At 66.7% G+C, this 230,686-nt stretch carries 193 protein-coding genes, 4 tRNA genes, 3 rRNA genes, 2 other RNA genes and 1 pseudogene (1 of these 203 only partly in view); 124 read left to right on the top strand and 79 right to left on the bottom strand.

Features of this window, described 5'->3' with window-relative positions; genetic code table 11:
• From tkt to BAU06_RS20815, 5 genes are all read right to left on the bottom strand, one after another.
• On the bottom strand, positions 1-1,841 hold the 5' portion of the coding sequence (tkt, locus tag BAU06_RS20835) for a transketolase (RefSeq protein WP_066354805.1). It extends 259 nt beyond the left edge of the window; only the first 1,841 of its 2,100 coding nucleotides appear in the window; it begins with the start codon at positions 1,839-1,841; the stop codon falls past the left edge of the window.
• Between the two features lie 144 nt (positions 1,842-1,985).
• Positions 1,986-2,711: an ROK family protein gene (locus tag BAU06_RS20830; RefSeq protein ID WP_066354797.1), complete on the bottom strand. Its 726-nt coding sequence runs from the start codon at positions 2,709-2,711 to the stop codon at positions 1,986-1,988.
• A 104-nt stretch (positions 2,712-2,815) separates the two neighbouring features.
• On the bottom strand, positions 2,816-4,927 hold the full coding sequence (locus BAU06_RS20825) for an acetate--CoA ligase family protein (protein WP_066354791.1): 2,112 nt from the start codon (positions 4,925-4,927) through the stop codon (positions 2,816-2,818).
• Positions 4,928-4,930: 3 nt separating this feature from the next.
• A complete protein-coding gene (locus BAU06_RS20820) occupies positions 4,931-5,722 on the bottom strand; it encodes an enoyl-CoA hydratase/isomerase family protein (protein ID WP_197509349.1) in 792 nt (263 codons plus the stop codon).
• Between the two features lie 15 nt (positions 5,723-5,737).
• Entirely contained in the window at positions 5,738-6,730 is a 993-nt protein-coding gene (locus tag BAU06_RS20815; RefSeq protein ID WP_066354782.1) for a tripartite tricarboxylate transporter substrate binding protein, read from the bottom strand.
• 162 nt (positions 6,731-6,892) lie between these two features.
• Here BAU06_RS20815 and BAU06_RS20810 point away from each other — a divergent pair, with 162 nt between their 5' ends.
• Complete coding sequence (locus tag BAU06_RS20810) at positions 6,893-7,714, top strand: IclR family transcriptional regulator (RefSeq protein WP_082993770.1); 822 nt, start codon at positions 6,893-6,895, stop codon at positions 7,712-7,714.
• Between the two features lie 16 nt (positions 7,715-7,730).
• On the opposite strand, the gene BAU06_RS20805 is transcribed toward BAU06_RS20810, so the two are convergent.
• On the bottom strand, positions 7,731-8,528 hold the full coding sequence (locus BAU06_RS20805) for a 2-keto-4-pentenoate hydratase (RefSeq protein ID WP_082988375.1): 798 nt from the start codon (positions 8,526-8,528) through the stop codon (positions 7,731-7,733).
• Between the two features lie 259 nt (positions 8,529-8,787).
• Here BAU06_RS20805 and BAU06_RS20800 point away from each other — a divergent pair, with 259 nt between their 5' ends.
• On the top strand, positions 8,788-9,471 hold the full coding sequence (locus BAU06_RS20800; protein ID WP_066354777.1) for a PepSY-associated TM helix domain-containing protein: 684 nt from the start codon (positions 8,788-8,790) through the stop codon (positions 9,469-9,471).
• Between the two features lie 9 nt (positions 9,472-9,480).
• Here BAU06_RS20800 and BAU06_RS20795 read toward each other — a convergent pair whose 3' ends face one another.
• Entirely contained in the window at positions 9,481-10,647 is a 1,167-nt protein-coding gene (locus tag BAU06_RS20795) for a methyltransferase (protein WP_066354774.1), read from the bottom strand.
• Positions 10,648-10,832: 185 nt separating this feature from the next.
• Here BAU06_RS20795 and BAU06_RS20790 point away from each other — a divergent pair, with 185 nt between their 5' ends.
• From BAU06_RS20790 to BAU06_RS20780, 3 genes are read left to right on the top strand one after another with little or no spacing between them, the layout of a single operon-like run.
• Complete coding sequence (locus BAU06_RS20790) at positions 10,833-11,855, top strand: YVTN family beta-propeller repeat protein (RefSeq protein ID WP_415834918.1); 1,023 nt, start codon at positions 10,833-10,835, stop codon at positions 11,853-11,855.
• Entirely contained in the window at positions 11,839-12,651 is an 813-nt protein-coding gene (locus BAU06_RS20785) for a polysaccharide deacetylase family protein (RefSeq protein ID WP_066354771.1), read from the top strand. The genes BAU06_RS20790 and BAU06_RS20785 overlap by 17 nt, the downstream gene beginning before the upstream one ends.
• 18 nt (positions 12,652-12,669) lie before the next feature.
• On the top strand, positions 12,670-13,647 hold the full coding sequence (locus tag BAU06_RS20780) for a sterol desaturase family protein (RefSeq protein ID WP_066354767.1): 978 nt from the start codon (positions 12,670-12,672) through the stop codon (positions 13,645-13,647).
• Here the strand turns inward: BAU06_RS20780 and BAU06_RS20775 are convergent.
• From BAU06_RS20775 to BAU06_RS20760, 4 genes are read right to left on the bottom strand one after another with little or no spacing between them, the layout of a single operon-like run.
• Positions 13,601-14,722 carry a hybrid sensor histidine kinase/response regulator gene (locus tag BAU06_RS20775; RefSeq protein WP_066354763.1) on the bottom strand — a complete coding sequence of 374 codons (1,122 nt, stop codon included), beginning with the start codon at positions 14,720-14,722 and terminating at the stop codon, positions 13,601-13,603. The two genes, BAU06_RS20780 and BAU06_RS20775, sit on opposite strands and share 47 nt — an antisense overlap.
• Positions 14,715-15,338, bottom strand: a complete 624-nt coding sequence (locus BAU06_RS20770; protein WP_066354760.1) for a chemotaxis protein CheB — start codon at positions 15,336-15,338, stop codon at positions 14,715-14,717. Before BAU06_RS20770 ends, BAU06_RS20775 begins: the two co-directional genes overlap by 8 nt.
• Positions 15,335-16,189, bottom strand: coding sequence for a CheR family methyltransferase (locus BAU06_RS20765; protein ID WP_066354755.1), 855 nt, complete (start codon positions 16,187-16,189; stop codon positions 15,335-15,337). Before BAU06_RS20765 ends, BAU06_RS20770 begins: the two co-directional genes overlap by 4 nt.
• A complete protein-coding gene (locus BAU06_RS20760) occupies positions 16,165-19,392 on the bottom strand; it encodes a hybrid sensor histidine kinase/response regulator (RefSeq protein WP_066354751.1) in 3,228 nt (1,075 codons plus the stop codon). Before BAU06_RS20760 ends, BAU06_RS20765 begins: the two co-directional genes overlap by 25 nt.
• A 238-nt stretch (positions 19,393-19,630) precedes the next feature.
• Between BAU06_RS20760 and BAU06_RS20755 the strand changes: the two genes are divergently transcribed.
• Positions 19,631-21,214 carry an aminotransferase-like domain-containing protein gene (locus BAU06_RS20755; RefSeq protein ID WP_066354748.1) on the top strand — a complete coding sequence of 528 codons (1,584 nt, stop codon included), beginning with the start codon at positions 19,631-19,633 and terminating at the stop codon, positions 21,212-21,214.
• On the opposite strand, the gene BAU06_RS20750 is transcribed toward BAU06_RS20755, so the two are convergent.
• The 3 genes from BAU06_RS20750 to BAU06_RS20740 all read right to left on the bottom strand — a co-directional run bounded on the left by BAU06_RS20750 (position 21,139) and on the right by BAU06_RS20740 (position 23,310).
• Positions 21,139-21,660 carry an MgtC/SapB family protein gene (locus BAU06_RS20750; protein ID WP_066354739.1) on the bottom strand — a complete coding sequence of 174 codons (522 nt, stop codon included), beginning with the start codon at positions 21,658-21,660 and terminating at the stop codon, positions 21,139-21,141. The two genes, BAU06_RS20755 and BAU06_RS20750, sit on opposite strands and share 76 nt — an antisense overlap.
• Before the next feature lie 325 nt (positions 21,661-21,985).
• A complete protein-coding gene (locus BAU06_RS20745) occupies positions 21,986-22,474 on the bottom strand; it encodes a hypothetical protein (RefSeq protein WP_066354734.1) in 489 nt (162 codons plus the stop codon).
• Positions 22,475-22,503: 29 nt separating this feature from the next.
• Entirely contained in the window at positions 22,504-23,310 is an 807-nt protein-coding gene (locus BAU06_RS20740) for an alpha/beta fold hydrolase (RefSeq protein ID WP_066354729.1), read from the bottom strand.
• 191 nt (positions 23,311-23,501) lie between these two features.
• Here BAU06_RS20740 and tssA point away from each other — a divergent pair, with 191 nt between their 5' ends.
• The 17 genes from tssA (at position 23,502) to tssM (ending at position 46,113) form a co-directional block, all read left to right on the top strand.
• Positions 23,502-24,563, top strand: coding sequence for a type VI secretion system protein TssA (gene tssA, locus BAU06_RS20735; protein WP_066354726.1), 1,062 nt, complete (start codon positions 23,502-23,504; stop codon positions 24,561-24,563).
• 69 nt (positions 24,564-24,632) lie between these two features.
• Positions 24,633-25,163, top strand: coding sequence for a type VI secretion system contractile sheath small subunit (gene tssB, locus BAU06_RS20730; protein ID WP_066354723.1), 531 nt, complete (start codon positions 24,633-24,635; stop codon positions 25,161-25,163).
• A gap of 39 nt (positions 25,164-25,202) precedes the next feature.
• Entirely contained in the window at positions 25,203-26,702 is a 1,500-nt protein-coding gene (gene tssC, locus BAU06_RS20725) for a type VI secretion system contractile sheath large subunit (RefSeq protein WP_082993887.1), read from the top strand.
• Positions 26,703-26,798: 96 nt separating this feature from the next.
• On the top strand, positions 26,799-27,281 hold the full coding sequence (locus BAU06_RS20720) for an Hcp family type VI secretion system effector (protein ID WP_066354721.1): 483 nt from the start codon (positions 26,799-26,801) through the stop codon (positions 27,279-27,281).
• Between the two features lie 112 nt (positions 27,282-27,393).
• Positions 27,394-27,906, top strand: a complete 513-nt coding sequence (gene tssE, locus BAU06_RS20715) for a type VI secretion system baseplate subunit TssE (RefSeq protein WP_066354718.1) — start codon at positions 27,394-27,396, stop codon at positions 27,904-27,906.
• Complete coding sequence (gene tssF / locus BAU06_RS20710; protein ID WP_066354712.1) at positions 27,903-29,777, top strand: type VI secretion system baseplate subunit TssF; 1,875 nt, start codon at positions 27,903-27,905, stop codon at positions 29,775-29,777. Before tssE ends, tssF begins: the two co-directional genes overlap by 4 nt.
• On the top strand, positions 29,762-30,751 hold the full coding sequence (gene tssG, locus BAU06_RS20705) for a type VI secretion system baseplate subunit TssG (protein WP_082993886.1): 990 nt from the start codon (positions 29,762-29,764) through the stop codon (positions 30,749-30,751). Before tssF ends, tssG begins: the two co-directional genes overlap by 16 nt.
• A 24-nt stretch (positions 30,752-30,775) precedes the next feature.
• A complete protein-coding gene (gene tssH / locus BAU06_RS20700) occupies positions 30,776-33,400 on the top strand; it encodes a type VI secretion system ATPase TssH (RefSeq protein WP_066354708.1) in 2,625 nt (874 codons plus the stop codon).
• Between the two features lie 89 nt (positions 33,401-33,489).
• Positions 33,490-34,791 carry a hypothetical protein gene (locus BAU06_RS20695; protein ID WP_066354705.1) on the top strand — a complete coding sequence of 434 codons (1,302 nt, stop codon included), beginning with the start codon at positions 33,490-33,492 and terminating at the stop codon, positions 34,789-34,791.
• Positions 34,792-34,862: 71 nt separating this feature from the next.
• Complete coding sequence (locus tag BAU06_RS20690; protein ID WP_066354703.1) at positions 34,863-36,179, top strand: hypothetical protein; 1,317 nt, start codon at positions 34,863-34,865, stop codon at positions 36,177-36,179.
• A 24-nt stretch (positions 36,180-36,203) separates the two neighbouring features.
• Complete coding sequence (locus tag BAU06_RS20685) at positions 36,204-36,593, top strand: DUF4280 domain-containing protein (RefSeq protein ID WP_066354701.1); 390 nt, start codon at positions 36,204-36,206, stop codon at positions 36,591-36,593.
• A 45-nt stretch (positions 36,594-36,638) separates the two neighbouring features.
• Complete coding sequence (locus tag BAU06_RS20680; RefSeq protein ID WP_066354699.1) at positions 36,639-38,621, top strand: type VI secretion system Vgr family protein; 1,983 nt, start codon at positions 36,639-36,641, stop codon at positions 38,619-38,621.
• Complete coding sequence (locus BAU06_RS20675; RefSeq protein WP_156770301.1) at positions 38,618-38,956, top strand: hypothetical protein; 339 nt, start codon at positions 38,618-38,620, stop codon at positions 38,954-38,956. The genes BAU06_RS20680 and BAU06_RS20675 overlap by 4 nt, the downstream gene beginning before the upstream one ends.
• The gene (gene tssJ / locus BAU06_RS20670; protein WP_066354689.1) at positions 38,949-39,512 is read left to right on the top strand and encodes a type VI secretion system lipoprotein TssJ; all 564 of its coding nucleotides are present in this window, start codon (positions 38,949-38,951) and stop codon (positions 39,510-39,512) included. The genes BAU06_RS20675 and tssJ overlap by 8 nt, the downstream gene beginning before the upstream one ends.
• A 3-nt stretch (positions 39,513-39,515) precedes the next feature.
• Positions 39,516-40,865 (top strand): type VI secretion system baseplate subunit TssK, encoded by a 1,350-nt coding sequence (tssK, locus tag BAU06_RS20665; RefSeq protein WP_231933918.1) that lies wholly within the window; start codon positions 39,516-39,518, stop codon positions 40,863-40,865.
• Complete coding sequence (icmH, locus tag BAU06_RS26330; RefSeq protein WP_156770300.1) at positions 40,862-42,430, top strand: type IVB secretion system protein IcmH/DotU; 1,569 nt, start codon at positions 40,862-40,864, stop codon at positions 42,428-42,430. The genes tssK and icmH overlap by 4 nt, the downstream gene beginning before the upstream one ends.
• Positions 42,431-42,699: 269 nt before the next feature.
• On the top strand, positions 42,700-46,113 hold the full coding sequence (tssM, locus tag BAU06_RS20650; protein ID WP_197509346.1) for a type VI secretion system membrane subunit TssM: 3,414 nt from the start codon (positions 42,700-42,702) through the stop codon (positions 46,111-46,113).
• 121 nt (positions 46,114-46,234) lie between these two features.
• Here the strand turns inward: tssM and BAU06_RS20645 are convergent.
• The 10 genes and pseudogenes from BAU06_RS20645 to BAU06_RS20600 form a co-directional block, all read right to left on the bottom strand.
• Positions 46,235-47,065: pseudogene (locus tag BAU06_RS20645) on the bottom strand (ABC transporter ATP-binding protein); the annotation flags it as partial.
• Positions 47,065-48,117: a FecCD family ABC transporter permease gene (locus BAU06_RS20640; RefSeq protein ID WP_066354676.1), complete on the bottom strand. Its 1,053-nt coding sequence runs from the start codon at positions 48,115-48,117 to the stop codon at positions 47,065-47,067. The pseudogene BAU06_RS20645 and the gene BAU06_RS20640, both read right to left, overlap by 1 nt.
• Before the next feature lie 3 nt (positions 48,118-48,120).
• Complete coding sequence (gene ybgF, locus BAU06_RS20635; RefSeq protein WP_066354674.1) at positions 48,121-48,807, bottom strand: tol-pal system protein YbgF; 687 nt, start codon at positions 48,805-48,807, stop codon at positions 48,121-48,123.
• A 115-nt stretch (positions 48,808-48,922) separates the two neighbouring features.
• Positions 48,923-49,420, bottom strand: a complete 498-nt coding sequence (locus tag BAU06_RS20630) for an OmpA family protein (RefSeq protein WP_066354672.1) — start codon at positions 49,418-49,420, stop codon at positions 48,923-48,925.
• A gap of 34 nt (positions 49,421-49,454) precedes the next feature.
• Entirely contained in the window at positions 49,455-50,768 is a 1,314-nt protein-coding gene (gene tolB, locus BAU06_RS20625; RefSeq protein WP_066354669.1) for a Tol-Pal system beta propeller repeat protein TolB, read from the bottom strand.
• Between the two features lie 16 nt (positions 50,769-50,784).
• Positions 50,785-51,957 carry a cell envelope integrity protein TolA gene (gene tolA, locus BAU06_RS20620; RefSeq protein WP_066354667.1) on the bottom strand — a complete coding sequence of 391 codons (1,173 nt, stop codon included), beginning with the start codon at positions 51,955-51,957 and terminating at the stop codon, positions 50,785-50,787.
• A 24-nt stretch (positions 51,958-51,981) separates the two neighbouring features.
• The gene (gene tolR, locus BAU06_RS20615) at positions 51,982-52,479 is read right to left on the bottom strand and encodes a protein TolR (RefSeq protein ID WP_066354665.1); all 498 of its coding nucleotides are present in this window, start codon (positions 52,477-52,479) and stop codon (positions 51,982-51,984) included.
• Entirely contained in the window at positions 52,479-53,156 is a 678-nt protein-coding gene (tolQ, locus tag BAU06_RS20610) for a protein TolQ (RefSeq protein WP_066354659.1), read from the bottom strand. Before tolQ ends, tolR begins: the two co-directional genes overlap by 1 nt.
• A gap of 2 nt (positions 53,157-53,158) precedes the next feature.
• Positions 53,159-53,593: a tol-pal system-associated acyl-CoA thioesterase gene (gene ybgC, locus BAU06_RS20605; protein ID WP_231933917.1), complete on the bottom strand. Its 435-nt coding sequence runs from the start codon at positions 53,591-53,593 to the stop codon at positions 53,159-53,161.
• Positions 53,590-55,323 (bottom strand): proline--tRNA ligase, encoded by a 1,734-nt coding sequence (locus BAU06_RS20600; protein ID WP_066354655.1) that lies wholly within the window; start codon positions 55,321-55,323, stop codon positions 53,590-53,592. Before BAU06_RS20600 ends, ybgC begins: the two co-directional genes overlap by 4 nt.
• A gap of 66 nt (positions 55,324-55,389) precedes the next feature.
• Here BAU06_RS20600 and BAU06_RS20595 point away from each other — a divergent pair, with 66 nt between their 5' ends.
• From BAU06_RS20595 to BAU06_RS20570, 6 genes are all read left to right on the top strand, one after another.
• Positions 55,390-55,962: an RNA pyrophosphohydrolase gene (locus BAU06_RS20595; protein ID WP_066354653.1), complete on the top strand. Its 573-nt coding sequence runs from the start codon at positions 55,390-55,392 to the stop codon at positions 55,960-55,962.
• Positions 55,943-56,635: a response regulator gene (locus BAU06_RS20590; RefSeq protein WP_066354643.1), complete on the top strand. Its 693-nt coding sequence runs from the start codon at positions 55,943-55,945 to the stop codon at positions 56,633-56,635. Before BAU06_RS20595 ends, BAU06_RS20590 begins: the two co-directional genes overlap by 20 nt.
• 110 nt (positions 56,636-56,745) lie before the next feature.
• Entirely contained in the window at positions 56,746-58,248 is a 1,503-nt protein-coding gene (locus BAU06_RS20585) for a sensor histidine kinase (RefSeq protein WP_066359439.1), read from the top strand.
• A 161-nt stretch (positions 58,249-58,409) separates the two neighbouring features.
• On the top strand, positions 58,410-58,853 hold the full coding sequence (locus tag BAU06_RS20580; protein WP_066359437.1) for a tripartite tricarboxylate transporter TctB family protein: 444 nt from the start codon (positions 58,410-58,412) through the stop codon (positions 58,851-58,853).
• 6 nt (positions 58,854-58,859) lie between these two features.
• On the top strand, positions 58,860-60,383 hold the full coding sequence (locus BAU06_RS20575; protein WP_066354635.1) for a tripartite tricarboxylate transporter permease: 1,524 nt from the start codon (positions 58,860-58,862) through the stop codon (positions 60,381-60,383).
• Between the two features lie 280 nt (positions 60,384-60,663).
• The gene (locus BAU06_RS20570) at positions 60,664-61,590 is read left to right on the top strand and encodes a 2-hydroxyacid dehydrogenase (RefSeq protein WP_066354626.1); all 927 of its coding nucleotides are present in this window, start codon (positions 60,664-60,666) and stop codon (positions 61,588-61,590) included.
• 44 nt (positions 61,591-61,634) lie between these two features.
• Here BAU06_RS20570 and BAU06_RS20565 read toward each other — a convergent pair whose 3' ends face one another.
• The 4 genes from BAU06_RS20565 to BAU06_RS20550 form a co-directional block, all read right to left on the bottom strand.
• A complete protein-coding gene (locus BAU06_RS20565) occupies positions 61,635-62,540 on the bottom strand; it encodes an NAD(P)-dependent oxidoreductase (RefSeq protein WP_066354624.1) in 906 nt (301 codons plus the stop codon).
• A 40-nt stretch (positions 62,541-62,580) separates the two neighbouring features.
• Positions 62,581-64,185, bottom strand: a complete 1,605-nt coding sequence (locus tag BAU06_RS20560) for a gamma-glutamyltransferase family protein (protein ID WP_066354619.1) — start codon at positions 64,183-64,185, stop codon at positions 62,581-62,583.
• A gap of 314 nt (positions 64,186-64,499) precedes the next feature.
• Positions 64,500-66,005: a tripartite tricarboxylate transporter permease gene (locus tag BAU06_RS20555; RefSeq protein ID WP_066354617.1), complete on the bottom strand. Its 1,506-nt coding sequence runs from the start codon at positions 66,003-66,005 to the stop codon at positions 64,500-64,502.
• 12 nt (positions 66,006-66,017) lie between these two features.
• Entirely contained in the window at positions 66,018-66,482 is a 465-nt protein-coding gene (locus tag BAU06_RS20550) for a tripartite tricarboxylate transporter TctB family protein (protein WP_066354615.1), read from the bottom strand.
• Positions 66,483-66,902: 420 nt separating this feature from the next.
• On the opposite strand from BAU06_RS20550, the gene BAU06_RS20545 reads away from it, so the two are divergent.
• The 4 genes from BAU06_RS20545 (at position 66,903) to BAU06_RS20530 (ending at position 68,966) form a co-directional block, all read left to right on the top strand.
• The gene (locus tag BAU06_RS20545; protein ID WP_066354606.1) at positions 66,903-67,349 is read left to right on the top strand and encodes a hypothetical protein; all 447 of its coding nucleotides are present in this window, start codon (positions 66,903-66,905) and stop codon (positions 67,347-67,349) included.
• Positions 67,350-67,352: 3 nt separating this feature from the next.
• On the top strand, positions 67,353-67,664 hold the full coding sequence (locus BAU06_RS20540) for a cell division protein ZapA (RefSeq protein ID WP_066354604.1): 312 nt from the start codon (positions 67,353-67,355) through the stop codon (positions 67,662-67,664).
• Between the two features lie 95 nt (positions 67,665-67,759).
• Positions 67,760-67,946, top strand: a non-coding RNA gene (ssrS, locus tag BAU06_RS20535) — 6S RNA.
• Positions 67,947-68,201: 255 nt separating this feature from the next.
• Complete coding sequence (locus BAU06_RS20530; protein ID WP_066354601.1) at positions 68,202-68,966, top strand: SIMPL domain-containing protein; 765 nt, start codon at positions 68,202-68,204, stop codon at positions 68,964-68,966.
• On the opposite strand, the gene lgt is transcribed toward BAU06_RS20530, so the two are convergent.
• Complete coding sequence (lgt, locus tag BAU06_RS20525; RefSeq protein ID WP_066354593.1) at positions 68,941-69,732, bottom strand: prolipoprotein diacylglyceryl transferase; 792 nt, start codon at positions 69,730-69,732, stop codon at positions 68,941-68,943. The genes BAU06_RS20530 and lgt overlap by 26 nt on opposite strands.
• Positions 69,733-69,820: 88 nt before the next feature.
• Here lgt and ilvD point away from each other — a divergent pair, with 88 nt between their 5' ends.
• Together ilvD and BAU06_RS20515 are read left to right on the top strand one after the other, a co-directional pair.
• Positions 69,821-71,506: a dihydroxy-acid dehydratase gene (ilvD, locus tag BAU06_RS20520; protein WP_066354585.1), complete on the top strand. Its 1,686-nt coding sequence runs from the start codon at positions 69,821-69,823 to the stop codon at positions 71,504-71,506.
• Positions 71,490-71,843 (top strand): c-type cytochrome, encoded by a 354-nt coding sequence (locus BAU06_RS20515; protein ID WP_066354580.1) that lies wholly within the window; start codon positions 71,490-71,492, stop codon positions 71,841-71,843. Before ilvD ends, BAU06_RS20515 begins: the two co-directional genes overlap by 17 nt.
• On the opposite strand, the gene hppD is transcribed toward BAU06_RS20515, so the two are convergent.
• Complete coding sequence (hppD, locus tag BAU06_RS20510) at positions 71,844-72,971, bottom strand: 4-hydroxyphenylpyruvate dioxygenase (protein ID WP_066354577.1); 1,128 nt, start codon at positions 72,969-72,971, stop codon at positions 71,844-71,846.
• A gap of 139 nt (positions 72,972-73,110) precedes the next feature.
• On the opposite strand from hppD, the gene BAU06_RS20505 reads away from it, so the two are divergent.
• From BAU06_RS20505 to BAU06_RS20475, 7 genes are all read left to right on the top strand, one after another.
• A complete protein-coding gene (locus BAU06_RS20505) occupies positions 73,111-73,587 on the top strand; it encodes an Lrp/AsnC family transcriptional regulator (RefSeq protein ID WP_066354572.1) in 477 nt (158 codons plus the stop codon).
• A gap of 815 nt (positions 73,588-74,402) precedes the next feature.
• Positions 74,403-75,933, top strand: a 16S ribosomal RNA gene (locus tag BAU06_RS20500).
• Positions 75,934-76,017: 84 nt separating this feature from the next.
• Positions 76,018-76,094, top strand: a tRNA-Ile gene (locus BAU06_RS20495).
• A 44-nt stretch (positions 76,095-76,138) separates the two neighbouring features.
• Positions 76,139-76,214, top strand: a tRNA-Ala gene (locus BAU06_RS20490).
• A 327-nt stretch (positions 76,215-76,541) separates the two neighbouring features.
• Positions 76,542-79,425: ribosomal RNA gene (locus BAU06_RS20485) — 23S ribosomal RNA — on the top strand.
• 265 nt (positions 79,426-79,690) lie between these two features.
• Positions 79,691-79,803, top strand: a 5S ribosomal RNA gene (gene rrf / locus BAU06_RS20480).
• The 16S, 23S and 5S rRNA genes sit together here with 2 tRNA genes alongside, the layout of an rRNA operon.
• A gap of 245 nt (positions 79,804-80,048) precedes the next feature.
• Positions 80,049-80,435, top strand: coding sequence for a DUF4870 family protein (locus BAU06_RS20475; protein ID WP_066354570.1), 387 nt, complete (start codon positions 80,049-80,051; stop codon positions 80,433-80,435).
• 251 nt (positions 80,436-80,686) lie between these two features.
• Here BAU06_RS20475 and BAU06_RS20470 read toward each other — a convergent pair whose 3' ends face one another.
• A complete protein-coding gene (locus BAU06_RS20470) occupies positions 80,687-80,965 on the bottom strand; it encodes an SWIB/MDM2 domain-containing protein (protein WP_066354569.1) in 279 nt (92 codons plus the stop codon).
• Between the two features lie 146 nt (positions 80,966-81,111).
• Here BAU06_RS20470 and BAU06_RS20465 point away from each other — a divergent pair, with 146 nt between their 5' ends.
• Together BAU06_RS20465 and pyrC are read left to right on the top strand one after the other, a co-directional pair.
• Complete coding sequence (locus tag BAU06_RS20465; RefSeq protein ID WP_066354567.1) at positions 81,112-82,305, top strand: M20 aminoacylase family protein; 1,194 nt, start codon at positions 81,112-81,114, stop codon at positions 82,303-82,305.
• A 64-nt stretch (positions 82,306-82,369) separates the two neighbouring features.
• Positions 82,370-83,434 (top strand): dihydroorotase, encoded by a 1,065-nt coding sequence (gene pyrC, locus BAU06_RS20460; protein ID WP_066354565.1) that lies wholly within the window; start codon positions 82,370-82,372, stop codon positions 83,432-83,434.
• Positions 83,435-83,443: 9 nt separating this feature from the next.
• On the opposite strand, the gene BAU06_RS20455 is transcribed toward pyrC, so the two are convergent.
• Positions 83,444-85,273 (bottom strand): ATP-binding cassette domain-containing protein, encoded by a 1,830-nt coding sequence (locus tag BAU06_RS20455; RefSeq protein WP_066354562.1) that lies wholly within the window; start codon positions 85,271-85,273, stop codon positions 83,444-83,446.
• Between the two features lie 84 nt (positions 85,274-85,357).
• Positions 85,358-86,746 (bottom strand): cytochrome-c peroxidase, encoded by a 1,389-nt coding sequence (locus BAU06_RS20450; protein ID WP_082988370.1) that lies wholly within the window; start codon positions 86,744-86,746, stop codon positions 85,358-85,360.
• A 200-nt stretch (positions 86,747-86,946) separates the two neighbouring features.
• On the opposite strand from BAU06_RS20450, the gene acpA reads away from it, so the two are divergent.
• The 17 genes from acpA to lpxC all read left to right on the top strand — a co-directional run bounded on the left by acpA (position 86,947) and on the right by lpxC (position 107,911).
• The gene (gene acpA / locus BAU06_RS20445) at positions 86,947-88,653 is read left to right on the top strand and encodes an acid phosphatase (RefSeq protein WP_231933916.1); all 1,707 of its coding nucleotides are present in this window, start codon (positions 86,947-86,949) and stop codon (positions 88,651-88,653) included.
• 186 nt (positions 88,654-88,839) lie between these two features.
• An RNA gene (gene rnpB / locus BAU06_RS20440) (RNase P RNA component class A) lies at positions 88,840-89,250 on the top strand.
• Positions 89,251-89,488: 238 nt separating this feature from the next.
• Positions 89,489-89,917, top strand: a complete 429-nt coding sequence (gene mraZ / locus BAU06_RS20435) for a division/cell wall cluster transcriptional repressor MraZ (RefSeq protein WP_066354554.1) — start codon at positions 89,489-89,491, stop codon at positions 89,915-89,917.
• A 7-nt stretch (positions 89,918-89,924) separates the two neighbouring features.
• Positions 89,925-91,004 (top strand): 16S rRNA (cytosine(1402)-N(4))-methyltransferase RsmH, encoded by a 1,080-nt coding sequence (rsmH, locus tag BAU06_RS20430; RefSeq protein ID WP_066354553.1) that lies wholly within the window; start codon positions 89,925-89,927, stop codon positions 91,002-91,004.
• A complete protein-coding gene (gene ftsL / locus BAU06_RS20425) occupies positions 91,004-91,288 on the top strand; it encodes a cell division protein FtsL (protein WP_066354541.1) in 285 nt (94 codons plus the stop codon). The genes rsmH and ftsL overlap by 1 nt, the downstream gene beginning before the upstream one ends.
• Positions 91,285-93,015, top strand: a complete 1,731-nt coding sequence (locus BAU06_RS20420) for a peptidoglycan D,D-transpeptidase FtsI family protein (RefSeq protein WP_066354520.1) — start codon at positions 91,285-91,287, stop codon at positions 93,013-93,015. The genes ftsL and BAU06_RS20420 overlap by 4 nt, the downstream gene beginning before the upstream one ends.
• Entirely contained in the window at positions 93,012-95,855 is a 2,844-nt protein-coding gene (gene murF / locus BAU06_RS20415) for a bifunctional UDP-N-acetylmuramoyl-L-alanyl-D-glutamate--2,6-diaminopimelate ligase MurE/UDP-N-acetylmuramoyl-tripeptide--D-alanyl-D-alanine ligase MurF (protein WP_066354517.1), read from the top strand. Before BAU06_RS20420 ends, murF begins: the two co-directional genes overlap by 4 nt.
• The gene (gene mraY / locus BAU06_RS20410) at positions 95,845-97,014 is read left to right on the top strand and encodes a phospho-N-acetylmuramoyl-pentapeptide-transferase (RefSeq protein ID WP_066354509.1); all 1,170 of its coding nucleotides are present in this window, start codon (positions 95,845-95,847) and stop codon (positions 97,012-97,014) included. Before murF ends, mraY begins: the two co-directional genes overlap by 11 nt.
• The gene (gene murD / locus BAU06_RS20405) at positions 97,011-98,555 is read left to right on the top strand and encodes a UDP-N-acetylmuramoyl-L-alanine--D-glutamate ligase (RefSeq protein ID WP_066354507.1); all 1,545 of its coding nucleotides are present in this window, start codon (positions 97,011-97,013) and stop codon (positions 98,553-98,555) included. The genes mraY and murD overlap by 4 nt, the downstream gene beginning before the upstream one ends.
• Positions 98,552-99,745 carry a putative lipid II flippase FtsW gene (gene ftsW, locus BAU06_RS20400; RefSeq protein ID WP_066354504.1) on the top strand — a complete coding sequence of 398 codons (1,194 nt, stop codon included), beginning with the start codon at positions 98,552-98,554 and terminating at the stop codon, positions 99,743-99,745. The genes murD and ftsW overlap by 4 nt, the downstream gene beginning before the upstream one ends.
• Positions 99,742-100,848: an undecaprenyldiphospho-muramoylpentapeptide beta-N-acetylglucosaminyltransferase gene (gene murG, locus BAU06_RS20395; RefSeq protein ID WP_066354497.1), complete on the top strand. Its 1,107-nt coding sequence runs from the start codon at positions 99,742-99,744 to the stop codon at positions 100,846-100,848. Before ftsW ends, murG begins: the two co-directional genes overlap by 4 nt.
• Positions 100,845-102,302, top strand: coding sequence for a UDP-N-acetylmuramate--L-alanine ligase (gene murC / locus BAU06_RS20390; protein WP_066354494.1), 1,458 nt, complete (start codon positions 100,845-100,847; stop codon positions 102,300-102,302). The genes murG and murC overlap by 4 nt, the downstream gene beginning before the upstream one ends.
• The gene (locus BAU06_RS20385; protein ID WP_269465815.1) at positions 102,302-103,315 is read left to right on the top strand and encodes a D-alanine--D-alanine ligase; all 1,014 of its coding nucleotides are present in this window, start codon (positions 102,302-102,304) and stop codon (positions 103,313-103,315) included. The genes murC and BAU06_RS20385 overlap by 1 nt, the downstream gene beginning before the upstream one ends.
• Before the next feature lie 11 nt (positions 103,316-103,326).
• A complete protein-coding gene (locus BAU06_RS20380) occupies positions 103,327-104,148 on the top strand; it encodes a cell division protein FtsQ/DivIB (RefSeq protein WP_066354491.1) in 822 nt (273 codons plus the stop codon).
• A 4-nt stretch (positions 104,149-104,152) separates the two neighbouring features.
• The gene (ftsA, locus tag BAU06_RS20375) at positions 104,153-105,379 is read left to right on the top strand and encodes a cell division protein FtsA (protein ID WP_066354488.1); all 1,227 of its coding nucleotides are present in this window, start codon (positions 104,153-104,155) and stop codon (positions 105,377-105,379) included.
• A 174-nt stretch (positions 105,380-105,553) separates the two neighbouring features.
• On the top strand, positions 105,554-106,744 hold the full coding sequence (gene ftsZ / locus BAU06_RS20370) for a cell division protein FtsZ (protein WP_066354479.1): 1,191 nt from the start codon (positions 105,554-105,556) through the stop codon (positions 106,742-106,744).
• Positions 106,745-106,987: 243 nt separating this feature from the next.
• A complete protein-coding gene (gene lpxC, locus BAU06_RS20365) occupies positions 106,988-107,911 on the top strand; it encodes a UDP-3-O-acyl-N-acetylglucosamine deacetylase (RefSeq protein ID WP_066354469.1) in 924 nt (307 codons plus the stop codon).
• A gap of 69 nt (positions 107,912-107,980) precedes the next feature.
• On the opposite strand, the gene BAU06_RS20360 is transcribed toward lpxC, so the two are convergent.
• The gene (locus BAU06_RS20360) at positions 107,981-108,469 is read right to left on the bottom strand and encodes a DciA family protein (protein ID WP_066354463.1); all 489 of its coding nucleotides are present in this window, start codon (positions 108,467-108,469) and stop codon (positions 107,981-107,983) included.
• Positions 108,470-108,495: 26 nt separating this feature from the next.
• Here BAU06_RS20360 and BAU06_RS20355 point away from each other — a divergent pair, with 26 nt between their 5' ends.
• The 6 genes from BAU06_RS20355 (at position 108,496) to BAU06_RS20330 (ending at position 116,881) form a co-directional block, all read left to right on the top strand.
• Positions 108,496-109,560, top strand: a complete 1,065-nt coding sequence (locus tag BAU06_RS20355; RefSeq protein ID WP_418214824.1) for a M23 family metallopeptidase — start codon at positions 108,496-108,498, stop codon at positions 109,558-109,560.
• A gap of 168 nt (positions 109,561-109,728) precedes the next feature.
• Positions 109,729-112,470 (top strand): preprotein translocase subunit SecA, encoded by a 2,742-nt coding sequence (gene secA / locus BAU06_RS20350; protein ID WP_066354447.1) that lies wholly within the window; start codon positions 109,729-109,731, stop codon positions 112,468-112,470.
• Positions 112,471-112,480: 10 nt separating this feature from the next.
• On the top strand, positions 112,481-113,200 hold the full coding sequence (locus tag BAU06_RS20345) for a VOC family protein (RefSeq protein WP_066354440.1): 720 nt from the start codon (positions 112,481-112,483) through the stop codon (positions 113,198-113,200).
• Between the two features lie 238 nt (positions 113,201-113,438).
• Positions 113,439-114,143, top strand: a complete 705-nt coding sequence (locus BAU06_RS20340; RefSeq protein WP_066354432.1) for a GntR family transcriptional regulator — start codon at positions 113,439-113,441, stop codon at positions 114,141-114,143.
• An 18-nt stretch (positions 114,144-114,161) separates the two neighbouring features.
• Positions 114,162-115,184, top strand: a complete 1,023-nt coding sequence (locus BAU06_RS20335; RefSeq protein WP_082988369.1) for a tripartite tricarboxylate transporter substrate binding protein — start codon at positions 114,162-114,164, stop codon at positions 115,182-115,184.
• Between the two features lie 2 nt (positions 115,185-115,186).
• Positions 115,187-116,881 carry a thiamine pyrophosphate-binding protein gene (locus BAU06_RS20330; protein ID WP_066354428.1) on the top strand — a complete coding sequence of 565 codons (1,695 nt, stop codon included), beginning with the start codon at positions 115,187-115,189 and terminating at the stop codon, positions 116,879-116,881.
• On the opposite strand, the gene BAU06_RS20325 is transcribed toward BAU06_RS20330, so the two are convergent.
• The gene (locus BAU06_RS20325) at positions 116,862-117,428 is read right to left on the bottom strand and encodes a cysteine dioxygenase family protein (RefSeq protein ID WP_066354422.1); all 567 of its coding nucleotides are present in this window, start codon (positions 117,426-117,428) and stop codon (positions 116,862-116,864) included. The two genes, BAU06_RS20330 and BAU06_RS20325, sit on opposite strands and share 20 nt — an antisense overlap.
• A gap of 176 nt (positions 117,429-117,604) precedes the next feature.
• Positions 117,605-119,911: a molybdopterin-dependent oxidoreductase gene (locus tag BAU06_RS20320; protein WP_066354419.1), complete on the bottom strand. Its 2,307-nt coding sequence runs from the start codon at positions 119,909-119,911 to the stop codon at positions 117,605-117,607.
• A gap of 93 nt (positions 119,912-120,004) precedes the next feature.
• Here BAU06_RS20320 and BAU06_RS20315 point away from each other — a divergent pair, with 93 nt between their 5' ends.
• Both BAU06_RS20315 and BAU06_RS20310 read left to right on the top strand, forming a co-directional pair.
• Positions 120,005-120,463 carry an Lrp/AsnC family transcriptional regulator gene (locus BAU06_RS20315; RefSeq protein ID WP_066354418.1) on the top strand — a complete coding sequence of 153 codons (459 nt, stop codon included), beginning with the start codon at positions 120,005-120,007 and terminating at the stop codon, positions 120,461-120,463.
• Positions 120,464-120,619: 156 nt separating this feature from the next.
• Positions 120,620-121,261, top strand: coding sequence for a gamma-glutamylcyclotransferase (locus BAU06_RS20310; RefSeq protein ID WP_197509344.1), 642 nt, complete (start codon positions 120,620-120,622; stop codon positions 121,259-121,261).
• Positions 121,262-121,264: 3 nt separating this feature from the next.
• Here the strand turns inward: BAU06_RS20310 and pagP are convergent, their stop codons facing one another.
• From pagP to BAU06_RS20290, 4 genes are all read right to left on the bottom strand, one after another.
• Entirely contained in the window at positions 121,265-121,840 is a 576-nt protein-coding gene (gene pagP / locus BAU06_RS20305; protein ID WP_082988368.1) for a lipid IV(A) palmitoyltransferase PagP, read from the bottom strand.
• 88 nt (positions 121,841-121,928) lie between these two features.
• A complete protein-coding gene (gene mgtE / locus BAU06_RS20300; protein WP_066354405.1) occupies positions 121,929-123,401 on the bottom strand; it encodes a magnesium transporter in 1,473 nt (490 codons plus the stop codon).
• A 13-nt stretch (positions 123,402-123,414) separates the two neighbouring features.
• Positions 123,415-123,825 (bottom strand): acyl-CoA thioesterase, encoded by a 411-nt coding sequence (locus BAU06_RS20295; protein WP_066354404.1) that lies wholly within the window; start codon positions 123,823-123,825, stop codon positions 123,415-123,417.
• Positions 123,826-123,900: 75 nt separating this feature from the next.
• Entirely contained in the window at positions 123,901-124,953 is a 1,053-nt protein-coding gene (locus BAU06_RS20290; RefSeq protein ID WP_066354401.1) for a YeiH family protein, read from the bottom strand.
• Between the two features lie 226 nt (positions 124,954-125,179).
• Between BAU06_RS20290 and BAU06_RS20285 the strand changes: the two genes are divergently transcribed.
• Positions 125,180-126,052 (top strand): LysR family transcriptional regulator, encoded by an 873-nt coding sequence (locus BAU06_RS20285; protein ID WP_066354396.1) that lies wholly within the window; start codon positions 125,180-125,182, stop codon positions 126,050-126,052.
• A 23-nt stretch (positions 126,053-126,075) separates the two neighbouring features.
• Here the strand turns inward: BAU06_RS20285 and BAU06_RS20280 are convergent, their stop codons facing one another.
• Positions 126,076-127,293: a M20 aminoacylase family protein gene (locus BAU06_RS20280; RefSeq protein ID WP_066354387.1), complete on the bottom strand. Its 1,218-nt coding sequence runs from the start codon at positions 127,291-127,293 to the stop codon at positions 126,076-126,078.
• Between the two features lie 157 nt (positions 127,294-127,450).
• Between BAU06_RS20280 and BAU06_RS20275 the strand changes: the two genes are divergently transcribed.
• Positions 127,451-129,154, top strand: a complete 1,704-nt coding sequence (locus BAU06_RS20275) for an AMP-binding protein (protein ID WP_066354384.1) — start codon at positions 127,451-127,453, stop codon at positions 129,152-129,154.
• A 56-nt stretch (positions 129,155-129,210) separates the two neighbouring features.
• Here the strand turns inward: BAU06_RS20275 and BAU06_RS20270 are convergent, their stop codons facing one another.
• Positions 129,211-130,089, bottom strand: coding sequence for an inositol monophosphatase family protein (locus tag BAU06_RS20270; protein WP_066354382.1), 879 nt, complete (start codon positions 130,087-130,089; stop codon positions 129,211-129,213).
• 113 nt (positions 130,090-130,202) lie between these two features.
• Between BAU06_RS20270 and mnmC the strand changes: the two genes are divergently transcribed.
• The 8 genes from mnmC (at position 130,203) to BAU06_RS20230 (ending at position 138,896) form a co-directional block, all read left to right on the top strand.
• A complete protein-coding gene (mnmC, locus tag BAU06_RS20265) occupies positions 130,203-132,074 on the top strand; it encodes a bifunctional tRNA (5-methylaminomethyl-2-thiouridine)(34)-methyltransferase MnmC2/FAD-dependent 5-carboxymethylaminomethyl-2-thiouridine(34) oxidoreductase MnmC1 (RefSeq protein WP_066354379.1) in 1,872 nt (623 codons plus the stop codon).
• 248 nt (positions 132,075-132,322) lie between these two features.
• Positions 132,323-134,545, top strand: coding sequence for a glycoside hydrolase family 31 protein (locus tag BAU06_RS20260; RefSeq protein WP_066354377.1), 2,223 nt, complete (start codon positions 132,323-132,325; stop codon positions 134,543-134,545).
• Between the two features lie 142 nt (positions 134,546-134,687).
• The gene (locus BAU06_RS20255; protein WP_066354375.1) at positions 134,688-135,755 is read left to right on the top strand and encodes a methionine ABC transporter ATP-binding protein; all 1,068 of its coding nucleotides are present in this window, start codon (positions 134,688-134,690) and stop codon (positions 135,753-135,755) included.
• A complete protein-coding gene (locus BAU06_RS20250; RefSeq protein ID WP_066354373.1) occupies positions 135,733-136,389 on the top strand; it encodes a methionine ABC transporter permease in 657 nt (218 codons plus the stop codon). The genes BAU06_RS20255 and BAU06_RS20250 overlap by 23 nt, the downstream gene beginning before the upstream one ends.
• 29 nt (positions 136,390-136,418) lie before the next feature.
• Positions 136,419-137,219: a MetQ/NlpA family ABC transporter substrate-binding protein gene (locus BAU06_RS20245; RefSeq protein ID WP_066354367.1), complete on the top strand. Its 801-nt coding sequence runs from the start codon at positions 136,419-136,421 to the stop codon at positions 137,217-137,219.
• A gap of 135 nt (positions 137,220-137,354) precedes the next feature.
• A tRNA-Lys gene (locus tag BAU06_RS20240) sits at positions 137,355-137,430 on the top strand.
• A 142-nt stretch (positions 137,431-137,572) separates the two neighbouring features.
• A complete protein-coding gene (locus tag BAU06_RS27130) occupies positions 137,573-137,923 on the top strand; it encodes a hypothetical protein (RefSeq protein ID WP_066359427.1) in 351 nt (116 codons plus the stop codon).
• A gap of 61 nt (positions 137,924-137,984) precedes the next feature.
• Positions 137,985-138,896, top strand: coding sequence for a DUF808 domain-containing protein (locus tag BAU06_RS20230; RefSeq protein ID WP_066354364.1), 912 nt, complete (start codon positions 137,985-137,987; stop codon positions 138,894-138,896).
• A gap of 44 nt (positions 138,897-138,940) precedes the next feature.
• Here the strand turns inward: BAU06_RS20230 and BAU06_RS26750 are convergent, their stop codons facing one another.
• Both BAU06_RS26750 and BAU06_RS20225 read right to left on the bottom strand, forming a co-directional pair.
• The gene (locus BAU06_RS26750; RefSeq protein ID WP_156770298.1) at positions 138,941-139,150 is read right to left on the bottom strand and encodes a hypothetical protein; all 210 of its coding nucleotides are present in this window, start codon (positions 139,148-139,150) and stop codon (positions 138,941-138,943) included.
• A gap of 90 nt (positions 139,151-139,240) precedes the next feature.
• On the bottom strand, positions 139,241-140,755 hold the full coding sequence (locus BAU06_RS20225) for a sensor domain-containing diguanylate cyclase (RefSeq protein ID WP_066354360.1): 1,515 nt from the start codon (positions 140,753-140,755) through the stop codon (positions 139,241-139,243).
• 251 nt (positions 140,756-141,006) lie between these two features.
• On the opposite strand from BAU06_RS20225, the gene BAU06_RS20220 reads away from it, so the two are divergent.
• Positions 141,007-141,651, top strand: a complete 645-nt coding sequence (locus BAU06_RS20220; protein WP_066354357.1) for a response regulator — start codon at positions 141,007-141,009, stop codon at positions 141,649-141,651.
• Between the two features lie 47 nt (positions 141,652-141,698).
• Here BAU06_RS20220 and BAU06_RS20215 read toward each other — a convergent pair whose 3' ends face one another.
• Together BAU06_RS20215 and BAU06_RS20210 are read right to left on the bottom strand one after the other, a co-directional pair.
• Complete coding sequence (locus tag BAU06_RS20215) at positions 141,699-142,679, bottom strand: amidohydrolase family protein (protein WP_066354355.1); 981 nt, start codon at positions 142,677-142,679, stop codon at positions 141,699-141,701.
• A complete protein-coding gene (locus BAU06_RS20210; protein ID WP_066354353.1) occupies positions 142,666-143,964 on the bottom strand; it encodes an MFS transporter in 1,299 nt (432 codons plus the stop codon). Before BAU06_RS20210 ends, BAU06_RS20215 begins: the two co-directional genes overlap by 14 nt.
• 184 nt (positions 143,965-144,148) lie before the next feature.
• Here BAU06_RS20210 and BAU06_RS20205 point away from each other — a divergent pair, with 184 nt between their 5' ends.
• From BAU06_RS20205 to BAU06_RS20195, 3 genes are all read left to right on the top strand, one after another.
• Complete coding sequence (locus tag BAU06_RS20205) at positions 144,149-145,042, top strand: LysR family transcriptional regulator (protein WP_066354347.1); 894 nt, start codon at positions 144,149-144,151, stop codon at positions 145,040-145,042.
• Positions 145,043-145,497: 455 nt separating this feature from the next.
• Complete coding sequence (locus tag BAU06_RS20200; RefSeq protein ID WP_066354344.1) at positions 145,498-147,663, top strand: AAA family ATPase; 2,166 nt, start codon at positions 145,498-145,500, stop codon at positions 147,661-147,663.
• Positions 147,664-147,763: 100 nt separating this feature from the next.
• Entirely contained in the window at positions 147,764-148,228 is a 465-nt protein-coding gene (locus BAU06_RS20195) for a type III secretion system chaperone (protein WP_066354336.1), read from the top strand.
• Between the two features lie 12 nt (positions 148,229-148,240).
• On the opposite strand, the gene BAU06_RS20190 is transcribed toward BAU06_RS20195, so the two are convergent.
• The 9 genes from BAU06_RS20190 to sctX form a co-directional block, all read right to left on the bottom strand.
• Positions 148,241-148,831, bottom strand: a complete 591-nt coding sequence (locus BAU06_RS20190; protein WP_197509342.1) for a LuxR C-terminal-related transcriptional regulator — start codon at positions 148,829-148,831, stop codon at positions 148,241-148,243.
• Positions 148,832-149,084: 253 nt separating this feature from the next.
• Complete coding sequence (locus BAU06_RS20185; RefSeq protein ID WP_082993765.1) at positions 149,085-150,002, bottom strand: response regulator transcription factor; 918 nt, start codon at positions 150,000-150,002, stop codon at positions 149,085-149,087.
• Between the two features lie 117 nt (positions 150,003-150,119).
• Positions 150,120-151,016: a response regulator transcription factor gene (locus BAU06_RS20180; protein WP_066354310.1), complete on the bottom strand. Its 897-nt coding sequence runs from the start codon at positions 151,014-151,016 to the stop codon at positions 150,120-150,122.
• 366 nt (positions 151,017-151,382) lie between these two features.
• Entirely contained in the window at positions 151,383-151,613 is a 231-nt protein-coding gene (locus BAU06_RS20175; RefSeq protein WP_066354308.1) for a hypothetical protein, read from the bottom strand.
• Positions 151,614-151,688: 75 nt separating this feature from the next.
• Positions 151,689-151,868, bottom strand: a complete 180-nt coding sequence (locus BAU06_RS26745; RefSeq protein WP_156770297.1) for a hypothetical protein — start codon at positions 151,866-151,868, stop codon at positions 151,689-151,691.
• A gap of 92 nt (positions 151,869-151,960) precedes the next feature.
• Entirely contained in the window at positions 151,961-153,367 is a 1,407-nt protein-coding gene (gene sctD / locus BAU06_RS20170) for a type III secretion system inner membrane ring subunit SctD (RefSeq protein WP_066354305.1), read from the bottom strand.
• 40 nt (positions 153,368-153,407) lie between these two features.
• Complete coding sequence (gene sctV / locus BAU06_RS20165) at positions 153,408-155,492, bottom strand: type III secretion system export apparatus subunit SctV (RefSeq protein ID WP_066354303.1); 2,085 nt, start codon at positions 155,490-155,492, stop codon at positions 153,408-153,410.
• 37 nt (positions 155,493-155,529) lie between these two features.
• Positions 155,530-155,892, bottom strand: a complete 363-nt coding sequence (locus BAU06_RS20160) for a hypothetical protein (RefSeq protein ID WP_066354296.1) — start codon at positions 155,890-155,892, stop codon at positions 155,530-155,532.
• Positions 155,889-156,179 (bottom strand): type III secretion apparatus assembly protein SctX, encoded by a 291-nt coding sequence (gene sctX, locus BAU06_RS20155; protein WP_066354295.1) that lies wholly within the window; start codon positions 156,177-156,179, stop codon positions 155,889-155,891. The genes BAU06_RS20160 and sctX overlap by 4 nt, the downstream gene beginning before the upstream one ends.
• A gap of 430 nt (positions 156,180-156,609) precedes the next feature.
• Here sctX and BAU06_RS20150 point away from each other — a divergent pair, with 430 nt between their 5' ends.
• The 18 genes from BAU06_RS20150 to sctC all read left to right on the top strand — a co-directional run bounded on the left by BAU06_RS20150 (position 156,610) and on the right by sctC (position 172,069).
• Positions 156,610-157,263, top strand: a complete 654-nt coding sequence (locus BAU06_RS20150; protein ID WP_156770296.1) for a hypothetical protein — start codon at positions 156,610-156,612, stop codon at positions 157,261-157,263.
• A gap of 41 nt (positions 157,264-157,304) precedes the next feature.
• On the top strand, positions 157,305-157,745 hold the full coding sequence (locus tag BAU06_RS20145) for a SycD/LcrH family type III secretion system chaperone (RefSeq protein ID WP_197509340.1): 441 nt from the start codon (positions 157,305-157,307) through the stop codon (positions 157,743-157,745).
• Positions 157,746-157,810: 65 nt separating this feature from the next.
• The gene (locus tag BAU06_RS20140; protein ID WP_066354289.1) at positions 157,811-158,512 is read left to right on the top strand and encodes a hypothetical protein; all 702 of its coding nucleotides are present in this window, start codon (positions 157,811-157,813) and stop codon (positions 158,510-158,512) included.
• 30 nt (positions 158,513-158,542) lie between these two features.
• The gene (locus BAU06_RS20135; protein WP_156770294.1) at positions 158,543-160,036 is read left to right on the top strand and encodes a hypothetical protein; all 1,494 of its coding nucleotides are present in this window, start codon (positions 158,543-158,545) and stop codon (positions 160,034-160,036) included.
• Positions 160,037-160,100: 64 nt separating this feature from the next.
• Positions 160,101-160,598, top strand: a complete 498-nt coding sequence (locus tag BAU06_RS20130) for a tetratricopeptide repeat protein (RefSeq protein WP_156770293.1) — start codon at positions 160,101-160,103, stop codon at positions 160,596-160,598.
• A 37-nt stretch (positions 160,599-160,635) separates the two neighbouring features.
• On the top strand, positions 160,636-161,049 hold the full coding sequence (locus BAU06_RS20125) for a hypothetical protein (RefSeq protein WP_066354279.1): 414 nt from the start codon (positions 160,636-160,638) through the stop codon (positions 161,047-161,049).
• A 59-nt stretch (positions 161,050-161,108) separates the two neighbouring features.
• Positions 161,109-161,957, top strand: a complete 849-nt coding sequence (gene sctJ, locus BAU06_RS20120) for a type III secretion system inner membrane ring lipoprotein SctJ (protein WP_066354271.1) — start codon at positions 161,109-161,111, stop codon at positions 161,955-161,957.
• Between the two features lie 3 nt (positions 161,958-161,960).
• Positions 161,961-162,815 carry a SctK family type III secretion system sorting platform protein gene (locus BAU06_RS20115; protein ID WP_066354268.1) on the top strand — a complete coding sequence of 285 codons (855 nt, stop codon included), beginning with the start codon at positions 161,961-161,963 and terminating at the stop codon, positions 162,813-162,815.
• Positions 162,796-163,476: an HrpE/YscL family type III secretion apparatus protein gene (locus tag BAU06_RS20110; RefSeq protein WP_197509338.1), complete on the top strand. Its 681-nt coding sequence runs from the start codon at positions 162,796-162,798 to the stop codon at positions 163,474-163,476. Before BAU06_RS20115 ends, BAU06_RS20110 begins: the two co-directional genes overlap by 20 nt.
• Positions 163,469-164,788, top strand: a complete 1,320-nt coding sequence (sctN, locus tag BAU06_RS20105) for a type III secretion system ATPase SctN (RefSeq protein WP_066354257.1) — start codon at positions 163,469-163,471, stop codon at positions 164,786-164,788. The genes BAU06_RS20110 and sctN overlap by 8 nt, the downstream gene beginning before the upstream one ends.
• Complete coding sequence (sctO, locus tag BAU06_RS20100; protein ID WP_066671410.1) at positions 164,785-165,279, top strand: type III secretion system stalk subunit SctO; 495 nt, start codon at positions 164,785-164,787, stop codon at positions 165,277-165,279. The genes sctN and sctO overlap by 4 nt, the downstream gene beginning before the upstream one ends.
• 40 nt (positions 165,280-165,319) lie before the next feature.
• Positions 165,320-166,015 (top strand): hypothetical protein, encoded by a 696-nt coding sequence (locus tag BAU06_RS26740; RefSeq protein ID WP_156770292.1) that lies wholly within the window; start codon positions 165,320-165,322, stop codon positions 166,013-166,015.
• Positions 166,016-166,158: 143 nt separating this feature from the next.
• The gene (sctQ, locus tag BAU06_RS20090; protein ID WP_066354241.1) at positions 166,159-167,382 is read left to right on the top strand and encodes a type III secretion system cytoplasmic ring protein SctQ; all 1,224 of its coding nucleotides are present in this window, start codon (positions 166,159-166,161) and stop codon (positions 167,380-167,382) included.
• On the top strand, positions 167,379-168,047 hold the full coding sequence (sctR, locus tag BAU06_RS20085) for a type III secretion system export apparatus subunit SctR (RefSeq protein WP_066359425.1): 669 nt from the start codon (positions 167,379-167,381) through the stop codon (positions 168,045-168,047). Before sctQ ends, sctR begins: the two co-directional genes overlap by 4 nt.
• Positions 168,048-168,057: 10 nt before the next feature.
• Positions 168,058-168,324 carry a type III secretion system export apparatus subunit SctS gene (sctS, locus tag BAU06_RS20080; RefSeq protein ID WP_066354233.1) on the top strand — a complete coding sequence of 89 codons (267 nt, stop codon included), beginning with the start codon at positions 168,058-168,060 and terminating at the stop codon, positions 168,322-168,324.
• 14 nt (positions 168,325-168,338) lie between these two features.
• Complete coding sequence (gene sctT / locus BAU06_RS20075; RefSeq protein ID WP_066354231.1) at positions 168,339-169,148, top strand: type III secretion system export apparatus subunit SctT; 810 nt, start codon at positions 168,339-168,341, stop codon at positions 169,146-169,148.
• Positions 169,145-170,215, top strand: coding sequence for a type III secretion system export apparatus subunit SctU (gene sctU / locus BAU06_RS20070; RefSeq protein WP_066354229.1), 1,071 nt, complete (start codon positions 169,145-169,147; stop codon positions 170,213-170,215). The genes sctT and sctU overlap by 4 nt, the downstream gene beginning before the upstream one ends.
• A 39-nt stretch (positions 170,216-170,254) precedes the next feature.
• The gene (sctC, locus tag BAU06_RS20065; protein WP_082993762.1) at positions 170,255-172,069 is read left to right on the top strand and encodes a type III secretion system outer membrane ring subunit SctC; all 1,815 of its coding nucleotides are present in this window, start codon (positions 170,255-170,257) and stop codon (positions 172,067-172,069) included.
• A 90-nt stretch (positions 172,070-172,159) separates the two neighbouring features.
• Here sctC and BAU06_RS20060 read toward each other — a convergent pair whose 3' ends face one another.
• Entirely contained in the window at positions 172,160-172,882 is a 723-nt protein-coding gene (locus BAU06_RS20060) for an RNA polymerase sigma factor (RefSeq protein WP_082988360.1), read from the bottom strand.
• A gap of 407 nt (positions 172,883-173,289) precedes the next feature.
• On the opposite strand from BAU06_RS20060, the gene BAU06_RS20055 reads away from it, so the two are divergent.
• Together BAU06_RS20055 and BAU06_RS27245 are read left to right on the top strand one after the other, a co-directional pair.
• Positions 173,290-173,616 (top strand): hypothetical protein, encoded by a 327-nt coding sequence (locus BAU06_RS20055; protein WP_066354213.1) that lies wholly within the window; start codon positions 173,290-173,292, stop codon positions 173,614-173,616.
• A gap of 207 nt (positions 173,617-173,823) precedes the next feature.
• Complete coding sequence (locus BAU06_RS27245; protein ID WP_269465813.1) at positions 173,824-175,461, top strand: methyl-accepting chemotaxis protein; 1,638 nt, start codon at positions 173,824-173,826, stop codon at positions 175,459-175,461.
• A gap of 18 nt (positions 175,462-175,479) precedes the next feature.
• On the opposite strand, the gene BAU06_RS20045 is transcribed toward BAU06_RS27245, so the two are convergent.
• The 4 genes from BAU06_RS20045 to BAU06_RS20030 form a co-directional block, all read right to left on the bottom strand.
• A complete protein-coding gene (locus BAU06_RS20045) occupies positions 175,480-177,618 on the bottom strand; it encodes a putative bifunctional diguanylate cyclase/phosphodiesterase (protein WP_066354195.1) in 2,139 nt (712 codons plus the stop codon).
• 10 nt (positions 177,619-177,628) lie between these two features.
• Positions 177,629-178,285: a hypothetical protein gene (locus BAU06_RS20040; RefSeq protein ID WP_066354190.1), complete on the bottom strand. Its 657-nt coding sequence runs from the start codon at positions 178,283-178,285 to the stop codon at positions 177,629-177,631.
• Complete coding sequence (locus BAU06_RS20035) at positions 178,285-178,659, bottom strand: response regulator (protein ID WP_066354187.1); 375 nt, start codon at positions 178,657-178,659, stop codon at positions 178,285-178,287. The genes BAU06_RS20040 and BAU06_RS20035 overlap by 1 nt, the downstream gene beginning before the upstream one ends.
• Positions 178,660-178,810: 151 nt before the next feature.
• Entirely contained in the window at positions 178,811-180,760 is a 1,950-nt protein-coding gene (locus BAU06_RS20030) for an LTA synthase family protein (protein WP_066354184.1), read from the bottom strand.
• A 212-nt stretch (positions 180,761-180,972) separates the two neighbouring features.
• On the opposite strand from BAU06_RS20030, the gene BAU06_RS20025 reads away from it, so the two are divergent.
• Complete coding sequence (locus BAU06_RS20025; protein ID WP_066354181.1) at positions 180,973-183,267, top strand: AsmA family protein; 2,295 nt, start codon at positions 180,973-180,975, stop codon at positions 183,265-183,267.
• A 42-nt stretch (positions 183,268-183,309) separates the two neighbouring features.
• On the opposite strand, the gene BAU06_RS20020 is transcribed toward BAU06_RS20025, so the two are convergent.
• Positions 183,310-184,905 carry a sensor domain-containing diguanylate cyclase gene (locus BAU06_RS20020; RefSeq protein ID WP_066354178.1) on the bottom strand — a complete coding sequence of 532 codons (1,596 nt, stop codon included), beginning with the start codon at positions 184,903-184,905 and terminating at the stop codon, positions 183,310-183,312.
• A 329-nt stretch (positions 184,906-185,234) separates the two neighbouring features.
• Here BAU06_RS20020 and BAU06_RS20015 point away from each other — a divergent pair.
• Together BAU06_RS20015 and BAU06_RS20010 are read left to right on the top strand one after the other, a co-directional pair.
• Positions 185,235-185,310, top strand: a tRNA-Lys gene (locus tag BAU06_RS20015).
• Positions 185,311-185,409: 99 nt separating this feature from the next.
• Positions 185,410-185,832, top strand: coding sequence for a VOC family protein (locus tag BAU06_RS20010; RefSeq protein ID WP_066354176.1), 423 nt, complete (start codon positions 185,410-185,412; stop codon positions 185,830-185,832).
• A 164-nt stretch (positions 185,833-185,996) separates the two neighbouring features.
• Here the strand turns inward: BAU06_RS20010 and BAU06_RS20005 are convergent, their stop codons facing one another.
• Positions 185,997-186,965 carry a Bug family tripartite tricarboxylate transporter substrate binding protein gene (locus BAU06_RS20005; protein WP_082988357.1) on the bottom strand — a complete coding sequence of 323 codons (969 nt, stop codon included), beginning with the start codon at positions 186,963-186,965 and terminating at the stop codon, positions 185,997-185,999.
• A gap of 125 nt (positions 186,966-187,090) precedes the next feature.
• Positions 187,091-188,080, bottom strand: a complete 990-nt coding sequence (locus BAU06_RS20000) for a LysR family transcriptional regulator (protein WP_231933915.1) — start codon at positions 188,078-188,080, stop codon at positions 187,091-187,093.
• A gap of 86 nt (positions 188,081-188,166) precedes the next feature.
• Between BAU06_RS20000 and BAU06_RS19995 the strand changes: the two genes are divergently transcribed.
• From BAU06_RS19995 to BAU06_RS19945, 11 genes are all read left to right on the top strand, one after another.
• The gene (locus BAU06_RS19995) at positions 188,167-189,663 is read left to right on the top strand and encodes a M81 family metallopeptidase (protein ID WP_066354166.1); all 1,497 of its coding nucleotides are present in this window, start codon (positions 188,167-188,169) and stop codon (positions 189,661-189,663) included.
• A gap of 674 nt (positions 189,664-190,337) precedes the next feature.
• A complete protein-coding gene (locus tag BAU06_RS19990; RefSeq protein WP_082988356.1) occupies positions 190,338-191,636 on the top strand; it encodes a nucleotide sugar dehydrogenase in 1,299 nt (432 codons plus the stop codon).
• A gap of 37 nt (positions 191,637-191,673) precedes the next feature.
• The gene (locus BAU06_RS19985) at positions 191,674-194,154 is read left to right on the top strand and encodes a hypothetical protein (protein ID WP_066354157.1); all 2,481 of its coding nucleotides are present in this window, start codon (positions 191,674-191,676) and stop codon (positions 194,152-194,154) included.
• On the top strand, positions 194,151-196,211 hold the full coding sequence (locus BAU06_RS19980; RefSeq protein WP_066354153.1) for a glycosyltransferase: 2,061 nt from the start codon (positions 194,151-194,153) through the stop codon (positions 196,209-196,211). The genes BAU06_RS19985 and BAU06_RS19980 overlap by 4 nt, the downstream gene beginning before the upstream one ends.
• Before the next feature lie 40 nt (positions 196,212-196,251).
• A complete protein-coding gene (locus BAU06_RS19975; protein WP_066354151.1) occupies positions 196,252-197,409 on the top strand; it encodes a polysaccharide biosynthesis/export family protein in 1,158 nt (385 codons plus the stop codon).
• Between the two features lies 1 nt (position 197,410).
• Positions 197,411-198,757, top strand: a complete 1,347-nt coding sequence (locus BAU06_RS19970; protein WP_066354149.1) for an ABC transporter permease — start codon at positions 197,411-197,413, stop codon at positions 198,755-198,757.
• Positions 198,758-198,766: 9 nt separating this feature from the next.
• Positions 198,767-199,486: a P-loop NTPase family protein gene (locus BAU06_RS19965; protein ID WP_066354148.1), complete on the top strand. Its 720-nt coding sequence runs from the start codon at positions 198,767-198,769 to the stop codon at positions 199,484-199,486.
• Positions 199,487-199,607: 121 nt separating this feature from the next.
• Entirely contained in the window at positions 199,608-200,639 is a 1,032-nt protein-coding gene (locus BAU06_RS19960; RefSeq protein WP_066359423.1) for a KpsE/RkpR family capsule polysaccharide export protein, read from the top strand.
• Complete coding sequence (locus tag BAU06_RS19955; protein ID WP_066354147.1) at positions 200,632-202,539, top strand: Vi polysaccharide transport protein VexE; 1,908 nt, start codon at positions 200,632-200,634, stop codon at positions 202,537-202,539. The genes BAU06_RS19960 and BAU06_RS19955 overlap by 8 nt, the downstream gene beginning before the upstream one ends.
• A 12-nt stretch (positions 202,540-202,551) precedes the next feature.
• The gene (locus BAU06_RS19950; protein WP_082993761.1) at positions 202,552-203,640 is read left to right on the top strand and encodes an SDR family oxidoreductase; all 1,089 of its coding nucleotides are present in this window, start codon (positions 202,552-202,554) and stop codon (positions 203,638-203,640) included.
• Positions 203,641-203,651: 11 nt separating this feature from the next.
• A complete protein-coding gene (locus BAU06_RS19945) occupies positions 203,652-204,845 on the top strand; it encodes a pectate lyase family protein (RefSeq protein ID WP_066354134.1) in 1,194 nt (397 codons plus the stop codon).
• Between the two features lie 45 nt (positions 204,846-204,890).
• Here the strand turns inward: BAU06_RS19945 and BAU06_RS19940 are convergent, their stop codons facing one another.
• The 3 genes from BAU06_RS19940 to pdxR all read right to left on the bottom strand — a co-directional run bounded on the left by BAU06_RS19940 (position 204,891) and on the right by pdxR (position 208,852).
• Entirely contained in the window at positions 204,891-205,574 is a 684-nt protein-coding gene (locus BAU06_RS19940; RefSeq protein ID WP_066359421.1) for a haloacid dehalogenase type II, read from the bottom strand.
• Between the two features lie 101 nt (positions 205,575-205,675).
• Complete coding sequence (locus BAU06_RS19935) at positions 205,676-207,310, bottom strand: hypothetical protein (RefSeq protein WP_082993760.1); 1,635 nt, start codon at positions 207,308-207,310, stop codon at positions 205,676-205,678.
• An 84-nt stretch (positions 207,311-207,394) separates the two neighbouring features.
• Positions 207,395-208,852 carry a MocR-like pyridoxine biosynthesis transcription factor PdxR gene (pdxR, locus tag BAU06_RS19930; RefSeq protein ID WP_066354133.1) on the bottom strand — a complete coding sequence of 486 codons (1,458 nt, stop codon included), beginning with the start codon at positions 208,850-208,852 and terminating at the stop codon, positions 207,395-207,397.
• A gap of 134 nt (positions 208,853-208,986) precedes the next feature.
• Between pdxR and BAU06_RS19925 the strand changes: the two genes are divergently transcribed.
• Both BAU06_RS19925 and BAU06_RS19920 read left to right on the top strand, forming a co-directional pair.
• Positions 208,987-209,439 carry a GNAT family N-acetyltransferase gene (locus BAU06_RS19925; RefSeq protein ID WP_066354130.1) on the top strand — a complete coding sequence of 151 codons (453 nt, stop codon included), beginning with the start codon at positions 208,987-208,989 and terminating at the stop codon, positions 209,437-209,439.
• Positions 209,436-210,053 (top strand): FMN-dependent NADH-azoreductase, encoded by a 618-nt coding sequence (locus BAU06_RS19920; RefSeq protein WP_066354121.1) that lies wholly within the window; start codon positions 209,436-209,438, stop codon positions 210,051-210,053. Before BAU06_RS19925 ends, BAU06_RS19920 begins: the two co-directional genes overlap by 4 nt.
• 6 nt (positions 210,054-210,059) lie before the next feature.
• Here the strand turns inward: BAU06_RS19920 and BAU06_RS19915 are convergent, their stop codons facing one another.
• The 4 genes from BAU06_RS19915 to BAU06_RS19900 are packed head-to-tail and all read right to left on the bottom strand — an operon-like array spanning position 210,060 to position 213,803.
• On the bottom strand, positions 210,060-210,995 hold the full coding sequence (locus BAU06_RS19915) for an isocitrate lyase/PEP mutase family protein (protein WP_082993759.1): 936 nt from the start codon (positions 210,993-210,995) through the stop codon (positions 210,060-210,062).
• Positions 210,992-211,510, bottom strand: a complete 519-nt coding sequence (locus tag BAU06_RS19910; protein WP_066354119.1) for a LeuD/DmdB family oxidoreductase small subunit — start codon at positions 211,508-211,510, stop codon at positions 210,992-210,994. Before BAU06_RS19910 ends, BAU06_RS19915 begins: the two co-directional genes overlap by 4 nt.
• The gene (locus BAU06_RS19905) at positions 211,500-212,789 is read right to left on the bottom strand and encodes a 3-isopropylmalate dehydratase large subunit (RefSeq protein ID WP_066354117.1); all 1,290 of its coding nucleotides are present in this window, start codon (positions 212,787-212,789) and stop codon (positions 211,500-211,502) included. The genes BAU06_RS19910 and BAU06_RS19905 overlap by 11 nt, the downstream gene beginning before the upstream one ends.
• Before the next feature lie 21 nt (positions 212,790-212,810).
• Positions 212,811-213,803: a Bug family tripartite tricarboxylate transporter substrate binding protein gene (locus BAU06_RS19900; RefSeq protein ID WP_066354115.1), complete on the bottom strand. Its 993-nt coding sequence runs from the start codon at positions 213,801-213,803 to the stop codon at positions 212,811-212,813.
• Positions 213,804-213,984: 181 nt separating this feature from the next.
• On the opposite strand from BAU06_RS19900, the gene prpR reads away from it, so the two are divergent.
• Both prpR and serB read left to right on the top strand, forming a co-directional pair.
• On the top strand, positions 213,985-215,946 hold the full coding sequence (prpR, locus tag BAU06_RS19895) for a propionate catabolism operon regulatory protein PrpR (RefSeq protein WP_082993757.1): 1,962 nt from the start codon (positions 213,985-213,987) through the stop codon (positions 215,944-215,946).
• 47 nt (positions 215,947-215,993) lie between these two features.
• Positions 215,994-216,869, top strand: coding sequence for a phosphoserine phosphatase SerB (gene serB, locus BAU06_RS19890; RefSeq protein WP_066354112.1), 876 nt, complete (start codon positions 215,994-215,996; stop codon positions 216,867-216,869).
• On the opposite strand, the gene BAU06_RS19885 is transcribed toward serB, so the two are convergent.
• The 8 genes from BAU06_RS19885 to BAU06_RS19850 form a co-directional block, all read right to left on the bottom strand.
• Positions 216,866-217,858: a LacI family DNA-binding transcriptional regulator gene (locus BAU06_RS19885; RefSeq protein ID WP_066354110.1), complete on the bottom strand. Its 993-nt coding sequence runs from the start codon at positions 217,856-217,858 to the stop codon at positions 216,866-216,868. The two genes, serB and BAU06_RS19885, sit on opposite strands and share 4 nt — an antisense overlap.
• Before the next feature lie 8 nt (positions 217,859-217,866).
• Positions 217,867-220,113: a N,N-dimethylformamidase beta subunit family domain-containing protein gene (locus tag BAU06_RS19880; protein WP_066354109.1), complete on the bottom strand. Its 2,247-nt coding sequence runs from the start codon at positions 220,111-220,113 to the stop codon at positions 217,867-217,869.
• Positions 220,114-220,149: 36 nt separating this feature from the next.
• Complete coding sequence (locus BAU06_RS19875; RefSeq protein ID WP_066354106.1) at positions 220,150-220,845, bottom strand: ABC transporter ATP-binding protein; 696 nt, start codon at positions 220,843-220,845, stop codon at positions 220,150-220,152.
• Between the two features lie 2 nt (positions 220,846-220,847).
• Positions 220,848-221,633, bottom strand: coding sequence for an ABC transporter ATP-binding protein (locus tag BAU06_RS19870; protein WP_082993756.1), 786 nt, complete (start codon positions 221,631-221,633; stop codon positions 220,848-220,850).
• Positions 221,630-222,598 carry a branched-chain amino acid ABC transporter permease gene (locus BAU06_RS19865; protein ID WP_066354099.1) on the bottom strand — a complete coding sequence of 323 codons (969 nt, stop codon included), beginning with the start codon at positions 222,596-222,598 and terminating at the stop codon, positions 221,630-221,632. The genes BAU06_RS19870 and BAU06_RS19865 overlap by 4 nt, the downstream gene beginning before the upstream one ends.
• Positions 222,598-223,458: a branched-chain amino acid ABC transporter permease gene (locus BAU06_RS19860; RefSeq protein ID WP_082993755.1), complete on the bottom strand. Its 861-nt coding sequence runs from the start codon at positions 223,456-223,458 to the stop codon at positions 222,598-222,600. The genes BAU06_RS19865 and BAU06_RS19860 overlap by 1 nt, the downstream gene beginning before the upstream one ends.
• Before the next feature lie 84 nt (positions 223,459-223,542).
• On the bottom strand, positions 223,543-224,766 hold the full coding sequence (locus BAU06_RS19855; protein ID WP_231933914.1) for an ABC transporter substrate-binding protein: 1,224 nt from the start codon (positions 224,764-224,766) through the stop codon (positions 223,543-223,545).
• 21 nt (positions 224,767-224,787) lie between these two features.
• Positions 224,788-226,161, bottom strand: a complete 1,374-nt coding sequence (locus BAU06_RS19850; RefSeq protein ID WP_066354095.1) for an aminotransferase family protein — start codon at positions 226,159-226,161, stop codon at positions 224,788-224,790.
• A 283-nt stretch (positions 226,162-226,444) separates the two neighbouring features.
• On the opposite strand from BAU06_RS19850, the gene hisD reads away from it, so the two are divergent.
• Genes hisD through BAU06_RS19835 form a run of 3 tightly spaced genes read left to right on the top strand, consistent with a single transcriptional unit; the run spans position 226,445 to position 229,535 of the window.
• A complete protein-coding gene (hisD, locus tag BAU06_RS19845) occupies positions 226,445-227,764 on the top strand; it encodes a histidinol dehydrogenase (protein ID WP_066354093.1) in 1,320 nt (439 codons plus the stop codon).
• Positions 227,765-227,766: 2 nt separating this feature from the next.
• On the top strand, positions 227,767-228,528 hold the full coding sequence (locus BAU06_RS19840) for an SDR family NAD(P)-dependent oxidoreductase (protein WP_066359407.1): 762 nt from the start codon (positions 227,767-227,769) through the stop codon (positions 228,526-228,528).
• A complete protein-coding gene (locus BAU06_RS19835; RefSeq protein WP_066354082.1) occupies positions 228,525-229,535 on the top strand; it encodes a LacI family DNA-binding transcriptional regulator in 1,011 nt (336 codons plus the stop codon). The genes BAU06_RS19840 and BAU06_RS19835 overlap by 4 nt, the downstream gene beginning before the upstream one ends.
• 12 nt (positions 229,536-229,547) lie before the next feature.
• Here the strand turns inward: BAU06_RS19835 and BAU06_RS19830 are convergent, their stop codons facing one another.
• Positions 229,548-230,342: a GntR family transcriptional regulator gene (locus tag BAU06_RS19830; RefSeq protein ID WP_066354078.1), complete on the bottom strand. Its 795-nt coding sequence runs from the start codon at positions 230,340-230,342 to the stop codon at positions 229,548-229,550.
• Positions 230,343-230,686: the final 344 nt, after the last annotated feature.

The raw sequence follows: 230,686 nt of genomic DNA, 5'->3' as shown, positions 1-230,686 counted from the left end.
CTGGGCATGGAGACGACGCGCGCCGCGATGCCATCGGCCCGCAGCCGGTCATAGGCCTGCAGGCAAAGCGGGACTTCGCTGCCGGTGGCCATCAGGATGACTTGCGGCTGGTCCGGCGCGCAGTCCGCCAGCACATAGGCGCCGCGCGCCAGGCCCGAGGCCGGCGCGTATTTGCCGCGGTCCAGCGTGGGCAGCGGCTGGCGCGACAGCACCAGGGCGCTGGGGCGGTTGGTCTGCGTCAGGGCGACCTTCCAGGCTTCGACGGTTTCGTTGGCGTCGCAGGGGCGCAGCACGTGCATGCCCGGAATGCCGCGCAACTGCGCCAGCTGTTCCACCGGCTGGTGCGTGGGGCCGTCCTCGCCCAGGCCGATGGAGTCGTGGGTGAAGACGAAGACCACCGGCAATTCCATCAGCGCCGCCAGCCGGATCGGCGGCTTCATGTAGTCGCTGAAGATCAGGAAGGTGGCGGTATAGGGCCGCACGTGCGACAGCGCCATGCCGTTGGCGATAGCGCCCATGGCGTGCTCGCGCACGCCGAAATGCATGTTGCGGCCGCCGTAGCTGCCGCGCTGGAAACTGCCGGCGCCTTGGAAGGTCAGGTTGGTCTTGGTGGAGGGGGCCAGGTCCGCCGCCCCGCCCATCAGCAGGGGAATGTGTTTGGCGAAGGCGTTCAAGGCCTTGCCGCCGGATTCGCGCGTGGCCATGCCCTTGGCATCCGGGGGGAAGACGGGCGCCTCGCTGTCCCAGCCTTCCGGCAGCCGGCCCTGGCGCATGCGTTGCAGTTCTTCGTGCATCGCGGGGTCGTCGGCCTTGAGCCGGTCCATGGTCGCGGTCCATTGCGCATAGGCCGGCGCGCCGCGCGCGGCCAGGGCGTCGCGCAGCCGGTCGCGCACTTCGTCGGGCACCAGGAAATGCGCGTCCTCCGGCCAGCCATAGGCCTTCTTGGTCAGGCGGACTTCCTCTTCGCCCAGCGCTTCGCCGTGCGCCGCGGCGGTGTTGTGCTTGTGTGGCGAGCCGAAACCGATCACGCTGTCGACGACGATCAGCGTGGGCCGGTCGGTGGTGGCCTGGAACTGGCGCAGCGCGGCCGCCAGCGACATGCGGTCGTTGGCGTCGGTGACGTGCAGGGTGTTCCAGCCATAGGCCGCGAAGCGCGCGGCGACGTTCTCGGTAAAGGCCAGCTCGGTATGGCCTTCGATGCTGATGGTGTTGTTGTCGTAGATCCAGCACAGGTTGGACAGGCCCAGGTGGCCGGCGATGGACGCCGCTTCGCCGGAGACGCCTTCCATCATGTCGCCGTCGCCGCAGATCGCGTAGACGTTGTAGTCGAATACGGTGCGGCCCGGTCCGTTGAAGCGTTCGGCCAGGTGGCGCTGGGCGACGGCCATGCCGACGCTGTTGGCGCAGCCCTGGCCCAGCGGGCCGGTGGTGGTTTCCACGCCGGTGGTCATGCGGTATTCGGGATGCCCGGGCGTTTTGGAGTCGAGCTGGCGGAATTGCTTGATATCGTCCAGGCTGACAGCCGGCTTACCGCTGGGCTTGCCATCGGCGTCGATCTCGATGACGCCCGCCAGGTGCAGCAGCCCGTACAGCAGCATGGAGGCATGTCCCGCCGACAGGACGAAGCGGTCGCGGTTGGGCCAGTCGGGATGCGCGGGATCGTAGCGCAGGAAATCGTGCCAGAGCGTGTACGCGACGGGGGCCAGCGCCATGGGGGTGCCGGGATGGCCGGAGTTGGCCTTTTGCACCGCGTCCATGGCCAGCGTGCGCAGCGTGTCGATGCACAGCAGGTCCAGTCTTTCGTCGTTGTGCGCGGGATCGGGGGACGGGGGAGTGTTCATGAGACCTCTCTGTGGCAAAAACGCGGACAAACCGGCACAAGGAGCAATCGTCGTGCCCGCATGGCCGCCGGCGGGCCAGGGGCGTGGGGGCCGCGGCCGGGCAGGGCGCCCGGCCGCGGCGCGGCGGCGTCGGTCAGGGGCCGTTCATGAGCGTCCGCCCGGGGTCGCGCGCGCCTTGCGCCATAGGGCGGCGCCGCCCTCCAGGCCCGCGTCGTTGGAACCGATCACGATATGATCGTCCGCGGCCAGTTCCAGCCGCGCGGCATTGCCGCCGCCGATATAAATGCGGTCGGGCATGAATAGCATCTCGATCAATTCGAGCGCCCGCCTGACCCGCCGGTTCCATTGCTTTTTGCTTAGGGTTTTACGCTCTGCTTCGCCCAGGTATTCGTCGTAGGTCTTGTTCTTGTGTATGGGGTGATGGGCCAGCTCCATGTGGGGCATGAGGTCGCCGTCGCGAAACAGCGCGGTGCCCACGCCGGTGCCCAGCGTCACGACGAATTCCAGCCCGCGCCCGCTGACCAGCCCCAGGCCCTGCATATCGGCGTCGTTCAGCAAATGGGCGGGCTTGTTGCCGAAGGTCCGCGAAATGGCCTGGCGCAGCGGGAATCCGGCCCACAGCGAGGTATCCAGATTGGGCGCCGTCAGCACCTTGCCATCCCGCACCACGCCCGGAAAGCCGATGGAGATGCGGTCGAAGGCGGGCAGGTCCGCCGTCATGCGCTTGACGTTTTCCAGCAGGACCTTGGGCGGGCAGGGATGCGGGGTGGGCACGCGCACGCGCTCGGCCAGCATCTGGCCTTTTTCGTTGATGACGGCAGCCTTCAGGCCGGTGCCGCCGATGTCGATGGCCAGTATGCCGGGCTTCATGCGTCAGGCGCTCCTTATGCGATGAAGCTGCGCGGAAAATCGCGCAGCACCGCAGTAAGGTACACCAAGAGTTTGGCCGATGGTATCGGCCGGGGCCGGCGCCCTTATTTCAAAATCGCGACACCGTCGGCCGCGCGCACGCCGCGGCCTTCCTCCTGGACGAACAGCGGATTGATTTCGGCTTCCACCAGGCGGTCGCCCAGTTGCCCCGCCATCGCGGCGAAATTCAACACCGCGTCCTCCAGGGCCCGGACGTCGGCCTTGGGGCGGCCGCGATAGCCGTCCAGCAGGGGCCACGATTTGAGCGAACGCAGCATGTCGCGCACGGTGGCGCGGTCCACGGGCAGCAGGCTCAGCGCGGTGTCCTGGAACAGTTCGGCGGTGACGCCGCCCAGGCCCAGCAGCAGGGTGGGTCCCAGCTGCGGATCGCGATGCACGCCCACGATCATTTCCACCCCGGATGCCATCTCCTGCAACAGATAGCCTTCCGGCTCGATGCCGGTGCGCTCGCGCACGCGGGCGGCCATGGCCTCGATGGCCTCGCCGACGGCCTGCGGCGCCACGCCCACGGCGACGCCGCCCGCCTCGGTCTTGTGGGTGATGCGGCTGGACAGCACTTTCAGGACCACGGGGCGGTCGAAGGCCTGCGCCTCGCGACGGCCCTGGGCCGCGTCCGCCACCGTGCGCTCGCTTACCGAAGGAATGCCGTAGCGGGCGAACAGGGCGCGCGCCTGGGCTTCGTTCAGCGAGCCGGACGGCAGGTCGGCGGGGGCGCCCGACGCGCCGCCAGGCGTCGTGCCCGCCGGCGAGCCGGCCGTACCGGCATCGGCCGGGGCCGCGGCCGCGTCGGCGGACGCGCCGCGCACCAGCATGGCGGACAGTACCGGCGCGAAACTTTCCGGCGCCGTAAAGGCCGGCGCGCCGGCGCGGTTGACATTGGCCAGTACCGTCGGCGCATAGGGGCTGACGTAGGCCAGCACCGGCTTGTCGCTCTGGTCCAGCGAGGCGGCGATGGCGCCGGCCGCCAGGGTAGGCTGGGCCAGGGCGGAGGATCCCACCACCGTGATGACGGCGTCGTAATCCGGGCTGTCCAGCAGCGTGGCGATGGTGCTGCGCAGCAGATCCGGCTGCAGGCCGGCCAGGGTGACGTCGATCGGGTTGCGATCCAGCACGATCTGGTCGTTCTTTTGCAGGTCGCGCAGGCGCGCCGCGGTCCGGGGGCCGGGCGGCGGCGTCTCGAAGCCGGCCACGCCCAGGCTGTCGGCCACCAGGGTGCCGGCGCCGCCCGTGGAGGTCAGGATGGCGATGCGCTTGCCGCGCAGCCGCCGTCCGGTGGCCAGCGCGGCCGGGATATCGATCAGGTCGGCGAAGCTTTGCGCGCGGATGGCGCCCACCTGGCGGAACAGCGCGTCGTAGACGCGGTCCTCGCCCGCCAGGGCGCCGGTATGCGACGCCGCCGAACGCGCGCCCGACTCCGAACGGCCCACCTTGTAGACGACCACGGGCTTGCCGGCCCGCGCCGCCTTCAGGGCCGCGTGGCGGAATTTCTCCGGGTTGCGCAGGCCTTCCATGTACAGGGCGATCACGCGCGTGGCCGGGTCGTCGGCCAGGTGCTCGACGAAGTCCGCGGCTTCCAGGTCCACTTCATTGCCCGTGGACACCAGCTTGGAAAAGCCCAGCCCCGCGGCGGCCGCGCGCGAGAGCAGCGAGCCCAGGATGCCGCCGCTTTGCGACACCACGGCGATGCCGCCGCCTTGCAGGGATTCCATTTCCAGCGCGCCGCTGGCGCACAGCATGATGCGGTCGGTCAGGTTGACCAGGCCGATGGTGTTGGGGCCCAGCAGGCGCATGCCACCGGCCGCTTCCTTCAGCGCCTGCTGGCGGCGCGCCCCGGTCTCGCCGGTTTCGCTGAAGCCGCTGGCCAGCACGATGGCGGCCGGCGTGCCGCGCCGGCTCAGCGCGCCCACGGCCTCGATGGCGCGGTCGGGCGCCACCAGCACCAGGCCGACGTCGGGAACGCCCGGCAGGCTCTCGATGTCGGGATAGCAGGCCAGCCCCGCCACCTGCCCGGCGCGCGGATTGACCGGATAAATGGTGCCCGCGTAGCCGTGCTTCTGCAGATAGGCGATGGGCCGGCCGGCCGTCTTGGTGGCGTCCGCCGAGGCGCCGATGACGGCGATGCTGCGCGGGTGGAGCAGGGTGTCGATGGCGTCCATGGTTCAGCCCTTTTTGGCGGATTTGTCCAGGAAGGCCTGCACGGAGGCCTGGTGCTGTTCGGTGGTGTAGCAGATGGCCTGCGCCTGGCTGCCCATCTGGAAGACCTGTTCGGCGGTCAGTTCGAAGGTCTGGTTCAGGATGGTCTTGCTCAGCGCCAGCGCGGGGCCGGCGCCGGCGCCCAGCGCCCGGGCCCAGTCGGTGGCCTGCCGCAGCAGTTCGCCGGCCGGCGCCATGCGGTCGGCCATGCCCAGCGCGTGGGCTTCCTCGGCCGATACCGTGCGCCCGGTGTAGATCAGTTCCTTGGCGCGCTGCAGGCCCACCCGGCGCGGCAGGAAATACATGCCGCCGCCATCGGGAATCAGGCCGCGCAGGATATAGGTCATCGCGAAGGTGGCCGTGTCGGCGGCCATCACGAAATCGCAGCACAGGGCCAGGTCGCAGCCCAGGCCCGTCGCGGCGCCGTTGACGGCGGCGACGGTGGGCTTGGTCAGGTTGTGCAGCGCGGCCACGGCGTGGTGCGTGCGCTGCTGGCGGCTCCATCCATTGAAGGCGATCTGGCCGACCGGGGCCGCCATGCGTTCGCGCATGCCGCGGATATCGCCGCCGGCGCAGAAGGCCTTGCCGGCGCCCGTCAGCACCAGCGCCCGGATGGCGCTATCGCGCGTCACCTGGTCCAGCATGGCGATGAATTCCTGGCGCATGGCGTCGTCCAGGGCGTTGCGCACTTCCGGACGGTTCAGCGTGATGACGGCCACGCCGTCGTCGACCTGCATGTGTAGGGTGGGGTTCTGCATGGTTGCTCCAGGTGTTTATTGTTCGGCGATGCCGGCGTCCTTGATGATTTTTTCCCAGCGCTGCGCTTCGCCGCGCACGAAGGTGTCCAGCTGCCGCGGGTCGCCGACGTCGATACGCAGGCCTTCTTCCTCCACGTTGCGGCGGAAGCCCGCACCTTGCACGGCGACCTTCAAGGCCGCGTTCAGGCGCGCGATGGCGTCGGCCGGCGTGCCGGCGGGCGCGTACACGCCGTACCAGCTTTCCACCACATAGCCAGGCACGCCGGACTCCGCCACGGTGGGCCAGTCGGGATGCGAGGGGGAACGCTGCGCCGAGGTAACAGCCAGCGCGCGCAACTGGCCGTTCTTCACCAGTTGGGCCACGCTGGACACCGTCGAGAACATCAGGTCGATCTGCCCGCCCATGAGGTCCGTCAGGGCGGGGCCGGAGCCGCGATACGGCACGTGCACCATGTCGACGCGCGCCAGGCTTTTGAACATTTCGCCGGCCAGGTGGGCCGAGGTGCCGTTGCCGTAGGAGCCGAAGGTCAGCTTGCCCGGATGCGCGCGGGCATAGGCCAGCAGCTCCTGCACCGTCTTGAAGGGCGCCTTGGGCGATACCACCAGCACATTGGGCGAACGGCCGATCAGCGCCACGGGAGCGAAGGCATCGAAGGTGGAGTAGGGCAGCTTCTTGTGCAGCGCCGGGTTGACGGCGTGGGCGAAGGTGGCCAGCAGCAGGGTATAGCCGTCCGGCTGCGCCTTGGCCACGGCTTCGGTGCCGATGATGGTGCTGCCGCCGCCGCGGTTTTCCACGACCACCGTCTGGCCCAGGTTCTGCGTCATCCCTTCGGCCAGCTGGCGCGCCACCAGGTCGGTGCCGCCGCCGGGCGGGAAAGGCACCACCAGGCGGATGGGGCGTTCCGGAAATGCCGCGCGGGCGGCGGGCGCGGCCAGGCCGGCCAGGGCCAGGCAGCAGGCGGCAAGCGCGGCGGCACGGCGCCGCGAGAAAGGCAGGGAAATGTCCATGGGGTGTCTCCAGGCACGCGCCCGCGAAAAGCCGGGGGAGTCGCCGCGGGGAAGGAGATGGCGGCTGGGCGCGATCGTCTTTGCGATGCGGGCAGTTTAGGTGACAATGTCGCGCCCGGCCCGCACATATTTCCATCTGGTGGAAATGAACAGGATATCGCCATGCCGCGTTCGCGCCCCATCGCTCCGGCGGTTTCCCCCGCCGCTTCCCGCCGCGTGCCCGACGGCGCGCCGGCCAACCGTTCCCTGGAACGCGGTATCGCGCTGCTGCGCGCCTTCCGTCCCGGGCTGGAAGTGCTGGGCAACGGCGAGCTGGCCGAACGCACCGGGCTGTCCCGCGCCACGGTCAGCCGCCTGACGCAGACCCTGGTGCGCACCGGTTTCCTGCAATACGAACCGGCGCTGCGGGCCTACCGGCTGGGCGCCCCGGTACTCAGCCTGGCCCACGCCATGCGCAGCGGGTCGCCGGTCCTGAAAGTGGCCGCGCCATGGATGCGCGAACTGGCGCAGGCGCGCCGGATCAATGTGGGGATCGCCGTGGCCGACGGCGACGATATGGTCTACCTGGAATCGGTGCGCTATAGCCGCAAGGTCTCGCTGCGCAGCGTGGTCGCGGGCCAGCGCGTGCCCATCGAGCTGACCTCGCTGGGGCGCGCCTACCTGGCCGCGTTGCCGGACGCGGCGCGCGCCGCCTGGATCGCCGCCATGATGCGGCGGCGGCCCGGCCATGGCCAGGCATTGGCCCAGGAAATCGACGCCGCGCGCGCCAGCGTGCGGGCCGTGGGCTATTGCCACGCCGCCTGGCAGCCGGCGGTGGTGGCGGTATCGACGCCGCTGGTCCTGGACAACGGCGCCATCTATGCGCTGAACATCAGCGTCGCCACCGGCGAACCGCCGCCGGATGTGGCGGCGGCGCTGGCCGGCGATCTGCTGGATTTGAAGCGGCGTATCCTGGGCGCCCTGGGCGCGCCGCCGGCGCCCTGATTTCCACGCGCGCGGATCAGTCCTGGGCGGGGACCACCTGCGCCGTCAACGTGCGGCCCAGGAAGCGCGCGCCCAGCGTCGTCTTGCCGGGCGCGATGTCGAAGGGCTGCGCGACGGCGCCCGTGGTCACGACATCGCCCGCGCGCAGCGTCAGGCCGTGGTAACAGGCGTGTTCGAACAGATAGCGCAGCATCTGGACGGGCTCGATGCCGTCGTCGCCGCTCAGCCCGCCGCCCATGGCCTGCCCGTTGGCCTCTACCGCCACGGAAGCCACGCCGCGCTGGATCGCCGCCGCGTCGATCTGCGGGCCCAGGATAGAGGCCTCGAATCCCACGCTGTCGCCCACGAAGCTGGGCCAGCCCACCGCGCGCCGGTTGATGAAGCGCGATAGCACCAGTTCGAAGGCGATATGCGTCGAGGCCACCGCCTGCATGGGATCGGCCGGCGCCGCGCCGGGGGAAATATCGCGTCCCAGCACGAAGGCGATTTCGAACTCCACGGTGATGGGCGCCTGGCACAGGACGCGCACGGTGGCGCCGTCGTCATAGCGATGGCCGGCCAGTACGCGGCCGACCAGGGGACGGTCCGTGCCGGCGGCCTGCATCGCCGCCGCGCTGCCCACCCCCAGCTTCCACCCCGCGCCGCGGTCGCCGGTCCGGTCGGCGTAGGTCTTGATGAAGGCATCCTGCAGCGCGTAGCCCTCGGTCAGGTTGCGCGGGCGGATGTCCTCGGGAATCTCGCTCAGCTGGCGTCCTTCTTGCCAGGCCTGCGCCAGCAGCGCGGCCGCCGGGGCCGGGTCGAATACGTCGGTCACGATGTGCTCCTCTCACGGTGGAATGGCTGCCGTCATGCTGCGATCTCGGCTGACGGTCCGTATACGCCATCTTAATCTGGTCCCGATATTTCCCGTGCCGCGTCCGGAGCCGGAGCGTCTCGCGCCGGCAACGGATCGCGCATCGGCTGTCGCCGGGAAGCGCGAACGCGGCTGAGATCAAATATCATTACCATTTTCAAAACGCCTGGGCCGCGAGCGGGATCGCCGCGGCCCGCAGGCAATACCCCTATAAAGATCCATGAGCCATATCCTGACGTCCGACACCGCCGCCTCGCGCGACCACGATTCTTCCCGCGCGGCGGCCCACCGCCGCGGGGTATTCCTGAAATGGCTGCGCAAGGCCCACAGCTGGATCGGTTTGTGGGGCGCCCTGCTGGGCCTGCTGTTCGGGCTGACGGGCTTCTTTCAGAATCATCGCGCGGTGCTGAAGATCGGTACCGGGGCGCCGCAGGTCTCCACGCTTCAATTGCCGGTGCCCGTACCGGCGCCCGCGACGCCGCAGGACATGGCCGCGTGGCTGCAGGCCGAACTGAAACTGCCCCGGCCCGCCGAGCGCATCCAGCGCGAGCCCGCCAAACCGGTCGCCTGGGGCGACAAGGCGCTGACGCAGCCGGAGCACTGGCAGCTGGCGTTCCGTTCACCCAAATTGACCGTGCAGGCGGAATACTGGGTAGGCGCGGGCCAGGTCAATGTCCGGCGCATGGAGCCGGGCCTGCTCGCCATCCTGGAAAACCTGCACCGGGCAAACGGCGTCAATGCCGCCTGGGTCCTGATCGCGGACACCATTGCCGGCGGCATGATCCTGCTGTCCATTACGGGCGTGCTGCTCTGGACCGGCCTGAACCGCCGCCGCACCGTGGGCGCGGCGATCCTGGGCGTGTCCATCGTGGCCACGCTGGCGCTGGCGGCGCGGACGCTGTAGCGCGGGGCGCTATCGCGGGACCGCCGCGCCGGCCGCACGCAGCCGCCACAGCGAGGTCACTTCGCGCGCCCGCGCGGCATGCAGGGCATCGGTCTCGTCGCGGGCCTTGCCGTGGACGGGGCGGGTGTCCAGCCGTCCCGCCACCTCCAGCCCCGCCTGGGCTATCCATTCCAGCAGTGCTTCGCGCGTCCGCAGGCCCAGGTGCTCGGCCAGGTCGGACAGGATCAGCCAGCCTTCGCCGCCTTCCGCGAGATGGCCGGGCAAGCCTTGCAGGAAGCCGCGCAGCATGCGCGAATCCGGGTCGTAGACGGCGTATTCGACCGGGGCGGTGGCGCGCGCCGGTACCCAGGGCGGGTTGCACACCACCAGCGGCGCGCGCCCGGCGGGAAACAGGTCGGCCCGCTCCAGCCGTACGCGATCCGACCATCCCAACCGCGCCAGGTTTTCCTGGGCGCACGCCAGCGCGCGCGCATCCTGGTCGGTGGCGACGATCTGGCGCACGCCGCGCCGCGCCAGCAGCGCGGCGATCACGCCGGTGCCGGTGCCGATGTCGTAGGCCAGCGCCGTGTCCGGCAGCGGCGCCCGCGCCAGCAGGTCCAGGTATTCCCCGCGTACCGGGGAATACACCCCGTAATGCGGATGGATGCGTGCGCCCAGCGCCGGGATCTCCACGCCTTTTTCGCGCCACTGGCGCGCGCCGATCAGGCCCAGCAGCTCGCGCAGCGACGCGACATAGGGCGCGTCGGCCGCGCCGTATACGTCCTGGCAGGCTTGCGCCACGTCGGGCGCGCGCCGCAGCGGGATGACATGGCCGGCGTCGAAGGGCACCAGCAGCATGCCCAGCGTGCGCGCGCGCTGGGCCCGCGCCTGGCGATGCAGGTGGAAGGCTTCGGGGAATGGCGCCGCGTCGGCGTGCTTGCGGGCCGGGGCCCGGCGGTCGATGCGACGCGCCATGGCTTGCAGCAGCTGGCGGGCGTTCTGGAAGTCGCCGCGCCACAGCAGGGCGGTGCCCTCGCAGGCCAGGCGGTAGGCGGCATCGGCCGTCAGGCTGTCGTCCGCGACGATCACCCGCCGCGGCGGCGGCATGCCATTCTCGGACCGCCAGTCGGCGCTGCGCGCGATGCCGGCCTCGGTCCAGGACAGCTGAGCAAGAGGCGGCAAGGAAGAGGAGGGCATGACGACGGGGGAGTGGCCTGAAGCGGGCATTTTACGGTCGCCCGCTTGTTGCGAGCGCACAACGCGCGCGCACGGTAGCCGGAGGTGGCCCGGATGCCGGTGAAAACGGGCGCGAACTTCGCGCCGCGATGGCGGCGCCTATGTCAAAATTCAGGGCGCTTTTCACCGATACTGCGAGATCCCTTTTGAATCGTCTGTCTTTTGCCCGCGGCGCCCTGTTCGCCGCCTGCCTCGCGTTCATCGCGCCCGCCCAGGCCCAGGGGCAAGCCGCCCGACCCCACCACGACGACCCGATCTTTGTCCTCAATTCGCTGGACGCCAACGTCAGCGTGATCGATCCCGCCACGTTCAAGGAATTGCGCCGCATTCCCACGGGCAAGGAACCGCATCACCTGTATTTTTCGCCCGACCAGAAATCCCTGATCGTCGCCAATTCCGTGGGCGACTCGCTGACGCTGTTCGATCCGCGCACCGGCCAGGTCCAGCGCACCATCACGGGCATCGTCGATCCCTACCAGCTGCGTTTTTCTCCTGATATGAAATGGTTCGTTACGGCGGCGAACCGACTCGACCATATCGATATCTATCAGTACGTTCCCCGGGCCGAGGGCTTCGATCTCAAGCTGATGAAGCGCGTCCCGGCCGGCAAGACGCCCAGCCATATCGGCATCGACAGCAAGAGCACCACCGCCTATGTCTCCCTGCAGGATAGCGACGAAGTGATCGCCATCGACCTTGCCACGCAGCAGGTGCGCTGGACGCTGCCCGTGGGCAAGACCCCCGCGGACGTCTATATCGTGCCCGGCGACAAGGTCATGCTGGTGGCGCTCACGGGCGACAGTTATGTCGAAGCCTACGACCTGGCCAGCCCGGGCAAGCCCAGGCTGATCACCCGCATCAAGACCAATGCCGGCGCCCACGCCTTCCGCGTCCAGGGCGACGGCCAGCACATTTTCGTCAGCAACCGCGCGGCCAACACCATCAGCCGCATCGACTTCAAGAACCTGAAGGTCGTGGCGGAATATCCGGCGCCGGGCGGTCCCGATTGCATGGACCTGATGGCGGACGGCAAGACCCTGCTGGTGACCTCGCGCTGGGCGCGCAAGCTGACCTTCATCGATATCGACAAGAAAGAAGTCGTGCGGCAGGTCAATGTGGGCCGTTCGCCGCACGGCGTGTGGACGCTCGATCATGTCGCGATGCACTAGGAAAGCCGCCGCCGCGGTGTGCGGCCTGCTGGCCGCTTCCATCGCCGCGGGCGCCGGGGCGGCGCCCGCGCCGCTTTGCGCCAAGCCCGTCTACCTGACCTTCGATACCGGGCATATGGGCGTGGCGCCGCTCATCGCCGATGTGCTCAAGCGCCACGGCGTCAAGGTCACGTTCTTCCTGGCCAACGAGCGCACACAGACCGACGGCAGCTCGCTGGACGACCATTGGGCCCCCTGGTGGCGCGCCCGGGTCGCCGAAGGCGATGTGTTCGGCTCCCATACCTACGATCACGTGCATTGGCAGAAAGACCTGCCCGACGGCCGCTTCCAGATGCGTCCGGACTTCGGCCCGCAAGCCGGCAAGCGCGAAGTGCTGAGCGCCGCGCAGTACTGCGACGAGCTGCAGCGGTCCGCCGCGCGCTTCAAGCAGATGACCGGCCACGCCATGCTGCCGCTGTTCCGCGCGCCGGGCGGCCGCACCTCGCCGGCCCTGCTCAAGGCGGCGCAGGCCTGCGGCTATCGCCACGTGGGCTGGTCCGCCGCCGGTTTCCTGGGCGATGAACTGCCCAGCGACAAATACCCCAACCAGGCGCTGCTGTCGCGCGCGCTGGCCGATATCAAGCCCGGCGACATCCTGATGGCGCACCTGGGCATCTGGTCGCGCCAGGATCCCTGGGCGCCGGCCGTCCTGGAACCCCTTATCGCCGGATTGCAGGCCAAGGGCTTTTGCTTCGCCACCATGGACCAGCATCCCGCCTACCGCGCCTGGATCGCGGCGCATCCCGCAAGCAAGTAACGCAAGTCCCGGTTCACGATGGATACGTTCAATCATCTCATCGGCATGGCCCAGGAAGGGCTGTTCGAAAACCTGATCCAGCCCGTGCTGTACAAGCTGGGCCTGTCCAGCGTCATCGAGGACGCCTATGACGCCACCTTGTGGCTGATCGCCGGCCTGCTGCAGATCGCCGTGCTGGTCTGCGTGATCGGCCCGCTGCAGCGCTGGCGGCCCGTGGAAGCCATCACCGACCGCCGCGCCGTGCGCGTGGACATCCTGTACACGCTCATCCACCGCCTGGGCCTGTTCCGCGTGGCGCTGTTCTTCGCCATCGATCCCTTCTGGGACAGCATCTTCGGCAGCCTGCACGTCTGGGGCCTGCCCACCTTCCAGCTGGACAACCTGTGGCCCGGCGTCACCGACAACGCGCTGGTCAGCCTGGCCATCTACCTGCTGGTCTTCGACCTGGTCGAATACCTGTACCACCGCGCGCAGCACAACGTCGAATGGATGTGGGCCCTGCATGCGGTGCACCACAGCCAGCGCCAGATGACCATGTGGAGCGACAACCGCAACCACCTGCTGGACGACGTGCTGCACGACGTCGTCATCGTCATCGTGTCGCAGCTGATCGGCGTGGCGCCGGCGCAGTTCGTGGCCATCGTCGCCATCCTGCAATTGGTGGAAAGCTTTTCCCACGCCAATCTGCGCGTGCACTTCGGCAAGCTGGGGGAACGCCTGATCGTCAGCCCGCGCTTCCATCGCGAGCATCACGGCATCGCCTACGAAACCACGCCCACGGGCAAGGTCGTGGGCAGCAACTACGCCGTCATCTTCCCCATCTGGGACATCCTGTTCCGCAGCGCGCGCTTCGACGGCGGCTTCGGCCCCACCGGCATCGCCGACCAGCTGCCCGAGGCCGGCGGCCGCGACTACGGGGAAACCTTCCTGGCCCAGCAATGGCTGGGCTTCAAGCGACTGCTTCGGCTGGGGCGCCGTCGCACGCGCGCGGCATGAGGATCTCGAACACCGTGCCCTCGGCACGGGTGGAGCGGACTTCCACCGTGCCGCCGTGCGCGTCGATGAACTTCTTCACGATATAAAGGCCCAGTCCCAGCCCGTTCTTCGATGCCCGGCTCTCCAGGCTGGCATGGAAGGGGTTGAACAGATTGGGCAGCTGGTCCGCCGGGATGGCGCCCTGGTTGGCCACCCGCACCGCGATGCGCGCCGGCGCCGCGCCATCGATCTCCACGATCACCGGATGGGCGGGGTCGCCATGTTGCAGGGCATTGCCCAGCAGGTTGGAGATCACCTGCGAAAAGCGGTCGACGTCGATCTCGCCGTGCGGGTCGCCGCTTATCCGCAGCTGCACGCGTTCGCGCTGCGCCGGGTCGGCGATTTCATCGACGATGGCCCGGCAGACGCTGCCGTAGTCCGTCGCCACCGGCTGCAGCGCCAGGCCGTTGGAGCGGATGCGCGCGACGTCCAGCAGCTGTTCCACCATGCGCGCCATGCGTCCGGCGCTGAAGCGGATGCGCTGCGCGTTGGTCAGCACCTTGGGGTCGGTGGAACCGCGCAGGAGCAGCTCGGATCCATGCAGCACCGCCGATAGCGGGTTGCGCAGGTCGTGGCCCAGCACGGCCGTGAACATCTCGTTCAGCGTCAGGGCCTGCCGCAGTTCCTCCAGCTGGCGGGCCATCAGCTTCTTCTGGTTATGCATCTCCACGAAGACGTTGACCTTGCTGATCAGGACGTCGCTGTCCAGCGGCTTGTACAGGAAGTCCACGGCGCCGGCCTCGTAGCCCCGGAAGTGGGCGTCGCGCTCCTTGGTGCCCGCCGTCAGGAAAATCAGGGGCACGCTGCGCGTGCGCTCGCTGCCGCGTATCAGCTCGGCCAGCTCGAAGCCGTTCATCTGCGGCATTTGCACGTCGATCAGGGCCAGGGCCACCTCGTGCACCAGCAGCAGCTCCAGCGCTTCCACGCCCGAGCGGGCCTGCAGCACATGGATGCCGGGCCTGGACAGCAGCGCTTCGATCGCCACCAGGTTTTGTTCGATGTCGTCGACGACCAGGATGTTGACGCTTTCACTCACGGTCGGAGTTCCCGTTTTTTCTAGGGTCTTTGCCCATGCTCGCCAGCGCGCGCGCCAGCGTGAGTTTGTCCATGATGCGGTCCGCCCCGGCCTGTGCGATGGCGCTGGCCGGCATCTCCGGCGCGTCGGCGCTGTCCGGATCCTGGACCCAGCCCTGGCCGCCCAGTTCGCGCACGCGCGCCAGGCCCGCGGCGCCGTCCGCGCTGGCGCCGGTCAGTACGATACCAAGCAGGCGCTCGCGATAGGCGCTGGCGGCCGATTCCAGCAGCAGGTCTATGGAGGGCCGCGAGAAATTGACCGCATCGTCCTGCGACAGGGCGAAGGAGCGGTCTGGCTCCACCAGCATGTGGTAGTCGGGCGCCGCGATATAGACCATGCCGGGCACGATGAATTCCTTGTCCTCCACTTCCTTGACCGGCAGCGCGCAGCGCGCCCCGAACAGTTCCGGCAGCAGGCTGTGCCGGTCGGGGGGCAGGTGCAGCACGATGGCGACGGCGGCGGGGAAGCCGGCGGGCAGCGCCTCCAGGACGGTGCCGATGGCATCCACGCCGCCGGCGGAAGCGCCGATGGCGACCAGTTCGGGCAACCAGAGCGCGGGGCGGTTGGACGGCATCATAGGCGCTGGTAGATACGCTGGCGCGGCGCCACTTCGGCGAAACGCCCGGATTGCGACGAAAAACGCAGGCTTTCGCGCGTGCCCAGTCCCAGGAAACCGCGGTGTATCAGGGATTCATGGAACAGCCGGGCCGCGCGGTCCTGCAGTTCGCGGTTGAAGTAGATCAGCACGTTGCGGCACGAGATGAAGTGGACTTCCGAGAATACGCTGTCCGTGGCCAGGCTGTGGTCGGCGAATACGATATGTTCGCGCAGCCGCCGGTCGAAACGCGCGTCGTGCAGATTGGATGTGTAGTAGTCCGATAGCGAGCGCGTGCCGCCGCTTTCGCGGTAGTTGCGGCTGAACTGGGCGATGCGGTCCACCGGGTAGATACCGCTTTCGGCCAGCCGCAGCGCCTCGGCATTGATATCGGTGGCATAGATCAGCGTGCGGGGCAGCAGGCCTTCCTCGTCCAGCAGGATGGCCAGGGACCAGACTTCCTCGCCGCTGCTGCAGCCCGCCACCCAGATCTTTACCGAAGGATAGGTCTTGAGCACCGGCACCACGTGCTCGCGGACCGCGCGGAAGTACTCCGGATCGCGGAACATCTCGCTGACCTGCACGGTGAAATACTGCAGCATCTGGGCGAACACCGCCGGCTGGTGCAGCACCATGTCCTGCAGTTGGCTGACCGTGTCGCAGCCGAAGCGCGCCATGGCCTGCCGCACGCGGCGGCGCATCGAGGCCACCGCATAGCCGCGGAAATCGTGCTGGTAGCGCAGGAACACGCCTTCCAGCAACAGTTTGAGCTCCAGGTCGAAGAGCGCCTCCAGGGCGGCGGGAGCGCTTACTTGGGCATCCACACTCGGCATAGCGACACCAGCTTGTCCACGTCGATAGGCTTGGCGATATAGTCGTTGGCGCCCGCTTCCAGGCAGTTGCGGCGGTCATCCTGCATGGCCTTGGCGGTCAGCGCGATGATGGGCAGGTCGCGCAGCTCCGGCCGCTTGCGGATTTCCCGGGTGGCGGTCAGGCCATCCATCTCCGGCATCATCAGGTCCATCAGCACGATATCCACCTGCGCGTCCTTCAGCAGCGCGTCCAGCGCCTCGCGGCCGTTGCGCGCCACCAGCAGCTGGGCGCCCAGCGGTTCCAGCACGCTGGACAAGGCGAAGATATTGCGCACGTCGTCTTCGACCAGCAGGATGCGGCGGCCTTCGAACACCATGTCGCGCTGGCGCGCCTGCATCAGGAGCTTCTGCTGGTCCGGGGGCAGGGTGGCCTCCACGCGGTGCAGGAACAGGGTTACCTCGTCGACCAGGCGCTCCGGCGATTTGGCGCCCTTGATGATGATGGACCGCGAGTAGCGGCGTAGCCGCTGTTCCTCGTCGCGCGTCAGGGCGCGGCCGGTGTAGACGATGACCGGCGGGAAGGCGTACTTGCGGCCCGCGCCCATTTGCTCCAGCAGTTCGTAGCCGGAGGCGTCGGGCAGCATCAGGTCCATCACCATGCAGTCGAAGGTGCGCGCGGACAGGTGTTCCAGCGCCTCGGCCACCGTGCCGGCGGTGGTGATCTCGATATCGTCGGCCTGCAGCAGCAGCGAGATACTGGCGCGCAGGTCGGCATCGTCCTCCACCACCAGCAGGCGGCGCGCGCGCCTTTGCAGTTTTTCTTCCACGCGCTTGAAGGCTTCCACCAGCTCTTCGCGCGCCACCGGTTTCAGGGCATAGCCGACGGCGCCCAGCTCCAGCGCGGTCTGGATATGGTCGGCCACCGAGACCACGTGGATGGGAATATGGCGGGTGGCGGGATCGTGCTTCAACTGGTCCAGCACGCTCAGGCCGGACTGGTCGGGCAGGCCCACATCCAGCAGGATGCCGCTGGGCCGCAGCTCGCGCGCCAGCCGCACGGCCTCGCCGCCGTGGGAAACCAGCACGCAGTCGAAGCCGAGCTCGTGCGACAGCTCGTACAGGATATCGGCGAAGCGCTCGTCGTCCTCGATGACCATCACCAGGCGATCGTGCCGGCGCTCCTGCACGTCGCCGCGCGCCGGTTTGGACAGGGCGATACCGGGTGGCGTCGCGGCGGGCAGGGCGGCGCCCGCCGACGGGGGCGTCGGGTCGGACAGGGGCACGCCGCCGCGTCCGGCGACACCGCCGGCTCGCGGGGCGGGACCGGCCGGCCGGTCCGCGGCCGCCGCGCGGCGCGCGGCCGATGCAGCCGATGCGCCCGATGCGGCCGTCAGCGTCCCGGCTGCGTCCTCGCGTGCCGGCGCCCGCTCGGCTTCCCCCGGCATGGCGCTTTCCTGCGTGGCCAGGTGGCGGCGCAGGTCCGTGGCGATCTCCACGGTGAAAATGCTGCCTTCGCCGACCTGGCTGGTCACGCGCAGCTCGCCGCCCAGCAGCCGCGCCAGCTCGCGCGAGATGGACAGGCCCAGTCCGGTGCCGCCGTACTTGCGGCTGGTCGTGCCGTCGGCCTGGCGGAAAGCCTCGAAGATGATTTCCTGCTGGTGCGGCGGGATGCCGATGCCGGTATCGCGCACCGAAAACGCCACGCGGTCCGCGCCGCTGCCATGGACTTCCAGCACGACCTCGCCCCGTTCGGTGAACTTGAAGGCATTCGCCAGCAGGTTCTTCAGCACCTGTTGCAGCTTGGCGGCGTCGGTCACATAGGTCGACGGCGCGCCCGGCTGGATCTCGATGCGAAATTCCAGCTGCTTACCCGCCGCGACCGGCTCGAACATCTGGCGGATCGGTTCCAGTACCCCGGCCGCCGACACCGCTTCCGGCGCCATGTCGACATGGCCGGCCTCGATCTTGGACAGGTCCAGGATGTCGTTGATCAGCGTCAGCAGGTCGGCATTGGAAGCGTGGATGGTGCGGGCATAGCGCTGGATTTCCGCCGCCGGCAGGTTGGCCGACTTCGGGTCGGCCAGCATTTGCGACAGGATCAGCGAGCTGTTCAGCGGCGTGCGCAGCTCGTGCGACATATTCGCCAGGAATTCCGACTTGTACCGGCTGGCGCGGGACAGTTCGCGCGCATTGGTCTCCAGCGTCTCGCGGGCCTGCTGCAGTTCGCGCTTTTGTTGTTCCAGCCGCTGAGTGTGTTCTTCCAGCCGCGCATTGCTTTGCATCAGGTCGCTCTGCTGCTGCTCCAGGCGGCTTTGCGACTCGCGCAGCGCGCGGCCCTGTTCTTCCAGTTCCTCGTTGGACACGCGCAGCTCTTCCTGCTGCGTCTGCAGTTCCTCGCTCTGGCGCTGCGTTTCCTCCAGCAGCTCCTTCAGGTGCTCGCGGTACAGGGCCGAGCGCAGGGCGATGCCGATGACCTCGCCGGCGGCCCGCAGCAGCTCGAGTTCGCGTTCGAAGTCGCCTTCATGGCGCAGGAAGCCCAGTTCCACCACGCCCTGCGTGCGGCCATCGGCGACGACCGGCGCGACCAGCAGCGTGCGGGGCGGGGCATCGCCGATGCCGGAATTGATGCGGACATAGTCCGCCGGCAGGTCCCGTACCACCATGGGCCGGCCCTGCGTGGCCACTTCCATGGCGATCCCGCGGCCGGACGTGGCTGCCGCGGCGTCGCCCGGCTCCAGCGCGTAGCCGCCGACCCAGGACAAGGCGCCGCGCTGCAGCCGGTACAGGGCGCCGACCTGGGCGTCCATCACCCGCGCCAGCGCCCGCAGGGCATTCTGCCCGATGTCCTGCACGCTCTGTTCGCCCAGCAGATCCTGCGCCAGCGCGGTTTCGCCCTGCTGCAGCCACATCAGCGCCTGCGCCTTCAGGCGGGCGGAGATCACCTGCATGCCCAGCAAGCCCGTGGCGAACAGCGTCACCACGCCGAAGGTGCGGTTCATGATGTTCTGCAGCGGGACATGCCCGCCCAGCGGCAGGAATGTCCCGGCGATGATGAACACCAGTTCCAGGGCGGCGATCAGCAGGGGCGCGTACTTGTGGCGCTGGAAAACGCTCAGCACCACCGGCAGCATGTAGAACACCCAGACGGCCACGCCGATGGGCGTGACGATGTCTATCGCGAAGATCAGGACGCTCAGTATGGCTACGCCCAGGTGAACGGGCATGTCGTCATTTTTCGTGTTCGATGGCATGGCGTTGGGGCGACAAAAGATTCGCCGTATCGGGTCGGCGGCGGAAATAGTACCGCACGTTACTTCATGTATCGCGGCGGGCCGCCCATCAGCAATTTGCGTGCCCGAGCGCCGTTCCGGGGCACTGATATGGTCCGATGCGCTTGGAACTGGAACTGTTTTGCGCCGCCTGCGCCGGTTTACAGTAAGGAAACTGTTACCGGACCGGACCATGACGGATTCTTCCCGCGAGCGGGCGCGCCTGAAACGCTACGAAGCCGTGGCGGCCGATATCGTGCGCTCCATCGACACGGGAACCCTGCGGCCGGGCGACCGCCTGCCCTCCGTGCGCCAGGCCAGCGCCGCGCGGCGGGTCAGCGTGTCCACCATCTTCCAGGCGTACTACCTGCTGGAAGCGCGCGGCTACATCCAGGCGCGCGACCGGTCCGGCTATTACGTCAGCACCCGCAAGCCCGCGCCCCCGGAGCCGGAGACATCCCACCCGGATGGCAACCCCGCGCCGGTCGATGTACAGGCGCTGGCCTTCGACGTACTGGGGTCGGTGCGGGACCCCGCCACGGTGCCGTTGGGGTCGGCCTTTCCCTCGCCCATGCTGTTTCCCCTGGTGCGCCTGGCTTCCTCGCTGAAAGCCGGCCTGCGCCGCATGGATCCCTGGAGCAGCGTGTCGGACATGTTCACCGGCAATGCCGCCCTGCGCCGGCAGATTGCCGTGCGCTACCTGATAGACGGCATGGACGTGCACGGCGACGACCTGGTCATCACCAATGGCGCGATGGAGGCGCTGCAGCTGGCGCTGATGGCGGTCACCCGCCCGGGCGACACGGTGCTGATCGAGTCGCCCGCCTTCTACGCGACGCTGCAGGCGCTGGAACGCATGAAGCTGCACGCGGTGGAGGTCCCCACCAGCCCGCGCACCGGGATCCAGCTGGACGCGCTGGCCCGGGCCATCGAACGGCATCGCCCCCAGGCCTGCTGGATCATGTCGAACTTCCAGAACCCCACGGGCAGCCTGATGCCCGACGAGACCAAGCGGGACCTGGTCGCGCTGCTGGCGGGACACGGCATCCCGCTCATCGAGGACGACGTCTACGGCGAGCTCTACTTCGGCCGCGCGCGCCCGCTACCCGCCAAGGCCCATGACCGCGACGGGCTGGTACTGCATTGCGCGTCCTTCTCCAAATGCCTGGCGCCCGGCTACCGCGTGGGCTGGGTGGCCGCCGGCCGCTACGCCCGCGACGTGGAGCGCCAGAAGCTGATGACGACGCTGGCCTCGCCCAGCCCCAACCAGCTGGCGCTGGCGGAATACCTGGACCACGGCGGCTACGACCGCCACCTGCGCCAGCTGCGCGCCACGCTGGCGCGGCAGCAACAGCACATGATGGCGGCGCTGGCGCGCTACTTTCCGGAGGGCACGCGGGCGTCGCGGCCGCAAGGCGGCTATTTCCTGTGGGTGCAGCTGCCGCCGGGCGCGGACGCGCTGGACGTCTACCGCGAGGCATTGGCGCGGCGCATCAGCGTGGCGCCCGGGCCGATTTTTTCGCCGCGCGGCGAGTATCGCGATTGCCTGCGCCTGAACTACGGCCATCCCTGGGACGAAACCCTGGAGGACGCCATGCGCGTGCTGGGCGAGATCGTCGCGCGGCAGGTTGTCGCCAGGCCGCCGGACAGTGACAGTGACAGGGATAGCGCGGCGGCGCGGGCCGCTGGAAGCGGCGCTTTTCAGGCGTCGCCGCCGCGCGAAGGCGGCTGGTCCGGCGCGTCGCCGTTGATGCGCCGTTCCAGCCGGCGCAACTGATCCAGGATCGCCAGGGCCAGCAGCGTGCTGACGATGGCCACGACTTCCTTGCCCATGCCGGCGGCGATGCCGATGGCGGCCGTCAGCCAGATGCTGGCGGCGGTGGTCAGGCCCTTGACCTCGCCTTCCGCGCTGGCCTTGATGATGGCGCCCGCGCCCAGGAAGCCGATGCCGGAAATCACGCCTTGCAGGACACGGCTCATGTCGTTGACCTCCATGCCGGCCTGCAGCGGCGCCAGTACGAACAGCGCCGCGCCCAGGGAGACCAGCATATGGGTGCGCAGGCCGGCCGCCTTGCCGCTGCGTTCGCGTTCGTAGCCGATCAGGCCGCCCAGGATCACCGCGACGGCCAGGCGGGTCAGGATGCGGGTGTAGGCCTGGACATCGCCGATGTCGGAGAACTCTTCCTGCAGCGTCTGCCAGACGGTGGCGGAAAGGGGGGGCATGCCGTTCTCCATCTTCGTAGCGGTCTGGTGTGGCGGTGTTTTACCACGCGCCGGTGGGTGAATTGGTCCTACATACGTCATCCTGTCCTACAAACGGACGCCGCGGGAGGAATCCTTCGGTGGCGCCGATTCCGCGCCGAAATGCCGGCCGCGCCGGCGCCGCGCGCCGCGGGCCGACAGACCGCCGCCGTCGGCGGCGATACAGTTTCCGGGCCGCGTCCATCCGTCGCGGCGCGACGCCGCATCAACGCGGGGCGCCGCCGGACGCGATCCGTTCCAGGCGGCGTTCCCACATGCCTTGTCATTGCAGGGCCTTGGAGATTCATCACATGACGACCTCAGTCAATAGCGCCTTGCCGCCGTCCATCGGCATGACCGGCATGCGTGGCGCCGAGGCGCCGCGCGGCAACCTGGGCATGCGGGTGTTCCGCGCGTGCAAGGGGACGGTCACCCGGGCCGCCCGTTCGCTGAGCCGGGCGATCGCCTGCCTGGGACCGGCGCGGGCGCGCCATGCGCCTATCGTCGCGGCGAAAAGCGGCGGCCCGCGGCGGGCCGGCATCGGGCGCCTGGATTTTTCCTTGCCGCCGCGATCCGGCGACAGCGGGATGCCACCGGGGGCGGCGTCCCGCCGCTCGACACCCGACGGCGTGGCGCGCGCCACGCCCGACTTGCCGTCTCCCACGGGCTCGATACCGGGCGTGCGCCTGAAGCCCGGGCGTTCCGCCGGCGGGTCGCCCGCCGCCTCGCCCGCCGCCGACGGGCCGCCGGCCTTGCCGCCGCGTTCGCCCGCCCTGGAGCGGCTGTGGTCGGGCACGCCCGTTCCCGCGCGGGGGGATGAAGCCCCTAGGCCCCCAGGAAACGGCGAACCGCCTCGTTGAACGCCCGCGGGTTGCCCAGGTTCATGCCGTGGGAAGAGCCCGCGATCCGCAGCGACTGCGCATCGGGCAGCCAGTCCTGCAAGGTATCCAGGATCGCCGGATAGGGCGGCGGACTCAGCGCGCCGCCGATCAGCAGCACGGGCAGCGCCACGTCGCGCGCCTGCTGCGCGGTCAGGCGATAGGGCGCCTCGCGTACCTGCGCGGCCAGCGTGTGCGCATTGTCCATCACCATCTGCTTGAACCAGGGCACCATGCGGCGCCAGGTGTCTGCGCCGCTGACGGTATCGATGAAGTGCGCCAGGCCTTCTTCGACTTTGCCTTCCTGCATGGCCCGCAGCGCCTGCTGGCGGAAGTCGCCACGGCGTTCTTCGCTGTCGCCCACCGCCAGGCCGGGGTCGGCCAGCACCAGCGTCCGCGCCTTGCCGGGATGGCGCCGCGCCAGGTCGAAGGCCACCCGCCCGCCGCGCGAATGGCCGACGATATGCGCGCTGCCGCCGCAATGGCGGTCGATGAATTGCGCCACCGCGTCGGCATGCGCCTCGCCCGAAAAGCCGGCCGCATCGCCGCCGGCCTGCGGCCAGTAGCCCGGCAGGCTCACTGAAAACACTTGGAAGTCGCGGGCCAGCGCGGGCATCTGCGCCTTCCAGTAACGCAGGTCGCACAAGGAGCCGTGCACCAGCACGATAGGTTCGCCCTGGCCGTGCGCGGCATAGGGCAGCCGTGCATCGGGCAGCGCTGCGTACTCGATGGGATAAGCAAAGTCGGGGCGCATGGGCAATACGTTCAGCCGTTCAGATTTATCCAATTATCCGCTTGCCGTCCGGACCGATAGAGTTCAACCCGTCGGCGGCGCATTAAACCAGATGCGCCTTGCGTGCCCCGCATATTCGATCGCAGCCACCGTCGCGATCGGATGCAGCCCTGGCGACCCGCCATCGGCTGCGAACTCGAGAGACATCATCCATGCCCGTTGTAGACGTTGCAAGCCTGCTGCCAGCGATCGCCCCGGAGACGCCTTGCGGTCCGGACCTGGAGTACTCGGCCGAATACGTTGCGCTCTTGCAGTTGATGCGGGGCACGCCCGACGTCGAATACGGCAAGATGCGCCAGGCCGCGGCGGACCCGGACTGGAAGGCCGTCAAGTCGGCCGCCCTGGAACTGCTGGCGCGCACGCGGGACCTGCGGCTGGCCGTATGGCTGACGCGTGCCCTGGCCGCGCTGCATGGCTTCGGCGGACTGGATGACGGCCTGTCGCTGGTCGAAGGCTATATCGAGCGCCATTGGGCGCACGTGCACCCCCGGCTCGACGCGGAAGACGACAACGATCCCACCGAACGCGTGAATACCCTGGTCGCGCTGGAGGAAAAAAGCGGCCTGCTGCGGCAGGTCTACACATTGCCGCTGGCGGAATCGCCGCTGCACGGCGGCGTCAGCCTGCGCGACCTGGATCTGGCGGATGGCGCGCCCGGCGTGTCCGGCGACGAAAACAGGATGGACGCGGCGGCGGTCGACGCCGTCTTCAAGACCGCCGATCCCCAGGCGCTGGGCGATGCGGCCGCGTGCCTGGCGCGGGCCGCCGCGCGCGCCGACCGTATCGAAGCCCTGGTCACCGAGCGGGTCGGCCACGCGCGCGCCGTGGCGCTGCGCGAACTGCGCCAGCTTCTGTCGCGCGCCGCCGGGGTCGCGGGCGAACGCCTGGCGGCGCATCCCGAGCGGCGCGCCGCGCGAGCGGCGGCCGGTGAGGCGGCCGCCGACGATCCTGCGGGCGCCGCGGGGGGGGCCATCCATGCCACGCAGCCCGATGGCCTGCCGGCCGGCTGCGGCATCCCGCGCAGCCGCGATGACGTGGTCGCGGCGATAGACCGGATCTGCGACTACTACGCCCGGGAAGAGCCCGGCAGCCCCGTGCCCCTGCTGTTGCGGCGCGCGCAGCGCCTGGTGGGCCTGGCCTTCATCGACCTTCTTGGCGATCTCTCTCCCGACAGCGTGGCCCAGGTCAACCATATCGCCGGCATCGCCGGATAAGCGCCACTCGCGGCGCCGGCCATCGCGCCCGGCTGCCGCATCGATTCGTCCTTTTAGGGAAGCACTTCAATGAGCAAGGAAAGCAGCCAGAAATTCCTGGGCCGCACGCGGGCGCCGCGCGTGCAGATCGAATACGACGTCGAGGTCAACGGCGCGCAGAAGAAGGTCACCCTGCCCTTCGTGATGGGCGTCATGGCCGAACTGTCGGGGCAGTCGCTGCAGGCCCCGCCACCGGTGGCCGAACGGCAGTTCCTGGAAATCGACAGCGACAACTTCGACGAACGCCTGAAGGCGATGAAGCCGCGCGTCGCCGCCAGCGTGCCCAATACCCTGACCGGCGAAGGAAACCTGGGCATCGACCTGGTGTTCGAGTCCATGGAGGACTTCTCGCCGGCGGCCATCGCCCGCAAGGTCGAGCCGCTGCGCAAGCTGCTGGAGGCGCGCGGCCAGCTGGCCAACCTGCTCACGTATATGGACGGCAAGACCGGCGCCGAGGACCTCGTGGCCAGGCTGCTGTCCGATCCCGCCCTGATGCAAAGCCTGTCGGCGTCGCCCAGGCCGGTGCAAGCGTCCGCCAGCGAAGCGGCGCCGGATGCCTGAACCCACCCACGATCTGCAAGGAATCCATCGATGACTGACATGACCCCCGCGGCGGTGCCGGACGTCTCCGCCGCCGCCCAGGTCCAGGCCGCCGCCGGCGACGATTTCGCCAGCCTGCTGAAGAAAGAGTTCAAGCCCAGGACCGACCAGGCGCAACAGGCCGTGGAGGACTCGGTGCGCACGCTGGCGTCCCATGCGCTGGCCGACGCCTCGCTGGTGTCCGGCGATGTGCTGGGCACCGTCGAGGCGCTCATCGCGGAGATCGACCGCAAGCTCACCGAACAGATCAACGCCGTCCTCCATTGCGCGGAATTCCAGGCGCTGGAGGGCGCGTGGCGCGGCCTGCACTACCTGGTCTCCAACACGGAAACCGACGAGCACCTGAAGATACGGGTGATGAACATCGCCAAGCCGGACCTGTACAAGACGCTGAAGAAGTACAAGGGCACGGCGTGGGACCAGAGCCCGATGTTCAAGAAGCTGTACGAGGAAGAGTACGGCCAGTTCGGCGGCGCGCCCTACGGCTGCCTGGTGGCGGACTACTACTTCGACAACAGCGGCCCCGACGTCGACCTGCTGGGCCAGATGGCGCGCATCTGCGCGGCCGCCCACGCTCCGCTGATCGCCGGCGCGGCGCCTTCGGTCATGCTGCTGGACTCGTGGCGCGACCTGGCCAACCCGCGCGATATCGCCAAGCTGTTCCAGACGCCCGAGCACGCCGCCTGGCGCGCCTTGCGCGAATCCGAGGACTCCCGCTACATCGGACTGGCGCTGCCGCGCTTCCTGGCGCGCGCGCCCTATGGCGTCAAGTCCAATCCGGTCGACGCCTTCGGCTTCGAGGAAGACACCGCCAGCGGCGACAGCAGCCGCTACGTCTGGGCCAATGCGGCATACGCCATGGCGGTCAATATCAACCGCTCGTTCAAGCATTACGGCTGGTGTTCGCGCATCCGGGGCATCGAGTCCGGCGGCGCGCTGGACGACCTGCCCACCCATGTCTTTCCCACCGACGACGGCGGCTTCGACGCCAAGTGTCCCACCGAGGTCGCAATCAGCGACCGCCGCGAGGCCGAGCTTTCCCGCAACGGGTTCCTGCCGCTGGTGCATATGAAGAACACGGCGACGGCTGCCTTCCTGGGCGCGCAGTCGCTGCACAAGCCGGCCGAATACGACGACCCGGAGGCCACCGCCAATGCCGCCCTGGCCGCGCGCCTGCCGTATATGTTCGCGTGCAACCGCTTCGCCCATTACCTGAAGTGCATCGTGCGCGACAAGATCGGCTCGTTCAAGGACCGGGACGACATGCAGCGCTGGCTGCACCAGTGGATCGTCAATTACGTGGACGGCATGCCCAGCCATTCCTCGGAAGTGGCCAAGGCGATACGGCCCCTGGCCGGCGCTTCGGTCGTCGTGGAGGAAGTCGAGGGCAGCCCGGGCTATTACACCTCGCGCTTCTACCTGCGTCCGCACTACCAGCTTGAAGGACTGACCGTATCGCTGCGGTTGGTCAGCAAGCTTCCCTCCATCGGAGGGAAGTAGGCCGGGGGCGCGACGCGCCCCCCGCCGACCCATCCCGAAGGACACGCCAGCCTTCGGCAACCCCTACTCAATTGACTATCCTGCCTAGGAGCAACTATGGCCGACACCACCGTCATCACCATGAAAATGGATGGCATTTCGGGCGACTCGCAAATCAAGGGCGCGGACGGACACGCGGACATCCTGAGCTACTCGTACAGCGCCTCCATCCCCATCGAGGGTCGCGGCCCGGGCCTGTCCGGCGCCGGGGCGACCTACGTCACGCCCATCGCCCTGCACAAGAAGACCTGCTCGGCCACGCCTCCCACGGAGCAGCAGTTCTACAGCGGCAAGCCGATCAAGACCGTCGAGATCAACGAATACAAGGCCGATGGCGAGAGCCAGCCCAAGCCCTTCGTGAAGATCACCTTGACCAACGCGCGCATCAATTCCTACCAGGTCAGCCCGGGCGGCGTGGAGGATCTTTCCATGACCTTCGAGACGGTGAAGCGCGAATACTTCAAGCAGAACACCGAGAGCAGCGCGCTGGAACAGGCGGGCAGCACCACGTTCGACCTGTTGACGAAAGCCGTCAGCTGACCGCGCGGGACGCGGATGCCGGTATCCGCCGGCGCCGTGCCGCCCGTCTCTTGCGACATCCCCGGAACGGCGCCGCCTGGCGGCCGTTCCGTCAACCGACTTTGCACCCTCCATGCCGGAACTCACCAGCAGGGACCGCCTGCAGCCCGCGCTGCTGGACCGCCTGACCGATATGACGCCGAACGCGATGTCGGAATCGCGCGAACGGCGCGTCGTGTCGATGCGCCAGCTGCGCGCCAGCGTACTGCGGGACCTGACCTACCTGTTCAACGCCGCGCGGCCGCGCGTGGGCCGCGGCCGCCCCGAGCCCGCGGTCGAGTCCTCCGTCCTGAACTACGGTTTGCGCGACTTCGCGGGACGGACGCTGTCGGGGATAGACACCGCGTCGGTCGCCGAGGAGATCGCGGATGCGATCCGCCGCTTCGAACCCCGCATCGGCGGCCAGACCCTGCGCGTGACGCCGCTGGACCCGGCGCCGCGCGCCGGCGGCAGCGTGCTCAGTTTCCTTATCGAAGGCGATCTATGGGCGCAGCCGTATCCGGAACGCCTTTATTTCAAGACGGAACTGGACCTGGAGGCCGGCGAGGCGCGCCTGACCGATGACGACGAGGTGGCCCTGGCATGAACCCGACGCTGCTCAGGTACTACAACCAGGAGCTCCAGCACCTGCGCGAAATGGGCAGCGAGTTCGCCGCCGCCTTTCCCAAGATCGCCGGACGCCTGGGCCTGGAAAGCTTCGAATGCGCCGATCCCTACGTCGAGCGGTTGCTGGAGGGATTCAGCTTCCTGGCCGCCCGGGTGCAGATGAAGCTGGATGCGGAGTTTCCGCGCTTCACGGGACATCTGGCCGAGATGGTGTATCCGCAGTTCCTGGCGCCGACGCCGTCGATGGCCGTGGTCCAGTTCGAGCCCGACTGGACCCATCCCGGCCTGTCGCGCGGCTGCGTCGTGCCCCGGAATACCGCCTTGCACAGCCTGCTGGACCGGCACAGCCCGACGCGCTGCGAGTACCGCACCGCGCATGCGCTGCCCCTGCTGCCGCTGCGCCTGGCGCAGGCCGACTACCAGCCCTATACGGGCGCGGTGGCGGGCCTGGCGCTGGATCTGCCGCGCGCGCCGCAGGCGGTGCTGCGCCTGCGCTTCGAACTGGTGGGCGACGCCCAGGCGCCGGCCCTGGATGTCGACGGCATTCCCCTCTATCTGCGCGGCGAGCCTGGCTACGCCGTGCGTCTTTACGAGCAGCTGGCCGCGCATGTCATCGCCGGCGTGGCCCTGCCGGCCAGCCGGCCGCCCGCCTGGCATGTTCCCCTGCCGAAGGACTGCATCGCTCCCATGGGCTACGCCGACGACGAGGCGCTCCTGCCGGCGTCCCGGCAGACCTTCGTCGGCTACCGGCTGCTGCACGAGTATTTTTCTTTCCCGCAACGCTATCTGTTCGTGCGCCTGGACGGCATGCGCGCGGCACTGCACGCATGCCGAGAGCGCGCGTTCGACGTGCTGCTGCTGCTGGATCGCCACGATACGGCGGTGGAGCGGTCCCTGCGCCCGTCCCACTTCGCGATGCATTGCACGCCGGCGATCAATCTGTTCCCGCGCGCGGCCGACCGCATCGCCTTGTCGGGCGAGCAGTTCGAATATCCGGTGATGGTCGACCGCACGCGCCCCATCGATTTCGAGGTCTATGCGGTCGACGCCGCGCGCGGCTATCGCACGGGGGACACGCAGGCGCGCCATTTCCAGCCTTTCTATCGTTCGCTGGATCCATGGACGTCGCGGGAGCAGGGCGGCGCCTATTTCCAGTTGCGCCGCGAGCCGCGCGCGCAATCCATGCGCGAAAGGCAATACGGTCCGCGTTCGCGCTACCTGGGCACCGAGGTCTATATCGCGCTGGTCGACCAACACCAGGCCCCCCACGCGGATGACCTGCGCCAGCTGGGCATCGACCTGCTTTGCACCAACCGCGACCTGCCGCTGTCCATGCCGCTGGGCGTGGGGGCCACGGATTTCACCTTTGGCGCGGAGATTCCCGCCGAGGCCGTGCGCTGCCTGTCCGGGCCCAGCGAGCCGCGTCCCGCCCTGGCGGCCGGCGCGGCGGTGTGGCGCTTTCTCAACCACTTGTCGCTGAACTATCTCTCGCTGGCGCCGGGCGACGGAAGCGCGCAGGCCCTGCGCGAGCAACTCGAACTGTACCGGCACCCGGACGACGACGCCGCGCGGCGCCAGATCGCCGGCCTGTGCGGGGTGGCGGCCGAGCCGGTCACGCGCCGGCTCCCGGGGCCGGGGCCCATCAGCTTCGGCCGTGGCATGGCGCTGACGCTGACCTTCGACGATGCCGTGTTCGAAGGTTCCGGCGCCTTCCTGCTGGGCGCGGTGCTGCACGCCTTTCTTTCGTCGTACGTATCGATCAATCACTTCGTCGAGACGGCGATCCGGACATCCTCCGGCACGCCGGTCGCGCGATGGCCGGCAAGGGCGGGACGATGCCAGATCCTGTAGCGTTGGAAGGGCGCCTGGCCGGGCACGCCTGCCGTTTCGGCTTCTACCAGGCGCTGCGCCTGATCGAATGCGCCCATCCCGGCGCCCCGCGCATCGGCACGTCGGCGCGTGCCGCCGACGACCCCGTGCGCCTGGGCCAGGACGCCGGGATGGCCTTCCTGCTGGGCGAGCTTTCCGGCTACCGGCCCGCGACCGAGCGGGGCCCGGGACGGCTGGGCGTGAACGTGCTGGGCCTGCTCGGCAGCGCGGGACCGCTGCCCCTGCATCTGACCGAGTACGTGCGCGACCGCCTGCACCATGCCGGCGACCGCACCCTGGCCGGATTCCTGGACATGTTCCATCACCGCATGATGTGCCTGTTCTACCGCGCCTGGGCGGACGCCCAGCCGGTCATCGGCCACGACCGGGCGGATGGCCGCCACGCCCGCTATGCCGGCAGCCTGTGCGGCCTGGGAACGCCCGCCACGCGCGGCGCGGATGGCATCGGCGAAGCCGCCAAGCTGCAGTTCGCCGGCATCCTGGCGGCGCGCACGCGCCACGCCGATGGCCTGGCGGCCGTGCTGTCGAGGTATTTCCGCGTGCCGGTGGCGATCCGGCAATTCGTCGGCCAATGGCTGCATCTTCCCGAGCAGGAACGGACACGCCTGGCGCCCCACGGCAGGCCGCTGGGGCAGGGCATACCGCTGGGCGCGCGCGCCTGGGACCGCCAGCACAAGTTCCGCGTGGTGCTGGGACCGCTGCAGGCGCCGCGGGCCGCCGCCCTGCAACCCGGCACGCCGGGCTTCCTGCGCCTGGCCGAGTGGACGCGGCTGTACGCCGGCGGCGCCCTCGATTGGGATGTGGAGTTGCGCCTGGCGCCGGGCGCGGCCGTCGCGATGCGCCTGGACGGCCGGGCGCGTATCGGCCGCGGCACGTGGCTGGGCCGGCCCGGCGGCACGCCGCGGCTGCGCTTCCGTGCGCCCGCCTCTCTTTGATACACGCTGAATAGGACATCGCCCATGGCAGAGATCAGTCGTGCCGTGCTTTTCGGGAAACTCGACGCGCTGGCATACCGCGGCATCGAAAGCGCCACCGTATTCTGCAAGCTGCGCGGCAATCCGCGCGTGGTGGTGGAGCATTGGCTGCACCAGCTATTGCAAGGCCAGGATTCCGACCTGCATGCCATCGTGCGCGCGTTCGGCCTGGACATGGCGCTGCTGTCGCGCGACCTGACGCAGGCGCTGGAGCGCCTGCCGCGATCGGCGGCCGTATCGATCGACCTGTCGCCGCAGGTCGAGGAAACGGTGGAGCGGGCCTGGGTCTATGCCACGCTGATGTACGGCGCGGACCGTATCCGCACCGGGCACCTGCTCCTTGCCATGCTCAAGACGGCCGCGCTGCGCCGCCGGTTGATGGAAATTTCCCCGCAGTTCGAGCGCATCGACGTGGGCGTCCTGGCGGAGCGCTTCGGCGCCATGCTGGCCGGCTCGCCCGAACATGCGGCGGCCGCGGCGCCCGCGCCCGCGCCGGGGGAAGCCGGCGGCGCCATCCCGCCGGCCGCGCTGGACAGCCAGGCGGCGCTGGCGCGCTATACGGTGGACCTGACCGCGCAGGCGCGCGAGGGCAGGCTCGATCCCATCGTCGGCCGGGACGAGGAAATCCGCCAGGTCGTCGACATATTGCTGCGGCGCCGGCAGAACAATCCCATCCTGACCGGCGAGGCGGGCGTGGGCAAGACCGCGGTGGTGGAGGGCCTGGCCCAGCGCATCGTCGCCGGCGAAGTGCCGCCCGCCTTGCGCGGCGTCGCGCTGCGGACCCTGGACGTCGGGCTGTTGCAGGCGGGCGCCAGCATGAAGGGCGAATTCGAGCAGCGCCTGCGCCAAGTCGTTGAAGAGGCACAGTCGCCGCGCCATCCCGTGATCCTTTTCATCGACGAGGCGCACACCCTGATCGGCGCCGGGGGCACTGCCGGCACGGGCGACGCGGCCAATCTGCTCAAGCCGGCCCTGGCCCGCGGCTCGCTGCGCACGATCGCGGCGACCACCTGGGCCGAATACAAAAAGCACATCGAAAAAGATCCCGCCTTGACGCGGCGCTTCCAGCCCGTCGCCGTATGCGAGCCGGACGAGGCGCGCGCGCTGCGCATGCTGCGCGGCCTGGCGCCCGCGATGGAAGCGCATCACGGCGTGCGCATCGCCGATGAGGCGCTGCACGCCGCGGTGCGGCTGAGCCACCGCTACATCGCCGACCGCCATCTTCCCGACAAGGCCGTCAGCCTGCTCGATACGGTGGGCGCGCGCGTCGCCGCCAGCCGCCATGCCACGCCGCCGGCCATCGAGACCCTGCGCGCCAGCATCGCCGCCCAGGAGGCCGAGCTGGACTTGCTGCGGCGCGAGGCCGCCCTGGGCCGCGGCGCGGACGGCCGCGTGGCGCGGCTGGCGGATGCCTTGGCGGCGGACCGCCAGGCCTGCGCGGACGCGGTGCGGCACTGGGAAAGGGAAAAGCAACTGGTGGCCGACGTGCTGGCGCGGCGCGCGGCATTGGCGGCGGCGCCCGCCGCGGGCCAGGACGATGCCCGCCTGGCCGCGCTGCGCGGCGCCGAGGCGGAACTGGCGTCCTGCCAGGGCGAGCAGCCGCTGGTGCTGCTGGACGTGGATCGCCAGGGCGTGGCGGCCGTCGTCCAGGACTGGACGGGCATTCCGGTCGGCCGCATGGTGGCCGACGAAGTCGACAGCCTGCTGGGGCTCGAGGACACCTTGAACGCGCGCATCGTGGGCCAGGGGCATGCCATTGCCACGCTGGCCCGCCACATCCGTACCGCGCGCGCCGGCCTGAGCCGGCCGGGCCGTCCCGTGGGGGTATTCCTGCTTGCCGGGTCCTCCGGGGTGGGCAAGACCGAGACCGCGTCGGCATTGGCCGACGCCCTGTACGGCGGCGTGCAGAACCTGATCGCGCTGAACATGGGCGAATACCAGGAGCCGCACACCGTATCGACGCTCAAGGGCGCGCCGCCCGGGTACGTCGGCTACGGCCAGGGCGGCGTGCTGACCGAGGCCGTGCGCCGCAAGCCCTACAGCGTCATCCTGCTGGATGAAGTCGAGAAAGCGCACCCGGACGTGCACGAAGTCTTCTATCAGGTGTTCGACAAGGGCTGGATGGAGGATGGCGAGGGCCGCGTGATCGATTTCCGCAACACGCTGATCCTGCTGACGACCAACGTCGGATCCGCGCGGCTGCTGGCCACCGGCGCGCCCCCGCCATGTGACGAACTGGCGCGCCTGCTGCGCGAGCCGCTGCGGCAAGTGTTCGCGCCGGCGCTGCTGGCGCGCATGACGGCGGTGCCCTACCTGCCGCTGGATGCCGACAGCCTGGCGGCCATCGTGCGCCAGCAGCTGGACCGCCTGGCGGATCGGCTGCGGGAGCAGGAAGACATCGCCTTGTCCTACGACGATACCGTGGTGCCCGCCGTGCTGGAGAACTGCGATGTCCGCGAAAGCGGCGCGCGCCTGGTGGACAGCGTGCTCGCGCGGCAGCTGCTGCCGGTGCTGAGCCACGAGCTGCTGGTGCGCAGGAAGGCCCGGCGCGCGGCGGCGCGTGTCGGCATCCGTGTCGCGGACGGCCAGTGGCGCTGCGATTTCGAATAAGCGCCATCCACGCGCGACGCCGGCGCCACGCGCCCGCCAGCCGCGGTAGCGGCGATCGCGCTTTCCCCATCCTTATGCAGGAGTCAGGCATGAATAGCACGGCAGAACTGGCCGCCATTGAGAACGATGTGCAGAAGATGCGCGCGGGCATCCTATATCTGTTCGCCAAACTGGATGTGAAGGACAGGTACCTGTCGGATATCGCCGGCGCCTTGTGGTCCGGGGTGTCCACCTTCATTCCGGGCAGCAATGTCATAGAGGAAGGCATGAAGGCAGCGGGCGTCAACGCGACGCTGGCCGCGCAGGTCGAGGACTATGCCCTGGACGGCGTGCAGCACGCCGCCGGCTTCATCGAGGACACGGCCTATCGGATCAAGCTGAGCGGCACCCTGCGCCGCGGGCTGCTGGGCCTTTGGGGCGAGTTCAAGTCCATGCTGACGCGGGCCATCGCCTCGGTAAAGGAAGCGGGCGCCGAGTTCGTCAGCAAGGTGCAGAAGTTCCTGGATATGCCGCCCTGGGAGATCATCGAGAAACTGGTGGAGTCCATGCTGCGCTACCTGTTCCCCGCCGTCATGGCCAAGGTAAAGCGGACGGAGGCCATCATCGATGCGGTGGTGCGCTTCTTCGCCAAGGGCGCGACGCTGATCCGCAACGGCTTCGCGCTGGGGATGAATGCCTTCCAGGCGGGCTTCCAGCGCGACGTCGTGCGCGGCATCTACTTCGGTTCCTGCGTGATGCGCGGCTACGACGCCATCGACGCGGCCGAGGGCGTGGCGGGTTTGCTGAAAGCGGGCTTCCCCTTCGTCCTGGTCCGCAACGTCGTGAAGATCTTCATGCGCTATTACGAGGCCAGGGTCCTGGGCGACCTGATCGTGGAGGCGCAGGAGAAATTCCGCTGGGGCGGCTACGAGCTGAACGGCACGTTTTCCTTCGCCAACGAGACCGCCGGCTCCATCGCGCGCAGCCGGCGGGACTTCGATGAATGGTTCAGCCCGTACGCCTTGTTCGTGCCCAGCGTCGCCAGCCTGGTCATGAGCTGCCAGGTCTTCGGCAACGAGATGTACTACCTGAACCTGATCGACGACGGCGACCGGGATGCGATCAGGATGTACCAGGGCGCGCAGTTCTCGCGCTACGACCTCAAGAAGAACCATGCGATGAACTTCACGGCCGGCTTCGTCAAGAGCGAGGCCAACCGGTACCTGAGCCAGTGCGGCACCGGGTTCACGCATCCGGAAATCGCCATCGAGCAGACCGGCCCCATGGTGTCGTTCGGCGAGCATCGCATCCGGCCCACGCTGATGGCGGTGGTCAAGGAAATCGCTGGCAATGCCCTGGATTTCGCGGCCTCCACGGCCGATATGCCGGTGCCCGGATCCCTGCGCATCTGATACCCGCGCGGGTGGCGTGCCGAATCCGTATGCCGGCCCGCCCCGCGATAGAACCCCAACGGAACGAGCCCATGCAACAAACGTTTGACCGGATTCCCGTCGGCGATTCCAGCTTCGCCTATCAGAAGTACATCACGCGGGTAAGCGTGCTCGACCTGTTCTGCGGCCTGGATGTGCAGGGCGCGGGGATCGGCCAGGCCGCGGAGCTGGTCCTGGACATCCCTTTCGATCCCAAGGCCGAGGCCACGGTGCAGGACTGGATCCTGGGCCAGACCGGCACGCTGCTGGACGACAAGGCCAACGCTTTCTTCGCCGCGGCGATCGGAGCGGCGCCCGGCGCGCTGACCTGGCTGGAGAACGAGGCCTTCGCCGTGCTCAAGGACGCCGGCGATAAGACGCTGCCGCGGATCATCGTCCTGATCGTCAAGCGGATATGGGACAAGATGCTGTCCTTTCTGTCGACCGGCGTGCAGGCGGCCGGTCGTATCGGCAATGCGGTGCTGGAACTCATGAAGGACGAACGCCTGATCATGCGCGCGGCCGTCAGGTTCCTGGCGCATTTCTTCAAGGAGCACGTGGTCGCCCGCATTGCCCACACGGCCAACGCGGCGCGGGTGGGGGCGCGGCTGGCCTTCCTTACCGCCAAGACCTGCCATACGGTGCTGCATCGACTGGGTCCGACCGCCTATTCCGACGGCATGCCGCGCCTGGTCAGCAGCGGCATCCATCTGGCGCGCGCGCTGACCTCGCTGATGGACAGCGTGCGACTGACCAACGCCGCCTACCAGGTCGCGGGCGCCTTCGGCTGCGTCGTGGCATGGCCGATCAAGGTCGCGGCCGCGCTCGCGGAGCAGCTGCTGACCTTGATGATCCGGGTGTCCGAACATCTGCGCATGGGCCGCCTGATCGGCTATGCCCGCGCCTTCGCGCAGGACAGGGGCTACCGGACGGGGATCCGCGACCAGGGGGTATTCGTCGTGCCCGAGCTGGACGCCGCCGGGCGGAAGGCCCATGAAAAGGCCTTCGATGCGTTCTTCGGCGAGCACGTCGGCTGGTTCCCCGCCGCGGCCGCGCTATGCCTGCTGGTGCCGAACGGCGTCGGCGACCCGTGGAGCTACCTGAACCTGGCCAACGATGGCCGGTATTGGTCCACGCAGGATGGCCAGGTCTCCCTGCAGCGCGCGCGCTTCGAGGCGGCCGTCGCCGAAATGCAATACCTGCGCCAGGACGCCCGGCTCTACCTCGGTTCCATCGGCCTGGCGTATACGCACGCACGCTACGACATGGCCCGGGCCATCGGTCCGCACGCCAGCGACGATCCCACGACGGTAAGGGGATTCTTCTATTACCTGGGCCTGTTGGCAACGGCGGCGGCGCCCGGCAACTGATGCCGCGGAACGAACGGAGGAACGATGGCGGAACAAGTCGTGATGGGCGCGGTCCTGATGTGCACGTTCGGCACGGCCCCGGCCTGCCTGGAGGTGCTGCCGACGGCGCGCGTCCTGGTGGAGGGGCGGCCGGCGGCAACCGTGCAGGACCGCGTGGCGGTCGCCAATATCCCGCCCTTCGCCATGTGCACGTCCCTGGCCAATCCCGAGGTGGCATCGGCCACCGCTGCCGCCATGGGGGTCCTGACGCCCATGCCCTGCCTGCCCCTTATCCCGGCGCCATGGCTGCCGGGCGCGCCCACCGTCCTGGTCGGCAATCTGCCGGCCCTGGACAACGTCTCGGCGTGCGAGTGCCAATGGGGTGGCGTGGTCACCATCGCGATGCCCGGCAGCGCCAGGACCCTGGTGCCTTGACGGGCGTGCCGCGCGCCGCCGATTGCTTCTAACCCGCACGGAACCATGTCCTCTCCTTCCCAGAACCAGCGCGACATCGCGGTCCGGAGCGCGGTGCTTCCGCGCGATACCCTGTTGCTCGCCGGCCTGCGCGGAGAGGAACGCCTGGGCCGGCCCTTCGAATTCCGGCTTGATCTCCTCAGCGTGGACGCCGGCATCGAGCCCGCCAGGATGCTGGGCTCGGAGATCCGCGTCACCCTTGCCACCGCGTCCGGCAAGCGCGAGTTCAATGGCATCGTCAGCCGTTTCGGCATCGCCGGGGCCGCGCTGGCGCAGGCCCGCCCGGACAGCCTGACGCGATACCGCGCGGTCATGCGGCCGCGCCTGTGGCTGCTGAGCCGGTCTTCGCATTGCCGCTTCTTCTTCGATATGTCGGTGCTCGATGTGGTGCGGCAACTGCTGGACGACCACCGGGTCGCCTATCGCGTGGCCTGCACCGCGTCTTATCCCAAGCTGGCGCACTGCGCGCAATTCCGCGAGACGGACCTGGATTTCATGAGCCGCCTGCTGGAGCGCGAAGGCATCTATTATTTTTTCGAGCACGCCAATGGGGCCGAGACCGTGGTCCTGGCCGACGCGCCCCAGGCGCATGAGGCCATCGGCCGCGATGCCGCCATTCCTTTCCACCCCTTGCTGGGACCCCGCGTGCCGCCGCGGGAATCGATCTACCGCTGGACGACGGACGCCGAGGTCGCGCCGGGCGCCAGCGAATTCAATTCCTTCGACTTCCTCGACGTCAAGGGCAGCGAGAACCAGGGCCTGTTGGCGCGCGCCACGGCCGAGGACGGCGCGCGCGCCGGCACCCTGGAGGACTACGCGCTGCGCTACGACACCCAGGGCGACGGCCGGCGCCATGCCCAGGCGCTGCTGGACACGCACCGGGGCCGCGCCATCCGCGCCCGGGGGCGCGCGACGGCCCGCGGCATCAGGCCGGGCGCCTGGTTTCGCCTGAAGGACCATCCGCGCGCGGAGCAGAACGCCGAGTACCTGATCGTCGCCGCCCGCTATCGCCTGGGTGGCAACGACTACACCGCCGAGCGTGGCGCGGGCGAGCGCGAGCCGGTCTTCGACTGCGGCTTTTCGGCCATCGCGCGCCAGCAGGCCTGGCGGCCGCCTCGGGTGACACCGGTGCCGCGTCCCGGGTTGCAGACGGCCATGGTGGTCGCGCCGGACGGGGAAACCCTGGCGACGGACGGCTACGGCTGCGTCAAGGTGCAGTTCCACTGGGAGCAATTCAACCCGCCCAAGGCCAGCCGGCGCATGCAGCGCTGCTGGGTGCGCGTGGCGCAGGCCTGGGCCGGCAAGGGCTGGGGGGCGATCTTCGTGCCGCGCGCGGGCCAGGAGGTCGTGGTCGACTTCCTGGACGGCGACCCCGACCATCCCATGATCGTGGGCAGCGTCTACAACAGCAGGAATCCGCCGCCCTACATCCAGGCGGGGCATCCGGAGATCGCCGCCATCCGCACCGACGCGCTCGGCGACGGCGCGCGGGACCGCAACGAGCTGCGCTTCAACGACAAATCGCTGCAGGTGCTGCTTTACACGGGCGGCCGCTTCGATACCTACGTCAAGAAGAGCGGCTACGCCTGGATAGGCGAGGACGACCACCGCACGGTCGCCGGCCGCCAGTTGCTGCATGCCGCCGAACAGCACGTCCGCGTGGACGGCGGGCAGAAGGTCAAGGTGGACGGCAGCGCCTCGCTGAAGGCGGGCATCGACATCCTGCACCAGGCGGGCGTGAATTATGTCGTCGACGGCGAAGTGGTGCACGTCAAGGCGGGCGCCAGCGTGGTGATCGAGGCCGGCGCGATGGTGACGCTAAAGGCGGGCGGCAGTTTCATCACGGTGGACGCGGCCGGCGTGCAGATATCCGGACCCATCGTCGGGCTGAACAGCGGCGGCGCCGCGGGCAGCGGGCCCGGCGGCACGCCGGAGTCCCCCGACACGCCCGGCGCGGCGGATGACGGGTCTTCGGTACGCGCGAAATGAAGCAGCGGCCTTTCCCTCGTTCTTCTTGCGCGGCCGGCGCGCCGCGCGACGCGCTGGCGCAGGCTGCGCTGTTGTCAGGAAATCCCGTGCTGGGACGCGGCGTGGCGGTGCTCGCCGGGCGCGACCCGCTGCATCTCTCGGCCCCCGCGGGCGCAACGCCGTCCGGGCGGGGCGTCCTTGTGCCGGTCGCCGGGGTGGCAAGGGGCGCATCGCCGGCCGCGTCTTGCGAGTGGCGCGGCCAGCCCATCGCGCCGGAGCGCCAGGCGTTCCCGCTTGCCCCGGCCCTGCCGGCGCGACAGGCCGGATGGCGGCGCGGCGATGCCGGCGATGCGTAGGGGCGCGCGCCAGCCCGTACGAGGCGCGGCATCCGGCCTGGCCGGCGCCGTCGCCGTGGCGCTGTTCCTGGCCGGCTGCAGCGCGAAGCCGCCCCTTTGCGCCTCGGTGCAGGTGATGCTGGACGCCGCCTCCGACCTGAATCCGGATGCGACGGGGCGGGCTTCCCCCATCGTGGTGCGCGTCTACCAGCTCGCGGATACGGAAGCCTTCGGCCACGCCGGCTTCTTCGACCTGTACGACCGCGACCGCCAGGTCCTGGGCCAGTCCCTGTTGGCGCGCAGCGAGGCCACCGTGCTTCCCGGCGCGGAGAAAGTCGTGGCGCAGCCGCTGGATTCCCGGACCCGCGCCGTGGCGGTTATCGCGGCGTACCGGGACATCGAGCATGCGCAATGGCGCCGCGTCGTTTACGTCGCGGGCCAGGGCAGCCATGGAATCGCCATGGATCTGCTGCGCGCGGCGATACGGCCGGACGGCGACGGCGGCGCCGCGCCGGGTACGGAAGATTCCGGCCATGCGAAGGAGGGCGCCGACGACGGCGCCGCGAATGCGGATTGAGAGGTGAAAATCGTGGATTGGAATAGCAGGGTGATCTGGTCGGAGGGCATGCTGCTGCAGCAGCAGCATTTGCAGCAGCATGACCGCTATCTGCATCACTTGGTGGAGTCGCACTGGCGCGCGCGGGGGCGGTACGGGTGGGGATACGCGCGGCTCGCCATCGACGAGCAGCAGCTGGAGCTCGGCAAGCTGGGCCTGTCGGCCTGCGAGGGCATCATGCCCGACGGCACGCCCTTCGCGTTGCCTGTGGACGACGGTGTACCGCCGTCGCTGGATATCCCCGAGGGCAGGCGCGACGCATTGGTGGTGCTGGCGTTGCCCCTGCGCCGCCTGGGCGTGCCCGACGTGGCCCCGGTCGGCGACGAAGACGCGCAGCCGCACGCCCGCCTGCGCCGCGTGGAGTGCACGGTGGCCGACAGCACGGCACCGGCGCAGGACGGCGTCCTGATGGAGGTCGGCAAGCTGCGGCTGCGCCTGGCCTTGGCCGATACCGTCGCGCAGGGTCACGCCACCCTGGGCGTGGCGCGCGTGCTGGAGCGACGCGCCGACCATCGCCTGGTGCTGGACAAGGACTACTCGCCCCCGTGCCTCAGTTGCGCGGCGGCGCCGCGCCTGGCGGGCTTCATCGACGAGTTGAAAGGCCTGTTGCACCACCGCGCCGAGACGCTGTCGGCCCGGCTGGCCGCGCCGGCCGCGCACGGCGCCGCCGAGATCGCCGACTTCCTGCTGCTGCAGCTGATCAACCGCGCGGAGCCGCTGTTCGGGCATTTCCTCGCGGTGCAGGCGCTGCATCCCGAAGCGCTGTATCGCGAGCTGCTCCAGCTCGCTGGCGAGCTGGCGACCTTCGTGCGGGATACCCGGCGCCCCGGCGTGCCGGGTCCTTATCGCCACGACGATCTGGCCGGGACCTTCCGCCCGCTCATGGAGGACCTGCGGCGCGCCTTGAGCATGGTTTCCGATCCGCGTGCCGTGTCCATCGCGCTGGAGCCCGGCAAGTTCGGCCTGCACATCGGGCGGGTGCCGGATGCCGGCTTGCTCAAGAGCGCCGAGTTCGTGCTCGAGGTGGCCGCGGACCTGCCGGCCGAGACGCTGCTGGCCACCTTGCCGGCGCAGCTCAAGATCGGGCCCGTGGAAAAAATCCATGACCTGGTGACCCTGCAGCTGCCCGGCATCGGGCTGCGGCCATTGAGCGTGGCCCCGCGGCAGCTGCCCTTCCGCGCGGGGCGCTGCTATTTCGCCCTGGACATGCATGACGAGCTCTGGCCGCAATTGGCGGGCTCCGCCGGTATCGCCTTGCATGTCGCCGGCGAGTTCCCCGAGCTGGCGATCGATCTATGGGCGATCCGCGCATGACCGGGCTCGGCGCATCGTCCGTCGCGGGCGCGGGGCTGCGCTTGCAGCAGGGCAGGGCGGCGCCGGAACCGCGCGCCGGTACGTGGCAAGGCTGGAATCCCCTGGTCGCCGCGGCACATCCCCTGCTGGAAATCGCGATCCTGCTGCGGCACGCCCCCGCGCCGCCTTCCCTGGAAGCCTTGCGAGCGCAATTGACCGGCATGATGCGCGCCTTTGTCGAACAGGCGCGGGGCGTCGACGCGGAAACCCTGGCCGCGGCCCGCTATTGCCTGTCCACCTTCCTGGACGAGGTCATCGCCGCGACTTCCTGGGGCGGCGGCGGGGCATGGTCCAGCCGCAGCCTGCTGGTCATCTTCCATGGCGAAGCCTCGGGCGGCGAACGCTTCTTCACCATCCTGCATCGGCTTTCGCAGGACCCGGCGGCCAACCTCGACGCGTTGGAGCTGCTGTACATCATCCTGGCGCTGGGCATGGAAGGGCGCTATCGCCTGATGGAAGCGGGGGCCGGGGAATTGGAGCAACTGCGCGCGCGGCTGCTCCAGTTGATGACCGATACGCGCGGCGCCGTGGAACAGCCCCTGTCGACGGAGCTGGCCGCTGTGTCGGACGTCCAGCGGCCCGGCCTGACGCGGCCCGGCCTGACGCGGCCCGGCCTGACGCGGCCCGGCCGGCCCGCGCGAGACCGGCGCAGGCCGGCGTGGCGCATACGGCCGCTATGGCTCGCCTCGATGGCAGCCTTGTGCCTGGCCGCCGCCGCCCTGGCGATCGCGAACACCTGGATGCGGACGCCGGCCCGGGCCATCCGCAAGGCCCTGGGCGATGTGCGTGTCATCGTGCGCGCACCGGCGGTCTCCGGCGCGGCGTTCGCGAGCGCGTCCGGCACCCGCGAGGCAGCCGGCGGCAGGGAAGCGGTCGACACGGCGCCACTCGGCAAGACACCACCCCGCGCGGAATCCATCGGCGCGGGATCGGTCGGCGCGGGACCTGTCAGTGCGGCATCTGTCGGTGCGCGATCGATCGGTGCCGCACCGCCCGACGCTTCGACCTCCGACGCTTCGCCGGTATCGCCTGTTGTCGTAGCCGCCGCGCCGGCCGCGATCGTGTCTTCCTCCGCCTTCGAGCCCGCCGTGCGCCAGTTGGCCACCTTGCTTGCCGGCGACATCGCCACCGGTGCCATCCGCATGACGACGCAGGGAGATCGCGCCGTCCTGACCTTGGACGGCGACGGCCTTTTCGCATCCGGCAGCAGCTGGGTGCGGCCGGCGCGCATAACCCTGCTGCGCCGCCTCGGCCAGGCGCTGCGCGAGGTGCCCGGGACGGTGATGGTGGTGGGCCACACCGACAATATTCGTCCCGCCCCGGGCGCGCCTTCCAACCAGGAACTCTCGCTGCGGCGCGCAGCCCGTGTCAGGGACCTGCTGGTGCAGGAAGCGGGGGACGCGGATCGGTTCTTCGTGCAAGGACGCGCCGACAGCGAGCCGGTGGCGTCCAATGACACGGAATCGGGTCGCGCCCGCAACCGGCGCGTGACGATCGCCCTCGTTGCACCAGGAGCCGCGCCGTGATCGCCAGATACCTGGACTCCCTGGCCCGGCTGGGCTTCATCGCGCTTCCCTTTGCCTTATGGACCGCCTATCGCTTGTTCTCATGGGCCACGCGCGCCATGCCGCGACCGCGAGTGATCTGGATGTCCCGAAAAAATGACGCACACGGCGGGCAGGGCAATCCGCCGGCGCAAGCGGGAGTCACCGCACCACTCGTCATGCCATCCGTCGTCCCTCCCGGTGCCGCGCCTTACGCGCCATCCACCGCGTTGGCCGCCGCTGCGCCCGCCATGCCATCCACCGTCCTGCCCGGCGCTGCGCTCGCCACGCCGTCGACCGTGCCCCCCCACGCTGCGTCCACCGCGCCTATCGCCGCATCCTCCACCGCCGCGCCGTCGCGGCCATCCAGTGGCGATGCCGCCGTCCGGCTGGCGCGCGGTTTCGATGCGGCCATGGCCCGCCTGGACAAGGGCGGACCATGGTGGCGCCTGGGCCGGGCGAGCCCCTATCGCCTGCCTTGGTACGTCGTGCTGGGGGCCGAGGGCAGCGGCAAAAGCGCTCTGTTGCGCGCCGCCGGCCTGGCGTACGAATGCGACGATCGGACGCCGGGCGCCGAGCCGGGAGATCCCTGCCGGTGGTGGATCGCCGACGAAGCGGTACTGCTGGAAATGGCCTTGCCCCACGAGCCGGACGGGCACGCGGCGGGCGGGATGCCGGACCATGGCGTCTGGCAGGCCTTCCTGCGGCGCTTGCGGAACGTGCGGCGTCGCTGTGCCATCAATGGCGTCATCGTCACCATCGCCGCCGGCGCGCTGCTGGGCGATGCCGACGGTCCGCATTGGCGCGCGGCGGCGCTGCTGCGATCGCGCCTGAAGGATATGCGCGCCAGCTTCGGGGTCCATTTCCCGGTCTATGTGGTCGTCACACAATGCGACCGGGTGGCGGGCTTTCGCGCCTATTTCGGCGATCTGGACGCCGCGCGACGCGCCAGGGTGTTCGGCTTGACGCTACCGGTGGCCGCCCCGGCCGACCTCGACGGCGCGCAAGGCGTGAAGAACCTGCCGGCGATGTGCCAGGACCTGGCGCGCCGCCTGCAGGCCCGCATGCTTCGCGCGCTGGGCCGCCCCGCGCCACTGGACACGCGCGCGGAGATCTACGCCTTCCCCGTGCAGTTCGATCTGCTGGCGCGGGAGGCCGCGCGCTTTCTTGCCGATGTATTCGCGGACTCGCCCCCGGTGTCCCTGCCATGGCTGCGCGGCGTGTACTTCACCAGCGCGGAGCAGGCCCCGGGCCCGGTCCGGGCGCAACGCGCAAACCCGCTCGCCATGGCTATGCAGGAAGCCACGCCGGGCGCGCCGGCTGCCACGTCCTCGCGCAGCTATTTCGCCGCGCGCTTGTTGCGCGACCTGGTATTGGCGGAAAGCGGCCTGGCCTTCCGACGGCCCGCGGCCTTGCCGGAAAGCCGATGGCTGCGTCGGGGCGCGCCGGCCGCCGTCCTGCTCTGCGCCCTGGCGTTCTGCGTCCGCGTCGGTCTTGGCGTACGCGCGGACGCCTCTTTCATGGCCGACATGGATCGCAAGTCCGCCCTGCTCGCCGCCCGTGCCGGACATGGCGTCGATCCGGACCAGCCGGGCGCCATGCTGCCCCTGCTCGATGCGGCGGGCGAGCTGGCGGCCGCGCCGCCGCGGATCTGGCCCATGCCGTGGATCGCGCCCGGCCGTCCCGCCGTCCGGCTGGCCGATGCCGGCCGGGCCCGCTATCTGGCCGTGCTGCGCCGGACCCTGGTGCCGCTCGTGGCCAGGCAGGCGATACAGGCGGCGGGCGATACCGGCCTGGATGCCGCGCGGCGCTACGCGGCGCTGCGCGTCTACCTGATGCTGGGCACGCCACGGGTCTACGAATCCGCCACGGTGCTGGCCTGGATCCAGGGCCAGGCCGAGCGCCTCCTGCCCGGCCGTGCGCAGCGCCAGGACTTCATGGCCCACGCCCGCGCCCTTTTCGGCAGCGCGACCTACTCGCCGCACATCGCGCTGGACCAGGCCAGGGTGAACCAGGCGCGCGCCCAGTTGATCGGCTATTCCACCCTGGACCGGGTGTACCAGGACATACTGCGCCAGTTGACCAGGCTCGTGCCCGGCACGGTATCGGTGGCCAGCATGGGCGGGGTCAATGCCCCGCTGGCCCTGGCGCGAACCAGCGGCCGCTGGTTGACGGACGGTGTGCCGGGCGCCTACACCCCGCAGGGCTACCGGCATTACCTGGCCCTGCGCGACGCGGCGCTGCGCGATATCTCGAAAGAGGTCTGGGTGTTGGGCACGGATGGCGGCGCGCCCGCCGATATGCGCCGGGCGGCCTTGAAGGAGGACTTGGACAAGCTGTATTTCCATCGCTACATCTCGGCCTGGGACGATCTGCTCGACGACCTGCGGCTGGTGCCCCTCTCGCGCGGGCCGGGCGGCGTCTGGCTGATCAAGATGCTGGCCGACAGCGATTCCCCGCTGCGGCAGCTTTTGGAGACGGCGGCCGCGCAGACGACGTTGCGCGGAATCGCCGCGGCGCCGGGCTCCGCAACCGCGCTTCCGGTGCGCGACCCCACGAGAGGCGAGATATCCGGCGTCTCCGCTCCCGCCCACGGTTCCTCGCGCGGCAAGACCTCCCCGGCGCCGCCCGATGACCCGGCCGGGGCATCGGGCGGCCCGCCGGCCGTCCCGCCCGGCGACAACGACGGCGATACCGAGGTGGACCGCCATTTCCAGGCCCTGCACCGCCTGTTCCAGGCCGGTCCCGACGGCAGCGCCCCTTCCATGGACGAGGTACAGGCCGCCTTGAAAGAAGCGGCCGTCTATCTGGATGCCGTGCAGGCCGCCCGACAGCGCGGATTGCCGCTGCCGCCCGGCGATGCGTTGGACAAACTCCGCCAACTGGCGGAAGTCCAGCCCGAACCGCTGCGGCAACTGCTGCGCGGCCTGTCCGCCAACGGCGATACGCTGGCCCTGAGCAGCGAACGCCAGCGCCTGAACGATCTGTGGCGGCCGTCCGCCGCTTTCTGCCATGCCGCGCTGGATCATCGCTATCCGCTGGACCGCTATGCCACGGTCGACGCGACGCCGGACGATTTCGCGCGCGTGCTCGGCCCGGGCGGACTGATGGACGACTTCTTCCAGGCCAATCTGCTGCCTTACGTCGATACGGCCACCCGCCCGTGGCGGTGGCGCGCCGACGGCGGGGCGCCGAAGCTGTCGGAAGCGGCCTTGCGCGCGTTCGAGCGCGCGGCGACGATACGCCAGGCGTTTTTCGCCGACGGCGGCAAATCGCCCTCGGTACGCTTCCAGCTGGCGCCGATATCGCTGGACGCCGGCATCCTTCGCTTTACGCTGGCCTTGAACGACAAGACCCTGGAGTACGCGCACGGTCCCGTGCGTGCCACGGAGTTCCAGTGGCCCGGCACGGACGGCACGCAAAGCGTGCGTATGGCCTACGAAACGGGCGAGGGCGGCAGCGATCGCGCCTTCTCCATCGACGGGCCCTGGGCACTCTTCCGCCTGCTGGATCGAGGCACCTTGACGCGCGTGCGCGCGGATCGCTACACGCTGGACTTCGACCTTGGCGGGCGCGGCGTCGCCCTCAGGCTGGACGCCAGCAGCGTGATCAACCCGTTCGAGCTGGACGCGCTGCGGGATTTCAGGTGCCCGGACGCGCTGTAGCGGTAGCGCCATCGGGCCCGGCGCCGGCGCGGCCACGGTCGTCGCCGGTGCTCCCGCCAACGCGGAGCCCGCCTGCGCCGTGGTCGCCGTCGGCGACTTCACCGGGCGCATCCATATCGACGACTTCGTCGACGATGGCGTACGGCCGGCCCAGGCTGCATCGTTCCACGCGTCCGCGTACCCCATAGACGGCGGCCAGCGTGGCGGGAGCGATGGCCGCCATGGGCGGGCCGTCGGCATGCACGCGGCCGTCGCGCAGCAGGATGGCGCGGTCGGCGTGGCGCAATGCCACGTTCACATCGTGCACGATCATCAGCGTGATCAAGCCGTGCAGGGCGGTTTCGCGCCGCACCAGCGCCATGACCTGCAACTGGTGGCGCAGGTCCAGGGCCGACAGGGGCTCGTCCAGCAGCAGCACGCGCGGGCGCCGGATCAGGGCCAGGGCAAGCCCGGCCAACTGGCGCTGGCCGCCGGACAGCTCGTCCAGGTATCGCAACGCGAACGGTCCCAGGCCCAGCCGGGTCAGCAGCGCCTGCGCCGTCTCCGGGCCGGTATCGACGCCGCGGCCGCCGGGCTGGGCGCGCCCCGCGGCCAGCACTGCTTCCAGCACCCGCAGATGGACGGCTGCCGGCAGATCCTGGGGGACATAGGCGATGTGGCGCGCGCGCAAGCGGGGCGCCAGGCCGGCAAGGTCCAGGCCGTCCAACGCGATGGCGCCGCCCCGCAAGGGCAGCAGGCCGGCCACGGTCTTCAGCAGCGTCGATTTGCCGCTGCCGTTCGGCCCCAGAACGGCGGCGATCCGGCCGCCGCGCAAGGGGGCCAGGGACAGCGCGGCAAGGACCTCCCGGTCTCCGTAGCCGGCGCGCAGGCCGGATATCTCCAGGCATGCGCCGCCCGTCGGTGGCGCCCCGCTGGCGTCGCCTTCCCCGTCGTTGCGCCGCGCGTGGCCCATCATGGCAGCCGCCGCCGCAATACGACGGCCAGGAACACGGGAAGTCCCACGATGGCCGTCACGATGCCGACCGGCAGCAACACCCCGGGCACCAGGACTTTCGACAGCAGCGAGGCCAACGACAGCACCACGGCGCCGATCAACGCGCTGCCGGCCAGGTAGGGGCGGTGGTCCTCGCCGAACAGGCGCCGGGCGATATGCGGCGCGACCAGCCCCACGAACCCGATTACGCCCACCATGGAAACGGCCAGGGCCGACAAGGTGCCGATGCGGGCCACCGCGCCCAGCCGCAGGCGCCGGACGTCGATGCCGGCGCTGGCCGCGCGGTCCTCGCCCAGGCGCAACAAGGTCAGCGGCCAGGCGGCGCGCAGGGAGAAAAAGCCCGCCACGGCCAACGCCGCCACCAGGGCGGCCAGGCCGCTCCAACTCATGCGATCCAGGCTGCCCATCGTCCAGAAGACCACGTTCTGCAGCGCCGTCGCGCTGGCCGCGAACTGGATGGCGGAGACGATCGCGTTGCACAGGAACACCAGCGCGATGCCAAACAATACGACCGCGCTGGCGGACATGCCGCCCCAGCGCGCCACGCCGTTCAATAGCAGCGCGCTGGCCATCGCGAACACGAAAGCGCAAGCCGTGACGGCCCATTCCGCGGGCAGGCCGGCCGGCAGCCAGCCGCCCAGCGCGATGGCCACCGACGCGCCCAGGGCGGCGGCGGAAGAAACGCCCAGCGTGTCGGCGCTGGCCAGGGGATTGTTCAGGATGGTCTGCATTTCCGCGCCGGCCAGGCCCAGCGCCGTGCCCACCGCGATGGCGGCCAGGGCATAAGGCAGCCGCACGTTCCAGACGATGATCCGGTCCACGGCGGGCGCGCCGGCGGGATCCAGCAGCGTACTCAGCAGATGGGAGGGCGGCATCGCGGATGCCCCCACCATCAGGTTGCCCAGCAGGGCGGCCGCGGCCAGCGCGGCCAGCACCGCCAGGACCCGCGCGCGGCGGCGCAGGATGCGCCGGTAGGCTTGTACCGGGCCGGGGACTGCCGCGCCGGCCATGGCCTATTGCAGCAATTGCAGGCGGTTCTTCGCGGTGTCGGCCGCGGGCGTGCTGGGGTAGTCCTTCACGATACGCTGCAGGGTCGCCTTGGCGCCGGCGCGGTTGTTCAGCTCGATCTGGCTACCGGCGATGACGAGCAGCGCATCGGCCGCGCGGGCATTGTCCGGCGCGTTCTTCACCATGGTCTGCAATTGGTCGATGGCGCCCTTGTAGTCCTTGGTGGCGTAGCGGCTGCTGCCCAGGTAGAACTGGGCGGTGGGCGCCAGCTGGCTGTTGGGATAAAGGGCCAGGAAGGCGGTCAGGGCCTCGGCGGCTTCCTTGTATTGCCCGTTGCGGAAACGGTCGATGGCGCCATCGTAGGTGGACTGCTCCTGCGGGTCCGCCGCCGTGGCGCCGCCCGTGTCGGACTGGCTGCCATTGGCCGGCGCCCGGGGCACCGCCTGGTGCATCGCCTGTTCCAGCTGGTTACGGAGTTCGGTGACCTGTTGTTGCAGCGACTGGATCTGGTCCGCCAGCTGCATGCGGGAATTCTCGCTGATTTGCCGCATTTGCTGGATCTGCTGGCGCAGGTCCAGGATGGCCTTGCGGGCATCGTCGTCCGCGAAGGCTTGGGCGGGAGAGGACAGGGCGGCGAGAGCCATGCCGGCGGCGGCCACCAGGATACGCAAAGACGGGACTCGATCGTTCATCAGATTTCCTGGGTCAAGATAAAAACATGCGCCGGGCGGCCGTTCGACCATCCCGACGCATGTTGTAAGGCAAAAGCGATCAACCGTTAATCGGCCGTCGTCTCAGCCGTTTGGATCAACGCTGGTAGCTGATGTCCACGCGGCGATCCTGGGCCCAGCCGGCTTCGTCCGTACCCGTGGCGTGCTCCTTGCCGAAGCTGGTCACTTCGATCTGGCTGGCGTTCACGCCGTTCAGCTTCATGACATCGGCAACGGCGTTGCCGCGGCGCGTACCCAGGGCCAGGTTGTACTCGGCGCTACCGCGCGGGTCGGTATTGCCTTCCAGGCGTACCTTCTGGCTGGTGTGGCCGGTCAGGTAGTTCGAGTGCATGCGGATCAGGTCCTGGTACTGGCTGCTGACCGTGTAGCTGTCAAAGTCGAAGAAAACGCTCTTCTGTTGAGCGAGGGGGCTGCTGGGATTGAACGGGTCCATGACGGGCCCGGCGCCGCCGCCGGCGGTGCCCGCCGAGCCAGTGCCCTGGCCTCCCTTGTCGTCCAGGGGGACGGAGCTGCAAGCTGCCAGAGTTGCGACGAGCGCTGCAACGGTAAGGCTTTTGGCAATGCGCGACTTCATGATGGTTCCTTTGTTGATAAGTGAGTCACACGTGTTAGCGGGTAAATGGGCCCCAAGTCGGTTCGTTGATCTGCCCGTTCAGTACCGACAGCGTTTGCCGCACGCGGCCATCGCTCGATACGACTGCAAGAACATTACGTCCGCCTTGGATAGCCGCGTATAGTACTTGCATTCCATTCGGGGCAAAACTGGGAGATTGGTCATCGTTGCCATTCGTCAGCAAAGTTTCGGTCCCGGACGACAGATTGAGCGAAGCGATGCGAAATGCGCCGTCTCGTCTTGCAACGTACACAAGCGTCGAGCCGTCGGGCGAAATACGAGGTGAGACGTTGTAACTGCCGTTAAACGTCAGCCTGCGGGGCTCGCCGCCGCCCAGGCCCACCTGGTAGATCTGCGGGCCGCCGCTGCGGTCGCTGGTGAAAATGATGGAACGGCCGTCGGGCGTGAAAGTCGGTTCGGTGTCGATGCCCGGCGAACGGGTGACCCGGCGCAGGTTCGAGCCGTCGGCGTTGATGGTGTAAATCTGCGACAGTCCGTCCCGCGTCAGCACGATGGCCAGCATGCTGCCGTCCGGCGACCAGGCCGGCGCGCTGTTATTGCCCTTGTAGTTCGCCACCGGTACCCGGGCGCTGGTAGCCAGGGTATGCACATACACCACCGGCTTGCCGGACTCGAAGCTGACATACGCCAGGCGCGAGCCGTCGGGCGACCAGCGCGGCGAGATGATCGGTTCGCGCGAGCGCAGCGCCACTTGCGGATTCTGCCCGTCGGCATCCGCCACCTGCAGTTCATACGTGCTGCCCTGCTTCAGGACATAGGCGATCCGGGTCGAGAACACGCCGCGCACACCGGTGATCTTTTCGTAGATGCGATCGGCGATCTGGTGGGCGACGCGGCGCAGTTCCTGTTCCGATCCCGAGAAAGCCACGCCATCCAGCTGCCCACGCTTGACGGTGTCGGCCAGCCGGTAGCGGATGTCGTAGCGGCCGTCCGGCGTCTGGTTGATGCTGCCGTAGGCCAGGAAATCCGCCCCCTTGCCACGCCAGTCGTCATAGTTGACGCTGCTGTCCACCGTCAGGCCGGCGTTCGAGCCATCGATCAGGCGGAACTGGCCCGTGCGGTTCAGGTCGGCGCGTATGACTTCCGCCAGGGCATGGCCGCGCGTGGCGTCGCCGGCGAAGTCCGCGATGGCCACGGGGTACTGCGTGGCGCCCGTTCCCGATATGTCCACGCGCAACTGCGCATGGGCCGGCCGGCCCGCCAGCAGGATTGCCAGCAACACCAACAGGCCGAAACCGTAGGTCCTCAGCGCGGCCCGGATCGTGGATCGGCGATAAGCTGGAGTCATGGTAAGCAATCTCCTGTCAGTCATACATACGGTAAATAACGTCGATCACCGGCTCATAGCGTCCGGTAGAAGGTTTCGGGAAGGGGTTGCAGCGCCGGATCCCCGTTTCCACGGCCCGGTCGAAACCGGAGTTGCCCGAGGACGAGGTCAGGGTCACGGCCGATACACTGCCGTCCGAACGTAACTGTACCCGGTATTGCGCGGTGGGGTTCGCCGAGCCGGCCCGCGGGGGTGTCGGATAGGACACGCCCGGCTGGATGCAGGCCCGCACCTTGGCGCCATAGCCGTCGTCGCGGCCGCCGCCCGCCTGGTTGCGGTCCGCCGTGCCGCCCGGAATGCCGGCGGCACCCAGGGCGTCGTTGCGGAACGCTTCCTTCAGGGCGCGATCGGCGGCGGCCTTCTTGGCCGCCGCGGCTTTCTCGGCCGCTGCCTTTTCCGCCGCGGCCTTTTCGGCGGCCGCCTTCTCGGCGGCGGCTTTGTCGGCCGCCGCTTTTTCGGCGGCTGCCTTCTTGGCGGCGTCGTCCCTGGCTTTTTTCTCCGCTGCGGCCTTTTCGGCGGCGGCCTTCTCCGCCGCCGCCTTTTCCGCCGCGGCTTTCTCGGCTGCCGCCTTTTCAGCCGCGGCCTTCTCGGCCGCCGCTTTCTCCGCGGCGGCTTTTTCCGCGGCCGCCTTGGCGGCGGCGGCCTTCTCGGCGTCCTGGCGTTGTTTTTCCAGCCGCTGCTTTTCCTCCAGCGCGGCCTGCTGGCGTTCCTTTTCCAGGCGCGCCTGTTCGGCCGCCGCGGCCTGGCGTTCCTTTTCTTCCTGTTCTTTCTTCTTGCGCGCTTCTTCCAGCGCGATCTCCGGATCGGGCGTGTCCTGCGGCTTGGGCTGGGCCTGCGGCGGCGGCGGAGGTGGCGGCGGCGCGGGCTGCGGCGGCGGGGGAGGTGGCGGCGGTTCCGGCGTCGGCTCCGGCTTGGGCTGCGGCGCGGGCTCCGGTTGCGGCTGCGGCGGCGGCGAGTCCGGCGAATCGCCGTTGGCCCACAGCTGCACCTGTACCGGGCCGGGGTTTTCCGTGCGCCAGTTCACGCCGAGCACCAGGACCAGCACCAGGATGACGTGGACCAGCACGGCGAAGCCGAAGGCTTTCCGGTTGTCCTGCGTGGGCGGCGCTTCCGGCGGACGGCTGGTGTGCTTGATGAGAGGTGGCGTCATTGAATGAAACGGATAGGGCGCCCGTCAGCGCTTGGGCGCGGCGGGGGCGGAACGCTGCGGCTGCGGTTGCCCGGCCGCCGCGGCGGCGGCGCCGGTCGACGATTGCTGGTCCACCAGCAGCCCCAGCCGGGTCACGCCGTTCGTGCGCAACTCGTCCATGACCTTCACGACCGATTCGTAGGGCACCTTGCCGTCGGCCGCGATGACCACCGGCGTATCGGCCGTGATGCGGGCGCGCACCTGGCTGACCAGTTCCGAGCGCCCGATGTTTTCCGGGTTGGCGCCCGGCTCCCGCATGCGCAGCGCGATATCGCCGTTCTGGGAGATCTGCACTTCCAGCGGCTTGACGGGGACATCCGAGGCCTGTCCCACGGAGGGCAGGTTGATCAGGCCGGGGGTGATCAGCGGGGCGGTGACCATGAAGATCACCAGCAGGACGAGCATCACGTCGATATAGGGCACGACGTTGATGTCGGATTTCATGCGGCGGCCGGCGCGGCCGCCCGAGCGTACCGAGGGCATCAGCGCACCTGTCGTTGCAGGATGTTCAGGAATTCGTCGACAAAGCTGTCGAAGCGGATGGACAGCCGGTCGATGTCGTTGGTGAAGCGGTTGTAGGCCACCACCGCCGGGATCGCGGCGAACAGGCCGATGGCCGTGGCGATCAGGGCTTCGGCGATGCCGGGCGCCACCGAGGCCAGCGTGGCCTGCTGCATATTGGACAGGCCGATGAAGGCGTGCATGATGCCCCACACGGTTCCCAGCAGGCCGATGTACGGGCTGACCGAGCCGGCCGAGGCCAGGAAGTTCAGGTGCGCCTCCAGGGCGTCCATTTCGCGTTGGTAGGCAGCCCGCATGGCGCGGCGGGCGCCGTCCAGGACCGCGTTGGCATCGTTGGCGGCGGCGCGGCGCGCCTTCAGGAACTCCGTCATGCCGGCATCGAAGATGCGGGCCAGGGCGCCCTGTTCGGCGCGGCGGTTGGCCACTGCCTGCTGCAGCATGGACAGGTCGCCGCCGGACCAGAAGTCGTCTTCGAAGCGGCGCGTCTGCTGGTGGGCCCGCTTGATGGCGTAGCGCTTGCCGAAGATGTAGGTCCACGACATGATCGAAATGCCCAGAAGCAGCAGCATGATCAATTGGACCGGCACGCTCGCATGCGCGATCAGAGCGAACAACGACAGGTCGTTGGAGACTTGCATTTTTATTCCTGAATAGATTCGAGTGTTGCGCGCAATTCCGGTGGCAGCTCCGCCGGCCTCAGGGTGGCCCCGTCGACACAGCCCACTTGGATGTTGCCTTCGGCCAGCAGTTCCCCGCTGCGTTCCGCCCGCTGCGCGAAGTGTATCGAAGCGCGGCCCACTCGTGTTACACGCGTACGTATGGTAAGCATGTCGTCCAGACGGGCCGGTTTGCGGTATCGCATGTCCAGGGCGGCGACCACGAACACATGGCCGGAGTCGCGCGCCAGGCGGGATTGGTCGAAGCCCAGCGAGCGCAGCCATTCGGTACGGCCGCGTTCCATGAACTTCAGATAGTTGGCGTAGAAAACGATGCCGCCGGCATCCGTGTCTTCGTAATAGACACGGATGTCCAGCGTGGATTCAACGGGGGGATGCGGCGACAACGGCGACGTCAAAGGGTTTCCAGCTTGGCCAGGACTTGCTCCAGCGCCTGGTCGGCCGGCACCGTGGTGGCGCTGGCTTCCCGGCGGGCCTGCAATTCGACCACACCGTCCTTCAGGCCGCGCTCTCCAACTGTTACGCGCAAGGGGGCGCCTATCAGCTCCCATTCAGCGAACATCACGCCGGGCCGCGCATCGCGGTCGTCCAGGATGACATCGACGCCGCGCTCGCGCAGGGCGTTGTACAGCGCCTCAGCACTGTTACGAACAGTTTCATTTTTCCCCCATCCCACGGGGCAAATCACCACTTCGAAGGGCGCCAGGGCGCGCGGCCAGATGATGCCGCGTTCGTCGTGGTTCTGTTCGATGGCGGCGGCGGCGATGCGGGTCACGCCTATCCCGTAGCAGCCCATCTCCAGCGTGGCCGGCTTGCCGGTTTCGTCCAGATAGGTCGCTTTCAGCGCGGCCGAGTATTTGGTGCCCAGGTAGAACACATGCCCGACTTCGATCCCGCGCTGGATCGTCAGCGTGCCTTTCCCATCCGGGGCGGGGTCGCCCGCCACCACATTGCGCAAGTCCGCCACGCAGGCGGGCTCGGGCAGGTCGCGGCCCCAGTTGGCGCCGACGTAGTGGTAGCCCTCGCGGTTGGCGCCGCAGACGAAGTCGCCCATATTCGCGACCGTGCGGTCGGCGATCACCTGGACGGGCTTTAGCGTATTGATCGGACCAAGATAGCCGGGTTTGCAGCCGAAATGGGCGACGATCTCGTCTTCCGTCGCGAAACGGTAGCCCTGGTCCAGGCCCGGCACCTTGGCGGCCTTGATCTCGTTCAGCACGTGGTCGCCGCGCAGCAGCAACAGCCAGATCCGTACCTGCCCGGGCTCCGGTTCCGTCGCCAGGACGATGGACTTGATCGTGGTTTCCAGCGGGATGCCCAGGTGGGCAGCGACTTCCTCGCACTTGGCGGCGCCCGGGGTGGGGACGGCTTCCAGGGCGCGGCCGGCGGGCTGGCGCTGCGGAATGAGGGCGGCGGCCTCGGCCAGTTCGATGTTCGCGGCGTACTGCGTTTCGGGGTTGTAGACCAGCAGGTCCTCGCCGGTATCGGCGATCACCTGGAATTCATGGCTGCGGGTGCCGCCGATGGAGCCCGTATCCGCCGCCACCGCCCGGAATTCCAGCCCCAGGCGCTGGAAAATGCGGACGTAGGCCTCGTACATCGCGTCATAGCTGCGCATGGCGCCGGCTTCGTCGCGGTCGAAGGAATACGCGTCCTTCATGGTGAATTCGCGCCCGCGCATCAGGCCGAACCGGGGACGGCGTTCGTCCCGGAATTTGGTCTGTATATGGTAGAAATTCAGCGGCAGCTGGCGCCAGCTGTGGATTTCATTGCGGGCGATGTCCGTAATCACCTCTTCCGAGGTCGGCTGCAGGACGAAATCCCGGTCGTGCCGGTCCTTGATGCGCAGCAGCTCGGGACCGTACTGGACCCAGCGGCCCGACTCCTGCCAGAGCTCTGCCGGCTGAACCACCGGCATCAGCAGCTCGATGGCGCCGGCCGCGTTCATTTCCTGCCGCACGATGTTCTCGATCTTGCGGATCACCCGCAGGCCCAGCGGCATATAGGTATAGATGCCCCCCGCCAGCTTGCGGATCATGCCGGCGCGGGTCATAAGCTGGTGACTGACGATTTCGGCCTCGGCGGGCGCTTCTTTGAGAGTATTGATGTGATAGTTGGAGGCGCGCATGGTTTCCAGGAGGCGGCAGGTACGTATAATCAGACGTAATTGTATTGAATTTGGTGGGGGTGGCCCATGCTGGACCGCGAAGGCTACCGTCCCAATGTCGGCATCATTCTCGTCAATACCAAAAACGAGGTCTTTTGGGGTAAGCGGATCAGGGAACACGCCTGGCAATTCCCGCAGGGCGGCATCAAGTATGGCGAAAGCCCGGTGCAGGCCATGTATCGCGAACTCCATGAAGAAGTGGGCTTGAAGCCCGAGCATGTCCGCATTTTGGGGCGCACACGCGACTGGCTCCGCTATAACGTCCCGGACCATTTCGTCCGGAGGGAATGGCGCGGCCATTACAAGGGCCAGAAGCAGATCTGGTTTCTGCTCCGGCTGGTGGGGCGCGACAGCGACGTCTGCCTGCGCGCCACGCAACACCCGGAATTCGACGCATGGCGCTGGAGCCAGTACTGGGTCCCGCTGGATGCGGTCATCGAATTCAAGCGGGACGTTTATACGCAGGCCTTGAACGAACTCTCGGCGATCCTGTTCAGGCGGCACCACGAAACACGCTACCTGCGCCAACGGGTGCACGGGCAGCGTGCGGCCGAGAACCTGGCGGGAGGACCTGACGGCCATGCGCATATTGCTGGTTGAAGACGAACGGGACATGGCGTCCTGGCTGGTGCGTGCGCTGGCCCAAAGCGGTTTCGTGCCCGATCACGCGCCGGACGCGCGCACGGCCGAAGCCTTCATGGCGGGCACCGAATACGATGCCATCGTGATGGACCTGCGCCTGCCGGACAAGCACGGCCTGGTCGTCCTGCGCGAAATGCGCAACCGCGACGACCGCACGCCGGTGCTCGTACTTACCGCGCAGGGCGCCCTGCAGGACCGCGTGCGCGGCCTGAACCTGGGCGCTGACGATTTCCTGACCAAGCCTTTCGCGCTGGAAGAACTGGAGGCCCGCCTGACCGCCTTGGTGCGGCGCAGCCGTGGCCGGCAGCATCCGCGCCTGCAATGCGGATCCCTGTCCTACGACAGCGAAAGCCGCGCTTTCACGCTGGACGGCTCGCTGCTATTCCTGACGCCGCGCGAGCACGCCGCGCTGGCCGCGCTGCTGACCCGCAGCGGCTACCCGGTCGATAAATCGCAATTGTTCGGCAAGGTCTTCAACCACGACAGCGAAGCCAATCCCGACGCCATCGAAGTCGTCCTGCACCGGCTGCGCAAGAAGCTCGCGGGCAGCGATATCCGCATCGTCACGGTGCGCGGGCTGGGTTATATGCTGGAAAGCGTGGCCAGCGAGTCCGAATCGGCCGACGCCTAGGCCCGGTGCGTCCCGCCAGGAACCCGGCGCAACCCGTGTCCGCGCATCCCTCGCCGCGTCATGCGCACCGGCAGCAGGCAGGCGGCCGGCCCTGGTTCACCCGGGTCGGCATACGCGCGCTGCTTATTACGCTGCTGCTGCCCGGCGTCATCGCGCTGCTCGTCATCGACAGCTATAACGATTACCAGACGCTGGCCGATATCACCAACGATGCCTACGACAGCGCGCTGCTGGAACCGGCCCGCGTGCTGGAAAGCAGCATCGAATTCACCCCGGACGGCACGCTGCAGGTCGTGACGCCGCTGTACGCGCAGGTCATGCTCGAATCGCGCGCCGGCCTGCGCAAATACTTTCGCATCGAGGAAATCGATCCGCCGCTGCCTTCGGGCCAGGCGCCCCGCGCGCCCGGCGTGGCCTTGCTGGGCATGCCCGACATCCCGCGGCCCCCGGTCTGGCCGCGCAGCGATAGCCAGCCCATGTTCTATGACGGCGCCTACCGTAACGATCCCGTGCGCATGGTCGCCCTGGTGCGGGATCTTTACTATCACGGCACGCACCGGCAGGTGCTGATACTGGTCGGCGAAAGCACGGGCAAGCGCATCGAAGCCGAGGACGCCGCCCGCCGCAAGGAATTGCTGCGCGACGGGCGCATGCTGGCGCTCGTGGTGCTGATGGTCTGGTGGGGCGTGGCGTGGGCCTTGCGCCCGCTGGCCAAGCTGCGCAACGACATCCGCGCCCGTTCCGCCGACGACCTGACGCCCCTGGATGCGCGCCGCGTGCCGTCCGAGGTCGCGCCGCTGGTAGAGGCGGTCAATCATCACATCGCCAGGCACCGGCACATGCTGGAAGAACAGTCGCGCTTCCTCGACGATGCCTCGCACCAGTTGCGTACGCCCCTGGCCATCATGTCGACGCAGGCGCAGTACGCCCTGCGCGAGCGGGATCCCGCGCTGATGCGCGACGGCCTGCGCGCCATCGTCGCGCAGCTGGGCCGCACGCGCCGCCTGACCGAGCAACTGCTGCAACTGGCGCATGCCAGCCAGGCCGCCACTTCGCAGCATCGCGTGCTGGACTTGAATGACGTGGCGCGCGAGGTCGTACTGCAGTATCTGCCGCTCGCGCATGAAAAACAGCAGGACCTGGGATGGAGCGATGCGCGCGGCGATACCGATGAAAGCGCGCTGACAGGCCCGGCCGCTCCGGTCGCGGGTTCCGAAGTCGAATTGCACGAGGCCATCGCGAACCTGGTCCACAACGCGGTCAACTACGCGCCACGCGGCGCGCGCATCACTGTCTCCGTGGTGCGCGGCGAAACCCGTGTGGAAGTCCGCGTGTCCGATAACGGTACGGGTCTCAATCCGGCCTTGCGCGCGCGCGCGTTCGCGCGTTTCGATCGCGCCGGCGTGGAAGCGGCCGGCGCCCCGTCGTCGGGCTCGGGACTGGGCCTGGCGATCGCACAGGCCTACGCCCGCCGCAATGGCGGCGACATCGTGCTGGCCGATGGCGAAGCGAATTCCCAGGGCGGCGTGGGCCTGTGCGCCATCCTATGGATACCCCTGTTAGGGGATAACCCTGGGATTCAGGAAGCCGACAGCGCAAAGAAAGCGGATTAGCAGCTTGCCTCCTTATTCTGCCCTCCAGGCTCACGGTGCTTTGTGAGAGGGACGTGCTCACCCTGAGCGCTTCCTATAAAGGCTGGTGTAAGCCTAGTACACGGAGGAATGCAGTGGAAACACTGAAAAAATACAACAAGGACTACTACGGCGGTGCGCTGATGGTCCTGATCGGCCTGGGGTCGATATACGGCGGTCTGAACTATCAGATCGGTACGCTAAGCCACATGGGACCCGGGTTTTTTCCGGCATCGGTTGGGGGACTACTGGTTTTCACAGGCCTGTTGATCGCCATCGGCGGCAAGACGGGCGCAAAAGAACAAGAAGAGAGCGAGGGCACGCACGTTCCCTCGGCGCATCCCACGGGCATGCCCGATATGCGCGGCGCCATCTGCATCCTGCTTGGCATCCTGGCTTTCATTTTCCTTGGCCAGTACGGCGGTTTGTTGCCGGCCACGTTCGCCATCACCTTCATTTCGGCGCTGGGCGATCGCAAGAATACGTTGAAGCAGGCCTTCATTCTTTCCTTGGGCATGGTGGTCATCGCCGTGGTCGTGTTCTGGTGGGCGCTGCAGCTGCAGCTGCCCCTGTTCCAGTGGGGTTGATACGCCATGCATCAAGCTCTCGTTGATCTTTGGTTCGGCTTCGGCGTTGCCTTCGAGCCCCATAACCTGATGTGGTCGTTCTTCGGCGTGCTGGTGGGCAACCTCATCGGCGTGCTGCCCGGCATGGGCGCGCTGTCGGCCATTTCCATCCTGCTGCCGCTCACCTACGTCATGCATCCGGTCCCCGCGATCATGATGCTGGCGGGTATCTTCTACGGCTCGCAGTACGGCGGCGCCATCGGCGCCATCCTGCTGAATCTGCCTTCCCATCCGCCGCACGCCGTCACTTGCCTGGACGGCTATCCGCTGACCAAGCAGGGCAAGGGCGGCACGGCGCTGGGCATCACCATGATCGCGTCGTTCTTCGCGGCGTCGGTCGGCATCCTGGTAATGATCTTCTTCTCGCCGCTGCTGGTGGAAGTCGCGTTCAAGTTCGGCCCGACGGAAATCTTCTCCATCATGCTGCTGGGCCTGATCGCCGGTTCGACGATGTCGCGCGGTTCGCCCTTGAAGGGCATCAGCATGACGCTGTTCGGCCTGCTGTGCGGCGTCGTGGGCACGGACGTGAACACCGGCACCATTCGCCTGTCGTTCGGCATCCTGGACCTGTCCGACGGCCTGGAGCTGGTTGCGATCGCCATGGGCCTGTTCGGCGTGGCGGACTTCCTGATGAGCGTGAACCGCATGACCATCATCGGCACGGGCACCAAGCTGCGCCTGCGCGATATGCGTCCCTCGGCCAAGGAACTGAAGCAGTCCTTCCTGCCGCTGGTGCGCGGTACGCTGGTGGGCACGGTCTTCGGCGCCATGCCCGGCACCGGTCCGACCATCACGACCTTCATCGCCTACGCGCTGGAGCGCAAGATCTCCAAGACGCCGGAGCGTTTCGGTACCGGCATGCTGGCCGGCGTGGCGTCGCCCGAGGCGGCCTCGCACTCCAAGACGCAGGTCGACTTCATCCCCACCATGAGCCTGGGCATCCCGGGCGATGCGGTGATGGCGCTGATCCTGGGCGGCCTGCTGATTCAGGGCATCCAGCCGGGCCCGCAGCTGATCACCGAGCATCCGGACATCTTCTGGGGCCTGATCGCCAGCTTCTGGGTGGGCAACGTGCTGCTGGTCATCCTGAACGTGCCGCTCATCGGCATCTGGGTCAAGCTGCTGCAAGTGCCTTACCGCTATCTGTTCCCGTCCGCGCTGTTCTTCATCGCGGTGGGCGTGTTCAGCACGCAGAACAGCCTGTTCCAAATCTGGGAAGCCCTGGCTTTCGGCGTCATCGGCGCGGTGTTCATGCTGCTGGATTTTTCGGTGGCGCCCATCCTGCTGGGCTTCGTGCTCGGCCCCATGGTGGAGGAAAACTTCCGCCGTGCCCTGCTGCTGTCGCGCGGCGACATGATGATCTTCCTGCAGCGTCCGATCAGCGCCTGGTTCGTGGGCATCTCGGCCCTGCTGATCCTGGTCCAGATCATCGCGCACGCCCGCAAGAAGTTCAAAAAGCGTGGCAAGCCCATGCTGCCCAAGACCGCCTGAGCGGCTCCGGGTATTTCGCCAAGACCGCCGCGGCCCGCCAGGGCGCGGCGGTTTTTTCTTGCCCGCTCGCCCGCTCGCCCGCCCGCTCGCCAGCGCGGCGATGGCCTGGCATTCGATCGGCGGACAGGGCTCGGCCGGCAGCGGGCCGCATGAAAGAAGCGGGCGGCTGCATGGCGGGAAAAAGGCAGCCCGCTTCACGGGAAAACCCCGGCGGGCGTGCCGCATCGCGCGGTTCAGGGCATGCTAAGGTTCCTCCCTCGACGAACCCTTCTGCCACGCCATGCACGTTCTCTTCGCCTGCCCCCACAACGACCCCGCGGATTGGCTGCCAGGCCTGACGGCCGAATTGCCGGATTGCAAGATTTCCGTGTGGGACCCGTCCGGCCCGCCGTCCGGCGCCGATGTCGCGCTCGTATGGAAACCGCCCGCGGCGTTGATCGAGCACGAAACCGGGCTGAAGGCCTTGTTCAATCTGGGGGCCGGCGTCGATGCCTTGCTGCAAATGGACCTGCCGCCGCACATCCAGATCGTCCGGCTGGAAGATGCCGGCATGGGCGTGCAGATGGCCGAATACGCCTTGTATGCCCTGCTGCGCGTATCGCGCCGTTTCGGCCAGTACGAACGCGACCAGGCCGAGCAACGCTGGGCGCCCCAGCCCGGATTGCGCCGCGAGCAGTGGCCCGTGGGCGTGCTGGGGCTGGGCGAAATGGGCGGCCGCGTGGCGCAATCCATCGCCGCCTTCGATTACCCCGTCCTGGGATGGTCGCGCTCGCCGCGCACGGTCGCTGGCGTGCAGACCTACGCCGGCACGGAACAGTTGCCGGCGTTCCTGCGGCGCACGCGCGTGCTCGTCAATGTCCTGCCCTTGACGCCGGAAACCACCGGGATCCTGGATCGTGCGATCCTGTCGCAACTGATGCCCGGCGCGCATTTGATCAATGTCGGACGGGGCGGCCACGTCAACGAGGCGGATCTGCTCGCCCTGCTGGACGAAGGCAAGCTGGATGGCGCCACCTTGGATGTCTTCGATACCGAGCCGCTACCCGCGGGGCATCCGCTGTGGAGCCACCCGCGGGTGCACGTCACGCCCCATATCGCGGCCAGTACGCTGCGCGCGGAAGCCATCGCGCAGATCGCCGCGAAGATACGGCGGCTGGCGCGCGGCGAGCCGATCTCCGGCGTGGTAGCGCCGCAGCGCGGGTATTGAAGGCGTGAAAAATGGCGGGGCAGGGCCCCGCCTTGGCCGCTGGCCTAGTCGCGCAAGCGCTTGATCAGGCTGGACGTATCCCAGCGGCCGCCGCCCATCTTCTGCACATCGCCGTAGAACTGGTCGACCAGGGCCGTGACCGGCACGCGCGCGCCATTGGCGCGGGCTTCTTCCAGCACCAGGCCCAGGTCCTTGCGCATCCAGTTGACGGCGAAGCCGAAGTCGAACTTGTCGTCCACCATGGTGGCGCCGCGGTTCTCCATCTGCCAGCTCTGTGCCGCGCCCTTGCTGATGACGTCCAGCACCAGCTTCATGTCCAGCCCCGCCGCCTGCCCGAATGCGATGCCTTCGGACAAGCCCTGCACCAGGCCCGCGATGCAGATCTGGTTGACCATCTTGGCGAGTTGCCCTGCGCCGGGCGCGCCCACCAGCGTGACCGCGCGGCCGAAGACCTGCGCGACCGGCTTGATCCGCTCGAAGACTTCCGGCTCGCCGCCGCACATGACGGTCAGCACGCCGTTGACCGCGCCCGCCTGGCCGCCGGATACCGGCGCGTCCACGAACTGCAGCCCCAGGCGCTTGGCTTCGCCATAGAGCTCGCGCGCCACCTGTGCCGATGCCGTCGTATGGTCGACGAACACGGCGCCCTTGCCCATGCCGGCGTATGCGCCGTTCTCGCCCAGCACGACACTGCGCAGGTCGTCGTCGTTGCCCACGCAGCAAAAGACGATCTCGGCGCCGCTGGCGGCCTCGCGCGGCGTCGCGGCGGTCTTGCCGCCGAATTCCGCCGCCCATTCCTGCGCCTTGGCCGCGGTACGGTTATAGACCGTCACCTGGTGGCCGGCCTTGGCCAGATGTCCCGCCATGGGAAATCCCATGACACCCAGGCCCAGGAAAGCCACTTTCTTCGGTGACGTCGCGTCGTAGGTTCTACTGCCGATGGAAGCCATGCAGATCTCCGGTTGCAAGGAGGATGGGTAAAGGGGAAAACTAGAAGCCGGCCGCCAGGCCATCGCGGCGGCTGTCGCTGGCGGCGACGTAGCCGTCGACGGCCGGGTCGCCCAGGCGCCAGATGAACTGGCCGGACCCGAAGTCCATATAGGGATCTTCCAGTCCTTCCAGCAGGTGGCCGCGGGCACGCAATGCATCCAGCACCTGCTGGGGCATCTCGGCCTCGACATCGACCGAGATGCCGTGATTCCATTTCCAGCGCGGCGCATCGCAGGCGGCCTGCGGCTGCTGGCCGAAATCCAGCATGCGTACCAGGGTCTGCAGATGGCCCTGGGGCTGCATATTGCCGCCCATGACGCCGAAACTCATCACGGGCGCGCCTTCCTTCATCAGGAAGCCGGGAATAATGGTGTGGAAGGGCCGCTTGCCGCCGCCCACCAGGTTGGGATGGCCCGGTTCCAGCGTGAAGCCATGGCCGCGGTTCTGCAGGCTGACGCCGGTACCAGGCACTACCACGCCCGAACCGAAGCCCATGTAGTTGGACTGGATGAAGCTGACCATCATGCCGTTGCGGTCCGCCGCGGTCAGGTAGATGGTGCCGCCGGTGGGGGCATGCCCGGTCGTGAACAGCTTGGCCCGGCGCATATCGATCAGTTTGGCCCGGGCGGCCAGATAGTCGGGCGCCAGCATCTGTTCCGGCGACACGTACATATGCCGCGAGTCGCCCACGTGGGCGTAGACATCGGCGAATGCCAGTTTCATGGCCTCGATCAGCAAGTGCTGCGTATCGGGGTGGTCGACCGGCTTCGACGCCACGTCGAAATTTTCCAGGATGCCCAGGGCGATCAGGGCGGCGATGCCCTGGCCGTTGGGCGGAATCTGGTGCAAGGTGTAGCCGCGGTAGTCCTGGCCCAGCGGGGTCACCCATTCGGGCTGGTAGTCGCGCAGGTCCGCCAGGGTCATGGCGGCGTCGTGCGCGTGGGCATGGGCCACCAGCTTGTGCGCCGTCTCGCCCTCGTAGAAGTCGCGGCCGGCCGTGGCGGCGATGCGCCGCAGCGTGCTGGCGGCGCCTTTCAGCACGAAGTGCTCGCCCACCGCCGGCGCGCGGCCGTGGGGCAGGAAGTGTTCGGCGAAACCCGGCAGGGATTGAAGCACGTCCGCCTGCGCGGCCCACTTCTGCTGCACGACGGGCGACACGGCGTAGCCGCGTTCCGCATAATCGATGGCGGGCGCCAGGATGTCCTCGAAGGACAGCGAACCGAATTTCTCATGCAGCGCGCCCCAGCCGGCCACGCAGCCCGGCACCGTCACGCTGTCCCAGCCGCGCATGGGAATCGCGCCGTTGTGCTTGCGCTTGAAGTAATCGGGATTCCAGGCGCCGGGCGCGGTACCGGACGCGTTCAGGCCGTGCAGGCGCGATCCATCCCAGACGATGGCGAAGCAATCGGACCCCAGCCCATTGCTGACGGGCTCGGTCAAGGTCAGCGTGGCAGCGGCGGCGATCGCGGCGTCCACGGCATTGCCGCCGGCGGCAAGCGCGCGCAAGCCGGCTTGCGCGGCCAGCGGCTGCGAGGTCGCCACGATGTTGCGCGCGAAAACGGGGGTGCGCGCAGTCCTGTAGGGATTCTGCCAATCGAAAGTCATAGGGGATGGGGCGGCGCCAGGACGGGGTAAACCCCTACTTTAACGTAAGAGATTGTGTGCACTGCACCATATCTCTCACTAGTCCGAATCGCCCAGGCTTCCGCCCCTTGTCCACCCGCCCGGCGGACGGCCGGACAGGCCAGGCCCGCCGGGCGCGAAAGAGGCGGTTGCCATGCCCATGGGATCGCTGGCATGGGCTTTCGCGCCGCATCCGTCCGTCCATCGCGAACGGCCTCGCGCCATGAAAAAAGCGCCCCCGCGGGGGCGCTTCGATGCGGCCGGCGCCTCGCGCGGAGGCGCCGGGCAGTCGCGGATCAGCCTTCTTCGACGAAGGTTTCCTCGCGCTTCTTGCGGATCGACGGCAGCGCCACGATCACGACCAGGGCGACGGCCGCGGCCAGCAGCGAGGCCGACAGCGGCCGCGTGACGAAGGTCGAGAAGTCGCCGCGCGACAGCAGCAGCGCACGCCGGAAGTTCTCTTCCATCATGGGGCCCAGCACCAGGCCCAGCAGCAGCGGGGCGCCTTCGCACTTCAGCTTGGCCCACACATAGCCCACCAGGCCGAATGCCGCGGTCATGAAGATATCGAAGGTGTTGTAGTTCAGCGAGTAGACGCCGATCGTGCAGAACACCAGGATGGCCGGGAACAGCACGCGGTAGGGCACCTTCAGCAGTTTGACCCACAGGCCGATCAGCGGCAGGTTCAGCACCACCAGCATCAGGTTGCCGATCCACATCGAGGCGATCAGGCCCCAGAACAGCTCGGGATGGCTGCTCATCACCTGGGGACCGGGCTGGATGTTGTGGATCGTCATCGCGCCCACCATCAACGCCATCACCGCGTTGCCCGGGATGCCCAGGGTCAGCAGGGGGATGAAGGAGGTCTGCGCCGCGGCGTTGTTGGCCGATTCGGGCCCGGCCAGGCCGGCGGGATGGCCCTTGCCGAAGCGCTGGGGGTTGCGCGAGATCTTCTTTTCCAGCGTGTAGGACGCGAAGGAGGACAGCACCGCGCCGCCACCGGGCAGAATGCCCAGCGCCGAGCCCAGGGCCGTACCGCGGATCACGGCGGGATAGGCTTCCTTGAACTCCGTGCGGTTGGGGTACAGGCTGCCGATCTTGTCGGTGATGTCGACGCGGTTTTCCTTCTGTTCCAGGTTGGTCATGATTTCGGCGAAGCCGAACACGCCCATGGCCACGATGGCGAAATCGATGCCGTCCTGCAGTTCCGGAATGCCGAAGTCATAGCGCGCGACGCCGGAATTCACGTCGGTGCCGACCATGCCCAGCAGCAGCCCCAGCAGGATCATCGCGATCGCCTTGGGCAGCGAGCCGGAAGCCAGCACCACCGCGCCCACCAGGCCCAGCACCATCAGGGAGAAATACTCCGCGGGGCCGAACTTGAATGCCACTTCGGCCAGGGGCGGCGCGAAGGCGGCCAGCAGCAGGGTGGCGACGCAGCCGGCAAAGAAAGAGCCGAGCGCGGCGATGGCCAGCGCGGCGCCGGCGCGGCCATTGCGCGCCATCTGGTGGCCGTCCAGCACCGTGACCACGGCCGAGGTTTCCCCGGGCAGGGCCACCAGGATGGCGGTGGTCGAGCCGCCGTACTGGGCGCCGTAATAGATACCGGCCAGCATGATCAGGCCCGCAACCGGCGGCAGGACATACGTGATCGGCAGCAGCATCGCGATCGTCGGCACCGGGCCGATGCCCGGCAGCACGCCGATCAGCGTGCCCAGCAGGCAGCCCAGCAGGGCGTAGGCCAGGTTTTCCGGCGAAATCGCGACGGAAAAGCCCAGCATCAGGTGTTCAAACAATTCCATGGCCGATGCTCCTTAGTTCGCGCCGATGAAGGACGGCCACAGCGGGAAGATCAGACCCAGGCCCTTGATGAAGGCCAGCCAGACGAACACCACCAGGAAAATACCGTTGGCCACCGCCACTTTCCAGTTGAACTCATGGCTGGCCAGGCTGCTGATGACCACCAGCAGGAAGACGGAGATATAGACGCCCAGGAAGCGCAGGACGACGCCATAAAGCACGACCGAACCCAGCACCAGCAGGGCGATGCGCCAGTCGAACTTGTCGACGTGGGTTTCGGTGGCCTTGGCCGAAAGCGAGCCGATCAGAACGATCGCGCCCAGCAGCGCCAGGACGATGCCAAGCCAGAAGGGGAAGTATCCTGGGCCCATGCGCGCAGCGGTACCCATTTGGTAGCTGGTCGCCTGCCAGGCGAATCCCAGTCCCAGGGCGATAAACATCACCCCGGACCAGAAGTCCTGTTTGTTGCGTAGCTGCATGATTGTCTGCTCCTAATACAGCATGTGATAAAAAAACCGTTCAGCCGGCCGTTTGTTTCGTTTCAGGTTTAAGTTTGCTCGGTGAAAGTAAACTCACAGGTCTGCGAATGGCGCCATGGTAATGGAGCCCCTGCGGGGATGAAACCCTGTAATTTGGCTGAATGCCTATGGTTTTCCCTAGAATTGAAGCTCTCAGGTACCCGATGCGTAACAAACCGGTGGCGCTGGCAGGTGAATGAAAGCTTTTTGAAAGTTGATAGAAAGAGAAGGGAAAGCCGGTCGGCAGCGGGGGTGGCCGGCGTCGCGCCCAGGCGACGGTCGGTGGCGTGGCGGCGCCGGTAGTTCTACCGAAATATTGCCAGGTATCTCACGGTGCATATCACCATGTAGCGGCGCTGCGAATGGTTTACGATAGCGCCCATGTTGCAAGACCTCGACCAACTCGCTGCCCGCATCGGGCAACTGGTGCAACGCACCCGCCAGCTTCACAGCGAACGGGATGCCTTGCGATCCCGCCTGGCCCAGGCCGAACAGGAAGCCCGCAAGTTCCGCGAACGCGGCGACGAGGCCGAGGCTCGCCTGCACGAACTGCAGGAACGCCTGCAGTCGCACGACAGCGAGCTCGCCGGCAAGTTGGCCCAAGCCGAAGAAACCGAGGCCCGGCTGCGCGCCGAGCTCGAAAAGCACGCGGAACAGCGCGAGGCGCTGGAAAGCCAGCTGGCCGCACAGGAACAGGCATGGCAGGCGCGCATGAATTCGCGCGAAACCGACCTGCAGCGCTTGCGCGTGGCCGCTGTCGCGGCGCGTGAACGCATCGACGCCGTCCTGGCGCGTTTGCCGGGGGCGCCGGTCGAGGAGCATCAGTAAAGCATGGAACGCGTAGACGTCAATATCCTGGGACGCGAGTATTCACTGGCGTGTTCCGCCGAAGAAAAGCCCACCCTGATGGCCGCGGTGCGCCACGTGGACCAGCTCATGCAGCGCATCCAGGCCACCGGCAAGGTGTCCAGCAACGAGCGCATCGCCGTGATGGCCGCATTGCAGGTCGCCGGCGAGCTGCTGTCCATGAAAGCGCCGGACGGTCCGCTCGGCGGGTTGGCGGTGGGCGACTTCAAGCGTAGAATAGAGCACATGAATTCGATGCTGGACGACGCCCTGTCAGGGCAGGAAAAATTGTTGTAGCCCTGCGCCTTCCGCGCGCCTCCGGGAACCAGGCAGTACCTCCCGGCTGACAACGCTACAATATGTCCTCGCAGGTATTCATCACGGTTTCCGGTTTGTCCCTGCCGTGTTCGTGACTGGACCATACATTCTCTGAACCTATGCTTTATGGCATACAGGTTGCGTGAATGCGGGGCTGGTGTGATCGTCTCTCTGTCAGACGAACCCGACGCCCCTCCGATCGCGACCACCTTGAACCTCACGGTTCGAGATGCCGGTCCTGACGGCACAGGCGGGGCATTTATCCCGCGGGCCTGCAACCATGCAGGCTCGCACGGGAGCTCCCCGAAGGCGCCCTATGCGGGCGCCTTTTTCATGCGCCCCGCGGCAGGGCCGTGGCGGATCGCGGTGGGCAGCGCCACGCGATCGTTTCCATGTCTTTCATTCCCTTTCGCATGGGCAGGCCTTGGCCTACACTTTGGCGCGCGTTCGGCCCCCCGCCCGGGCAGGGCCGAGACGCCTTCATTGCTGGTTCACCGCTACAGAGGTCCTTCATCCATGCCTGGACGTACGCTCGATTCCCTTGGCCGCTTGTGGGCGCGCAGCGCCCTGATCCTGTGCGCCGCCTGCGCCGCGCCTGCCGCCGTGCTGGCACAGCCGGCCGAGTCCAATACGGCCGCCGCCGGCCAGTCCGCCGATGACAAGCGCGACACGGGTCCGCTGCTGACGCTCCAGGCCGCGGCATCGGAAGAAGTCCGGCAAGATACGGTGCAGATCACGGTCAGCACGCAGGTCGACGCGCCCGACCAGGCCGCGGTCGGCAAGAAGCTCAATGTCCTGCTGGACGAGCTGATGAAAACCGCCAAAAGCAACCCCGACGTGGCCGCTCGCACCGGCAGCTACCGCGTGTGGCCGAACAACAATAACAAGGGCAAGCTGGTCAGCTGGCAGGGAGAAGGCTCCATCATCCTGGAGTCCGCCAACTTCGAGGCGGCGTCCGCGCTGGCGACCAGAATGGGCGACAAGAGCGCGATCTCCAATATCAATTTCACGCTTTCGCGCAAGGCGCGCGAAGCCATCGAGCGCAAACTGCTCAATCAGGCGGCGCAGGCTTTCCGCGAGCGGGCGCTGGCCGCTGCGTCGGCCTTCGGCTTCAACGGCTACCGCCTGAAGGAAATCCATCTGGGCGGCGTGGGCGCCGTGGCGCCGCGCGCCTACATGGCGATGGCCAAGGGCGCCCCGGCGCCCGCTGCCGACGTCCCGCTGCAGGCCGATATGGTCACCGTCAGCGTCGATATCAACGGGACGATCGTTTTGCAGTAAAGGCGAACATCAATACGCCGATCAACACCATGGGCACGGACAGCCACTGGCCCATGCTGAGCCCCCCGGCCAGCAGTCCCAGGAAGTTGTCCGGTTCCCGCGTGAATTCCACCAGGAAGCGGAAGATGCCGTAGCCGATCAGGAACAGCGCGCTGACCTGTCCGGTGGGCCGGGGCTTGCGCGCGAACCACCACATCAGGATGAACAGGGCGATGCCTTCCAGGCAAAGTTCATACAGCTGCGAGGGATGGCGGGGCACGCCGTCGCCGCTTTGCGGGAACACCATGGCCCAGGGCAGGGTACTGGGCCGGCCCCACAGTTCCCCGTTGATGAAGTTGCCCAGGCGGCCCATGGCCAGCGCCAGGGGGATCAGCGGCGCAATGAAGTCGCTCACCGTGAAGAACGACACGCCGCGCTTGCGGGCGAAATAAAGCATCACCAGGATCACGCCCAGCAGGCCGCCATGGAAGGACATGCCGCCTTCCCACAGATAGAAGATCTCCAGCGGGTGCGTGAAGTAGTAGCCGGGCTTGTAGAACAGCACATAGCCCAGCCGCCCGCCGGCGACCACGCCGATGACGCTGTAGAAGATCAGGTCTTCCAGATCGCGCGGCGTGAACCCCCCGGCCACCTTGCCGCGCGCGATGCGCCAGCGGCCCAGCAGATAGACCAGGCCGAAGCCGAGCAGGTACATCAATCCATACCAATGTACGGCCAGCGGCCCGATGCGGATGGCGATGGGATCGAATTGCGGGTAGCGCAGCATGAGGTTGGATGTATAAAACAGGGTGGCCCGATCATAACCGGCCCGTATGGCCGCGGCACCGGCATGCTCGCCGGCAAGGAGTCAGATCATGGCAGCGAATGAACGTTCCCGGCATATCACGCAAGGCGTGGCGCGCGCACCCAACCGGGCCATGTACTACGCCCTGGGTTACCGCGAAAGCGACTTCGACAATCCGATGATAGGCGTGGCCAACGGCCATTCCACGATCACGCCCTGCAACAGCGGCCTGCAGCGCCTGGCCGACGCCGCGGTGCAGGCCGTGCGAGAGGCCGGCGCCAATCCCCAGGTATTCGGCACCCCGACGATCTCGGACGGCATGTCCATGGGCACGGAGGGCATGAAATATTCCCTGGTCTCGCGCGAGGTCATCGCCGATTGCATCGAGACCGCCGTGCAGGGGCAGTGGATGGATGGCGTCGTCGTCATCGGCGGCTGCGACAAGAATATGCCGGGCGGCATGATCGCCATGGCGCGGATGAATGTGCCTGCCATCTATGTCTATGGCGGCACGATCAAGCCGGGCCACTACAAGGGCCGCGACCTGACCATCGTGTCGGTGTTCGAGGCGGTGGGCGAATACACCATGGGCCGCATGGACGAAACGGACTTCAAGCAGATCGAGCAATGCGCGGTGCCGGGATCGGGATCCTGTGGCGGCATGTACACCGCGAACACCATGAGCGCCTCCTTCGAGGCCATGGGCCTGAGCCTGCCTTATTCCAGCACGATGGCGAACGAGGATGCCGAGAAAGCCGCATCGGCCGCCGAGTCCGCGCGCGTACTGGTAGAGGCGGTGCGCCGCGGCATCCGGCCGCGCGACCTGATCACGCGCCCATCCATCGAAAACGCGGTGTCCGTCATCATGGCCACCGGCGGCTCGACGAACGCGGTGCTGCATTTCCTTGCCATCGCCCACGCTGCGGAGGTGGAGTGGACGATCGACGATTTCGAGCGGGTGCGCCGGCGCGTGCCCGTCATCTGCGACCTGAAGCCCTCAGGACGATATGTGGCCACCGACCTGCATCGCGCGGGCGGCATTCCGCAGGTCATGAAACTCTTGCTCAACGCCGGTCTTTTGCATGGCGACTGTCCCACCATCACGGGCAAGACCATCGCGGAGACGCTGCGCGATGTACCGGACGAACCGCCGGCGGGCCAGGACGTCATCCGGCCGATCGGCAAGGCCCTCTATTCCCAGGGGCACCTGGCCATCCTCAAGGGCAATCTGGCGCCCGAGGGCTGCGTGGCGAAGATCACCGGCCTGAAGAACCCGGTGATCACCGGTCCGGCCAGGGTTTTCGATTCCGAGGACGATGCCATGGCGGCCATCATGGCGCGCGCCATTGTGGACGGCGACGTCGTCGTCATCCGCTACGAAGGCCCCAAGGGCGGCCCCGGCATGCGCGAAATGCTGGCGCCGACTTCCGCCCTGATCGGGCAAGGCCTGGGTGAAACCGTCGGCCTGATCACGGATGGCCGGTTCTCGGGCGGCACATGGGGCATGGTCGTGGGCCATGTGGCGCCCGAGGCTTTCGTCGGCGGCCCCATCGCCCTGATCCGCGAGGGCGATTCGGTTACCATCGATGCCCACCGACTGCTGCTGCAATTGAATATCAGCGACGAAGAAATGGCCGAACGCCGCAAAGCCTGGACCCCGCCCAAGCCCCGCTACACGCGCGGGGTGCTGGCGAAGTTCGGCAAGCTTGCGGGCACGGCCAGTCGCGGAGCCGTGACCGATGCATTTGAAGATTGATGGGATAGGGAAACGCGTGGCCGCCGCCGCGCTGGGACTGCTGCTGGCGCAAGGAGCGCTCGCCCAGACCGTGGGGGAATCGCTGGTAAAGAGCAAGGTATGCCTGGGCTGCCATCAAATCGACAGCCCCCGCGTCGGACCGCCCTTCACGGCGGTGGCGCAGCGCTACGCCGGGCAGCCGGACGCCGAGGCCTACCTTGCCAACTCCATACGCAACGGCGGCCGCTACCGCTGGGGCAAGCTCTCCATGGCGGCGCAACCCCAGGTCAGCCCCGAGGAAGCGCACGAAATCGCCAAATGGATCCTCACGCTGGCGCCGGCGTCCAGGCAGCCTTGATCACGCCTTGCCGGCCGCCTCGGCGGGTTTCAGCACGCCACGGCGCATCTGGTCGAGTTCGATGGATTCGAACAGCGCCTTGAAGTTGCCCTCGCCGAATCCCTCGTTGCCCTTGCGCTGGATGATCTCGAAGAAGATCGGCCCTATCTGGTTCTCGGTAAAAATCTGCAGCAGCAGGCCGCCCCCCGGGGCGCCGTCCAGCAGGATCCGGTTGCGCGCAAGGCGCTCCGTCTGCTCGCCGTGGTTCGGGACGCGCCGGTCCAGCAGCTCGTAATAGGTGTCCGGCGTATCCAGGAAGCGGACGCCCTGCGCGCGCAGCGCCTCTACCGTGGCGTAGATATCGTCGGTGCCCATGGCGATATGCTGGATGCCCTCCCCATGGTACAGGTCCAGGTATTCCTGGATCTGCCCCTTCTGCTCCGTGCCTTCTTCGTTGATCGGGATACGGATGTTGCCGCACGGCGAAGTCATCGCCTTGGATTTGACGCCCGTCACCTGGCCTTCGATATCGAAATACCGGACCTCGCGGAAGTTGAACAGCCGTTCGTAGAATTCCGCCCATTCGGCCATACGCCCCTTGTGGACGTTGTGGGTCAGGTGGTCCACCATGGTCAGCCCCGCGCCCACATGGTTCACATCGCTTTCAGCGGTGCGTGCGTCGATGGGTTCGAAGTCGACGTCGTAGATGCTGATGTCCCCGATGCCGCCATGGCCGCTTTTGCCGCGCCAGCGGTCCACCAGGTAAATCAGCGAATCGCCTATGCCCTTGATCGCCGGTATGTTCAATTCCATGGGACCGCTGTGCGAATCGAAGCCCCAGGCGCCCCGGTCCAGCGCCCGGCGATAGGCCGCCGCCGCGTCCTGCACCCGGAACGCGATGGCACAGATAGAGGGACCATGCAGCCGGGCGAAGCGCTGGGCGAACGAATCGGGCTCCGCATTCACCAGGAAGTTGATGCCGCCCTGGCGGTACAGGATCACGTCCTTGTGGCGGTGCCGCGCGATTGCCTTGAAGCCCAGCAGTTCGAACACCCGCCGCAGCGCCGCGGGATCCGGGGCGGCATATTCGACGAATTCGAAACCGGCGGTTCCCATGGGGTTGTCCCACGGTTGGAAGGCTGCTGTCATGTCGTGCGTCCCTGTCTTTTGTAGTGGAAGAGGTCTGAAAATTGTAGGAAACAGTCGGCGGCAGCCGATTGCGATAAGCGTCGCGAAATAGGGATTTTCGGCAATAAAATGTTCTCGATTCAAGTTTCAGGGGCGGAAAATGTCGAAAGAATTGCTGGATAGGACGGATCGCAGAATCCTGGCCGAGCTGCAGCGGGACGGCCGCTTGACCAACCAGGAGCTGGCCGACCGCGTATCGCTGTCCCCCAGCCCTTGCCTGCGCCGCGTCCGCCGCCTGGAAGAGGACGGCTATATCCGCCGCTATGTCGCCCTGGTCGACGCCGAGAAAGTAGGCTTCGGCCTGGTGGCCTACGTCACCATCCGCTTGAACAAGCACAGCGGCTCCAGCCATGCGCCCATGGCCGAATTCGCGCGCGATGTGCAGGCCTGGCCCGAAGTCGTCGCCTGCTACGCGATGACCGGCGACATGGACTACCTGTTGCGCATCCAGGTCGAGGACCTGGCCCACTTCTCCCGCTTCGCCATGGACACGCTCATGCAACACCCGGCGGTTATCGACATGCGGTCCAGCTTTGCCCTGCAAAAGATCAAGGAAACCACGGAGCTGGCGCTGTAGCGCGATCGCGGCCGCGCGGGATCGGGCGTTCCCGGTATCGGGGACCGGTCGAACTCGCGGCCGGCGGCGGCGTCCCGGGAAGGGGGGCGCCAGGTAGCTCGGCGGGGACGCGAAGCGCGGGAGCTGGCAAGCGCAGGGCCGGGAATAGGCGAACGGAAGCAGAGTCCGGACGCCGGCAGGCGTGGCGGGCCGGGGCGTCGCTTGGGCGGAGTGCCGATGCGTGCTATGATGCTTAGTTCCAGTTGCAACATTGGACTGGCGGGCAGAAGACTGGTCGGTATCGACCAGGCCCGGGGCGGCAGCTCGAATCTTGTGCGGAAGCGCTGAGCGGATCGGGAATCCCGGATCCCTTCGGAGTTCGATTCTGCACAGCGGCAAGTGAAACGTGATTTCGCAAAACGCAGTTTGATTTGACAGCCCAAAAAAATGTCTTCATAATCTCGTTTCTCTGCTGCTGACACAGCGAACGACGCGAAACGCAAGCCGAAGGGCGGGCGCCGCGGTCGGGCTGGATCGGCAAGCTGCCCTGGAAAGGGTGGCGGGCTGGCAGGGCCGGGGGTGTAAAAGCCCCAGGGTGTCATAACCCACTTGTTCTTTAAAAACGAAACAACCGATAAGTGTGGGCGCTTGATGGGCTTAGGCGCACCGGTCCGGTTCGATACGCGAGTATCGAGCGGGGCTGGGCCAAAGAAATCAAGTGCTCACAGAAGTAAGTGTCAGGAATCAGAGGGTCGAAAGATCGTCTGGGTTCTATCACTTCCTTTGAGAGCGCTAAGCGAAAGACAACCTCTAGCAGGTTGTGCGAAACAGAGATTGAACTGAAGAGTTTGATCCTGGCTCAGATTGAACGCTGGCGGGATGCCTTACACATGCAAGTCGAACGGCAGCGCGGACTTCGGTCTGGCGGCGAGTGGCGAACGGGTGAGTAATGTATCGGAACGTGCCCAGTAGCGGGGGATAACTACGCGAAAGCGTAGCTAATACCGCATACGCCCTGAGGGGGAAAGCGGGGGATCTTCGGACCTCGCACTATTGGAGCGGCCGATATCGGATTAGCTAGTTGGTGGGGTAACGGCTCACCAAGGCGACGATCCGTAGCTGGTTTGAGAGGACGACCAGCCACACTGGGACTGAGACACGGCCCAGACTCCTACGGGAGGCAGCAGTGGGGAATTTTGGACAATGGGGGCAACCCTGATCCAGCCATCCCGCGTGTGCGATGAAGGCCTTCGGGTTGTAAAGCACTTTTGGCAGGAAAGAAACGGCGCCGGCTAATACCTGGCGTAACTGACGGTACCTGCAGAATAAGCACCGGCTAACTACGTGCCAGCAGCCGCGGTAATACGTAGGGTGCAAGCGTTAATCGGAATTACTGGGCGTAAAGCGTGCGCAGGCGGTTCGGAAAGAAAGATGTGAAATCCCAGGGCTTAACCTTGGAACTGCATTTTTAACTACCGGGCTAGAGTGTGTCAGAGGGGGGTGGAATTCCACGTGTAGCAGTGAAATGCGTAGATATGTGGAGGAACACCGATGGCGAAGGCAGCCCCCTGGGATAACACTGACGCTCATGCACGAAAGCGTGGGGAGCAAACAGGATTAGATACCCTGGTAGTCCACGCCCTAAACGATGTCAACTAGCTGTTGGGTCCTTCGGGGCTTGGTAGCGCAGCTAACGCGTGAAGTTGACCGCCTGGGGAGTACGGTCGCAAGATTAAAACTCAAAGGAATTGACGGGGACCCGCACAAGCGGTGGATGATGTGGATTAATTCGATGCAACGCGAAAAACCTTACCTACCCTTGACATGTCTGGAATCCCGAAGAGATTTGGGAGTGCTCGCAAGAGAACCGGAACACAGGTGCTGCATGGCTGTCGTCAGCTCGTGTCGTGAGATGTTGGGTTAAGTCCCGCAACGAGCGCAACCCTTGTCATTAGTTGCTACGAAAGGGCACTCTAATGAGACTGCCGGTGACAAACCGGAGGAAGGTGGGGATGACGTCAAGTCCTCATGGCCCTTATGGGTAGGGCTTCACACGTCATACAATGGTCGGGACAGAGGGTCGCCAACCCGCGAGGGGGAGCCAATCCCAGAAACCCGATCGTAGTCCGGATCGCAGTCTGCAACTCGACTGCGTGAAGTCGGAATCGCTAGTAATCGCGGATCAGCATGTCGCGGTGAATACGTTCCCGGGTCTTGTACACACCGCCCGTCACACCATGGGAGTGGGTTTTACCAGAAGTAGTTAGCCTAACCGCAAGGAGGGCGATTACCACGGTAGGATTCATGACTGGGGTGAAGTCGTAACAAGGTAGCCGTATCGGAAGGTGCGGCTGGATCACCTCCTTTCAGAGCGCGCGCACAAGTGCGTCAAGTGGCCACACTTATCGGTTGTTGTGTAAGACTGGATCGATAGCGGATCCGATGCGAATTGGGTCTGTAGCTCAGTCGGTTAGAGCACCGTCTTGATAAGGCGGGGGTCGTTGGTTCGAATCCAACCAGACCCACCAACGATTAAGCGAGTTAAGGCAGCGTTGAAAGGCGGTGCGTTAATGGGGGTGTAGCTCAGCTGGGAGAGCGCCTGCTTTGCAAGCAGGATGTCATCGGTTCGATCCCGTTCACCTCCACCACTTACCTGGTGCGCAGTGTCGAAGGGTCCGCGAAGAAAGAGTTCAACGGTCAGCGCTTGGCGCCTGGCGGGATGGAAAGATCCTGGCGAGGCGAACGAGTCTTGAGCGTTGGGTTTTTGACTCGACAGTTTTATTTGTTCTTTAACAATCTGGAAGAAGCACAACGAGAAGTATTGGCGGTGCATTGAGAGATGCGCCGTTGGATACGGGTTGTGATTGCATGATAGTTCAAACTCAAGTGATTGAGGATTGGACGGCACAAACGCAAAGTATCATGTCAGAAGCAAGACGGTTGCTTGGACGGTTTTATAGCCATTAGCGTTATAGGATCAAGCGACTAAGTGCATATGGTGGATGCCTTGGCGATCACAGGCGATGAAGGACGTTGTAGCCTGCGAAAAGCTGCGGGGAGCTGGCAAACAAGCATTGATCCGCAGATGTCCGAATGGGGAAACCCACTGCCGCAAGGCGGTATCCTGGGCTGAATACATAGGCTCCAGGAGGCGAACCGGGTGAACTGAAACATCTCAGTAGCTCGAGGAAAAGAAATCAACCGAGATTCCGAAAGTAGTGGCGAGCGAAATCGGAAGAGCCTTTACGATTTAGCGTGTTGCATAGTCGAACGGGATGGAAAGCCCGGCCGTAGCAGGTGATAGCCCTGTAGGCGAAATGCAATGCGTGGAACTAAGCGTAAGAGAAGTAGGGCGGGACACGTGAAATCCTGTTTGAAGATGGGGGGACCATCCTCCAAGGCTAAATACTCGTGATCGACCGATAGTGAACCAGTACCGTGAGGGAAAGGCGAAAAGAACCCCGGAAGGGGAGTGAAATAGATCCTGAAACCGTATGCATACAAACAGTCGGAGCCTCCTTGTGGGGTGACGGCGTACCTTTTGTATAATGGGTCAGCGACTTACATTCAGTGGCGAGCTTAACCGGATAGGGAAGGCGTAGCGAAAGCGAGTCCGAATAGGGCGATTCAGTCGCTGGGTGTAGACCCGAAACCAGATGATCTATCCATGGCCAGGTTGAAGGCACGGTAACACGTGCTGGAGGACCGAACCCACTAGTGTTGAAAAACTAGGGGATGAGCTGTGGATAGGGGTGAAAGGCTAAACAAATCTGGAAATAGCTGGTTCTCTCCGAAAACTATTTAGGTAGTGCCTCAAGTATGACTGCGGGGGGTAGAGCACTGTTATGGCTAGGGGGTCATGGCGACTTACCAAACCATGGCAAACTCCGAATACCCGCAAGTCCAGCTTGGGAGACAGAGCACCGGGTGCTAACGTCCGGACTCAAGAGGGAAACAACCCAGACCGCCAGCTAAGGTCCCCAATTATCGCTAAGTGGGAAACGAAGTGGGAAGGCTTAGACAGTCAGGAGGTTGGCTTAGAAGCAGCCATCCTTTAAAGAAAGCGTAATAGCTCACTGATCGAGTCGTCCTGCGCGGAAGATGTAACGGGGCTAAGCGATAAACCGAAGCTGCGGGTGTGTACTTTGGTACACGCGGTAGGAGAGCGTTCTGTAAGCCTGCGAAGGTGACTCGTAAGGGTTGCTGGAGGTATCAGAAGTGCGAATGCTGACATGAGTAGCGATAAAGGGGGTGAAAAGCCCCCTCGCCGTAAGTCCAAGGTTTCCTGCGCAACGTTCATCGGCGCAGGGTGAGTCGGCCCCTAAGGCGAGGCAGAGATGCGTAGCTGATGGGAAGCTGGTTAATATTCCAGCACCATCGTACAGTGCGATGGGGGGACGGATTGCGGAAGATCATCAGGGTGTTGGAAGTCCCTGTTGCTGCATTGAAGAGGGCGCTTAGGCAAATCCGGGCGCGAGACTCAAGGGTGTGGCACGAGCGAGCATGGCTTGCGAAGTGATTGGAAGTGGTTCCAAGAAAAGCCTCTAAGCTTCAGCTGTACGAGACCGTACCGCAAACCGACACAGGTGGACGGGATGAATATTCCAAGGCGCTTGAGAGAACTCGGGAGAAGGAACTCGGCAAATTGATACCGTAACTTCGGGAGAAGGTATGCCCCGGTAGTGTGAGGCGCCTGCGCGCTGAGCATGATGGGGTCGCAGAGAATCGGTGGCTGCGACTGTTTATTAAAAACACAGCACTCTGCAAAGACGAAAGTCGACGTATAGGGTGTGACGCCTGCCCGGTGCCGGAAGGTTAAGTGATGGGGTGCAAGCTCTTGATCGAAGCCCCGGTAAACGGCGGCCGTAACTATAACGGTCCTAAGGTAGCGAAATTCCTTGTCGGGTAAGTTCCGACCTGCACGAATGGCGTAACGATGGCCACACTGTCTCCTCCCGAGACTCAGCGAAGTTGAAGTGTTTGTGATGATGCAATCTACCCGCGGCTAGACGGAAAGACCCCATGAACCTTTACTGTAGCTTTGCATTGGACTGTGAACCGGCCTGTGTAGGATAGGTGGGAGGCGCGGAAACCGAGTCGCCAGATTCGGTGGAGCCGACCTTGAAATACCACCCTGGTCTGTTTGCGGTTCTAACCTTGGCCCGTTATCCGGGTTGGGGACAGTGCATGGTGGGCAGTTTGACTGGGGCGGTCTCCTCCCAAAGCGTAACGGAGGAGTTCGAAGGTACGCTAGGTACGGTCGGAAATCGTGCTGATAGTGCAATGGCATAAGCGTGCTTGACTGTGAGACTGACAAGTCGAACAGGTGCGAAAGCAGGACATAGTGATCCGGTGGTTCTGAATGGAAGGGCCATCGCTCAACGGATAAAAGGTACTCTGGGGATAACAGGCTGATACCGCCCAAGAGTTCATATCGACGGCGGTGTTTGGCACCTCGATGTCGGCTCATCTCATCCTGGGGCTGTAGCCGGTCCCAAGGGTATGGCTGTTCGCCATTTAAAGAGGTACGTGAGCTGGGTTTAAAACGTCGTGAGACAGTTTGGTCCCTATCTGCCGTGGGCGTTGGATACTTGACGGAGCCTGCTCCTAGTACGAGAGGACCGGAGTGGACGTACCTCTGGTGTACCGGTTGTCATGCCAATGGCATTGCCGGGTAGCTATGTACGGAAGAGATAACCGCTGAAGGCATCTAAGCGGGAAACTCGTCTGAAGATTAGGTATCCCGGGGCCTCGAGCCCCCTGAAGGGTCGTTCAAGACCAGGACGTTGATAGGTCGGGTGTGGAAGCGCAGTAATGCGTTAAGCTAACCGATACTAATTGCCCGTGCGGCTTGATCCTATAACCCTGATGGTTGGAAAACCATCGAACGCATCCCAGGCAAGTCGGCTTGCATAAGCCATGATACTTGCGACACTGTGCCAGGCAGCCAAGCGCTGCCCGCAGTCTCGACCCGCATCCAGCAAGACAGAACCAATACCGATCGTTGCCCAGGCCAGTACCCCCTCACCGGGCCCGGCCAGGCAGCGTGCTTCGACCAGATTGGCGTGACGCGGCAAGCTCACCGGCATCCCCGGCCAGCCCACGCGGTGCGCAACCCCTTACGCCTGACGACCATAGCAAGGTGGTCCCACTCCTTCCCATCCCGAACAGGACAGTGAAACGCCTTCGCGCCGATGATAGTGGACGGACGTCTGTGAAAGTAGGTCATCGTCAGGCTCTTATCCCCAAAACCCCGCTGGGCTCCCCAGCGGGGTTTTGCTTTATGTGGCCCGCTTGCACGGGCACCCGGTCCACCATCGCAGGACCTGGACGGTCCCCCAGTCCACCATTGCAGCAAGGCCTCGCGCGGGGTTCGTTGCCGCAGGCACGAACGGCGTCCATAAATAACAACGTTTAACGTTGCCGGCCGCCGTCGCGGAAGAAGCCGCGGATGTTGTGCGGTAACATATTCGATCGATGAGATGGAAGAAGGAGCGGTTATCGTGAGCGAGCCCCAGTCCCCTGTTGCCGGCAACAGTCCCGATCTGCGCACCATTACGCACGTCGCGTATGGCTTGTATGCCCTGGGCTTCGTGACGGGCGGTTTTCTCGCCATCGCGACACTTGCGGCGGTCGTGCTGGTATATATAAAGCGCGCCGATGCGGCAGGCACCTATTACGCGTCCCACTTCGACTGGCTGTTGCGTACCTTCTGGTGGGCCCTGCTGTGGCTTGCCATCAGCGCCATCGCCACACTGATTTTCATTGGCTGGATCGGCGTGGCCGCGACCGTGATCTGGGTGCTCTATCGCCTGATCAAGGGCTGGCTTGCGCTGATGGAAGGACGCGCACCGACGGCTTATGCGTGATCGCTCGCGCCCATGGGCGCTAACGGTGCGGCGTCTGGAAACAAAAACGGCTGGCGAAATGCCAGCCGTTTTTTTTATCCGATTCCGGGCCGTTATCCGGGTGCTGCCGCGTGAGGGCGGTGCGCACGCTTCCTGGCATCGCGCCTGCTGACATCCAACGTGTCGCGGCGCTTATCGTCTGCCGGGGTCCGCAATTAGAACCTGCTGACGCAGCAGCCCGGTCCATGTGGCCTGGCGGGCAAGAGCACCGCTTACTTCAGATGAGCGTTGACCAGCTTGGTCAGTTCGAACATCGAAACCTGGTCCTTGCCAAACAGCGGCCGCAGCTTGTCATCTGCGTTGATATTGCGCTTATTGTTGGCATCTTGCAGGTTGTGCTTCTTGATGTATTCCCAGATCTTCTTCGTGACCTCGGTACGCGGCACCGCCTCGGGACCAATGACCGCGGCCAGATCTGCGCTAGGCGTGAGCGGCTTCATGAAAGCGGCATTCGGCTTGCGGGCAGACGCGGTTTTGGAGGGTGTGGCCATAATGCGGCTCTCCTTCTCTGAGTGTTGGAAAATGGATCCTGCGGCCGGAGCATAACGTGTCTGCGCCCTAAAGACAAAGGCATTTATCGTCTGTAGCAACTAAAATGACCCACTAAACTCCGCAACTTTGTAATCCGTGACGGGCTATGTATCCGCGTTCACCGCTCGAGTCGATACGCTTATTCCATGATGAACTAACGGCATTGCGACGTGACCTGCATGCCCATCCCGAGCTCGGGTTCGAAGAGGTCCGAACCTCCGGCATCGTCGCCGGCGCGCTGGAGGCGCTGGGCATCGAAGTGCACCGCGGCATCGGCAAGACAGGCGTGGTCGGCGTCATCCGCGGCCGCGGCACCGATAGCGGACGCATGATAGGGCTGCGCGCGGACATGGACGCGCTGCCCATGACCGAGGACAACGCATTCGGGCACAAGTCCACGAAGCCTGGGCTGATGCACGGATGCGGCCACGACGGCCATACCGCCGTGCTGCTCGGCGCCGCGCGCTACCTGGCGCAGACGCGCAACTTCGACGGCAGCGCGGTGCTGATTTTCCAGCCCGCGGAAGAAGGACGCGGAGGCGCGAAGGCCATGATGGAAGACGGCCTGTTCGATACCTTTCCCTGCGATGCCATCTACGCTTTGCACAACTGGCCCGGGCTGCCGCCGGGCACCATAGGGATCAATCCCGGCCCGATGATGGCGGCCGCGGATCGCTTCGAGATCGTCATCAACGGCCGCGGCGGCCACGGCGCGCATCCTTACCAGACGATAGATCCGGTGGTGGTGGCAGGCCACCTCATCACCGCGCTGCAAAGCATCGTGGCCCGCAACATTAATCCGCTGGATTCGGCGGTGCTTTCCGTGGGCTCGGTGCAGGCGGGGCATCCCGGCGCCATGAGCGTGATCCCGCGCGAAGCGCGCATGGTGGGCACGGTGCGTACCTTCCGGAAGACCGTGCAGGAACTGGTAGAGCGCCGGATGACCGAACTGGCCACGTCCATCGCCGGCGCATTCGGCGCGACGGCAGAGGTCAAGTACGAACGCATCTACCCCGCCACCCTGAATACCCCGCAGCATGCCAATCTGGTGGCGGACATCGCCACCGAGATGATAGGCAAGGAAAACGTCGTGCGTGACCTCGTGCCCTCGATGGGCTCGGAGGACTTTTCCTTTATGCTGCAAGCGCGCCCTGGCGCATACTTCCGTTTGGGCCAGGGCGGCGCGGAGTCCGGTTGCACCTTGCACAACAGCCACTTCGATTTCAACGACGCCGTGATCCCGCTGGGTGCCGCGATGTTCTGCGCCCTGGCCGAGCGCGGCATGCCGTTGTCGGAGTAGCGCGGCTCGTCCGGCGGCCGTGCATGCGGCCGCCCGCCGCCATCATCACTACATTGGAAATTTCATGTCCACACAGTCTTTCGACACCATGGTCATCACGCGCCCGGATGACTGGCACTTGCACCTGCGCGATGGCGATGCGCTGTCGGCCGTGGTCGCCGATACCGCGCGGCAGTTCGCACGGGCCATCGTCATGCCCAACCTGAAGCCGCCCGTCACCACGACCGCACAGGCGCTGGCGTATCGCGAACGCATCAATCTTGCGCTGGCGCGCGCCGGCGTGCAGCAGGGCTCTTTCACGCCGCTGATGACGCTGTATCTGACCGATAACACCTCGGCGGACGAAATCCGGCGGGCCAGCGAGTCGGGGCTCGTCCACGCGGTAAAGCTTTATCCCGCGGGGGCCACGACGAACTCGGATGCCGGGGTGACGGACCTGCTGGGCAAATGCCGGCCGGCGCTGGACGCGCTGGAAAAAGCCGGCATGCCTTTGCTGGTGCACGGCGAAGTCACCGATCCCGCGGTCGACGTCTTCGATCGCGAGGCCTTGTTCATCGAACGCGTCATGCGGCCCTTGCGGCAGGCCTATCCGGCGTTGAAAGTTGTCTTCGAGCACATCACGACCAAGGATGGCGCCGAATACGTCCGCGATGCGGAAGGCCCGGTGGCGGCCACTATCACGCCGCAGCATCTGCTGTACAACCGCAATGCCCTGTTCCAGGGCGGCATGCGGCCGCACATGTACTGCCTGCCCATACTCAAGCGGGAAGTGCATCGCCAGGCCCTGGTTGCCGCGGCGACCAGCGGCAGCAAGCGCTTCTTCCTGGGCACCGATAGCGCGCCGCACGCGCGTGGACTCAAGGAGCATGCCTGCGGTTGCGCGGGTTGCTATACGGCCCTGCATGCGATGGCCTTGTATGCGAAGGCCTTCGAGCGGGCCGGGGCGCTGGACAAGCTGGAGGGCTTCGCCAGCCATTTCGGGCCGGACTTCTACGGCCTGCCGCGCAATAGCGGGACCTTGACGTTGAAGCGCCAGGAATATGTGATCCCCGACGAGGTGCCGTACGGCGCCACGACCCTCGTCCCGCTGGCCGCGGGGGAGTCGCTGGCCTGGCGGGTCCAGGGCTGATCGCGTGCTTCAGGAGGCCGCCGCGCGGCGCGCCTCCAGCTGTTCCCAGCGGTTGAACTTCTCTTCCAGCGTGCGTTCGAGCTCCGCCAGCTTTTCGTTGATGCGCGCGACCTCGTCGGGCGCATCGCGATAAAGCGAGCCATCGGCCAGGCGGCCCGACAGGGTGGCCTGTTCGGCCTCGATGGCGGCGATCTGGTCGGGCAGCCCGTCCAGTTCCTTGCTTTCCCAGGCGCTCAGGCGGCTGGCCTTGGGGTTTCTGGGTTTGCCCTGCGTGGACTGCCTGTCCGATGGCGACGCGGGGTCGGTCTTTTCCGCGGGCTTGTCCGCGGCGTTCTCCCCCGGCGCCGGGCGCTGCGCCAGCCAGTCGTCATAGCCGCCGACGTAATCGTTCCAGATGCCCGGTCCGTCGCTGGCGATGGTTTGCGTGACGACGTTGTTCAGGAATTCGCGGTCGTGGCTGACCAACAGGACGGTGCCCGTATATTCCTGCAATAGCGCTTCCAGCAGTTCCAGGGTCTCGATATCGAGATCGTTGGTCGGCTCATCCAGTACCAGTACGTTGGCGGGCCGCGCGAACAGGCGCGCCAGCAATAAGCGCGCGCGTTCGCCGCCGGACAGGCTGCTGACCGGCGAGCCCGCGCGCGCCGGCGAGAACAGGAAATCGCCCAGGTAGCTCATCACGTGCTTGCGCGTGCCGCCGATCTCCACCCACTCGCTGCCCGGGCTGATGACATCGGCCAGCGTGTCGGTTTCGTTGAGCTGCGCGCGCATCTGGTCGAAATAGGCCACCGCCACATTGGAACCCCCGCGCACCGTGCCGGCATCGGGGGCCAGCTGGCCCAGGATGATGCGCAGCAGGGTGGTCTTGCCCGCGCCGTTGGGCCCGATGATGCCGATGCGGTCCCCGCGCAGGATGGTGGTCGAATAATCGGCCACCACCACACGGTCGCCGAATGCCTTGCGCACGTGCTGCAACTCGGCGACCAGCTTGCCCGAGCGCTGGCCTTCCGCAAGCGCCAGGTTGACGTTGCCCTGCCGTTCGCGTCGCTCCGCGCGTTCCACCCGCAGGCGCTCCAGCCGCCGTACGCGTCCTTCGTTACGCGTGCGCCGCGCCTCCACGCCCTTGCGTATCCATACTTCCTCCTGGGCCAGCAGCTTGTCGAAGCGCGCCTGTTCCAGCCGTTCCGATTCCAGCCATTGCGCCTTGCGTTCCTGCCATTGGGAGAAGTTGCCCGGAAAACTGAGCAGGCGGCCGCGGTCCAGTTCGACGATGCGCGTGGCGATGTTGTCCAGGAAGCGGCGGTCGTGGGTGATGATGACGGCGCTGCCCTTCCAGGCCGATAGCATCTCTTCCAGCCAGGCGATGCCCTCGAAATCCAGATGGTTGGTCGGCTCATCCAGCAGCAGCAGATCCGGTTCGCCGGCCAGGGCGCGGGCCAGCGCGACCCGTTTGCGTGTTCCCCCCGACAGGCCCGCCACGGGCGCGTCGGCCGGCAGGCGCAGGCGTTCCAGCAGCGAGCGCACGCGCGACGGCCGTTGCCAGTCCTCGGTGTCTTCCACGGGGCCGCAGACGGTCTCGAACACGGTGGCGTGTTCGTCCAGCACCGGCTCCTGCTCCACCGTGGCCACCTTCAGTCCGGCGGCGCGCGAGATATCGCCATCGTCGGGGTCGGTGCGGCCATCGAGCAGCCGCAACATGGAGGATTTACCCGCGCCGTTGCGCCCGATCAGGCCGATGCGCTCGCCGGCCTGGATGGAAAAATCGGCGCCGTCCAGCAGGGGATGATGGCCGTAGGCCAGCTGGACGCCGGTGAAGGTGATAAGGGTGGCAGGGGCCATGTGACGACAACGGGACGGTCGGGGAAAGACCGATATTGTCGCAGGAAGGCGGACGCGATGCCCGCGGGCTCACCGTCGGCCAGCTCAACGGCGCGGCCGTGCGTCGGCGTGCTGCCGCGCGGCCGATTCCGGCGCCCCTTGCGCATCGCCGTCCGGCGGCTGCGCCGGGTCGAAGTAGCCGTCGGTCAAGGTACCCAGGAAGGCCACCACGTCGTCGATCTCTTGCGGCGTCAGCGCGGGCTGGCCGCCGGGTTTTCCGCCGAAAGGCGGATCCATATTGACGTTGTCGCGGTACCGGGCGGGCAGATCGTTGAATTTGTCCACCGTGCCGTCGGCGCGGCGCGGATACCAGCGCTCGGGCTGCACGTCGCGCGTCGCGTAGAACGCCACGACTTCGCGCAGGGTATGGAAGACACCGTTATGGAAGAACACCTTGCGCGTGGCAACATTGCGCAGCGTCGGCGAGCGGAACAGGCCGCAGTATTCGGGATGGCCGGCCAGATCCTTACGGTACGGCCCGCATAGGCCCAGGTCGAAATAGCCGGGACCGGCATTGTCCGCGATCGCGGGATTACGCGGAACGCCCAGCGCGATATGGCCGTAGTCGTTGAAGACCGGCAGCGTGCCGGGCACGCTGAAGCGATGGCAACTGGCGCAATTGCCTTTGTCCTCCGCCGCGAACAGGCGCAGGCCGCGCGCTTCCTGGTCGGTGAAGGCGGCCCGCCCCATCGCGACGGCGTCGTACTTGCTGCTGTAGGGAAAGAACAGCGCCGGCGTGTCCTGGTAATACGCCAGCGCTTCCGAAATGGCCTTGAAGGCCTTGTCCGTGTCGTCGAAGACGTGGCTGCCGTATAGGCGGCGCAAGGTATCGGCGTAGGGGGCCGACCGCACGCTGGCCACCACGGCGGCGGGGTCCCGGTTGCCCATCTCGCGCGGGTCCAACAGCGGGATCCGCGCCTGGGAATCCGCGCGGTTCACGCGGCCGTCCCAGGTCAGGCCGCCCGTGGGGCCGGCGTCGGTACTGTTGTCGCCTTCTTCCTCGCTATCGACGAAGTGCTCGTTGAAGGGCGGGACCTGCTGCAGATACATCAGGGACGGCACGGCGCGCACACCGGTGCGGCTCATCGCCGAGCCGCCCGGCTGCACGGACAGCTCGTTGGGCGGGCCGAAATGATTCTGCGGGCTGTGGCAGCTGGCGCAGGACTGGCGGCCGGATGCCGATAGCCGCGGGTCCATGAACAAGGTCTGGCCCAAGGCCGCCAGATCGGCGGCGCGCTGTTTCGCGTAGGCGCGATCGTAGGTCACGGGCGGCGCCGGGTAATCGGCGCGGGCAGGTCCCGCCTGGCCGAGGTCGTACCGCGTCGGGTCCTGTGCGGCGGCATGGCTCCACAGCGCCCCGGCCGCCGACAGCGCCAGGGTCATATAAACCAGGAGGCGGGCAGGGCGCGGCAGGGCGATATGTACTCGGGGCATGGGGCCAGGCGAACGATGATGGACACGCCCGACGAGGCTAGCAACGCGATATGTCAGTTCAGGGAAAAGGCGCTGACCCCTTGCTGAATGCGACGCGACGACTTTCAGTTCATGGTCAGTGAAGCTTCACGAAGTTCACATCGTAGTGGCCGAGGATGGCGACACCTTGCTCCTGTCACTGCCAGAGGAACCATTCCGGTATGAAGCCGATTCTCCGCACGATGTGCATTTCGTCGCTAAGGCCGCTGGCCGCGATCGCAATTCTGGTCTCACTCGCCGCCTGTGGAGGCGATGGTGGGGATGGCGCATCGGACCGGGGCGCGCGCGCGGAGGACCGCGCGGTCGACAACATCCAGAACGTCGTCGTCATCTACGCGGAGAACCGCAGCTTCGATAACCTGTACAGCGATTTCCCGGGTGTGGACAGCCCCTTGGCGACGGCCAGCTACCTGCCGCAGGTCGACCGCGACGGCAAGACCGTGCTGGCCGCGCTGCCGCCCGTATGGGCCGGCCTGACCAATGCGAAGGCGCAGTTCGATCCCAGCGTGCCGGTGGTGACCACGTCCCAGACGCAGGGAATGGCGAACAAGCCGTTCTCCATCAACGAGACCTATCCCGGCGTCGACCTGAAGGCGGTGAACGCGGACCTCTGGCATAACTTCTACCAGAACCAGATGCAGATCGACGGCGGCAAGAATGACCAGTTCGTCGCCTGGGCCGATAGCGCCGGCGGTCTTGTCATGGGCCACTTCACGGGCAACGCCAATACGCTGCCGCTGTGGAAGGTGGCGCAGAAGTACGCGATGGCGGATCACTTCTTCATGGGCGCCTTCGGCGGCTCCTTCCTGAACCACCAGTACCTGATCGCCGCCACGCCGCCCGTCGTGCCGATCACCGCCACCAACCAGGGGAAGGTGGCCACCCTGTCGGATGGTCCCCAGGGTTCGCATCTGGCGGTGAATCCGGCCGCGCCGGGCGCCGACTCCGCGTTGAGCGGCCCGGCCACGGCCATCTTCGTGACCAGCAGCGCCACGATTACGCCCGACGGCTTCGGCATCAATACGATGCAGCCCCCTTACCAGCCCAGCGGCAACAAGCCGGCGCCGAACGCCCAGGGCGTGACGGCCGGCCTGCTGGCCGACCCCGCCAACGCCACCACGGTGCCGCCGCAAACCCAATCCAATATCGGCGACCTGTTGAGCCAGAAGGGCGTGGAGTGGGCCTGGTACAGCGGCGGCTGGGCCTTCCAGACGGCGCGCTCGACCAACCCGGCCGGCTGGACGGGCTCCGACTATACGGGTACCGCCTTGCAAGGCAACGGCCAGCCCTTCGTGAACTTCCAGTTCCATCACCAGCCCTTCAATTACTTCAAGCGCTTCGACCCCACGACGCCGGACGGCGTCGCGCAACGCACCGAGCACCTGAAGGACGCCGGCATAAACGGCGAGAACTTCATCGCCGACATCCGCGCCGGCAAGCTGCCGCCCGTCGCGTTCTACAAGCCTGTCGGCAATCTGAACGAGCACAACGGCTACGCCGACGTGCTGCGCGGCGACCAGGCCATCGCCGACATTGTGGCCGAGCTGGAGAAGAGCCCGCAGTGGCCCCACATGCTGGTCATCATCACCTATGACGAAAACGGCGGTCTCTGGGACCATATCGCGCCGCCCAAGGGCGACCGCTTCGGCCCGGGCTCGCGCGTTCCGACCATCGTGGTCGGGCCCACGGTACGCAAGGGCTATGTCGATCACACGATGCTCGATACCACGTCCATCCTGCGCTTCATCACGCGCCGCTGGTCGCTGCCCGAATTGCCCGGCATTACGACGCGCCGCAACGCGCTGAAGCAGAACACGGGCACGGACCAGGGTGACCTGAGCGAAGTGCTGGATCCGACGCTGAGCTGATCCGCCCACGCCGGAAAGCGGAAGAGACGCCCGGTTCGCCGGGCGTCTCCCTTTCCGGCCGCCCGGCATTCGGTGGGTGGGAAGCGGCCTGGCGCCAGGGCCGCGCGCGATTCCGGCCTGGGCTTTCCGTGGCCGCCGGGCAATCCCGAGGCATCCATTTCGTCGCTGGTCTAAAATGCAGTTTGCAAGACGGGTCGGGCAATCGCGGTGCGAAGGCATCGAGGAAGGTCCGGACTCCACAGGGCGCGGTAGCGGCTAACGGCCGTCCGGGCGTGCGGCGGCTTGCCGGCGCATTCCCGAGGAACAGGGCCACAGAGACGAGTCTGCGAAGCGGGCGCGGTTTTCCGCGCACAGGCACGGCCACTTCCGTGCCGCGCGCCTCCTCCGCGGGGCGCGGCGTCGCAGGGTGAAACGCGGCAACCTCTACCGGGAGCAACATCAAATAGGCATGCGCACGGTCCCCGGACCGGAAAGGGCGGCTCGTCCGAGCATGCGGGTAGATGGCTAGATCCGGCCAGTAATGGCCGGGCCAGAGGAATGATTGCCCGCCGGGGTTCCCCCGGTGTACAGAATCCGGCCTATAGATCCGTCTTGCCCCTCCTTGGGGGCAGAATTCGTCGCGCCGGGACGCTCCTCGCCGCGAAGGCTCAGGTAGGACTTTTAGATCATTTTGCAACCCCCTGATTTATCAGGGGGTTTTTATTTTACGTTTTCAACGGTGACGTCTAAGTCCTTGTTGTCATTGAAAAAATTGTGTCCGGTTGCTTGACCGCGGGTTTCCCTTCCCGTAGAGTGGGAAAAAGTAGGTTTTTGTGCAATTAAGTGGGAGGAATGGGTGTTCCAGGGAAGCAGCGCGCTCACGCTGGATGCAAAGGGGCGGATCTCGATTCCGACCCGGCATCGTGACGCCCTGGTCGCCCAGGCAGAGGGCCGGCTGACGCTGACCCGCCACCCGGACGGCTGCCTGCTGCTCTACCCGCGCCAGGAATGGGAGAAGAAGCGCGAGGCAATCGCCGCGCTGCCCATGTCCGCCCGGGCCTTGCAGCGGCTGCTGTTGGGCAATGCCCAGGATGTCGAGCTGGACGGATCCGGCCGCATCCTGATCGCCCCCGAACTGCGCAATGCCGCAGGAATGACGCGAGAAGTGATGCTGCTCGGCATGGGCGCGCACTTCGAGCTGTGGGATGCCGCTTCCCTGGCCCGCCGCGAGGCCGAAGACCTGGCCCAGGGGATGCCGGAAGTGCTGAATCAGTTTTCGTTCTGAAACCGCTATGGAACTCGAACATCGGCCCGTGCTGCTGGCGCCGACGGTGGATGCCTTGTTGTTGCCGAATTTCGGCAGCCGCAAAGCCGCCGGCCGCAGCGGGGACGATGCCGCCGACGCACAGCGCCGCCTGGAAGGCGTCTATGTCGATGGGACATTCGGTCGCGGCGGCCATTCCAGCGCTTTGCTGCAACGGCTGTCGCCCAAGGCCCGTCTGGTGGTGTTCGACAAGGACCCGGCCGCGATCGCGGTGGCAGGCCAGCTGGCCGCCAGCGACGCTCGCGTGACGGTGGTGCACGATGGCTTCGCGACCATGCGCGAGGCCCTGGCCGATCTGGGCGTGCACAAGGTGGACGGCGTCATGCTGGACCTGGGAGTTTCGTCTCCCCAGCTGGACGACGCCGGGCGGGGGTTTTCTTTCATGCGCGAAGGCCCGCTCGATATGCGCATGGATACGACGCGCGGCCCCACGGCCGCGGAATGGCTGGCCCAGGCCAGTGTGGATGAAATGCGGGAGGTCATTGCGGAATATGGCGAAGAACGGTTTGCTTTTCAGATTGCAAAAACGATTGCAGCTCGCCGCGCAACAGGGCCGCTGCGCACCACGCTCGAGCTTGCCGAGCTCGTCGCAGGCGCCGTCCGCACGCGCGAAAAGGGGCAGCATCCGGCCACGCGCACCTTTCAGGCTTTACGGATTTACCTCAATCGGGAACTCGAAGAACTCTCACGCGCCCTCGCGTCAGCTCTAGATCTGCTCGCGCCGATGGGGAGGTTGGCGGTGATCAGCTTTCATTCGCTCGAAGACCGCATGGTCAAGCAGTTCATCGCGGCGGCCGCGCGGCCGGGAGCGGCGCATTCGCGCCTGCCGCTGCGCGAGAGCGAAATGCCGCAGCCCCTGTTGCGCTCGCTGGCGCGCGTGCTGGCCGATGCCGATGAGACCGCGCTGAATCCTCGCGCGCGCTCCGCCGTCCTGCGCGTCGCCGAGCGCACCGCCGTCGCGCTGCCGGCCGGCGGCGGCGCCGCTTTCGCCGGCATCGATCCTCTGGCCGCGGCGCGTACGCGCCGTGCAGGCAAAGGGAGGCACTGATGGGCCGCCTCAGTCTGCTCCTGGCCGTGGTGCTCATGTCCTGCGCCATTTCGCTGGTCACCAGCCGCTATCAGGCGCGCCAGTTGTTCATCGATTTCGACCGCGCGCAGGCCCAGGCCCGCGACCTGGACAACGATTGGCGGCGGCTGCAGCTGGACCGCGCCGAACTCGCCCGCAACGCGCGCGTGGATCGCGCCGCGCGCGAAGACCTGAAGATGATTCCCATCGTGCCTGACCGGACGCTCTATCTCAACCAGCCCCAGGCGGCCGGAGGCACCCAGTGAAGCGGCTGCCTTTTTTCAACAGTCCCGTGCTGCGCGGGCAATTGCCGGCCTGGCGGTCCCGCCTGGTCCTGATCCTGCTCTTCCTGGGCTTCGGCACCCTGGCCGCGCGCGCGCTTTTCCTGCAGGGCATCACGACCGACTTTCTCCAGCAGCAGGGCGAGCGGCGCTACGAGCGCACCCTGACGCTGGCCGCCACGCGCGGCAAGATCCTCGATCGCAACAACGTCGTGCTGGCGTCCAGCGTCCCGGCGCGCGCCATCTGGGCCATTCCGGACGATGCCCGCTCGGCCTCGCCCCAGCAGTTGGCCGCCCTGGGCAAGCTGCTCGATATGCCCACTGCCGACCTCGGCAAACGTCTGGCCGACGAGGACAAGAACTTCGTATACCTGAAGCGCCAGGTGCCGATGGAGATCGCCGACAAGGTCAAGCAACTGGGCGTGCCGGGCATCCACCAGCAGCCGGAAACGCGCCGCTACTATCCGGAAGGCGAGGTCATGGCCCACGTGGTGGGCTTTACCAATGTAGAAGACCAGGGCCAGGAAGGCGTGGAGCTGGCCTTCAATAAGCTCCTGTCCGGACGCCCGGGCACCCGCCGCGTGATCAAGGACCGGCTTGGCCGCGTGATCGAGGACGTCCAGGCCGTGACGGAGCCCGTCAACGGCAAGGACCTGCGCCTGTCCGTCGATACGCGCGTGCAGTACCTGGTGTACAAGGCGCTCAGCGACGCGATCGCGCTCCATCACGCGCGCGGCGCGGCGGCCGTCGTGCTGGATTCGCGGACCGGCGAAATCCTCAGCATGGCCAGCCTGCCCACCTACGATCCGGGCGACCGCAGTTCGCTGGATTCGGATGCGCTGCGCAACCAGGCCATCACGGATACCTTCGAGCCCGGCTCCATCATGAAGCCGTTCACCGCCGCGCTGGCGCTGGACCTGGGGCGCATCACGACGTCCACCATGTTCGATACGGGCAATGGCCACTTTCGCTACCAGGGTTCGACCATCAGCGATGTCAGCCGCAACGGCACCATCAACGTGGCCGACGTGCTGCGCCGCTCCAGCAATATCGGCATGACCCTGATTTCCGAGAAGCTCGAGCCGCGCGAGATGTGGGACCGCTTTACCGAACTGGGACTGGGCCAGGCGCCGCAGCTGGGTTTCCCGGGCGCCGCGCCCGGACGCCTGCGGCCATGGGAGCGCTGGCGCCTGATCGAAAAAGCCACCATGGCCTATGGCTACGGCCTTTCCGTGTCGCTGCTGCAGATGGCGCGGGCCTATACGGTATTCGCCCGCGACGGCGATATGGTGTCGTTGACCCTGGTCAAGCGCGACAGCGAGCCGACCAGCGTCAAGGTGTATCCGCCCAAGATCGCGGCGCTCATCCGTGGTTTCCTGGAAGCGGCGGCGGGGCCGGATGGGGCCAAGCTGGCCCAGGTCCAGGGCTACCGCGTGGCCGGTAAAAGCGGTACCGCGCGCAAGATCGTCGACGGCAAGTACAGCACCAGCCGCTATCGCAGCTCCTTCGTCGGTTTCGCGCCGGTTTCGGATCCGCGCATTGTGGTGGCCGTCACCATCGACGAGCCCCAGACCGGGGGCTACTATGGTGGCGCGGTGGCAGCCCCTGTGTTCTCGACCATCGTCGGCGGCACGCTGCGGCTGATGAATGTTCAACCCGACGCTCCTTTCGAGTCCACCGTGGTGGCGGGCTTGCAGGAGCCGACGAGATGAACGCCACGACCGTGGATTTCCCCGTCACGACGCCGTCCGATGCGGACGGCGTCGTGTCATGGTTGCGTGCCCACGTCGCGGCCGCGGCCGATCTGCGCCTGGACTCGCGCGAGATATGCGCGGGCGACGTGTTCGTCGCCTGCCGCGGACGCGCCAGCGACGGCACACTCTATATACAGCAGGCGATCGCGCGCGGCGCGGCGGCCATCCTGGTCGAAGGCCCGCGCGACACCCCGCCGGTGCCGGGCTCCGATGTGCCGCTGCGCGTGGTGGACGGGCTGCGCGGCATGCTGGGGGCCTTGGCCGATACCTGGTATGGCCGGCCCTCCGCCGCGCTGGCGGTGATCGCCGTCACCGGCACCAATGGCAAGACCTCGACGGTGCAGTGGCTGGCGCAGGCGCTCACCCATGCCGGCAAACCCTGCGGCGCCATCGGTACGCTGGGCGCCACGCTGCCCGATGGGCAGGCGCTGCCCGGCGCCCTGACCACGCCCGACGTGCTGGCCGTGCACCGCCTGCTGGCGCGCATGCGCCAGGCAGGCGCCCAATTCGTGGCGATGGAGGCCTCGTCCATCGGCATCGAGCAGGGCCGCATGGACGGCGTGCGCATCGATATCGCCGCGTTCACCAATCTGAGCCGCGACCATCTGGATTACCACGGCACCATGCAGGCCTACGAGGCCGCGAAGGCCGGCTTGTTCGCGTGGCCCGGCCTGAGCAAGTCCGTCATCAATGCCGACGACGAAGCCGGCGGCCGGCTGATCGCCGCGCTGCCGCCGGAACGCGTGCTGACCTATGGCGTCCAGTCCGCCGCGGATGTGCATGCGCGGGACCTCTCGGTGACGGGGCAGGGGCAGATCTTCACGCTGGCCACCGCGCAAGGCGAGGCGCAGATCATGACGGGGCTGCTCGGGCAGCACAATGTGTCGAACCTGCTGCTGGTGGCCGGCGTGCTGCAGGCGCTGGGCTGGCCGCTGTCCGACATCGCGCGCGAACTGGCCGCCGCCACGCCGGTGGCGGGCAGGATGGAAATCGTCACGCCCATTGCCGCGCCCGACGCCGACGGCGCCGCGGGCCCCATGGTCGTAGTCGACTATTCCCATACGCCGGACGCGCTGGACCGCGCCTTGGCGGCGCTGCGGCCGGTGGCGCGCGCGCGCGGCGGCCGGCTGATATGCCTGTTCGGCTGCGGCGGCGACCGGGATGCCGGCAAGCGCCCAGTCATGGGCGCCATTGCGGCCCAGGGCGCGGATTGCGTGGTGCTGAGCAGCGACAATCCGCGCAGCGAGGACCCCGCCGCGATCCTGGCGCAAATCCGCGCCGGTATCGCCGATGGCGCCACCGTGCTGGTCGAGCGGGACCGCGCCAAAGCCATCATGGCGACGATCTGGTCCGCGCGGTTGGAAGACGTCGTGCTGCTGGCGGGCAAGGGCCACGAGACCTATCAGGAGGTCGCCGGCGTCAAGCTGCCTTTCGACGACCGCGAATGGGCCCGGCTGGCCCTGCTGCTGCCGGCGGTGTCCGCCGTGTCCACCGATACCCGCACTATTTCCACGGGCCAGCTGTTCATCGCCCTGGTGGGAGAGCGCTTCGACGCCCACGACTACCTGGGACAGGCGCAGGACCAGGGCGCGGTCGCCGCGGTGGTCGCGCGCCGGATGGAAGGCGTACGCCTGCCGCAGCTGGTGCTGGGCGATACGCGCGTGGCGCTGGGCCGCATGGGCGCGGCATGGCGCGCACGTTTCGATATCCCCGTGATAGCGGTCGCCGGCAGCAACGGCAAGACCACCACCAAGGAGATGATCTCGGCCATCCTGGCCGACTGGCTGGGCGCGGAACAGCGCTTCGCGAGCCTGGGCAACTTCAATAACGATATCGGCCTGCCGCTGATGCTGCTGCGCTTGCGCGCGCATCACCGGGCCGCGGTCTTCGAGCTGGGCATGAATCATCCCGGCGAGATCGCCCAGCTGGCCGCCATGGCGGCGCCCACGGTGGCGCTGGTCAACAACGCGCAGCGCGAGCACCAGGAGTTCATGCATTCGGTGCAGGCGGTGGCCGAGGAAAACGGCGGCGTGCTGGCCGCGCTGCCCTCCGACGGCTATGCCGTGTATCCCGGCGACGATGCCTATACCGGCGCGTGGGACGTCATGAGCGCCACGCCGCGCGTGCTGCGCTTCGGCCTGCAGGCCGGCCTGGACGTGTACGCGGAGCAGGTACGGCCCGATGCGCTGGGTACTCAGTGCCAATTGGTCACACCTGCTGGCACAGCGATGCTGGAGCTGCCGGTGCCGGGCATGCACAATCTGCGCAACGCGTTGGCGGCGACGGCGTGCGCCCTGGCCGCCGGCGCGCCGCTGGCCTCCGCGTGCCGCGCCCTGGCCGCCTTCAGCCCGGTGTCCGGGCGGATGCAGCGGCATCAATTGAGTGACGGAACCTTGTTGGTGGATGACACCTACAATGCGAACCCGGACTCTGTCAGGGCGGCCATCGACGTGCTTGCCCAATTGCCCGCGCCGCGCGCGCTGGTATTGGGGGACATGGGCGAAGTGGGCGCCAACGGTCCGGCGATGCATCGCGAAGTGGGCGAGTACGCGCGAGAGCGCGGCATCGATCTCTTCCTGACCCTGGGAAAAGCCGCCGGCGATGCCGCGACGGCCTTCGGCGCGGGGGCAAGGGCTTGCGAAAGTGTGGAAGAAATTGTGACGGCGCTGCGCGGCGCAACCGCGCGCGCCGTATTGGTGAAGGGTTCGCGCTTTATGCGCATGGAGCGGGTAGTGAAGGCGTTGTTGAGTACCGATGGACATGCGCCCCTGGGGCAGGGAGAACAGCATGCTGCTTGAGATCGCCCGCTGGCTTTCCGACGACATTCGCACTTTCGGCGTCTTCGAGTACATCACCTTGCGCGCGGTGTTCGCCTGCGCCACCGCGCTGTTGATCGGCCTGTTCTTCGGCCCGCGCGTGATCCGCAAACTTACCGAACTGAAGATCGGCCAGGCCGTGCGCGCCTATGGCCCCCAGACGCACCTGGTGAAGACCGGCACGCCCACCATGGGTGGGGCGCTGATCCTGATCGCCATCGGCATCAGCACCTTGCTGTGGGCGGACTGGAGCAACCGCTTCGTCTGGGTCGTGCTGCTGGTCACGTTCGGCTTCGGCCTGATCGGCTGGATGGACGATTACCGCAAGGTGGTGCATCGCAATCCCGAAGGCATGCCGGCGCGGCAGAAATTCTTCTGGCAGGCGCTGATCGGGCTGGTGGCCGCCGTCTATCTGGCTTTCGCGGTCTCGGCGCCCGCCAATACCGAGCTGTGGCCCTTGTTCCGCAACTGGGTGGCAAGCGGCTTCATCATGCCGCTGCCCACGCGCGCGGACCTGATCGTGCCTTTCTTCAAGACGGTCAGCTACCCGCTGGGCGTGCTGGGTTTCGTCGCCTTGACCTGGTTCGTGATCGTGGGCACCAGCAACGCGGTCAACCTGACCGACGGCCTGGACGGCCTGGCCATCATGCCTACCGTGATGGTGGGCGGCGCGCTGGGCATCTTCGCGTATGTCATCGGCCGCGCCGACTATTCCAAGTACCTGCTGTTCCCGTATGTGCCCGGCGCGGCGGAATTGCTCGTGCTATGCGCCGCCTTGGCGGGGGCGGGCCTGGCCTTTCTCTGGTTCAACGCCTATCCGGCGCAGGTGTTCATGGGCGATGTCGGCGCGCTCGCGCTCGGTGGGGCGCTGGGCACGGTGGCCGTGATCGCGCGCCAGGAAATCGTGCTCTTCATCATGGGCGGCGTCTTCGTGGTCGAGACGCTGTCGGTCATGGTGCAGGTCAGCTGGTTCAAATACACCAAACGCAAGTATGGCGAAGGCCGGCGGATCTTCCGCATGGCGCCGCTGCACCACCATTTCGAAGTGGGCGGCTGGAAAGAAACGCAGGTGGTCGTGCGGTTCTGGATCATCAGCATGATGCTTGTTTTGATTGGCCTTTCGACGTTGAAATTGCGATGAGCGCAACGGAGTTTCCCGTTTCCGATACGTCTTGCATCCTGATCCTGGGTCTGGGCGAAACCGGTATCGCCGCCGCGCGCTGGTGCGCGCGCAGCGGCGCGCGCCTGCGTATCGCCGATACCCGGGAGCAGCCGGGCGGCCTGGACCAATTGCGCGCCGTGTTCGACGGCATGGCCGACAGCGAGCTGCCGGACTATCGCCTGGGCAGCCAGGAATTCGACGCGTCGCTGCTGGATGGCGTCGCACAGGTCGTCATCAGCCCGGGGCTGGCGCCCAACCAGCCGCCGGCGCAAGCGCTGCTGGCCGAAGCCGAAAAGCGCGGCATCGAAGTCGTGGGCGAAATCGAACTGTTCGCGCGGGCGCTGCAAACGCTGGCGGAAAGCCGCGAGTATCGTCCCCGCGTGGTGGCGGTCACCGGCACCAATGGCAAGACCACGGTCACGGCGCTGACGCGCAGCATGATCGAAGCCGCCGGCATGAGCGCGCGCGCCGCCGGCAATATCGGTCCCGCCGCGTTGACCGCGTTGATGGATGCCCTGGACAACAACGCCTTGCCGCAAGCCTGGGTACTGGAGTTGTCCAGCTTCCAGCTGCATACCACGCACACGCTGGCGTGCGACGCGGCGGTCGTCCTCAATGTCACGCAGGACCACCTGGATTGGCATGGCGATATGCAGTCCTATGCGCAGGCCAAGGGCCGGCTGCTCGCCATGGCGCGCGTCGCCATCGTCAACCGGGACGATCCGCTCACGGTGGGCATGGTCGAAAGCCTGGACGACCGGCGCGTACGCAGTTTCGGCCGCGACCTGCCGGCGCTGGTCGGCGATATGGGCCTGGAGGCCGGGCAGGGCGTGGCATGGCTGACCGCCTGCGAAGCCAGCGATTTCGATATTCCGGCTCCCACGCCCGCGCGCCGCAAGAAAGACGCGCCGCCGCCACCGCGCCCGGCGGGCCGCGTGTCCCGGCTGATGCCCGTGGATGCGCTGCGCATCCGCGGCATGCACAACGCGACGAACACGCTGGCCGCCCTGGCTTTGGGCCGGGCGCTGGATATCGGCTGGGGGCCCATGCTGCGCGCCGCGCGGGAATATGCCGGCGAACCGAACCGCGTGGAGTTCGTGCGCCGCATCGGCGACGTCGACTTCATCAATGACAGCAAGGGCACCAATGTGGGCGCGACGGTGGCCGCGCTGGAAGGCCTGGGCCAGCCCGTGGTGCTGATCGCCGGGGGCCTGGGCAAGGGCCAGGATTTCTCGCCACTGGTCGCGCCGGTGGCCCGGCATGCCCGCGCCCTGGTCCTGATCGGCCAGGACGGTCCGGAAATCGGCAAGGCCCTGGCGTCCACCGGCGTGCAGTGCGCGCAGGCGACCGACATGCGCGATGCCGTGCGCCAGGCCATGGCGCTGGCGCAACCCGGCGACGCCGTACTGCTGTCGCCCGCCTGCGCCAGCATGGACATGTTCCGCAACTACGTACACCGCGGCCAAGTCTTCGCCCAGGAAGCCCAGGAACTGGCGTTGGATCGGGGGGAGGTCGCATGAGCTTATTTGCCGACCTGACCGGGAGCGTCAACGCCGTCCGGCCCGGCCGCACGCGCATGCGCAGCTTCGACATGCCGTTGGTCATCGCCGCCGGCACGCTGCTGTCGCTGGGCCTGCTCATGGTCTATTCGGCGTCCATCGCATTGGCCGATGGCCCGCGCTATGCCGCCTACGGCCAATACTATTTCGTGGTGCGCCATGCCGCTTTCGTGGCCGTGGGCCTGGTGGCGGCCGCGTGCGCCATTACGGTTCCCATCCGCGTGTGGCAGCGCCTGGCCGTGCCGCTGTTCGTCCTGGCGCTGTTCCTGCTTGCCATCGTGCTGGTGCCGGGCATCGGGCGCGAGGTCAACGGTTCGCATCGCTGGATCCCGCTCGGTCCCATCAATTTCCAGCCGTCCGAGCTGATGAAAGTCGCGGCCCTGCTTTATGCCGCCGACTACACCGTGCGCAAGCAGGAACATATGCAGAACTTCGCCCGGGGCTTTCTGCCCATGGCGTGCGCGCTGGGCGGCGTCGGCATGTTCCTGCTGCTGGAGCCGGACCTGGGCGCGTTCATGGTCATCGTCGCCATCGCCATCGGCATCCTGTTCCTGGGCGGCATCAACGGCAAGTATTTCAGCAGCCTGCTCGGCGTTCTGGTCGGCACCTTCCTGCTGCTGATCTGGGCCTCGCCCTGGCGCCGTGCGCGCCTGTTCGCGTATCTGGATCCGTGGAACCAGGACAATGCCTACGGCAGCGCCTACCAGTTGTCGCATTCGCTGATCGCGCTGGGACGTGGCGAATGGTTCGGTGTCGGCCTGGGCGCCAGCGTCGAAAAACTGCACTATCTGCCCGAGGCGCATACCGACTTCCTGATGGCCGTGGTCGGCGAGGAACTGGGTTTCGTCGGCGTCATGCTGGTGATCTCCCTGTTCGCGACCATCGTCCTGCGCGGCTTCGAGATCGGCCGGCAGGCCATCGCCATGGAGCGCACGTTCGCCGGCATGCTGGCACAGGGCGTGGCGATATGGTTCGGCGTACAGGCCTTCATCAATATGGGCGTGTGCCTGGGCCTGCTGCCCACCAAGGGCCTGACCCTGCCGCTGATGAGCTATGGCGGTTCGGGCGTGGTCATGAACCTGGTGGCCCTGGCCATGCTGATCCGCGTCGACCTCGAAAACCGCACGATGATGCGTGGGGGGCGGGTATGAACGCATACGCCGGGCGCACGGCGCTGATCATGGCGGGCGGAACGGGCGGGCATATCATGCCCGGCCTGGCCGTGGCCGCCGTGCTGCGCGAACGCGGCTGGCGTGTCCTGTGGCTGGGCAATCCGGACAAAATGGAAGGCCGGCTGGTGCCCGCGCAAGGCATCGAAATGGCGGAACTGCGTTTCCAGGGCGTGCGGGGCCGCGGCATCAAGGCTTTGCTGCAGCTGCCGTCGCGCCTGTATGCGGCCACGCGGCAGGCATGGCGGCACATGTCCGCGGCGCGGCCGGACGTGGTACTGGGCATGGGCGGCTATGTGGCGTTTCCCGGCGGCCTGGCCGCGGCGCTGCGCCGCGTGCCGCTGGTGGTGCATGAACAGAACGCCGTGGGCGGCACGGCCAATCGCACGCTGGCGCGCCTGGCGCGCCGCGTCCTGACCGGATTCCCCGGCGTGTTGCCGCGTGGCGAGATGGTCGGCAACCCCGTGCGCCGCGAAGTCGGCGCGGTCCCCCCGCCCGAGCAGCGCTATGCCGGCCGGTCCGGCCCGCTGCGCGTGCTGGTGGTGGGTGGCAGCCTGGGGGCGCAGGCCCTGAATACCGTGGTGCCGCAAGCGCTGGCCTTGCTGCCGGAAGCGGCGCGTCCGGTCGTCACGCACCAGGCGGGCGAACAGCACATCGATGCGCTGCGCGATGGCTATGCCGCCGCTGGCGTGCAGGCGGACTGCCGCGCCTTCATCGACGATATGGCGGGCGCGCTGGCGGCCGCCGATCTGGTGATCTGCCGGGCGGGCGCGATGACGGTGGCCGAAATCGCCGCCGCGGGCGCGGCGGCGCTGTTCGTGCCTTTCCCGCACGCCATCGACGATCATCAGACGGCGAATGCCCGTTACCTGAGCGACGCCGGCGCGGCATGGCTGCGCCAGCAAACCGAATTGAGCCCGCAATGGCTGGCGGACTGGCTGACCCAGCGCGGACGCGACGAGCTGCAAGCCGTTGCCGCCCGTGCGCGCGGCCGCGCCATGCCGGATGCGGCCCGCCACATCGCCGACGCCTGCGAAGCCGTCGCGGCGCGTCGCCTGGGCGGGGGAGTGAAACAAGCATCATGAAACACCGTATCCAACATATCCATTTCGTCGGCATCGGCGGGTCCGGCATGAGCGGCATCGCGGAGGTGCTGCTGAACCTGGGCTATCGCGTCAGCGGCTCTGACTTGCACGAATCCGCGGTGACGCGCCGGCTGTCCGGCCTGGGCATGTCCATCGTCATCGGACATACGGCCGCGAATATCGCCGGCGCCGACGCCATCGTTACCTCGACCGCGGTGGCGGGCGACAACCCGGAAGTGATCGCCGCCCGCGCCAGCCGTATTCCGGTGGTGCCCCGCGCCATCATGCTGGCCGAGCTCATGCGCCTGAAGCGCGGCATCGCGATCGCCGGAACCCACGGCAAGACGACCACGACCAGCCTGGTGGCCAGCGTGCTGGCCGCCGGCGGCCTGGATCCGACCTTCGTCATCGGCGGCCGGCTCAACTCGGCCGGCGCCAATGCGCGCCTGGGGCAGGGCGAGTACATCGTTGTCGAGGCCGACGAGTCCGACGCCTCGTTCCTGAACCTGCTGCCCGTCATGGCCATCGTGACCAACATCGATGCGGACCATATGGACACTTATGGCCACGACGTTGCGCGCCTGAAGAGCGCCTTCATCGAATTCACGCAGAAGCTGCCGTTCTACGGCAGCGCGGTGCTGTGCAGCGACGACGCCAATGTGCGCGAAATCATGCCCTTCATCTCGCGCCCCGTCACGACCTACGGCCTGAACGGCGAAGCCCAGGTGGCCGGACGCAATGTGCGGGCCGACGGCACGCGGATGTGCTTCGATGTCCTGCGCCGCGATCGCGATATCGTGCTGCCGCCGCTTTCCGTATGCCTGAACCTGCCGGGCCTGCACAACGTGCGCAATGCCCTGGCCGCCATCGCCGTGGCGTCGGAGCTGGGCGTGCCTGACGAAGCCATCTGCGGCGCGCTCGAATCGTTCCATGGCGTCAACCGGCGCTTCACGCACGTCGGCGATTTCGCCGCGCCGCGCTCGCATGGCGGCGGCGTGTTCACGGTGATCGACGACTACGGGCACCACCCCGTCGAAATGGCGGCGACGCTGGCGGCGGCGCGCGGCGCCTGGCCCGACCGGCGCATCGTGCTGGCCTTCCAGCCCCATCGCTATACCCGCACCCGCGACTGCTTCGAGGACTTCGTCCGCGTCCTTGGCACGGCCGACGCCGTGCTACTGACGGAAGTCTACGCGGCGGGCGAAACCCCGCTGGTGGCCGCGGACGGCCGCGCGCTGGCGCGCGCCCTGCGCGTGGCGGGCAAGGTGGAGCCGGTGTTCGTGGATGACGTGGCGGAGCTGCCGCAGGCGACGCTGGATTTCGTGCGCGACGGCGATGTCGTCATCGTGATGGGCGCCGGCTCCATCAGCAAGGTCCCGGCGCAGATCGGCGACCTGGCCGGCGCGCTGGCGCCGGGCGAAGCGACGCAGGCCGACAGGAGGGTAGTCCAATGATGGATACGGCGATGCAGGAAGAAAGCCTGCGCCGCGCGCGGGCCGCCGCGAGCGCGGGCCCCGACGGGCGCGGGCTGGGCCGTGTCGGCGTGCTGTATGGCGGCCGCTCGGCCGAGCGTGAAGTCTCGCTGATGTCGGGCACGGGTGTGCACGAAGCGCTGCGCAGCGTGGGCGTGGATGCGCATCTATTCGACACCGGCCTGCGCAGCTTCGGCGAACTGGAAGCCGCGGGCTTCGATCGCGTGTTCATCGCGTTGCATGGCCGCTATGGCGAGGACGGCACCCTGCAGGGGGCGCTGGAACTGCTGGGGATCCCGTATACGGGCAGCGGGCCGGCCGCCTCGGCCATTGCGATGGACAAGATCATGACCAAGCGCATCTGGCTGCAGCACGGCCTGCCCACGCCGGATTTCGCCATCCTGGACGAGCACACCGAGCTGCGCCGGGTGCCCGACAGCCTGGGGCTGCCGCTGATCGTCAAGCCGCCGCACGAGGGCTCGACGGTAGGCATCACCAAGGTGCGGGGCTATTCCGACATGAAGGAAGCCTATGCCGAAGCTGCCCGCTTCGACAGCGAGGTCCTGGCCGAGCAGTTCATCGATGGACGGGAGCTTACGGTCGCCCTGCTGGGCGCGGGACGCAACGCGCGCGCGCTGCCTGTCATCGAAATCGCGGCGCCGGACGGCAACTACGACTACGAGCACAAGTATTTCTCCGACGATACGCAGTACTTCTGCCCCGCGGACCTGCCCGAGGACATCGCCCGCGAAGTCGGGCGTGTCAGTGTGGAGGCCTACCGGGTGCTGGGCTGCGAAGGCTGGGGCCGCGCCGACCTGATATTGGGCAAGGACCAGCGCGTCTGGCTGCTGGAAATGAACACGTCGCCGGGCATGACCAGCCATTCGCTGGTGCCCAAGGCGGCGCAGGCGGTAGGCATGTCCTATCCCGAACTTTGTGTGGCAATCCTGTCCGAGGCTTCGTGCAAAGTGCGCAGCCCCGCTCGCAACACCTGACTGGACATTCCGTGTGGAACGACGCGCGCACCACCAACCTGATCGCCAACACGCTTGCCGTGCTGGCGGTGCTCGCCATGCTGGCGGCCGGGCTGGTGTGGCTGGCCAAGCGGCCCTATTTCGACCTGGCCGCCATCGAACTGGAGGCGGCGCCGGGTTCGCAGCTGCATTACGTATCGCCCGTCAGTATGCGGGCGGCGATCGCGGGCGGACTGAAAGGCAATTTCTTTACCATGGACCTGGACCAGGCCCGCGAGCTGTTCGAGTCCGTGCCCTGGGTGCGCCATGCCGCGATACGGCGTATCTGGCCCAATGTGCTGCGCGTGCGGATCGAGGAACAGCAGCCGCTGGCGCTGTGGAACGAAAACCAGATGATCAACACCTGGGGGGAATCATTCACCGCCAACACGGGCGAGCTGGACGACGAATCCGCGCTACCGCATTTCTATGGTCCGGAGGGCAGCGAGAGCCTGGTCGTGCAGCGCTACGCGGAGCTCGCGCGATGGTTCGCGCCGCTGGACATGCGGGTGCAGGATCTGGAGCTGAGTCCGCGCTATGCCTGGCGCGTGACCCTCTCCAATGGCTTGAAACTGGATCTGGGACGGGATCCGGGCGCCGATGCGCCCGACCCCAACGGACCGCCGGGAGCGCTGCCCTTCGCCGCGCGCATCCAGCGCTTCGTGCAGGCCTGGCCCTCGCTGACGCAGAAGCTGGAGGGCCGGACCATACTGCAGGCCGATTTGCGCTACCCCAATGGGTTTGCCCTGGCCCTGGCGCCGCTGCCGGAAGCCGAATCCAAAACCAAATCGAAATCCAATCTAAAAAAGCGCTAACGCCATGACCCGTGACATCAAGGACTTAATCGTCGCCCTCGATATCGGAACCAGCAAGGTGGTGGCCGTCGTCGCCGAAATCCTGCCGGAGGGCCGGTTCGAGGTGCTGGGCCTGGGCCAGCATGAATCCCGCGGCATGCGCAAGGGCGTGGTCGTGAACATCGAGACCACCGTCAATTCCATCCAGCGCGCGCTCGAGGAAGCCGAGCTGATGGCCGACTGCAAGATCCGCGATGTCTACACGGGAATCGCGGGCAGCCATATCCGCAGTTTCAACTCCAGCGGCATGGTGGCGGTCAAGGACAAGGAAGTCACCGCGACGGACGTGGCCCGCGTCATCGAGACCGCCAAGGCGGTGAATATCCCGACGGACCAGCAGGTGCTGCACGTGCTGACCCAGGAGTTCATCGTCGACGGCCAGGAAGACATACGCGAACCCATCGGCATGAGCGGGCTGCGCCTGGAAGTCCGTGTGCATATCGTCACCGGCGCCGTCAGCGCCGCGCAGAACATCGTCAAGTGCGTGCGCCGCTGCGGGCTGGAGGTCCAGGATCTGATCCTGCAGCCGCTGGCGTCCAGCCTGGCGTGCCTGACGACCGACGAGAAGGAATTGGGCGTCGTCCTGGTCGATATCGGCGGCGGCACCACAGACGTGGCGATCTTCACCGGTGGCGCTATCCGCCACACGGCAGTCATCCCCATCGCGGGCGACCAGATCACCAACGACATCGCGGCGATGCTGCGCACGCCCACGCCGGACGCGGAAGAAATCAAGCTGCGCTATGGCGTGGCCAAGCAGGTGCTGGCCAGTCCGGATGAAACCGTGGAAGTGCCCGGCCTGGGCGATCGCGGGCCGCGGCTGGTTAAGCGGCAGGCACTGGGAGCCGTTATCGAGCCGCGTATCGAGGAATTGTTCACGCTGGTCCAGCAGGTCGTGCGCGATTCCGGGTACGAGGATCTGCTGGCCTCGGGCGTGGTCCTGACCGGCGGCTCGGCCCAATTGCCGGGAATGGTGGAACTTGCGGAGGATGTGTTCCTCAAACCCGTTCGCGTCGCGGTGCCCGAGTACGAAGGAAGCCTGGCCGACGTGATGCGCAACCCGCGCTTCGCGACGGTGATGGGCTTGCTGCAGGAAGCGCGCATGCAGCGCATGCGCGGGCGCAAGGTCGCCGCGCAGACGGGCAACTTCAAGAGCCTGCTGTCGCGGATGAAGGAATGGTTCATGAATTAACAGGGATCGCGCTGAACGGCGATCCCGGGGCGTGCCGAGCAACAGGCGGCATGCTGGCGGAGACGCTTCAAACCCGTGGCGGGCCATCGTGTCGGCGTCGGCTTTGAAGCGATTCACAAAGAAGGTAGTCGGGGAAATTTTTTTGTGATTTGCAATCAGACTTGAGGGAGTCGCATCATGAACTTTGAAATGCTAGAGAACAGCACCAAAGGGACCGTCATCAAGGTCGTTGGTGTTGGCGGCGCGGGCGGCAATGCCGTCGCGCACATGATCCGCAACGGCGTGAGCGGGGTCGATTTCATTTGCGCGAATACCGATGCGCAGGCCCTGGCCGCGACCAACGCGCCCGTGCAGATCCGCCTGGGCCGCACCGGCCTGGGCGCCGGCGCCAAGCCGGAGCAGGGCCGCGCGTCCGCCGAAACCGCCCGCGAGGAAATCCGTGCCGCGCTGAATGGCGCGCACATGGTTTTCATCACGGCCGGCATGGGCGGCGGCACGGGGACGGGCGCCGGTCCGGTGGTGGCGGAAGTCGCCAAGGAGCTGGGCATCCTGACGGTGGGCGTGGTGACCAAGCCCTTCGGCTTCGAAGGCAACAAACGCCTGAAGATGGCCGAGGAAGGCATCAGCGAGCTCGCCAAGCACGTGCATTCGCTGATCGTCGTGCTGAACGAAAACCTGTACGACCTGATGGATGAGGACGCCACGCAGGAAGACTGCTTCAAGGCCGCCGACGACATCCTCCACAATGCCTGCGCCGGCATCGCGGAAATCATCAATGTGGAAGGCAACGTCAACGTCGACTTCGAGGACGTCAAGACCATCATGGGCGAGCAGGGCCAGGCCATGATGGGCACGGCCACCGCGTCCGGCGCCGACCGCGCCCGCGTCGCCGCCGAGCACGCCATCGCCTGCCCGCTGCTGGAAGGCGTGGACCTGCACGGTGCCCGCGGCGTGCTGGTGAACATCACCGCCAGCCGTACCCTGAAGATGCGCGAAACGCGCGAAATCATGGAAACCATCCGCGGCTACGCGTCCGAGGATGCCACCGTGATCTTCGGCACCGCCTACGACGAGTCCATGGGCGACAGCCTGCGCGTGACCGTGGTGGCCACCGGCCTGGGCCGCAACTCCACCCGTCCGCAGCTGGTGCAGAGCCGCGCCGAGGCCCTGCGCACCGGTACCGACGACTTCCCGATGGTCGGCATGGCGCCCAACGGCAGCGGCCAGGGCGACTACCGCAATCTGGATATGCCTTCGGTAATGCGCAATCCGCGCACGCAGGCGTCGGCCCAGGTGCGCGCGCTGGAAAGCTCGGGCATGGACCACTTCGACATCCCGGCCTTCCTGCGCAAGCAGGCCGACTAAGGCCGTTTCCGGTAGCCGGCATGGGCGTCAGCCCCTGCCGGCGCCGGGATGCATTTCTCCCTCGACCCCGGCCCCGCTTCCCCAGCGGGGCCGGGAAGGGACGCTTTGAGCTGTTTCAGATAGTTTCGCCCTATCGCATACGTAGGATCGTTTGCCTTGGATGAACCTGACCCCGGGGTTACAATACCGACTTGTAACGGCGGCGGTATTTGTCTCCGCTAACCAAGAACGCGAATAAGCCTTATGTTTCGTCAACGCAGCATCCAGAATCTGGTCAAGACCACTGGCGTCGGTGTGCATTCCGGCCGCCGGGTGGAACTCACGCTACGCCCCGCTGCGCCGAACACTGGCATCGTTTTCCATCGCGTCGATCTGCCGGAAGTCGTCGACCTGCCCGCGCAGGCCACTGGCGTGGGCGACACCCGCATGGCTTCGGTACTCCAACAGGGCAATGTGCGCGTCTCCACGGTCGAGCACCTGATGTCGGCCCTGGCGGGCCTGGGTATCGACAATCTGCATGTGGACCTGACGGCCGAAGAAGTGCCCATCATGGATGGCAGCGCGGCCACGTTCGTGTATCTGCTGCGTTCGGCCGGCATCGTGGAGCAGAACGCCCCCAAGCAGTTCATCCGCGTGCTCAAGCCCATCGAGGTCCGCGAAGGCGAAGGCCGCAACGAGAAGTGGGCCCGGCTGGAACCTCATGATGGTTTCGCGCTGGCCTTTTCCATCGACTTCCGCCATCCGGCGATCGACTCCACGGCGAATTTCGCCGAGGTCGATTTCGCCACGCATTCCTACACGCGCGAGATCGCCCGTGCGCGCACCTTCGGCTTCGTCAACGAGGTCGAGGCCCTGCGCTCCATGGGCCTGGCGCGTGGCGGCAGCCTGGACAATGCCATCGTGATGGACGAATACCGCGTCCTGAACAGTGACGGGTTGCGCTATGACGATGAATTCGTCAAGCACAAGATCCTGGACGCCATCGGCGATCTGTACCTGTTGGGCAAGCCGCTGGTTGCCCGCTATGTCGCCTGCAAATCGGGCCACTACTTGAACAACCAGTTGGCGCGGGCCTTGCTCGCCCAGCAGGAATCGTGGGAACTGGTGTCGTACCAGTCCCAGGCAGAAGCCCCGCAGGCTTTCCGCTACGAGTGGAAGCTGGCCTGAACGAGGTTTAAACGGGGCCCGGACGGCCGCGGCTGGCGGCCGGCTCCGCGTGGCGCGGTCCGCCGGGGCTTATCCTTCGCGATGATGGCGCAGCAGGCGCGCCACCGCATCGGCCAGCGGCCCGGGATTCAAGGTTTCGCGCAGGGCCTCGAAGGCGTTCAGCGCCGTCTCGTCCAGGGGAATACTCTCTTTCGGCGGGCGTGCCGGTTTTGTCCCGGCGCCGGGCAGCCCGGCTTGAACCTTGACCGTGATTTCGTTAAGGTTCCAGCCTGCCGCCTGCAGTGCCTGGGCGATGCGGGGCGCCATCTGGCGCAGCTTCGCGGCGTGGGCGGCGCTGGGAACGGCAAGCTGCAAGCGATCTGTTTCCAGGCGCGCGACCCGGCACACGGCCCCCAGTACCGGCGGCACCGCGGCCGCCACGGTACGCTGGATCTGCAAATGCAGGCGCGCCGTGGCCAGCACACCGGCGCCGCGGCTGTCGTGCCCCAGCCAGCCCATGGCGGTATTGTCGCCACGGCCCGCCTTGGGAAAGGGACGGTATGGCGCGCGTTTTTTCATGCCGGTCCGAAATAGGAATGTCTCGATTGAAGTTTGTCATTATGCATGCGCGCCGGGGATCGGCGGGGCATTTCACCATCGAAGGCAACCGGCTCGCCATGCTGATGAGCGGCGCGCTGCTGCTCGCGGCCTTGGCCGGCGCCCTGATCTACCGTGGGCTGGCGCCGGGCGGCGTGCTGCCCGCGGCGCAGGCCGGCGCGGCGCCGCAGGAAGGCGCGGCCGGGCATACGCAGGACACGGTGCACCGTGCGCTGGCCTTGCTGGCCGACAAAGTGGGTACGCTGCAGGCACGGCTGGCGGGCGTGGACGCCCTGAGCCGCCGGCTTGCCATCGCCGCCGGCGTCTCGCCGCATGAGGCCGGCGCCTTTCCCGCCATGCAGGCCGATGGCGGCGCGCCGCCGGGCGCTTTGGCGCAGGACACGGCTGGGGTCGAGGGCGCCGGCCAGGCCGTCGACGCCGGACTGAACCCGGACGCCGCATTCGACGCCGGCGCCGCGGACCCCGACGCCGCCGCCCCGGATATGGCCGGGCCCGCGCAGACCCTGGGCCGGGACATCGACGTTCTGTCCGATGAACTGAGCCGCCGCATGGCCGCCCTGCAGGTCCTTGATATGGCGCTGACGCGGCGCCGGGCCGACCTGGCCCGCCTGCCGTCGTCCATGCCGGTCACGGATTATCCCTACCTGAGCTCTTCCTACGGCTGGCGCCGCCATCCGGTGACAGGGCGGCATACGCGCCACGACGGCCTGGACTTCGCCGCGCCCAGCGGCACGCCCATCCTTGCCGCCGCCGGCGGCGTGGTCCTGGCCGCCGGTCCCGAGGCCGGCTACGGCAAACGCGTCGACATCGACCATGGCGACGGACTGGTATCGCGCTATGCGCACGCCTCCGAACTGCTGGTGCAGCCCGGCGACCTGGTCGAGCGCGGACAATTGATTGCCCGCGTGGGCTCCTCCGGCGTGTCCACGGGGCCTCACCTGCATTTCGAGATCCGCCTGGCCGGCCAGGCCCTGGATCCTCGTCTCTTCCTGGGACGCCCGCCCACGGCCCCGCCCACCGTCGCGGCCGCGCCCGCCCCCGTCATCCGCTGACGGGGCGGGCAGGCCGGCGTCCGCGCCGGCCCATGGCCCGAAACGTTGCCCTCGCGGTGCGTTACACTCGATCGTTTCCCGGGCGGACCCCTCCGCTTCATTCACAACAAGACTTGTCGCGCGCCGACGTTCCGTTACCGGGGCGTCCAGGCGTGCGCGGACATACGCATGGTTTCTCTGCTCAAAAAACTCATAGGCAGCCGTAATGACCGGTTGCTTAAGCAGTATCGCAAGGTGGTGAGCCAGATCAATGGCCTCGAATCCACCATTGCCGCGCTTTCGGACGAGCAATTGGCGGCCAAGACGCAGGAGTTCCGCTCCCGGTTCCAAGAAGGCGTATCGCTGGACGACCTGCTGCCCGAGGCCTTCGCCGTCGTGCGCGAGGCCGGCAAGCGGGTGTTCGGCATGCGCCACTTCGACGTGCAGATGCTGGGCGGCATCGCCCTGCACAACGGCAAGATCGCCGAAATGCGCACGGGCGAAGGCAAGACGCTCATGGCGACGCTGCCGGTCTACCTGAACGCGCTGTCCGGCAAGGGCGTGCACGTGGTCACCGTCAACGACTACCTGGCCCGGCGCGACGCCGAATGGATGGGGCGGCTCTACCGCTTCCTGGGCATGTCGGTGGGCGTGGTCGTGCCGCAGCAGCCCAACGACGAGAAAAAAGCCGCCTACGCGGCCGATATCACCTACGGCACCAATAACGAGTTCGGTTTCGACTACCTGCGCGACAACATGGAGTATCGCGTGGAGGACCGCCGCCAGCGCAGCCTGTCCTACGCGATCGTCGACGAAGTCGACTCCATCCTGATCGACGAGGCCCGCACGCCGCTCATCATTTCCGGCCAGGCGGAAGACCATACCGAGCTCTATGTCCGCATGAACGCGGTGCCGCCGCTGCTCAAGCGCATGGAGTCGGAGCCCAAGCCGCAGGAACCCGAGCCCGAAGGCGATTACTGGGTCGACGAAAAAAGCCAGCAGGTGTATCTGTCCGAAGCCGGACACGAACATGCCGAGGCCATCCTCAGCCGCGTGGGCATCCTGCCGCAAGGCGAATCGCTGTACGACCCGCGCCACATCGCGCTGATGCACCACCTGATGGTGGCGCTGCGCGCGCATACGCTGTTCTTCCGCGACCAGCAGTACGTGGTGCAGGACGGCGAAGTGGTCATCGTCGATGAGTTCACCGGCCGCCTGATGGTGGGCCGCCGCTGGTCCGACGGCCTGCACCAGGCGGTCGAGGCCAAGGAAGGCGTGCAGATCCAGCACGAGAACCAGACGCTGGCTTCCATTACCTTCCAGAATTACTTCCGCATGTACGACAAGCTGTCGGGCATGACGGGGACGGCCGACACCGAGGCCTACGAATTCCAGGAGATCTACGGGCTGGAAACGGTCATCATCCCGACCAACAAGCCCATGATCCGCAAGGACCAGAACGACCAGGTCTTCAAGACGGCGCGCGAGAAGTACGACGCCATCCTGGCCGATATCCGCGACTGCCACGAGCGCGGCCAGCCCGTGCTGGTCGGCACGACCAGCATCGAGAACTCCGAGCTGCTGTCGGGCCTGCTGCAGCGGGCCAAACTGCCGCACCAGGTGCTCAACGCCAAGCAGCACGCGCGCGAAGCCGAGATCGTCGCCGAGGCCGGCAAGCCCGGCCACATCACCATCGCCACCAACATGGCGGGCCGCGGCACCGACATCGTGCTGGGGGGCAGCGTCGACAAGCAGGTAGACCTGATCCGCGCCGACGCATCCCTGTCCGAAGCGGACAAAGAAGCCCGCATCGAGAAAATCCGCACCGAATGGAAACCGGCCAACGAGAAGGTCAAGCAGGCGGGCGGCCTGCGCATCATCGGTACCGAGCGCCACGAATCGCGCCGCATCGATAACCAGCTGCGCGGCCGTGCCGGCCGCCAGGGCGACCCGGGTTCCTCGCGTTTCTACCTGTCGCTGGAAGATCCGCTGATGCGCATCTTCGCCGGCGACCGGGTGCGCGCCATCATGGAGCGCCTGAAGCTGCCCGAAGGCGAACCCATCGAGGCCGGCATGGTCTCGCGCTCCATCGAGACCGCCCAGCGCAAGGTGGAAGGCCGCAACTTCGACATCCGCAAGCAATTGCTGGAGTACGACGACGTCGCCAACGACCAGCGCAAGGTCTTGTACGCGCAGCGCAACGAAGTCCTGGAAGCGGCCACCGTCGGCCCCACGGTAGAAGGCCTGCGCGACGGCGCCATCGAAGAACTCTTCCGCGCCTACGTGCCGGCGGAATCGGTCGAAGAGCAATGGGACATTCCGGGCCTGCAGCGCGCGCTGGAATCGGATTACCACGTGTCCCTGCCGCTGACGGAAATGCTGGAAAAGGAATCCAGCCTGACCGACGACGACCTGCTGCAGCGGGTGCGCGACGCCGCCGCCGCGGCCTACCGCGCCAAGGGCGAGCAGGTGGGCGCGGAGGCCTGGGGGCAGTTCGAGCGTTCCATCATGCTGCAGGCCATCGACCAGCACTGGCGCGAGCACTTGTCCTCGCTCGATTACCTTCGCCAGGGCATCCATCTGCGTGGCTATGCGCAGAAGAACCCCAAGCAGGAATACAAGCGAGAGGCCTTCGAGCTGTTCTCGGGCATGCTGGACCGCATCCGCGACGATGTGGTCAAGGTGCTGATGACGGTGCGCATCCAGTCGCAGGAGCAGGTCGCAGCGGCGGAAGCCGAGGCCGCCCAGCCGCATGTGCACAACGTGCAGTACCAGCATGCCGACTACGACGAGGCGCTGGCCGCCGGGCAGGAGGAACGTCCGCAAGGCCAGCAGCCCGTGCGCAACCTCATGCCCAAGGTCGGCCGCAACGATCCCTGCCCCTGCGGTAGCGGCAAGAAGTACAAGCAGTGCCACGGCAAGCTGGCCTGAGGAGCACGCGATGACGGCGGCCGCCACGGCGACGGAACTGGACCACGCGGTCATCATGGTGCGGGACCGCCTGGAACAGGCGGCGCCGCACTTCGAGCGCCAGGGCTACACCCTTAGCGAGACCGAAGTCCACAACCTGGGTTCGTGGAACCGCCTGATCGTGCTCGAGCATTCCTATGTCGAGCTGCTGGGATGGCCGCCGGGCAAGCCGCCGGCCCGCAAGGAAATCGCCGATTCGCCTCTGGGGCTGGAGGCCCTGGTCCTGCGCACCGAAGACGCCGAGGCCACCTACGAAAGGCTGCGGGCCGCCGGTTACGCCGTGAATCCCGTGCAGGTACTGACGCGTCCGGCCAAAGTCGCCGGACAGGTCATGGAAGCGCGCTTTCATACGGTTCGTTTCGCCGAACAACCCATACCCGGCATCCGGCTTTACTTCTGCCGGCACCTGACGCCGGCATGCGTATGGCAGCCGGCGCTCATGAAGCACGCCAACGGCGCGCGCGCCGTTGCAGAGGTCGCCGCCCACGGACGCGATCCCGCGGCGCTGGCCGCCCGCTTCGCCGACGTGGCCGACGTCGTGGCGCAGCCGGCGGAAGGCGGCGAATGGATCGTCCCGCTGGGCCACGCGCGGCTGCGCATACGGCCGTCGGCCGGGCAGGGCGACGGCCTGGATACGCTGACGCTGGTGGACCGCGACGGTCGCGCCAGCGTGCTCGACACCGGCTTCTGAACGCCGGCCGGTCCGGCCGGATGCCCGGCCGGATGCCCACGCCCTCTTGTTGCGCCGCCGCCGCGCCGCGCGTGCGATGGGCCCGACTCCGCTTGTCCCGGCATCCTGGCCCGAAACTCCGACGAAGAAATCCCGGCCCGAGACCCCCGGGCGGAACCGCGCGCACCGCTGCGGGTAAACACGGGTGCGCACAGAACTGCATACACTTTAGTATGCAATTTCCTGTGGAGAGCATCGCATGGCATTGCCCCGACAATCCGCCCGCACGTCCGCCGGCCTGGCCGAACTGTATGACGCCGTCAAGACCATGGCCGTCCGGTTCGATTTCAAGCCCGGCCAGCGCATCAACGAGGTGGAACTGGCGCGGCAACTCAACGTCAGCCGCACGCCTTTGCGCGAGGTACTGAACCAATTGATGGTGGAGGGCTTCGTCACCCGCGCCGTCAATCGCGGTTTCATCGGCCGGCCGCTGGATGCCAAGCAGATCCACAGCCTTTATGAATTCCGCGCGGTGCTGGAATGCGGCATCGTGCGTGCCGCCTGCGAGCGCGCGACGGACGCGCAGCTGGACGCCTTGCAGGCCGCCGTCGAAGCGTCGCGCGACGTCCCCGAAGACACCGACGCCGTGCGCCTGCTGGCGCTGGACGAGCAATTCCATATGTCGCTCGCACGGTTGACGGGCAACGAAGAGTTCGTGCGCAGCCTGGAAAGCGTCAATGCGCGCATTCACTTCGTTCGCTGGATCGACATGCAGCAAGGGCGGCGCAGCCATACGCAGGCCGAACACCTGCGCATCGTGCAGGCGCTGAAGGCGCGCGACGATGCCCTGTTGCAGGAACTGGTGTCGCGCCATATCGGCCGGCGCCTGGACCAGATCACCGACGTCATCCGTACGGGCTTTTCGACGATCTATATGCGGGACCAGCTCGAAGACAAGGCCTGACAACCACAAGGGGAAATCATGATCGCCAAGCCATACCAAACCGTTTCCGCCCGGCCCCTGCGCCGGCGCCTGGCCGTGGCCGCCGCGCTATGCGCGCTGGCCGTCGGGGCGATAGGTGTCGCGCCCGCGGCCCGGGCCGCCGACGAAAAGCCGCTGATCCTGGTCGTGCCTTATCCGCCCGGCGGCAGCACCGACATCCTGGCGCGCATCCTGCAGCCCAAACTGTCCGAGCGCATGCATGGCCGATCGGTCATCGTGGAAAACCGCGCCGGCGCGGCCAGCCAGATCGCCACCGCCTTCGTCGCGCGCTCCGCGCCCGATGGCAATACCCTGCTGGTCAGCTTCGACAACCACGCCATCAACCCGGCCGCCAAGACCAACCTGCCCTACGACACTTTCAAGGACTTCGTCGGGATCAGCCAGACCGTGCGTTTCCCGCTGGTGATCGGCGCCAATCCCGGCGTGCCGGGCGATACCCTGAGCGCCTTCTTCGACGCGGCCCGCAAGAATCCGCGCAAGCAATACAACTTCGCTTCCACGGGCGTCGGTTCGCTGAACCACCTGGCGCCCGAGCAGCTCAAGCGCCTGTCGGGCGTCGATCTGCTGCACGTGCCCTATGGCGGCGGCGGTCCGGCCGTGCAGGCCGTGGTGGGCGGCCAGGCCGACATGACGTGGCTGAGCTACGCGGCCCTGCGTGGGCAGATCCAGGCCGGCAAGATCAAGCCCCTGGCCGTCGCCGGCGAGAAGCGCCTGCCCGACCTGCCCAAGGTGCCCACCGTGGCGGAATCCGGCTTCCCGGGCTTCGAGGCCTATTCCTGGAGCGGCATGTTCGCGCCGGCCAAGACTCCACCGGCCACGGTCAAGGCGTTGACCGCCGACTTCCAGGCGGTGCTGGCCGACCCCGAGGTGCGCCGCAAACTGACCGAAGCCGGTTTCGAGGTCATCGGCTCCGACGGCCCGGCGCTGGACGCCTACGTCCAGCGCGAATACCAGCGCTGGGACCAGTTCATCAAGACCAATCACATCAATCTGGAAAACTGAAAATGGATCAACTGACCGGCGCCGAAGCCATGGTGCGCATGCTCCAGGCCTATGGGGTGGAACATATTTTCGGCCTGTGCGGGGATACCAGCCTGCCTTTCTACGACGCGCTGTACCGCCTGGATCATGGCATGCGGCACGTGCTGACGCGCGACGAGCGCAGCGCGGGCTATATGGCCGACGCCTACGCCCGCGTCAGCGGCAAGGTGGGCGTCTGCGAAGGTCCCAGCGGCGGTGGCGCCACCTATCTGCTGCCGGGGCTGGTGGAAGCCAACGAGTCCTCCATCCCGGTGCTGGGTATCACGTCGGATGTGGCGGTCGGGTCGCGCGGCCGCTATCCCTTGACCGAGCTGGACCAGGAAGCGCTCTATCGGCCGCTGACCAAGTGGAACCGCACCATAGACCGCGCAGACCAGATTCCCGGCATGGTGCGCGCCGCCTTCCGCGCGATGACCGGCGGCAAGCCGGGCGCGGCCCACCTGTGCTTTCCGTATGACGTGATGAAGCAGAAAGTGGATGCCGCCGATATCTGGGCCCAGCCCGAGCATGGCCGCTTCCCCGCCATGCGCTACGCGCCGGACCCGGCCGACATCGCGCGGGCGGCCGGGCTGCTGGCGCAGGCCCGCACGCCGGTCATCCTGTGCGGCGGCGGCGTGGTCATCGCCGGCGCCTGCGAGGCGCTGCGCACGCTGGCCGAATCCCTGAAGGCCGCCGTGTGCGTCACGGTCAGCGGGCAGGGCAGCCTGGCCGACACGCATCCCTTGAATGCCGGGGTGGTGGGCTCCAACGGCGGCGTGCTGGCCACGCGCGACGTGGTGGCCGCCGCCGACGTGGTGCTATTCGTGGGCTGCCGCGCGGGATCGACCTCCACCGAGCACTGGCGCTTCCCCAGCCGCGATACGACCATCCTGCACATCGACATCGATCCCATGGTCGTGGGCGCGAACTACCGTACCGAAGTGGGCATGGTCGGCGATGCCCGCCTGGCGCTGGAGGCCCTGAACGCGGAGGTCGCGGCGCGCCTGGCGCATCGACCGGCCGGCGCCACCGACGGCGCGGTGCTGGCGGGCAAGGCCCGCGCCGCCCGTGCCGCGCAACTGGAGTCCCTGGCGTCGTCCACGGAGCGCCCCATCCGGCCCGAGCGCGTCGTCAAGACGCTCAATCGCCTGCTGCCGGACGATGCGGTCGTCTGCGCGGACCCCGGCACGCCATGCCCGTATTTTTCCGCCTACTACGATGCCGCGCGCCCGGGCCGGCATTTCATTACCAATCGTGCCCATGGGGCGCTGGGCTATTCGCTGTCGGCCGCCTTCGGCGCATGGTTCGGCCGTCCCCAGTCCAAATGCGTGGCCGTCATGGGAGACGGCAGCTTCGGGTTCACGGTCGGCGAACTGGAAACCATCGTCCGCCACAAGGCCCCGCTGCTGATGGTGGTGTTCTCGAATTCCGTCTACGGGTGGATCAAGGCCAGCCAGAAGGCCGGCTACGACCAGCGCTACTACAGCGTGGACTTCGACCGTACCGACCATGCCCGCGTGGCCGAGGCCTATGGCGTAAAAGCATGGCGGGTGGAGGATCCCGCGCAGCTGGAGTCCGCGCTGCGCGCGGCGATGGAGCACGATGGCCCGGCGCTGGTGGACGTGCTGGCCCAGCCGCTGCAGGATGCCGCCGCGCCGGTCAGTCAGTGGATGGGCTAGGCGGCAGGCCCACGGCAGGCATGCAGGCCACGACATGGTTCACGCCCGTGGCGATGGCCTGCTCGTCGACGCCATACACATGCAGCGACACGGCGACGTCGGTGCCCGCATTGCCCAGCTGGTGGATCTGGCCCAGGCCGGGGGCCGCGGTCACGATATCGCCCGGCAGACGCCGTACGCGCTGTCGCGGGCGCGCGCACTGCGCCGCGGCGTCCCAGTCATGGAGGGTTTCCGTGAGCTCGCCGCGCACGACCTGGTAGGCGCACCACGTCCGGTGTCCATGGACCGGGCTGAACTGGCCGGAAGGCCAGACCAGGTAAACGACCGTGAAATGCCCCTGCGGGTCCGCATAGGCGACGTGCCGGGAATAGCCGTCGCGCGGCGCGGCGAGCGCATCCGGGCATACGGCGTCCAGCGCGCCGCCGGCATCCGCGCCGGCCACGCCGCGGGCCAGGGCGCCCAGCAGCCCTTCGCCGGAAAGGTGGCGGGCCGCGAGAATCGAATCGCAGAGGGGCGCGAGCGCGGGCGGCGGGGAACGGTGTTGCATAATTTCATCCCGGTCGGATCTTGTATTGCATCCTAACGGGATATCCGCGCAAAAAAATTGCTCAATAAGCGCCACGGGCTCCCGATATTGGAAGAAGCTTGCCGTCTTTCGGGGGACGATGTCGGACGCTCCATCCGGGTACCGCTGACCGATGCCGTGTCGGCCGGGCGCGCCCTTCACGCATCCGGGGCCACGGGTACTTCGTAGGCCCGCAACGATGGCAGGGCGCCGGTCCAGGGTTCGATGTCCACCAGCGTGGACAGCGCGCTGCTACCCTGCGCAAGGCGGGATGTGCCGATGTCCGGCGTCAGCACATTGGGGTTGCCATGCCGTTCCAGCGTGGCGTCATCGGCGTCGAACCACGCCCCCGTGGACATCACCAGGACGCCGCGCATGACGCCCGCATCCAGGACGGCGCCGGCCAGGCAGGCGCCGCGCGCATTATGGATACGCACCGGTTCGCCGTCGCCTATGCCGCGCGCGGCCGCGTCGTCGGGATGTATGCGCACCGGCTCGCGTCCGTGGATTTTGCGGGCGCCGGCCAGGCGCGCCGGGTCCAGCTGCGAATGCAGGCGGCGCGCGGGCTGGCTGCTGATCAGGTGTAGCGGGCTATGGCGCGCGGCGTCCGCCCCCAGCCATTCCGCCGGTGGCAGCCAGGCCGGATGGCCGGGGCAATCCTCGTAGCCGAAGCCGGCGATGCGCTCGGAATACAGCTCGATGCGGCCGGACGGCGTGTGCAGGCGGTGCGCCAGCGGATCGCGCCGGAAGTCCTCGAACAGCACGAAGTCGCGGTCCGGCGCGGGCAAGGCCAGGTATCCCTGGCGCCAGAACGCCTCGAAGTCGGGCGCTGGCGGCAGGGCCGGGTCTTGCGCCCAGCGCGCGCGCATGCCGGCGTACATATGCGCCAGCCATTGCCGTGCGTCCCGGCCTTCCGTGTAGGCGGCCTCGTAGCCGCCCAGGGCCGCCAGTTCGCGGTAGATCTCGTAGTCATCCCGGCTCTGTCCCTGCGGCGGCAAGGCGCGATGCATGGCGAACACATAGCGGTCGCGCGAGGAGGCCCCGATGTCCTCGCGCTCCAGGGTGGTGGTCGTGGGCAGGACGATGTCGGCGCGCCGGGCCGTGGGCGTCCACCAGGTCTCGTGGACCACGATGGTCTCGGGCCGTTGCCATGCCGCGTGCAGCCGGTTCAGGTCCTGATGGTGATGGAAGGGATTGCCGCCTGCCCAGTAGACCAGGCGCACATCCGGATAACGGTATTCCTTGCCGTTGAACGGGTAGGTTGCGCCGGGATGCAGCAGCATGTCGGCGATACGGGCCACCGGTATCGAGCGGCCCGCGGGGTTCCTGCCTTCGTGGAACTCCGGCACGGCCGCGTCGATGCGCGGATTGCCGGCGCTGTTGATGGACCCCAGCCCGAAGCTGAAGCCGCCGCCCGGCAGGCCGATCTGGCCGAGCATGGCGGCCAGAGCAATGCAGGCCCAATACGGTTGCTCGCCGTGATGCGCGCGCTGCAGCGACCACGTGCAGTTCACCAGCGAACGGCAGGCGGCGGCGTCGCGCGCCAGCCGGCGTATCGTGTCCGCCGGCACGCCGCAGATGGCGGCCGCCCACTCGGCCGTCTTCGGCTGCCCGTCTTCCGCGCCGCGCAGGTAGGCGGCATAGCGTTCGAACCCGTGGCAGTAGCGGGACAGGAAGGCGGCATCGTGGCGCCCGTCCTCCAGCAGCACATGGGCCATCCCTATCATCAAGGCCGCATCGGTATTGGGCCGTATGGGTATCCATTCCGCGGCGATGTCGGCGGGCATGTCCCCGCGCGACGGCGAGATGACGACAATACGCGCCCCCGCCGCCACCGTGCGGCGCAGCCCGTCGCGCGCCGTATGCGCGCCGGCGCCGCCGGCGATGACCTGGGCGTTGCGCAGCGGCATGCCGCCGAATGCCAGGATCAGGCGGGTGTGGGCGGCCACGCTGTTCCAGTCCGTGACCTTGCCGGTCAGCGGCTGCCACGTGCCGATGACGTGCGGCAGCAGGAATTGCGCGGCGCCCCAGCTGTAGTTGCCGACCTGGTCGGTGCAGCCGCCGCCTGCGTACAGGAAGCGCCGCGTCTGGCTCATGGCATTGTGGAAGCGGCCCGCGGACGCCCACCCATAGGATCCACCGAAGATCGCCTCCGCGCCGTGTCGGGCCCGCACGCGCGCCAGTTCTTCATGCACGAGCTTCAAGGCCACGTCCCAGCCGACCTCCACATAGCGGTCGCTGCCCCGGCCCGTCCCCGTCCCGCGGCGGCGCAACCAGCCCTCGCGTACCGCCGGCCGCGCGACGCGCAGCGGGGAGTGCACCATTTCGGGCATGGTGTGGATCATGGGCGACGGATCGGGATCGTGCGGGAAGGGCTCGCAGGCGACCAGCCTGCCGTCGCGCACCACGGCGGTATAGGCGCCCCAGTGCGACAGCGTGGGATAGCGTTGGACGTTCGGCGGCATGATCCCGGTGGTTTAACACAAAGCGCCGGGGGCGCCCCGATGGACGCGGCGGAAGGGAACAGGCAAGATGGCGCCCGTTGCGGAGGAAAACCGATGGATCAGACCGATATCAAGATCCTGAGCCTATTGCAGAAAGACGCCGGCTGTTCGGTCGCGGAAGTCGCCGAACAGGTCAATCTGTCGGTGACCCCGTGCTGGCGGCGCATCCAGAAATTGAAGGAGGACGGCGTCATCGCCCGCAACGCCGTGCTCCTGGACCCGGTTGCCCTGGGGCTCAAGCTGACGGTATTCGTCTCCATCAAGACCAGCCAGCACAGCGCCAAGTGGACGCGCCGCCTGATCGACGCGGTGCAGGCACTGCCCAATGTGGTCGAGTTCCACCGCATGGCGGGCGACATCGACTACCTGTTGAAGGTCATGGTCGAGGACATGGCCGCCTACGACCGCTTCTACCGCCGCCTGATCGAGGCCGTGGACCTGCTGGATGTCAGCGCCAGTTTTTCCATGGAAGTGATCAAAAGCACGACCGAGCTGCCCCTGGACGGGCTCTAGCCCGCGGCGGAGAAAAAGCTTTCCGTTGTGGCTGCACAACGAGAATGCAATTTTTATTTCAGGCGATTCCTGGACCGTTATCTAGCAACGTTTTTTCCCTGGCGGGGGCGTACGATCCTCATCGTTCCATTTCTTACGCCGATAGAGATCATCCGTATGTCCGCGGTTCTGTCCGACGAGCCCGCCGCGCCTCTCCAGGGCGCGTGCCCTGTCGACGGAATGCGCGCGGACGCCGCCGCGCCGCTGCCGGACGACTTTCCGGGGGCGTGGAACGGCACCGACGATCTCTGGGTCTTCGCTTACGGCTCGCTGATCTGGCGGCCCGGCTTCGCCTGGCAGGAACGCAGGCTGGCCAGCATCCACGGCTATCACCGTTCGCTGTGCCTGTGGTCGCGCCATCATCGCGGCTCGGACCAGGCGCCTGGCCTGGTGTTCGGCCTGGACCGCGGCGGCTGCTGCCGCGGCGTGGTGTTCCGCATTGCCGCGGCCGACGTCCCGGTCACCGTCCGCGCCCTGTGGGAGCGCGAAATGATAGGCGGCGCCTACACGCCCCGGTGGCTGACCTGCCATAGCGAGCAGGGCCCCGTCAGTGGGCTGGCCTTCCTGCTGAATCGCGCCTGCGCCGACTATGCCGGGGACGTGGCGGAGGAAAGGCGGCTGGATATCATCCGCACCGCCGTCGGGCGCTCCGGCGCCTGCCTGGAATATGTGCTGGAGACCGAGCGCGCGCTGCGCGCCCACGGTATCAGCGATTGCCGGCTGGGCGAACTGGTCCGCCGGCTGCTTCCGGCATTCTGAACGTCAGAACGTCCACTTCCCGAACATGAACAGCACATTGCCGTTGCCTTTCCCGCCAGGGATATAGGTGGCGTAGAAGGTTGCCTTGTCGTAGCCGACGGAGACCAGCGGCAATATCCCGGGGAAGGGGATGTAGTGCAGGATGTCCTGGCGCGCCGTCAGGAAGACGGTGTAGCCGGCGCCGAAGCGCCAGTCCTGTCCCAGGCGGCCGATCTTTTGATAGCCATAGCCCGCGATGGGCTCCACGTGGCCATGCGAGTCCAGGAAGGCCATGCCATACAGGCCCTGCCAATCGCCGTCTTCGTCATAGATGCCCTTGCCCCAGCCGCCGCCCCAGCTTTCCTCGCGGAACGATTTGATCTTGTCGGCGGAATAGGCCGCGCGGTTGTGCCAGGCATAGCCGGTCAGGTATAGCTCGTCGTTGCCCTGGTTCCATATCTGGTCCAGGCGGGCGCAGGCGCCTTGGGCCCAGGAGGGCAGGTTGTCGCAGGCTTGGGCCGTGAAAGGCAGGGCGGCGGCGCCGGCCAGGACGGTGGCGGCGCAGGCACGCCGGGCGGCGTGGGCGGTAGAACGCTTCATTGCGGGGGCGGGTGGTTGATGACCGCAGTGTGACACCGCCGGAGCGTTGAAAGTGCCCGCCACAGGGGTACTTCCCGGCAAAATATTGCTACAGCAGGAAGATCGTCGCCAGTCCCAGGAAAATGAAGAAACCCAGCGAATCGGTGGCGAAGGTCAGCAGCACCGAGGAGCCGATGGCCGGATCCTTGCCGAAGCGGTCGCGCACCATGGGTACCAGTACGCCGACCGACGCGCCCACCAGCATGTTGCAGATCATCGCCGCCATCATCACCAGGGCGATGGAAACCGAACCGGAGATTGCCCAGGCGAACACGGCGGCCACCACGCTGCCGCACAATCCCACCAGGAGGGTCACCAGCAATTCCCGCTTGACCAGTTGCCACAGGTTGCGGCCGGTGATGCGGCCTACCGCCAGGGCGCGGATGATCATGGTCATCGTCTGGTTGCCCGAATTGCCGCCGATGCCCGCCACGATGGACATCAGGAAAGCCAGGATGACGATGTGGCTGACCGTGCCTTCGAAGCGCGAGGCCACGAAAGACGCCGTGGCGGCCGTACACAGGTTGAACAGCAGCCAGGGCGCGCGGTTGCGCAGGGCCATCGCCACGGGCGCGAAGATGTCTTCTTCCTGCAGGCCGGCGCGCGACAAGGCCTGTTCCTGCGAGTCCTCGCGGATGACGTCGACCACGTCGGCGATGGTCACGCGCCCGATCAGGCGGCCCTGGTCGTCCACCACGGGGGCGGACACCAGGTCGTAGCGTTCGAAGGCGCCGGCCGCGTCGGCATCCGAGTCCAACGCCGCCAGCGTCAGGTAGTCCGTGGTCATCACGTCGCGGACGGCGGTGTCGGGCTCGCTGACCAGCAATGTCGACAATGGCAGGATGCCTTGTAGCTTGTCCTGCCGGTCGACCACGAAAATCTGGTCGGTGTGGTCGGGCAGTTCATGCAGCCGGCGCAGATAGCGCAGCACGACCTCCAGCGAAACGTCCTCGCGCACGCGCACCATCTCGAAATCCATGATGGCCCCGACGCTGTCCTCGGGGTAGCCCATGGCTTCGAGCAACTGTGCCCGTTCTTCTTCCGTCAGCCCTTTCTGTACTTCGGCCACCACGTCGGCCGGCAGGTCCGGCGCCAGGTCGGCCAGTTCGTCGGCGTCCAGGTGTTCCGTCGCGGCGACCAGGTCCTGCCGGTCCATCGCTTCGATCAGCGATTCGCGGACCCAGTCCTCCACTTCGAGCAGGACATCGGCATCGTGTTCGGCGCTGACCAGCTTCCAGACGGCCTGCCGTTCGTCCTTGGGCAGCGATTCCAGGATGAAGGCGATATCCGCCGGGTGCAGGCCATCGACCAGCGCCTTCAATTCGGCTTCATGCTGGCGCTGCACCAGCTGTTCGACCAGGTCCTGGCGCTGGTCGCCTTCTTCCTGGCGGTGCACCAGGCTGGCCACCAGCTCCTGGCGGCGCAGGAGTTCCTGCACTTCCGCCAATGCGTGCTGCGCGTCTTCCGGGTCCAGGCGGCGAGGCGCGCCCGCCGGCTTCTGCGGGATGTCGACTTCGGTCATAGGCGACGGTCCGTCATAGCGCGGGCAGGGGCCGGCTGCGGCGGGCGTCGTCCGTCGCGACATACACCAGGGTGGCCTCCGTGACCTTCACGACTTCGGCGTCCAGCCGCTGGCGCTGGGCATAGACTTCCACCGACACGGTGACCGAGGTGGTCCCGGTCTTGACGACGTCGGCATAGAAGCTAAGCAGATCGCCGACGAAAACCGGTTGCTTGAAAAGGAAACTGTTGACCGCGATGGTGGCGACGCGGCCCGCGGCGCGGCGCGCCGCCGGGATGGAGCCCGCGATATCGACCTGGGCCATGATCCAGCCGCCGAATACGTCGCCATGCACGTTCGCGTCGGCCGGCATGGGCAGCACGCGCAGGACCGGGTCGCGGTTCGCGGGCAAGCTGACGAAGGGCGAGTTTTTACTGGCGGTCATGGGCCGGCTCCTGTCGGACAACCGGCCGATTATGCAGGAAATTCGTCCCCCCCGCGTGTCACGGAGGACAGGCGTTCAGCCGAGCAGTTTTACCAGGCCGTAGCCGCCGAAAATCAGCCACAGGTACAGGATGAAGCCCAGCGCCAGCACCCGCGGGCCGGCCTTGCGGATCTGGCTGAAGCGCGTTTCGATGCCCAGCGCCGTCATCGCCATGGTCAGGGCGAACACGTCCAGCTTGCGCAATTGCGCGACGACGTCCGCGGGAACGATGTTCAACGAATTGACCATGGCCAGTGCCAGGAAGCCCACGGCGAACCACGGGATGGGCAGGCGCGCGCCGCCGGCATGGCCGCCCTGGGCCTTGGCGCCGGCCGCGCGGCGCAGCCACAGCCCCAGGACCAGCAGCACCGGCACCAGCAGGGCCACGCGTGTCATCTTCACGATGGTGGCGACTTCGGTCGTGGCCGGATCCACATTGCTGGCGGCGCCCACGACCTGGGCGACCTCGTGGATGGTCCCGCCGATATAGATGCCCAGATGCTGGGTATCGAAATTCAGCCAGCCGGCGTGATAGAAGACCGGGTAAAGGAACATCGAAAGCGTACCGAACAGCACCACCGTGGCCACCGCGACCGCGCTTTTGTGCGGCTGGGCGCGCAGCGTGGGTTCGAAGGCCAGCACGGCGGCCGCGCCGCAGATGGCGCTGCCCGCCGACGTCAGCATGGCGGTGTCCCGATCCAGGCCCAGCAGACGCTGGCCGACCAGGGTGCCGATGGCCAGCGTGCCAACCACTACCGCGATGGAGACCGCCAGGCCCGGCAGCCCCACCGCGGCGATCTGCTGGATGCTGATGTTCAAGCCATAGAAGGCCACGGCGATGCGCAACAGCCGGCGCGCGGCGAAATTGACGCCCGCGCTCCAGTCATGCGGCATCGTGCCGCGCAGGAAGTTGCCATACAGCATGCCGCACACGATGCCGACCACCAGGGGCGAGAACCCCAGGCCTTTCAGGAAGGGCAGGTTGGCGAGTTGGATGACGGCGGCGGACAACAGGCCGACGAAGAACACACCGTTCAGTTTGTCGCGCCAGGGGGTGGCCAAGGGCAGGCCGGCAGTAGTCGTATTCATGATGCAGGGCTTTCCGGGAGCCGGCGGCGACAGGAACACCCGTCCTGTTATGACTGCGCTTCCGGCTCTAATAACCAGGAGTAATGTTATGGCTGCGGGTTCTATTTGAAAAATTGTTATGTCGGATGTCTAATATCCGGAAACCCGATATCGGGCGTCACGCGCGCGCGGGGGCGGCGGCGCGCCCGCGTCCGACGCCCGCAATCCCCAGGAAGCTGCCTCCGTCATGACTCCCGAACAATTGCTGACCTTCGCCTACGTCGCCGAGGCAGGCAACATCAGCCGCGCGGCGGAACTGCTGCATTTGTCGCAGCCCGCGGTGTCGGGACAATTGCGCGCCCTGCAGGAATGGTTCGGGGAACCGTTGTACCGCCGCAGCGGGCACGGCATCGCGCTGACCTCGGCCGGCGAACGGCTGGTGGAGCATGCGCGCCAGTTGCGGCATGCCTATGCCCAGGCGCGCGGGGTCCGCGACGCATGGCGCGGGATCGCGTCGGGGTCGCTCCAGCTGGGCGCCAGCACGACGCCCGCCAGCTATGTGCTGCCGGCGCTGGTCGCCGCCTTCCGCGCCCGCTACCCCGCGGTCACGCTACAGCTGTCGGACGGCAATACGCGGGAGATCGTCCAACGACTGCCGCAGCTGGACATGGCCTTCATCGAAGGCGACATTCCGCCGGGCTTGCCGGCCGATACCGCCGTCTACGAGTGGCGTGCCGACGAGGTGGTGGCCGTGGTGCCTGCCGACCACGAACTGGCCCGGCGCGGCAGCGCCACCCTGGCGGAACTGGCCGCCTATTCGCTGGTCATGCGCGAACAGGGCTCCGGCGTCAGGGGACTGGTCGAACGCGCCTTCCAGGGGCAAGGCCTGACGCCCGACGTCGCGCTGGAGCTCGCCGGCGTGGAAGGCGTCAAGCAGGCCGTGCGCGCCGGCCTGGGCATCGGTTTCGTCTCCATCATGTCCATGCGGCACGAGGACGGCGCGCTGGTCGCGCTGCGCGTGGGGGCCGCGGGCCTGACCCGCACCCTGAGCATCCTGCTGCCGCACGCCTCGGCGCCGGCGCGCGCGGCCTCGCTCTTTCTGGAGATGTGCCGCGCCTAGCGTGCCGTCCGCGGTATCGCACGCTAGCGGGCGGCAGCGCGGGTTTCGTGCCGGGCCAGGCGCGCCAGCGCCAGGCGTACCCAATAGGTCGCGCCCAGCCCCAGCAGTTCGTCGTTGAAGTCGTAGCTGCCGTTGTGCAGCATGCAGGGCCCCAGGCCATGGCCCGCCGTGCGGTGATCGCCCCAGCCGTTGCCTATCCATACATAGCAGCCGGGTATTTCCTGCAGCATGAAGGCGAAATCCTCCGCGCCCATCGACGGCTGCACGTGGTCGTTTACGTTGTCCGGGCCGACCAGCTCGCGCAATACGTCGGCGCATATCGCCGCTTCGGCGCGATGGTTGATCGTCGGGGGATAGTGCCGCTGGAAGTCGAAATCCACTTCGCAGGCCAGCGCCGCGCAGGTATGTACCGAGATATCCCGCATGCGCTGTTCGATCAGGTCCAGCGATTCCATCGTGAAGGTGCGCACGGTCCCCCGCATGACGGCTTGCGTGGGGACCACATTGTCGGCGCTGCCGGCGTGGATCTGCGTGATGCTCAGTACCGCGGCATCCAGCGGATTGCGATTGCGGGTGATGATGGTCTGCAGCGATTGCGCCAGTTGCACGGCCGTCATCACCGGGTCCACGCCAAGATGGGGCATGCCGGCATGCGAGCCCTTCCCGGTGATCGTGATCTTGAAATCGTTGCTGGACGCCATGATGGGGCCGTCGGTCAGGCCGAAGGCGCCTTGCGCCATGCCCGGCCAGTTGTGCATGCCGAAGACCGCTTCCATGGGAAATTCACGGAACAGGCCATCGTCGATCATGCGCTTGGCGCCGCCGCCGTGTTCCTCCGCCGGCTGGAAAATGACATGGACGATCCCGTTGAAATCGCGGTGTTGCGCCAGATAGCGCGCGGCGCCCAGCAGCATGGTCGTGTGCCCGTCGTGGCCGCATGCGTGCATCTTGCCGGGATGGCGGCTGGCATGGGGGAAAGTGTTGACTTCCTGCATGGGCAGGGCGTCCATGTCCGCGCGCAGGCCGATGGCCCGGCTGCCCCCGCCGCTGCCCCGTATGGTTCCCACCACGCCCGTGCCGCCCAGGCCGCGGCGCACTTCTATGCCCCATTCCTGCAGCTTGTCGGCCACGATGTCGGCGGTCCGGAATTCCTCGAAGCACAGTTCCGGATGGGCATGGAGGTCGCGCCGGATGGCGGCCAGCTCCGCTTGCCAGGCGACGATGGGTTCTAGCAGTTTCATGGGGCACCGTTGTGTTGCGCGCCCGCGCGGGCGCGGCAAAATATAGGGCAGGCCGCAGGGCCGGGAACATACCGCGGACGCCGGACAGGCCGGCAAGGCGGCTGGACGATTGAGCGTATCATCAAACCCGGCCTTTATTAAATTGGAGACAACTACCATGCAGCGTCCATGGCTGGCCGAATACCCCGCCGGCGTTCCCGCGGAGGTTTCCGCCGACGGCTATGTCTCGCTGGTCGACCTGCTGGACCGCGCCTGCGAACGCTACGCCAGCCGGGTCGCCTGCACCGCCATGGGCACTGACATCCGCTACGAGACCCTGGACCGTCACGCCCGGCATTTCGCCGGTTGGCTGCAGTCGCTGGGCCTGGAGCGGGGCAGCCGCGTCGCCCTGATGCTGCCGAACGTGCCCGCCTATCTGGCATGCATGCTGGGGACGCTGCGCGCCGGCCATGTGGTGGTGAACGTCAATCCGCTGTACAAGCCGGCCGAACTGCAGCGCCAGTTGCTCGATAGCGGCGCCCGCGTCATCGTCATCCTGGAGAATTTCGCGCATACCTTGCAGGATGTCGCCGACCGCGGCGATCTGGCGCATATCGTCGTCACCGGCGTCGGCGATCTGCTGGGTGGCGTCAAGGAAACGGTCGTCAATCTGGCGGCGCGGCATGTGAAAAAGGCCGTGCCGCAGTGGCGCATCGAGCAGGCGCGGCCCCTGACGCGGGTGCTGGCGGCGGGCCGCCGCCATGGGTTCGAGCCACCGGTCCTGTCCATGGACGATCTGGCCGTCCTGCAATACACCGGCGGCACGACCGGCACGCCCAAGGGCGCCATGCTCACGCATCGCAACCTCGCCATCAACGTCCTGCAGACCGAGGCCGTGGCATGGCCCGCCCTGCACGACGTGGCCGGACAGCTGACGATCATCAGCGCCTTGCCGCTGTATCACGTCTTCGCGATGACGGTATGCGGGCTGTATGGCATGCATGCCGGCATGCGCAACCTGCTGATTCTGAATCCGCGCGACCAGCCGGCGTTGATCAAGGCCTGGCGCGACGAGCCGGTGCATATCTTTCCGGGCGTCAATACGCTGTTCAACGCGCTGGCCAACAATCCGGGCTTTGCCGCGCTGGATTTCTCCCAGCTGCGGCTGACCTTCGGCGGCGGCATGGCGGTGCAGGGGCCCGTGGCGGAGCGCTGGCGCGCCATGACGGGGCGTCCCATCATCGAAGGCTACGGCCTGTCCGAAACCGCGCCGGTGGCCACGGTCAACCCGACCAACACACTGGAATTCTCCGGCTCCATCGGCTTGCCGGTGCCATCCACCGACGTGGCCATCCTGGACGACCACGGCAACGCCGTGCCGGAGGGCGAACGGGGAGAAGTCTGCATCAAGGGCCCGCAGGTCATGCGCGGCTATTGGGAACGCCCGGAGGAAACCCGCCAGGCCATGACGGCGGACGGCTATTTCCGCACCGGCGATATCGGCACCATGGACCAGCGCGGCTACATACGCATCGTCGACCGCAAGAAAGACATGATCACCGTGTCCGGGTTCAAGGTCTATCCCAATGAGGTCGAGGAAGTCATCAGCGCCCATCCCGAAGTGCTGGAAGTGGCCGCGATCGGCGTGGAAGACGAACGTTCGGGCGAGGTCGTCAAGGTCTTCATCGTGCCCCGGAGCGCGGCCCTGTCCCAGGCGGAAGTCAACGCATGGTGCCGGGAGAAACTCACCAATTACAAATGCCCGCGCGAGGTCGAGTTCCGCGCCGAACTGCCCAAAAGCAATGTCGGCAAGATCCTGCGGCGCGAGCTGCGCGAGCAGCCCGCCAAGGCGCGCGAGAAGCGCACGCCGGTCACGCCCTGAGTCGTCTCCCGGGTCGGCGCGCGCGCCGGGACGCGCCGTCCCCGCCTGCCGCCGGCTCAGCTGCCCGGCTTGCGGGTCAGGTGCGGCGCGATCATGTCTTTCAGCGCGGCCGCCACGGTCTGGTTCCCCGAGACGACGTAGCCCCCGATGGGCCAGCTTTCCTTGCCGTACATGTCTTCGGCCACGCCCCCGGCCTCGCGCACGATGACCGTGCCGGCGGCCACGTCCCAAGGCGCCAGGCCCATTTCCCAGTAGCCGTCGTAGCGGCCCGCGGCGGTCCAGGCCAGGTCCAGCGCGGCCGCGCCCAGGCGGCGCACGCCACGGGTGCGGTTGATGGCGTCATGCAAGGTGGGCATGTACTGCTGCGCGAAGGAAAAATCGCGGAAGGGAAATCCGGTCGCCAGGACTGCGTCGTCCAGCGTCTGGGTGCGCGAGCAGGCGATGCGGTGGCCGTTGAGCCACGCGCCCACGCCATGGATGGCGTTGAAGAGTTCCTCGCGGCAGGGATCGTAGACGACGCCCACCACCGGGGTGTCCACCGCGAGGGGGCCGTCGGCGTCCACGCGCGTGCCGGCATGCGCGATCAAGGCAATGGACACCGCGTAATGCGGTATGCCGTGCAGGAAATTCGTCGTGCCGTCCAGCGGGTCGATATACCAGGTGGCCTCGCCTTCGACCTTGCCGCCGGTTTCCTCGGCCACGATGCCGAATTGCGGGGTGCGTTCGCGCAATTCCTGGATGACGGCCGCTTCCGCTTCGCGGTCCGCCTGCGAGACCAGGTCATTGCGGGCCTTGCGGTCGATGACCAGGTCGGCGCGATGATGGGCATACGACTGCAGAATGGCGGCGCCGGCGTGGGCCGCATTGACGGCGGCGTCCAGGGCCGCGCACAGGTCCAGGGGCGCTTGGTGGGTGGATGGCGCGGAGGTTTGCATGCTTGTCTGGCGATAATCAGGGTTTGGCCGGGGCGGGGCGCGGCAGGCGGGCGCGACACGCGCCCCATGGCCCGATTCTACGCCGCGCATTGAATCCAGACGTCGTATCGACCATGTTCGAGTCCTCCAGTGTTGCTTATCGGCCGTTGGTTCCGGCAGAGCCCGCCATCGACGCCCGGGGCGTCCCGTACAGCCGCGAGTATGGCGACGTGTACCACGCCGCCGACGGCGCGTGGGCGCAGGCCCGCCATGTATTCCTGCAGGGAAACGGCTTGCCTGGGCGCTGGGCAGGCAAACAGCGCTTCACGGTGTGTGAAACGGGCTTCGGCCTGGGCGTGAGCTTCCTGGCACTATGGCAGGCCTGGCGCGAGGACCCGCGGCGCCCGCGCCGCCTGCATATGGTGTCCTTCGAGGCCCATCCCTTGCGGCGCGAAGACCTGGCCGGCATGCTGCGCCGTCATGCGGCCGACGCTGCCCTGGACGGCCTGGCCCAGGCCTTGATCGCGCAATGGCCACCCGTGCTGCCCGGCGTCCACCGGCTGGAATTCGAAGGCGGCGCCGTTACCCTGACGCTGGGTTTCGGCGATGCCCGGACGCTGGTTCCGGCCCTGGAGTTCGCCGCCGACGCATTCTTCCTGGACGGCTTCGCGCCCGCCCGCAATCCGGAAATGTGGACGCCCGCGCTGATGCGGGCGCTGGCAGCGCACGCATTGCCCGGCGCCACGGCGGCCACCTGGTGCAGCGCGGGCGCGGTGCGGCGGGCGTTGCAGGAAGCCGGCTTCACCGTAGCAAAACGGCCCGGGTTCGCCGGCAAAACCCACATGACGGTGGCGGTTCATCCCGGCGTATGCACGGCGCCCGATGCGCCGCCGGCCGATGTGGCCGTGGTGGGTGGCGGGATCGCGGGCGCGGCGATCGCCCAGGCGCTCGGCCTGCGCGGTATCCCGGTGACCGTGTTCGACCCGCTCGGCGATTCGTCCGCGCATGGCGGCCACGCTGCCGCCGCCCTGACACCGCTGGTCGCCCGCGATGACAATGTCCGGGCGCGCCTGTCGCGTGCCGGTAGCCAGCGCGCCTGGTCGCGTTGGGGCGCGCTGCCGGGGGACGCGCGTCCTTGGCGCTGCGGGACACTGCAGCTCTCGCGCGACGCCGGACGCGCGGCGGATGCGGCTTCGGTCCTGCGGGCGCTGGCCTTTCCGGCTTCGTGGGTGCAAGCGGTCGACGCGGCGCAGGCCGCCGTAATCGCCGGCCTGCCGCTGTCGCGCGGCGGGCTTTATTTCGCGGCCGGAATGCGGGTACGGCCGCATGCGCTGATCCAGGCACTGCTCGCCACGCCGGGCATCCGGCGCATGCCGGCCCGTATCGCGCGCGTCGCGCATCGAGACGGCGCCTGGCGCCTGTACGCGGATACCGGCCGGGAGGCGGGACAGGCGGCCATCGTCATACTGGCCAACGCGCTGGGGGCGCGCGACGTCCTGGATGCGAGCGGGCTGCTCGGGCCCTTGCCGCGCGTGGCGCAGATGCATGCCCTCGCGGGTGAGGTCACCCTCTTGCCCGCCGGCGACCTGGGCGGCGGCCCGCGCTGCATCGTAGGCGGAGAGGGCTATCTGCTGCCTGCCGTGGACGGCTGGTGCGTGGCGGGCAGCACGTATGTCCACGGCGCTGCGGAAAGCCAGGTGAGCGCGGCGGGGCAGGAGGTCAATATCGCCAAGGCCGCGGGCTTGCTGGGGGATCCCGGCCTGCCGGCATCCGTGCGGGCGGCGGCGGGCACCTTGCCGGGATGGGCGGGGTGGCGCGCGGTGATGCCCGGCCGCCTGCCGGCGATCGGGCCCTTGTCCCATGCGCCCGGGATTTACCTCGCCACGGGGTACGCGTCGCGGGGGTTGAGCTGGGCGGCGTTGGCTGCGGACGTCATCGCGGCGCGGCTTTGCGGCGAGCCGGCCATCCTGGAATCCGACCTGTTGGCGGCCGTGGCGCCGCGTTGACGGCGGCCGGGGTAGGCGGGCAATTGCGGGAAGTTGATGGTTTTTAGGGATCGGATCGAGTCGACCGGCGGGGATCCCGGCTGCCGCCGGCCCGGTGGGTGAGCAGCCGCTTCGGTCGCAGCCATTGCGGATCGGACCTGTCGTGGGGCACCCCCGCGAGCCGCAAATCCAATGCCGAGTTTATTTCAGCGGCCAAATCCGTCAAAATAGCGCCTTTTGGTGCTTTTTGGCTAAGCGGGGGATGCTCGGTGCCGCCCAAGTTCGATTTTGCGCATACTAATCAACTCGAAAGTATCGAGTTGTTGACTGCCCGCCCCAGCCGAATCGATTTCGACACGGGCGACGGTTTGCGTTTCGTAGTCGAGCCGCACGCGCCGGGTGTTTTCCGGATCCGTTGTGGCCAGCCCCACGCGCTGGCGGACGAAAAGCCCAGCCCGCGGGAAAAGGCCATCGCGGAAATGCTGCTCGCGCGCCAGGAAGCCGTCGGCGAGGCCACCATCGTGCCGCGTGACGCTGGCGGCTGGCGCATTGTCCAGGGCGACACCGCCCTGGAGGTATTGACGGACCCGGTGCGCATCGCGCTGTTCAAGGGCGATGAGCAGGTGTTCGCCTCCGACGATTCCGAGCATGCACCCGGCTTCGGCCACAATGCGCTGGATGAGCCCGACGAGGCCGTCTGGACGGCCAGCTTCGCGCTGGACGCATCCGCACGCATCTACGGTCTGGGCGAAACGCCCGGAGACCTCAACCGCCGCGACGAGCACGTCGTGTCGGACGACCCGGAACACCGTGCCTTGCCCCTGGCATGGAGCCCCAACGGCTGGGGCGTCTACGTGAATACCGTGCGTCGCGTGCAGCATGCCCTGGGCGCCGATCCGGCCGCCGACGCGTATGTCGTCACCGTGGATGGCGCGTTGCTGGACGTCTTTCTGTTCGTCGGCGAACCGGGGGAGATCCTCAATCAATACACGGCCCTTACCGGCCGCGCCGGCCAGCCCGTGCTGTGGGCCATGGGCGTCTGGCTGCGCCAGGCGGAAGGCGAAATGGCCACCCAGACCACCGCGCTGGTCGAACGCATGCGCGCGCAGGAACTGCCGCTGGACGCGGTCCAGCTGGCCCCGCCGGCCGCCTGGGCTTTCCAGGCCGACAAGCCCCAGCTCGAATGGGACGCCGCCCGCTTTCCGGATGCGCGGCAGTTGTTCGCCCTGTTCCACAAACACCACGTGCACGTCTGCGCGCCGGGTTTTCCCGGCATCCCGCGCCACACTCCGCTGTTCGAGGAACTCGAAGACCGCGGCTGGCTGCTGACGCGCGACGACGGCCACGCCCAGGTTTTCGACGGCAACGCCGTCTCCAACGGGCAGCCTTTCGGCCTGCTCGACCTGACCAATCGCGACGTCTATTCACTGTGGGCGGAACGCCAGCGGCAACTGATCGAAGACGGGCTCGATGCGCCGGCGTGCGACATCCAACTGGCCATTCCGGACGGCATCACCGCCCGTGGCGGCGAATCCGGACCGGCCTTGCGCACCATTTATCCGCTGCTCGCGCGGCGCGCGCTGTTCGATGCCGTTGCCGGCCATAAGGTGCCGCCCGAGGGCGTGGTGCCCAGTACCGACCTGTTCCCGGCCGCCCAGCGCCTGCCCTGGCAGAACGGCCCGCGCGTCAGCAACGATTGGCAGGGCCTGCAGCACACCCTGCGCACGGCCTTGTCCATCGGCGCCAGCGGCCTGCCGGTCCAGCTCCATGCCATCGGCAATGCCGCGGCGCCCACCGACGCCATGACGCCGGAACTCTATCTGCGCTGGCTGACCTTCGGCGTGTTCTCGTCCAACTTCGTGTTCGAAGGCGTGGACAAGCTCTTGCCCTGGTCCTTTGGCGAAGAAACGCTCGCGCACGCCAGGACCTGGCTGCAATGGCGCTATCGCCTGATTCCCTATGTGCTGGGCGCCGTGGAAGACGCCGTGCGCACGGGCCTGCCCGTGCAGCGCTCCATGGCCATGGCGTTTCCGAACGATGCCGCCGCGCACGACTGGGACTTGCAATACCTGCTGGGGCCGGCGCTGCTGGTGGCGCCCATCGTGCAGCCCGGCAACGAGGTCCGCGTCTATCTGCCCAAGGGGGAAGCCTGGTGGGACCTGAATACCGGGCATCGCTACGAAGGCGGCTCGGTGTGGACGGTCACCTGCGACCTGGGCCAGTACCCTGTGTTCGGGCGCGAGGGCCACATGCTGTGCCTGGGGCCGGCCGCGCATCACACCGGCGAATTCAATTCCGCCCGCATCCTGGATGAAGTCTGGATGTTCGGCATGCCCATGCACAACCCCGTGGTCATGCGCAACAAGATCCGCGTCATGCAGATGCAGGGATCCAGCTACATCAAGGGCCTGGAAGGGCTGCGCATCCTTCCTTCCGAAGGCCTGGAAGTCAAGCGCCGGGGAGCCGAAGTCCGCATTTCCCGCGCTCGCTAAGCGGGGCCTCGCAGGTCCTGGCAATCGCGCCCTGCCGGCATGGCGGGGCGCCATTGCGCGCGATTTATAATCAAAAGTTATAAAGCCGGCACGAAACAGTCGTTCTTCTACTTATCGTGCTCGTTCACAATCTCGTCGCGCCATGATCCACATCAAGAACCTCCACAAGACCTATGCCACGCCGCATGGTCGATTCGAAGCCTTGCGCGGCATTACCCTGCACGTCGCGCAGGGCGAAGTCTTCGGCATCATCGGCCCCAGCGGAGCGGGCAAAAGCACGCTCGTCCAGTGCATCAACCTGCTGGAGCGTCCGGACGAAGGCACGATCTCCATCGGCGATCAATGCCTGACCGGCCTGCCTGAAGAACAGCTGCGCCAGCAGCGGCGCCGCATCGGCATGGTGTTCCAGGGATTCAACCTGCTGTCGCGCCGTACCGTGTACGGCAACGTCGCGCTGCCGCTGGAAATCGCCGGCGTGCCGCGCGCCGACATCCCCGCGCGCGTCCAGCGCCTGTTGAAGCTGGTAGGCCTGGAGCATCTGGCCCATCGCTATCCCGCCCAGATCAGTGGCGGGCAGAAGCAGCGCGTGGGTATCGCCCGGGCGCTGGCCAACGAGCCGGACGTGCTGCTCAGCGACGAAGCGACTTCCGCGCTCGATCCCGAGACCACGCACAATATCCTGACGCTGCTGCGCGACATCAACCGCCAGACCGGCATTACCGTCGTCATGATCACGCACCAGATGGAAGTGGTCCGCGAGGTCTGCGACCGCGTTGCGGTGCTGTCCGAAGGGCAGATCGTCGAAATGGGCAGCGCCGCGGAGATCTTCGCCACGCCGCGCCATGATGTCACCAAGTCCATGGTGTCCGCCGCGACGGCCAGCGACCTGACGGATGCCACCTTGCAGGCGCTGCAAGCCCGCATGCGCGAGGCGGTCGCCGCCCGGCCCGACACCGCCGTCCGCCTGTTGCGGTTGTCACTGGGAGGCAGCCACGGCGCCAGCGAGGTCATCTCGCATTTGTCCCGTCATTTTTCATTGAACGTCAGCCTGATCCAGGCGCGCATCGAGGACGTCCAGGGCGTCGCCGTGGGTACGGCCTTCGTCCTGGTCCAGGGCGCGCCGCAGTCTCTGGACCTGGCATCGACCGACCTGGCGACGCGCGCCGTCGCCGTGCAAGAGCTTGCCCATGAACCCGCAACAACTCATTGACGCCCTCGGTACATCCCTGGTCGAAACGCTATTGATGGTGGGCGTGTCCGGCGCCATCGCGGTGTTGCTGGGAATACCCATAGGGGTGATCCTGGTCGTCACCAGCCGCGGCGGCATGCTGCAGCGCCTGGGCGTGAACCGGGTGCTGGCGGCCGTGGTCAATGCCACGCGCTCGCTGCCCTTCATTATCCTGATGGTCTACATCATTCCCTTTACCCGCCTGGTGGCGCAGACATCCATCGGGACGACCGCGGCCATCGTGCCGCTGTCCGTGGCCGCCATCCCCTTCATGGCGCGCATCGCCGAGAACGCCTTGCGCGAAGTCGACCCCGGCCTCATCACGGCGGCGCGGGCCATGGGGGCGTCGCCCGCGCAGATCATCGCCAAGGTGCTGCTGCCGGAGGCCCTGCCCGGGCTGGTGGCCGGCATCATGGTCACCTTCGTCAGCCTGATCGGCTATTCCGCGATGGCGGGCGTGATCGGCGGCGGCGGCCTGGGCGACCTGGCCATACGGTATGGATACCAGCGTTTCCAATCCGATGTCATGACGGCGGTGGTCGTCGTGCTTATCGTGCTGGTGCAGGTCATGCAAAGCCTGGGCGACTGGGCCGTCCGTCGCATGTCGCATCGTTGAAAACCAGAGTTGAAGGACTCCGCACAATCATGAAGTTCAAATTCATCCAAGCATTGGCCACGCTGGCGATCGCCGCGGGCGTAGGCGTGACCTCCACCGCATCGGCCCAGGGCAAGCCCCTGAAGGTCGGCGTGACCGGCGGTCCGCACGCCGAGATCATGGAGGTCGTGAAGGAACAGGCCGCCAGCCAGGGCCTGACGATCCAGATCGTCGAGTTCTCCGACTACGTGCAACCCAATGTCGCGCTGGCCGCCGGCGACCTGGATGCCAACAGCTATCAGCACCAGCCCTATCTGGACAACGCCAATGCGGACCGCGGCTACAAGCTGGTCAGCATCGCCAAGACCGTGATTTTCCCGATCGGCATCTACAGCAAGAAAGTCAAAAGCCTGGATGCGCTGAAAGAGGGCGCCCGCATCGGCATCCCCAACGATCCGACCAATGGCGGACGCGCCTTGCTGCTGTTGCAGGACAAGGGCCTGATCAAGCTCAAGGCGGGCGTGGGCCTGAAGGCCACGCCGCTGGACATCGCCGAAAACCCGCGCAAGCTGCGCTTCATCGAACTGGATGCCGCGCAACTGCCGCGTTCGCTGGACGATACGGATGCCTCGGCCGTCAACACCAACTTCGCCATGCAGGCGGGCCTGGATCCCAAGCGCGATGCCATCGCGCAGGAATCGCCCGACTCGCCTTATGCGAACGTGCTGGCCGTGCGCGAAAAGGACAAGGACCGCCCCGAATTCGCCAAGCTGGTCGCGGCGTATCACTCGCAGCCCGTGAAGGACTTCATCCTGGCCAAGTATCGCGGCGCCGTGATCGCGGCCTGGTGATCCGCATCGTGCGCATGGCGTGATGGTCGGGGATTCCCGGCCGGCGCGGGCTTTCCGCGGTCTTGCCTTGGCCCCGCGCAGGCTGCCTTGGTTTGACAGGGGGCTGTGCATCAGCCATAATCGCGGGCTTCGGTTGGGTCGTTAGCTCAGTCGGTAGAGCAGCGGACTTTTAATCCGTTGGTCGCGCGTTCGAGTCGCGCACGACCCACCATCAGTTTGCAGATGAAAAACGCCGCTTTCAAAGCGGCGTTTTTTTTGCCTTGCCTCAGCCGAAAGAAGCTTGGAGCGGCGTCCCGCGCTACGTACGATAGGAACGTCCCGATTCCGGGATGCTTGCCTTGGAGGTACGGATCATGGACACCAAGCGTCTGGTCACACTCACCCTGTTCGCGGCCGCGGCATTGACGGGCACGGGTGCTCGCGCCGCGGGCGATGCAGATGCGCCGGGAGCGGCCGCCGGCCCGCCGGGCATGGGATGGCGGCATCCCATGATGGGCGCGATGCCGCCCATGGGCCGGCAAGCCATGGGGCCCGGCATGCAAGGCTGCCCCATGGGTGCGATGGGCATGGCGGCATTGCCGCCGGGCAACGAGAAAATCGCCATGCAAATGCACGGCGAAATGATGAAAGCCATGGGCGAGATCCTGATCAAGTACGCCGACAAGATCGAGCCCGCGCCGTCGGCGGCCGCTCCCGGAAAATAAAACGCGGCCCGGCGCCGGGTCCGGCGCATGCGAGGCGGCGACCGACTCCGGGAGACGCCTCATGGCTGGAAGCAGCTTCTTCGCCCTGCTCGACGACATCGCGACGCTGCTCGACGACGTCGCGTTGATGACCAAGACCGCCGCCACCAAGACGGCGGGCGTGCTCGGCGACGATCTGGCACTGAACGCCAGGCAGGTCTCGGGCGTCGAGGTCAACCGCGAGCTGCCGGTGGTATGGGCCGTGGCCAAGGGCTCGCTGCGCAACAAGCTGATCCTGGTGCCCGCGGCCCTGCTGATCAGCGCGATAGCGCCTTGGGCCATCGTGCCGTTGTTGATGGTGGGAGGCGCTTTTCTCTGCTTCGAAGGGTTCGAGAAAATCCTGCACGCCTGGTCCCATCGCGGCCGTCCGCAGGCGCGCCACCTGGAACGCAAACAAATGCTGCAGGATCGCTCCGTCGATATCGTCGCCTTCGAGCGCGAGAAGGTCAAAGGCGCCATCCGTACCGACTTCATCCTGTCCGCGGAAATCGTCGTCATCGCGCTGGGCACGGTGGCGTCCGCCACTTTTGGGCAGCGGGTCGCCGTGCTGGCGGGTGTGGCGGTCATCATGACGGCCGGTGTGTACGGCGCCGTCGCGGCCATCGTGAAGCTGGATGACGCGGGGCTGTATCTCAGCGCCAGGCGCTGGCCGGGGGCCAGCACGGTGGGCCGGGCGCTGGTGGCCGCCGCGCCGTACATGATGAAGGGTTTGTCGGTGCTGGGCACCATCGCCATGTTCACCGTCGGCGGGTCCATCGTCGCGCACGGCGTCGGTGCCGTGGGCCACCGCATCGAGGCCTGGACGGATGCCGTGGGTTCGCAGGCATGGGCGCATGCCTTGTTGCGCGTGCCCTTGTACGCGCTGTTCGGCGTGATGCTCGGCGCCTTGGTGACCGGCCTGGTGGAGGCGGTACGGCGCCTGCGGGGGCACTAAGGCGTACGCCCTGTGCCCGCGATTGTCCCGCGACGGCCGCGGGCCTAGGCGCGGTCGCGTTCGCGCGGCTCCGCCGGCTTGGATTCCAGGTACCGTATCGTGCAGGCCAGGAAATTCCGGGCGGTCAGCGGAAGACGGATGTAGAGATCGGGCGGGATGGCGAAGGCCGCGCAAGGGCGGCCGTCCTCCTGCGTGTGTAATGCCGGCACATCCCGCTGCTCATCCGCCTGCTCGCGGTGAGGTGTTCTGTCCATGCCGTTGGCCTCTCTTCGTGCCGCCACGGTGTCGGCCGGGGCACGAGATTCCATTTTCCCCCAAATCGGCGGTCCTGGCATTGACTCGTGTCAATCGCCGGCGCCGCGCGGGTCGGGTATCGCGCAACGTTGCGGCATGCCGTTCCGGCCTTCCGCCAGATGAACCTTGTTGCGGCCGTGGGTCTTCGCCTGATAGAGCGCTTCGTCCGCCTTGGCGACCAGCATCGCGGGCGTGCCGCCCACGGCGGGCGCCGACGACGCCACGCCGATGCTTACCGTTGCCCATCCATCGGCGTTGGACACGTGCATGGCCTCCACCTTTTTACGTATGTCCTCGGCGACCGGCAGGGCCTCTACTCCGGTCGTGTCGCGCAGCAGCAGCACGAACTCCTCGCCTCCATAGCGCGCGGACGCGTCGCGTGGCCGCCGCGTACAGCCGCGGATGACGCCGGCCAGGCGGCGCAGGAAGTCGTCGCCCGCCTGGTGCCCATGGATGTCATTGAAGCGCTTGAAATGATCCGCGTCGATAAACAGCAGGGACAGCGGCATGCCTTCGGTGGCGGCGACGCGCCAGGCCTCCGCGAGTACCGCGTCGAACGCCCGGCGATTGAGCAACCCGGTCAACCCGTCCGTGCGCGCCAGCTCCGCCCAGCGCGCCAATTGCCGGTCGCCATTGCGCATGGTGCGCCGTACCAGATAGGCCAGTATGACCATGGCCGCGCAGAACAGCATGGTGAACGGCACGATGAACCATGCCCGCCGCCGCCATGGCTCGGTGATGTCCTCGGCAGGCTGCGCGATGGTGATGACCAGCGGCAGGCCTGCGACGTGATCGTAGGTGTAGTACCGGCTGGGCCCGCCGTCATCGGACGGCACGACAAACCCGCCTTCCTTGGCCGCCTGGAATCCGAGGTGCACCGCTTGGCCACCGGCGTCCTTGCCCATGCTGTCCACGCCATTGGGCCAGCGCCACAGCACGATGCCGTCCTCGCGGAAGAGCGTGACGGACTCGTCGGGCTCCAGCGCGACCTGCGCGAAGCGGTTGTTCAGGTATGCGGTGCGCAGGATCGCGACCGCAACGCCGGCGAAGCTGCCGTCAGGGTGCGAGAGCCGCCGGCTCAGGGCGATGCCCGGCTCGCCGTTGCGCAGGCGGTTGGTGAGCGGCTTGCTGATATACAGCCCCACGTCGCTATGGGCGCGGTGGACCTCGAAGTAATCGCGGTCCGCGAAATTGCCACGCCGGGGCGTGCCCGGCCGCACGTCGAAACGGATGTCGCCCCGCTCGTCCAATACCACCATGGCGCCCATGTAGTCCGTCATCGCCGCGCGTTCGAACATCAGCCGATGCACCGCATCGGGCGGCATTTTGTCCAAATGTTCATACCCCAGGGTCTCTATCACGCCCATCAGGGTCAGGTCGTAGACGCGTACGGTGCGCGCGATATCCGCTTCCAGCATGGCCGCCATGCTGCGCGATCCCGCCGCGGCGTGCCGCCAGCTCTCGCGCCGGTCATGCATCAGAAAGGCGCCGGCGCCGACGATTGCGCCCAGCACGATCACCGCGGCCAGGGCGTTGGACAGCCGGATGACGGCATGCGAGTTCACCGTGGCCGCCTCCTATGCGGGCGGATCACGTGCCGGTCCTCGACGACCAGGGTCTTCATTGCAGCCGTCCTTCTGTTGCGGGGACCGAGTCGGGTCTTGCCGGGCTGGAACGCCGCTCGGGATCTTCGTATTTACGAATTAATTTGGCAAATATGAAAAAAACGATAACATGCGCATGAGCAAAGTAATACAAATTTTTGTAAATTGAAACTTCGACGCCACAGGGACGGCGGCACTTACCGGAGTCCGCCATGAGCGCCACCGAATCCCGCTTCGTCTCCACCAGGGCGGCCGCCGAGAAGATCGGCGTTTCCGTCCGCACGGTGCAGCTGTGGGTGGAGGCCGGGATACTCAAGGCCTGGAAGACCGAGGGCGGCCATCGGCGTGTATCGCTCGCGTCGGTGCAAACCCTGCTGCGCCGACGGGAACAGGACGCGGCACGGGCGGCGGGAGAGGCGGCGGCGGGCCCCTTGCGCGTGCTTGCCGTCGACGACGATGCTCACCTGCGGTCCCTGTACGAGGCGACGCTGCGCAGCCTGCCGTTCCAGGTGGAGTTCAAAATGGCCGAGGACGGCTACACCGGCCTGGTCCGGATTGGGGACTTCCGACCCCACGTCGTGATCGCGGACCTGAACCTGCCCGGCTTGGACGGTTTTCGCCTCGTCCGGGCACTGAAGGGAGCGCCGGAATCGCGTGACGCCGAACTCATCGTGGTTTCCACGCTGACGCGCGAGGACATCCAGGACCGTGGCGGCTTGCCGCCTGGCGTGGCGGTATTGTCCAGGCCTGTGCCCCGAAGCACGCTGGAACAGCTCATGGCCGCCGCCAACGCCAGGCGCCATGCCGCACCGTCCCGCGAGCCGGTGGATGCCGGGCCCGCGCCGCCAGCCTGCTGACCGGTGCCAATGGCGCGGGCGGGGCCGGCAGGCCGGCCATAAGGTTTCTATAGCCCGAAAAGCTTCAGCGCATTTCCGCCGCGCACCGCGTCGCATTCCGCCGCCGGCAGTTCGGCGGTATTGGCGAAGGCGCCTTGGGTATCGTGTACCTGGTGTGGCCAATCGGTGCCGAACAGCACGCGATCCGCGCCCACCACGGACACCAGGAACTCCAGCGTGCGGGGGCTGTAGCAAATGCAGTCGTAATAGATATGGCGCAGGTAGTCGATGGGCTTGCGCCGCATCTTGCGGCGCTCGGGGATCTCGACTTCATCGCCTTTTTCGAAGCGGCCGGCCAGATAGGGGAGCGCGCCGCCCGCGTGCGAGGCGATGATTTTCAGGTTGGGATACAGGTCGAAGAACCCGTCGAAGATCATGCGCGTGATGGCCAGCGTGGTGTCGAACATGAATCCGACGGACCAGCTCAGATCGAACTGGGTCATGTCCATCGATTGCGCGCCGGGCGGGTCCGTGGGGTGCACCAGCACGGGTAGCGACCGTCTGTCGATTTCCTCCCAGATTGGCGCCAGCAAGGGGTCCGTCAGGCTGCGCCCGTCGATATTCGCCAGCACCATGACGCCGACGGCACCGTTCTCGCAGCAGCGCTTGAGTTCTTCCACCGCCGCCTGCGGATACTGCCAGGGCAGTGAAGCGAACCAGCGGATGCGGTCCGGATAGGTGGCCTGGGCGCGCGCCATCGTATCGTTGGATTCCATCGCGGCGCGCAGGCTGGTGGCGGCATCGCCCCAATAGACATTGGGGCATGTCAGGGAAACGACCGAGATATCGATGCCCGCGGCATCCATGTGCTTGAGCCGCAGCGCGTAGTCGAAATGGCCCTTCTGCGGGATCACCACGGGCGTGTTGCCGCGGAAAATCTCCTGCTGGCCGTCGGGACGCGTCTGGATGTTGTAGACGCCTCCCTGTTGCCGGATCAGTTCCAGCCACTTGTGGGTAAAGGCATGCGTATGTACATCAATGACCGGCATGGCGGGCCTCCTGGTAAGAAACATCCCCGGCACGCCTTTCGCGGATCATGAGGGCGCCCAGCAGCCCCAGGGCGAAGAACACGGCGCAGTAGTGCGCCGGCATTAGCGCATCGCCGGTCGCGTGCAGCAACCACGTCAGGATCACCGGCGAGAATCCGCCGAAGATCGATGCCGCGATGTTGTAGGAAATCGCCAGCCCCGTGGACCGCACTTCGGTCGGGAACAGCGCGGCCGTGACCGCCGGGATGGGGCTGTTGGACGCACCGATCAACAGGGCGAAGGCCAGTTCGACCGTCATGATGGACAGCATCGACGGCGCCTGGACGATCCAGTAATAAGCGGGATACAGCACCGCCAGGAAGAGCGCCAGTGCGATGGCGATCATGCGGCGGCCACCGATCCGGTCGGCCAGCAGGCCGAACAGCGGTATCGTCGCCACCCGCAACAAGATGCTGGCCAGCAGCACGGTGAAGGGCAGCGACACGGGCATGTGCAGGTTCTGCACGGCGTAGATCGGCAGGTACGTGATGATCACGTAGGACATGACATTCAGCGCCGCGCTCAAGGCCGTGGCGATCAGCAAGGCGCGCGGATGGCTGGCGAACACCCGGCCCACGGGTACCTTGATACGCGTGTCGCGGTTCCGGAACGCGGCCGTCTCCGGCAAATTGCGACGGATGTAGAACCCAACCGGACCGATCAGCAGGCCGAAAAGGAAAGGTATGCGCCAGGCCCAGGCGTTCAGCGCCTCGGGCGTGAAAATATGCGTCAAGGCGCTGCCCATGGCCACCGCCAGCAAGGCGCCGAAGGCCTGGGCGAACATCTGCCAGCTCCCGTAGAAATTGTGGCGTCCCTTGGGCGCGTACTCGATCAGCATCGCCGTCGCGGTGCCGAACTCGCCGCCCGCCGATATGCCTTGCAGCAGCCGGGCGCACAGCACGATGGCCGGCGCGAGCAACCCGATCTGATGGAAACTCGGCGTAAAGGCGATCATTGCCGCCGCTACCGTCATCAGCGCGATCACCAGTGTCAGCCCTGCCTTGCGCCCCTTGCGATCCGCGTACCAGCCAAGCGCGATGCCGCCCAATGGCCGCACGATGAAACCGGCGCCGAAGGTCGCGGTGGTCAACATCAGCGCCGCGTACTCGCTGTCGCTGGGGAAGAACTGCTTCGCGATGATGATCGACAGGAAGCCGAAGACCACGAAGTCGTACCACTCCAGCACATTGCCCAGGGTGGACGCGAGGGCGCCACGCCAGTTGCCGCCGGTATCGTCAGTTTGCATGCTATCCCCTTGCCCCGTGGCCGCCCTTGCCGGGCCGCGCCGTGAAAGCCGCGTTGTGTGCCCGGCCGCGCGCCGCCGCGTCCGCCCGTCGGCCGCCGGCGGGTCCTGTTGTCGACCCCGCAATGTAGGGCGCTATAGTCATGAAAACAATCGAATATATTCAATGACTCCATAAAGTCACTTTATGAATCCCACCATCAAGCAGCTGCAAGCCTTCGCGCTTGCCTGCCGGTACGGCGTCCTGACCCGCGCCGCCGAAGAGATGTTCGTGACGCAACCCGCCGTCAGCGTACTGATCCGCCAGTTGGAAGACGCCTTGGGCATGCGCCTGTTCGACCGCACATCGCGCTCGCTGCGCCCCACGGTGGCGGCGCGTGAGATCCTCCCGACCGTCGAGCGCATGCTGCGCGATCTGGAAACAATGAAGTCCAGCGTCAAGGAACTGGCGGGCCGCGAACGGGGCCACCTGCGTTTCGCCGCGACGCCATCGATCGCCGCCGCGTTCGTGCCCACCCTGCTTGCGGAATATCGCCAGCGCTATCCGAACATCGAGATCTCCGTCGACGACGCCGCTCCCGACCGCCTGACCGCGCCTACCCTGGCGGGCGATGTCGAGTTCAGCCTGGGTACCGCCAACGAAACCGCGGAAGGGCTTACCCTGCAATGCCTGGCGCGGGACACGCTGTGCGCGATCTGCCGCCGGGATTCCCGGCTGGCCCGCAAACGCCGGTTGACCTGGGAAGACGCCTTGTCATATCCCTGGATCACAGTGAAGGCCAGCAGCGGCATCCGCAGCCTGATCGACGAAGCGCTCTTCACGCTGGGTACCCGCAAGGCCGTGCAGTACGAGGTCTCCTACATGACGACCGGGCTGTCGATGGCGCAGGCGGGACTGGGCATCGCCATCTTTCCCGGTATCCTTCTGGGTTCATTCCCCCATCCGGATCTGGTCGCACGCCGGCTGGAGTCGCCGATTGTCACGCGCGATGTCAGCCTGATCCGCCGCGCCGAGCATTCGCTCTCGCCAGCCGCGCAGTCCTTCATCGAGCTTTGGTACCAGCGCTTCGGCAAGCCATAGCGATAAGCCCCGACGACAATCGATTCAAACGCGCGGGCGGCTGCGGGCGCGGCCGTATTGCGCGCTGGCGATTTGCAAAACGGTAACTTTCCCTAAATGCGCGGCTCAGAAATTTCCTATTTTTCCCGCGTAGGGCCTTGCCTAGACTTCGACGCATTAAGGTGTCGGGGCGACTGACTGGCAATCCACGTTGATTCCATGCGTGGGCTGCCGCACTCCAGGTCTCCGCAAGGCGACCGCCCGTTACCTCGGTGACCACGTTGGCCCCTTTTTGTCGCAGGCCAACATCGCGATGCCGCTCGTCCACACGCCGGCCGTCACCGTGGGTATCACCCTGACCCCTCAGCCTCGGCGCCCGGATGGCGCCGCCAACCTTATGCGTTCGGTCCTGCGATTGCAGCCGGCCGGCCTGAATCCCTATGTCTCAAATCCTGAATCGGCCCGTTCGAATCTGCTTGCTCGGAGAATTCCAGCTGATCGTCGATGGCGTGGATAAAACGCCCTTGATCGCCTACGGAAAGCCCAAACTCCTGCTCGCCATGCTCGCGCTTTCCCTCGACAAAAAACAGTCCCGGGCGGCATTGGCGGAACTCCTCTGGCCCAATTGCGCATCCGGGGCGCGCGCCAACCTGCGCCACGCGCTCTGCGTCCTGCGCCATGTGATGGGGCCGATGGAAAAAGCCATCGTCTCGACCTCCAGCATGCTGGCGCTGGACCAGAACCTGGTCACCGTGGACGTGCTCGCCCTGTGCGGCATCGGCGCCTATGCCCGGCTTACTCTGGAAGAACGCCTGGACCACGACCGAGGCGATCTGCTCGAACACATGGTCACCCCGGTCAATGCCGCGCTGTCCGCCTGGCGCATGAGCTGGCAATCGCGCCTGTCCCAGGAAGTCTCGCAATGCAGGCAAGCCTATATCGCCCAGTTGTGCGCGGCCGGCCGGGTGCAGGACGCCCTTGCCAGCGCCCGGCAGTGGGTGCAGGTCCACCCCGGCGACGAACACGCGCACCGCGACCTGATACGCATGCTGCGCGATACCGGACGCCGCGAATCCGCCATGAAAGCCTACGAGCATTGCGTCGCGGTCATGGGCGAGTACTACGGCACCACGCCGTCGCTCGAAACACGCTCGTTGCTGGATGTCTCGGCGTCGGCGGACCGCGCGGTCCATGCTTCCGCTTCCGCCAACGACGACGCCCGTCCCCTGGCCGTCCTGGCGGTGGCGATCGGCCATGACGGGGAAGGCGTCCCCGGCGAGGAAACCATAGACCGTGTCCAGGCCGCGCGCCAGCGTCTGGTCCGGCTCGCGCAGGCGGCGGGGCGGCGTGTCTGCCTGGGCGCGGACGGCAATATTGCGATCCTCTTCGGCTATCCCACGCTGAACGAACGGCCCACCGAATCCGCGGCACGGCTGGCGTGCTACCTGCGTCGATGCGCGATATCGCCCCATGTCTCCCTCGGCATGGGCATCCACGCGGAACTGGCGCGTGTGCCCGCCGACAACGGCACCCTGCCCATGATGCTGGTGGGGCAAAGAGCCCTGCGCCTGGCCTATCTTGCCGAACCGGGCGAGACCCTGCTCACCGATGCCGCGCAAGCGCGGCTCAGCGATCGTTTCATGGTGCGATCCGACGAACGCTACGGGCTGCATGTCGGTGTGCTGGAAGGGCAGTCACAGGCGATCACGGTGCACCGCATGTTCGGCAGGACCACCGAGTTCGACATCCTGGTGCGTCGCTGGAACAGCCTGCGCAAGAACGAGCGGCCGCACGTGATGTACCTGCGCGGCGAACAAGGCATAGGCAAGTCCCTGCTGGCCCAGGTATTCGCGGAATACGTGCGGCGCGGGGGCGGTGCGGTCACCTTCCTGCGGTGCGACCAGGAGAACCGCCAGATCGCCCTGCATCCTTTCCATGAGTACTTCCTTTCGCGGCTGGCGGTGCAGGACGGTGTCGCCGGACGCGCGGCCGAAGACACCGAAGCCGGCTACGCCCGCGCCGTCGAATCCCTGGGCTATCGCGTGGGCCTGGACAAGGCAACCAGCGCCTTGCTGGTGGATTACTTCGTCGGCCAGCGGGCCGCCACCGCGCCGGCACCGGCCTCCACCGATGCCGACGCCGAGACGCTTCTCGGTCCGCTTTCCAACCTGCTGCTCGAGGGCGATGCACCCAGCCAACCCTTGCTGATACTCGTGGACGACGCGCAATGGGCGGACGGCATGACACGCATGCTGCTGACCACACTGCTCCAGCATCGGCGCCGCGATCCCGTCATGATTCTGCTGTGTGGCCGCGGCATGAACCTGAGCGTGCCGATCGACGAAACCATCACCATGCCGCCGCTGCGCCGCGACGCCATGGTTCAGCTGGTCAGCTTCCGTGGCAAGGACCAGCGGCTGTCCAGCAAGGTGCGTCGCCGCATCGTGGAAAAGGCTCGCGGCGTTCCTCTTTATGCGGAGCAGATGGTGCGCCAGTGCCCCGCGGATATCGAAGAGGAACCGCCCCATCTGATCCGCGATCTTCTGGCCGCCCGCGCGGTGTGCGAACGCGAGGACGCCAACGAAGTGCCCGTGCCGCGATTGGCAAGCGAATACACCGTCCCTTTCCTCGAGGCGGATTGATGCGGGCGGGCCAGGAACCATACCCCGGTCAATGACACTGACCCGTCCCATGATATGCCGAGGTTTCTCATGAATATGGTATCGCCCGACGGAGACTCATATGGACGCGCATAAGTTGATCGCGCTGTTCGGCGAGGAAAGCGGCGTCCCACTCACCCTGGGTGAATCCGGAACCATCGATTTGATATTCGACAACGACATCACGGTCACCCTGGAACATGACGATCCGCAGGACATGCTCCACGCCTATTCCGTACTAGGGCAGGAGCCCGCGGAAACCGACCAGCGCCTTACCCTGTACCGGGACATGCTATCCGCGAATGCTTTCGGTCACGAAACGGAAGGTGCCGCATTGTCCCTGGATGACCGCACTGGCGAGATCCTCCTCACCAAGCGGCTGGATCTGGCCGACGCCACCGTCAGCCAACTGCGGCGTACCGTCGAAAGCATGGTGGACGTCTCCCTCGGCTGGCGTGAAAAGCTGGCCACCATCGCACATGTTTCGCCGGCCCTGCCTACACTCGGCACGAAGGCCCCCCCTCCCGGAAACGGCCTACGCGCATAAGCGCGGCCGCGCTCAAACCAGCCCCATGTCACGCGCATGCGCGTATAGCTCTGCGTCGTTGCGCGCCGCCAGCTTGCGCATGGCGTCCATCTTCTGGCGGCTGGTCGTCTTCGCGCTTACGCCAAGAATCTCGGCGATCTGATTATTGCTGTATCCCTGCGCGAACAGCCGAACCACCTCCATTTCCCGCGGAGACAACTGCGCCGGTTCTGCGACCTGTGTCCTGGGAACCCCAAGCGCGGCAAATTCGCGCTGTACGTTCTCCGTCACATAGGTTCGACGGCTTGCCGCGCGCTGGACGGCCAAGGCGATCTCTTTTACCGCCGCGCTCTTCTCGACGAGCGCCAGGGCGCCCGCCTGCAAGATGGGTGACATCAAGGCGGGCGACGCCATCTTGGTCAGCACCACGATGCGTACGTCGGGGAACTTCTCCTTTAGCTGTAGCAGCATCGCGAGGCCGTCGGGATGTTGCGAGCCCGGCATGGAAAAATCCGTCACGAGCACGTCGCAGGGATGCCTGGAAAGGCTGGATAGAAGACTGTCCGGGGAATCCGCGGTAGCAACGACGCTGATGTCTCTCGACGCCTCCAGGGCATTCTTCATGCCGAGCAGTACTACGGGGTGGTCGTCGGCAAGTATGACTCGAATCATTTACGGTAAGCGCTTTGGTGAAGCGCAGCCATGTCGGTGCGACACGAATAAACGGAACGCACCCTTTTTGGCGCGCGGTCTCAGGATACGGCCGCGGGTGGCGTCCGTAGCGGTATCCATAAGTTTCGCTCCTCACCGGTGGAAGCTTCGTTAAAACCGCTTCTTTCCTGTTGGGGGAACGAAGCGGGAAGCGCTCGCGGACGGCTCAGGCCAGATCGCGGTCTGGTGCCTGTGCCGGCTCGATATCGCGCTGCGCGGAAGCCGCGCCGTTGCTCGGCGATCGCGCCTGGCGGCGATATCCGGAAGGCGTGATCCCGTGATCCCGATGAAACGCGACCGAGAAGTTGCAGACGCTGCGGAAGCCGACGTGGTTGGCGACCTCGCGGATGGGCATTCCCGTCTGCGCGAGCAGGCGGCGGGCCGTCTCCATCTTCTGGCCGAAGATGACCTTGTGCGCGGACTTCCCCATCCTGGATTTGAATAGCGCGGAAAGCTTGCGCTCATTGGTGCCCACTTGCCGGGCGAGCTGCCGTACGGTGTGTATGCTTCCCACGTCCTGCGAGATCGCATTGAGGGCGTTGCGCAGAAGCAGTTCCTCCGCCGCCGGCGTTCGCGCGCGCTGGACGGCATACTCATCCCGGCAAGGTGTCCTGCGCAGATGCAGGGATAGCCGGGCCAGAAGCTCTTCGGGATAGACCGGCTTGGCGATGCAGTCGATGGCGCCCAGGGAGAACGCCTCGCGGCTGGCCGACTGGCGTTCGGGATCCAGCAGGAAAATGATGGGAATGGACTGCGTGTCCGGGGTCTGCATAAGCAGCCGTCCCATCATGAACGGGTCCATATCATGCATGGCGCCGTCCACAAGGATGATATCGGGGCGCCACGCCTGCGCGTGATAATAGCCCTGCCAGCCGGAAGCCAGCGTGACGCGGAACAACTGGTTGCGTAGAAAGTCGGTGGCCGCGCGCAGTTGCGATGCGTCGTCCGAGACGATCAATACGTGGGACGGCCGCCTATAGGACGCCGGCGCGGCGCTGTGTTGCGCAGCGTTCGACGAGCCCGATAGCGGAGCGACGTCCAGGCTGGGCGTCGCGCGCGATTCAGATACTGTGGGGTAGCTCACGTCCTCTCCTTTTGCATGGATATGGCGTCACGCGCTGGCCCGCCGCGCGCGCGGTGCAAAGTGGCATGCCATTTCCATCCTAGGGAATGCTGGAGCGTCCTGCCTTTAAATTCGCGCTCATAATTTTTGAAAAATACCGCTCGTCGATGCCGGGATCTCGCTACCGCGTTTGATCCGAACTACCGGAAGGCCCGCGAACCGGCGGCGGAAAGCCACGGGGCTGCAGCCGAGCTGCCGGCGGAACGCGGAGGCGAAGTTGGCGGGGCTGGAAAAGCCAAGCTGGTCCGCGATCTCGGCGATGGTAAGCGAATAGTCTTGCAGCAGCGTGCGCGCCCGCTCCATGCGCTGGTCTCGCAGATAGTCATGAATGGTCTTGCCCAGCAGGGTCCTGAAGGCGTGCGTCAGGCGCTTCTCGTTGACACCGATCAAGCGAGCCAGATGCTTCTGCGATGGCGCGTCGGAGAGGTGGTCCGTCAGATACTGTGTCGTCGTATTGACGATCGCCTGGTCATTGGAGATGGCTGCGGCGTGCGGCTTCGTGTCGGCGGACGCGTGGGCGTCGCTCGTCGCGGTCTCTTGAATCGCCGGCGGCGACAATCGGGAAGCCGCGGCGCGGCGTTTCATCTGTAGCTGGACGCGAACGCGGGCCAGGACTTCCTCCGGGTTGTAGGGCTTCAGCACATAATCGGCGCCGCCTACATCGAAGCCCTTCAAGCGTTCGTCCAGACCGGCCGATGCCGTGACGAAAATCACGGGTATATGCGCGGTACGTGGATTCGCCTTCAGCAGCCGGCAGGTGGTGTAGCCATCTGCCTTGGGCATCGATATATCCATCAGGATGACGTCCGGAAGCGGCTGTACCATCGCGCGTTCGTAGGCTTGCTTGCCATCCAGCGCGACCAGGAGCTTGAAGCCCTCCTGGTTCAACAGCTGCACTAACAGCCTGAGGTCGGCCGGACTGTCGTCGACGAGTAGTAGACGGGCGGCTTGCTTGGTTGCTTGAGAGCTGGTCATGGCGCGCTTCCCTCCGTGCTGCCCACACTAAGGTCTCGTCAGAATGCAACGACGGCTATGTAGGTATAGCAATTATTAACATACGGGAACGATCATTTCCACCGTTTGTTGCAAGGCTTCTCATGCTTGAGGTGGAGGGAGCGTACGCCATGCATGTCGCAACACGGACTTTGTATTTCGACCGATGCAAAGGTGGTGGAATTCGTGATGTGCCGGCGATCTTCAGCGTATGCGCGGCATTTCCTTGCCAGCCAGCCCATCATGGGCGTGCGGTGGGACAGCATGGGTCCGCTCGCGACCAGGCCCGGCGCGGCACGCACGTGGGCGCGTAGAGCGGCGTCGCTCGCGCCGCCGATACATTATCTTTCACGTCCCTACGATGCGCATGATGTCCTTGCAGCAGCTGATGATCAGCTTGGTCATGCCCACCGCGCACGCCGCCTTGACGTTGACCACGCCGCTGAGCTCGGCGAATTTCTGGGCGCTCGCAATGTCCAGCACGGGCGTGTTCATGTTGTCTCGGTACAGCTCGTCAAGGTTGGACGTTTCGCGGGTCAGTGTGGTCGTGCCGATATTGTTTGTCGGGCTGGTACTCATCCGGTTGGCTCCATGGGGTTATGCGCGGGCGACCCGCGCGAGGAAAGCGGTAGGCGCGCGAACGGCGTGTTGCGGTCATGTTCCGGGAATGAGCGCGGAGAGAATGCGCTGTGCCGCTCGAGACGCGTCCAGCAATGCCTGTACTTCCGAGAATTCGCCCCGGCGCAAGGGCGCCCGCATCAGGCGCTGTGCGGTCAGCTCGGCGTTGCGGAATTCGCATAGCAGCGAACGTAGCGCCTGCGTTTCGGAAGGCAAGCCAAAAGCCTCGCACAGAGAGGCGGCATCGAAGTCATCTGGTGGCGATGTCATGGTGTAGTGTGGGAGCAAGGTGGCGCGGCACGGCGAAATCAGCGGGAGATGACCGTCTTGACGGGGCCGTCGAACACCACGCTACCGTCCTCGATCGAGGTCAGGCGATAAGCGCCGTGCGTGCCGCCGGGCGCGATGCGGGTTCCATCATCGAGGACCACCCAGGGTTGCTTGCCGCTGACCACGGTCTGGATCCTGAAGGGAACGCCTTGCACGGCGGCCGCGGCACCTTCGTCCAGGGAAATCGCCTGCCTATGAGCTGCCGGTAGCGCGTCCAGCACCGCATTCAGGCTCTGGCGTTGCGCGCCGTCCAGCGTCCCCGCGTCGATCCGGAGCGTTTTGTCCTTCCATGTGGCCGCGACCGGGGGCGCTCCCGCCGACGCCAGCGCGCGGTTTAGCGAGTCGGTCAGGTCGGCGACAAGTATCAGCGTCATCTCCGCCTGAGGCCCGGCATCTTCGCGCCATCGCCGATAGGCTTCCTGCCGTATCGCTTCGGATGCCGCCACGCCCCGGATCTTGAGCGCGCCGGTGGGCATGAAGTCGATGAAAACGCTGGCGTCCAGATCGGCCGTCCGCGCGCCTATGGATCGTGCCGCTTGCGTTTGCGTGCCCACGCGCAGCGCCGGCAGCGGCCATATCGTGCTGAGCGTGGTGGCCAGCCGGTCGTGCTGGGCTTCGTCGTGGACCCAGCCGGTGACCACGATTTCGTGGTCCGGGCTCCAGCTTGCCTGCACGCGCCCCGCGTAGCCGTTGTCCGCCAGCAATTCCCGGACGCGAGTCAGGGCTTCCGTATTTCCAACGAGCTGGCCTTGGACGCTGGGTAGGGCGGCTACCTTGCCAGGCGGAAACGAGGCCACGCTTCCGAAAACGAGCAGGATCAGCAGGCTGCCCACCGCCCAGCGCCATCCTGTCGCCTTCGGCCGTCGCGGGAGCATGCCGCGCAGGCGGCCGTCGTCGTCCATGGGCAACACGCCATGCTCGCCGGACATACGGGCCCGCGCAGTGTTCCCTTCGGAAGGATGCGCGGCCCGTGGGTCGCCCGGGCCGTTGTCCCGCCGCACCTGGCGGTCACTATCCGCCGATGGCGTTTCGGCCGGTGCTGCCATGGCTTCGAGCGCGGCAAGCTCGGGCCAAGGGTCGCCGCAACGCGCGACGGCCAGAAGCACGGTGCCCAGTCGGCACGGTGTACCGAACGACGCTTCGCGGCCCATGAGCGCGAGGTCCGGGGACGTCTCGGTCGTGTCGCTCTGCGCCTTGTCGTCCTGTATTGCCAAGCCCCAACCGGTCGGGCTCAGCTGCAGGCGTGCGGCGGCTTCGGCGATGCCGTCGTCGCAAAGCACGACGTCGCATCGCTCATGCGATCCAATGAGCGCGCCGTCGTGTATAGGGCATCGCGCTCCTTGGTGGATGCCGGTCAGGACCCGCAGTTCCAGGTCTTGTGTCATGACAGTGCTCCGCAAACTACCAGCCGGTGTGCATCATGACTCATAGGTCCACCCGGGCGAGCGGTTGAACGTTTATTTCCGGGACCAGCTCCTGGTAGGAAAGAACGGGCAATTGGTACAGGTCCTGCTCGATGAGCTTGCGCACATAGCGGCGGATGTCCATGGAAGTCAGGATCACCGGCCTGGCGATCATGGTTTCCAGGGTGCCGACCGTGCGCCGTATGCTGTCCAGAAGGGCCTGGGACTTTTCCGGATCCATGGCCAGATAGCTGCCGCCGGCCGTTTGCCGGATCGCATCCCGCACCAGGTCCTCGACATCGGGCGCCAGAAGGTAGGATGGCAGGAAGTTCTGGCCGTTGGAGTATTTGTGGCTGATGTAGCGCTTCAGCGCCATGCGCACGTACTCGGTCAGCAAGACGATATCCTTTTCCTTCTGGGCCCACTCCACCAAGGCTTCCAGTACGGCGCGCATATCGCGTATGGAGATATCTTCCGAGATCAGGCGCTGCAGGATTTCGGCGATCTTCTGTATGGGCATGACGCGATGCGCTTCCTTGACCAGTTCGCCGAAGTTTTCCTCCATGGCGGTCAGGAGTTGGCGTGTCTCCTGGATGCCGATGAATTGCGAAGCGTGCCGCCGCAGGACGATGGACAGGTGCCAGTTAGGCACCTGATGCGGGTGCAGGTACGGAATGCCCGCACCATCCAGCGCCGCCGCATGATCGCGCGAAACCCAGAATGCCGACTCCTGCGAAAGGCCCGCGCTGTCACGCTCGTACGGGATCCCCATGGCGTCAAGGTTGCGGGAGCCTTCGCGCACGAGCACCGATCCGGAGCGAAGCGCGCCCTGCACGATTGGAACTTCGAAAAGCAGTATCTGATAGGACCGGTCGCGCAGCTGCTTTCCGCGGCGCAGCTTGATGTCCGGCAACGGTACGCCCAGCTCCTGGTAGAGCGCATACCGTACGGCGGGGAACTCGCCTTTGACGGATTCTTCGTCGATTTCCGCCGCCAGCGCTTCCGCGAGCTCCAGTGTGACGGGATCGGCAGGCGCGAACTTGGTGGGTTGGCCTGCTTCGGGCTGGGAGTCTCCGTCCGCGCCGAAGCCGCCATCGCCCGGCAAGCCGCCGGTACCCGTGCCGCCTCCGGCGCGGGCGTTACCGAGCAGGACGAAGCCGGTCACGCCGATAAGCGTCGCCAGTGCCAGGAAAACCAGCGTCGGCATGCCAGGGATGAGACCGATGCCCAGCGCAATGATGGCGGCGATGACCAGGGCGCGCGGGTGGGCCATGACCTGCGCGCCGATATCGCTGCCGACGTTGGAGGGTTTGTCGCCAGTGGGCACCCGCGTGACGATGATGCCCGCGCAGATCGCCGTAAGCAGGGCCGGGATCTGCGAGATCAGGCCGTCTCCCACGCTCAGGATGGAGTAGGTCAGCGCCGCTTCGCCGGCGGTCATGCCGCGCTGCACGGAACCGATGAGGAGCCCGCCCAGCAGGTTCACCGCCACGATGATCAGCCCGGCGATGGCGTCGCCCTTGACGAATTTCATTGCGCCGTCCATGGCGCCGTAGAGCTGGCTTTCCTTTTCCACCACGCTGCGGCGCCGTCGCGCTTCTTCCATCTGTATGGCGCCCGCGCGCAGGTCGGCATCGATCGACATCTGCTTGCCCGGCATGCCGTCCAGCGAGAACCGCGCGGCGACCTCGGCCACCCGTTCCGATCCCTTCGTGATGACGATGAACTGGACGATAGTCAGGATCAGGAAAACCACCAGGCCCACCACCAGGTTGCCGCCCACCACAAAGTTGCCGAAGGTGTCGATGATGTGGCCGGCGTCCCCGTCGAGGAGAATCAGGCGAGTGGTGGAGATCGAGATACCCAGCCGGAACAGGGTGGACACCAGAAGTACGGCGGGGAATGAGGAGAACGCCAATGCGGACGGCAGGTAGATTGCCACCATCAGCAGCACGCACGACAAGGTGATGTTGGCCGCGATGAGGACGTCCATGACCGCCGTGGGCATGGGCAGGATCATCATGAAGACGATGGCCATGACGGTAGCCGCCAGCAGGATGTCGTTTCTGCTGGTGGCAATGGCGATAAGGCGTCGGATTGCTTGCATGGGTGAAGGTTGATGCTGACAAGCAAGAAAAGGGGTATTAGCGCACGGCGGCAAGGGCCCGGGAACGGGCGGCGGCATATGCGGTCATGGCCTGCCGCGCATCGTCATGGCGTCCGGCCGCCGCCAGGCAGCGGGCGAGCACCGCGTTGTACGCGGACAGGGAGCGCGTGACGGGATCCGCACGTTCCAGGGCGGACAGGGCCTTGGACGGAAAGCCCGCTCGCAGTCGCACGAAGGCCAGCAGGATCAATGAGCGGCCATGGCATGCGCCCGCGTGGTCACAGGCCTCGAGCAGGGCCATGGCGTCCCGGGCGTGTCCATTCTGCAAATGGAGAAATCCCACGACCTGCAACAACTCGGTCGTTTCGGCCGGCAGGGGCGCCGAACGGGAAGCATTCATCCTTGATACAGCGCGTTGCGAACCGTGCGGGACTGGTTTCTGAGCACCGTGTCGCGATCGAGCACATGCACGGCCGCCAGAAATACCGCGCCGCGATCGCCGCCCTGGGCGGCGGCCTCTCGCAGGGCGCTGCGAGAGCGGTGCAGGACGGCGTCGAACGTCACGGGGTCCTGCAGGGCGGATACGCGTATGACGGGTTCCAGATCCCGGTTGACCTGGACTTCTATGCAGGTGGTCCGCAGGAACCGCGTCAGGCCGGACTCGGACGGCACCGGCGGGACGGGCACGGGTCTGGCGCGCGCGGACTGCCGCGTCCTGGCGCCGTTCGGGGGGAGGCCAGGCGCGGGCCCCTTGGTTTCCTCCGCTGGAGGAATGTGGCCGATCGTCGGGGGGCCGGACAGGGGGGAGGTAGGGCTGATCATTCTGGGTGCTTCCTGGGTTCATGCAGGGACCGGGCACGGCCGGCCGATATGCGCGAACGCCGCGCCGTGAAGCGGCGCGATACGCCGACAGGCATTACATCGTCAATCGAAGATATGAATCGATTGTGTGCAAGGTCACTGTAGTGACGCTTTCCTGCATTCGGTTCCCGTGTTCGCGCAATATCGGATCAAGTGTTGAATATGGGCACCGAGCGAGCGGAACCTGGTGTCGCAGGGGCGGCACGTACGCCGCGAGTCTGTCGTATGGGCTCGAGCAGCAAACATGGAGTAACGCATGAGTGTGACAACATTGGGCTCCGGGTACGGAGCTACGACTTATTACGGGGAAACGGGTGCCCGTGGCGGCAGCGGGGCGTCCGGAAGCACCGATGCAGAGGTCTGGGCCACCGCGATCTGCCAGGCGATGCAGACCAACGCCGAGATGGCGCAGGGGCAGGCAGGGACTTTGTCGTCTAACAACACCGAAGCCGAGCGTCTCATCGGTCGGAACCGCAAGATCAACGACCTGCGCGCAGCGGTCGGGGAATTCATCAATCTGTTCCCGGTGCCCATGGGCAGCGAAAAAACCAATCCGACGCTCAACGAGATCAAGGACATTCTGTCCAAGCGGGCCGACGACGAAAAAGACAAGACCTTCGATCCGGACAAGCCCGTCTACGAACAAGAGAAGCTCGACCAGCTGAGCAAGGCACTCACGGATATAGGCATGAAGGGCGTCGATGGAAGCATGACGAAGAACGACTTCGACACCCTCAAAACACGCCTGGGCGGCCTGCAGGACGAGGTAACGGGAAACCAATCCTTGATCGCGTCCAAGCAAAGCATGGCGGTCGGCAACATCAACATGCATCAAACCAGTAACCAGGGTCTGATCAAGACGCTGACGTCCATCGGCATGGGCTTCGCGCGGGTGACGGGTTCCTCGTGATGGCCGCGCCCTGCCGCGGAATTCCCGGGGCCGAGGCCGTCATGGGCCTGGCACGCGGCATCCTGGAAAGCGGTCGTCCATTGGGCGACGCATTGGGGATAGCGGGCGACGATCGCACAGCCCTGTATGCCGTGGCATACGAACTGTATGCCAATAAACGGTACGACATGGCCCAGCATCTCTTCGCCCAGCTCGTGCTGTATGACCATCAGGATCCGCGGTACATGAAAGGGCTTGCGGCCGCGACCCAGATGCTTGGGGACCATGAGCAGGCCGTGCGGATGTACACCGTCGCGGCCCTCATGGATATCGGCGATCCCGCCGTCGTCATGCACGCCGGGGATTGTTTCAGGCAAATGGGCAGGCGGGCCAAGGCGATCGAGTCATTCGACCTGGCGCGGGCCATGTGCAGTCGTCCCGAACACCAGGAAGTCAAGCGACGTTGCGAAGCGGTTCTTGCCGAGCTCAGGCGCTCCGCCTGAGTCCCCCTTGATCATCAACGGACCATGCGTGGTTCCGAATTTTCCCAGTTTCAAGGAGTATTCATATGAATACCATATCCGCTCCCACCTCCGGCATGGCGATGCAGAATGCCTTGCCGGATCCGGTCCAGAACCCCGCGAGCGCCGGTCCGTGCGGCGCATCGGAATCATTCATGATGTCCATGATCGCCGAAGCCGAGCGTCTCATGGGAGACAGTGCCCGAAAGCTGAACTCCGACGAGAGCCAGGCGGCCATCATGCGTACCGAAGCGGCCTGGCAAAAGAAGCGCGCCGCGGTGTTCGAAGGTTGCAATCGCGAGCTCGACGCCGCCTGGTGGCGGAAGATCACCAAGATCGCCACCGGGCTGTTTTCCATGTTTGGCGGCGCGCTCTCCCTGGGGAGCGCGGTCGGCGCCGGTAATCAGGTAAACAAAGCCTTTACGGAAGGTACCTTGGCCTCAATGACGCAGTACACCGATCGCGGCAACAAGGTCGATACCTGGAGCCGCGTGGGGCAGACCGCCCAATCCTTGCCGCAAGGCGTGGGCGCGTTGGCCGCCAGCTATGGCGAAAGCGAGACGGCGGAGGCAGAAGTCCGCAAGAGGTACCAGGACGTCGAAGGCCAGATGTCCGACAACGACGCCCAAGTGACGATGGAGCTCTGGCGTAAACGCTACGGCGACGCCTCCGAGGCCACCCGCCGCGTCGACAAGATCAACGAAACCCGGGCCGAGTATTTGCGTTCGGCCGTGCGCATCCTGGCGTAACGGCATACCCGCTTCTTGTTGAAGGTTGTGATGGAAACAAGTTTGCAGACTACCGTTGGGCCATTGTGGCCCGACCGGACGTTGGAAAATGGCAAGGAGGCGCCTGTCTCCTCCGACGCCTCCAACGCACTCGAAACCATGGTCGATGCGATCGGCCAGATCGGCACGCTGCTCACCACGGCGGTGCCGGAAAGAGAGGGCACGAAGGACGGAAATTGGCAGACGCTGCTCGATCCGAATGGCGCGCCTCGGCTGTCGCCGCCGGATGACACGCCGGCCATGCCGGTCGCGGCGCCAACGCCGTACAACATCGGAGCGCTGGTGTCGCGCGTACAGACCCTGCGCAATGAGGCCAATGGCGCGGTACTGAATCCGAACTCGACCAAGCTCTACGAGCAGATGAAGACCGGCATCGATAAGTTCGTGAACGCGCAGCTGGACAGTCTCAAGGAGTTCAAGGAAAAAGCCGCCGCCCTCGCGGAAAAGGCCGGGCGTTGGTATAACCGCTTCGCGACCTGGGCGTCCGAGACCATGGGGCCGTACATGCCCTATATCGGGTTCGCGGTCGCCGCGATCGCCACGGTGGCCACAGGCGGCGCGGCGTGGCCCATGCTGGCCATGGCCGGCGTCGGCCTTGCCAACCACGTGCTGAAAGAACAGGGTATCGATGTCTGCGGCGCGGTCGCGAAAGCCATCAAGGATGTCCAGGGCGTGGGCAAGGGCGGGTCCAGCGTGCTGGCCGATGCGGTGACTTCCGTGATGGGACTCGTCCTGGGCGATGCGGAACCCATGGCGAATCTGTTCGGCAGCATCGCCAAGGCGGTGGGCGCCGACAAGGCCACCGTTGAAAAATGGAAGAACTGGGGCCGGCTTGTCGGTATCGCCGCCGGTGTGGGCGTACAGCTGCTGGCGACTTGGGGCGGCGGTATTGCGGGCTCCGTGTCCTCCTTCGCGTCCAGCGCGGGTGGCGCGGTCGGTTCCGCGACGGCACAGCTTACCGGCGCGGTATCGCAAGGGTTGAGCAAGGTCGTCAAGGCGATCGAACCGTACGTGACGGGCCTTGTGAAGATCCTGCGGGAATCCGCCGCGCGGCTCAACGACCTGGCCAGGCTGTTCAAGGAAGCGATGGAGGCCTGCAAGGGCGGCTTGGCGGCGGCGATGAAGAGCGGTCCCGGCGCGGTCCGCAGCAATATCGCAGCATGGCAGCCGCGTATCAACGTTGCGGCAAAGGTCGGGCAGACCGGCGTGATCGGTACGAACGGTCTGATCGGCGGCACCAACGGCTATCGCGAGTATGACCTTGCCGGGGCGCAATACAACGTGGATGTGGCGTCAGCCCACCGGCAGAAGGCCGACAAGCTCCTGGGCATCGCTCGGGACGAGCGGCGGGTGGTGGACGAGGGCCTGCAGCGGACACTCAAGTCCGTGGAGCAGAACCTGAAGGCCACCACGGACATGCTCAGGGCCTATACCAGCGCGCTGCTGGAACGAGGCGCCATCCAGAGCGACGCGATGACCGCCTGATACCCCAGGCCCATATGTGTCGTTCATCTTCTGCTCACTTGGCCTTCAGGCTACGGTCACGCCTATGGTATTGCGAATCGCGCTTGGGAACTCCGGGATCGCGCCAGGTCGCGCCGTGAATGGATCCCCGGCGCCGCAAGCGCCCGAGGCTGCGCCATGCGGGTTGGCCAGGGACAAGAAGCTGGCCCGGAGGCTGGCCGGCATTGCTTTCGTCGGTGCGTTTCTTGGGCAGGCGCAGGCTGCGGAGGCCATCTTCCGCGGCCTGCGCGTCTTGCAGCCGGGGAATCCCAACGTCGATCTGGGTCTCGCCATGGTCCACACGCTGGCCGGCTCTCCGCAAGAAGGCCTGGCAGTGGTGGAGCGGGCGGCGGCCCTGGGGGCCGACGCGGGCCTGGCTGCCGTATGTGCCGGGGTCATGCTGCGAGAGGCCGGACATCGGGCCGCCGCGAACAGGACGCTGGCCCTGGCGCTTGCACAGGGTAACGGGGAGCCAGGGACTGGCGCATCCGAGACCATCGCGCAGGACGTGTTGCGCGAGCTCACGACGGTGATCCGCGGCTGAGCGCGCTTCCCATTCATTTTTCATAGAGGAGTTGACCTTGAAAATCGGAGTATCCGATCACGCCCCACTGGGCGCATACGGCGAGCAGCCGCCGGGCATCGCCGACGCGCTGCAGGTCGAGTTGTTCCAGGCCGCATTGAATGCGCCGGCACCCGGCGCCGGCGGCGCGGATAACGACGCCTCCCGCGAGGACGATGCGGATGGCACGGTATCGCCTCTCGCCTATCTGGCCAAGGGCATAGGACGCAATCTGGCGGGCATCTCGAACGACTGGCAGCAAGCGCAGGCGATGGCGGCCGATATCGGCCAGCGCGATACCTTCGATGGCGGAACGATCCGGGACATTATGAAGATGTCCCGCACGGCCGCGGGAGCTGCGCTGCGCATCGAGCTTGTCAGCAAGGTCGGCGGGAAGGTTTCCCATACGGCCGACGTCATGTCGCGAGGCTGAGTTTGTCACCGGCCTTGCAATACCCGGCGACGGCAGCGGCTGCAAGGCCGCTGCCATCGATGACGACACGCCGCATCGACCGCACCATCGGGCCGGATGCCTGGCGTCTGCTGTACCTCATTGTGGTCGCTGGCGTACTGGCGCTTGCCGGCTGTACCGGCCGTGTCGAATTGTTCTCATCCACCACGGACAGCGAAGCCAACGAAATACTGGCGATGTTGCTGCAGTCGGGCATCCCGGCGGAAAAGGTCGCCAAAAAGAGCGGCGTGACGCTGTCCGTGGCGGAGTCGGACGTGGCCAGGGCGCTGAGCATCCTGCGCCAGCACGGCTTGCCGCGGGAGCGATTCGAAGGCATGGGCAAGATCTTCCAGAAAGAGGGCATGATCTCCTCTCCCCTGGAGGAGCGCGCACGCTACATCTATGCGTTGTCGCAGGAGTTGGAAAACACCTTGACGAAGATGGACGGGGTACTGATCGCCAGGGTGCACGTGGTCCTGCCCGACCAGGATGCGGTCAAGGTCGCCAAGACGGCGGCCAGCGCGGCCGTCTTCATCAAGCACCAGCCCGGCTACAACCTCGAGGTCCTGAAGCCGCAGATCCGGACACTGGTGGCCCACGCCATCCCGGAACTCCACGAAGACGGCGTGTCAGTGGTCCTGGTCACGGCGCAGCGTCCCGCCGGGGCGGCGCTTACGGCCTCGCCGCCGCCCGTTTCCCCGAAAGATCCCGACGGCGATGGAAAAGACCGCGCACGTCCGTCATGGGCCTGGTGGCTGGTGGGTTTCGGGATGCTGGCGAGCACGCTGGCCGGCACCGGGTTCTGGCTCTGGCGCAGGCAAAGAAGCCGCGCGCTGGATGCCGATATGCTGGTCGGCGGGCCACATCTGGACCGGTTCGGGCAGGATTGAGCCATGTCCGGCCTGGTGTTGTGCGATCGGCGGATGATCGTCTTCAATTTTCTGCCTAGCAAGACCTTGCATCCATCCCGCTACGCGGATTATGGCGTTTCGCGGGATGTCGCCGGCCTGGACGCCGTGCCAGCGGTCTCCGCGGCATGGCATCGCCGGTGGTCGCGTTCGATCCTGCAGCACGAAGGTCTGCTGGACGCCCCGGTTACCGAGCTCGACACCGCGGGCCTGCCCGTTGCGGTCCTGCCGTATGAGCGGCTGGCGATGCTGGCTCGGCGCCTTGGCGTTGTGCTTTGCGGGCCGCGCCTGCGCCGGGCGATCTCCGGCGATGCGGTGCGCGCCCTGCAGGCCGCCCTGGGTGAAGACGCCCTGGGCTGGATCAAGCGTGGCCGGGTTCTGCATGCCGGCCTGGCCGGACCGATGTTCCAGGATGCAGCCGAGGCCCTTCGCACGGTGTCCGTGGCCGGCCATGCGGCCTTGTATGCCGCTTTCCACGACGCGACCCCGCGGATGGGACGTCGGGTGCTTCTGAAGCTTCCCCGCCTGTCGCGGCAGCGCTCGCCAGGGATGTCCCCGCACCCGCCAGCAGGTACGAGCCAGCCTGCAGGCGTGGCGCCACCGTCGTGTGAAGCGGCGCCACAGCGGGCAGCCACTTCGCGCGCAGCGCCTCCGCCGCCGGAGAGCGACGCCAGCGAGTCATGGAGGGACAGCGGGTGGGACAGCGGGTGGGACAGCGGCTCCTCCGCCATTCACGAGGAAGTCACGGCTGCGCTGGATGGCGAGACGGCCATGGCCTTGGCGCTGGCTTTGTCGGACGAACCGGCGATGGGAGGCCGCGATGGCATTTCTGCTCGATGACCCACCGGACGGGCTTGGTCAGGACGGCGGTACTCGCGTCGTACCCCTGGGAAAGATCGTTCGCCGCGACGAACATATCGCGCTGCTCGATGCAAGGGGCGTGGTGGCCAAGGCGCGCCGCGATGCCGCCCGCATCGTCGAAGATGCGCGGCACGCCTATCGCCAGGAGCGGGAGCGCGGCTACGCGGAGGGACTCCAGGCCGCACAGGCCGAACAGGCCGCCGCGATGGTGGCGATCCATCGCCAGACCGTCGGCTTCCTGAAGCAGGTCGAACACGATGTGGCGGACCTGGTCATGGCGTCGCTGCGCAGGATACTTGCCGACTTCGACGACTCGGAGCGAGTGCTCGCCGTCGTCGCAAGCGGCTTGGCGCTGCTGCGTCGCCAGAAGAGCGTGCTGCTGCGTGTGCATACGGACGATGCCGCCGTCGTGCGGCGCCATATGCAGGCATTGTCCTCGCGCTTCCCCGGCATCGACTACATCGATGTGGTCGCGGACGACCGGTACGCACGCGGCGCATGCCGGATGGAGACCGCCATCGGCACCATAGAAACCAGCCTGGACAGGCAACTGGACATCTTGCAGCGTGCCCTGTGTCCCCTGGAGGCCATGTCGGAAGAGACCACTACGGAAACGGGACGGAACGCCAGCGATGTTTGACCATATCCTGCCCGGCATGCGCGCCCGCCTCGCCGACGTCCGCACGGTGCGGATGGTGGGCCGGGTGACCCAGGTCACCGGCACGATCATACGTGCCGCGGTCGGCGGCGCGCAGGTGGGGCAGCTGTGCGTACTGCGAGACCCGGACGGCGGCCCGGACATCAAGGCGGAAGTCATCGGTTTCGCGGAGGACGCCGCCCTGTTGACGCCGATAGGCGATACATGCGGGATCTCCTCCCGCACCGAAGTCATGCCCACGGATAGCGCGCTGGCCGTTCCGGTGGGCATGGAACTCCTGGGCAGGGTACTGGATGGCCTGGGACGCCCGCTGGATCAGGCCACCCGCGGACCGCTGGCCACGCGGGAAACCTATCCGGTGCTAAGCGCTGCGCCGCATCCGCTGGCGCGCAAGCCGATACAGCGGCCGCTGGAGTTGGGCATACGTGTCATGGACGGCCTGTTGACGTGCGGAGAAGGGCAGCGCATGGGAATATTCGCGGCAGCCGGCGGGGGCAAGTCCACATTGATGGGCATGTTGGCCAATGGGGCCGATGTGGACGTACGCGTCGTGGCGCTGATCGGCGAGCGCGGCCGCGAGGTCGGCGAATTCCTCCAGCGGGACCTTGGCGAGAACCTGCGCAATAGCGTGGTGGTGTGCGCGACCAGCGACCGCTCGGCCATGGAGCGCGTCAAGGCCGCCTTCGTGGCGACGGCGATCGCCGAATTCTTCCGCGACCAGGGAAAGCGCGTGCTTTTCCTGATGGACTCCGTTACGCGGTTCGCGCGCGCGCAGCGGGAGATCGGCCTGGCCGCCGGCGAGCCGCCGACGCGCCGCGGTTTTCCACCGTCCGTCTTCGCCGTCCTGCCCAAGCTGCTCGAACGCGCGGGCATGAATGAGCGTGGCTCGATGACGGCTTTCTACACGGTGCTGGTGGAAGGCGACGACATGACCGAACCCGTCGCGGACGAGGTCAGGTCCATCCTGGACGGACATATCGTGTTGTCGCGCAAGCTGGGCGCGGAAAACCATTTTCCCGCTATCGACGTCCTTGCGTCGGCGAGCCGCGTGATGGGCAGTGTCGTGTCGCGAGAGCATGCACGCGCGGCCAGCCGCCTTCGTGAGCTGATGGCCAAGCATGCCGAGATCGAACTGCTGCTGAACATCGGCGAATACCAGCCGGGCCACGATGCGCTGGCGGATGAGGCGGTGCGCAAGATCGGCGATGTCCGGCAGTTTCTCCGGCAGGCGGCGGACGAGCGGGATAGCTTCGACGGCGCCGTGGCGCGCATGCTCGATCTGGTGCACGGATGACCGGGCGGGGCGGTCATCTGCGCCGGAATCTCGTCGCGCTGCGGGCGCTGCGGGAAAGCAGGGCTGAGCGCGCGCTCGTGCGCCTGCACCGCGATCGCGACGATGCCCAGGTGTATCTCGAACGCGAGCAACGTCAGCTGGATCTCTGGCGTTGCCGGGCTGACGAAGAACAGGCGACGCTGTACGCGGCCCTGCTGGCCGAAGCGGTGGACCGGCGCAGCCTGGAACGGACGCTGGCCAAGATAGATGGCTTACGGCAGCGTACGCGCGCGCTGCAACGCGGCGTGGAATCGGCGCGGGAAAAACGCGAGCAGGCACAGGCCGCGCTGGACCACGGCAGGGCACTGCGCGCAGCGGCCGCAAAGGCGACGCGGAAATCGACAGAGGTGCTGGACGTGTATCGGCGCCAATGCGCGCTCGCCGAAGAAAGAATCGCCGAGGACGCGCTGGATGAAACCGCGGTCTTGATGCACGGCAGGGGCGCCCCATGAAGGACGCACGCATGACGTATCGGCAGTCAGGAGCAAGCAGGTGAAAGTGTCGACATCAGGCAGGCTGCCCTCGGCCGACAGGGCGCCGGAGACCGGCATCCCGGATGTCCGCAAGGATGTGCATCGCCGCCTGCGGGTGGCGCTCGGGGATGGCGCGCGGCTCCTGGGGCCGCGCATGCGGCCGGATCCCGACGACGCGGACTTGTTCAGGGCCCTGCTGTCTGGCACGGAAAACAAGGACCGCGCCGCGATTCCGGAAAGGAAAGCGACAGACGGGGATGGACGACCGGAGCCTGCCTCGAACGACCCTCGGGACGACGTCGCGGCGGTCCGCAATGGGCAGCCCGGTCCGGATCATCGAAAAGGCGACACGGCGGGCGCGATTGCCGCGGCTGTCCCGGACCTTGCTGCATTGAGCGGCGTCGTGACCAAGGTCTACCTGGATAGCCTGCATGATGGCCAGCGTGGGGTTGGTATTGCCTTGGATGACGATCTGCTGCCCGCCACGCATTTGGCCATCCGCGAGCGGGAAGGGCGCTTGGCCGTCGACTTCGTCAGCGTGAACCCTTGCGCGCGCGAACGCCTGCGTCGTGGCGCGGAACCTTTGGCGGAACGGGTGGCCTTGGACCTCTCGCGCGATGTCGCGGTCAAGGTGGCCGCGCATGACGGCGATCCGCTGGCCCTCGAAGTACGCGCGGATGCCTCCGGCGGTCGCGTGCCATGGAGATTCCCATGACCGTTGCCTACCCGTTGCGGCCAAGCAGGTGGACGGACGAGCAGGCGCGGATGCTGTCGCGCGTCTCCCGGCATGCCGTGGGGCACGTCATCACTCCTGTATTCCCGTCCGCCGGACACGGGAGGGGGGCGTGGAATATTCGTATGCACGCCGTCTGTTGCGGGAATGCTTCATGGTCCCATCGCCCACCCGATCACGGCGACAATGCCGGGCACGATGCGTACCGCCTGGTTGGGCTGGAATGGAACGGTGCACGCCTGTGGCTGCGCTTGCCGGCGCGCGCGTGCAACGATTGGCTGTCCCTGCGCATGCCCGACCTGCAGATCGATCCGCTGCCGGCGGCTTTCATCGATGCCGCATGGGACGCCATGTTGCAGGAGGCCTGGAACGCCCTGGGAATCGGGCGGCTCTGCCCCGGTTTGCGCGCCGCGCCCGATGGGTTGCCCGAGCCGGGAACGCGCTATCCGTATGCCTGGCGTTTGTCCTTGCGTTCGTCCGATGGCGCGGCCAGCGTGGACGCCGAACTGGCGGCGGACGATCAGGGCCTGCGTGAGCTGGCTGCGTGGCTGGCCCGCATGCCGGCCCAGGCCGCCGACGATGTGCCTTGCATGGATGCGTTGACCATCCCTGTCCTGGCGCGCGCCGGCCAGACCGTGCTGGGGGCCGCGGAACTGCGCGGCCTGGCGATAGGCGATGTTGTCATGTTCGATGTCGGCCTGGCCGATCCAGACGGGAATGCCTGGCTTGCCACGCCGGATGGCCAGTGCGTCCGCGTGCGCGCCACCGGCCCTGGCGCCAGCCGCTATGTCGTCACCCAGGAATGGAGCCGCTTACCTATGAATGACTATCCCACGTCCGACGACCCCTATGCGGGAATGGATCACGGATACCCGCCGCCGGACAAGCGCCCCGACGCCCGCGAGGGCAGCCTGTCTTCCGGGGACGATCCGTATCCCGACCCGGCGCCGTATGGCCTGGACGCCGATCCCGCGATCGCAGGTCAGGAATGCGCGCTCCCGCCGCAGGGGGCCCGGCTTCCCCGGGATCCTTGTGACGACGCGGCGGCGGTGGGCGGTGCGCCCTCCATCGAAAGCGCCGATGGGAACGGCAAAGCCGATGGACTCGACGTGGATCGTATCCCCGTCCGCCTGGACTTCGACCTGGGCGAACACAGGATGACCCTGGGCGAGCTCCGGCGGCTCAGGCCCGGCGAGTTCTTCGACCTGCAAAGACGGATAGACGCCGGTCCGGTGCACATCCGCGCGAACGGGACGCTTATCGGCACCGCCGAGCTGGTCGATATCGACGGCAGGATAGGCGCGCGCGTCCTGACACTGGTTCCGGCGGGCCGCGATTCATGTGGTTGAACGACGTCGATCCGGTCGCGCTCATCGTCGTTATCGCCTGCGTGGCGATAATGCCGCTTGCCATCATGCTGACGACGTCCTTTCTGAAGATATCGGTGGTGCTGGCGCTGTTGCGCAACGCGATAGGGGTGCAGCAGGTCCCCCCCAATATGGCGTTGAACGGACTGGCCTTGATCCTGTCCCTGTACGTCATGGCGCCCGTGCTGGGCAAGGTCGCCGAAGAGGTAAAGCACACGTACGAGGCGGGAACCGCTCCGGAACCGGGCGCGCAGCGCTTCGACACGCTGATGAAGGCGATCGAGCGCGGTGCGGCGCCGCTCAAAGCCTTCATGACGAAGCACAGCAGTCCTGGGCAGAGGCAGTTCTTCATGGATACCGCGGTCTCTCTGTGGGGCCCGCAAGAAGCCAGCGGCCTGCGCGAGGACAATCTGCTGGTGCTGATCCCCGCTTTTGTGGTGTCGCAGTTGACCGCCGCATTCCAGGTCGGGTTCCTGCTCTATCTGCCCTTCATCATCATCGACCTGATCGTCTCCAATGTCTTGCTGGCCATGGGCATGATGATGGTGTCTCCCGTCACCATCGCCATTCCCCTGAAGCTTTTCCTGTTTGTCATGCTGGATGGCTGGACCAAGCTGATCCAGGGCCTGGTCCTCTCGTATTCCTGAGGCAGGAACCATGAACGTCGCCGACCTGGTTTTCTACCTGAAGGAAGCCCTATACCTGGTCTTCTGGCTGTCGCTGCCGCCGCTTGCGGTCGCCTCCATCGTCGGAACGCTGTTCTCGCTGTTTCAAGCCCTGACGCAGATCCAGGAACAGACCTTGTCGTTCGCCATCAAGCTGCTGGCGGTTTTCGTCACGCTGCTGCTGACGGCGGGCTGGATAGGCGCGGAGATCTTCCACTACTCGCTGGCGATTTTCGAGTCGTTCCGTGCCGTCCGATAAGCTGGGGGAACCGCTTGCAAGGTATCTACACTTACGCGGCGGTATACGACCTGCTGTTGTCCCTGGTCCTTATTCAACCCAGGATTCTTTTTATCTTCATGATGGTCCCTGTGTTCAGCAGGCAGATATTGCCAGGCCGGCTACGCGGGGCAATAGCGATCGCACTGGGACTCCTCGTCGTGCCACTGGCGCTGCAAGGCATGGGCGCCGACCCAGGTGCCTACCCCAGCTTGCCCGCTGTATTGCTGCTGGTGGTCAAGGAAGCCTTCGTCGGCATGACGCTGGGATTCTTCCTTGCACTTCCATTCTGGGTGATCGAAGGCGTCGGTACGGTTATCGACTATCAGCGCGGCGCCAGCATGGGCGCCCTGCTGAATCCCACCATGGGCGGCGAAACAACGCCCATCGCCATCTTGATGCAGCTGGCCTACGGCGTGTTCTTTCTGGTGGGCGGCGGCGTGTCGCTGTTCTTGTCCGTACTGTATGACAGTTATCGTCTCTGGAACCCCTGGCACTGGATGCCGGCGTTGCGGGCGGATGCCATCCCGCTCTTGCTTGGCCAGTTGGACCGGCTGATGCACCTGGTCGTCCTGTTGTCGGCGCCGGTGGTGATCGTCATGCTGCTCGCCGAACTCGGGCTGGCGCTGGCCAGCCGCTTCACGCCGCAACTCCAGGTGTTCTTTCTTGCGATGCCGATCAAAACCGGTCTGGCCCTGTTCGTGCTGGTGCTCTATATCGGCATCCTGTTCGACCACATGGGGCGGGAAGCGCGGCGCGCGGAGACCCTGCTGCCTTTTCTTGCGCATCTCTGGCGGGCTTCGTGAGCGGCGAGAAGTCAGAAAAGCCCACGCCGAAGAAGCTGCAGGACGCGCGCAAGAAGGGCGATGTCCCCTATAGCCGCGACTTCAGCCAGACCTTGCTGACCCTGGCGCTGTCGGCCTATGTCGTGCTGAACAGCCAGAACATCCTTTCCGCCTTCCTGCGGATTCTGGCCATACCCGCGGCCGTCGCGGGGCTGGCGTTCCAGCAGGCCTTGAAGGCAGCCGGAAGCATCGCGCTGCACGAAGCACTGGGCCTGTTGGGTCCCTTCGTCCTGATCGTGCTGGGCTTCGGCTTTTTCGTCGAGTTCAGCCAGATCGGCCTGATCATCGCCCCCGAGAAAGCCAAGCCCTCCGGCACGAAGCTCAATGTGGTGTCCAACGTCAAGAACATCTTCTCGGCGAAGAACCTGGTCGAAGTCTTGAAATCGACGGCGAAGATTGTTTGCTTCGCTGTACTGACGTGGCTGCTGTTGCGGGAGGGCCTGAACCCCCTGGTGCATGCGGTGCACGGCGGCCTGGAAGGCGTCATGCAGGTCAACGGCAGCCTGTTCCGCCTGCTGTTGCTGTACACGGCGATTTTCTGCCTCGCCATCGCCGGACTGGATCTGGGTTGGCAGCGGCACCAGCGGCACAAGCGGTTGATGATGACCAAGGAGGAAGTCAAGCGCGAGCAAAAGGACAATGAAGGGCAGCCCGAGATCAAGCAGCAACGCAAGCGCTTGCACCAGGAGCTCGGCAACGGTGGCGCGGTGGAGGCCGTGCGCAAGTCTTCCACACTGGTGGTGAACCCCACGCACGTGGCGGTAGCCTTGCGCTACGTGCCGGACGAGACGCCCTTGCCCATCGTGGTGGCGAAAGGACGCGACGGCGTTGCGCTGCAGATGATCGCCATGGCCGAACGCATCGGTATCCCGGTGATGCGCGATGTGCCGCTGGCCCGCGCGCTGTTGGCGGACGCCCGCGAAAACGAGTACATCCCGAGCGAGCTTGTCGTCCCAGTCGCGCACGTATTGCGTGCCGTGCGCGATCTGGCGATGGAGGACAGGGAGAGTCCGCCGGGATCCCTGTAGTAGACGCGTATCTGTGATTGAACAATGATTTGGACGACGATGTTTCAGCGATGGTGTGCCCGCGGCAGGAAGGCGATCCGCAGGGCGGGGCTGGCGGTGGCGGCGCTGGTCTTGGCGAATGGCGCGCAGGCGGCGCCGTCGTGGCCGGTGGCCCCGTATACGTATTTCGCATCCGACGAATCGCTGGAGAACGTGCTGCGCCGCTTCTCCAGCGGATTCAGCCTGACGCTGCAGCTGGCACCAGGGGTTGCCGGCCTGGTCAATGGCAAGTTCACCGCGGCCAACCCGACGGAGTTCCTGGACAAGCTCGCGGGCGTCTATGGCTTCAATTGGTTCGTCTATGCGGGGACGCTGTTTGTCAGCCCGGCCACCGCCATGGTGACCAAGACGATCAGTGTCGGAAACGGCGCCATTGCGGGCCTGCGCGATGCGCTGGACCGGCTCGGCGTGCTCGACGATCGCTTCGGCTGGGGCGAGCTGCCGGACCAGGGGCTCGCGCTGGTATCCGGCCCGCCGGCCTACGTGGCGTTGATAGAGCGTACGATCAATGCGCTGCCGCCCACCGCCGGCAGGCAGGAGGTCGCTGTCTTCCGGCTCAAGTACGCATCGGTCAACGATCGTGTGGTGCGTTACCGCGACCAGTCGATCACGACGCCGGGGCTGGCGACCATATTGCGCGACCTGGTCGATGGCACGGGGCCCGGCGCCGGCAATTCCGCGCTGGCTGCCATGGCTGCGCCGCTGCGCGAGCCATTCTTCCAGGACGAGCCGCAGCCGGTCCTGGGCGTGCCGGCCGCGCCAGGTGTGAACCGCGCGCGGCCCTCGGCGGCGGGGGAGCGCGCGGCACCCTACGAGGGCGGGCGCCGTACCCGGGCGGCCAAGATCCAGTCCGACGCGCGCTTGAATGCCATCATCGTGCAGGATATCCCCGAGCGTATGGGCGTATACCGTGCCTTGATCGCGCAACTGGACGTGCCGACCACCTTGATCGAGATCGAGGCCTTGATCGTGGATATCCGGGCGGATCTGACCAGCGAGCTGGGCATCAAATGGGGAGGGCGGGTCGGCAAAACGAGCTTCGGCTACGGCTATGGCAATCCCTCGCCTATCGACCCGGACGGCAGCAAGATGAAGGCCGGCAACATGCCCCTGGGGACCATCGGCGTAAGCGTCGCCGATTCGCTGCTTGCACGCCTGAATGCCCTGCAGGGCACCGACGATGCGAATGTCCTGTCCAAGCCGTCTATCCTGACCTCCGACAACATGGGGGCCTTGATCGATCTGTCCAAGACCTTCTACATCAAGCTGACCGCGGATCACTACGCGGACGCCAAGGCCGTCACGGTGGGAACATCCCTTAGGGTGACCCCGCGGTTCATCAACGGCAAGACGGGCGGAGAAGTCGAGCTGGCCGTCGATATCGAAGACGGCGGGATTACGCAAGACCCGCTGGTCGACGGTTTGCCCGTCGTGGGCAGGACCAGCATCAGCACGCTGGCCGTGGTGGGCGATGGCCAGGCCTTGCTGATCGGTGGCTACAACAGCAACCAGGCAGAGGACGAGATATCCAAGATCCCGCTATTGGGCGATATCCCGGGATTGGGCGCTTTCTTTTCCCACAAGCGCAAGAGCAACAAGCGCTGGGAGCGGATGTTCGTGATCCGCCCGCGCGTGGTGCAAGTCAATGGCGCGCCACTGGTGCCCGAGTCCCTGCTGAAATGGGGAGACGCGGTGGGCTGGTCCTGGGATGGCCCGACGCGGTCGACGGTGTACACGGACGGCATGGACCGCACGCTGCGCCTGTTGCAGCCGGGGCCTACGCAAGTGCTGCAGAAGGCCCCGGCCGGGAAGTGACGTCTATATGTTTTTTATTAGGTGATGCGGGCGCGTGAGCGCCGGTCGGGGTGGCCGCGCGGCCCCTTTGGGAAGGCGAATCCCGTCAGGTCAGGCGTCCAGGCGTACGCCCTTCGTTTCCAGCTTGGAGCGCAGGGCGGCGCGGGCGCGCGACAGTCGGCTGCGTATCGTGCCCACCGGGACGGTCAGGCGGGCGGCGGCTTCTTCGTAGGTCAGGTCGTTCAAGCCCATCATCAGCAGGATGCTGCGCATGTTTTCCGGAAGTTCCGCGATGGATTCCTCGAGCAGGCGCAGTGTCTGGTTCTGCTCGGCGGCATCGTCCGGTGTCAGGTCCTGCGAGGCATGGTCGCTGAGCGCGTCTTCTCCGACGAAGAAGTAGCGGCATTCCGGCGCGCGAGACAGATAGTTGCGGACCAGGTTCAGCGCGATGCCGTACAGCCATGTGGAAAGCTGGGATTCGCCCCGGAAGCTGTGATAGGACTTTGCCGCTTCAAGGAAGGCCTGCTGGGTGAGGTCTTCGGCGTCGGGGCAATTGCCGATGTGCTTGATGATGAAGCGATGCAGGCGCGTGGCGTGATTCTGGACCAGCTCGCGGAATACCGCTTCATAGGCACTGTGCGATGTGGCCAGGCCAAGGTTGGGGTTGGCGGGATTGGGCGAAACATGGTTGGCCGATGCGAGGGGGGCCGATACATGTTTGGCCGATACATGATTGGCCGATACGTGATTGGCCGATACGTGATTTGCCGACACATCGAAGGAGACGGGCGGTGGCGCCTGGATGCCATGGTGATTGTCGTGGAGATATCGCATGGGATAGCCAAAAGGTCACGGGCGAGCCAGTATGGGGCAATACCTTTGGTGGCCGGGCGAACCGCGCGAGCAGGAATTGCTGCTCGTTCAACGGATGCTTTTGCGTTCCATGGTGGCGTGGAAAATCAGCCGTATCCGCACTGAAGATGTCGTCGGAATGTGGGGCCGAATGCATCCGACATGGCGGCCTGATGCAGGCGCCACCCAGACTGGGGTGGGAAATTTCCTAGCTTGGTTCCACGCCAGGCGAGGGACCCCGCTCAGATTTTTCGCATACCCCGGGCAGGCAGCGGTTCCTAGAATGGCCTCCGGCCTCGCAGGCGTGGTGACACCCCGGGACTGGTGTCCTCCCTCCGCCAGACTCGTCCTTCCACCCTCGCGAGTGCCCTCGAGCGAGGAGTCGTGGCATGAGTATGAAGACGATGTATTGGGTGTCGCAGATCTTCTCCTGGAACTACATCGACATTGCCGGCAAAACGCATGGACGCATCGATTGGTTCGAGAACATCCGCGATATGGGCTACTGGTGGCAAACAGGGTACGAGACCGGCGTCTCCTACAGCCTCGACCAGGCCAAGCGGGGAGTGGAAGACGCCGTCATGCGGCACCGCATGGCGCTGGAGGCCCGCTACCAGGCCGGCGTTACGGTCGACCCCCCGCTCGCGGCCCGGACCGGCGCTGGTTCATGCCCCGCGAGCGAGCAAGCGCCTGGCGGCATGGCCTGGCCCGCCTGAGGTCTGCGGGTGTCGGCCGTCGCCGGAGACCCGGCCGCGCTTGGGGCCGGCCTCCTCTGCACTAACCTGTAAAAAAGATAAAATTTCCTTCTGAATATTTCCATGGCCGACCGGTGCGGCGCCATGGGGACCGCTCGCGGGCAGTCCGCGCGGTCAGGGAAATTCGCTTTCTACGGGTGATGGCAGATGCGATTGAGGAATCAGAGTGTGGGCGCACGGCTGGCCCTGGGTTTCGGCGTGGTGCTGGTGCTGCTGGTGGCCCTGGCGGTGCTTAGCATGGTCCGCATGCGGTCCGTGGACAACAGCCTCAACATGATCAACGGCATCAATAGCGTCAAGCAGCGTTATGCCATCAACTTCCGCGGCAGCGTGCACGATCGCTCCATCGCGCTGCGCGATGTGGTACTGCAGAGCTCGACCGCGGAACTGGCCAAGGTCGTGCAGCGCATCGACGGACTGGCGCGGGACTATGCCGAATCGGCGCGGCCGCTCGACGAGCTGTTCGCCCGCGAGGCGGTCCTTCCGGAGGAACGGTCCGCGCTGGCCCAGATCAAGGCGTCGGAAGGCCGCACCATGCCCTTGATACAGCGTGTCATCGCGCTGAAGCAGTCGGGCAAGGGGCAGGAAGCCACCGATCTGCTGCTTGCCCAGGCCGCGCCCGCGCTGGTCACATGGCTGGCCGATATCAATCGGATGATCGACCTGGAAGAGCGCCTGAACCGCGAGATCGCCATGCATGCCCAGGCAGTCTCCAGCCATTTCGAATTCGAGATGGCGGCGCTGTCCCTGTTGGCCGTCATCCTGGGCGTTTGCGTCGCCGCGCTCTTCGTGCGTGGCCTGCTGCGCCAGCTGGGCGGCGAGCCGCGCGACGCCACCGAGATCGCCAATCGCATCGCGCAGGGCGACCTGAGCGTGCAGGTCCATGTCAGGGAAGGCGACAACAGCAGCTTGCTGTTCGCCGTCAAGAGCATGCGCGACAACCTGGCCGGCATCGTGGGCCAGGTGCGGGCCGGCACCGATACGGTGGCCGCGGCGGCCGCGCAGATCGCCGCCGGCAGCCAGGATTTGTCGTCCCGCACCGCGCAGCAGTCGGCCTCATTGGAGAGCACGGTATCGTCCATCGAGGAACTGACCGCCACCGTGTCGCAGAACTCCGACCATGCGCGCGAGGCCAACAAGCTCGCCATGTCGGCATCGGAGATCGCCACCCGGGGTGGCGCGGTGGTGGGGCAGGTCATCGATACGATGGCGTCGATCTCGGAATCCGCGCGCAAGATCGTCGACATCACCGGCATCATCGACAGCATTGCCTTCCAGACGAACATCCTTGCCTTGAACGCGGCGGTGGAGGCGGCGCGCGCCGGCGAGCAGGGCCGCGGTTTCGCCGTCGTGGCTTCCGAAGTGCGGGCGCTGGCCCAGCGCAGCGCCTCGGCCGCCAAGGAAATCAAGGCGCTGATCGACGATTCGGCGCAGAAGGTCGAAAGCGGCAGCCAGTTGGCCACGCAGGCCGGCGTCACGATGAACGAGGTGGTGACCAGCGTGCAGCACGTCACGTCCCTGGTGGGCGAGATCACCGTCGCAAGTGTCGAGCAGGCCCAGGGCATCGAGCAGGTGAACAAGACCATCATGCAGATGGACACCGTGACCCAGCAAAACGCCCATCTGGTGGAACAGGGAAGCTCCGCGGCCGCAGCGCTGCAGGACGAAGCCGCGACCTTGTCGAAGCTGGTCAGCGTGTTCCGCTTGCAGGCCGCCGCCATGCCGCTGCCGGCGCAGGCGGCGGACTACGCGCCCCCCAGGAGCCTGCCCGCCCAGGATGAGGATGCGCCGCTGCTGGCCGCCTGATCCGGCGCGCGCGGCCGGTCAGGCGTAGAACTCGGCCGGCATGGGCTTGCCCAGGTAATAGCCTTGCCCGTAGCGGCATCCCCGCTGCAGCAGGGCTTCCTGGTGCGCGTCGGACTCCACGCCCTCGGCCACGATCTGGATGTCCAGGCTCGCCCCCAGCGCGATGATGGCCTCCACGATGGAGGCGGCATCGGGATTCTGGACGAAGGATTTGTCGATTTTGAGGGAATCGACCGGGAAGCGCTGCAACTGGGTCAGCGATGCATAGCCGGTGCCGAAGTCGTCCAGCGCGATGCCCACGCCCGCGCGATGCAGGATGCGAAGGGCGTCCTCGACCGCGTCGGCGCCTTGGCCCAGGTAGACGCTTTCGGTGATCTCCAGCGTCAGTTGCTGGGGGCGCAGGCCGTGGCGTTCCACCATGGCAAGGATATGGTCCGCCAGGTCCGGCCGGTTGAATTGCGCGGCGGCGACATTCACGGAAACGCGCTTGAAATCGAAGCCCTTGTCCATCCAGCGGCGCATCTGCTCCAGGGCGTTGCGCAGGGCTTCGTCGCCCAGCTGGGGCGCCAGCGCCTGGTCGTCGAACGCCGCGCTGAAATAGTTGGGCGTGAGGATGCCTTTTTCCGGCCGCGACCAGCGCATCAGGGCTTCGAATCCCGACAGGGTATGCGTCCACATGTCGTAGATGGGCTGGTAGTACAGGATGAATTCCCTGCGCTCGATGCCGCGGCGCACGTCGCGCAGCAATTGGACCCGCTCCTGCAGCCGGTCGCGCATCTCGGGCTCGAAAACGACGGTCCGGTCGCCACCGGCTTTCTTCGCCTGGTACAGGGCGATATCCGTATTGCGTACGATCTGGTCGGCGTCGCCGGCTTGGGCGGGCGCTTCGCACAGGCCGATGCTGACGGAAGCCGACAGCGTTTGTTCGGCGTAATGCACCGGCTGCTTCAGCTGCAATCGCAGCTGGTTCATCTGATCGATGCGGTTGTCGCCCGCATCCTGCGCGGGCAGGATGACCGTGAACTCGTTGCTGCCCACGCGGGCGGCGAATGTGCCGACCGGGAAGTAGGCCGAAATGCGCTTGCCTACCTCGATCAGCATCTGGTCGCCGGCGTGGTGCCCGATGGTGTCGTTGATGTCCTTGAAGCCGTCGATATCGATGGCCACCAGCACGATGGGCTCGCGGCGGGAAAAATGCCTGCCCAGTTCCAGCAGGAAGGCGCCGCGGTTGGGCAGGCCGGTCAGTTTGTCGGTGTAGGCGAGTTCGTGGAACCGACGCTGCGATTCGACCTCGTCCGTGATGTCTTCGACCAGTCCGTGGACGCGCACCACCTGGCCTTCCTGGGTTTCCGGTTCGGCCAGGACATGGATCCAGCGGGAGGACCCGTCCAGCCGCTGGATGCGGCGCCGGGAGTCGTAGCCCTTGCCTTCACGCAGCAGGCGCGCGAAGTCCTCGCGCGTGTCGATGATCGCGTCGCCCGGATAGAAGCGCCGCATCATGGTGTCCAGCGTCGGCTGGAGCGTCGTATCCATCCCGTAGATCTCCAGCGCCTGCTCGCTCAGGGCCAAGGCGCCGGTGATGACGTTGTATTCCCAGCCGCCCACCTTGGCCAGGCGGAAGGCTCGCGCCAGGAGCTGTTCGCGGCGGCGCGTGTCGGCCAGCGCCTTCTGCGCGCGCAGGGCTTCGCTGGCCACGGCCGCGAAGTCGCGTAGCCGTTGCGCGTCGTCCCCGGAGAATGCGCGGCCCTGCGGATCCCCGATGCAGAGCGCGCCCACGCGCGCGCCGTCGGCAAGGGTCAGGGGCGCCGCGGCGAAGAAGCCGACCCCCGGCGTGGCGCTACCGCGTCCATCGCAGGGTGTGTCCTGGCGCGCCAGGTCCGCCGCCGTGGCGACGACCACGTCCTGGCTGTACAGCGTGGGAAAGCTCCATCGCGCCAGCAGGCCGGCCGTATGCGGACAGGCGCCGCTGGACCACAGGCTTACCGGGGCCGCGTCCCGCAGCCACGTTACCGCAAACATCGATACGCCAAAAAAAAACCCGGTCAGGCGGCAGAGTTCCTGCACGCCGGGCAGATCTTCGCCTTCGCGAAGACCCAGGACGCTCAGGGGGATGAGCGGCGCGGGCGGTTCGGCATGGACGTGAGGCGAGGCGCTCATACCGGATGCCTTAGCTGTTTTCAGCCGGTGGCGCGCCTAGCAGCCAGCCGTCGGCCTGCTTTTCCACTGTCCATCCATAGAATCTTGCGATTGTTTGTGCGTCTTCCAGCGAGATGGGCGGCGGACTTTCGGGCTGCAGTGTCCGGCTGGTGGCGTCGGGGGGCGCGGGCAGCGCCCGGGCGGCAAGGCCTTGCGGTCCTTCCTGCTTGATGTGCAGCACGCCGCGCTCCGGCAATCCATAGATGGCCAGGATCATCCAGGCCATGAGCACGTAGCGGCCCGTGCGATGCGCCGCCGCCGTGGCGTGCGGGAAGTCGTCCACCTGGACTTTCTTGCCGGACAGCAGCAACTGGGAAAACGCCAGGCGGCGGCATTCCTGGACGATGGCATGGATGCTGGCTGGCGGCGTGTCGTCCTGGAACCAGTTGTTCAATAGGCGGATCGCGGCCACGCTGTCGTCCAGCATCGTGTCCAGGTCGCCGGTGAAAGGAGGCGGGTCGGCCGGCGCCAGGGTACCCTTGGCGATGGCTTTTTCCAGCAGCACGATGGTGAGCTTGGCGTTGGATAAAGGCTTGAGCGCATCGTGGCGCAGTACCGGAAACACATGCGCCAGGATCTTGAACTGGATTCCTTCGACCAGACGAAGGTCGTGATTGGCGGCCGGCATTATGTCGTCGATTCCCCAGTGTTGCCCAGCAGGCGTTCGAGGACGGAGAGGTCCAGTGGTTTTTCCAGCCACGCATCGAAGCTGGCCGCCTCGGTGCGTTCGTTGTTTCGCGGCAGGCCGCTGAGCGCGATGATCCGCACCTGCCTATCGAATTTCGCGCGCAGGCGGGAGGCCAGCTCATAGCCGTCCAGGTCGGGCAACACGATATCGGTGATGACGACGTCGGGTCGCCGGGTTTCGCATGCCGTGAGCGCTTCGCCGGCCGTGGCGGTGGTTTGGCAGCGATAGCCCAGCAATTCGACGAATTCCGACAGCAGTTCCGAGGCCATCTCGTTATCGTCCACGATCAGGATCTGGAGGTTTTTGTCGGTCATTCTGGCAGTTTCTCCTGGCGCGCGCGCGAGCCTAGCGTGTTCCGTAGTGTGACACGTTTAACAAAAGTGTCTGGACCATTCGTGAGATATTGATACAAAAGCGTGTTGAAGTTTCTATTTGTTTCGAATCCGATTGCTCATCCATGCCTTCCTACGCGCGCTCCAGCCCGGTGCGCAAGGAGGGCGCGGTACGGCCCGCGGCGCCATGCAGTGCCGGCAGCGCGTAGCGGCCTTCGCGATACGCCCAGCTGGGCCACAGGGCATGCGCCAAGGCTTCGCGCGCCAGCGCTTGGTCCACGGGCGCCGCTTCGTAGGTTTCCGGTACGCCATAGCGGTACTGGACCGGCGCCTTTTGCGGACCCAGCACCAGCAGGCGGTCGCCCTTGAGATAGCCGTAGTTGTCGCCGTACTGCATGATGGCCCGCCCCGGGTCGCCTTCCGGCAGCGGCCGGGTCATATCGCGGCCCAGCATCGGGTGGCGCGTTTCCAGTCCCATCAGCGACAACAGCGTCGGTCCGAGGTCGATCTGGCTGATTATGCGGTCGTCGCGGCGCGCCGCGACATCGGCTCCCAGGATGATGGACGGGATATGGAAATGGCGCACCGGCACCAGGCTGGCGCCGGAAACCCGGGAGTCGTGATCGGCGGCGATCAGGAATACCGTGTTCTCCCAATAGGGCGCATTCCTGGCCTGCTCGAAGAAGCGTCCCAGCGCCCAGTCGGCATAGCGGACGGTGTTTTCCACCGTGGCGGGATTGCCGTCCGGCTCGATGCGGCCGCTCGGATATTCCCACGGCGTATGGTTGGATACCGTGAAGGCCAGGGTGAAGGTGGGCTGGTCGCCGTCGTTGCTTAGCAGGCGGTGCAACTGATTGAACATGTCTTCGTCGGAGGCACCCCAGGTGCCGACGAACCGCGGGTCGATGAATTCGCCACGGTCAACGATGTGGTCGAAGCCGTTGCCCAGGAAGAAGCCCTTCATGTTGTCGAAGTGCGCCTCGCCGCCATAGATGAAGCGCGAGCGGTAGCCGTGGCGTCCCAGCAGGTCCGCCAGCGTGAAAAAACCGCGCTGGGCGTCGGGCAGCTTGACCACCGCTTGCGCCGGCGTGGGCAGGAAGCCCGTGACCACGGCTTCCAGGCCCCGCACCGATCGCGTGCCCGTGGCGTAGGCGCGAGTGAAATTCCATGCGTCGCGGGACAAGGCGTCCAGGCAGGGCGTCAAGGGCTGCCCACCCAGGTTGGCGACGTATTGCGCGCCCAGGCTTTCTTCCAGAATGATGACCAGGTTCAAGGGGCGGGTGCGCTGCCGCGCGGGCGTCTGCGTATGCATGCTGGGGTACGCGGGATCGGCCGGCGGCGCGGGCAAGCCGGCGGCCTCCAGCACCTGGGCATGCATTTCGTCTTCCGGCATATCGCCGTAGACGGCCGATGCCGACCGTTCGTTCTTCATGCTGTAGACCGCGTAAAGCACGCTATACAGGGAGTTCAGCGGCAGCATGTTCAGCATGCCGTCGCCGCAGTAGGCCACCGTGGAAGGGTTGATCGGCCGATGCTGCAGGGTGCCGCGTATGGCGAGTATGCCGACCGCCAGGGCGAGCAGGCTGAGCAAGGGCATCTGCCACCACGCCAGGGGCGCGTCGGGAAGCGCCCCGCCGAAAAGCAGATGGCCTATCCAGGCCGCCAGCACCACGACGACCAGGCCGCCCACCAGGGGCCCCTTGAAGCCGCGCCACAGCATGCCGGATACCTCGCGCGGGTGCTTGAGATACTCCACGAACAGCCGGTTGGGCCGCGCGTCGTATTCCAGGATGAAGGGTGGCGTGGCCACTTCCATGAAGACCAGCAGCAGCCACACGGCCTGGAACCAGACGGAAGCGATGGCGGTCGCCGTGGGATAGTGGCCCAGCCAGGGTGCGAAGACGGCCGGGGCGATAGCCAGCACGGATACCTCGTGGGCGTCGATGCGCCAGCCGCCCAGCACGATGGGCCATAGGCCGCCGGCATTGCGCACGCGTTCGCGTTGCCACGCGGCCAGCGCGAGTCGGCTCGCGGTCAGCATCAGCATTGCCGCGACGATGAAGATCAAACACAGTTGCCGCATGGGCTCTCCTGGCATGCCGGCGCCGGGCCGCGATGCCTTTGTCTAGCGTGAGTGGCGGGCCTTGCCAGGACCGCGGGGTGCGTGGGGACCGGCCCCGGGGCGCAATGTTAATGCGGATCGCCGCCGGCTTGGGCGCCTCTGGCACGGAATATGCTCAGCCGCCGTTTACTGTCGGGCACGCCTGGCGGACGGCTATTGAAGAAGGCGACGGAATGGCGCGTAAATACAAGATCCTTGCCGGTATTGGCGTTGCGGTGATTTTAGTCGTGGGCGCCCTGGCCGTGTTTCTCGCGACCCTGGACGCGAACCGGTTCAAGCCTTTTGTCGAGGAAAAGGCCGGCGCCGCGCTGGGCCGACCGGTGGAGATCGCCGGCGACCTGCGGCTGGAGTGGCGGCGGCCGGAGGATGAGCACGGCTGGCGCGCATGGATACCATGGGCGCAGATCACCGCGGACGATATCTCCGTGGGCAATGCCGACTGGGCGCACGCGCCCCGGTTCGCCACGCTGAAGCGGCTGCAATTCCAGGTGGGACTGCCGCCCTTGCTGGCGCGTACGGTGGTGCTGCGGCATATCCAGTTGGGCGAACCGGCGGTAAACCTGGAGCGCCTGGCCGATGGCCGCGCCAATTGGACGTTCAAGGCGCAGGACGATCAGCAGGAAGGGAAGGCGCAGCCGTCCTCGTGGCGGCTCGACGTGCGTGAGATTGCCTTCGACAAGGGCACCGTGGGCTATCGCGACGAGACCCGCCAGGCGGATGTGCAGGTTGTGGTGGACCCGCTGGGCAAGGCCGTGTCCATCGCCGATCTGGCGGGCGCGTCGGTGGCCGGGGATGTGGCGGGCAGGGGCGGGCGGGACACCGGTAAGGCCGGGCAAGCGCAGCCCGGGCAGCCTGGACAGCCGGGCCAAGCGGCACAGCCGGGCCAAGCGGCACAGCCCGGGCAAGCGGCACAGCCCGCCTCAGCCGGTCCGCCGGCAGGCACTCACTATGTGTTCGGCTGGCGCGCCACGGGCAAGTACAAGGGGCTGGATGTCCAGGGCCAGGGCCGTGTCGGCGGCGTGCTGGCCTTGCAGGATACCGACAAGCCTTTCCCCGTGGAGGTCAAGGCCTCGGTAGGGCAGACCAAGGCTTCGGCCGCGGGCACGCTGACCAACCCCACCGACCTGGGCGCGCTGGATCTGCGGCTGACCTTGTCCGGCGCCAGCATGGCGGACCTGTATCCCCTGATCGGCGTGGCCTTGCCGGACACCCCGCCATACAGCACGGACGGGCGCTTGATCGGCCACCTGAATGCGCCCCAGGGGCCGGTGTACGAATACCGCGGCTTCAATGGCAAGGTCGGCGACAGCGATATCCATGGCGATCTCAAGTTCACCAATGGGAAGCCGCGTCCCAAGCTGGAGGGCCAATTCAACTCCAACCTCTTGCGTTTCGCGGACCTGGGGCCGCTGGTCGGAGCCGATACCGGCAAGGGCAGCGGACGCAAAGCCCCTTCCGATAGCACCAAGGTCGCGAAGGCCGAGCGGGATTCGGGGAAGGGCAGTCCGCGCAGCGAGGCCTCGCCGTCCCAGCAACCGCCGGACAAGGCGCTGCCGGTGCAGGAATTCCGCACGGACCGCTGGGATGCGATGGACGCCGACGTCACGCTGAAAGCCCGCAAAATCATCCAGACCGCCGACCTGCCGCTCAGCGACCTGAACGTTCATGCGGTGATGCGGAATGCCGCCCTGGCGCTGACGCCGCTGCGCTTCGGCATGGCCGGCGGCAAGCTGGAGGCCGACATCCACCTGGACGGCGCGAAGACGCCCATGCAGGGGCGTGCCAAGGTTTCCGCGCGCGGCCTGCAGCTGCAGCAGCTTTTTCCCAAGGTCGAAAGCATGAAGCGCAGCCTGGGCGAACTGAACGGCGACGCCGCGCTGAGCGGCACGGGTAACTCCGTCGCCGCCCTGCTGGGTTCCGGCAATGGCGATGCGAAGGTGCTGGTCAACGACGGCGTGATCAGCGCCAGCCTGATGGAGCTGGCCGGCTTGAACGTGGGCAACTACGTGGTGGCGAAGCTGTTCGGCGACGAGGAAGTGCCTATCAACTGCGCGGCGGCCGACGTCAAGCTGAAGGACGGCATTGCCACGCCGGACCTGTTCGTGTTCGATACGGAAAACGCGGTGATTAATATCGACGGATCGGTCAATTTCAAGTCCGAAGCGCTGGACCTGGACATTACCCCGCACAGCAAGGGCCTGCGCATTATTTCGCTGCGCTCGCCCCTGTATGTGGCCGGTACGATGAAGAACCCCAAGGCCGGCGTGAAGGCCGCGCCGCTGGTGGCGCGCGGCGCCGGCATGGTCTTGCTGGGCGCGGCCCTGACGCCGGCCGCCGGACTGCTGGCCTTGATCGTGCCCAGCAACTCGGGCGCGCAGAACCAGTGCGCCACCCTGCTGCAGCAGATGCAGCAGCCGCCCAAGGCCCCGCCGCCCCGCCCGGCGGCCAAGCCGCGGCAGAACCGTTAGGCGGGCTGGGCGCCGTCCACGGCGAGGTGCGCAACGGCGGACCTACGCCGCTTCCTTTGCCGCGAAGTGAAAGCCCTGCGGGCTTTCCGGGGCGGCCACGCAGGTCAGGTTGCGGCCGCTGTTCTTGGCGTGATACAGGGCCTTGTCGGCTTCTTTCAGGACGGCATGCACGTCCTTGCCGTGGTCCGGATAACGCGAAACGCCGACGGAGATGGTGACCGTGCCGCCGGTCGGGTTGGGGCTGTTCTCCATCGCGCCGCGCAGGCGTTCGGCGGCCCGCATGGCGTCCTCCAGCGAGGTCGCGGGCAGCAGCATGGTGAATTCTTCTCCACCGGCGCGGCCCAGCACATCGTTGCTGCGCGAGCCATGGCGCATCAGCGATGCGAGCGTGCGGATCACGTCGTCGCCCGTGTCGTGCCCGTAGCGGTCGTTGATGGACTTGAAGTTATCGATGTCGATGACCGCGACCGCGAAGGGCAGGCCGGTGTCGGCGAACTCGTCCAGCGCGCGCATCAGGCCGCGGCGGTTCAGCAGCGCCGTCAGCGCATCGGTGGTCGACTCGCGCCGCAGGCTGCGCATCTTGTGCTGGATGCTGCCCAGGCCGGTCAGCAGCGCGCGTTTCAATTGGGCGGCCTCGAAGTACCAGGATCTGACGCTGCGGATGCGATCGGAGGCATCCTGTTCGTCCATCTGCTTGGCGGCACGGGCCAACTGCCACAAGGGCTGGGCGATCAGCTTGGACAGCCAGCCGATGCAGATCAGCAGGATGACCATCAGGGGGAGCGTGTTGCGTATCGTCAGCCACAGCAGGTCGTCCATGCGCTGCAGCGTGCCTTCCACGGGCCGCTGCGCCACCAGGCCCCATCCCGTGGAGGGAACGACGGCGTAGCCGGTAAGCATGTCCACGCCCTTGGTATTGCGCACCCGCCGCTCGCCCGCCGTACCGCGCATGATGTCCTCGACGACCGGATTGTGCGCCACGCTTTCGCCGATGCGGCCGGCGTCCGGGTGGAAGATGAGCTTGCCGGTGCGGTCGACGACGTACAGGTAGGAGCCGTCACGGTAGTAGTGTTCGCCAAGCAGGAAGTGCAGGGCGTTTTCCTGGTGCAGGTACAGCGTGCCGGCGATGAAGCCGATATAGCGGCCGGTGCGGTCGAATATCGGGTGGGAATTGAGGATCACCCAGCGGCCCGTCACGCCGAGGTAGGGTTCGCTGACCGACGGTTGCCGGAAAGCGAGGGCGCGCTGAACCGGTTCGCTGTCCAGGCGCGCGCCCTTCAGGCCGGTGACGGGCGGGTCCACGGCCACCACTTGTCCGGCCGGATCCACCACCAGGACCGAATTGAAATGATCGTTCTGCCCCATCAGGCGCCGGGTTTCGGCGACGGCGAGATCCGGGTTGACGTCCATGCCCGCGAGCATGCGCGAGCTGTACGCAAGCTCCTGGTGGATGGTCTTGATGAAGTTGTCCGTGGTGGTCGCCAGTTTGGCGGCGTAGGCGCGGTTGCCTTCCAGGGTGTTATTCAGCAGGATGTCGCGCTGCACCCGGTAGCTGGCATAGAAGCTGTTGCCCAGCGCGAGCAGCACCGAACACAGGCACAACCAGAGGATGAGACGGCGCAGGTCGATTCTGAACATTGGAATGGGATGGCTGCCGCCGTGCTACTCAAGCATGCAATGCAGGGATGATACGCTCCTCGATACAATGGCGGATGGGTTGGCGGCGCGCCGGCATGTAACGGCGCGGAGCAGTGGGGCGCGCTGTCGCAAGCCTGCGACAGGCCGGCCGCCGTTGTCGGGCCGGGCGCTTGGCGCGATTGGACGAGCTGATAAAACTATGTATAATTTCGCCTCTTGGTTGGCGGCGCGGCTACTGCGTCGATGGCCAGGAGACGTAGCGTCAGGTCGCCGCTTCGGTTCGCACCCCAGGTGAATCCAGGGTGCCAGCCCGATGGCGTACCCCAGACGGGCTGTTAGCTCAGTTGGTAGAGCAGCGGACTCTTAATCCGTAGGTCGAGTGTTCGAGCCACTCACAGCCCACCAGAATTCCCGCCTGGACATTCCAGGGAAAATAAAGCACTCGCGAGCGATCGCGGTGCTTTTTTTTCGTCCGCATGGGACAAACATATGGAGCCGCCACATATGGAGCCGCGTATTTCTTTCATCACGCTCGGTGTGGAAGACCTGGAACGCGCTGTCGCGTTTTATCGCGATGGACTGGGGCTGCAGACCAAGGGCATCGTGGGCACGGAGTTCGAACACGGCGCAGTCGCCTTTTTCGACATGCAGCCCGGGTTGAAGCTGGCGCTATGGGGCCGTGAGAATCTGGCCATCGATACCGGGCTACCTGCCGCGACAGGCGCCTCGACCAGCTTCGCCTTGGCGCATAACGTTCGCAGCGAAGAGGACGTGGACCGGACGCTGGCCCAGGCGGAACAGGCCGGCGGCCGGATTGTGAAGCCCGGTGCGAAAACGTTCTGGGGCGGTTATGCCGGGTATTTCCAGGACCCGGATGGACATCTCTGGGAAGTGGCATGGAATCCTGCCTTGCCGGTGGATGCCTGAGCGGCACGCCCGGGCTGCGATCGCGGTGTGCGCGGCGGACAGGCAATAGCAATAGCGGTGTCCGCGGCGACCGCGCAATGGATTTCCGCGCGTACCGTGAGGGGGCATCGGCAGGTCGAGGCTGCGGTCGCCTGCCGCGGCAGGCAGGCGCGGGCGCCGCATGGCTAGTCCACCGAGATACCGACCCGCTGTATCACGGCCCGGTTTCTTTCCAGTTCCTGCTGCATGAAGGGCGCGATCCGGGCTTGTTCCATTTGGACGGGCTGCACGCCTTGCTTCTGCATGGCGTTTTTCATGTCCGGATCGGCCAGCGCGGTTTCGATTTCCTTGCGCCTGGCGGCCACCTGGTCGGAGGAAAGCCCGCCGGGACCGGCGATCGCCAGCCAGACATCGACGTCGTATTTCGGCAGTCCGCTTTCACGCAAGGTGGGCAGCTGGGGGGCCATGTCGCTGCGCGCGGCGCTGGTCACTGCCAGTCCCTTGAGCTTGCCGGCCGCGACCAGCGGCGCGACCGCCTGGGCGGCGACGATCGCGATGTCAAGATTCCCGCCGATCAGATCGTTGATCACCTGGGTGGATCCCTTGTAGGGAATAGGGTTCGTGGTAAGGCCGGCCTGTTCCTTGAAGACCTCGCTGGCCATGTGGTAGGCCGTCCCGGTGACGACGCCTTCGGCCAGCGGCTTGGGCAATGACTTCGACAATTGGACGAGCTCCGCCGGCGTATTGGCGGCCAGGCTGTTATTGGCGACCAGCATGGCCGGCACGCTGCCTATCATCGCGATCGGCGTGAAGTCGGCGATGGGATCGTAAGGCAGGTTCTTGTACAGCCAGGGATTGAGGGTATGGTTCGAGCTGATCACGCCCAGCGTCAGGCCATCCTTGGGCGCGCGCGCGATCTGCCGGGTGCCGATGGTGGTGCCGGCGCCGGCGACGTTCTCGACCACGATGGCGCGTCCGCTGGCCTTGCCCCAGGGGGCCGACATGGCGCGCGCCAAGGCGTCGGATGCCGAGCCTGGCGGCGTCGGCACGATCAGCCGGATGGGGGCCGTCGTATCGGCGGCCGGCGCGCTGCCGCAAGCCAGCAGCATCGTCAGGCCGGCGATTGCACTACGTCCTATGCTTGTACGCCACATTTTCCTGTTCCCCTTGCATCGTCGCGGACAGTGGATGTCCTGTGGCGGTTATTGTTGGCCGCTGTCTGCGACGAGACAAACCAATATTGTTGAGGGCGGCCGCAGTGGCGCTAATGCGCCCGCCGCTATGCCGCCGCGATCCGCCCGCTCTCGAACAGCGCATCGCGCTGCTGCGTGAACACGTCGGCTTCCTCGCGCAGCCATTCGAGAAGAGTGGGCGTTTCCGGATGCGTGGGGCTGCCGATGAAGCGGTAGGCGCCCTGCAGGCGCACCCGGCGCGGGAAGGGCACGACCAGCCGGCCTTGCAGCAGATAACCCAGCACCAACGCCAGCCTGCCCATGGCGACTCCCTGGCCCCCCAGTGCGGCCTGCATGGCCAGCAGGGAGTGATTGAACTGGGTGCCCTGGCGCAATGCCGCCTGCGGCAGTTCGACATCGGCCGCCTTGAGCCAGGTCGCCCATTCTTCCGTCGGTTCGGTGCCTTCCCAGGGGTCCGCCGCGTGCAGCAGATGGGCGCCGCGCAGGTGGGCCGCTTCCCGCAGTTCCGGATGCGCCTGCATGAAAGCCGGCGTCGCGACGGGAACCAGCCATTCGTCGAACAGGATCACGGCGTTGGGGTCCTGGCTGTCCGGCGGCCCGAAGCGGACCGCGGCGGCGATGTTGTCCTGCGCCATGCGCGAAGGGTCCACCCGATCCGACTCGCCGACGATGCGCAGCGCCAGGTGCGGATACGCGCGATAGAAACTGCCCAGCCGTAGGGTCAGCCAGAACATCGCGAACGAAGGTGAACAACTGACGTTGACGGGCTCGCCCATGCGCGCGCCATGCAGCCGGTGCACCGCCGTCTCCAGGCCGCGGAAGGACTCCCGGGTGGCGGCGAACAGTTGTTCGCCCTCGGGCGTGAGCGTCAGGCCGGTCTGCGTGCGCAGCAGCAGGATATGCCCCAGGCGGTCTTCCAGTTTCTTCACCTGCTGGCTGACCGCGCCCTGGGAGACGTGCAACTCGTTGGCGGCCCTGGTAAAGCTGCCGCAGCGCGCGGCCGCGTCGAAGCACCGCAGCCATGCCAGCTCGGAGGGCGACAGCGGTGGCGCGCTGCCCGGATTCATTAGTTTCATTGATGCCTGCCGCACTATAAATCGGTTGTTGTCCACGGTATGCGAGTCAAGAATCCCAAGGACCAGGAAACCGCAGGGGATGCGAAATGCGCGTACTAATAGCAGGATTCAAGCACGAGACCAATACCTTTGCCGCCAACCGCGCGGACTGGGCCGCCTTCGAGCGCGGCGAGATGTTTCCCAAGCCCGTGCGCGGCCAGGCGATGCTGGAGATGGTGGCGAGTGTCGACGTGTCGGCCACCGGGTTCGCGCGCCACGCGCGGGCGCGCGGCTGGACGCTGGTACCCAGCCTGTGGTGCGGCGCCGTGCCGTCCTCCTACATCACGGACGATGCGTTCGAGCGTATTTGCGCCGCCATCCTGGAGGATGTGCGCAAACTGGACTTCGACGCGATTTACCTGGAGCTGCATGGCGCCGCCTTGTCCGAGTCCTTCGACGATGCCGAAGGCGAATTGCTGGCGCGCATCCGGGCGGCCGTAGGACCGGACATGCCTATCGTGGCCAGCCTGGACCTGCACGCGAATGTGACGCGGGCCATGCTGGCCCTGGCCGATGGGCTGGTGGCATTCCGCACCTATCCCCACATCGACTACGTGAAAACCGGCGAGCGCGCCGCCGTATTGCTGGAGCGCCTGCTGCGCCATGGACGGCGGGAGGCGTGCGCGTCGGAACGGCTGCCTTTCCTGATCTCGATAAATTCCCAGGGTACCGGATCGCAACCCGCCAAGGGCTGCTACGCCTTGCTGGAGGACATCGACGCCCGCTACGGTACCGTGTCGAGTTTTTGCATGGGTTTTCCCGCTTCCGACTTCGAGGAGTGCGGGCCCGTGCTATGGGCGCATGGCGAGCGGGCGCGCGAGGCGGTCGCGGCGCTGCATGCGCGCGTGGCCGAACCCTTGCAATGGCGCTTGACGGCGCAGACGGCGCCGCAGGCGGTGGCGCGGGCGTTGGCGCGTGCCGCCGCCAGCCCTAAAGCGGTGGTGGTCGCCGACACGCAGGACAACCCGGGCATAGGCGGCACCAGCTCCACCACCGGCGTCCTGCATGCCTTGTTGGACGCGGGAGCGGGGCGCGCCTTTCCGGGGCGAGTCGCGCTGGGCGTGCTCTACGATCCCGACGCGGCCGCGCTGGCCCATCGGGCCGGCGTGGGCCAGGTAATCCACTGCGCCGTCGGCGAGTCCGTGCAAACGCCGGCGGGGCCCAGCGAGGCGCCGGTGCGGGGCGGCTTCCGGGTGCTGGCCCTGTCCGATGGCGTGGCGACGTTCAAGGGGCCGAAGATGACGGGCTTTCGCACCCAGCTCGGCCTGAGCGCGTGCCTGTCCATCGACGGCGTGCTGATCGTCGTGGCCAGCGGCAGGATAGGCGCGCAGGACCGCGAGCTTTTCCGCATGGTCGGTATCGATCCGGAGAGCATGAAGATCCTGGTGGTCAAGAGTTCCCATCACTTCCGCGCGGATTTCGACCGCCTGGTCGAGAATCCCGATACCGATGTGATGTTCGCGTTGGCACCGGGCCTTTTGCTGGTCGATCCGGCGGATTTACCTTGGAAAAAACTGTCGCCGGCGACCCGTTTGCGGCCGTGAAAACCCGCGCAAGGTAAATCCGCCCACTCCGCATAACGGCTTATCGATAACCGAAACACCCCTGCCGGGTTTCGTTCCCGCGCTGCCGGCGAGAGGGCGACGGGATTATCCCGCCGCGCCGCTTATAAATACCGTTACGCCAAATACCGCGCGGCCCGGCACGCAATTTTTATTCCCGTCGGGGTTTATTAATTGCCTATTCAATTAGCGCGCAGCGTGGCTGTCCCGGCACGGGCTCCGTAAATAGCGGGGATTAAGCGCGATGGGTGCGATGACGCGCGGATAAGAGCGGGTAATAAACAAATCCAACAGCCCGCGGTTTCATGACGTTTAGATTAAACAATAATAATTGATACGCCTTCAAACGATTAAACATAGCTTTCTCATCAGCTTTGTTGCGTCTCGTGTAATGAATGTAATTCATTAGCCGGCCGTCTCGGTTTGTTGCGCCCAGACTGACTCATTTTCACAGTAATCAACATATTTAGAAAAAGAGATTGCTCTTCTTTGCGTCAGGATGCGCGGGCTGGTGTGTTGGGGCTTTAAACCGCTCCATCGAATCGCCGGTTATTTGTAAATATTTTTAGCGATGCGCCCGCGCTCGGACTTGTACGCACGCCCCGGAGGCGTGCGGTTTTCGTCTATGGGCGTCGACTTCTCGTGTCCCGGACACGATGACAAAGAGTGAGGTAACAGTGGTAAAGAGAATCGCGGTTTGCGGCCTGGGTTATGTCGGCCTACCGGTTGCCGTGGCGCTTGCGAAGCGCTTTGATGTCATCGGTTTTGATGTGGATAAACGGCGTATCGCACGCCTGAGGGAGGGTGATGACTGGACAGGAGAAATCGAGCGCCATGTGCTGCTCGATTCCGGCCTGAAGCTGACGGACGACGTCCGGGACCTGCACGGCTGCGATTTCTTCGTCGTCGCGGTCCCGACGCCCGTCGATGAAAAGAACAACCCGGATTTCTCGCTGCTGGTCCGGGCCTGCCAATCGATAGGTCCGGTGCTGCGCCCGGGCTGCATCGTCGTGTTCGAATCCACCGTCCATCCCGGCGCGACCGAGGAAATATGCGGGCCGGAACTGGAAAAGGCCTCCGGCTTGCGTTGCGGGGTCGATTTCAAGCTGGGCTACAGCCCGGAGCGGATCAATCCGGGCGACCGCGACCATCCGCTCGAGAAAATCGTCAAGATCGTATCCGGCCAGGACGACGAGGCGCTCGAAATCATCGCGGGCGTCTACGAGAAGATCATCGAGGCGGGGGTTCACCGCGCCTCTTCCATCAAGGTGGCCGAGGCCGCCAAGGTGCTCGAGAACACCCAGCGCGACATCAATATCGCGCTGATGAACGAGATGTCCAAGATCTGCGACCTGGTCGGCATCCGTACGTCGGAAGTGCTGGCCGCCGCGGGAACCAAATGGAATTTCCTGCGTTTCACGCCGGGACTGGTGGGCGGCCACTGCATCGGCGTGGATCCGTACTACCTGACCTCGAAAGCGCAGGAGCTGGGCTACCACCCCGAGGTCATCCTGTCCGGGCGCCGGATCAACGACGGCATGGCGGGACACGTCGCGTCGCGGGTGGTGCAGGTGCTGGCCCGCAACGGCCGCCTCAATGGCTCGACCCGCGTCGGCATCCTGGGAATGACCTTCAAGGAAAACGTCCCCGACATCCGTAACTCCAAGGTGGTCGATCTGTATAACGCCCTGGGCGATTACGGCATCAAGCCGGTCGCCTGCGACCCCATGGTCGATCCCCAGCAGATGGAGCACGAGTACGGCATCAAGCTCGTGGAGCGCCGGGACTTCAAGGACATGGACGTGCTGATCCTGGCCGTCCCGCATCGCCAGACCATGGAATCCATCTGGGATGACCTGCCCGGGCTGGTCAAGCGCGGCGGCATGGTCTGCGACCTGAAGTCGGTGCTCGATAGCAAGCGGCTTTCGCCCGATCTCTTGTACTGGACTCTCTAGGTTCGGGCCGTCAACCCATCACTACAGGTGACCCTGAATGGCTACTTTCACGATCGCTCCGATTGGAACCTGCCGCATCCATACGCCCTTGCGCGATGCGGTAGGCCGCTATCCGCTGAAGCTGCAGCTGGGGCGCAACTACGGCTTCGTGCATACGAGCACCGAAGCGCTGCAGCAAGCGCGATTCATGTACGGCCAGCGCGATATTCCCGCCGACGTACAGCGGCTGGTCTTCCGGCCGTCGAATGGCGAACAGGCCCGCCGCGGGACGCACGAACCCGCGGACCTGTACATGGTCGAGCTGTCCTCCCGCAAGCTGCTGACCATCGACCAATATCCCATCCAGTCCAACTATCTGGTGCGCTACTTCAGCGAGTTCTTCGCCGACCGTGGGCGCGCGCGGATGTTCTGGACGCTCGCCGCCCCGGACAAGCTCGCGGAGCGGCGCGCCGCGCTGGAGCAAGACCCGGTCTTCAAGGCCCTGCCCGCCGATGACCGCGAGCTGCTGGCCCGCATCGTCAAGCGCGATCTGACGGACGACGAGATCGAGGGCGAAATGCGTGAGCTCGTCGATCTGCTGGGCAAGGAAAAGGTGGTCTTCGTCACCCACGTCAACGCCTTGACGCCGGACAACGTGCCGATCGAGCAGCGGCAGCAATTGATCGCCGCCATCGGCGCGGCCGCGCAGAAGATCGGCGTGCCTTGCTACGATCCGACGCCGCTGATGAACAAGATAGGGCAAGCCGATGCGCTGGAGAACGGCGGGCTGGACCTGACGCATTACACCGAACTCTTCGCCGAGCGCCTGTGCGCCGACTGGTACAAGAACTACATGCGCCCGCGGATGAGCGCGTCCACGCCTCCCGCCACGGTGGCAAGGCTGGCGGCGGAGGAAAGCGCCGAGCGCCTGGAGAAATTGTGGGACGCCGGCGAATTGCGCGAGGCCTCGCGGTGCACGCGCGACGTGCTGCGCCGCCATCCCGGGCTGCCCGACCACGTGCTGCTGCTGGCGCGGATGCAGGAAGAACTGGGGGATTACGAAAGCGCGATCGCGCTGCTGGAAAACGCCGATGGCGCGGTGGCGTCGGGCAGCAAGGCCGAACAGCTGCTGATGCGCAGCCACTTCAAGCTGGGGCACTACGAACTGGCGTATTCGCTGGCGGCCGGCCTGCTGGGCGACGAGATCGAAACGCCGGAGATCCTGCGGATCGCGGCGGTGTCGGCCGGCCAGCTGGGCAATGTGGAAGAGGCCCTGGGCAACTGGCGCCAGCTGTTCCGCGTTGCGGGCAACGACAAGGCATGGGCGCTGGAAGCCGCCGACACGGTGCTTTCCATGCTCCAGGCCAGCGGCGACATGGACGCGGTCCTGCGCTGGGTGGAGGAAGTCCGCGCGGCGCTGCCTTCGTATGGCCGCGGATTCGCCGTGCTGTGGCGCGACCGGATGATGGCCGGCGATCGCGCGGCCCTGCGTTCGCTGGCGTCCGAGGCCCCCGCGCTTGCCGAGACGGAGGCGCTGGAGCTGGTCAAGGAAGCGTCGTGGCGCGGCTACATGGTGGCCGCCGCCGCCCTGGCCGTGTCATGCGGGCTGCCCAAGAGCGGCCAGGACGATATCCGCGGTTGGCTGCAGGCGCAGTCGTCCTCGTGGGCAGAGGAGGGCGCGCGGGCGCTGGAGGCAGGCCGGCTGCGCGACGCGGCGGAGCGGATCTTCGCGCATCGCCTGCTGGATCCCGATGCGCTGGCGGGCGTGCGCGCGCAGCGCGCGTTCGAGCGCGCGATGCGCATGGCCGTACGGGCCGCGCTGCTGGCGGGCAACCATAAGGAAGTGATCGAGCTCACGGATATCGCGCTCGATACCCATGTGGACTTCCCCGAGCTCGATGCCATGCGGGGCCGCGCCGCCGATGCGCTGGGCGACAAGCAGACCGCCATGCGGCATCTCGAACTGGCCGCGTCCGGCGACGCCGCCCAGTTCAGCACACAGCTGTATTTCGCGCGCGTGGCCTTCAACGGCGGCTGGTTCGGCCAGGCGATAGACGCCTACACCGCGGTGCTGGGCCATCCCTCGGCCGACCAGAGCGCGAAAGAAGAAGCCGAGCGCCAGCTGCGCCGGCTCGGACCGCGCTCCATACGCGCCGCGCGCGAAAAGCTGGCCGCGGGAGACCACCGGGGCGCCTGGAAACTGCTGGATCGCATCGCGCAATCCTGGCCGGAGATGCCGGAGGTCGCCCAGGAAAAGCGGCGCGTGCTGGCGGTCCTGTACGCCGAAGCGCGCGCACTGGATCCGTCCAGCGCGATCGAGCGTCTTGCCCTGGGCGAACGGATCCTGGAACTGGTTCCCGACGATCCCATCGGCCTGCGGGCGGCCGCCGTGGGCGCCATGCGCCTGCATCGTTTCGAGCAGGCCCTGCCGTACTGGCAAGCGCTCAAGGAGCGCTCGGAGAACCCCGCACAGTACGACCACTACATCCAGAGATGCCAGGTATGGATCGATAAGGCCAACCGTAGGAAGGCGGCATGAAACAGCTACCGGATACCGAGCAGGAGGACAGTACCTCCCATCTTCAATGGGTTCATGCCCAGTTAGAGGGAATCGTCGCGGCATCGGGCCGGGTTCAACTCGCGCAGGCCAACCTGCCGCGCGCGGAAGCGCTGGCGCGCGACCATATGGCCGACCCCAAGGTCCGCTTTCTTCTTCTGCGGCTGAAAGAGTCCGCCGGCCACAACGAGGGCATGTTCGAACAATGGTCGGCGCTGCTGCAGGATTGCCCCAACGACCTGCAGATCGTCCGCTATTGCGCGACGCGGCTCGTCAAGGACCGGCATATCGACGAGGCCCTGGCGCTCATCGACCGCTATCTGCCGGGGACCGCCCGCAATCCGGACAAGCTGTTCGCGCGGGCCAAGCTGCTTAGCGACATACGCGCCCACGAGCAGTCCGATGCGCTGTTCCGGCGCCTGATCGCACGCCACAACGACCGCAACGTGCGCGTGGAGTTCGCCAAGCGCCTGCGCAAGCGCGGATTGCTGGCGGACGCATACGAGGCTATCAAACCCGTGGCCGAGCAGCTGGCTCCCGGCAGCAAGGCCGCGGAACTGGCCAGCGCCCTGGCTAGCGATTACGCCTTCTACCGGTCCTTCGAGCCGGAGGAAGGACTGGCCGGCAAGGACATCCGGATCGTCTCGATGAAGCACGCGATCCTGCATTTCAAGAACCGCATCATCGACGCCAAGCCGCCCGAGAATCCCGTCTCCATCGCGCTGGTCACGGGCAGCCTGGGGCCGGGTGGCGCGGAGCGGCAGCTTACGCGGCTGGCGGGCGAACTGCACCGTATGGCCGCGTCCGGCGAGCGCCGGCCGGCCTTCATGCCGGTCAAGCCGGAGAAGGTGGAAGTGCTGGTCAAGCAGCATACCGAGCCGGCCGGCTCCGGGCGCAAGCAGGGCCTGGACTTCTTCCTGCCCGTCCTGGCCAAGGCACAGATCCCGGTCACGGAAATCAATGGGCTGCCGCCGGTATCGGTCTCGCACCAGCCGGTCGCCGAGCCTTCCCTCACGCGCCTGCTGGAGCAGCTGCCGCCGCCGGTGCACTACGGCGTGACGCGTCTTACGCCGTTGCTGCGCGAACATGCCTTCGACGTGGTGAGCCTATGGCAGGACGGCACCTGCCTGTTCGGCGCCCTGGCGGCGCTGCTGGCCGGCGTCCCCACCATACACCTGGTGTTCCGCGGCCTGCCGCCGAACATACGCAAGGACCGCTTCCGCGAGGAGTATCCCGTGCTGTACCAGGCGCTGGCGCAGGTGCCCGGCGTGCATTTCGTCAGCAACAGCCGCGCGGCGGCGGAGGAGTACGCGAAATGGCTCGGCATCCCGTCGGTGCGTTTCCATATTCTCTACAACGGCGTCCCGGAACTGGCGACGGACGCCTCGCCGGAAGACGAGAACAAGTGGAACGCCTTCCAGGCCAGCACGGCCGACGCCACCGAGACGATAGGCGGGGTCTTCCGCCTGGAGCCGGACAAACGTCCGCAGCTTTGGATCAAGCTCGCGGCGATGTACCTGAAGCGGCGGCCCAAGGCGCGCTTTTTCATCGTCGGGGACGGCCGCCTGGTCGACAACATGGTGGCCTTGGCGGACGAACTGTGCGTGGGCGACCGGCTCCTGTTCGTCGGCCTGTCGAAGCATGTCGGGTACTGGTACTCGCAGATGGACGTCAAGGTGCTGCTCTCCCGGTACGAAGGCTTGCCCAACGTGCTGATCGAGGCGCAGCTGCTGGGGGTACCTGTCGTGTCCACGCCGGCGGGCGGGGCGGGCGAATGCTTTGTCGAGAACGTGACGGGCCACCTGCTGGACGATCTGGAGCATCCGGACCTGAACGAGGCCTGCGACAAGATCGAGTCCATGGTCGACCTGACCCGCGGCAACGAGGTGTTGAAGCAGCATAGCCGCCAGCGGGCAAGGGAGCTGTTCTCGCTCAATGCCATGCTGGACAAGTTCCTGAGTCTGTGCGTGTCGGTCATCGGCGTATCCAACAACGATGACCGCATGGACCTCGGGGGCATGCGCCTGATGGAGGCCTGACCGCCGGCCGTCTTCCCTGATCCTGGAAACCATGTCTTCGATGAGAACGTACGTTCCGGCCCTGGGCCGGCGCGGCAAGGCAGCGCCAGTGATGGTGCTGCTTGCCGCATTTTCACTGACCGGATGCCAGCTGCCGCGTTCCGGTCCGATGTTGAGCGAAATGGTCTCGGCCAACGATGCCAAGGATGTCGTCGTCATGCCGGTCTCGCCCGAACTGGCGCGGGCCAGCAATGTGCCCGACGTCATGGATTTCCCCGCGCGCTATCGCGATGCCAGCGATGCCAACTTCGACGTGCTGGTCCCGGGAGACGGGATCAACATCACGGTCTGGGAGCGCGACGGCCTGGGCGTGTTCGCGGCCAATGCCGCCGGCATCAGCGACCTGGGCAACCAGGAGATCGACCGCTCGGGGAATCTCTACTTTCCGATCCTGGGACGATTCCGGGCGGCCGGCCTGACGCTGGCGCAATTGCATGAGGCCGTCGTCGCCCGCCTGAGCAAGCTCGTGGTGGGCTCCGACGTCAGCGTGACCCGGGCCGCCGATGCGCGCGGGCAGATGGTCACGGTGCAGGGCAACCTGACCAAGCCGGGCATGTATCCGATCACGCAGACCACCCAGCGCCTGAGCAGCGCGCTGGCGCTGGCCGCACCGGTGCAGACCAACCCCGAGCAGCTCGTGATCACCCTGCGCCGCGGCAAGGAGATCGCGTCCGTGCGGCTGGCGGATATCTACCGCAACCAGGATAACGATATCCTGCTGCGTGCCGGCGACGTGATCACCGCGCACGATGCGCGCGAGTACCTGACCGTGCTGGGCGCCGCCGGAACCCAGGGGCGCGTGGCCATCAGCAAGCGCAACTACAGCGTGCTGGACGCGCTGGGCGATGCGAAGGGCCTGGACGACAAGACGGCGGATCCCCGTTCCGTCTTCCTGTTCACCCCCGCCAAGCCCGGTACCAAGGGGGCGCCGGATACGCTGCCCATCGTTTACCAGTTCGACCTGACCCGGCCGGAGCAGGTGGCCTTGGCGGGGCAGTTCACGGTACGCGAAGGGCAGGCCATCTATATTTCCGACGCGCCGTTTACCCAGGTGCAGAAGGTCCTGTCGGCATTCCGGGTGACCATGAGCGCCGGCTTCAGCGCCACGCGGGCCATCGACAGCGATTCGGGCTCCAGTTCCTCCGGGGTGACTCAATAGCGTGTCGACGAGCAATGAGGATCGCATCAAGGGCTGGCGCGCCCGCCGGCAGGACAGGAACTACGCGGTAGGCGCCGGCATTGCGGCCTGGCGCCTGGACCTGGCCGCGCTGTCCGACGCCCGGATCTCGCCCGCCGCCGTGCTGACGCGGCTGGTCGCGCGCCTGCGCGGCGCCCCGCACGATACCGTCGCCGCCCGGCGAGCGGTGTACGAGGCCGTCCAGTCCGAACTGGAAGCGGAGATCGAGCGCAACGGCTTCGCCGAATCGGTTGCCGACTTCCCCCGACGGCGCCTGCGTATCATGGTGCGCCTGCTGGAGCTGGATATCCGCGCGGGGGCGGACGTGTTCGCTGCCGGCTATATGCCGGCGAAGCTGGCGGCGGAAGACGAGCGCCTGGCCGCGGCGCACGAGCGGCGGGCGCGGCGGCGCAAGCAGGAAGAGGCGCAGCTGGCGCGCCGCCATGCCTCGCGCAACGATATCGCGCTGGAGATCGAGCTTTCCCGGGACGAGGCCGCGGATCTCGCGGTCCTGCGCGAACGCATGCGGGCCCTGCACGGCCGGTATCGTCCGCGCGATGTCGAGGACGGCCGGCCGCGCCTGCGCACCCTGATTCCCATGCTGGTCTATCAATTGCACGTGATGCACGGGGAAAGCCGCATCGCGCTGCTATGGGCGCTGGTCGGGCCGGTGGTGCTGCTTACGCTGATCTCGTCGCTGTATTTCCTGATGGGAACGCATTACATCCTGGGCATGGATGTGCCGACGTTCTCGTTGCTGGGAGCCACCACATGGATCATGTTCCGGCAGATCATTTTCCGGAGCAGTACCAGTTATGTGTCCGCGCGGGGACTGCTGAACTTCCAGGGCGTCACGCCGCTGATGGGCGCCTTGGTGCAGGCCTGCATCTATGTCTCGGTGTACCTGGCGGTATTCGGCGTGCTGATCGGCGCGGGCAGCGCGCTGGACCTTATCACCCTGCCGGTGAGTTGGCCGGGATTCATGTTGTATGTGGTGCTGATGGGGGCGGGCGGTGCCGCGATGGGGGTGCTGTTCGGCGCGATCGCGACGGCCTGGCATTTTTTCCTGCGGCTCGCGCCGGTCATCGAACGATTCCTGCAGATATTCTCCGGCGTGTTCTTTGTTTCGGAACAGCTGCCGGAGCAGCTGCGCCCGTGGCTCCTGTGGTCGCCGTTCGCGCATGGCATGCAGCTCCTGCGCTCGGCCTATTTCAGCAGCTATACGTCGCAGGACGCCAGCCTGGCGTACTTCCTGACTTCGCTGGTCTTCCTGGCGGTGGCCGCCCTGGCGGCGGAGCGCCTGGCCCGCAGCAATGTGCAGCCGATGTGAGCGACGACCATGATCCATCTCAATGGTGTGACCGACGACCCCTACGCATTCGGCAGCCGGCAGCCCCTGTTGAGGAATGTCGACCTGGACATTCCCGTCGGGCGCTACGCGCTGCTGTCGCCGGCGCCGGAGCTGCACCGGCAGATCATCGATGTGCTGTGTGGCCTGCGTCCGCCGCGGCAGGGTTTCGTCAAGCACGATGGCAGCGTGTCCTGGGCGATAGGCCGGCAAGGCTTCATCCGCGGAAAGGCCAACGGCCTGCGCATGATCGAGTTCGTCTGCGAGATGTACGGACTGGACTCGGATGCCACCGTCGATTTCGTGGCGGACCTGATTACGGACCCGAAGTGCCTGGCCAGGCCCATGGAGCATTGGCCGCTCTACGCCAGGCAGGAGTTTTCGTTCGCGCTGGCGCTGGCGCCTGCGTTCGACGTCTATGTGATCGAGGGCGCGATGCCTTTCGAGCCCTGTCGCTTCACCCGTCTCTGGCTGGCGCTGTTCGAGGAACGCCTGGTCGGACGGACGCTCGTTTTTTCCAGTTATCGCCAGAACCAGATGGCGGACTATTGCTTCAAAGGCTTAGTTTATGAAGGAAGCACTCTCAGAATCGAAGACGACCTCGACCGGTGCATCCGCCAGTTCCCTCCAAGACGATCCCGGAGCGACTCGGGCAGTGCCGGGGAAGACCCTTACGGAAGCGGATTCGGCGACAGCCAGCTCGGCCTCTGAAGGCGAGTCGGAGATCGAGCGCCGCCGGCGCGACCGCCAGGCAGCCTTGCGCGAGCGTCGCCGCCAGCGCTGGATCAACGCGCTCATCGTCGTCGCGCCGGTCGCGCTCGCCTTGGTCTATGTGTTCTGGCTCGCGACGCCACGTTACGAGGCCGAGTCGCGGTTCTTCGTGCAATCCGGTTCCGGCCAGCAATCCGCGGGCGGCGGGGCGACCAATCTGCTGACCACGGGGAACATGCAGGGCATGCTGGGCGGCTTCGTGGACGGATGGGCGGTGAGCGATTTCCTGAAGTCGCGCGACGCCATGCGTCAGCTCGATCAGGCGATCGGATTGCGCCGCTACCTGACCCATGACGGGCTGGACGTGTTCAACCGCCTGCCCGAGGATGCCAGCGAGGACGACCTGTATCGCGCCTACCAGGCCTCGGTCAAGGTGTCCTTCAATGTGCTGGAGCAGATCGATGTCCTGCGCGTGAGCGCGTTTTCGCCGGATGACGCGGCGACCATATCCCGGGCCCTGATCGGCCTGGCGGAGGCCTTCGTCAGCCGGTTGAACGAAAAAGGCGTGGCCGACAAGCTGAAGGTGAGCGAGGAGTCCGTCAGGCGCGCGGAGCGGAAGGCGCTGGAGGCCCGCGATGCCCTGACGGCCTGGCGGACGGCGCACGGCAATATCGATCCGACCGCGACGGTGACGATGCTGCTGAACCTGTCCGGGCAACTGGAGAGCGAGCTCAGCAACGCGCAGATTAATCTGGACAAGATCCGTGCCCTGGGCAATCCCAACCATCCCATGCTCAAGCCGGCGCAGATGCAGGTCGCCGCCCTGCAAAAGCGGCTGGTCTCGGTGCGCCATCGGCTGAGCGGGCAGGGCAATACGGAAGCGCGGCAACTCAAATCGTACGAGGCCTTGAGGAACGCGCAGGCTTTCGCGGATTCCAACCTGACCCTGGCGCAGCAGTCGTACCAGCAGGCCATGGTCGATGCCCTGCGGCTGCAGCGGTATTTGTCCATCATCGCGCAGCCCGTGCCCACGGACCGCCCGAGCAGTCCGCACACCAGGAACCTGCTGCTGCAAGCGTTGGCGCTCGGATTCGTGCTGATGTTCATCGCTCGCATCGCGATGGCTCTGATCAGGGGGATGCGTCATGGCTGATGTGACTGTTGCGGAACGCCGGGGCGCGAGCGCCGACGCCCGCGGTCGTCTTCTGGATGTCATCGCGGAGATCCGGTCCGCGCCGGATCCGGGGCGCGAGATGGCGCGGCTGGACGCCGTGCTGGCGCGCGACCCCGATGGGTGGCGGGAAGTCCGGCGTTTGCTGGTTACGCCGTTCGTGCGCGACGGCGCCCTGGCGGCGGCGATCGCCGCGCTGGAGGCCCTGGTGGCGGCCTACCCGTCCCGGATGGACGACCGGCGCCTGCTGGCCAGCCTGTTGGGCAGGACCGGGCAGTGGGAGCGTGCCATCGCCCAGGCGGATGCGGCGGCCGACATCGAGTCCGGGACCGCCGCCTTGCATGCCGCCCGTATCCAGCTGCGGCTGCAGGCCGGGCGGCTGGCCGATGCGGCGGCGGTGGCGCGCGCGACCGCCGGCCTGGTCACCGGCGAATGCGGCGAAGCGCATTACTGGATGCTGGCGTTCCTGCGCAATGGCGACACGGCGGAGGCCGCGCGGGTCGCGGCGCTGCTGGATGCCGGCAAGCTGCCCAACGAGCGGGTGGCCGCGATGGCGGTCCGCGCCCTGTACGAGGATTTCCGGTCGGAGGCGGCCATCCGCCTGGGCGACGCCGCCCTGGCCGCGGGCCATGACAGCCCGGCCCTGCGTACGGCGCTGGGCCAGGCACACTTGCGCCGCGGTAGCGACGACGATCGCAAGGTGCATGCCCTGGCGCACTTCCAGGCCGCGTTGCAGGTGGCGCCCACGGACGTGCGGCTGCTGTCGCTGTACGGCGAAACACTGCTGCGGGCGGGACGCTACAAGGCTGCGGTGGATCCCTTGCGGCAGGCGGTCGACCTGGCGCCCGACCTGGAGCAGACCCGGGTGCTTTATGCACGCGCGCTGCGCTATGCCATGCAATACGCCGAAGCCGCCGACCAGGTATTGGCGCTGTACGAAAAGTCCCCGGATAACCTGCTCTGGCAGCGCACCGCCATCGCGGCCCTGTCCCAGGCAGGCCGCACACAGCAGGCCGAAGCCCTGTACGAGCAATACGTCTCCCGGCGCGGCAGGCAGCTTCCGGACACCTTCCAGGAAGCCCTGGACGGGCTGCGGGACCGGCTGGACAAAGCGCCGATCCCGCAGGCCCGCTTCGATTGGGCATGGTCGCTGCGCGGCGATAAGAACGCCGACCGCGCCCAATGGGAACGTGCGGCGCGCTGGGGACATCTGGTCGACCATCTTCTTTTCGATTGGATCGAATGCCGCGAGGACCAGGTCGAAGAGGCCATGCAGCTGCTTGGCGACCTGGACGCCGGCGAGCGCTTCTTCGCGCCCCTGCTCGCGTCCGGTAAAGGCGTCGTGCTTGCCACGGCGCACGTGGGACCCATGTATGCCGGGCTGATGGCGCTGGAACTGGTGGGCATTCCATCGCGCTGGCTGGCGACGGCTCCCAGCATCGCCAAGGCCAGCTACTCGGCCGCCCTGATTTCCACCGCCGACCAGACCGAGGCGCAGGTGGCCAAGGCCTGCATGCGCGCGCTGGGATCGGGCTACGTGCTATGCCTGGCCGTCGACGGCGCCGCGAATCCCGCCGCGCCGCGCACGACTTTCGAGGGACAGGAGGTCACGTATTCCAGCTTTGCGTCGCTCATGGCGCAGCGCATGGGCGTGCCTTCGGTGTTCTATGCCCCGCGCTGGGAGAACGGCCGGATTACCTACACGCTGGCAATGCTGCCCCAGGCGGAACCTGGCGAAGACGCCGAGGCGTATGCCCGGCGATGGCAGCAGGCGTACTTTGAACGGCTCAGGGAACATCTGGCCGGCCCCCCGGAGAACCTGCGCTTGAGCGGGGGAATCTGGCGCCATGTGAAGCCCGCGGATCGGTCCGCGCGGCAATAGGGAGTGATTTCGATGGACAGGAAAGACTTTGACGGCGAGTTGAAACTCGCGCCCTGGTTGCGCGACGAGACGCAACGCGACCTGCGCGAGGCGCTGCTGGCGCGCCGGCGGCGGTGGCTGGTGACCGGGGCGGCGGGCTTCATCGGCTCGAATCTGGTGGAAACCCTGCTGCTGCTGGACCAGGATGTGGTCGGCCTGGACAATTTCTCGACCGGGCACCGGCGCAATCTGGACGAGGTCAGGAACAACGTCGGGGAAGATCGCTGGACGCGCTTCACGCTGCACGAGGCCGACATCCGCGATATGGCGGCGTGCGAGCGCGCCGTCGCGCAAGCCGATTACGTGCTGCACCAGGCCGCGCTCGGTTCCGTGCCGCGTTCGGTGAAAGATCCCGTGACCTCGCACGAGGTGAACGTGTCGGGTTTCGTGAATGTGCTGGACGCGGCGCGGCGCGCCTCGATCCAGGGTTTCGTCTATGCCGCCTCCAGCTCGACGTATGGCGACGAGCCCAATCTGCCCAAGCGGGAAGACCGTATCGGCAGGCCGCTGTCGCCTTACGCGGTGACCAAGCTGGTCGATGAAATCTATGCAGAGGTATACGCGCGCGTATACGGATTCGCCGCCACGGGGCTGCGCTATTTCAATGTCTTCGGCCCGCGCCAGGATCCGAACGGCGCCTACGCGGCCGTGATCCCGAAATGGATTGCTTCCATGATCGACGGCGAACCCGTCCGCATCAACGGCGATGGCGAGACCAGCCGGGACTTCTGCTTCGTGGGCAATGTGGTGCAGGCCAACCTGCGCGCCGCCTTGCGGCAAACCGCCGGCGCGAGCGAGGTCTATAACGTCGCCGTGGGCGGCCGCACCACGCTCAACGACCTGTTCGGCATCATACGCGACGGGTTGGCGCCCTGCGGCTTCCCGTATGCGCTCGCGCCGGAGTACGGGCCTTTCCGGGAAGGCGACGTGCGCCATTCGCAGGCCGACGTATCCAAGGCCATCGCCGGCATCGGATACACGCCGCTGGTCGATCTGCGAAAGGGAATGAACCAGGCATTGCCCTGGTACATCGGCTTTCTTACCGCCCGGGCGCCTGCCTGAAGGGGAACGACATGAAGCGCTGGCTGGCAGTCCTGGCGATGTTGTATTGCGGCCTGGCGGCCGCGACCGAATCATGCCGTGTGCCGGACCTGAGCTGTCCGGCTGTTTCGTCCCTGCTGCAGCAACGCGAAGGGTATGGCGCGAAGGCAACGGGCGGCCTGGGAGGGCGGTTCGTGGATGTCACGTCCGACAAGGACTCGGGCCCCGGCACCTTGCGCGCCGCGCTGTCGCATGCGCGCGCGCAAGGCCCCGCCTGGATCCGCTTCGCGTCCGACATGACCATCGTGCTGGACAAGCAGCTTCGCGTGCCGTCGAACGTCACCATCGATGGGCGGGGAAGGCAGGTCACCCTGATCGATGACGGGCTGGGCGTGTATGGCAGCAAGAACGTCATCCTGACGCACCTGACGATAGACGGGCGCTTCGGCAGGCTGACACAGGCGGTGAATGTGGCCAACGGCAGCCGCGATGTGTGGGTCGATCACCTGGATCTTTCGCGGTTCTCCGATCGCCTGCTCAATGTGAAGAACGGTTCGACCGACGTGACGATATCGTGGACGAAATTCCACGACTCCGACAAGGTCATGCTGCTGAACAACATCACGTCGAAGAACCTGTTCAAGAACTACGACCGGGATTCGATCGCGCGGGTGACGCTGCACCACAATTATTTCCTGAACACGGTGCAGCGCAATCCGCGCGCGCAATTCGGTACCTTCCACCTGTTCAACAACCTGCTGGAGAACTGGGATTTCTACGGGATGAGTTTCAGCCTGGAGGCGCGCGCGCTGGTCGAGGGCAATATCTTCAGCAATGTCTCGCAGCGCAAATGCGTGGAGCCGGAGTTCTTTCCCACGGTGGAAGGCGTCAAGGTGAACTACTGCCGTTATATCCCGGAGGCGCCCAAGCGAAGCGCGCTGGTCAACGGCGAATCCGACCGGCGCAACTACGAGAAATCCAAGGCCCAGTACGGCTATGGCAGGGATTTCAAGGCCTCGCTGCGCTTGAAGGACAATCTGTACCTGGGCGATGCCAAGCCGGTACTGGAAGACTACCGTACCGAGTCGGTGCCGACGCCGCCGTACTGCTACGGCTATGAGCATCCCACGCCCGAGCTGGCGGAGAAGATCCGCAGGCTGGCGGGCAATACCCGGGAAGAAACCCCGCTGGCCGCGCCGCGCGGCGGATCGGCTTGCCCCGGTTGAGCGCGGGGCGCGCCGGCCGGCCCTGGCGGTGCGCGTGCGCCGCGGTCAGGCCGGCGCGAACACCGGCAGTTCGTCCAGTGAGCGGATGACACGCGGAGCGGCCCCCAGCTCGTCGAAGGTCCTGGCATCGCGGTTCAGCCAGCACACCTGGAATCCGAAATGCCAGGCGCCGGCGGCGTCCCACGCGTTGGACGAGACGAACAGGATTTCCGCGGCCGGCAAGCGCAAGGTGTCGCAGGCCAGCTGGTATACGCGGAAGTCGGGCTTGAAGACCCTGACTGCTTCGACGCTGAGCAGGTGCGAGAAGCTGGATGCCAGGCCGGACGCGCGCACTACCTCGCCGATGGAAAATACCGAGCCGTTGGACAGGATGGCCAGCGGCACGCCAAGGGCGTTCAGCCGGCCCAGCGCGCCGGGTACTTCGGGGTAGGGCGACAGCTTCAGATAGGCGTCGCACAAGGCGTCGCATGCCGCCTGGTCCAGGTCCAGTCCCAGATGGCGGCAGGTATAGACCAGGGCGTCCCGCGTGGCCTGTTCGAAGGGAATGTACTGTCCCATGAGGCTGCGCAGCCAGGTGTATTCCAGCTGCTTCTGCCGCCATAGCGTGCTGATGTCCATGCCACGGCCCGCATAGCGGCTATCGCAGGCGCCGGCGACGGAATGCACGTCGTACAGGGTTCCGTAGAGATCGAAGACGACGGCCCGGATGGCGGGGGGAATCGGCGGCATTTGGCGCTCCGTTTTCGTGGCCGCCATTTTGGATCATATGTTTTAAAACGGTCAAGCCCGCGCCCGGGCGGGGAATCGGGCCCGGGCGCCGGGGATATCGTTCAGGCCCCGTCCAGCGCTTTCGCGCCACTCAATTGCGCGCTGCGCAGCAGCACGGGATTGGACTTCATCGACACCATGTCGCCGATGGTGGACAGGATGTCGTGCCAGCGCGCCAGGTCCTGCCGCGTGGACGAACCGTCTTCCTTGGGCTGGTTGGCCTGGAGCAGGTTCAGCAGGTCCCAGCCGCGCGAGACCGACGAAGGCGCGGTCAGGTCTTCCTGCAGTTCGCCGACCACGTACTTCCTGGTATGCGTGGACTGGTTGGCCGACTGCGCGAGGGTCGCCTTGACCAGGCGGCCTTCCCGGTAGCCGATGCTGGCCACGCTGCTGGCGCTATCGTCGATCTGGTAGTAGTAGTAATTCTGCGAGTACTTGTCGCTGGTCAGGTTCAAGGGCGTGTCGGGATAGAGCGCCTGGTGGTAGCTGGCGCTCAGGTGCGATTGCTGGGTCTGCTCGATAGACCGGTCGGCCGCCCCGCGGCCCTGGATCTCGGTCTGCTGCGAGACCTGGTACGAGAAGCTGTCCTGCTCCTCCGGCCGCATGGGGTTGGGCGAGGACTGGCCGGCCGCGCGCACCGAGGCGCTGAAGTCGGCCAGGCCGCTCAGCATGGCGTGATCCATGTCGGAAAGCGGCATGGCGCCGGTGGCCGTATCGGACGACACGCCGTAATTGCTGTTCAGGGCGGTGAAGGCATCCTTGAACATCGCCATCAGCGCCGCGTCGCCGCGGCCGCGGCTTTGTGCGTCGTCGAACTGCCGCAGATAGTTTGCCAGGGCGTTCGCCTGCTGGCTGGCGCTGCCGATCAAAGAGGGGTTGGACAGGTCGACGTCGACGTTCACCGTGCCGGCGGTGCCGCTGTAGGCCACGCTGCGGTGCTGGCCGTCGGCCTGGAAGGACAGCGTCTGCAGGCTGCCATCCGTGAGCTTGAAGCTGGACCGAAGGTCGACGGACGACAGGACGCCGGGGTCGAACTGGGTCAGGCCATCCAGCGCCAGCTGGGGTGGCACGCCGGTCAGGCCGTCGATGGCCGTCTGGAAGGCGTCCGCCAGGCCGCCCACCGCGATGCGCTCCGCGTCGGACAGGGTGCCGCCGCTGACCTGGATCTGCACGCCCAGGCCGCCGCCCTGGCTGGTCAGCGACAGGTGGACGGTCGTGCCGCTGGCGGTCTTGATGTCGAGCGTGACCTGGTTGTCGGCCACGGTGTGCAACTGAGTCTGCCGGGTCTGGTCCAGGGTGGAGACGCCGCCATCGCTGCTCGAACCCGGGGATCTCAGGATCACGGATTGGGAATAGTCGCTGCCGCTGAACAGCAGGCGGTCCAGCAGCGCGGCGCCCAGCCCGTGGAAGCGGCCCGCCAATGACGTCGAGTCGTAGTTGGCGGACATGATTCCGCTGATGCTGTCGTCGGACGCGCGCTCCCAGACCGGCACGGAGGACGGCAGCCCGCCGTCGGCATCGTAGGTCTGGGTAAGACGGGCGAATTCGGCGTCGCCCAGGCTCACGCTGGCGGATTGCGCGGACGCGAAGGCGGACGCGGCGGCGGGCGACGCGGTGGCGCCGCCGGCGGCCGCCGCGGGCGCGGCCGACTGTTGCGGCGCGGCCGGCGCGGCGCCCACGGGAAGCAGACTTTGCATGGTCACGGTGTCGGGGTCGGGACAGGGCAGGCCATCCTGCTCTTCCTTTAACGGCTGGTCCGGCCAAGGATTAAGGGCCGGCTTTCAGAGCAGTTCCCGGATGCGCGTGCCCAGCCGCCGTGCCGTCGCCGGGGTATCGATGTTGGTGAAGTTCAGCAAGAGCGCGGCGCCTGGATGGTCGGCGATGCCCCACAGGCTGAGCGGGCGGGCCGCCATGCCCGCGCGCCGCATGCGCTGCGCCAGCGGGACGTCCTGCCGCCGGCCGCGCAGGCGCAAGACCAGGTGCATGCCGCCTGGCTGCGGTTCTATGCACGCGTGGCGGCCCAGGGCCTCGGCCAGGCCGGCGGCGGCGATTTCGCGCCGTTCGCGGTACAGCCGGCGCATGCGCTGGATATGGCGGGCGAAGTGGCCCTCCGCGATGAACGCGGCGACGATGGCCTGCGTCAGCTGCGGCGGGCCGCCGGAGAATGTATCGCTGACCTGCTCGAAACGCCGGACCTGGTCTTCCGGCACGACGAGGTAGGCCAATCGTATGCTGGGGAAGAGCACCTTGCTGAACGTACCCGCGTACAGCACGCGGCCGCCGTGGTCCAGGCTTTTGAGCGCGGGCAAGGGGCGGCTGGCATAACGGTACTCGCCGTCGTAGTCGTCCTCGACGATCCAGGCGCCGTGGCGCGAGGCCCAGTCCAGCAAGGCCAGGCGCCGCGGCAGCGCCAGCGTGACGCACAGCGGGCTCTGGTGGGATGGCGTGACCACGGCGGCGCGGGCGCGAGGCGCCAGCGCCACCCCGCTCGCGACGTCGATGCCGTCGGCGTCCACGGGCACCGGCACCCCGCGCAGTCCGGCGAACGCGACCAGTTCGCGCGTGGGTGGGTAGCCCGGATCTTCCAGCCAGACCTTGTCGTCCGGGCGCAGGAGCGCGCGCGCGATCAGGTCCAGGGTATGCCGGTAGCCCGTGGTGATGAAAACCTGATGCGGCAAGCAGGCGATGCCACGGGAAACCTGCAGGTAGGCGGCGATTTCCGCGCGCAGGCGCGGCATGCCATGGAAAACCGGGTAGGTCATGTCGCCGGGCTGCATGGCGCGGATGCAGCGCGCGCCCAGCCGCGCCCATAGCTTGCGCGGAAAGGCGTCCAGCGCCGGCAGTCCCATCTGGAAGGGCATGACTTCATCCCAGGGGGCGTCCTCGAAGCCGCGCGGCGTGGCGGTGGCGGCGCGCGGCCTGAAGGGCGGGGTATCCGCCGCGTGCGCCCGTCCATGGTTCGCGCCCGCCGCGGGCAAGCGGAGATCCGGCGTGACGACGGTGCCGGCCTGTCCCCGCGCCTGGATATAGCCTTCGGCGGCCAGCAGCGCATAGGCCGCTTCGACGGTGCCGCGCGCCAGGCCCAGCTCCTGGGTCAGCGCGCGCACGGAGGGAATGCGATCGCCGGGCTTGAGCGCGCCGCCGGCGATGGCGCCGCGGAAGCGTTCGTAGATCTGCCGGTACAGCGGCATGCCGGTGTCGCCGCGCCGCGGCGCCACGCGCAGGTCGATAGGCATCATGACCCAGTCCAATTGTCGATTTATGGCCCTGTGCATTGGGGCATCGTCATTCTACGATGCCACCATGATGACGGGATCGAAGGCGCGCCCGCGATCCGGGCGGCGCTTCTTCCCTTTTGCTGGTGCAAGGAGCGATGAAAGTGGAAGACAGGACGCTACGGCATGCGGAGACGGAAGACGATCTGCGCGCATGCTTCCCCGTGATGCATGAACTCAGGCCGCATCTGCGGGATGACCGGGATTTCGCGGCGCGCGTGGGGCGCATGCGCCGCGACGGCTACCGCCTGCTGGCGGGCTGGCAGGGTGGCGCGCCGGTCGCGCTGGCCGGCTATCGCCTGCAGGAGAACCTGGTCTATGGTTCCTTCCTGTATGTCGATGACCTGGTGGTCAAGGAAGGCCTGCGTGGCGGCAAGTGGGGCGCCCGCCTGCTGCGTGAAGTCGGCGAGATCGCGCGGCGCGAGGGCTGCGCCAGGCTGGTGCTGGACACGGCCTTGTCCAACGCGCTGGCGCAGCGTTTCTATTTCCGCGAAGGGCTGCTCACCGGCACGATGCGCTTCCACAAGGTGCTGGAGAAGGACGCGGCATGAACATCCTGCGTATCCATTGCAGCCCGCGTGGCCGCGAGTCGGAAAGCTATCGCCTGGGCGAGCGCATCGTCGGCCTGCTGCGCGCGCGGCATCCCGATGCGCGGGTGGTCGACCGCCCGCTGGCGCAGGGCACGATCGCGCACGTGGACGACGGCTATGCCGATGCGCTGGGCGGCCATGGCGCGCCGCGCGATCCGGCCGGCTCCCTGGCGGATTCGGATCGACTGATCCAGGAACTGGAGGCGGCCGACTGCGTCGTCATCGCCACGCCCATGCACAACTACACCGTGCCGTCGTCGCTGAAGGCGTGGCTGGATCACATTGTCAGGATCCACCGCACCTTCATTTCCACGCCGGACGGCAAGGTGGGCACGCTGCGCGACCGGCCGGTATATATCGCGGTTTCGTCAGGCGGCCGGTATTCGGGCGAAAGCGCGCGGCAGCCGGATTTCCTGACGCCTTACCTGACCGCCATCCTGAATACCGTGGGGCTGTTCGATATCCGGTTTTTCTCCGTGCAGGGCGCCGCGCTGGGGCCGGAGGCCCTGGCCGAGGCGCGGCGCCAGGCCGAACGGGCCTTGGCGGAGGCCTTCGCGCTGGCGGCCGCGGCCTGATCCGGCTCAGGCCGGGAACCGGCCTTCCCAGTCCTCGACTTCCGCCAGGCCCAGGTAGCCGCTGTACTCGGCGCCGCTGAGCATGCGGTCGCGCATGGCCATGGTATTGCCGTCCTGGCGCAGATGGCCCAGCGCTTCGCGCATGGTGTAGCCCAGGGCATTGCGCAGCAAGCCGGGATAGATGGCCAGGGCGATGCCCAGTTCGGCCAGGTCCGGACCGCGCAGCGCCGCCAGCGGCCCGCCGGAATCCAGGTTGATCATGCAGGGCACGCGGATCCGCCGGGTGGCCGCGCGGATATCGTCGAGCACGCGTTCGTGCGCCTTCAGTTCCACGAACACCGCGTCGGCGCCCGCCTCCGCGAAGGCCTGGGCGCGGCGGATCGCTTCGTCCACGCCCATGGAGGCCGCGCAATCGGTACGGCCGATGACCAGCAGGCCGTCGGCCGCCCGCGCCGCGCAGGCGGCGGCGATGCGGGTGACCGCGACATCGAAGGGCAGCACCGCGCGCGCGCCCGGAAACTGCGCGCAGCGCTTGGGCGACTGCTGGTCTTCGATGTGGATGGCCGCCACGCCTGCCGCTTCGAATTCCTCTACCGTGCGGCGGATGGCCGCCGCCGCGCCATAGCCGGTATCGGCGTCGCAGATCAGGGGCAGGTCGATGCAGGCGGCCACCCTGCGCGCATGGCTGGTGATCATGGTCAGGTCGACCAGGCCGACATCCGGCTTGCCCAGCAGGCTGGCGGACACGCCGTTGCCGGTCATATAGACGGCCTCGAAGCCGGCATGCTGGACCATCCGCGCGCCGTAGGCATCGTAGACGCCGGGCGCGACCAGGGTGGGCTCGCCGCGTCCCGCGCGCGCCAGGCGTTCTCGCAGGACCAGGCGCAGGCGGGCGGCCTTGTCCCGGGGGCTGGCCGTGCAGGCCACAGGCGTCGCGCTCATTGCGTGATGCTCCAATCGGGGTGCTTGCGCAGGAAGGGGATCAGCCCACCCTCGCGCAGGATGGCGCGGATCTGCGGCGGCAGCGGACGCAGCGGCTGCTTCAGGCCGCGGGCCGGCGCCACGAGTTCGCTGCGCGACAGGTCTATGGTGACCGTGTCGCCCTCCTGCAGGGCGCTGGTGTCGATTTCCACCAGCAGCAGGCCGTTGTTGATGGCATTGCGGAAGAACTGCCTGCCGAACGACGGCGCGATGATGGCCGCCACGCCCAGGCGATGCAGGATGTGCACCGCCTGTTCGCGCGAGGAATTGATGCCGAAGTGGGTTCCCGCGGCGATGATGCCGCCGGCGCGGAAGCGCCCCGCGAAGCCGGGCGCCACGCCCTCGAAGGCCTGCGCCGCGATGTAGGCTTCGTCCTTGCCGGGCAGATACTTGCCCGAGCATTGGGTATCGGTATTGACGTCATCGCCCAGCTTGTAGACGGCGCCGGTGATGGTGTCCTGGGTGTTATCGAGCATGGGAGGGCCTCCATTCGCCGCCATCGACCGTGCGCGGGTCGGTGATATAGCCGGTCAGCGCGGATGCCGCCACGGTGGCGGCCGAGCCCAGCCAGATCTCCGCCTCGTGATTGCCCAGCCGGCCGCGGAAATTGCGGTTGGCGCTGGAGATGGCCACTTCCTTGTCGCCCGGAATCAGGTGGTTGGTGATGCCCACGCAGGTGCCGCAGCCCGCCGCCTCGAACGAGGCGCCGGCCGCGGTCAGGATCTCGATCAGGCCTTCGCGCGCCGCCTCCAGATAGATCTTGCGCGAGGCCGGCGTGACGATCATGCGCACGCCGCGCGCCAGCTTGCGGCCCTTCAGGATGGCCGCCGCCTGCCGGATGTCGTCCAGGCGGCCATTGGTGCAGGTACCGATCAGCGCGAAGTTGATTTTCTGCCGCTCGATGCCGGTGACGGGCACCACGTCGTCCACCTCGTGGCGCCGCGCCACCTGGGGCGCCAGGGCGGCGGCGTCGATCGATACGCGATGCGCGTAGCGGGCCCCGGCGTCGGCGGAGACGGGACGCGGCGCGCGCGCGCCATGGGCGGCCAGCCAGGCCAGCGTCTTGTCGTCGGCTTCCAGCAGGGCCGCCTTGGCGCCCAGTTCGGCCGCATGGTTGGCCAGCGTCATGCGGTCGTCGATTTCCATGGCCGATACCGCCGAGCCCACGTATTCGATGGCCAGGTAGTTCAGCCCTTCGGCGCCGAAGCGGCCCAGCATGTGCAGCGTGATGTCCTTGGCCCACACCCCCGGCTGCAGGCGTCCTGTCAGCTCCACGCGCGCCGATTCCGGCACGCGCAGCCACACCTTGCCGGTTTTCATCACCGCCGTGACGTCGCTGCCCTCGACCCCGGTGCCGAAGGCATTGAAGGCGCCGTAGGTCACGGAATGCGTATCCGTGCCGACCACCAGGTCGCCACAGGTCAGGTGCCCGCCCTCGGGCAGCACCTGGTGGCAGATGCCGTCGCCGATGTCGTACAGCGGGCTGCCGTGCGTGCCGGCGAATTCGCGCATGGCGGTGTGGGTCTGGGCGGCGGCCAGGTTGGGCGGGGGCGAGTAATGATCCAGTACCCAGGCCGTGCGCGTGGCGAAGGGCAGTTGCTCCGCGCCCATCTTGTCCACCATGCGGATGGCGTTGGGCGCCCGCGCATCGTGGACCATGGCGAAGTCCACGTCGGCGACGACGATGTCGCCGGGCTGGACCTCCGCGACGCCGGCGTGCCGGGCGAGGATTTTTTCAGCGATGGTGGAAGGCATGATGTCCGTGTGTAAGAGGTGTCAGACGGCGTTGATGTTGATTTTCTTCACCAGGTCGCCCCATTTCCTGCTTTCGCCGCGGATGTAGCGATCGGTCTCGGCAGGCGTGGTCGGCGCCGGGTCCAGGCCCAGCTTCTTCAGCTTGGCGTCCACGTCGGGATCCTTCAGGGTGTCCACGATGGCCTTGTTCAGGACGTCGATCACGGCCTTGGGGGTATGGGCGGGAGCGGTGAAGGCGTACCAATTATTGGCCTCGAAACCGGGATAGCCGGACTCGGCGATCGTCGGCACGTCGGGCAGGACATCCAGGCGCCGCAGTCCCGTGGTGGCGATGGGACGCAGCTTGCCGGCGGCGATGAACTGCACGGCGTCGGTGGGGCTGGCGAAAATGGACGCCAGCGTGCCGCCCAGCAGGTCGTTCATCGCGGGCGCGCCGCCGCGATAGGCCACGTGCTGGTTCTGCAGGCCCGCCACGGATTTGAGCAGTTCGCCGGCCAGGTGGCCGCTGCTGCCGATGCCCGAAGAACCGAAAGACATGTCGGAATGCGGCGCGCGCGCGGCCTGGACATAGTCCGCGAACGTCTTGATCTTGCTATTGGCGTTCACCACCAGCACGTTGGAAAACGACACCGCCAGGGAGATCGGCTCCATGTCGGCGACCGGGTCGTAGGACAGCTTGCTCAGGTGCTGGTTGACCGCCAGCGATCCTATGGTGCCCAGCATGATGGTATAGCCGTCGGGCGCCGCCTTGACCAGCGCGTCCGAGGCGATATTGCCGCCGGCGCCCGGCCGGTTGTCGATGATGATGTTCTGCTTCAGGTTCTTCGAGAGGACCGGCGCCATGATGCGGGCCACCGTATCGGAGCTGCCGCCCGCCGCGAAGCCCACCAGCAGGCGGATGGGCCGGCTGGGGAAGTTGTCGCCATCGGCGGCCAGCGCCGGGCCGGCACTCAGGGAAACGGCGCAAAGGGCCGCCAGCGCGGCGGCCGCGCGTCGAAGGGGGAGAAGGCTCACGTGTTGTCTCCGGTGTTCCTGGTCTGCATGCCAGTGGGTAAGCCCTAAAAGCAAAACCGATGCCATCTTGCCTGCCCGGGGCGCCGCCGGGCGGGGAGGGGCCGCGGGTTAGTCCGGACGCGCCATGGTGTTTCATAGGTGAAAATGCTGTGTTTCATAAAAGCATCACGGTCTTGCAACCATGGCTCCATCCCAGTCCGCCGCCGCGGCGCCCGCCCACCTGCCTGTCCTTCATGCCGTCACGGGTTACGGCCTTTTCGAAAGCCTGCGCCAGGTCGCGCCGGAATTCGGCGGACGCGCGCGGGTCGAACTGCTGCACGACGCCTTCGAACCGGCGCTGGCGGTGCTGAACGAGGCCGTCGCGCAGGGGCGCTGCGACGTGGTGGTGGCATCGGGCAGCAACGGCGCCTTCCTGCGCGCCCGCCTGCAGGTGCCGGTGGTGCTGGTCCAGGTGGGCGGCTATGACCTGATGGCCGCCCTGGCGCGCGGGCGCGAATTGTCGCCGCGCATCGCCGTCGTGCTGCATCACGAGGTATCCGCCCCGCTGCGCCGTTTCATGCGGGTGTTCGGCCTGGATGTCGAGCTGCGCGCCTACGATACGCCGGAGGACGCCGCCGCATGCATCCGCGAGCTGGCCGACCAGGGGGTGGAAGTGGTGGTGGGCGCGGGCATGGTCACGGACTACGCCCGCAAGGCCGGATTGACGGCCGTGCTGCTGTATTCGCTGGATTCGGTACGGGCCGCCATGGAAACCGCCCTGGCCATCGCCCGGGCCCGCTACGAGGAACGCGCGCGCCGCGACCGCCTGGACCTGGTTTTGCGCCACCTGAACGACGGCGTGGTGGCCGTCGACATGCAAGGCCGCATCACCACCATCAATCCCGCCGCGGCCCGCATCGTGGGGGCCGCCGCATCGCAGGCGGTGGGGCGCCCGCTGCCCGAGGCAGCCGCGGGCCTGGTGGCCGGCCCCGTGCTGGCGCGCGGCACGCCGGAACTGGGACGGGTAGAGGACATCCGCGGACAGGCCCTGGTGGTCGACGCCGTCCCGCTGTACGAGGCAGGCGCGCAGACGGGCGCCGTTCTGACGCTGCATTCGTCCCAGCCGCTGGAGCGGGCCGTCGGCCGGCTGCGCGCGCATAGCCACCGGCGATCGCGGTCGGCGCGGTATACCCTGAACGGACTGGTCGCGGTATCGGCGCCGATGCGCGAACTGGTGCACCGTTGCGAGGTGCTCGCGCGCAGCAGCGATGCCTCGGTATTGATCCAGGGCGAGAGCGGTTCCGGCAAGGAAGTCGTGGCCCAGGGCATCCATCGGGCCAGCCGCCGCCATGCACGCCCCTTCGTGGCCATCAACTGCGGGGCCTTTCCCGAGCAGCTGCTGGAGAGCGAACTGTTCGGCTATGAAGAGGGCGCCTTTACCGGCGCGCGCCGCCAGGGCAAGGCGGGACTGTTCGAGGCCGCGGATGGCGGCACCCTGCTGCTGGACGAAGTGGGCGAGATGCCCATGCCGCTGCAAACGCGGCTGCTGCGCGCCCTGCAGGAGAAGGAGATCACCCGGGTCGGCGGCATCGAGGCCATCCCCGTGGACGTGCGCATCATCGCGGCCACGCATCGCGACCTGGCGGCGATGGCGCGCCAGGGGCTGTTCCGCCACGATCTGTTCTACCGGCTGCATATCCTGCAGATCCGCGTGCCGCCCCTGCGCGAGCGCCCGGAAGACATCGCCGCGCTGGCGGCGGATCTGCTTCCCGCGGCCCTGGCCCGCATCGGCGCGCCGCAGCTGGCGCCCGACGTGCTGCGGGTGGCCCTGCCGCTGCTGATGGCGCACGACTGGCCCGGCAATGTGCGCGAACTGGAGAATGTGATCGAGCGCATGGCACTGGAGTGCCTGCTGGCGGACGCCGTACCGCCCGCGCCGGTCCTGCGCGGCGTCCTGGACCCGGCGGGTCCGGCGCTGCGCGTGGCGGCCGACCATGGCGGGGAAGGCCCGCGTTCGCTGGAGGCCGCGCAAAAAGCGGCGGAGATCCGCCATATTCGCGAAGCGCTGCGCCAGCATGGCGGCAACCAGGCCGCCGCCGCGCGCGAACTGGGGATCAGCCGCACCACGTTATGGCGCAAGCTGCGCGGGGAACCGAACCCGTAGACGGGAGCGTATAGTGGCGGATTCCGTCTTCCGACCTTCACGCCCGCATGCAAGTCGTCGTCCAAAGTCCCGCCGCGCTCGATGCGGATGTGGTGGCAAGCCTGGCCCGGCGCCTGCAAGCCACCAGCGTGGCCTACCAGGGGCCGGCCCTTGCCCGGCTCGCGCTGCCGCCGCAAGCGGACGCGCGGCGCCAGGCCGTCCACGCCGCCTGCCAGGCGCTGGGGCTGGACAGTGCGGTACTGCCGCCCGGCCGCGTCCTGGCGGACTTCAAGCTTGCGGTCTTCGATATGGATTCGACCCTGATCGATATCGAATGCATCGACGAACTGGCGGACCTGGTCGGCAAGAAGGACGAGGTGGCCGCGCTGACCGAGCAGGCCATGCAGTCCGGCAAGGTGGATTACGACACCAGCTTGCGGATGCGCACGCGCCTGCTGGCGGGACTGCCCGTCAGCGCCTTCGGGCCCTTGTATGACGCCCGCGTACGCTTTTCACCCGGCGCGCATGCGCTGGTCGCCGGCCTGCGCCAGGCGGGCCTGAAGACCGCCATCGTGTCGGGGGGATTCGATTACTTCACCGGCCGGGTACGTGCCGAGCTGGGCGTGGACGTCGATCATTCGAACCGGCTGGCGGTCCGCGACGGGCGCCTTACCGGCGAGCTGGAGGGGCCGCTGATCAACGCGCGGCTCAAGGCGGCGCATCTGTCGCGCCTGTGCGCCGAAATGGGCATCCCCACATCGGCCGCCATCGCCATCGGCGACGGTTCCAACGATCGCGAGATGATGGCGCTGGCCGGTCTCTCGGTGGGTTTTCGCCCGAAGCCCATCCTTCGTCCGCTGGTGAATGTGGTCATCGACCATCTGGGCCTGGATTCGCTGCTGGAGGCGCTCGCCGCGCCGCCGGCCGGACGCGCGCCGTCCTAGGCCTGTGGCGTCGACTTGCGGTAAATGAGCTGGCCCGGCAGCAGCTTGTGTTCGTTTTTGGTGCTGTCGCCCAGCAGCAGCGCGAGCGCGGCGGCGATCATTTCCTCGACAGGCTGCCGTATCGTCGTCATGTCGTAGGCGGCATTCGACGCCACCGGGTGGTCGTCGAAGCCGAACACGCGCACGTCTTCCGGCACGCGCTTGCCCAGTGCATATCGCAGGGCGTCGATCGCGCCCGAGGCGATCTCGTCGTCGGCGCAAAACAGGCCGTCCAGCGAGGGATGGCGCGCCATGAGGGCCTGCGTCGCCTCATATCCCCAGGCATAGGTGAATTCCTTTTCCAGGGAAGGGGCGGAGGGCAGGCCCAATTCGGCCACCCTCTGCATGAAGCCGGCCAGGCGGTCGCGGTTGGTTGAAACGGTGGGCATGCCGCCCAGGAAGCCCAAATGCCGGCTGCCCGAACGGAAAAGCACATCCGCGGCCAGGCGGCCGCCGCCGATATTGTCCGTGGAGACGGAATGGCCGTTTCCCACCTGCGAGTAGCGGTTGAACATCACCACCGGCACGCCCTGCTTGACGCAAAGATCCGCCCCCGATGAGTTCAGGGATGCGGTCGTGATGATCACGCCGCGCACCCGGTACTGCAGCACCAGCGGCATCAGGTCATCGACCGTTTGCGGCGGCGTGGCGTTGAACAACAGGGCTTGCAGCCCGACGCGATGTAGCTCCCGGGTGATCAGTTCCAGCACCACCGGATACCAGGGGTTGGTGATGTTGGCCATGACGATGGCGATGATATTGAACCTGCCGCTGCTCAATCCGCGCGCGACGGGGTCCGGCCGGTAATCGACCAGGTCGATGACCCGCAGGATTTTTTCTCGGATTTCATCCGAGATGGCGCCCTTGCCGGAGACAAAGCGGGATACGGCCGCTTGCGAGACGCCGGCAAAGCGGGCGACGTCCTTCTGTGTGGGGGCTTTCTTCTTCACCGTGGTATTTACTTGGGGCCGCGTTCGCGCTGCCGCGCGGCCGCCGCCAGGAAATGGGTCAGGCAATTTTCCATGATTCGCGACACCTTGTTGTCGTAGCCGTTGTGCGCAAGGCTGCCCAGGAAGGTGATCGAACCCACGGCGAACAGGCCGCCGCCCTGTTCGGCCAGGCCGACCGCCATGTGGGCCCGCACGCCCTCGTACTTGCGGGGCAGCGACGCGGCGATGGTCCACGTCAGTATTTCTTCAGGCACAGTGCGGAACGTCGGGCCGTGGCCATCCGAGATGGCGACAATCTTCAGGTGGCCCGGCGAACCGAGTTCGGGCACCACCTGGTCGAGTTCGAAGCCGGCCGCGCCGCCGCCGGACAAGCCGTGCTCTCCGAAGGTGTCGCCGTCCACGCCCTGGAAAAGCCAGGCCACGTCCGGCTCGCGCGATTCCGGGGTGCGATGATAGCCCACGCCTTCGAACGCCCCCTGCACCGCGAAGCCGACGCCGCCGGTCACCTGCGGAGGAATGCCGTTGCGGCGCCACATGCCGCCGTAGCCGCCGTCGAGCTGGTGGTAGTACTCGCCGGGCTCGCTGGCCCAGGCACGGATGCCGCCTTCGGCGCGCCGGATCTCCAGCATGTGCGGGGCCGACCCGGGGCGGGCTATTTTCCAGTAGAAGCCGTTGGCGCCCAGGTACATCAGGTAGCCCCCGGCTTCCCGGTAGGCGATCAGCGCCTCGATCATGCGCCGCGTGTGGTATTCGGGATGGGAGCCCGTCAGTACGACGTCATAGGGCGTGAGCGCGGCCAGGCCCTGCTCGTCCAGGTCTTCGTCGGTGATGACGTCGTAGTCGTAGCCTTTCTCGTGCAGCCAGTCGGTCAGGTGCGAATCGGCCGGGAAGTGGCGCAAGCCCGAACCGCGCGGGTCGGCGAAGGTCAGGTATCCCGGCCGCATCGTCAGGATGGGCCGCAGCCGCGAGGACAGGCTGATGCCCGCCGTATCCTTGTGGCGGTTATAGGTAGAGGCGCCGAACCGCGTGACCGCATCGGGATTGTGGGGGTAGGCGCCCCATGCGCGGATGCGCTGTTCCAGTTCGCCCGCGTAATTGCCACGCGCATGATTGGCGTAGGCCTGATAGGTCAAGGTCGGCGCCAGGAACAGGATGCGGGCGCGCGGTCCGTCGGGTGCGGGCGTCACATAGAAGGGGATGGTGTCCTTGCCCGAGCCGTTGTCGACCTCCAGGCCATACACGCCCGATTTCATGCCGGCCGGCAGTTCCAGGCCCAGGGCTTCCTGCCAGCCGCAGTCGGCCAGTGCGTCGGCGTGGAAATACAGCGCGGCGTATTCCGCGGGCGCCTGTTTCCAGTCCTGGTTCCGGCCGGTCCAGGCCGAGCCGCGCACCGCCCGCCCCGGCATATTCACCAGATCGAGGGCCGGCATGGCGGAGTCCGTGGCGGGAATGCGCTGCGCGTGCATGTCGGCGGACAAGTCCCAGGCGGCGACCAGCCGTTCCGGCTGGCCGTCCGGGTGGGACCCCGACGGGTGCGCCGGGACGGCATGCAGGGTGGGTGCCTCCACCAGGCCATTGAAGCCCGATGCCGGGTGGCCTTGCCACAAGGCGCCCAGGCACAGCCGCGTCGGCGGCGGCAGCGGCGCGCCTGTCATCACCTGCGCGGCCTGGGTCGCGATGGCCGGGCCCGTGCCCGGCGTGCCGACGGCAACGTGGCCCAGCGAGAGCTGCACGTGGCCCGTCTGGCCGTCCACCCGCCACTGCACGGCTTGCCAGCGATCCTGCAGCGGACGCAAGCCCGTGGGCAGGTCGCGGGCGACGCCGCCAGCCGTGCCCAGCACACGTACGTGCAACTCCTGCTGGTTCAGCACCAGGGCCAGGCCGCCGGCGCCATATTCGTCCTGCAGGCTGGCGAGCACCTGGGGGACGTCGTCGCGCAGCAAGGTGGGCTTGCACCGCAGGCGCAGGACCAGGCCTGGGCCGGCCGGCAAGGCGGGCAATACCGCCAGCGCGCAGGAGCCGGGATGCACCTGCTGCTCCAGGCCGGCGTACCGTGCCTGCAAGGGCAAGGCCACCGGCTCCAGCTTCATGCCGGGTCCCTGTGGATTGGGATCGGCGCAGTGGATGCGCAATACCCGCGCGGTGAACGGGCGGTTGCCGATCGAGCTGATGCGGAACGACAGCCGCTGTCCGGGGCGGGCGCTGAGCGGGGTGACGTAGCCGACGATGGGTGGATTGGCGGAGGATGCGGTCATGGGAGCGGATTCGTGTTGCGGGTGGGCCAAGCGGCGTCAGTGCACCGCCAGGTATTGTTCGAGGCGTGCCGGCGTGGCGCGCGCCTCGTCGCTGCCGAAGCTGTCGGCCACGGCGCCGTTTTCCAGCACGACGACGCGGTCGGCGATGTCCAGCGCCATGTTCAGGTTCTGCTCCACCAGCAGAATGGTGAGATCGTCGCCTTTGAGCTGGTTCAGTACGTTGGCGACGGCCTTGACCATGATGGGCGCCAGGCCTTGCGAGGGTTCGTCCAGCAGCAGCAGCCGCGGTCCCATGGCCAGGCCGCGCGCCATGACCATCATCTGCTGCTGGCCGCCGGATAACTCGCCGCCCTTCTTGCGCAGCAGCTCCTTGAGCAGCGGGAACAGGTCCATCAGCCGATCGAGCGTATAAGGCGATCCGGGCCGATAGCCGAGCATGATGTTCTCGCGTACCGTCAGCAGCACGAAGGGGTCGCGCGTTTCCGGCACCAATGTCACGCCGAGCCGCGAGATGGCATGCGGGCTCAGCCGCGTGATGTCCTTGCCGTCGAAGGTGATTGTGCCGCGCGCCGCGCCGTTCAGACCCATGATGGAACGCAGCGTGGTGCTCTTGCCCGCCCCGTTGCGGCCCAGCAGGGCGACCACTTCCCGGCTGCCGATCTCGAAGGAGACGTCATGGATGGCCTGGCTGGGACCGTAATAGGTATTGATGGAATCGACCTTGAGCAGCATGTTCAGAGTCCGAAATAGGCGGCGTGGACGGCCTGGTTCCCGGCGATCTCGGCGGCCGTGCCGGCGGCGATCAGCGCGCCCCGGTTCATCACATGGATGCGGTCGGAGATCTCCATTACGACATTCATCTTGTGTTCGATCATGACGATCGTGTACTGCGGCTTGATGGCCGCGATGAAAGCCTTGACGCGCTCGGTTTCGCGCTGCGACAGGCCGGCCGTGGGCTCGTCGAGCAGCAGGATGCGTGGGCGGGTGGCCAGCGTGACGGCGATCTCCAGCAGGCGCTGGTCGCCGTAGGAGACCGCGGCGGCGGGCGTGTGCTCGTACCGGCCAAGGCCCAGCTCGTGCAGCAGTTGGCTGGCCTGTTCGCGCAAGGCGGTGTAGCGGTCCACCCTGCGCCACCAGCCCACCCGGCCGCCGTGCGCGGCGCGGTAGGCGGCCAGCCAGACGTTCTCCAGGAACGTCAGCTCCAGGTATACGCTGGAGATCTGGTAGGAGCGGCCCACGCCGCGCCGCGCGATCTCGTGCGGCTTGAGCCGGGTCACCGATTCGCCCTGCAGCAGGATGTCGCCGCCGCTCACCGGCAGGTCGCGCGTCAGCAGGTTGAACAAGGTGGTCTTGCCGGCGCCGTTGGGACCCAGGATGCTGTGCAGCATGCCGGCCTCGAAGCCGATGGACAAGTCTTCGATGACCACGTTGGCGCCGAACTTCTTGGTGACCCGGCGGGCCTCATAGGCGTATGCCGGCGTCGCGGCGACGGCGGCGGTGGACGTCATGACGGCGCTCATGGCGCGCTCCCTTGCTGGCGCCGCGTCAACAGGCCGCGCACGCGCTCGAACAGCTCGATGGCGCCGCCCTTCAGGAAAAGGACGACCAGGATGATGAATGCCCCGAACAGCAGCGGCCAGCGTGCCCAGATCAGGCTGAAGAAGCCCTGCAGCCAGATAAACAAGGCCGCGCCGATGATGGGACCGAAGATCGACGACATGCCGCCGATGATGACCATGAAGACGGCCGTCCCCGAGTTGGTCCACGAGATGGCATCGATGGGCATGATGCGGTAAAGCATGGCGAACAGGGCGCCGGCCACGCCGGAGGCCGCGCCCGCCGCGATGAAGGCCAGGAGTTGCGCGCGGTACACCGAATAGCCCAGCGAGGCGGTGCGCCGCGGGTTCTGCCGCGCGGCATTCAGCACCAATCCCAGCGGGCTGTGCATCAGCTGGTATAGCGCGGCGAACACGGCGACGAACAGCACGGCCGCGAAGATGTAGAAGTTCCGGTGGTCGGACAGGTCCAGCGTGCCGATGCCGGGGATACCCAGGTCGGGACGGCGGATGCCGCCCATGCCGTCTTCGCCCCCCGTCACGCTGTGCCAGCTATAGGCCAGGTAATAGATCATCTGGTTGAACGCGAAAGTCAGCATCATGAAGTAGATGCCGGTCCGCTTGATGCTCATCATGCCGACCACCAGGGCCACTGCGGCGCTGCCGGCCGCGGCCAGGACGATGCCGGCCAGCAGCGGCAGGTCGGTGTTGATGAAGACATACCCTGCCACATACCCGCCCACGCCGAAGAAGGCGGCCTGGCCGAAGGAATACAGGCCGGCCACGCTCACCAGCAGATAAGTGGCCAGGGCGAAGATGCCGTAGATCAGGATTTCCGTGGCAATGTTGATGGGCATGCAGAATGGCGCGGCCACGGCCACCGCGATGGCCGTGGCCGAAACGGCATAAGTGGAGGCGATACGTTTCATCAGCGTTCTCCGAACAAGCCCTGCGGCCGGATCATCAAGGTGGCCACCATCGCCACATAGATCAGGACGGTGCTGGCAGCGGGCACGAAGACCGAAGACACGCTCTGGATGATGCCGACCAGGATGCCCGCGGCCAGCGCGCCGTATAGCGAGCCCAGTCCACCGATCACCAGGACGACGAAGGCGATCGAAAGCATTTCGGAACCCATGGTGGAATTGGCGCCCAGCAGGGGCAGCACCAGGCCGCCCGACAGTCCGGCCAGGCCGGCACCCAGCGCGAACCCGGCCGTGATCAGGCGGGATACGTCGATGCCCAGGCACTGCGCCATCTCGCGCTTGTCGATGCCCGCGCGGATCTGGGACCCCAGCCGCGTCCGCTCGATCAGCAGCCACACCACCGCGATCGTCAGGGCGGCCATCACGCCGTTGAAGGCCAGGTATTTGGGAAGGTAGGTGAAGCCCAGGTCGTAAGCGCCCTCCAGCCATTCGGGGGCCGCCGCGCTCAGGCCCATGGTGCCCCAGATAATGATGATCAATTGCTCCAGGACCAGCGCCGTGCCGAACAGGAAGAGTAGCTGGTACAGGTAGGGGCCGCTCATCAGGCGCGCCACGCCCAGCTTTTCCACCAGCACGCCCACCACGGCGGGCACCGCGAAGGCAATCGCCAGCGCCAGCGCGAAAGGCAGTCCGGCCTGCAGGGCGGCGTAGCAGGCATAGGCGCCCAGCGCATAGAAGGCGCCATGGGCGAAGTTGGGGACGTTCAGCAGTCCCTTGATGATGGAGAGTCCAAACGCGGTGAGCGCGTAGATCATCCCGATCGCGAGTCCGTTCAGGAGCTGCGCGGCAAGCAAGGAAATCATGGGTTGCCCTGATGAAAAGGGCCGCCCGGCGCGTTCATGCGCGGGGCAGCGTGCAAACCTAATGGATGACGGTCCGGCCCGGGCTTATGCCGGCCGCTTGCATTCATTGAGCTCCGGCGGTTGCTGCTTGTCGCTCTGGGCGACGATGGTCGCCAGGTCGAACTCGTTCTTCATGGCCTGGGGTGCCTTGCATTCGACGACGTAATAAGGGCGTATGGTCTGATGCGTGCGGGCGTCGATATGGGTGGGCCCGTAGATGCTGTCGAATTGCAGGCCTTCGAGCGTCTTGATCACGGTTTCGACGTCCACGGAGCCGGCCTTGTCCATGGCAAGTAGCAAGGTGCGCACGGAGTCGTAGCCATAGGCCGCCGCGTACGAGGGGACATTCTTATAGGCCTCCAGGTAGCGCTTCACGAATGCCTTGTTGATCGGGGTGTCGATGTCCTGGTAGTAGTTCAGCCCCAGGATCATGCCGCTGCGCATGGCGGGCGACAGTTCGCGCATCTGCTCGACCTCCAGCGTCCACGGGCCGACCAGGCGCACCGATTTCACGCCGAAACTGTGGAATTGCCGCACGGCGGTCACCGCATCGGCGCCGGCCGTCAGCAGGCAGATCAGGTCCGGCCGCGTGGACAGCGCCTTGGTGAAGTACTGGGTGAATTGCCGCTCGCCCGAGGGGTGATTGTCGTTGCCGACCAGCTCCATCCCGAGCTCCTTCGCGGCCACCTGGGTGTAATGCAGCAGGGATTGCCCAAAGGCATAGTCGGCGGTGATCGTGTAGATCTTTTTCTTGTCCGGCATGGTCTTGCTGACGTATTCCAGCGTGGCGCGCAGCGCGGTGTAGGCATGGGCCGACCACTGGAACGTGTAAGGGCTGCAGCGCGCGCCGGTGAAGTCCTCGGAGCCGCCGGCGGCATATTGCAACACTTTTTCCTGGCGCGCGACTTCCAGCTCGGCCAGGCCCACGGCGCTGGAGAAGTTGCCGACGAAGTAGCGCAGCTTGTCCGTGCCGATCGCCTCGGTCAGGCGGCGCACGCCCACGGCCGGCTTGCCTTCGTCGTCGCGCACGATCAGGTTGATCTTTTTGCCAAGCACGGTGCCGTTGCGTTCCTCAATGGCCAGCTTGGCGCCCTTGTGCACCAGATCGCCGGCATAGGCGAAGGTGCCGGTCTGTTGCGAGATCACGCCCAGCGTCAGCGTGTCGTCCGAGCCCTGTGCCCACGAGATGCCGGTAAGCGACGAGCCCAGCGCGGCGACGCCGGCCTTCAGCAGGGTGCGGCGGTCGAACTTCCTGTCAGTCATCATCATGTTCCCCTTGAAAGTGCCGGCTCAGTGCGCGGCGTTGTGGTCTGCGTATCCCATCTCGGCGCCGAAGGTGGTCAGCCCCCGCTCCAGCCGGGCCAGCAGGTCCTGCATTTCCGCCTCGGTAATGACCAGCGGCGGGGCAAGCAGCGTGGCGTTGTTCAGCGGCGCGATGCCCGCCGTATAAACGATCAGGCCCGCGTCGAAGCAGTGCGCGGTGAAGCGTGTGTTGGCGTTGAGCGCCGGGTCGGGCGGCGTACGGGCGACGGGATCCGTAACGAACTCGAAGCCCCACATCAGACCGCGGCCGCGTATGTCGGCGATCCATGGAAAGCGGTCCGCCAGCCGGCGCAGCCCGGCTTCCATCTGCCTGGCGCGCGCCGCCACATTGGCCAGTACGTCGTTCTTGCGCATGTAGTCGACCACCGCCAGGCAGGTGGCGGCGGACAGCGGGTTGGCGCTGAAGGTATGGCCGAACGGGACGGTCTTGCCGGTGGCGGCGAAGGTTTCGACGATGCGCTGGTGGAACAGCACGGCGCCCATCGGCGTATAGCCCGAGGTCATGCCCTTGCCGGTGGCGATCATGTCCGGCGCGATGCCATCGTGGTCGCATCCGAACCACGTGCCGGTCCGGCCCATGCCGGTGATTACTTCATCGGAAATCAATAGCACTTCATGGCGGTCGCAGATTTCCCGCAGCGTGCGCAGGTAGCCGATCTCCGGCGTCAGGGCTCCGCCCGCCGCGCCCACGACCGGCTCCACGATGACCGCGGCCACCTTGTCCGCGCCGTATTCGCGCAGGATGCGGTCCCACACCATGGCGCCGTGGCCCTCGGCATCCCGGCCGGACAGGGGGAAGCGGTAGGGGTAGGGCGGCGGCGCCACCGCGAAGGTGTGCAGCAGATCGCCATAGTCGGCGCGCCGCGCGGTATGGCCGGACATGGACAGGGCGCCCATGGTCATGCCGTGGTAGCTGATGGCGCGTCCCAGGACGTGCGCCTTGCCGGGCCGGCCGCGGTCGCGCCAGTACTGCCGTGCCGTACGCAGTGCCAGTTCCGTGGCTTCCGATCCGCTGTTGACGAAGAACGCGTGGCTGATGCCGGCGGGGGCCAGATCGACCAGCGTCCGTGCCAGCGTTTCGGCCGCCGCGTTGGTGAAGTGGGTGCGATACGTGAAGCAGGCTTTCTCGGCCTGGGCATGCATGGCGTCCAGCACCTCCCGCACGCCATGGCCGATCGATACCGTCATCGCGCCGCCGGAGCCGTCCAGGTACTCGCGCCCGGCGGTGTCGTAGATGTAGACGCCTTGCGCCCGGTCCACGAGAGGCGGGCGCGCCCCCAGCGGTTGTTTCAGCAGCACGTCGATGTCGGAAATTTTGAATACGTATTCAGAATTGGGCATGTTTGCGGGTTTCCGACGAAGCGGCGCGATGCGCGGGGCCGGATTTTGGACGCGGATTTAGGGGAGGACCGGGGTAGACGGCGGAGGCAGCGTTGGGTAGTGCTGCGGTGAATTCGAATTCTTAACGAAGCGTGGACTAGCGGCTATGAGGGTTTTCCCGGCGGATCCGCGGCTGGCATCGCACCGCGCGCACACGCGGGTTATCCCTTATTTGCATACGTATGCAAAGCCTGGATGTTAGCCACCCGGCATCCATGAACAGCCCGAAGGAGGCACCGCAGCCATGATCCGTTATCTGAAACGCGGCCGTACCGCGGAAGTCAAGACCGACAGCGACGCCAAGGTGCGCGCCACCGTGGAAGCCATCATCCGGGACATCGAAACACGCGGCGACGATGCGGTACGCGAGTACAGCCGCAAGTTCGACAACTGGGATCCTGCCGACTTCCGCCTCAGCCGGGACGAGATCGCGCAGGCGCGCCGCCAGCTGTCGCAGCGCGAGATCGACGATATCGCTTTCGCCCAGGCGCAGATCCGCAATTTCGCGCGCATCCAGCGTGCGTCCATGCAGGACGTCGAAGTCGAAACCCATCCCGGCGTCGTGCTGGGCCACAAGCACATCCCGGTCAATGCCGTGGGCTGCTACATCCCGGGCGGAAAATACCCCATGATCGCGTCCGCCCACATGAGCGTGCTCACCGCCAAGGTGGCGGGCGTGCCGCGCGTCGTATCGACCGCGCCTCCATACCAGGGCCGCCCCCATCCCGCCATCGTCACCGCGATGGACATGGCAGGCGCCGACGAGATCCTGGTGCTGGGCGGCGTGCAGGCCGTGGTCGCCATGGCGGTGGGAACCGCCAGCGTGCCGCCTGTCGATATGCTGGTGGGGCCCGGCAATATGTTCGTGGCGGAAGCCAAGCGCCAGCTGTATGGCCGCGTCGGCATCGACCTGTTCGCCGGTCCGACGGAAACCCTGGTCATCGCCGACGATAGCGTGGACGGGGAGTTGTGCGCCGTCGATCTGCTGGGCCAGGCCGAGCACGGTCCGACTTCTCCAGCGATCCTGCTGACCGACAGCGAAGCGCTGGCGCGCGCGACATTGACGGAAATCGAGCGGCAACTGCAAACGCTGCCCACCGCCGCCATCGCGCGGCAAAGCTGGAACGATTGCGGCGAGGTCATCGTCTGCGACAGCCTGGACGAGATGGTGCGTGTCGCCGACGAGCTGGCTTTCGAGCACGTGCAAGTAATGACGCGCGACCCGGACCATTTCCTGCGGAACATGACGAACTACGGCGCCCTGTTCCTGGGGCCGCGCACCAACGTCAGCTTCGGCGACAAGGTCATCGGGACCAACCACACGCTGCCCACCAATCGCAACGCGCGATATACCGGCGGCCTGTGGGTCGGCAAGTTCCTCAAGACCTGCACGTACCAGCGTGTGCTGACCGATGAAGCCAGCGCCGCCATCGGCGCCTATTGCTCGCGGCTGTGCCATATGGAGAACTTCGCCGGACATGGCGAACAGGCCAATATCCGCGTGCGCCGCTACGGTAATCGTCCCGGACTGCCGTGGTACCAGCCGGTGCAGGGGGAGGCATGACGATATTGCCGGCGAGTCCGAGTTTTCGCCTGGATGGACGCCGGGCGTTCGTCACCGGCGCCAGCGGCGGCCTGGGCATGGCGGCCGCCACCGCGCTCGCCCGTGCCGGCGCCCATGTCACCCTGGCGGCGCGCCGCGAGACCGCGCTGCGCGAAGTCCGCGACGCCCTGCGCGCGGAGGGGCTTTCCTGCGACTACCGGGTATTGGACATCACCCGGCCGGCCCAGGTCGACGCCGCCGTCGCGCAGGGTGAGCCCTATGACGTATTGGTGAACAACGCCGGCATGAACCGGCCGCGCCTGTTGGCCGAGCAGGGCGACGACGACATCGACGCGGTGCTCGACTTGAACGTGAAGGCCGCCTTCTATACCAGCCGGGCGGTGTCCCGCCGCCTGCTGGCACAGGGGCGGCCAGGCGCCATCGTCAATGTGTCTTCGCAGATGGGGCACGTCGGCAGCCCTGGGCGGGCCCTGTACTGCGCCAGCAAGCACGCTCTGGAAGGCATGACCAGGGCCCTGGCCTGGGAGCTGGGGCCGCACGGCATCCGAGTCAACACCCTGTGTCCCACCTTCATCGATACGCCGCTGACGGCACCGATGTTCCAGCAGCCCGGCTTCCGCCAGTGGGTCACGGACCGTATCGCGCTGGGGCGCGTCGGCCGCCTGGACGAAGTCATGGGCGCCGTGCTTTTCCTGGCCAGCGATGCGTCCAGCCTGATGACGGGCAGCGCCTTGATGCTGGACGGCGGCTGGACGGCGGCATGAAGGCCGGCCCGCGCGCGCAGGACGTCGCCGCCCTGGCACGGGTCTCGCAATCCGCCGTCAGCCGCACGTTCACGCCGGGCGCCAGCGTCTCGGAGGAAACGCGGCGCAAGGTGCTGGCCGCGGCGCAGCGGCTGGGGTACCGACCCAATGCCATGGCGCGCAGCCTGATCACGCGGCAAAGCCGGATCGTGGCGCTGGTCATGAGCTACCTGGAGAACCAGTTCTATCCACTGGTGATGCAGCTGCTGTCGCAGCGCCTGCAGAAAGAGGGCTACCACGTACTGGTGTTCATCGCCGAGATGGACGAGGCCGCGGATGGCGTGCTGGCCGACATTCTGCAGTACCAGGTGGACGGTATCGTGCTGGCCTCCGCCATGCTGACGCCCACGCTGGCGCACAGTTGCGCCGACATCGGCGTACCCGTGGTGCAATTCAACCGCGTGTCCGACCTGGGCGGCCTGGCGCGCCATGCCACCAGTTCGGTGAGCTCGGACAATGTGGCGGGCGGACGCATGGCCGCCGAGCTGCTGCTGGCACGCGGCTATCGCCGTCCCGGTTTCCTGGCCGGGCTGGAGGCGTCGTCCACCAGCCGCGAGCGCGAACGCGGCTTCATCCAGCGCCTGGCGGAAAGCGGCCGGCAAGTGGCAAGGCGGGAAGCAGGCGACTACAGCTTCGAGGCCGCCCAGGCGGCCGTACGCCGCATGTTCGCCGGCCCAGGCGCTCCCGATGCTATTTTCGCGGCCAATGACCACATGGCCATCGCGGCCCTGGGCGTGTTGCGGCAGGAGCTGGGGCTGCGCGTGCCGGGGCAGGTGGCCGTGATTGGCTTCGACGACGTCCCGCAGGCGGCGTGGGCGGCCTACCGGCTCACGACCGTGCGGCAATGCGTGGGCCCCATGGTGGACGCCACGGTGGCGCTGCTGCTGGAGCAGATGCGCGGTGAGCTGCGCGCGCGGGACGTCGTGGTCCCTTGCGTGCTGGTGGAGCGGGATACCGTCGCCGGATAGGCCGCCGGCGCCTCAGGCGCGGCGCGTGGTCTTTGCCGGGCGCTTGCGGTCCAGGCGCAGGCGGTACTGGAACTCGCCACCCTTGAAATAGAGGTTTTCGTAGTCGACCGGGCGCAGCGCGCTGTCGTAGGTCAGGCGCTCGACGCGCAAGGCGGGCTGGTCTTTCTTCATGCCCAGGGCCCGCGCGACGGCCGGCGGCGCGGGTATGGCCTCGATCGCCAGGTCGGCGCTGCCCAGCGCGATGCCGCAGTCGTTTTCCAGAATAAGGAAAATGTCCCGCGTGACCAGATCCGCCCGCTGCAGCTTCTTTCCCAGCGACTCGGGCAGGTAAGTGACTTCGTAGGAGGTAGGCTGCCGGTTGAGCAGGCGCACGCGATGGATCTCGGCCACGGTGGCGCCTTCTTCCACCGCCAGCCTGGCGGCCACCTGCGCGTTGGCGGCGACGAAATCGAAGGACACGACGCGGTTGACGATCTCCTGGCCTTCGCTCGACATGGCTTCGGCGAAGCCCTGCAGGGAAGTGATGTTCTGCACCGCCTTCGGCTGCGATACGAAAGACCCCTTGCCGTGCACCTTGAATATCAGGCCTTCCTTTTGAAGGTCGCCCAGGGCCTGGCGGATCGTGATGCGGCTGACCTCGAACATCTCCTGCAGTTCGCTTTCCGACGGCACGCGGCTGTGGGGCGGATATTGCCCGTTCAGGATGCCGGCGCGCAGGGTGTCCTTGATCTGCTGATAAAGCGGCACATGGGAATGCGGCCCAAGCGCGGTATAGCTGGCCTGCGGGGTCGATGAGCGGGTGGGCATAAGGGGGTCTACGGGCAGCCGGGACGTCGGATTATAGGACCGCGCCTGCCGGGGTACAGGCACATCGCGGATTATGTCATAACCTGATATGCCCACGTACCCATGGGCGCCATTGACGGTAGCCATAACATGTCATAACATGCGCCCGTCTATCGGCGATGCCGCAGGGGACGCGCACGGTCCCTGCCCGTCGTCGCCGGCCTCGCATTGTCGATATGTCGCGGTACTTGCCGTGGCGGGCGCGCTGATTCATACCCGCATGCGTGCACCAAGCCGAGACGGTCATGCACCAGTCGACGACGCGCGGCACCGTTGTGGAGCGAAAGAAGTCGCGGATTGCAGGA

The sequence above is a fragment of the Bordetella bronchialis genome (assembly GCF_001676705.1).
Lineage (GTDB): Bacteria > Pseudomonadota > Gammaproteobacteria > Burkholderiales > Burkholderiaceae_B > Bordetella_C > Bordetella_C bronchialis.
The sequence above is the reverse complement of the archived record's forward strand: the minus strand, read 5'-3'. Positions and strand labels throughout refer to the sequence as shown.

Excerpts from the sequence above, each read along its gene's own strand:
- BAU06_RS20830 (WP_066354797.1), bottom strand. The coding sequence starts at position 2,711 with ATGAAGCCCGGCATACTGGCCATCGACATCGGCGGCACCGGCCTGAAG.
- BAU06_RS20825 (WP_066354791.1), bottom strand. The coding sequence starts at position 4,927 with ATGGACGCCATCGACACCCTGCTCCACCCGCGCAGCATCGCCGTCATC.
- BAU06_RS20820 (WP_197509349.1), bottom strand. The coding sequence starts at position 5,722 with ATGCAGAACCCCACCCTACACATGCAGGTCGACGACGGCGTGGCCGTC.
- BAU06_RS20815 (WP_066354782.1), bottom strand. The coding sequence starts at position 6,730 with ATGGACATTTCCCTGCCTTTCTCGCGGCGCCGTGCCGCCGCGCTTGCC.
- BAU06_RS20810 (WP_082993770.1), top strand. The coding sequence starts at position 6,893 with ATGCCGCGTTCGCGCCCCATCGCTCCGGCGGTTTCCCCCGCCGCTTCC.
- BAU06_RS20800 (WP_066354777.1), top strand. The coding sequence starts at position 8,788 with ATGAGCCATATCCTGACGTCCGACACCGCCGCCTCGCGCGACCACGAT.
- BAU06_RS20795 (WP_066354774.1), bottom strand. The coding sequence starts at position 10,647 with ATGCCCTCCTCTTCCTTGCCGCCTCTTGCTCAGCTGTCCTGGACCGAG.
- BAU06_RS20785 (WP_066354771.1), top strand. The coding sequence starts at position 11,839 with ATGTCGCGATGCACTAGGAAAGCCGCCGCCGCGGTGTGCGGCCTGCTG.
- BAU06_RS20780 (WP_066354767.1), top strand. The coding sequence starts at position 12,670 with ATGGATACGTTCAATCATCTCATCGGCATGGCCCAGGAAGGGCTGTTC.
- BAU06_RS20770 (WP_066354760.1), bottom strand. The coding sequence starts at position 15,338 with ATGATGCCGTCCAACCGCCCCGCGCTCTGGTTGCCCGAACTGGTCGCC.
- BAU06_RS20765 (WP_066354755.1), bottom strand. The coding sequence starts at position 16,189 with ATGCCGAGTGTGGATGCCCAAGTAAGCGCTCCCGCCGCCCTGGAGGCG.
- BAU06_RS20760 (WP_066354751.1), bottom strand. The coding sequence starts at position 19,392 with ATGCCCGTTCACCTGGGCGTAGCCATACTGAGCGTCCTGATCTTCGCG.
- BAU06_RS20755 (WP_066354748.1), top strand. The coding sequence starts at position 19,631 with ATGACGGATTCTTCCCGCGAGCGGGCGCGCCTGAAACGCTACGAAGCC.
- BAU06_RS20750 (WP_066354739.1), bottom strand. The coding sequence starts at position 21,660 with ATGCCCCCCCTTTCCGCCACCGTCTGGCAGACGCTGCAGGAAGAGTTC.
- BAU06_RS20740 (WP_066354729.1), bottom strand. The coding sequence starts at position 23,310 with ATGCGCCCCGACTTTGCTTATCCCATCGAGTACGCAGCGCTGCCCGAT.
- tssA (WP_066354726.1), top strand. The coding sequence starts at position 23,502 with ATGCCCGTTGTAGACGTTGCAAGCCTGCTGCCAGCGATCGCCCCGGAG.
- tssB (WP_066354723.1), top strand. The coding sequence starts at position 24,633 with ATGAGCAAGGAAAGCAGCCAGAAATTCCTGGGCCGCACGCGGGCGCCG.
- tssC (WP_082993887.1), top strand. The coding sequence starts at position 25,203 with ATGACCCCCGCGGCGGTGCCGGACGTCTCCGCCGCCGCCCAGGTCCAG.
- BAU06_RS20720 (WP_066354721.1), top strand. The coding sequence starts at position 26,799 with ATGGCCGACACCACCGTCATCACCATGAAAATGGATGGCATTTCGGGC.
- tssE (WP_066354718.1), top strand. The coding sequence starts at position 27,394 with ATGCCGGAACTCACCAGCAGGGACCGCCTGCAGCCCGCGCTGCTGGAC.
- tssF (WP_066354712.1), top strand. The coding sequence starts at position 27,903 with ATGAACCCGACGCTGCTCAGGTACTACAACCAGGAGCTCCAGCACCTG.
- tssG (WP_082993886.1), top strand. The coding sequence starts at position 29,762 with ATGCCAGATCCTGTAGCGTTGGAAGGGCGCCTGGCCGGGCACGCCTGC.
- tssH (WP_066354708.1), top strand. The coding sequence starts at position 30,776 with ATGGCAGAGATCAGTCGTGCCGTGCTTTTCGGGAAACTCGACGCGCTG.
- BAU06_RS20695 (WP_066354705.1), top strand. The coding sequence starts at position 33,490 with ATGAATAGCACGGCAGAACTGGCCGCCATTGAGAACGATGTGCAGAAG.
- BAU06_RS20690 (WP_066354703.1), top strand. The coding sequence starts at position 34,863 with ATGCAACAAACGTTTGACCGGATTCCCGTCGGCGATTCCAGCTTCGCC.
- BAU06_RS20685 (WP_066354701.1), top strand. The coding sequence starts at position 36,204 with ATGGCGGAACAAGTCGTGATGGGCGCGGTCCTGATGTGCACGTTCGGC.
- BAU06_RS20680 (WP_066354699.1), top strand. The coding sequence starts at position 36,639 with ATGTCCTCTCCTTCCCAGAACCAGCGCGACATCGCGGTCCGGAGCGCG.
- BAU06_RS20675 (WP_156770301.1), top strand. The coding sequence starts at position 38,618 with ATGAAGCAGCGGCCTTTCCCTCGTTCTTCTTGCGCGGCCGGCGCGCCG.
- tssJ (WP_066354689.1), top strand. The coding sequence starts at position 38,949 with ATGCGTAGGGGCGCGCGCCAGCCCGTACGAGGCGCGGCATCCGGCCTG.
- icmH (WP_156770300.1), top strand. The coding sequence starts at position 40,862 with ATGACCGGGCTCGGCGCATCGTCCGTCGCGGGCGCGGGGCTGCGCTTG.
- tssM (WP_197509346.1), top strand. The coding sequence starts at position 42,700 with ATGCCATCCACCGTCCTGCCCGGCGCTGCGCTCGCCACGCCGTCGACC.
- BAU06_RS20640 (WP_066354676.1), bottom strand. The coding sequence starts at position 48,117 with ATGGCCGGCGCGGCAGTCCCCGGCCCGGTACAAGCCTACCGGCGCATC.
- ybgF (WP_066354674.1), bottom strand. The coding sequence starts at position 48,807 with ATGAACGATCGAGTCCCGTCTTTGCGTATCCTGGTGGCCGCCGCCGGC.
- BAU06_RS20630 (WP_066354672.1), bottom strand. The coding sequence starts at position 49,420 with ATGAAGTCGCGCATTGCCAAAAGCCTTACCGTTGCAGCGCTCGTCGCA.
- tolB (WP_066354669.1), bottom strand. The coding sequence starts at position 50,768 with ATGACTCCAGCTTATCGCCGATCCACGATCCGGGCCGCGCTGAGGACC.
- tolA (WP_066354667.1), bottom strand. The coding sequence starts at position 51,957 with ATGACGCCACCTCTCATCAAGCACACCAGCCGTCCGCCGGAAGCGCCG.
- tolR (WP_066354665.1), bottom strand. The coding sequence starts at position 52,479 with ATGCCCTCGGTACGCTCGGGCGGCCGCGCCGGCCGCCGCATGAAATCC.
- tolQ (WP_066354659.1), bottom strand. The coding sequence starts at position 53,156 with ATGCAAGTCTCCAACGACCTGTCGTTGTTCGCTCTGATCGCGCATGCG.
- BAU06_RS20600 (WP_066354655.1), bottom strand. The coding sequence starts at position 55,323 with ATGCGCGCCTCCAACTATCACATCAATACTCTCAAAGAAGCGCCCGCC.
- BAU06_RS20595 (WP_066354653.1), top strand. The coding sequence starts at position 55,390 with ATGCTGGACCGCGAAGGCTACCGTCCCAATGTCGGCATCATTCTCGTC.
- BAU06_RS20590 (WP_066354643.1), top strand. The coding sequence starts at position 55,943 with ATGCGCATATTGCTGGTTGAAGACGAACGGGACATGGCGTCCTGGCTG.
- BAU06_RS20580 (WP_066359437.1), top strand. The coding sequence starts at position 58,410 with ATGGTCCTGATCGGCCTGGGGTCGATATACGGCGGTCTGAACTATCAG.
- BAU06_RS20575 (WP_066354635.1), top strand. The coding sequence starts at position 58,860 with ATGCATCAAGCTCTCGTTGATCTTTGGTTCGGCTTCGGCGTTGCCTTC.
- BAU06_RS20570 (WP_066354626.1), top strand. The coding sequence starts at position 60,664 with ATGCACGTTCTCTTCGCCTGCCCCCACAACGACCCCGCGGATTGGCTG.
- BAU06_RS20565 (WP_066354624.1), bottom strand. The coding sequence starts at position 62,540 with ATGGCTTCCATCGGCAGTAGAACCTACGACGCGACGTCACCGAAGAAA.
- BAU06_RS20560 (WP_066354619.1), bottom strand. The coding sequence starts at position 64,185 with ATGACTTTCGATTGGCAGAATCCCTACAGGACTGCGCGCACCCCCGTT.
- BAU06_RS20555 (WP_066354617.1), bottom strand. The coding sequence starts at position 66,005 with ATGGAATTGTTTGAACACCTGATGCTGGGCTTTTCCGTCGCGATTTCG.
- BAU06_RS20550 (WP_066354615.1), bottom strand. The coding sequence starts at position 66,482 with ATGCAGCTACGCAACAAACAGGACTTCTGGTCCGGGGTGATGTTTATC.
- BAU06_RS20545 (WP_066354606.1), top strand. The coding sequence starts at position 66,903 with ATGTTGCAAGACCTCGACCAACTCGCTGCCCGCATCGGGCAACTGGTG.
- BAU06_RS20540 (WP_066354604.1), top strand. The coding sequence starts at position 67,353 with ATGGAACGCGTAGACGTCAATATCCTGGGACGCGAGTATTCACTGGCG.
- BAU06_RS20530 (WP_066354601.1), top strand. The coding sequence starts at position 68,202 with ATGCCTGGACGTACGCTCGATTCCCTTGGCCGCTTGTGGGCGCGCAGC.
- lgt (WP_066354593.1), bottom strand. The coding sequence starts at position 69,732 with ATGCTGCGCTACCCGCAATTCGATCCCATCGCCATCCGCATCGGGCCG.
- ilvD (WP_066354585.1), top strand. The coding sequence starts at position 69,821 with ATGGCAGCGAATGAACGTTCCCGGCATATCACGCAAGGCGTGGCGCGC.
- BAU06_RS20515 (WP_066354580.1), top strand. The coding sequence starts at position 71,490 with ATGCATTTGAAGATTGATGGGATAGGGAAACGCGTGGCCGCCGCCGCG.
- hppD (WP_066354577.1), bottom strand. The coding sequence starts at position 72,971 with ATGACAGCAGCCTTCCAACCGTGGGACAACCCCATGGGAACCGCCGGT.
- BAU06_RS20505 (WP_066354572.1), top strand. The coding sequence starts at position 73,111 with ATGTCGAAAGAATTGCTGGATAGGACGGATCGCAGAATCCTGGCCGAG.
- BAU06_RS20475 (WP_066354570.1), top strand. The coding sequence starts at position 80,049 with ATGGAAGAAGGAGCGGTTATCGTGAGCGAGCCCCAGTCCCCTGTTGCC.
- BAU06_RS20470 (WP_066354569.1), bottom strand. The coding sequence starts at position 80,965 with ATGGCCACACCCTCCAAAACCGCGTCTGCCCGCAAGCCGAATGCCGCT.
- BAU06_RS20465 (WP_066354567.1), top strand. The coding sequence starts at position 81,112 with ATGTATCCGCGTTCACCGCTCGAGTCGATACGCTTATTCCATGATGAA.
- pyrC (WP_066354565.1), top strand. The coding sequence starts at position 82,370 with ATGTCCACACAGTCTTTCGACACCATGGTCATCACGCGCCCGGATGAC.
- BAU06_RS20455 (WP_066354562.1), bottom strand. The coding sequence starts at position 85,273 with ATGGCCCCTGCCACCCTTATCACCTTCACCGGCGTCCAGCTGGCCTAC.
- BAU06_RS20450 (WP_082988370.1), bottom strand. The coding sequence starts at position 86,746 with ATGCCCCGAGTACATATCGCCCTGCCGCGCCCTGCCCGCCTCCTGGTT.
- acpA (WP_231933916.1), top strand. The coding sequence starts at position 86,947 with ATGAAGCCGATTCTCCGCACGATGTGCATTTCGTCGCTAAGGCCGCTG.
- rsmH (WP_066354553.1), top strand. The coding sequence starts at position 89,925 with ATGGAACTCGAACATCGGCCCGTGCTGCTGGCGCCGACGGTGGATGCC.
- ftsL (WP_066354541.1), top strand. The coding sequence starts at position 91,004 with ATGGGCCGCCTCAGTCTGCTCCTGGCCGTGGTGCTCATGTCCTGCGCC.
- murF (WP_066354517.1), top strand. The coding sequence starts at position 93,012 with ATGAACGCCACGACCGTGGATTTCCCCGTCACGACGCCGTCCGATGCG.
- mraY (WP_066354509.1), top strand. The coding sequence starts at position 95,845 with ATGCTGCTTGAGATCGCCCGCTGGCTTTCCGACGACATTCGCACTTTC.
- murD (WP_066354507.1), top strand. The coding sequence starts at position 97,011 with ATGAGCGCAACGGAGTTTCCCGTTTCCGATACGTCTTGCATCCTGATC.
- ftsW (WP_066354504.1), top strand. The coding sequence starts at position 98,552 with ATGAGCTTATTTGCCGACCTGACCGGGAGCGTCAACGCCGTCCGGCCC.
- murG (WP_066354497.1), top strand. The coding sequence starts at position 99,742 with ATGAACGCATACGCCGGGCGCACGGCGCTGATCATGGCGGGCGGAACG.
- murC (WP_066354494.1), top strand. The coding sequence starts at position 100,845 with ATGAAACACCGTATCCAACATATCCATTTCGTCGGCATCGGCGGGTCC.
- BAU06_RS20385 (WP_269465815.1), top strand. The coding sequence starts at position 102,302 with ATGGATACGGCGATGCAGGAAGAAAGCCTGCGCCGCGCGCGGGCCGCC.
- ftsA (WP_066354488.1), top strand. The coding sequence starts at position 104,153 with ATGACCCGTGACATCAAGGACTTAATCGTCGCCCTCGATATCGGAACC.
- lpxC (WP_066354469.1), top strand. The coding sequence starts at position 106,988 with ATGTTTCGTCAACGCAGCATCCAGAATCTGGTCAAGACCACTGGCGTC.
- BAU06_RS20360 (WP_066354463.1), bottom strand. The coding sequence starts at position 108,469 with ATGAAAAAACGCGCGCCATACCGTCCCTTTCCCAAGGCGGGCCGTGGC.
- secA (WP_066354447.1), top strand. The coding sequence starts at position 109,729 with ATGGTTTCTCTGCTCAAAAAACTCATAGGCAGCCGTAATGACCGGTTG.
- BAU06_RS20345 (WP_066354440.1), top strand. The coding sequence starts at position 112,481 with ATGACGGCGGCCGCCACGGCGACGGAACTGGACCACGCGGTCATCATG.
- BAU06_RS20340 (WP_066354432.1), top strand. The coding sequence starts at position 113,439 with ATGGCATTGCCCCGACAATCCGCCCGCACGTCCGCCGGCCTGGCCGAA.
- BAU06_RS20335 (WP_082988369.1), top strand. The coding sequence starts at position 114,162 with ATGATCGCCAAGCCATACCAAACCGTTTCCGCCCGGCCCCTGCGCCGG.
- BAU06_RS20330 (WP_066354428.1), top strand. The coding sequence starts at position 115,187 with ATGGATCAACTGACCGGCGCCGAAGCCATGGTGCGCATGCTCCAGGCC.
- BAU06_RS20325 (WP_066354422.1), bottom strand. The coding sequence starts at position 117,428 with ATGCAACACCGTTCCCCGCCGCCCGCGCTCGCGCCCCTCTGCGATTCG.
- BAU06_RS20320 (WP_066354419.1), bottom strand. The coding sequence starts at position 119,911 with ATGCCGCCGAACGTCCAACGCTATCCCACGCTGTCGCACTGGGGCGCC.
- BAU06_RS20315 (WP_066354418.1), top strand. The coding sequence starts at position 120,005 with ATGGATCAGACCGATATCAAGATCCTGAGCCTATTGCAGAAAGACGCC.
- BAU06_RS20310 (WP_197509344.1), top strand. The coding sequence starts at position 120,620 with ATGTCCGCGGTTCTGTCCGACGAGCCCGCCGCGCCTCTCCAGGGCGCG.
- pagP (WP_082988368.1), bottom strand. The coding sequence starts at position 121,840 with ATGAAGCGTTCTACCGCCCACGCCGCCCGGCGTGCCTGCGCCGCCACC.
- mgtE (WP_066354405.1), bottom strand. The coding sequence starts at position 123,401 with ATGACCGAAGTCGACATCCCGCAGAAGCCGGCGGGCGCGCCTCGCCGC.
- BAU06_RS20295 (WP_066354404.1), bottom strand. The coding sequence starts at position 123,825 with ATGACCGCCAGTAAAAACTCGCCCTTCGTCAGCTTGCCCGCGAACCGC.
- BAU06_RS20290 (WP_066354401.1), bottom strand. The coding sequence starts at position 124,953 with ATGAATACGACTACTGCCGGCCTGCCCTTGGCCACCCCCTGGCGCGAC.
- BAU06_RS20285 (WP_066354396.1), top strand. The coding sequence starts at position 125,180 with ATGACTCCCGAACAATTGCTGACCTTCGCCTACGTCGCCGAGGCAGGC.
- BAU06_RS20280 (WP_066354387.1), bottom strand. The coding sequence starts at position 127,293 with ATGAAACTGCTAGAACCCATCGTCGCCTGGCAAGCGGAGCTGGCCGCC.
- BAU06_RS20275 (WP_066354384.1), top strand. The coding sequence starts at position 127,451 with ATGCAGCGTCCATGGCTGGCCGAATACCCCGCCGGCGTTCCCGCGGAG.
- BAU06_RS20270 (WP_066354382.1), bottom strand. The coding sequence starts at position 130,089 with ATGCAAACCTCCGCGCCATCCACCCACCAAGCGCCCCTGGACCTGTGC.
- mnmC (WP_066354379.1), top strand. The coding sequence starts at position 130,203 with ATGTTCGAGTCCTCCAGTGTTGCTTATCGGCCGTTGGTTCCGGCAGAG.
- BAU06_RS20255 (WP_066354375.1), top strand. The coding sequence starts at position 134,688 with ATGATCCACATCAAGAACCTCCACAAGACCTATGCCACGCCGCATGGT.
- BAU06_RS20250 (WP_066354373.1), top strand. The coding sequence starts at position 135,733 with ATGAACCCGCAACAACTCATTGACGCCCTCGGTACATCCCTGGTCGAA.
- BAU06_RS20245 (WP_066354367.1), top strand. The coding sequence starts at position 136,419 with ATGAAGTTCAAATTCATCCAAGCATTGGCCACGCTGGCGATCGCCGCG.
- BAU06_RS27130 (WP_066359427.1), top strand. The coding sequence starts at position 137,573 with ATGGACACCAAGCGTCTGGTCACACTCACCCTGTTCGCGGCCGCGGCA.
- BAU06_RS20230 (WP_066354364.1), top strand. The coding sequence starts at position 137,985 with ATGGCTGGAAGCAGCTTCTTCGCCCTGCTCGACGACATCGCGACGCTG.
- BAU06_RS26750 (WP_156770298.1), bottom strand. The coding sequence starts at position 139,150 with ATGGACAGAACACCTCACCGCGAGCAGGCGGATGAGCAGCGGGATGTG.
- BAU06_RS20220 (WP_066354357.1), top strand. The coding sequence starts at position 141,007 with ATGAGCGCCACCGAATCCCGCTTCGTCTCCACCAGGGCGGCCGCCGAG.
- BAU06_RS20215 (WP_066354355.1), bottom strand. The coding sequence starts at position 142,679 with ATGCCGGTCATTGATGTACATACGCATGCCTTTACCCACAAGTGGCTG.
- BAU06_RS20210 (WP_066354353.1), bottom strand. The coding sequence starts at position 143,964 with ATGCAAACTGACGATACCGGCGGCAACTGGCGTGGCGCCCTCGCGTCC.
- BAU06_RS20205 (WP_066354347.1), top strand. The coding sequence starts at position 144,149 with ATGAATCCCACCATCAAGCAGCTGCAAGCCTTCGCGCTTGCCTGCCGG.
- BAU06_RS20195 (WP_066354336.1), top strand. The coding sequence starts at position 147,764 with ATGGACGCGCATAAGTTGATCGCGCTGTTCGGCGAGGAAAGCGGCGTC.
- BAU06_RS20190 (WP_197509342.1), bottom strand. The coding sequence starts at position 148,831 with ATGAAGAATGCCCTGGAGGCGTCGAGAGACATCAGCGTCGTTGCTACC.
- BAU06_RS20180 (WP_066354310.1), bottom strand. The coding sequence starts at position 151,016 with ATGACCAGCTCTCAAGCAACCAAGCAAGCCGCCCGTCTACTACTCGTC.
- BAU06_RS20175 (WP_066354308.1), bottom strand. The coding sequence starts at position 151,613 with ATGAGTACCAGCCCGACAAACAATATCGGCACGACCACACTGACCCGC.
- sctD (WP_066354305.1), bottom strand. The coding sequence starts at position 153,367 with ATGACACAAGACCTGGAACTGCGGGTCCTGACCGGCATCCACCAAGGA.
- sctV (WP_066354303.1), bottom strand. The coding sequence starts at position 155,492 with ATGCAAGCAATCCGACGCCTTATCGCCATTGCCACCAGCAGAAACGAC.
- BAU06_RS20160 (WP_066354296.1), bottom strand. The coding sequence starts at position 155,892 with ATGAATGCTTCCCGTTCGGCGCCCCTGCCGGCCGAAACGACCGAGTTG.
- BAU06_RS20150 (WP_156770296.1), top strand. The coding sequence starts at position 156,610 with ATGAGTGTGACAACATTGGGCTCCGGGTACGGAGCTACGACTTATTAC.
- BAU06_RS20145 (WP_197509340.1), top strand. The coding sequence starts at position 157,305 with ATGGGCCTGGCACGCGGCATCCTGGAAAGCGGTCGTCCATTGGGCGAC.
- BAU06_RS20140 (WP_066354289.1), top strand. The coding sequence starts at position 157,811 with ATGAATACCATATCCGCTCCCACCTCCGGCATGGCGATGCAGAATGCC.
- BAU06_RS20135 (WP_156770294.1), top strand. The coding sequence starts at position 158,543 with ATGGAAACAAGTTTGCAGACTACCGTTGGGCCATTGTGGCCCGACCGG.
- BAU06_RS20130 (WP_156770293.1), top strand. The coding sequence starts at position 160,101 with ATGGTATTGCGAATCGCGCTTGGGAACTCCGGGATCGCGCCAGGTCGC.
- sctJ (WP_066354271.1), top strand. The coding sequence starts at position 161,109 with ATGACGACACGCCGCATCGACCGCACCATCGGGCCGGATGCCTGGCGT.
- BAU06_RS20115 (WP_066354268.1), top strand. The coding sequence starts at position 161,961 with ATGTCCGGCCTGGTGTTGTGCGATCGGCGGATGATCGTCTTCAATTTT.
- BAU06_RS20110 (WP_197509338.1), top strand. The coding sequence starts at position 162,796 with ATGGCATTTCTGCTCGATGACCCACCGGACGGGCTTGGTCAGGACGGC.
- sctN (WP_066354257.1), top strand. The coding sequence starts at position 163,469 with ATGTTTGACCATATCCTGCCCGGCATGCGCGCCCGCCTCGCCGACGTC.
- sctO (WP_066671410.1), top strand. The coding sequence starts at position 164,785 with ATGACCGGGCGGGGCGGTCATCTGCGCCGGAATCTCGTCGCGCTGCGG.
- sctQ (WP_066354241.1), top strand. The coding sequence starts at position 166,159 with ATGCACGCCGTCTGTTGCGGGAATGCTTCATGGTCCCATCGCCCACCC.
- sctS (WP_066354233.1), top strand. The coding sequence starts at position 168,058 with ATGAACGTCGCCGACCTGGTTTTCTACCTGAAGGAAGCCCTATACCTG.
- sctC (WP_082993762.1), top strand. The coding sequence starts at position 170,255 with ATGTTTCAGCGATGGTGTGCCCGCGGCAGGAAGGCGATCCGCAGGGCG.
- BAU06_RS20060 (WP_082988360.1), bottom strand. The coding sequence starts at position 172,882 with ATGCGATATCTCCACGACAATCACCATGGCATCCAGGCGCCACCGCCC.
- BAU06_RS20055 (WP_066354213.1), top strand. The coding sequence starts at position 173,290 with ATGAGTATGAAGACGATGTATTGGGTGTCGCAGATCTTCTCCTGGAAC.
- BAU06_RS20045 (WP_066354195.1), bottom strand. The coding sequence starts at position 177,618 with ATGAGCGCCTCGCCTCACGTCCATGCCGAACCGCCCGCGCCGCTCATC.
- BAU06_RS20040 (WP_066354190.1), bottom strand. The coding sequence starts at position 178,285 with ATGCCGGCCGCCAATCACGACCTTCGTCTGGTCGAAGGAATCCAGTTC.
- BAU06_RS20035 (WP_066354187.1), bottom strand. The coding sequence starts at position 178,659 with ATGACCGACAAAAACCTCCAGATCCTGATCGTGGACGATAACGAGATG.
- BAU06_RS20030 (WP_066354184.1), bottom strand. The coding sequence starts at position 180,760 with ATGCGGCAACTGTGTTTGATCTTCATCGTCGCGGCAATGCTGATGCTG.
- BAU06_RS20025 (WP_066354181.1), top strand. The coding sequence starts at position 180,973 with ATGGCGCGTAAATACAAGATCCTTGCCGGTATTGGCGTTGCGGTGATT.
- BAU06_RS20020 (WP_066354178.1), bottom strand. The coding sequence starts at position 184,905 with ATGTTCAGAATCGACCTGCGCCGTCTCATCCTCTGGTTGTGCCTGTGT.
- BAU06_RS20010 (WP_066354176.1), top strand. The coding sequence starts at position 185,410 with ATGGAGCCGCGTATTTCTTTCATCACGCTCGGTGTGGAAGACCTGGAA.
- BAU06_RS20005 (WP_082988357.1), bottom strand. The coding sequence starts at position 186,965 with ATGTGGCGTACAAGCATAGGACGTAGTGCAATCGCCGGCCTGACGATG.
- BAU06_RS20000 (WP_231933915.1), bottom strand. The coding sequence starts at position 188,080 with ATGAAACTAATGAATCCGGGCAGCGCGCCACCGCTGTCGCCCTCCGAG.
- BAU06_RS19995 (WP_066354166.1), top strand. The coding sequence starts at position 188,167 with ATGCGCGTACTAATAGCAGGATTCAAGCACGAGACCAATACCTTTGCC.
- BAU06_RS19990 (WP_082988356.1), top strand. The coding sequence starts at position 190,338 with ATGACAAAGAGTGAGGTAACAGTGGTAAAGAGAATCGCGGTTTGCGGC.
- BAU06_RS19985 (WP_066354157.1), top strand. The coding sequence starts at position 191,674 with ATGGCTACTTTCACGATCGCTCCGATTGGAACCTGCCGCATCCATACG.
- BAU06_RS19980 (WP_066354153.1), top strand. The coding sequence starts at position 194,151 with ATGAAACAGCTACCGGATACCGAGCAGGAGGACAGTACCTCCCATCTT.
- BAU06_RS19975 (WP_066354151.1), top strand. The coding sequence starts at position 196,252 with ATGAGAACGTACGTTCCGGCCCTGGGCCGGCGCGGCAAGGCAGCGCCA.
- BAU06_RS19965 (WP_066354148.1), top strand. The coding sequence starts at position 198,767 with ATGATCCATCTCAATGGTGTGACCGACGACCCCTACGCATTCGGCAGC.
- BAU06_RS19955 (WP_066354147.1), top strand. The coding sequence starts at position 200,632 with ATGGCTGATGTGACTGTTGCGGAACGCCGGGGCGCGAGCGCCGACGCC.
- BAU06_RS19950 (WP_082993761.1), top strand. The coding sequence starts at position 202,552 with ATGGACAGGAAAGACTTTGACGGCGAGTTGAAACTCGCGCCCTGGTTG.
- BAU06_RS19945 (WP_066354134.1), top strand. The coding sequence starts at position 203,652 with ATGAAGCGCTGGCTGGCAGTCCTGGCGATGTTGTATTGCGGCCTGGCG.
- BAU06_RS19940 (WP_066359421.1), bottom strand. The coding sequence starts at position 205,574 with ATGCCGCCGATTCCCCCCGCCATCCGGGCCGTCGTCTTCGATCTCTAC.
- BAU06_RS19935 (WP_082993760.1), bottom strand. The coding sequence starts at position 207,310 with ATGCAAAGTCTGCTTCCCGTGGGCGCCGCGCCGGCCGCGCCGCAACAG.
- pdxR (WP_066354133.1), bottom strand. The coding sequence starts at position 208,852 with ATGATGCCTATCGACCTGCGCGTGGCGCCGCGGCGCGGCGACACCGGC.
- BAU06_RS19925 (WP_066354130.1), top strand. The coding sequence starts at position 208,987 with ATGAAAGTGGAAGACAGGACGCTACGGCATGCGGAGACGGAAGACGAT.
- BAU06_RS19920 (WP_066354121.1), top strand. The coding sequence starts at position 209,436 with ATGAACATCCTGCGTATCCATTGCAGCCCGCGTGGCCGCGAGTCGGAA.
- BAU06_RS19915 (WP_082993759.1), bottom strand. The coding sequence starts at position 210,995 with ATGAGCGCGACGCCTGTGGCCTGCACGGCCAGCCCCCGGGACAAGGCC.
- BAU06_RS19910 (WP_066354119.1), bottom strand. The coding sequence starts at position 211,510 with ATGCTCGATAACACCCAGGACACCATCACCGGCGCCGTCTACAAGCTG.
- BAU06_RS19905 (WP_066354117.1), bottom strand. The coding sequence starts at position 212,789 with ATGCCTTCCACCATCGCTGAAAAAATCCTCGCCCGGCACGCCGGCGTC.
- prpR (WP_082993757.1), top strand. The coding sequence starts at position 213,985 with ATGGCTCCATCCCAGTCCGCCGCCGCGGCGCCCGCCCACCTGCCTGTC.
- serB (WP_066354112.1), top strand. The coding sequence starts at position 215,994 with ATGCAAGTCGTCGTCCAAAGTCCCGCCGCGCTCGATGCGGATGTGGTG.
- BAU06_RS19880 (WP_066354109.1), bottom strand. The coding sequence starts at position 220,113 with ATGACCGCATCCTCCGCCAATCCACCCATCGTCGGCTACGTCACCCCG.
- BAU06_RS19875 (WP_066354106.1), bottom strand. The coding sequence starts at position 220,845 with ATGCTGCTCAAGGTCGATTCCATCAATACCTATTACGGTCCCAGCCAG.
- BAU06_RS19870 (WP_082993756.1), bottom strand. The coding sequence starts at position 221,633 with ATGAGCGCCGTCATGACGTCCACCGCCGCCGTCGCCGCGACGCCGGCA.
- BAU06_RS19865 (WP_066354099.1), bottom strand. The coding sequence starts at position 222,598 with ATGAAACGTATCGCCTCCACTTATGCCGTTTCGGCCACGGCCATCGCG.
- BAU06_RS19860 (WP_082993755.1), bottom strand. The coding sequence starts at position 223,458 with ATGATTTCCTTGCTTGCCGCGCAGCTCCTGAACGGACTCGCGATCGGG.
- BAU06_RS19855 (WP_231933914.1), bottom strand. The coding sequence starts at position 224,766 with ATGATGATGACTGACAGGAAGTTCGACCGCCGCACCCTGCTGAAGGCC.
- BAU06_RS19850 (WP_066354095.1), bottom strand. The coding sequence starts at position 226,161 with ATGCCCAATTCTGAATACGTATTCAAAATTTCCGACATCGACGTGCTG.
- hisD (WP_066354093.1), top strand. The coding sequence starts at position 226,445 with ATGATCCGTTATCTGAAACGCGGCCGTACCGCGGAAGTCAAGACCGAC.
- BAU06_RS19835 (WP_066354082.1), top strand. The coding sequence starts at position 228,525 with ATGAAGGCCGGCCCGCGCGCGCAGGACGTCGCCGCCCTGGCACGGGTC.
- BAU06_RS19830 (WP_066354078.1), bottom strand. The coding sequence starts at position 230,342 with ATGCCCACCCGCTCATCGACCCCGCAGGCCAGCTATACCGCGCTTGGG.